The organism is Yimella sp. RIT 621 (assembly GCF_004146205.1).
Classification (GTDB): domain Bacteria; phylum Actinomycetota; class Actinomycetes; order Actinomycetales; family Dermatophilaceae; genus Yimella; species Yimella lutea.
This window is the reverse complement of record NZ_SEIP01000007.1, coordinates 1-193,642: the sequence shown is the minus strand read 5'-3', so window position 1 is coordinate 193,642 and position 193,642 is coordinate 1. Positions and strand designations below refer to the sequence as shown.

At 67.2% G+C, this 193,642-nt stretch carries 201 protein-coding genes, 1 pseudogene and 2 riboswitches; of the genes and pseudogenes, 92 read left to right on the top strand and 110 right to left on the bottom strand.

Annotated elements, in window-relative coordinates:
• The first annotated feature begins 144 nt into the window (after nt 1-144).
• Nucleotides 145-423 (top strand): hypothetical protein, encoded by a 279-nt coding sequence (locus EU513_RS08810; RefSeq protein ID WP_129625515.1) that lies wholly within the window; start codon nt 145-147, stop codon nt 421-423.
• 44 nt (nt 424-467) lie between these two features.
• Nucleotides 468-713, top strand: coding sequence for a hypothetical protein (locus tag EU513_RS08805; protein WP_129625514.1), 246 nt, complete (start codon nt 468-470; stop codon nt 711-713).
• Between the two features lie 150 nt (nt 714-863).
• On the opposite strand, the gene EU513_RS08800 is transcribed toward EU513_RS08805, so the two are convergent.
• Nucleotides 864-1,205: a hypothetical protein gene (locus tag EU513_RS08800; RefSeq protein WP_129625513.1), complete on the bottom strand. Its 342-nt coding sequence runs from the start codon at nt 1,203-1,205 to the stop codon at nt 864-866.
• Between the two features lie 49 nt (nt 1,206-1,254).
• Nucleotides 1,255-2,283, bottom strand: coding sequence for a GNAT family N-acetyltransferase (locus EU513_RS08795; RefSeq protein ID WP_129625512.1), 1,029 nt, complete (start codon nt 2,281-2,283; stop codon nt 1,255-1,257).
• Nucleotides 2,284-2,361: 78 nt separating this feature from the next.
• On the opposite strand from EU513_RS08795, the gene EU513_RS08790 reads away from it, so the two are divergent.
• Nucleotides 2,362-3,090, top strand: coding sequence for a transporter substrate-binding domain-containing protein (locus EU513_RS08790; RefSeq protein ID WP_129625511.1), 729 nt, complete (start codon nt 2,362-2,364; stop codon nt 3,088-3,090).
• Between the two features lie 44 nt (nt 3,091-3,134).
• Nucleotides 3,135-3,659 (top strand): SDR family NAD(P)-dependent oxidoreductase, encoded by a 525-nt coding sequence (locus tag EU513_RS08785; RefSeq protein WP_255407443.1) that lies wholly within the window; start codon nt 3,135-3,137, stop codon nt 3,657-3,659.
• A gap of 10 nt (nt 3,660-3,669) precedes the next feature.
• Here the strand turns inward: EU513_RS08785 and EU513_RS08780 are convergent, their stop codons facing one another.
• The 7 genes from EU513_RS08780 to EU513_RS08750 all read right to left on the bottom strand — a co-directional run bounded on the left by EU513_RS08780 (nt 3,670) and on the right by EU513_RS08750 (nt 12,222).
• The gene (locus EU513_RS08780) at nt 3,670-4,500 is read right to left on the bottom strand and encodes an aldo/keto reductase (protein WP_129625509.1); all 831 of its coding nucleotides are present in this window, start codon (nt 4,498-4,500) and stop codon (nt 3,670-3,672) included.
• Nucleotides 4,497-5,249: a carboxypeptidase-like regulatory domain-containing protein gene (locus EU513_RS08775; protein ID WP_129625508.1), complete on the bottom strand. Its 753-nt coding sequence runs from the start codon at nt 5,247-5,249 to the stop codon at nt 4,497-4,499. The genes EU513_RS08780 and EU513_RS08775 overlap by 4 nt, the downstream gene beginning before the upstream one ends.
• A 65-nt stretch (nt 5,250-5,314) precedes the next feature.
• The gene (gene guaD / locus EU513_RS08770; protein ID WP_129625507.1) at nt 5,315-6,592 is read right to left on the bottom strand and encodes a guanine deaminase; all 1,278 of its coding nucleotides are present in this window, start codon (nt 6,590-6,592) and stop codon (nt 5,315-5,317) included.
• Nucleotides 6,589-7,407 carry a xanthine dehydrogenase accessory protein XdhC gene (xdhC, locus tag EU513_RS08765; protein WP_129625506.1) on the bottom strand — a complete coding sequence of 273 codons (819 nt, stop codon included), beginning with the start codon at nt 7,405-7,407 and terminating at the stop codon, nt 6,589-6,591. The genes guaD and xdhC overlap by 4 nt, the downstream gene beginning before the upstream one ends.
• 12 nt (nt 7,408-7,419) lie before the next feature.
• Entirely contained in the window at nt 7,420-9,705 is a 2,286-nt protein-coding gene (gene xdhB, locus EU513_RS08760; protein ID WP_129625505.1) for a xanthine dehydrogenase molybdopterin binding subunit, read from the bottom strand.
• Entirely contained in the window at nt 9,702-11,141 is a 1,440-nt protein-coding gene (locus EU513_RS08755) for a xanthine dehydrogenase small subunit (RefSeq protein ID WP_129625504.1), read from the bottom strand. Before EU513_RS08755 ends, xdhB begins: the two co-directional genes overlap by 4 nt.
• Nucleotides 11,142-11,391: 250 nt before the next feature.
• Entirely contained in the window at nt 11,392-12,222 is an 831-nt protein-coding gene (locus EU513_RS08750; protein ID WP_129625503.1) for a bifunctional allantoicase/(S)-ureidoglycine aminohydrolase, read from the bottom strand.
• 88 nt (nt 12,223-12,310) lie between these two features.
• On the opposite strand from EU513_RS08750, the gene EU513_RS08745 reads away from it, so the two are divergent.
• Nucleotides 12,311-13,336 carry an endonuclease/exonuclease/phosphatase family protein gene (locus EU513_RS08745; RefSeq protein WP_129625502.1) on the top strand — a complete coding sequence of 342 codons (1,026 nt, stop codon included), beginning with the start codon at nt 12,311-12,313 and terminating at the stop codon, nt 13,334-13,336.
• Here the strand turns inward: EU513_RS08745 and EU513_RS08740 are convergent.
• The 3 genes from EU513_RS08740 to uraD are packed head-to-tail and all read right to left on the bottom strand — an operon-like array spanning nt 13,309 to nt 15,228.
• A complete protein-coding gene (locus EU513_RS08740) occupies nt 13,309-14,427 on the bottom strand; it encodes a glycerate kinase (RefSeq protein ID WP_129625501.1) in 1,119 nt (372 codons plus the stop codon). The genes EU513_RS08745 and EU513_RS08740 overlap by 28 nt on opposite strands.
• 4 nt (nt 14,428-14,431) lie before the next feature.
• Nucleotides 14,432-14,758, bottom strand: a complete 327-nt coding sequence (uraH, locus tag EU513_RS08735) for a hydroxyisourate hydrolase (RefSeq protein ID WP_129625500.1) — start codon at nt 14,756-14,758, stop codon at nt 14,432-14,434.
• On the bottom strand, nt 14,758-15,228 hold the full coding sequence (uraD, locus tag EU513_RS08730; protein WP_240795982.1) for a 2-oxo-4-hydroxy-4-carboxy-5-ureidoimidazoline decarboxylase: 471 nt from the start codon (nt 15,226-15,228) through the stop codon (nt 14,758-14,760). Before uraD ends, uraH begins: the two co-directional genes overlap by 1 nt.
• Nucleotides 15,229-15,429: 201 nt before the next feature.
• Between uraD and EU513_RS08725 the strand changes: the two genes are divergently transcribed.
• Complete coding sequence (locus EU513_RS08725) at nt 15,430-16,128, top strand: aspartate/glutamate racemase family protein (protein ID WP_129625498.1); 699 nt, start codon at nt 15,430-15,432, stop codon at nt 16,126-16,128.
• Here EU513_RS08725 and EU513_RS08720 read toward each other — a convergent pair.
• Nucleotides 16,125-17,570: a protein kinase gene (locus EU513_RS08720; RefSeq protein WP_129625497.1), complete on the bottom strand. Its 1,446-nt coding sequence runs from the start codon at nt 17,568-17,570 to the stop codon at nt 16,125-16,127. The two genes, EU513_RS08725 and EU513_RS08720, sit on opposite strands and share 4 nt — an antisense overlap.
• A 56-nt stretch (nt 17,571-17,626) precedes the next feature.
• Between EU513_RS08720 and EU513_RS08715 the strand changes: the two genes are divergently transcribed.
• Nucleotides 17,627-18,421, top strand: coding sequence for a nucleotidyltransferase domain-containing protein (locus tag EU513_RS08715; RefSeq protein ID WP_129625496.1), 795 nt, complete (start codon nt 17,627-17,629; stop codon nt 18,419-18,421).
• Between the two features lie 127 nt (nt 18,422-18,548).
• On the top strand, nt 18,549-18,716 hold the full coding sequence (locus EU513_RS15890; RefSeq protein ID WP_168990219.1) for an anti-sigma factor: 168 nt from the start codon (nt 18,549-18,551) through the stop codon (nt 18,714-18,716).
• A gap of 9 nt (nt 18,717-18,725) precedes the next feature.
• On the opposite strand, the gene EU513_RS08710 is transcribed toward EU513_RS15890, so the two are convergent.
• The gene (locus EU513_RS08710; RefSeq protein ID WP_129625495.1) at nt 18,726-20,972 is read right to left on the bottom strand and encodes a cation-translocating P-type ATPase; all 2,247 of its coding nucleotides are present in this window, start codon (nt 20,970-20,972) and stop codon (nt 18,726-18,728) included.
• Between the two features lie 93 nt (nt 20,973-21,065).
• On the opposite strand from EU513_RS08710, the gene EU513_RS08705 reads away from it, so the two are divergent.
• Entirely contained in the window at nt 21,066-21,872 is an 807-nt protein-coding gene (locus EU513_RS08705; protein ID WP_239700853.1) for a thioesterase family protein, read from the top strand.
• A gap of 8 nt (nt 21,873-21,880) precedes the next feature.
• Here EU513_RS08705 and EU513_RS08700 read toward each other — a convergent pair whose 3' ends face one another.
• Genes EU513_RS08700 through EU513_RS08685 form a run of 4 tightly spaced genes read right to left on the bottom strand, consistent with a single transcriptional unit; the run spans nt 21,881 to nt 26,506 of the window.
• Nucleotides 21,881-22,798, bottom strand: coding sequence for an N-acetylglucosamine-6-phosphate deacetylase (locus EU513_RS08700; RefSeq protein WP_129625494.1), 918 nt, complete (start codon nt 22,796-22,798; stop codon nt 21,881-21,883).
• The gene (locus EU513_RS08695) at nt 22,795-23,796 is read right to left on the bottom strand and encodes an ABC transporter ATP-binding protein (protein WP_129625493.1); all 1,002 of its coding nucleotides are present in this window, start codon (nt 23,794-23,796) and stop codon (nt 22,795-22,797) included. The genes EU513_RS08700 and EU513_RS08695 overlap by 4 nt, the downstream gene beginning before the upstream one ends.
• A 2-nt stretch (nt 23,797-23,798) precedes the next feature.
• Complete coding sequence (locus EU513_RS08690; protein WP_129625492.1) at nt 23,799-25,442, bottom strand: iron ABC transporter permease; 1,644 nt, start codon at nt 25,440-25,442, stop codon at nt 23,799-23,801.
• The gene (locus tag EU513_RS08685; protein ID WP_129625491.1) at nt 25,442-26,506 is read right to left on the bottom strand and encodes a thiamine ABC transporter substrate binding subunit; all 1,065 of its coding nucleotides are present in this window, start codon (nt 26,504-26,506) and stop codon (nt 25,442-25,444) included. Before EU513_RS08685 ends, EU513_RS08690 begins: the two co-directional genes overlap by 1 nt.
• Nucleotides 26,507-26,522: 16 nt before the next feature.
• Nucleotides 26,523-26,630, bottom strand: a riboswitch (TPP riboswitch).
• 145 nt (nt 26,631-26,775) lie between these two features.
• Between EU513_RS08685 and EU513_RS08680 the strand changes: the two genes are divergently transcribed.
• Entirely contained in the window at nt 26,776-27,126 is a 351-nt protein-coding gene (locus EU513_RS08680) for a DUF4235 domain-containing protein (protein WP_168990218.1), read from the top strand.
• Between the two features lie 137 nt (nt 27,127-27,263).
• On the opposite strand, the gene EU513_RS08675 is transcribed toward EU513_RS08680, so the two are convergent.
• Nucleotides 27,264-28,238: a LysR family transcriptional regulator gene (locus EU513_RS08675; protein WP_168990217.1), complete on the bottom strand. Its 975-nt coding sequence runs from the start codon at nt 28,236-28,238 to the stop codon at nt 27,264-27,266.
• Between the two features lie 110 nt (nt 28,239-28,348).
• Between EU513_RS08675 and EU513_RS08670 the strand changes: the two genes are divergently transcribed.
• Nucleotides 28,349-29,713 (top strand): M28 family peptidase, encoded by a 1,365-nt coding sequence (locus EU513_RS08670; RefSeq protein WP_240795981.1) that lies wholly within the window; start codon nt 28,349-28,351, stop codon nt 29,711-29,713.
• Nucleotides 29,714-29,781: 68 nt separating this feature from the next.
• Here EU513_RS08670 and EU513_RS08665 read toward each other — a convergent pair whose 3' ends face one another.
• Entirely contained in the window at nt 29,782-30,306 is a 525-nt protein-coding gene (locus EU513_RS08665) for an Lrp/AsnC family transcriptional regulator (protein WP_129625487.1), read from the bottom strand.
• A 65-nt stretch (nt 30,307-30,371) separates the two neighbouring features.
• On the opposite strand from EU513_RS08665, the gene EU513_RS08660 reads away from it, so the two are divergent.
• The 4 genes from EU513_RS08660 (at nt 30,372) to EU513_RS08645 (ending at nt 34,181) form a co-directional block, all read left to right on the top strand.
• Nucleotides 30,372-31,496: a thiamine pyrophosphate-dependent dehydrogenase E1 component subunit alpha gene (locus EU513_RS08660; protein ID WP_129625486.1), complete on the top strand. Its 1,125-nt coding sequence runs from the start codon at nt 30,372-30,374 to the stop codon at nt 31,494-31,496.
• A complete protein-coding gene (locus EU513_RS08655; RefSeq protein WP_129625485.1) occupies nt 31,493-32,524 on the top strand; it encodes an alpha-ketoacid dehydrogenase subunit beta in 1,032 nt (343 codons plus the stop codon). The genes EU513_RS08660 and EU513_RS08655 overlap by 4 nt, the downstream gene beginning before the upstream one ends.
• A complete protein-coding gene (locus EU513_RS08650) occupies nt 32,517-33,800 on the top strand; it encodes a dihydrolipoamide acetyltransferase family protein (RefSeq protein ID WP_240795980.1) in 1,284 nt (427 codons plus the stop codon). Before EU513_RS08655 ends, EU513_RS08650 begins: the two co-directional genes overlap by 8 nt.
• Before the next feature lie 72 nt (nt 33,801-33,872).
• The gene (locus tag EU513_RS08645; RefSeq protein ID WP_129625483.1) at nt 33,873-34,181 is read left to right on the top strand and encodes a DUF4333 domain-containing protein; all 309 of its coding nucleotides are present in this window, start codon (nt 33,873-33,875) and stop codon (nt 34,179-34,181) included.
• 54 nt (nt 34,182-34,235) lie between these two features.
• Here EU513_RS08645 and hutI read toward each other — a convergent pair whose 3' ends face one another.
• Genes hutI through EU513_RS08625 form a run of 4 tightly spaced genes read right to left on the bottom strand, consistent with a single transcriptional unit; the run spans nt 34,236 to nt 38,228 of the window.
• Nucleotides 34,236-35,432, bottom strand: coding sequence for an imidazolonepropionase (gene hutI, locus EU513_RS08640; RefSeq protein WP_129625482.1), 1,197 nt, complete (start codon nt 35,430-35,432; stop codon nt 34,236-34,238).
• Complete coding sequence (locus EU513_RS08635) at nt 35,429-36,796, bottom strand: formimidoylglutamate deiminase (RefSeq protein WP_129625481.1); 1,368 nt, start codon at nt 36,794-36,796, stop codon at nt 35,429-35,431. Before EU513_RS08635 ends, hutI begins: the two co-directional genes overlap by 4 nt.
• On the bottom strand, nt 36,793-37,014 hold the full coding sequence (locus EU513_RS08630) for a pyrimidine dimer DNA glycosylase/endonuclease V (RefSeq protein ID WP_129625480.1): 222 nt from the start codon (nt 37,012-37,014) through the stop codon (nt 36,793-36,795). Before EU513_RS08630 ends, EU513_RS08635 begins: the two co-directional genes overlap by 4 nt.
• A complete protein-coding gene (locus EU513_RS08625) occupies nt 37,014-38,228 on the bottom strand; it encodes an allantoate amidohydrolase (protein WP_255407441.1) in 1,215 nt (404 codons plus the stop codon). Before EU513_RS08625 ends, EU513_RS08630 begins: the two co-directional genes overlap by 1 nt.
• 23 nt (nt 38,229-38,251) lie before the next feature.
• Between EU513_RS08625 and EU513_RS08620 the strand changes: the two genes are divergently transcribed.
• Nucleotides 38,252-38,722, top strand: a complete 471-nt coding sequence (locus EU513_RS08620) for an aminoacyl-tRNA deacylase (RefSeq protein ID WP_129625479.1) — start codon at nt 38,252-38,254, stop codon at nt 38,720-38,722.
• Nucleotides 38,723-38,836: 114 nt separating this feature from the next.
• Here EU513_RS08620 and EU513_RS08615 read toward each other — a convergent pair whose 3' ends face one another.
• Together EU513_RS08615 and hutH are read right to left on the bottom strand one after the other, a co-directional pair.
• On the bottom strand, nt 38,837-40,588 hold the full coding sequence (locus tag EU513_RS08615) for a urocanate hydratase (protein WP_129625478.1): 1,752 nt from the start codon (nt 40,586-40,588) through the stop codon (nt 38,837-38,839).
• A 23-nt stretch (nt 40,589-40,611) separates the two neighbouring features.
• Nucleotides 40,612-42,171 carry a histidine ammonia-lyase gene (gene hutH / locus EU513_RS08610; RefSeq protein ID WP_205744717.1) on the bottom strand — a complete coding sequence of 520 codons (1,560 nt, stop codon included), beginning with the start codon at nt 42,169-42,171 and terminating at the stop codon, nt 40,612-40,614.
• Between the two features lie 71 nt (nt 42,172-42,242).
• On the opposite strand from hutH, the gene EU513_RS08605 reads away from it, so the two are divergent.
• Nucleotides 42,243-42,992 (top strand): IclR family transcriptional regulator, encoded by a 750-nt coding sequence (locus EU513_RS08605; protein WP_129625476.1) that lies wholly within the window; start codon nt 42,243-42,245, stop codon nt 42,990-42,992.
• A 94-nt stretch (nt 42,993-43,086) separates the two neighbouring features.
• Here the strand turns inward: EU513_RS08605 and EU513_RS08595 are convergent, their stop codons facing one another.
• Complete coding sequence (locus tag EU513_RS08595) at nt 43,087-44,064, bottom strand: NAD(P)H-quinone oxidoreductase (RefSeq protein ID WP_129625474.1); 978 nt, start codon at nt 44,062-44,064, stop codon at nt 43,087-43,089.
• A 158-nt stretch (nt 44,065-44,222) separates the two neighbouring features.
• On the opposite strand from EU513_RS08595, the gene EU513_RS08590 reads away from it, so the two are divergent.
• Nucleotides 44,223-44,801, top strand: a complete 579-nt coding sequence (locus tag EU513_RS08590; RefSeq protein ID WP_240795979.1) for a bacterial proteasome activator family protein — start codon at nt 44,223-44,225, stop codon at nt 44,799-44,801.
• A gap of 13 nt (nt 44,802-44,814) precedes the next feature.
• On the opposite strand, the gene EU513_RS08585 is transcribed toward EU513_RS08590, so the two are convergent.
• The 3 genes from EU513_RS08585 to EU513_RS08575 are packed head-to-tail and all read right to left on the bottom strand — an operon-like array spanning nt 44,815 to nt 47,568.
• The gene (locus tag EU513_RS08585) at nt 44,815-45,792 is read right to left on the bottom strand and encodes a hypothetical protein (RefSeq protein WP_129625473.1); all 978 of its coding nucleotides are present in this window, start codon (nt 45,790-45,792) and stop codon (nt 44,815-44,817) included.
• Between the two features lie 31 nt (nt 45,793-45,823).
• The gene (locus EU513_RS08580; RefSeq protein WP_129625472.1) at nt 45,824-46,510 is read right to left on the bottom strand and encodes an ABC transporter ATP-binding protein; all 687 of its coding nucleotides are present in this window, start codon (nt 46,508-46,510) and stop codon (nt 45,824-45,826) included.
• The gene (locus EU513_RS08575; protein ID WP_129625471.1) at nt 46,507-47,568 is read right to left on the bottom strand and encodes an FtsX-like permease family protein; all 1,062 of its coding nucleotides are present in this window, start codon (nt 47,566-47,568) and stop codon (nt 46,507-46,509) included. The genes EU513_RS08580 and EU513_RS08575 overlap by 4 nt, the downstream gene beginning before the upstream one ends.
• Nucleotides 47,569-47,751: 183 nt before the next feature.
• Between EU513_RS08575 and EU513_RS08570 the strand changes: the two genes are divergently transcribed.
• Together EU513_RS08570 and EU513_RS08565 are read left to right on the top strand one after the other, a co-directional pair.
• Entirely contained in the window at nt 47,752-48,957 is a 1,206-nt protein-coding gene (locus EU513_RS08570) for a sensor histidine kinase (protein ID WP_205744716.1), read from the top strand.
• Entirely contained in the window at nt 48,954-49,571 is a 618-nt protein-coding gene (locus EU513_RS08565) for a response regulator transcription factor (protein ID WP_129625470.1), read from the top strand. The genes EU513_RS08570 and EU513_RS08565 overlap by 4 nt, the downstream gene beginning before the upstream one ends.
• On the opposite strand, the gene EU513_RS08560 is transcribed toward EU513_RS08565, so the two are convergent.
• The 3 genes from EU513_RS08560 to EU513_RS08550 all read right to left on the bottom strand — a co-directional run bounded on the left by EU513_RS08560 (nt 49,560) and on the right by EU513_RS08550 (nt 52,985).
• Nucleotides 49,560-50,060, bottom strand: a complete 501-nt coding sequence (locus tag EU513_RS08560) for an NUDIX hydrolase (protein WP_129625469.1) — start codon at nt 50,058-50,060, stop codon at nt 49,560-49,562. The genes EU513_RS08565 and EU513_RS08560 overlap by 12 nt on opposite strands.
• Nucleotides 50,057-51,214 (bottom strand): AI-2E family transporter, encoded by a 1,158-nt coding sequence (locus EU513_RS08555; RefSeq protein ID WP_129625468.1) that lies wholly within the window; start codon nt 51,212-51,214, stop codon nt 50,057-50,059. Before EU513_RS08555 ends, EU513_RS08560 begins: the two co-directional genes overlap by 4 nt.
• 91 nt (nt 51,215-51,305) lie before the next feature.
• Nucleotides 51,306-52,985, bottom strand: coding sequence for an FAD-binding dehydrogenase (locus EU513_RS08550; RefSeq protein WP_129625467.1), 1,680 nt, complete (start codon nt 52,983-52,985; stop codon nt 51,306-51,308).
• Nucleotides 52,986-53,091: 106 nt separating this feature from the next.
• Here EU513_RS08550 and EU513_RS08545 point away from each other — a divergent pair, with 106 nt between their 5' ends.
• Nucleotides 53,092-54,072 carry a hypothetical protein gene (locus tag EU513_RS08545; RefSeq protein ID WP_129625466.1) on the top strand — a complete coding sequence of 327 codons (981 nt, stop codon included), beginning with the start codon at nt 53,092-53,094 and terminating at the stop codon, nt 54,070-54,072.
• A gap of 17 nt (nt 54,073-54,089) precedes the next feature.
• Here the strand turns inward: EU513_RS08545 and EU513_RS08540 are convergent, their stop codons facing one another.
• From EU513_RS08540 to EU513_RS16120, 3 genes are read right to left on the bottom strand one after another with little or no spacing between them, the layout of a single operon-like run.
• Complete coding sequence (locus EU513_RS08540) at nt 54,090-54,710, bottom strand: hypothetical protein (protein WP_129625465.1); 621 nt, start codon at nt 54,708-54,710, stop codon at nt 54,090-54,092.
• Nucleotides 54,711-54,759: 49 nt separating this feature from the next.
• Nucleotides 54,760-55,428, bottom strand: a complete 669-nt coding sequence (locus EU513_RS08535; protein ID WP_129625464.1) for a histidine phosphatase family protein — start codon at nt 55,426-55,428, stop codon at nt 54,760-54,762.
• Nucleotides 55,419-55,832 carry a hypothetical protein gene (locus tag EU513_RS16120; RefSeq protein WP_205744715.1) on the bottom strand — a complete coding sequence of 138 codons (414 nt, stop codon included), beginning with the start codon at nt 55,830-55,832 and terminating at the stop codon, nt 55,419-55,421. Before EU513_RS16120 ends, EU513_RS08535 begins: the two co-directional genes overlap by 10 nt.
• Nucleotides 55,833-55,939: 107 nt before the next feature.
• Here EU513_RS16120 and EU513_RS15885 point away from each other — a divergent pair, with 107 nt between their 5' ends.
• Nucleotides 55,940-56,083, top strand: coding sequence for a hypothetical protein (locus tag EU513_RS15885; protein WP_205744714.1), 144 nt, complete (start codon nt 55,940-55,942; stop codon nt 56,081-56,083).
• 66 nt (nt 56,084-56,149) lie between these two features.
• On the opposite strand, the gene EU513_RS08525 is transcribed toward EU513_RS15885, so the two are convergent.
• Entirely contained in the window at nt 56,150-57,334 is a 1,185-nt protein-coding gene (locus tag EU513_RS08525) for a CdaR family transcriptional regulator (RefSeq protein ID WP_129625463.1), read from the bottom strand.
• 126 nt (nt 57,335-57,460) lie between these two features.
• On the opposite strand from EU513_RS08525, the gene EU513_RS08520 reads away from it, so the two are divergent.
• The 3 genes from EU513_RS08520 to EU513_RS08510 are packed head-to-tail and all read left to right on the top strand — an operon-like array spanning nt 57,461 to nt 60,621.
• On the top strand, nt 57,461-58,516 hold the full coding sequence (locus EU513_RS08520; protein WP_129625462.1) for a ferredoxin reductase: 1,056 nt from the start codon (nt 57,461-57,463) through the stop codon (nt 58,514-58,516).
• A 42-nt stretch (nt 58,517-58,558) separates the two neighbouring features.
• Nucleotides 58,559-59,818, top strand: coding sequence for an acyl-CoA desaturase (locus EU513_RS08515; RefSeq protein WP_129625461.1), 1,260 nt, complete (start codon nt 58,559-58,561; stop codon nt 59,816-59,818).
• A 17-nt stretch (nt 59,819-59,835) separates the two neighbouring features.
• The gene (locus tag EU513_RS08510) at nt 59,836-60,621 is read left to right on the top strand and encodes a low temperature requirement protein A (protein ID WP_345770813.1); all 786 of its coding nucleotides are present in this window, start codon (nt 59,836-59,838) and stop codon (nt 60,619-60,621) included.
• 52 nt (nt 60,622-60,673) lie between these two features.
• Here the strand turns inward: EU513_RS08510 and EU513_RS08505 are convergent, their stop codons facing one another.
• Complete coding sequence (locus tag EU513_RS08505; protein ID WP_129625459.1) at nt 60,674-62,323, bottom strand: CdaR family transcriptional regulator; 1,650 nt, start codon at nt 62,321-62,323, stop codon at nt 60,674-60,676.
• A gap of 328 nt (nt 62,324-62,651) precedes the next feature.
• Here EU513_RS08505 and EU513_RS08500 point away from each other — a divergent pair, with 328 nt between their 5' ends.
• The 6 genes from EU513_RS08500 (at nt 62,652) to EU513_RS08475 (ending at nt 67,180) form a co-directional block, all read left to right on the top strand.
• A complete protein-coding gene (locus EU513_RS08500) occupies nt 62,652-63,818 on the top strand; it encodes a glutathione-independent formaldehyde dehydrogenase (protein WP_129625458.1) in 1,167 nt (388 codons plus the stop codon).
• 1 nt (nt 63,819) lies between these two features.
• Nucleotides 63,820-64,389, top strand: coding sequence for a type 1 glutamine amidotransferase domain-containing protein (locus EU513_RS08495; RefSeq protein ID WP_129625457.1), 570 nt, complete (start codon nt 63,820-63,822; stop codon nt 64,387-64,389).
• Nucleotides 64,386-64,688 (top strand): putative quinol monooxygenase, encoded by a 303-nt coding sequence (locus tag EU513_RS08490; RefSeq protein ID WP_075818624.1) that lies wholly within the window; start codon nt 64,386-64,388, stop codon nt 64,686-64,688. Before EU513_RS08495 ends, EU513_RS08490 begins: the two co-directional genes overlap by 4 nt.
• A 141-nt stretch (nt 64,689-64,829) precedes the next feature.
• Nucleotides 64,830-65,960: an FAD-binding oxidoreductase gene (locus tag EU513_RS08485; protein ID WP_205744713.1), complete on the top strand. Its 1,131-nt coding sequence runs from the start codon at nt 64,830-64,832 to the stop codon at nt 65,958-65,960.
• Nucleotides 65,961-66,135: 175 nt separating this feature from the next.
• Nucleotides 66,136-66,609 carry a hypothetical protein gene (locus EU513_RS08480; protein ID WP_115921368.1) on the top strand — a complete coding sequence of 158 codons (474 nt, stop codon included), beginning with the start codon at nt 66,136-66,138 and terminating at the stop codon, nt 66,607-66,609.
• A gap of 310 nt (nt 66,610-66,919) precedes the next feature.
• The gene (locus EU513_RS08475) at nt 66,920-67,180 is read left to right on the top strand and encodes a hypothetical protein (protein WP_129625456.1); all 261 of its coding nucleotides are present in this window, start codon (nt 66,920-66,922) and stop codon (nt 67,178-67,180) included.
• A gap of 96 nt (nt 67,181-67,276) precedes the next feature.
• Here EU513_RS08475 and EU513_RS08470 read toward each other — a convergent pair whose 3' ends face one another.
• Nucleotides 67,277-67,948: a response regulator transcription factor gene (locus EU513_RS08470; RefSeq protein ID WP_129625455.1), complete on the bottom strand. Its 672-nt coding sequence runs from the start codon at nt 67,946-67,948 to the stop codon at nt 67,277-67,279.
• 151 nt (nt 67,949-68,099) lie between these two features.
• Here EU513_RS08470 and EU513_RS16115 point away from each other — a divergent pair, with 151 nt between their 5' ends.
• Both EU513_RS16115 and EU513_RS15880 read left to right on the top strand, forming a co-directional pair.
• The gene (locus EU513_RS16115; RefSeq protein ID WP_205744712.1) at nt 68,100-68,531 is read left to right on the top strand and encodes a transglycosylase family protein; all 432 of its coding nucleotides are present in this window, start codon (nt 68,100-68,102) and stop codon (nt 68,529-68,531) included.
• Entirely contained in the window at nt 68,528-68,677 is a 150-nt protein-coding gene (locus tag EU513_RS15880; RefSeq protein WP_168990213.1) for a hypothetical protein, read from the top strand. The genes EU513_RS16115 and EU513_RS15880 overlap by 4 nt, the downstream gene beginning before the upstream one ends.
• A gap of 77 nt (nt 68,678-68,754) precedes the next feature.
• Here EU513_RS15880 and EU513_RS08460 read toward each other — a convergent pair whose 3' ends face one another.
• Nucleotides 68,755-70,521 (bottom strand): long-chain-acyl-CoA synthetase, encoded by a 1,767-nt coding sequence (locus tag EU513_RS08460; RefSeq protein WP_129625453.1) that lies wholly within the window; start codon nt 70,519-70,521, stop codon nt 68,755-68,757.
• A gap of 195 nt (nt 70,522-70,716) precedes the next feature.
• Between EU513_RS08460 and EU513_RS08455 the strand changes: the two genes are divergently transcribed.
• Entirely contained in the window at nt 70,717-72,345 is a 1,629-nt protein-coding gene (locus EU513_RS08455) for an ABC-F family ATP-binding cassette domain-containing protein (RefSeq protein ID WP_129625452.1), read from the top strand.
• Between the two features lie 18 nt (nt 72,346-72,363).
• Here EU513_RS08455 and EU513_RS08450 read toward each other — a convergent pair whose 3' ends face one another.
• Both EU513_RS08450 and EU513_RS16660 read right to left on the bottom strand, forming a co-directional pair.
• Entirely contained in the window at nt 72,364-72,699 is a 336-nt protein-coding gene (locus EU513_RS08450; protein ID WP_129625451.1) for a hypothetical protein, read from the bottom strand.
• Nucleotides 72,629-72,949, bottom strand: a complete 321-nt coding sequence (locus tag EU513_RS16660; RefSeq protein ID WP_168990212.1) for a maleylpyruvate isomerase N-terminal domain-containing protein — start codon at nt 72,947-72,949, stop codon at nt 72,629-72,631. Before EU513_RS16660 ends, EU513_RS08450 begins: the two co-directional genes overlap by 71 nt.
• 91 nt (nt 72,950-73,040) lie before the next feature.
• Between EU513_RS16660 and EU513_RS08440 the strand changes: the two genes are divergently transcribed.
• The 4 genes from EU513_RS08440 (at nt 73,041) to EU513_RS08425 (ending at nt 75,090) form a co-directional block, all read left to right on the top strand.
• Entirely contained in the window at nt 73,041-73,913 is an 873-nt protein-coding gene (locus tag EU513_RS08440; protein WP_129625449.1) for a DUF692 domain-containing protein, read from the top strand.
• Nucleotides 73,900-74,319 carry a hypothetical protein gene (locus EU513_RS08435; protein WP_129625448.1) on the top strand — a complete coding sequence of 140 codons (420 nt, stop codon included), beginning with the start codon at nt 73,900-73,902 and terminating at the stop codon, nt 74,317-74,319. Before EU513_RS08440 ends, EU513_RS08435 begins: the two co-directional genes overlap by 14 nt.
• 208 nt (nt 74,320-74,527) lie before the next feature.
• Nucleotides 74,528-74,731 (top strand): CopG family transcriptional regulator, encoded by a 204-nt coding sequence (locus EU513_RS08430; protein ID WP_129625447.1) that lies wholly within the window; start codon nt 74,528-74,530, stop codon nt 74,729-74,731.
• A complete protein-coding gene (locus EU513_RS08425; RefSeq protein ID WP_129625446.1) occupies nt 74,728-75,090 on the top strand; it encodes a type II toxin-antitoxin system death-on-curing family toxin in 363 nt (120 codons plus the stop codon). The genes EU513_RS08430 and EU513_RS08425 overlap by 4 nt, the downstream gene beginning before the upstream one ends.
• 43 nt (nt 75,091-75,133) lie before the next feature.
• On the opposite strand, the gene EU513_RS08420 is transcribed toward EU513_RS08425, so the two are convergent.
• Nucleotides 75,134-75,424, bottom strand: a complete 291-nt coding sequence (locus tag EU513_RS08420; RefSeq protein WP_129625445.1) for a hypothetical protein — start codon at nt 75,422-75,424, stop codon at nt 75,134-75,136.
• Between the two features lie 30 nt (nt 75,425-75,454).
• Between EU513_RS08420 and ligD the strand changes: the two genes are divergently transcribed.
• Nucleotides 75,455-76,435 (top strand): non-homologous end-joining DNA ligase, encoded by a 981-nt coding sequence (ligD, locus tag EU513_RS08415; protein ID WP_129625444.1) that lies wholly within the window; start codon nt 75,455-75,457, stop codon nt 76,433-76,435.
• A gap of 83 nt (nt 76,436-76,518) precedes the next feature.
• Here ligD and EU513_RS16110 read toward each other — a convergent pair whose 3' ends face one another.
• Nucleotides 76,519-77,286, bottom strand: a complete 768-nt coding sequence (locus EU513_RS16110) for a DUF4352 domain-containing protein (RefSeq protein WP_205744711.1) — start codon at nt 77,284-77,286, stop codon at nt 76,519-76,521.
• A 170-nt stretch (nt 77,287-77,456) separates the two neighbouring features.
• Between EU513_RS16110 and EU513_RS08405 the strand changes: the two genes are divergently transcribed.
• Both EU513_RS08405 and EU513_RS08400 read left to right on the top strand, forming a co-directional pair.
• A complete protein-coding gene (locus EU513_RS08405) occupies nt 77,457-78,719 on the top strand; it encodes a sensor histidine kinase (RefSeq protein WP_129625443.1) in 1,263 nt (420 codons plus the stop codon).
• Nucleotides 78,716-79,375, top strand: a complete 660-nt coding sequence (locus EU513_RS08400) for a response regulator transcription factor (RefSeq protein WP_168990211.1) — start codon at nt 78,716-78,718, stop codon at nt 79,373-79,375. Before EU513_RS08405 ends, EU513_RS08400 begins: the two co-directional genes overlap by 4 nt.
• 2 nt (nt 79,376-79,377) lie before the next feature.
• Here the strand turns inward: EU513_RS08400 and EU513_RS08395 are convergent, their stop codons facing one another.
• The 4 genes from EU513_RS08395 to EU513_RS08380 form a co-directional block, all read right to left on the bottom strand.
• Nucleotides 79,378-80,229 (bottom strand): FAD-binding oxidoreductase, encoded by an 852-nt coding sequence (locus EU513_RS08395; protein WP_129625441.1) that lies wholly within the window; start codon nt 80,227-80,229, stop codon nt 79,378-79,380.
• Nucleotides 80,230-80,336: 107 nt separating this feature from the next.
• A complete protein-coding gene (locus EU513_RS08390) occupies nt 80,337-81,212 on the bottom strand; it encodes an SDR family NAD(P)-dependent oxidoreductase (RefSeq protein WP_129625440.1) in 876 nt (291 codons plus the stop codon).
• 41 nt (nt 81,213-81,253) lie between these two features.
• Entirely contained in the window at nt 81,254-84,532 is a 3,279-nt protein-coding gene (locus tag EU513_RS08385; protein ID WP_129625439.1) for a DEAD/DEAH box helicase, read from the bottom strand.
• Between the two features lie 54 nt (nt 84,533-84,586).
• Nucleotides 84,587-86,641, bottom strand: a complete 2,055-nt coding sequence (locus EU513_RS08380; RefSeq protein ID WP_129625438.1) for an NAD(+) synthase — start codon at nt 86,639-86,641, stop codon at nt 84,587-84,589.
• Nucleotides 86,642-86,756: 115 nt separating this feature from the next.
• Between EU513_RS08380 and EU513_RS08375 the strand changes: the two genes are divergently transcribed.
• Complete coding sequence (locus EU513_RS08375) at nt 86,757-88,391, top strand: AMP-binding protein (RefSeq protein ID WP_129625437.1); 1,635 nt, start codon at nt 86,757-86,759, stop codon at nt 88,389-88,391.
• Between the two features lie 122 nt (nt 88,392-88,513).
• Entirely contained in the window at nt 88,514-90,013 is a 1,500-nt protein-coding gene (locus tag EU513_RS08370) for a hypothetical protein (protein WP_129625436.1), read from the top strand.
• 136 nt (nt 90,014-90,149) lie between these two features.
• Here the strand turns inward: EU513_RS08370 and EU513_RS08365 are convergent, their stop codons facing one another.
• A complete protein-coding gene (locus tag EU513_RS08365) occupies nt 90,150-90,950 on the bottom strand; it encodes a crotonase/enoyl-CoA hydratase family protein (protein ID WP_129625435.1) in 801 nt (266 codons plus the stop codon).
• 95 nt (nt 90,951-91,045) lie between these two features.
• Here EU513_RS08365 and trxA point away from each other — a divergent pair, with 95 nt between their 5' ends.
• Nucleotides 91,046-91,435, top strand: a complete 390-nt coding sequence (gene trxA / locus EU513_RS08360; protein ID WP_129625434.1) for a thioredoxin — start codon at nt 91,046-91,048, stop codon at nt 91,433-91,435.
• A 74-nt stretch (nt 91,436-91,509) separates the two neighbouring features.
• Here trxA and EU513_RS08355 read toward each other — a convergent pair whose 3' ends face one another.
• From EU513_RS08355 to EU513_RS08310, 10 genes are all read right to left on the bottom strand, one after another.
• A complete protein-coding gene (locus EU513_RS08355) occupies nt 91,510-91,962 on the bottom strand; it encodes a DUF2599 domain-containing protein (RefSeq protein ID WP_168990210.1) in 453 nt (150 codons plus the stop codon).
• Nucleotides 91,963-91,966: 4 nt separating this feature from the next.
• Nucleotides 91,967-92,587 carry a class I SAM-dependent methyltransferase gene (locus EU513_RS08350; protein WP_240795977.1) on the bottom strand — a complete coding sequence of 207 codons (621 nt, stop codon included), beginning with the start codon at nt 92,585-92,587 and terminating at the stop codon, nt 91,967-91,969.
• Complete coding sequence (locus EU513_RS08345; RefSeq protein WP_129625432.1) at nt 92,584-93,651, bottom strand: prenyltransferase; 1,068 nt, start codon at nt 93,649-93,651, stop codon at nt 92,584-92,586. The genes EU513_RS08350 and EU513_RS08345 overlap by 4 nt, the downstream gene beginning before the upstream one ends.
• Nucleotides 93,648-94,364: a class I SAM-dependent methyltransferase gene (locus tag EU513_RS08340; RefSeq protein WP_129625431.1), complete on the bottom strand. Its 717-nt coding sequence runs from the start codon at nt 94,362-94,364 to the stop codon at nt 93,648-93,650. The genes EU513_RS08345 and EU513_RS08340 overlap by 4 nt, the downstream gene beginning before the upstream one ends.
• Nucleotides 94,351-95,637 (bottom strand): glycosyltransferase family 4 protein, encoded by a 1,287-nt coding sequence (locus EU513_RS08335; protein ID WP_129625430.1) that lies wholly within the window; start codon nt 95,635-95,637, stop codon nt 94,351-94,353. The genes EU513_RS08340 and EU513_RS08335 overlap by 14 nt, the downstream gene beginning before the upstream one ends.
• 4 nt (nt 95,638-95,641) lie before the next feature.
• The gene (locus EU513_RS08330) at nt 95,642-97,174 is read right to left on the bottom strand and encodes an NAD(P)/FAD-dependent oxidoreductase (protein ID WP_240795976.1); all 1,533 of its coding nucleotides are present in this window, start codon (nt 97,172-97,174) and stop codon (nt 95,642-95,644) included.
• Nucleotides 97,175-97,255: 81 nt separating this feature from the next.
• Complete coding sequence (locus EU513_RS08325; RefSeq protein WP_129625429.1) at nt 97,256-98,737, bottom strand: glucose-6-phosphate dehydrogenase; 1,482 nt, start codon at nt 98,735-98,737, stop codon at nt 97,256-97,258.
• 48 nt (nt 98,738-98,785) lie between these two features.
• Nucleotides 98,786-99,274, bottom strand: a complete 489-nt coding sequence (locus tag EU513_RS08320; protein WP_129625428.1) for an OsmC family protein — start codon at nt 99,272-99,274, stop codon at nt 98,786-98,788.
• Complete coding sequence (locus EU513_RS08315) at nt 99,271-100,092, bottom strand: alpha/beta fold hydrolase (protein ID WP_205744710.1); 822 nt, start codon at nt 100,090-100,092, stop codon at nt 99,271-99,273. Before EU513_RS08315 ends, EU513_RS08320 begins: the two co-directional genes overlap by 4 nt.
• 93 nt (nt 100,093-100,185) lie before the next feature.
• Nucleotides 100,186-100,704: an 8-oxo-dGTP diphosphatase gene (locus tag EU513_RS08310; RefSeq protein WP_168990209.1), complete on the bottom strand. Its 519-nt coding sequence runs from the start codon at nt 100,702-100,704 to the stop codon at nt 100,186-100,188.
• Between the two features lie 101 nt (nt 100,705-100,805).
• Between EU513_RS08310 and EU513_RS08305 the strand changes: the two genes are divergently transcribed.
• Genes EU513_RS08305 through EU513_RS08295 form a run of 3 tightly spaced genes read left to right on the top strand, consistent with a single transcriptional unit; the run spans nt 100,806 to nt 102,961 of the window.
• The gene (locus EU513_RS08305; RefSeq protein ID WP_129625526.1) at nt 100,806-101,828 is read left to right on the top strand and encodes an ATP-dependent 6-phosphofructokinase; all 1,023 of its coding nucleotides are present in this window, start codon (nt 100,806-100,808) and stop codon (nt 101,826-101,828) included.
• Nucleotides 101,829-101,837: 9 nt separating this feature from the next.
• Nucleotides 101,838-102,401 (top strand): dienelactone hydrolase family protein, encoded by a 564-nt coding sequence (locus EU513_RS08300; RefSeq protein WP_129625426.1) that lies wholly within the window; start codon nt 101,838-101,840, stop codon nt 102,399-102,401.
• On the top strand, nt 102,398-102,961 hold the full coding sequence (locus tag EU513_RS08295; protein ID WP_129625425.1) for a GNAT family N-acetyltransferase: 564 nt from the start codon (nt 102,398-102,400) through the stop codon (nt 102,959-102,961). Before EU513_RS08300 ends, EU513_RS08295 begins: the two co-directional genes overlap by 4 nt.
• A gap of 10 nt (nt 102,962-102,971) precedes the next feature.
• Here EU513_RS08295 and EU513_RS08290 read toward each other — a convergent pair whose 3' ends face one another.
• The 3 genes from EU513_RS08290 to EU513_RS08280 all read right to left on the bottom strand — a co-directional run bounded on the left by EU513_RS08290 (nt 102,972) and on the right by EU513_RS08280 (nt 105,932).
• Nucleotides 102,972-103,703, bottom strand: coding sequence for a dienelactone hydrolase family protein (locus EU513_RS08290; protein WP_168990208.1), 732 nt, complete (start codon nt 103,701-103,703; stop codon nt 102,972-102,974).
• 517 nt (nt 103,704-104,220) lie between these two features.
• Nucleotides 104,221-104,514: an antitoxin gene (locus EU513_RS08285; RefSeq protein ID WP_129625423.1), complete on the bottom strand. Its 294-nt coding sequence runs from the start codon at nt 104,512-104,514 to the stop codon at nt 104,221-104,223.
• Nucleotides 104,515-104,558: 44 nt separating this feature from the next.
• Nucleotides 104,559-105,932: a TIGR01777 family oxidoreductase gene (locus tag EU513_RS08280; protein WP_129625422.1), complete on the bottom strand. Its 1,374-nt coding sequence runs from the start codon at nt 105,930-105,932 to the stop codon at nt 104,559-104,561.
• A gap of 131 nt (nt 105,933-106,063) precedes the next feature.
• Here EU513_RS08280 and iolD point away from each other — a divergent pair, with 131 nt between their 5' ends.
• A complete protein-coding gene (gene iolD, locus EU513_RS08275; protein WP_129625421.1) occupies nt 106,064-107,980 on the top strand; it encodes a 3D-(3,5/4)-trihydroxycyclohexane-1,2-dione acylhydrolase (decyclizing) in 1,917 nt (638 codons plus the stop codon).
• 6 nt (nt 107,981-107,986) lie between these two features.
• Here iolD and EU513_RS08270 read toward each other — a convergent pair whose 3' ends face one another.
• Nucleotides 107,987-108,727, bottom strand: a complete 741-nt coding sequence (locus tag EU513_RS08270; RefSeq protein WP_129625420.1) for a GntR family transcriptional regulator — start codon at nt 108,725-108,727, stop codon at nt 107,987-107,989.
• A gap of 92 nt (nt 108,728-108,819) precedes the next feature.
• Here EU513_RS08270 and iolC point away from each other — a divergent pair, with 92 nt between their 5' ends.
• The 4 genes from iolC to EU513_RS08250 are packed head-to-tail and all read left to right on the top strand — an operon-like array spanning nt 108,820 to nt 113,154.
• Nucleotides 108,820-109,785 (top strand): 5-dehydro-2-deoxygluconokinase, encoded by a 966-nt coding sequence (iolC, locus tag EU513_RS08265; protein ID WP_129625419.1) that lies wholly within the window; start codon nt 108,820-108,822, stop codon nt 109,783-109,785.
• Complete coding sequence (locus tag EU513_RS08260; RefSeq protein WP_239700748.1) at nt 109,785-110,765, top strand: deoxyribose-phosphate aldolase; 981 nt, start codon at nt 109,785-109,787, stop codon at nt 110,763-110,765. The genes iolC and EU513_RS08260 overlap by 1 nt, the downstream gene beginning before the upstream one ends.
• Nucleotides 110,759-111,658 carry a 5-deoxy-glucuronate isomerase gene (gene iolB, locus EU513_RS08255; RefSeq protein ID WP_129625418.1) on the top strand — a complete coding sequence of 300 codons (900 nt, stop codon included), beginning with the start codon at nt 110,759-110,761 and terminating at the stop codon, nt 111,656-111,658. Before EU513_RS08260 ends, iolB begins: the two co-directional genes overlap by 7 nt.
• The gene (locus EU513_RS08250; RefSeq protein ID WP_129625417.1) at nt 111,655-113,154 is read left to right on the top strand and encodes a CoA-acylating methylmalonate-semialdehyde dehydrogenase; all 1,500 of its coding nucleotides are present in this window, start codon (nt 111,655-111,657) and stop codon (nt 113,152-113,154) included. Before iolB ends, EU513_RS08250 begins: the two co-directional genes overlap by 4 nt.
• 66 nt (nt 113,155-113,220) lie before the next feature.
• On the opposite strand, the gene EU513_RS08245 is transcribed toward EU513_RS08250, so the two are convergent.
• Complete coding sequence (locus tag EU513_RS08245) at nt 113,221-114,222, bottom strand: P1 family peptidase (RefSeq protein WP_129625416.1); 1,002 nt, start codon at nt 114,220-114,222, stop codon at nt 113,221-113,223.
• A 59-nt stretch (nt 114,223-114,281) separates the two neighbouring features.
• Here EU513_RS08245 and EU513_RS08240 point away from each other — a divergent pair, with 59 nt between their 5' ends.
• Nucleotides 114,282-115,187: a GNAT family N-acetyltransferase gene (locus tag EU513_RS08240; RefSeq protein ID WP_240795975.1), complete on the top strand. Its 906-nt coding sequence runs from the start codon at nt 114,282-114,284 to the stop codon at nt 115,185-115,187.
• A gap of 86 nt (nt 115,188-115,273) precedes the next feature.
• Here EU513_RS08240 and EU513_RS08235 read toward each other — a convergent pair whose 3' ends face one another.
• The gene (locus EU513_RS08235) at nt 115,274-115,879 is read right to left on the bottom strand and encodes a YitT family protein (RefSeq protein ID WP_129625415.1); all 606 of its coding nucleotides are present in this window, start codon (nt 115,877-115,879) and stop codon (nt 115,274-115,276) included.
• A 69-nt stretch (nt 115,880-115,948) separates the two neighbouring features.
• On the opposite strand from EU513_RS08235, the gene EU513_RS08230 reads away from it, so the two are divergent.
• Nucleotides 115,949-116,425 carry an RNA polymerase sigma factor gene (locus tag EU513_RS08230; protein WP_129625414.1) on the top strand — a complete coding sequence of 159 codons (477 nt, stop codon included), beginning with the start codon at nt 115,949-115,951 and terminating at the stop codon, nt 116,423-116,425.
• The gene (locus EU513_RS08225; protein WP_129625413.1) at nt 116,422-117,009 is read left to right on the top strand and encodes a methylated-DNA--[protein]-cysteine S-methyltransferase; all 588 of its coding nucleotides are present in this window, start codon (nt 116,422-116,424) and stop codon (nt 117,007-117,009) included. The genes EU513_RS08230 and EU513_RS08225 overlap by 4 nt, the downstream gene beginning before the upstream one ends.
• A gap of 20 nt (nt 117,010-117,029) precedes the next feature.
• Here the strand turns inward: EU513_RS08225 and ppc are convergent, their stop codons facing one another.
• From ppc to EU513_RS08205, 5 genes are all read right to left on the bottom strand, one after another.
• The gene (gene ppc, locus EU513_RS08220; RefSeq protein ID WP_129625412.1) at nt 117,030-119,807 is read right to left on the bottom strand and encodes a phosphoenolpyruvate carboxylase; all 2,778 of its coding nucleotides are present in this window, start codon (nt 119,805-119,807) and stop codon (nt 117,030-117,032) included.
• Nucleotides 119,808-119,875: 68 nt separating this feature from the next.
• Nucleotides 119,876-120,922: an alpha/beta hydrolase gene (locus tag EU513_RS08215; RefSeq protein ID WP_129625411.1), complete on the bottom strand. Its 1,047-nt coding sequence runs from the start codon at nt 120,920-120,922 to the stop codon at nt 119,876-119,878.
• Nucleotides 120,923-120,925: 3 nt separating this feature from the next.
• Entirely contained in the window at nt 120,926-121,159 is a 234-nt protein-coding gene (locus tag EU513_RS08210) for a pyridoxamine 5'-phosphate oxidase family protein (protein ID WP_129625410.1), read from the bottom strand.
• A 133-nt stretch (nt 121,160-121,292) separates the two neighbouring features.
• Entirely contained in the window at nt 121,293-121,436 is a 144-nt protein-coding gene (locus EU513_RS15875) for a hypothetical protein (protein ID WP_168990207.1), read from the bottom strand.
• Between the two features lie 59 nt (nt 121,437-121,495).
• The gene (locus EU513_RS08205) at nt 121,496-122,254 is read right to left on the bottom strand and encodes a fructosamine kinase family protein (protein ID WP_129625409.1); all 759 of its coding nucleotides are present in this window, start codon (nt 122,252-122,254) and stop codon (nt 121,496-121,498) included.
• Between the two features lie 92 nt (nt 122,255-122,346).
• Here EU513_RS08205 and EU513_RS08200 point away from each other — a divergent pair, with 92 nt between their 5' ends.
• Entirely contained in the window at nt 122,347-123,294 is a 948-nt protein-coding gene (locus EU513_RS08200; protein ID WP_129625408.1) for a phosphatase domain-containing protein, read from the top strand.
• Between the two features lie 2 nt (nt 123,295-123,296).
• Here EU513_RS08200 and EU513_RS08195 read toward each other — a convergent pair whose 3' ends face one another.
• A complete protein-coding gene (locus EU513_RS08195) occupies nt 123,297-124,088 on the bottom strand; it encodes a helical backbone metal receptor (RefSeq protein WP_239700745.1) in 792 nt (263 codons plus the stop codon).
• A 79-nt stretch (nt 124,089-124,167) separates the two neighbouring features.
• A complete protein-coding gene (icmF, locus tag EU513_RS08190; RefSeq protein WP_129625407.1) occupies nt 124,168-127,401 on the bottom strand; it encodes a fused isobutyryl-CoA mutase/GTPase IcmF in 3,234 nt (1,077 codons plus the stop codon).
• Between the two features lie 96 nt (nt 127,402-127,497).
• Between icmF and EU513_RS08185 the strand changes: the two genes are divergently transcribed.
• On the top strand, nt 127,498-128,007 hold the full coding sequence (locus EU513_RS08185; RefSeq protein WP_129625406.1) for a MarR family winged helix-turn-helix transcriptional regulator: 510 nt from the start codon (nt 127,498-127,500) through the stop codon (nt 128,005-128,007).
• A 7-nt stretch (nt 128,008-128,014) separates the two neighbouring features.
• Here EU513_RS08185 and EU513_RS08180 read toward each other — a convergent pair whose 3' ends face one another.
• From EU513_RS08180 to EU513_RS08170, 4 genes are all read right to left on the bottom strand, one after another.
• Nucleotides 128,015-128,365 (bottom strand): CrcB family protein, encoded by a 351-nt coding sequence (locus tag EU513_RS08180; protein WP_129625405.1) that lies wholly within the window; start codon nt 128,363-128,365, stop codon nt 128,015-128,017.
• Complete coding sequence (locus EU513_RS08175; protein WP_129625404.1) at nt 128,365-128,787, bottom strand: CrcB family protein; 423 nt, start codon at nt 128,785-128,787, stop codon at nt 128,365-128,367. The genes EU513_RS08180 and EU513_RS08175 overlap by 1 nt, the downstream gene beginning before the upstream one ends.
• A 25-nt stretch (nt 128,788-128,812) precedes the next feature.
• A complete protein-coding gene (locus EU513_RS15870; protein WP_168990206.1) occupies nt 128,813-128,980 on the bottom strand; it encodes a hypothetical protein in 168 nt (55 codons plus the stop codon).
• Between the two features lie 509 nt (nt 128,981-129,489).
• On the bottom strand, nt 129,490-130,689 hold the full coding sequence (locus EU513_RS08170) for a RimK family alpha-L-glutamate ligase (RefSeq protein WP_129625403.1): 1,200 nt from the start codon (nt 130,687-130,689) through the stop codon (nt 129,490-129,492).
• Between the two features lie 25 nt (nt 130,690-130,714).
• On the opposite strand from EU513_RS08170, the gene EU513_RS08165 reads away from it, so the two are divergent.
• Nucleotides 130,715-131,194 carry a RimK/LysX family protein gene (locus EU513_RS08165; RefSeq protein WP_129625402.1) on the top strand — a complete coding sequence of 160 codons (480 nt, stop codon included), beginning with the start codon at nt 130,715-130,717 and terminating at the stop codon, nt 131,192-131,194.
• Entirely contained in the window at nt 131,191-132,144 is a 954-nt protein-coding gene (locus EU513_RS08160; RefSeq protein ID WP_129625401.1) for a succinylglutamate desuccinylase/aspartoacylase family protein, read from the top strand. The genes EU513_RS08165 and EU513_RS08160 overlap by 4 nt, the downstream gene beginning before the upstream one ends.
• Before the next feature lie 5 nt (nt 132,145-132,149).
• Here the strand turns inward: EU513_RS08160 and EU513_RS15865 are convergent, their stop codons facing one another.
• A complete protein-coding gene (locus EU513_RS15865) occupies nt 132,150-133,229 on the bottom strand; it encodes an aromatic acid exporter family protein (RefSeq protein ID WP_168990205.1) in 1,080 nt (359 codons plus the stop codon).
• 222 nt (nt 133,230-133,451) lie between these two features.
• On the opposite strand from EU513_RS15865, the gene EU513_RS15860 reads away from it, so the two are divergent.
• The 3 genes from EU513_RS15860 (at nt 133,452) to EU513_RS08145 (ending at nt 135,476) form a co-directional block, all read left to right on the top strand.
• Nucleotides 133,452-133,817, top strand: coding sequence for an SdpI family protein (locus tag EU513_RS15860; protein ID WP_168990204.1), 366 nt, complete (start codon nt 133,452-133,454; stop codon nt 133,815-133,817).
• A 74-nt stretch (nt 133,818-133,891) separates the two neighbouring features.
• Nucleotides 133,892-134,032 (top strand): hypothetical protein, encoded by a 141-nt coding sequence (locus EU513_RS15855; RefSeq protein ID WP_168990203.1) that lies wholly within the window; start codon nt 133,892-133,894, stop codon nt 134,030-134,032.
• A complete protein-coding gene (locus EU513_RS08145) occupies nt 134,025-135,476 on the top strand; it encodes an NAD(P)/FAD-dependent oxidoreductase (protein ID WP_129625398.1) in 1,452 nt (483 codons plus the stop codon). The genes EU513_RS15855 and EU513_RS08145 overlap by 8 nt, the downstream gene beginning before the upstream one ends.
• On the opposite strand, the gene EU513_RS08140 is transcribed toward EU513_RS08145, so the two are convergent.
• Nucleotides 135,466-135,780: a multidrug efflux SMR transporter gene (locus tag EU513_RS08140; protein WP_129625397.1), complete on the bottom strand. Its 315-nt coding sequence runs from the start codon at nt 135,778-135,780 to the stop codon at nt 135,466-135,468. The genes EU513_RS08145 and EU513_RS08140 overlap by 11 nt on opposite strands.
• A gap of 10 nt (nt 135,781-135,790) precedes the next feature.
• A riboswitch (guanidine-III (ykkC-III) riboswitch) is annotated at nt 135,791-135,858 on the bottom strand.
• A gap of 229 nt (nt 135,859-136,087) precedes the next feature.
• On the opposite strand from EU513_RS08140, the gene EU513_RS08135 reads away from it, so the two are divergent.
• Nucleotides 136,088-137,518 carry a hemolysin family protein gene (locus EU513_RS08135; protein WP_129625396.1) on the top strand — a complete coding sequence of 477 codons (1,431 nt, stop codon included), beginning with the start codon at nt 136,088-136,090 and terminating at the stop codon, nt 137,516-137,518.
• Nucleotides 137,515-138,531, top strand: a complete 1,017-nt coding sequence (locus EU513_RS08130; protein WP_129625395.1) for a CNNM domain-containing protein — start codon at nt 137,515-137,517, stop codon at nt 138,529-138,531. Before EU513_RS08135 ends, EU513_RS08130 begins: the two co-directional genes overlap by 4 nt.
• A gap of 135 nt (nt 138,532-138,666) precedes the next feature.
• Here the strand turns inward: EU513_RS08130 and EU513_RS08125 are convergent, their stop codons facing one another.
• Entirely contained in the window at nt 138,667-140,487 is a 1,821-nt protein-coding gene (locus EU513_RS08125) for a long-chain fatty acid--CoA ligase (protein WP_129625394.1), read from the bottom strand.
• A 40-nt stretch (nt 140,488-140,527) separates the two neighbouring features.
• Nucleotides 140,528-141,757: a thiolase family protein gene (locus tag EU513_RS08120; RefSeq protein WP_129625393.1), complete on the bottom strand. Its 1,230-nt coding sequence runs from the start codon at nt 141,755-141,757 to the stop codon at nt 140,528-140,530.
• A gap of 82 nt (nt 141,758-141,839) precedes the next feature.
• On the opposite strand from EU513_RS08120, the gene EU513_RS08115 reads away from it, so the two are divergent.
• The 6 genes from EU513_RS08115 (at nt 141,840) to EU513_RS08090 (ending at nt 146,480) form a co-directional block, all read left to right on the top strand.
• Nucleotides 141,840-143,225 (top strand): amidase family protein, encoded by a 1,386-nt coding sequence (locus EU513_RS08115; protein ID WP_205744708.1) that lies wholly within the window; start codon nt 141,840-141,842, stop codon nt 143,223-143,225.
• 64 nt (nt 143,226-143,289) lie between these two features.
• Nucleotides 143,290-143,541: a hypothetical protein gene (locus tag EU513_RS08110; protein WP_129625391.1), complete on the top strand. Its 252-nt coding sequence runs from the start codon at nt 143,290-143,292 to the stop codon at nt 143,539-143,541.
• Between the two features lie 141 nt (nt 143,542-143,682).
• Nucleotides 143,683-144,201, top strand: a complete 519-nt coding sequence (locus EU513_RS08105) for a type 1 glutamine amidotransferase domain-containing protein (RefSeq protein ID WP_129625390.1) — start codon at nt 143,683-143,685, stop codon at nt 144,199-144,201.
• Nucleotides 144,202-144,267: 66 nt separating this feature from the next.
• Complete coding sequence (locus EU513_RS08100; protein WP_239700731.1) at nt 144,268-144,960, top strand: response regulator transcription factor; 693 nt, start codon at nt 144,268-144,270, stop codon at nt 144,958-144,960.
• 120 nt (nt 144,961-145,080) lie between these two features.
• On the top strand, nt 145,081-145,755 hold the full coding sequence (locus tag EU513_RS08095) for a DUF3105 domain-containing protein (RefSeq protein WP_129625389.1): 675 nt from the start codon (nt 145,081-145,083) through the stop codon (nt 145,753-145,755).
• A complete protein-coding gene (locus EU513_RS08090; RefSeq protein WP_205744707.1) occupies nt 145,752-146,480 on the top strand; it encodes a DUF305 domain-containing protein in 729 nt (242 codons plus the stop codon). The genes EU513_RS08095 and EU513_RS08090 overlap by 4 nt, the downstream gene beginning before the upstream one ends.
• Before the next feature lie 4 nt (nt 146,481-146,484).
• Here the strand turns inward: EU513_RS08090 and EU513_RS08085 are convergent, their stop codons facing one another.
• The 6 genes from EU513_RS08085 to EU513_RS08060 all read right to left on the bottom strand — a co-directional run bounded on the left by EU513_RS08085 (nt 146,485) and on the right by EU513_RS08060 (nt 152,617).
• Nucleotides 146,485-147,300: a glycosyltransferase family 2 protein gene (locus tag EU513_RS08085; protein ID WP_129625388.1), complete on the bottom strand. Its 816-nt coding sequence runs from the start codon at nt 147,298-147,300 to the stop codon at nt 146,485-146,487.
• A 7-nt stretch (nt 147,301-147,307) separates the two neighbouring features.
• A complete protein-coding gene (locus EU513_RS08080; RefSeq protein WP_239700724.1) occupies nt 147,308-148,150 on the bottom strand; it encodes a hypothetical protein in 843 nt (280 codons plus the stop codon).
• Nucleotides 148,151-148,384: 234 nt separating this feature from the next.
• Nucleotides 148,385-149,455: a glycosyltransferase gene (locus tag EU513_RS08075; RefSeq protein ID WP_240795974.1), complete on the bottom strand. Its 1,071-nt coding sequence runs from the start codon at nt 149,453-149,455 to the stop codon at nt 148,385-148,387.
• An 83-nt stretch (nt 149,456-149,538) separates the two neighbouring features.
• Nucleotides 149,539-150,546 carry an SDR family oxidoreductase gene (locus EU513_RS08070; protein WP_239700717.1) on the bottom strand — a complete coding sequence of 336 codons (1,008 nt, stop codon included), beginning with the start codon at nt 150,544-150,546 and terminating at the stop codon, nt 149,539-149,541.
• Nucleotides 150,519-151,703 carry a zinc-dependent alcohol dehydrogenase gene (locus EU513_RS08065; protein WP_129625386.1) on the bottom strand — a complete coding sequence of 395 codons (1,185 nt, stop codon included), beginning with the start codon at nt 151,701-151,703 and terminating at the stop codon, nt 150,519-150,521. Before EU513_RS08065 ends, EU513_RS08070 begins: the two co-directional genes overlap by 28 nt.
• A 53-nt stretch (nt 151,704-151,756) precedes the next feature.
• Nucleotides 151,757-152,617, bottom strand: a complete 861-nt coding sequence (locus tag EU513_RS08060) for an SDR family oxidoreductase (RefSeq protein WP_129625385.1) — start codon at nt 152,615-152,617, stop codon at nt 151,757-151,759.
• 172 nt (nt 152,618-152,789) lie between these two features.
• Between EU513_RS08060 and EU513_RS08055 the strand changes: the two genes are divergently transcribed.
• The 6 genes from EU513_RS08055 to EU513_RS08030 all read left to right on the top strand — a co-directional run bounded on the left by EU513_RS08055 (nt 152,790) and on the right by EU513_RS08030 (nt 161,069).
• Complete coding sequence (locus tag EU513_RS08055; RefSeq protein WP_129625384.1) at nt 152,790-155,231, top strand: alpha/beta fold hydrolase; 2,442 nt, start codon at nt 152,790-152,792, stop codon at nt 155,229-155,231.
• Entirely contained in the window at nt 155,228-156,091 is an 864-nt protein-coding gene (locus tag EU513_RS08050; protein WP_129625383.1) for an ABC transporter permease, read from the top strand. Before EU513_RS08055 ends, EU513_RS08050 begins: the two co-directional genes overlap by 4 nt.
• Nucleotides 156,092-156,172: 81 nt before the next feature.
• The gene (locus EU513_RS08045) at nt 156,173-157,198 is read left to right on the top strand and encodes an FAD-dependent monooxygenase (RefSeq protein ID WP_129625382.1); all 1,026 of its coding nucleotides are present in this window, start codon (nt 156,173-156,175) and stop codon (nt 157,196-157,198) included.
• Between the two features lie 152 nt (nt 157,199-157,350).
• The gene (locus tag EU513_RS08040; RefSeq protein ID WP_129625381.1) at nt 157,351-158,142 is read left to right on the top strand and encodes a GTPase domain-containing protein; all 792 of its coding nucleotides are present in this window, start codon (nt 157,351-157,353) and stop codon (nt 158,140-158,142) included.
• A gap of 43 nt (nt 158,143-158,185) precedes the next feature.
• Nucleotides 158,186-158,821, top strand: a complete 636-nt coding sequence (locus tag EU513_RS08035) for a response regulator transcription factor (protein ID WP_129625380.1) — start codon at nt 158,186-158,188, stop codon at nt 158,819-158,821.
• 160 nt (nt 158,822-158,981) lie between these two features.
• Nucleotides 158,982-161,069, top strand: coding sequence for a catalase (locus tag EU513_RS08030; RefSeq protein WP_129625379.1), 2,088 nt, complete (start codon nt 158,982-158,984; stop codon nt 161,067-161,069).
• 160 nt (nt 161,070-161,229) lie between these two features.
• On the opposite strand, the gene EU513_RS08025 is transcribed toward EU513_RS08030, so the two are convergent.
• A complete protein-coding gene (locus tag EU513_RS08025; RefSeq protein ID WP_129625378.1) occupies nt 161,230-163,704 on the bottom strand; it encodes a phosphoketolase in 2,475 nt (824 codons plus the stop codon).
• Between the two features lie 154 nt (nt 163,705-163,858).
• Nucleotides 163,859-164,017: a hypothetical protein gene (locus tag EU513_RS15850; protein WP_168990202.1), complete on the bottom strand. Its 159-nt coding sequence runs from the start codon at nt 164,015-164,017 to the stop codon at nt 163,859-163,861.
• 63 nt (nt 164,018-164,080) lie between these two features.
• On the opposite strand from EU513_RS15850, the gene EU513_RS08020 reads away from it, so the two are divergent.
• The 5 genes from EU513_RS08020 (at nt 164,081) to EU513_RS08000 (ending at nt 169,748) form a co-directional block, all read left to right on the top strand.
• Nucleotides 164,081-165,175 carry an iron ABC transporter permease gene (locus EU513_RS08020; RefSeq protein WP_129625377.1) on the top strand — a complete coding sequence of 365 codons (1,095 nt, stop codon included), beginning with the start codon at nt 164,081-164,083 and terminating at the stop codon, nt 165,173-165,175.
• A 36-nt stretch (nt 165,176-165,211) separates the two neighbouring features.
• Nucleotides 165,212-166,210 carry an ABC transporter substrate-binding protein gene (locus EU513_RS08015; RefSeq protein WP_205744706.1) on the top strand — a complete coding sequence of 333 codons (999 nt, stop codon included), beginning with the start codon at nt 165,212-165,214 and terminating at the stop codon, nt 166,208-166,210.
• 29 nt (nt 166,211-166,239) lie between these two features.
• Nucleotides 166,240-167,034 carry an ABC transporter ATP-binding protein gene (locus EU513_RS08010; RefSeq protein ID WP_129625376.1) on the top strand — a complete coding sequence of 265 codons (795 nt, stop codon included), beginning with the start codon at nt 166,240-166,242 and terminating at the stop codon, nt 167,032-167,034.
• A 114-nt stretch (nt 167,035-167,148) separates the two neighbouring features.
• Entirely contained in the window at nt 167,149-168,777 is a 1,629-nt protein-coding gene (locus EU513_RS08005; RefSeq protein WP_129625375.1) for a DHA2 family efflux MFS transporter permease subunit, read from the top strand.
• 83 nt (nt 168,778-168,860) lie between these two features.
• Nucleotides 168,861-169,748: an amidohydrolase family protein gene (locus EU513_RS08000; RefSeq protein ID WP_129625374.1), complete on the top strand. Its 888-nt coding sequence runs from the start codon at nt 168,861-168,863 to the stop codon at nt 169,746-169,748.
• Between the two features lie 288 nt (nt 169,749-170,036).
• Here the strand turns inward: EU513_RS08000 and EU513_RS07995 are convergent, their stop codons facing one another.
• On the bottom strand, nt 170,037-170,531 hold the full coding sequence (locus EU513_RS07995) for a hypothetical protein (RefSeq protein ID WP_129625373.1): 495 nt from the start codon (nt 170,529-170,531) through the stop codon (nt 170,037-170,039).
• 280 nt (nt 170,532-170,811) lie between these two features.
• Between EU513_RS07995 and EU513_RS07990 the strand changes: the two genes are divergently transcribed.
• Complete coding sequence (locus EU513_RS07990; RefSeq protein WP_370447353.1) at nt 170,812-171,399, top strand: flavin reductase family protein; 588 nt, start codon at nt 170,812-170,814, stop codon at nt 171,397-171,399.
• 434 nt (nt 171,400-171,833) lie between these two features.
• Nucleotides 171,834-172,535 (top strand): type 1 glutamine amidotransferase domain-containing protein, encoded by a 702-nt coding sequence (locus EU513_RS07985; protein WP_129625517.1) that lies wholly within the window; start codon nt 171,834-171,836, stop codon nt 172,533-172,535.
• A gap of 92 nt (nt 172,536-172,627) precedes the next feature.
• Here the strand turns inward: EU513_RS07985 and EU513_RS16550 are convergent, their stop codons facing one another.
• The 3 genes from EU513_RS16550 to EU513_RS07975 form a co-directional block, all read right to left on the bottom strand.
• Nucleotides 172,628-172,753 carry a hypothetical protein gene (locus EU513_RS16550; protein ID WP_255407436.1) on the bottom strand — a complete coding sequence of 42 codons (126 nt, stop codon included), beginning with the start codon at nt 172,751-172,753 and terminating at the stop codon, nt 172,628-172,630.
• A 108-nt stretch (nt 172,754-172,861) separates the two neighbouring features.
• Nucleotides 172,862-173,884, bottom strand: coding sequence for an NAD(P)H-binding protein (locus EU513_RS07980; protein ID WP_240795973.1), 1,023 nt, complete (start codon nt 173,882-173,884; stop codon nt 172,862-172,864).
• Between the two features lie 199 nt (nt 173,885-174,083).
• Nucleotides 174,084-174,542, bottom strand: a complete 459-nt coding sequence (locus EU513_RS07975) for an SRPBCC family protein (protein ID WP_168990201.1) — start codon at nt 174,540-174,542, stop codon at nt 174,084-174,086.
• A gap of 70 nt (nt 174,543-174,612) precedes the next feature.
• Between EU513_RS07975 and EU513_RS07970 the strand changes: the two genes are divergently transcribed.
• The 3 genes from EU513_RS07970 (at nt 174,613) to EU513_RS07960 (ending at nt 177,655) form a co-directional block, all read left to right on the top strand.
• Entirely contained in the window at nt 174,613-175,380 is a 768-nt protein-coding gene (locus EU513_RS07970; RefSeq protein WP_129625371.1) for a CPBP family intramembrane glutamic endopeptidase, read from the top strand.
• On the top strand, nt 175,341-176,405 hold the full coding sequence (locus EU513_RS07965; protein ID WP_129625370.1) for an NAD(P)H-binding protein: 1,065 nt from the start codon (nt 175,341-175,343) through the stop codon (nt 176,403-176,405). Before EU513_RS07970 ends, EU513_RS07965 begins: the two co-directional genes overlap by 40 nt.
• A 353-nt stretch (nt 176,406-176,758) precedes the next feature.
• Entirely contained in the window at nt 176,759-177,655 is an 897-nt protein-coding gene (locus EU513_RS07960) for a GNAT family N-acetyltransferase (RefSeq protein WP_129625369.1), read from the top strand.
• A gap of 256 nt (nt 177,656-177,911) precedes the next feature.
• Here EU513_RS07960 and EU513_RS15845 read toward each other — a convergent pair whose 3' ends face one another.
• Together EU513_RS15845 and EU513_RS07945 are read right to left on the bottom strand one after the other, a co-directional pair.
• Entirely contained in the window at nt 177,912-178,067 is a 156-nt protein-coding gene (locus EU513_RS15845; RefSeq protein ID WP_168990200.1) for a hypothetical protein, read from the bottom strand.
• Nucleotides 178,068-178,169: 102 nt separating this feature from the next.
• The gene (locus EU513_RS07945) at nt 178,170-179,231 is read right to left on the bottom strand and encodes a glycosyltransferase (RefSeq protein ID WP_129625368.1); all 1,062 of its coding nucleotides are present in this window, start codon (nt 179,229-179,231) and stop codon (nt 178,170-178,172) included.
• A gap of 352 nt (nt 179,232-179,583) precedes the next feature.
• Between EU513_RS07945 and EU513_RS07940 the strand changes: the two genes are divergently transcribed.
• Nucleotides 179,584-180,915, top strand: a complete 1,332-nt coding sequence (locus EU513_RS07940) for a DUF2786 domain-containing protein (protein WP_129625367.1) — start codon at nt 179,584-179,586, stop codon at nt 180,913-180,915.
• Here EU513_RS07940 and EU513_RS16355 read toward each other — a convergent pair.
• The 4 genes and pseudogenes from EU513_RS16355 to EU513_RS16540 form a co-directional block, all read right to left on the bottom strand.
• Nucleotides 180,876-181,160: a HepT-like ribonuclease domain-containing protein gene (locus tag EU513_RS16355; RefSeq protein ID WP_129625366.1), complete on the bottom strand. Its 285-nt coding sequence runs from the start codon at nt 181,158-181,160 to the stop codon at nt 180,876-180,878. The genes EU513_RS07940 and EU513_RS16355 overlap by 40 nt on opposite strands.
• 58 nt (nt 181,161-181,218) lie before the next feature.
• Nucleotides 181,219-181,341: a hypothetical protein gene (locus EU513_RS16545; RefSeq protein ID WP_255407435.1), complete on the bottom strand. Its 123-nt coding sequence runs from the start codon at nt 181,339-181,341 to the stop codon at nt 181,219-181,221.
• Between the two features lie 29 nt (nt 181,342-181,370).
• Nucleotides 181,371-181,547, bottom strand: a pseudogene (locus EU513_RS16655) (VOC family protein); the annotation flags it as partial.
• Nucleotides 181,548-181,570: 23 nt separating this feature from the next.
• Nucleotides 181,571-181,699 (bottom strand): hypothetical protein, encoded by a 129-nt coding sequence (locus EU513_RS16540; protein ID WP_255407434.1) that lies wholly within the window; start codon nt 181,697-181,699, stop codon nt 181,571-181,573.
• Nucleotides 181,700-181,900: 201 nt separating this feature from the next.
• Between EU513_RS16540 and EU513_RS07930 the strand changes: the two genes are divergently transcribed.
• Nucleotides 181,901-182,311, top strand: a complete 411-nt coding sequence (locus EU513_RS07930) for a DoxX family membrane protein (RefSeq protein WP_129625365.1) — start codon at nt 181,901-181,903, stop codon at nt 182,309-182,311.
• Nucleotides 182,312-182,506: 195 nt separating this feature from the next.
• Here EU513_RS07930 and EU513_RS07920 read toward each other — a convergent pair whose 3' ends face one another.
• The 6 genes from EU513_RS07920 to EU513_RS07895 all read right to left on the bottom strand — a co-directional run bounded on the left by EU513_RS07920 (nt 182,507) and on the right by EU513_RS07895 (nt 187,060).
• Nucleotides 182,507-183,076 carry a GrpB family protein gene (locus EU513_RS07920; protein WP_129625364.1) on the bottom strand — a complete coding sequence of 190 codons (570 nt, stop codon included), beginning with the start codon at nt 183,074-183,076 and terminating at the stop codon, nt 182,507-182,509.
• Entirely contained in the window at nt 183,073-183,240 is a 168-nt protein-coding gene (locus tag EU513_RS16350) for a hypothetical protein (RefSeq protein ID WP_240795972.1), read from the bottom strand. Before EU513_RS16350 ends, EU513_RS07920 begins: the two co-directional genes overlap by 4 nt.
• Before the next feature lie 18 nt (nt 183,241-183,258).
• Nucleotides 183,259-183,426: a hypothetical protein gene (locus EU513_RS07910; RefSeq protein WP_205744705.1), complete on the bottom strand. Its 168-nt coding sequence runs from the start codon at nt 183,424-183,426 to the stop codon at nt 183,259-183,261.
• Between the two features lie 94 nt (nt 183,427-183,520).
• Complete coding sequence (locus EU513_RS07905; protein ID WP_168990199.1) at nt 183,521-183,880, bottom strand: DUF86 domain-containing protein; 360 nt, start codon at nt 183,878-183,880, stop codon at nt 183,521-183,523.
• A 2-nt stretch (nt 183,881-183,882) separates the two neighbouring features.
• The gene (locus EU513_RS07900; protein ID WP_129625362.1) at nt 183,883-184,323 is read right to left on the bottom strand and encodes an XRE family transcriptional regulator; all 441 of its coding nucleotides are present in this window, start codon (nt 184,321-184,323) and stop codon (nt 183,883-183,885) included.
• Nucleotides 184,324-184,405: 82 nt separating this feature from the next.
• Nucleotides 184,406-187,060: an excinuclease ABC subunit UvrA gene (locus EU513_RS07895; protein WP_129625361.1), complete on the bottom strand. Its 2,655-nt coding sequence runs from the start codon at nt 187,058-187,060 to the stop codon at nt 184,406-184,408.
• 102 nt (nt 187,061-187,162) lie between these two features.
• On the opposite strand from EU513_RS07895, the gene EU513_RS07890 reads away from it, so the two are divergent.
• On the top strand, nt 187,163-187,573 hold the full coding sequence (locus tag EU513_RS07890; protein WP_205744704.1) for a gamma carbonic anhydrase family protein: 411 nt from the start codon (nt 187,163-187,165) through the stop codon (nt 187,571-187,573).
• Nucleotides 187,574-187,718: 145 nt separating this feature from the next.
• The gene (locus tag EU513_RS07885) at nt 187,719-188,234 is read left to right on the top strand and encodes a protein kinase (RefSeq protein ID WP_129625360.1); all 516 of its coding nucleotides are present in this window, start codon (nt 187,719-187,721) and stop codon (nt 188,232-188,234) included.
• Nucleotides 188,235-188,713: 479 nt separating this feature from the next.
• On the opposite strand, the gene EU513_RS07880 is transcribed toward EU513_RS07885, so the two are convergent.
• The 4 genes from EU513_RS07880 to EU513_RS07865 form a co-directional block, all read right to left on the bottom strand.
• Nucleotides 188,714-189,286 carry a GAD-like domain-containing protein gene (locus EU513_RS07880; protein WP_168990198.1) on the bottom strand — a complete coding sequence of 191 codons (573 nt, stop codon included), beginning with the start codon at nt 189,284-189,286 and terminating at the stop codon, nt 188,714-188,716.
• Nucleotides 189,270-189,509, bottom strand: a complete 240-nt coding sequence (locus EU513_RS07875) for a polymorphic toxin type 15 domain-containing protein (protein ID WP_205744703.1) — start codon at nt 189,507-189,509, stop codon at nt 189,270-189,272. The genes EU513_RS07880 and EU513_RS07875 overlap by 17 nt, the downstream gene beginning before the upstream one ends.
• Nucleotides 189,510-189,703: 194 nt before the next feature.
• On the bottom strand, nt 189,704-190,084 hold the full coding sequence (locus EU513_RS07870) for a hypothetical protein (RefSeq protein ID WP_129625357.1): 381 nt from the start codon (nt 190,082-190,084) through the stop codon (nt 189,704-189,706).
• 60 nt (nt 190,085-190,144) lie between these two features.
• Nucleotides 190,145-190,594, bottom strand: coding sequence for a hypothetical protein (locus EU513_RS07865; protein WP_129625356.1), 450 nt, complete (start codon nt 190,592-190,594; stop codon nt 190,145-190,147).
• Nucleotides 190,595-190,896: 302 nt separating this feature from the next.
• On the opposite strand from EU513_RS07865, the gene EU513_RS07860 reads away from it, so the two are divergent.
• Together EU513_RS07860 and EU513_RS07855 are read left to right on the top strand one after the other, a co-directional pair.
• Complete coding sequence (locus EU513_RS07860) at nt 190,897-191,298, top strand: hypothetical protein (RefSeq protein WP_129625355.1); 402 nt, start codon at nt 190,897-190,899, stop codon at nt 191,296-191,298.
• A gap of 4 nt (nt 191,299-191,302) precedes the next feature.
• Complete coding sequence (locus tag EU513_RS07855) at nt 191,303-192,025, top strand: hypothetical protein (protein WP_129625354.1); 723 nt, start codon at nt 191,303-191,305, stop codon at nt 192,023-192,025.
• A gap of 405 nt (nt 192,026-192,430) precedes the next feature.
• On the opposite strand, the gene EU513_RS07850 is transcribed toward EU513_RS07855, so the two are convergent.
• Both EU513_RS07850 and EU513_RS16105 read right to left on the bottom strand, forming a co-directional pair.
• Nucleotides 192,431-193,366, bottom strand: coding sequence for a hypothetical protein (locus EU513_RS07850; protein WP_129625353.1), 936 nt, complete (start codon nt 193,364-193,366; stop codon nt 192,431-192,433).
• Nucleotides 193,367-193,458: 92 nt separating this feature from the next.
• On the bottom strand, nt 193,459-193,642 hold a 184-nt coding region (locus tag EU513_RS16105), incomplete at its 5' end, for a hypothetical protein (RefSeq protein ID WP_205744702.1).

Sequence of the window (193,642 nt, the reverse complement as noted above, 5' to 3'; positions counted from 1 at the left end):
GGTGGTTTCGGCACCGAGGGACTCGTTCCTCATCCGTCGCACTCCTGCTCGGAGTGGGCGGTTTTGTCGTTGCGGCCGACGGCCAGTCGCTCACACCGACGATGAGCGTACTGCTGGCTGCTCGCGCGATGCGCGGCCTCTGCCGTGATCGCCCTGCGCGGTCTCGTCGCAGGAGCGTTCGGACTCCTCGGTGCGTTCCTACCGTTGATCCTGAAGACACCCGCGGGTCTGTCGCCCGCCGCGTCTGGCATCACGCTGAGTATCGCCGGATTGTTCTGGGCGGCTGGGTCCAACATCGCCAGCCGCCGGTACGTCCAGGCCCACAGCACCGAACTCCGGCGCAGCCGAATCGGGCTCGCGCTCATCGGAGTCAGCGGCACCGGCGTCCTGGCATACCTGCGCGACACGGCACGTACGCCATAGCACTGACGACCTGGGCGCTGTCGGGCATCGGTATGGGACTCTCCGTGAACTTACTGACGACGGCGCTGCTCGACCTGGCCCCTGAGTCCTCGCTGCGCTTCCACCAATCTGCTGCGAGCACGGTCGGCGTCGTGGCTCAAGGCCTCGCCGCGGCCGGCGGCGGTGCCGGGATCGCGCTCGCGGCGTCCACCGACGCAGTGTTCGTGGGCATCGTCGCTGCCGGAGTCACGATCGCATTCATCGCCTACTTGGTCGCGCCGCGCATCGCAGTCGACTGTGCGACGAACTGAAGGTCGCGAGGCCTGACGCCGACCGCACCTTGGTTTCGGCACGCGGGACGTTGTACCTCAGCCCCGCGGCTCAACCAGCGGTGAATCTCGGCTCGACCGTCGGTGACTTCAGCTCGAGTAGCACCGAATGGATTTCACCAGCGAGCAGGATCAGGCGTTGTCGTCGCGGCGGGTGAGTTCGCGCAGCTTCTCCTGCGACTGAGCCGCCTTCTCCCAGGTCTGCAGGTTGCGGCGCTGTTCCCGTTCGACGCGGTCGAGCTGTTCCAGCAGCCGGCGCGACTGCTCGATGTTTGCCTGGTGCTTGGACAGTTCGTTCTCGGCCTTCAGGCGGCGCACCTCGTCGAGTGGCCAGAGCGGAGCGCGCTTCAGCTGGTTGAGCGCTTCCTGCCGCTTCAACGCCGACTCGTCACCGAGGTGCATGCTCGCGGCGGTGACCGCGAAGATCACACCGAAGAGGTAGATCGAGGCCAGCACGATGAGGAAGATGATCATGCGGTCCTCCTCTCCGGTCGTGTCTGAAGTCTAAGTGGCGTCCCTGTGATCAGAGGTCGAGGTGCTGATGCCAGGACTGTGTCTTGTAGACGGTCTTCCAACCCAGGGACGTGTAGAGCCCGTCGGCACCGGTCGGCGAATCGGCGTCGACCTCGAGCCCGACGCGGTTCCGTCCGCGCTCCGCGGCATCGGCGATCACTGTGTGCAGCAACGCTTTTGCGACACCGTGTCCGCGCGCTCGACGGTGTACGCCGATGTAGTCGATATAACTGCCCTCGACGCCGTCAACGTCCGGCGGACTCACGGACGACACCACAGCACCGGCCGGCAACTGCTCACCGTCCTGCTCGATCGTGGCCAACCACCAGTGGTCCCAGCGGTGTCCGGGGTCCTCGCGCAATCGCATCACGAACTCCGGGAAGCTCTCGCGATAGGAACTGAAGTGGTCCTGGAAGGACTCTTCAAGCAACTGGTGCACGGTCTGCAGGTCTTTCGCGACGGGCAGACCGTCGTCGTGCTTCTCGACGCGACGGACAGTGACCCCTGGGCGCGGCGACGGCAGTGAACCGACCTCCGACGCGACCACCGGACGCGACATGTGCCACCACGTGCGGACGTGGTCGTAGCCCGCTGCAGCGAGCCACTGCTGCTGGCGTTCGTCCACGGAGTAGGCATGAGCGTCCAGCAGCGTCGATTTCAAGCCACGAACCTTCGAGATGGCCGCCGCGAACCGCTCCCCCGCCTCGAACAGGCATTGCGCAACCTGATCGGCCCGCGCCCCGGTCAAGTCCTGTCGCAGTTCAGGCTCGATATCCGTCCGACCGGCAGCCCTGTCGTGCACCGAAAGCCACGCAGCAAGGTGGCCCTCCTCGTCGAACACCAGCACCTGCCGCCTGGTCCACGAACCGATACCGGTCAGCTGCCGCTTGAGCATCGGGGCGTCGACGGAGCCGTCACGGCCGACGGCGCGGCGCCGGTCGGCGACGAGCTGGACGACATCGTCCGCATCGTTCGGCTCAGGAGAGCGCACCGTCCATCCGTCCGGCAGACCTTCGATCGTGAGTTCGGTAGCGGTCATGCGGCCCAGTTTCCCAGGGCGCGTATCCGCTCGGGCGTTCACCGGGTGTGCAACGGCTCCCACTTCTACGCTGGCGAAATGAATCTCGATCAGATCCGTGACGAACTCGCCCCGCTCGGCATGCTGCGCGCATCGATCAATCTCGGCAATCCGGTTCTTGCGCAGGGAGATTCGGCCAGCCCATCCGGGGTCACCGTCGATCTCGCGGCCGAAATCGCCCAGCGACTCGGAGTCGCGGTCGAGTACGTCTGCTTCGATGCGGCACGTAAATCGTTCGAAGCGCTCACGACCGGGGACGCGGTGATCGGGTTCATGGCGATCGAGCCCGCTCGCGCTGATCAAGTGAACTTCACCGCGCCGTACGCGTTGATCGAAGGCGTCTTCGTGGTCCCCGCCGACAGCTCGCTGAGCACGGTCGCTGATGTGGACCGGGAAGGCGTGCGGATCGGGGTGAAGGAGGGATCGGCGTACGACCTGTTCCTCACCCGCACTCTCGAGCACGCCGGACTGGTCCGCGGGTCTGAAGGCGTGGACGTCTACGCGGATCAAGAGCTGGAGGCAGGAGCCGGAATCCGCCAGCCCGCAACGGTGTTCGTCGAATCCGACGCCCGCCACCGCCTGATCGAGGACGCGTTCATGCAGATTCGACAGGCCGTTGCCGTGCCGAAGGCGATGTCGGACGAAACCGTCGCCTGGTTGCACTCGCTCGTCGAGCAACTCAAGGAGAACGGCTGGGTCGCAGCCGCGTTGAAGCGCAGCGGACAGGGCGGCGTCCGGGTCGCACCCGCCGAGTCACGTCAGGAGTAGGCGACCCTCCGCTTTCCGGACGCCCGGGGTGACCGGCCGGCAACCTGGGAGCAAATCGTCTTCGGAAGGCCCCCCCTGGCCCAGCAGAAGACCGTTCTTGCGGCCAGACGCGAACCCTCGAGATCAACCTGCTCGGCACCATGAACGGCTGCCACACCACTTACCCCTACCTCAAGCGTGCCGGTGAGGCACAGGTCATCAACCTGCGTTCGGCGTCCGCGATCTACGGGCAGATGGACCTCGCTGCGTACTCCGCCTCCAAGTTCGCCGTCCGCGGACTCACCGAAGCGCTCGAACTGGAGTGGCAGCGCGAGGGAATCAAGGTGAACACCCTCTGGCCACTGTTCGTGAACACGAACATGGTCGAAGGAATGGGCATCGGCACCACCCGTGCGCTCGGGGTACGCCTGACTCCGGACGACGTCGCCCGCGCCGCGTTCAAGGTGGCGCAGGGCGGACGCGGCGGCGTGCACCGCGGAGTCGGCGTGCAGGCTCGGACGATGATGGCGAGCGCAAACCCGTCCGGCGCCGGCAGCCGTCTGGTGAACAAGATCCTCGGCAACCGCTGACCGGGCCGCCCTACTGCTCCTCGTGGGTGTCCGGGTCGCCGCCGAACAGACGTCCGTCAGGTTTACCGAGCGCGGTGATCGCCGCGACTTCGGCATCGGTGAGGGCGAGCCCGAGCACGTCGAGGTTCTCCTTCTGCCGTGACGGCGTGGCCGACTTCGGCAACGGCATGACATTGCGCTGCACGTGCCAGCGCAGGATGACCTGCGCCGGTGTCGCGTCGTGCGCCTTGGCTGCCTCGACGACCGGGCCTTCGGAGTAGGGCGCGCTCGCCTTGCCGAGCGGGCTCCATGCCTGCGTCCGGATCCCCAGTTCCTCGTGCACCTGTACCATCTCGACCTGCGGGAAGTAGGGGTGCAGTTCGATTTGGTTCACCAACGGCGTCACCCCGGTCTCGTCGATGATGCGGCGCAGGTGCTGCGCGGTGAAATTGGAGACGCCGATCTCCTTCACGAGTCCGGCCTGCTGAGCTTCGATCAGCGCCTGCCACGCCTCGACGTACAGGTCGACGCTCGGGTTGGGCCAATGGATCAGGCCGACGTCGATGTGGTCGAGCTTCATCCGGGACGCCGAATCGCGAAGTGACTGCGCGGCAAGGTCTTTGGCATGGAAGCGGCCCGGGATCTTGGTCGCCACCATCACCTCGTCGCGCGGGATGTGGCTCTTGCGGATCGCGTCGCCGACTTCTTCCTCGTTCTCGTAATTCACCGCCGAGTCCAGGTACCGGTAGCCGGTCTTCAGCGCCGAGACGATCGCTTCGACGCCCTCCTCACCTTTGAGCGGGTAGGTGCCGAAGCCGACGGCGGGAAGCGTGAACAGGTCGCGTTCGGTGGTGGAGGTCATGCGTCCACGGTAAGCGCGGAAACGGGTTCGAGGTCGACCACGAGCGGCGCGACCGAACCCAGAACGACGACGTGGCAGGAACGGGAGGCACCCGTCGACGGATCGATGACGCTCACGACATGCCGTCCGGTCACCCCAAGACGGACGGCGAATCGTCCGTCCGGGCCGGCCGTGGTTGTCAGCTCGACGTCACCTGACGCAGTGGTGACGGTGATCGACGCGTCCGAAACGGGGCGCCCTTCGAGGCGGACCAGTCCGGTGAGTTCCAGACGTGGTCCGAGTTCCACGTCGTACGCGCCCGGCTTGTCGATGCGGACGAGTTCGGCGCGCGGCTGGTAACCATCGGCGTTCGTGATCCGTTGGTAGACAACGGGACCGGGCAGCACGAGCGAATACGAACCATCCGGTTCGACCCGCGACCAGTCGACCTCCTCGCCGGTGTCGGTGAGCAAGGTGGTGACTGCGCTGCGGGCAGGGCGACCGGGCGCGTCCCGCACATGCCCGTGGATGATCACGTCGTTGCCGGTGTGGGTCCGGTTCGCCTCCTGCCGGCGACTGGAAGGGATGAAGACGGCGGCGAAGGCCGAGAACAGACCTGCGGCGGCGGCGATCCAGTAGATGTCGTGGAAGGCCTCGAGGGTCGGCAATTCGATGTCACCGACGCGCAGCACATAGCTCAGACCCAGCACCACTGCGCCGATGATGAGCGAGCACTTACCTCCCCAGCAACGGGTGATGGTGGCCGTCACCGGCGACAACACGACCATCATCAGGCCGGCCGGCCGGCCGAGCCTATTTAACTGTTCGAGCGCGATCAGAGCCGCTCGCCGCCGACCCAGACCGACGCGATGTCGTCCGTCGTGCCGAGCGCGAAGATCTTCGCCAGAGCGTCCTCGGAGTCCTTGGCGTACTCGATGCCCATGTCGAGCGGGTCACCGTTCTTCGGACGAATCCACACCGCATCGAACTCACGCCCCACGGACAGATCGCCGACGCGGTCGCCGAGGTCCAGTGCCACCGCACCGGCGCGCGTGGCCAGGTGGAGCAGGTGCGCGGCGGTGAGCGGAAGTCCCTCGTCGGCCAGCAGTTGCTGCACGAAGTAGGCCTGCAGCCCCTCTTTCAGCAGGCAGTACCCAGTGCCTGCACCGACGTCACTACCGAGCGCGACCCAAACGCCCTGCTCGACGTGCCGCTTCAGCGGGAACAGTCCGCTGCCGAGGGCCGAGTTGCTTGTCGGACAGTGCGCGACAGACGTACCGCGCGCGGCCATCATCGACAGTTCCTCGTCCTTCGGGTGGACGTCGTGCGCCAGCACCGAGCGCCGTCCGAGCAGACCGTGGACGTCGTAGGTGGAGGTGTAGTCCGGCCCACCGAACAGTTCCTCGACCTCCTCCACCTCGCGCTTGTTCTCGTTGACGTGGGAGGTGAAGTACAAGCCGTCGATCTCCTTCATCACCCGGCCGCAGGCCGCGAGCATCTCCTCCCCCGCCGACAGCGAGAACCGCGGGGTGACCGCGTAATGCAGTCGGCCCACCCCGTGCCATCGCCGGGCCAGGTCGATCGACTGCTGGTACGCACGCTCGGGAGTGGTCAACAGTCCCTCCGGCAGGATCCGGTCGGAGACGACGAGACCGCTGATGATGCGGATCCGGCTCGCGCGGGCCTGGCTGAAGAAGACGTCCATCGCCGAGGTGAAGTGCGAACCGAAGACGAGCGCGGTCGTCGTGCCGGCCTCCCGCAGGCCGCGCAGGAAGCCCTTGGCCACGCGCGCAGCCTGCTCGTCGTCGGCCATGCGCAGTTCTTCGGGAAGAGCCGCACGGTCGAGCCAGTCCAGTAACGGCATGCCGAGCGCACCGATGACCCGCAACTGCGGAAAGTGGACGTGGGTGTCGACGAACCCGGGCAGCAGGATGCCGTCGCTCAGGTCGACCACCTGCTCGTCGGGATACTCCCGGGCGACGGCCTCGAACGAGTCGCGCCGCGTGATCATGCCCTCGACCACCCGCAGTCCGATGTCGGTGCCGGTACGCAGTGCCGCACCGTCGAAGGGACTGTCCGGTGTGTCGAGAACGGTCGCGCGGTAGATGGTCATCGAGTGGCCCTTTCGCTGTCACGATCGTTCGCGAAAGCCTCAAGCAGTTGTGCGGCGATGCCGACGGCGATGGCGGCCGGTTCCTTGGAGGTGACCTGGGGGATTCCGACGGGGCACTGGATGCGCGCGATCGCCTGTGGCGTGTGCCCTTCCTCGACGAGGGTCTTCTCGAAGCGTCGCCACTTCGCGTTCGACCCGATGAGGCCGATCGTGCCCAGGTCGTCCCTGCGCAGCGCCGAGTCGCAGAGCGCAGCATCCTCGGCGTGGTCGTGACTCATGATCACCACATGCGTGCCGGACGGCACCTCGGTCAGCAGCACCTCAGGCACCGGAGTATGACGGACCTCGACCTCCGCCACCGTGTCGACCAGCTCGGAACGCACCGAATCGACCTGCGCCACACGGGAATCGGCGAGGTAGAGGAGGACGTCGTGCCGCGCAAGGATGTGCGCCAACTCCCGACCCACATGACCGAGTCCGAACACGGCGACCGCCGGCGTCGGCGGCGAGGGTTCCAACATCATCGTGACCTCACCTCCGCAGCACTGCACACCGAAACTGTTGTCGGCGTGCGCGCTGAGTGACATGTGCATCTGCTCGGGTTCCTCGCTCGCCTCGACCAGCATCTCCCGCGCGCGGGTGATGGCTGTCTCCTCGAGATTGCCACCGCCGACCGTGCCGTACGCCTGTACCGCGGTGACGACCATCTTGGCGCCGGCCGCCCGCGGAGCGTGTCCGCGCACAGCAACGACCGTCACCAGAACCGCCGGCACCCGTTCGTGGCGAAGGCGCTGAATCACCTTGGCCCAGTGCATGATTCGTGATCCTCAGTCGGGATCTGACGAGTTGCCCGCGCGGGCATCCTCCAACGCCCAGAACACCGCTTCCGGCGTGGCCGGGCAACCGATCTCGATGACCGCTCCCCCGTCACCGAACGCCGCGGCAGCCTGTCGCAGCGCCTCGCGCACCGAGAAAGCCAGCATGAGCGGTGGCTCACCGACGGCCTTCGAGCCGTAGACGACGCCGTCCTCATGGGCGTTCTCCAGCAGCTTCACGTTGAACTCGTGCGGCATCTCCGAGAAGCTCGGCAGCTTGTAGGTGGACGCGGCCTGCGTGGCCAGGCGTCCGCGCGTCGGCTTGTCGCTGGTGTCCCACCGAAGATCCTCGAGCGTCAACCAGCCCGCGCCCTGCACGAAACCGCCCTCGATCTGTCCGATGTCGACCAGCGGCGACAGGGAGTCGCCGACGTCGTGGACGATGTCGACCCGACGGGTCGTGTACGCGCCGGTGAAGCCGTCGACCTCGACCTCCGCCGCGGCGACGCCGTACGCGAAGTACTTGAACGGGTTTCCCTGCACGATCGAGGCGTCCCAGGACAGACCCTCGGTGCGGTAGTAGCCCGCCGCCCAGAGCTGGACCCGGTCGAAGTAGGCCTTCTTCACCAGATCGTCCCATCCGATCTCCTCCTGCATGTCGGCCTTGACCTTCTCCAGCCGCGCAAGGATCTGCTCACACGCGTCCTTGACCGCCCCACCGTTGAGGTCGGCACCCGAACTTGCAGCTGTGGCAGAGGTGTTCGGCACCTTGTCGGTACGCGTCGGCGCGAGGCGCACCCGGTCGAGCGGGATACCGAGCGTGGTCGCCGCGACCTGCAGCATCTTCGTGTGCAAGCCCTGGCCCATCTCGGTGCCGCCGTGGTTGATCAGCACCGAGCCGTCCTTGTAGACGTGCACCAACGCGCCCGCCTGGTTGAACGAGACGAAGTTGAACGAGATGCCGAACTTCACCGGCGTGATCGCCAAACCGCGCTTCACGTCGTCGTGCGCGGCGTTGAACTGCTCGACCTCGGCCATCCGGCGGTCGAGTTCGCCGTTGCTCCAGACCTGGTCCCAGCAGGCAACCATCCGGTGCGGATGACGCACCTCCTGGCCGTACGGGGTCTCCTGACCCTCCACGTAGAAGTTCTTGCGCCGCAGTTCATGGGCCGGGATACCGAGCGCCGGCGCGCAGCGTCCGAGAAGGTCCTCGGTGACCAGCATGCCCTGCGGTCCACCGAACCCACGGAACGCAGTCTGTGACGTCTTGTGCGTCTTGGCGATGCGCCCACGCACTCGGACATTCGGCAACCAGTACGCGTTGTCGGTGTGACACAGCGCCCGGGCGAGTACCGGCTCGGACAGGTCGAGGCTCCACCCACCATCAGCAGTGAGCAGGGTGTCGAGCGCGACGATCTTGCCCTCGCCGTCGAACCCGACCTTCCACGAGGAGTGGAAGCCGTGCCGCTTGCCGGACATCGTCATGTCCTGATTCCGGTTGAGCCGCAGGCGGACCGGGCGTCCGGTGAGCTTGGCACCGAGTGCGGCGATGGCGGCGAAGCCGTGCGGCTGCATCTCCTTGCCACCGAAGCCGCCACCCATACGCAGGCACTGAACGGTGACTTCGTGCGCCTCGACGCCGAGCACGTGCGACACGATGTCCTGCGTCTCGGTGGGGTGCTGGGTGCTGCACTGGATGAAGACCTGGCCGTTCTCGTCGATCAGTGCGAGCGAGGTGTGGGTCTCCAGGTAGAAGTGCTCCTGCCCGGCGAACTCGAACTCGCCCTCGAACACATGAGCTGCCTGCGCGAACGCGGTCTCGATGTCGCCGCGCATCATGGTCGGTGTCGCACCCTGGAAACTCTCGGCCTCGATCGCCTCGGTGACCGTGATGAGCGCCGGGAGCGGCTCGACCTCGAGCTTGACCGCGGCGGCACCACGACGGGCTGCTTCGAGGTTGTCGGCGAGCACCCAGCACACGGCGTGCCCGTAGAACATGACCTCGTCCGGGAACAACGGCTCGTCGTGCTTGATGCCGGCGTCGTTGATCCCGGGCACGTCGTCGGCGGTCAGCACCCGCACCACGCCGGGGACGTCGTACGCCGGCTGGACGTCGAGCAGGGTCACCTTGCCGTGCGCGACCTCGGACCGCACCGGGTACGCGTGCAGCGTGCCGGCCGTGCGGCCCACCAGATCGTCGGTGTACAGCGCCGCACCGGTGACGTGCAGATCAGCCGCCTCATGCGGCATCTCTTGTCCGACAACGGCATTCATCGGACGCTGGGAAAGGGTGCTCATGACGCGACCTCCTCGGTCGTCTGCGCGAACAACTTCGGCAAGGACGTACGCAGCGTCGCGGCGCGGTAGCGGGCGCTGGCTCGGTGGTCGTCCATCGGCGTGCCTTCGCCGCCGAGGACCTCACCCGCCGCTGCAGCCGTCTGCCCCGTCCACGGCTTGCCCTCGAGCGCCTGCTCGGTGGCGGTTGCCCGGATCGGAGTGGCCGCGACGCCGCCGAGTCCGATGCGTGCCTTCTTGACCACGCCGTCGTCGATGTCGAGCGCGATGCCGACGGCCACGCTGCTGATGTCGTCGAAGCGACGCTTGGCGATCTTGTGGAAGGCCGTCACCCCACTGAGCGGCAACGGAATCCGGATCGCCTTGATGAGCTCGTCCGGGTCGCGGACGGTCTGGCGGTAACCGGTGAAGTAGTCGGCCAGCGGCACCTCGCGCTCCCCGCCGGGGCCAGCGAGGACGAGGTCCGCCTCAAGCGCGAGCAGCGCGGGAGGGGTGTCGCCGATGGGCGATCCGGTGCCGAGATTGCCGCCGATCGTGCCGCCGTTGCGAATCAGGCGGGAGGCGAACTGCGGGAACAGCTGGGCCAGCAGCGGGACACGTCCGTCGAGCAGGCGCTCGGCCTCACTGAGGGTCAGTGCGGCGCCGAGTTCGACGAAGTCTTCGTTCATCTCGAAGCCGCGCAGTTCGGCGAGCCGGTCGATCGCGACGACCAGCGGTGCACGCACGCCCTTGATGTTCACGTCGACGCCCCAGTCGGTGGAACCGGCGACGACGACCGCGTCCTCGTCGCCGGAGATGATCGAGAGTGCCTCGTCCAGGGACGTGGGGCGCACGAACCGTCCGTAGTGGTGCTCGACGCTGGTGGCAGCGCCTTCGGGCGCCGGCGAGGAGAGGCGGGTGACCCGCTCGTCGCTCTCGTCCGCGTCGCCGAGTGCGTACGCGGCGTCCCGGATCGGGCGGTAGCCGGTGCAGCGGCACAGGTTGCCCGACAGCGAGTGCAGGTCGAACCCGTTGGCCCCGTGCTCCTCGCTGTCGTCGCCCCCGGCCTCGCGATCGGGGCGGTAGAACTCGGCGGCCATCGAGCAGATGAAGCCGGGGGTGCAGTAACCGCACTGCGATCCACCACGCACGGCCATCTCGCGCTGCACCGGGTGCAGATCGTCGGGCGTACCGATGCCTTCGGCGGTGACCACCTCCTGGCCGTCCAGCGTGAGCGCCGGGATGAGGCAGGCGTTGATCGCGGTCCAGCGCGAACGGCCGTCGGTGTCGGGGCGAAGCACCATGATCGAGCAAGCCCCGCACTCACCCTCGGCGCAGCCTTCCTTGGCTCCGGTGAAGCCGCGGTCGCGGACGTAGTCGAGGGCGTTGGTGGACGGATCGATCCCGGCCATCGAACTTGCGCGTCCGTTGAGGATCATCTCGGGTTGTCCAGAAGTCATGCTTTCACTCCCCAGTGCAGTCGGCGCTCGGCCGCTGGACGGTCTACCCGGGAAACCGGGAGCATGGTTGCTGATGCCTTACCGGCGCCCGGTTATCCATGCGAACGGGCACCCGTCCGAGCCACAGTACGGACTCGCCCGACAGAACGGAAGGTTTCGCTGGGGGAAATATGTATTTCGTCTGGTGGAATCTCGCGGACGCGAACGGCCGGTTCGCTGCCTGCGTCACCGGCCGTCCGTCGAAGCCGACTCAGACCAACTGACGGCTGAGCACCGCGTGCCGATTGACGTCCTTGTAGAGCAGGTAGCGGAAGCGTCCGGGTCCGCCGGAGTAGCAGGCCTGCGGGCAGAACGCGCGCAGCCACATGAAGTCGCCCTCCTGCACCTCCACCCAGTCCTTGTTGAGCAGGTAAACGGCCTTGCCCTCCAGCACGTACAACCCGTGCTCCATCACGTGGGTCTCCGGGAACGGGATCACACCGCCGGGCTCGAAGTTGACGATGTTGACGTGCATGTCGTGGCGGATGTCGGTCGGGTCAGCGAATCGCTGTGTGGTCCAACGACCTTCGGTACCGGGCATCTCTGCGCCGGGGACGTCGTCCTCGTGGGTCACGAAGGCCTCGGGCACCTCGATGCCCTCGACCCGCTGGTACGCCTTGCGGATCCAGTGGAAGGTGGCGTTCTCGCTGCCCTCGTTGTGCAGCGTCCACTGCGCCTGTGGCGGCAGGAAGACGTAGCTTCCCGGACGCAGGTCGTGGCTCTGGCCGGCGAGGGTCAGCTTGAGATTGCCCCCGACGACGAACAAGACACCTTCGGCACCCGGATCGAGTTCGGGTTTGTCCGAACCTCCACCCGGAGCAACCTCGAGGATGTACTGCGAGAACGTCTCGGAGAACCCGGAGAGGGGCCGGGCGATGATCCACAGTCGGGTGTCGTCCCAGAACGGCAACAGGCTGGTGACGATGTCGCGCATCGTGCCGCGCGGCAGCACGGCGTACGCCTCGGTGAACATGGCGCGGTCCGTGGTGAGGTCGGTCTGTTGCGGCAGCCCACCCTTCGGAACGTAATAGGTGTTGGTCATGAGCGTCCTTCCGTAACTGTTCGTACTGCATTCAAGCGGTCGGGGCCCGGCCGTGCCGGTACCGGTGCCGGTGGGTATACCTGGTCGTGTGCAAGAACTGGACGAACGAGCAACTCCCCACCCGACGGCACGACGGCCGTCGAGCTGGTGGGCTCTGACCGCGATCAGCTTCGCTGTCCTCGGCTTCGCGCTGCTGCCGATCGTGCCCTCCACCGCACGACTCGGCCGGCTCTCCGTGCCGGTACTCCAGACCCTCTGGCCGGTCATGCTGGCGCTCGGACTTCTGGTGATGGTGATCGGAGTCCGGCGCCGTCACACCGTGGCCTGCGTGCTCGCTGCCTGCGCGGCGTTCGCAGCGCTGGTGCCGATCAACCACTGGCGGCCGGCCGGCTGCGCGGACGGCGAGACGCCCACCGGAAATCTCTCGGTGCTCACCGCGAACGCCTATGTCGCAAACGCCGACCTGCAGGCGCTGAGCACGGTCGTCCTCGACCGGGACGTCGACCTCCTGGTGGTGCCGGAAGCGACGAACGATTTCGTGGCGCAGTTCTCCGAGACCACAGGTGGACGACGGCTCACCCACCGCACCCGTGTCACCCGGGACGACGGGTTCTCCGGTACCGCGGTGCTTTCCCGATTGCCCATCGAACAGATCGGCGGAGCCACCGGCGGTTCGGCCAGGCACACATTCGATCAGCCGGCAGTGCGACTGATTGTCGCCGGCTTGCCCGTCACCGTTCAAGCCGTGCATCCCTACCCCCCGGTGGAAGAGGTGCGCAGTTGGGACGCTTCGCTGCGCGAGCTGGGCCGTTGGCAGCGGGCGAGCACGGACGAACACCTCGTGCTCGCAGGCGATTTCAACGCATCGTGGGCCCATCCCGCTTTCCGAGACGCGGTGGGTGGCCTGCACGATGCCGGCCCGTCTTGGGGTCCTTTCGACCGTCCGACCTGGCCCGTCGGTGGACGTCTGCCGAGCTTCGTGACGATCGACCACATCATGGTGCGCGGCTTCGAATCGACCGATGCGGCGGCCATCGACGTGCCGGGCAGCGACCACCGTGCGGTCTGGAGCAATCTGCGCCTGTGTCACAGCAACGCGAAGCCGGCAACCTGAGCGCCGATCTGCTCCAGCAGGCGGTCCCCCTGTGTCATCGCCTCGTCCTGATCGCGTGCGACGTCCATCAGTGCGTACGCCCTGCGCACGCCGAGCCGGGACAGTCCGTCGGCGCCGAGCTTGTTCACTCCGCATACAGCGACGACCGGAACGCCTTGTGCTGCAGCCAGTTTGGCGACGGCTGCGGGTGCCTTGCCATGCAACGTCTGCTCGTCGAGGGCTCCCTCGCCGGTGATCACCAGGTCGGCGCCGACGACAGCCTGCGGCAGGCCGACCATCTCGAAGAGCAGTTCGGCACCCGGACGCAGTTCGGCACCCAGCAGCGCGACGGCGGCGAAACCCACTCCGCCAGCAGCTCCCGCCCCGGCGACATCGTGGCGGTCGGCGCCGGTTGCCTTCGCAACCACGTCCGCCCAGCGTCCGAGGCCGGCGTCGAGTTCGCGCACCTGCTCGGTCGAGGCACCCTTCTGCGGGCCGTACACGGCAGCTGCTCCGCGCTCCCCGGTCAGCGGGTTGTCGACATCGCAGGCGAACAACAGTTCTGCATCGGCCAGACCGCGATGAAGACCCGTCAGGTCGAGCTCGGCCACATCATCCAGTCCGGCTCCGCCCGGTGCGATGTCAGCGCCGTTCGAGTCCAGCACGCGAGCACCGAGCGCCTGCGCCATGCCGGCGCCACCGTCGGTGGACGCGCTCCCGCCGATGCCGATCACCAGGGTGCGCGCTCCGGCGTCCAGAGCCGCGGCGATGACCTCACCGAGCCCTCGACTGGAGGCGTTCATCGGGTCGAGATCGTCGCCCAGCATCGCCAGGCCGCTCACCTCGGCCATCTCCACGACCGCGCGCTCGCCGTCACGCACGTAGGCAGTGTCGATCGTCCGTCCGACCGGATCGGTCGCCGTCAGAGTCTCCCGCCGGAAGCCGGCATGCTCGGCAGCGGCGAGCGTGCCGTCGCCACCGTCGGCGACCGGCACGGTGACCACGTCCAGGTCGGTCACCACACTGCGCAAACCCCGCTCGAGGGCCTCGGCGACCTGTGCAGCCGTCAGCGTGCCCTTGAACTTGTCCGGCGCGATGACCACCCGAGTCATGTCGTCAGCTGCCCCGGTAGGTGCTGAAACCGTAGGGGTTCAACAGGATCGGCACGTGGTAGTGCTGGTCGGCGTCCGCGATCGTGAACGCCACCGTGATCTCGGGGTAGAACGACTGCTCGCCGAGGCCGTCGAAGTAGTCCTTCGCGGCGAAGTGCAGGCGGTAGTCACCCACCTCCATGCGCTCGGGACCGATCTCCCCGACGCGACCGTCGGCGTTCGTGACGCCTTCACCCAATTGCTCACCGGCCAGCGTCTCCAGCGTGATGCGGACGCCTTCGGCCGGCTTGCCGCGACTGGTGTCCAGAATGTGTGTGCTCAACGTGCCCATCAGCGTGCAACCTCTTCAAGTCGCAGCAACGCGATCTCGCGCAACTGCGCGACGGTCTCTTCTCGTTCGGTCTCGTCGTCGTTGGCCAAGCGGCGTTCCAACTCGCTCAGGATCTCCGGAGCGGTGCGCCCCTTGGCCCGGATCAGGAAGACACGGTCGAACCGCTCCTCGTACGCCTCGTTGCCGGTACGCAGTCGCTCAATCACGTCCTGATCGCTCTGGTCGAGGCCGGCCTGCTCCTTCGCGGAATGCTCGGCCTGGTGGTCGGGACTGGAGGCGCGCTCACCGATGCGCGGGTGACCGGCCAGGGCAGCGTCGAGCTCGTCGTCGTCGAGCGCCCCGGCCGATGCCTCGGCCTGCGCGAGGAGCGCTTCGCGCGAGTCGTACGGACGAGCGGCCGCGACCTCCCCCGCCCAGCGCTCGACCGGCAAGCACGCAAGCAGCGCCTCGTGAACCTGTTCCTCATTCATGGCGTTGAATAGGGAAGGGGCGCTCATCTGGGCTCCTCGGAATCTCAAACTTCCGCGATTCGGAAGTTTAGTTACGCATGGCGGAACGCTAGTCGGGTGCGCCCACCCGGTCAAGGATCGTGCCGTCCGGCGAGACGGTCAATCCGTCCCAGTTGTACAAACCCGGTCGCATGACGGCCGCAGGGGTGATTGGCTGGACTCATGTCCTCCTCGACGCAGACCATCGGCCTCATCGGCGGACTCTCCTGGGAGTCGACCGCCGAGTACTACCGCCTCGCCAACGAGACCGTGCACAGCAGGCTCGGCGGCCTGCACTCGGCACGCGTCCTGCTCAGCAGCCTCGACTTCGCGCAGATCCAGCAACTCCAGGATGCCCGCGACTGGGATGCCCTGGGCTCCGTGCTCGGCGGCGAGGCCAAGCGCCTCGAAGCCGCCGGGGCCACGATGATCCTGCTGTGTTCCAACCCGTTGCACGTGGTCGCCGACCGCATCGACGACGCAGTCGACGTGCCGCTGATCCATATCGCCGACACCGCCGGCGCGGCCGCGAAGAACGCCGGAATGAAGGAGGTCGGCCTGCTCGGCACCGCGTTCACGATGAACGAGACGTTCTACACCGAACGCCTGGAACGTCAGGGCCTGACCGTCCACACGCCCGCGCAGGGAGCGGTGGGTGAGATCAACCGGATCATCTACGACGAGTTGTGCGTCGGCATCGTCAACGAGAAATCGCGCCGCTACTTCCGGTCGGTCATGCAGGACCTCGCCGACCGCGGCGCCGAGGGAATCATCCTGGGCGCCACCGAGATCGAGTTGCTCGTGACCGCCATGGACGCCGACGTGCCGATCTTCCCGACGACCCGCCTGCACATCAAGGCCGCGCTGGACGAAGCTCGTTAGTCCTCGATCTCGATCCCGAAGGCGCGGACCAGCGGTTCGATGCCGTCGACCCAACCGGCCATCACGTTGCGCATCTTCCACAGGCCGCCCCGGCGGTAGACCCGCAGCAACACGACCGCCTTCTCCTCGGTCAGCACCGTCGTGTCGAGTTCCAGCGCAGCATCACCGATCTGCACCTTGACCGCGAGCTGCTGTCCGCCGAGCGGGTGGTCGTCCGACAGAGCGACGTTGACCGCGCGGCAATCGTCCGGGAGTTCGGTCAGATCGATCCGAATTCCGTTGTCCCGCAAGGTCACCGCCCCGGACGCCGAGACAGGATTGTTGAAGAAGACGAACGAGGATTCAGCAAGAGCCTGACCGTTGCCGTCGACCTCGAAGGCCATCGGGTCGACCGGTTCGCCGACACCGGCGCCGACCGTCGCGTGCACCTCGACGACGGTGCCCGGCAGCGCGGAGTTCTGCCCGGGCGCGAGGACGGTCGCGCCGGCCAACGCGTCCGGATGAACAGTGTTGTTGGAAGCCCCGGGCACGGGCTCGGACGGGTTGGGTTCAGGTTCAGGTTCAGTGCAGCGAATCACCATCGTCGAGACCTCGGTGATGTCCTCGTCCAGGGCCGCCGGCGGGGTCGCCGCAAGCGCCTGCTGCAGCGCGGCGGCGAAGTCCTTCGCGGATGCGTACCGCTGCTCGGGCTGTTTGGCCAGACCACGATGGACGACCTCGCTCACCGGCTGCGGGACACCCGCCGGCAGGGGCGGCACCGGCTGCTGGATGTGTGCCATGGCCAAGCCGACCGCGGTGTCGGCCCTGAACGGCCACGCACCGGTGAGCATCTCGAAGGCGACGACCGCGAGCGAATAGACGTCGGAGGAGGGCCCGACCTCGTGACCGAGGGCAGCTTCTGGCGGCAGGTACTGCGGGGTGCCGAGCACCTCGCCCGCCCTGGTCATTCCGGCCGAGCCGAGTGCGCGGGCGATGCCGAAATCGGTGAGCTTGGCGGTGCCGTCGGGCGTCACGACGATGTTCGCGGGCTTCACATCGCGGTGGACGATGCCTTTGACGTGGGCCGCGTCGAGCGCGGTCGCAGCTTGAACGAGGAGTGCGACGGTGTCGGCCGGCGACAGCGGAGCTCGCGCCCGGATGATCGACGACAACGGATCGCCCTCGACGAGTTCCATGACCAGGTAAGCGGATCCGTCGTCCTCGCCGTAGTCGTGGACCTGGGCGATGTTTCCGTGGGACAGCTTCGCGGCGTTGCGTGCCTCGGTACGGAAGCGTTCGAGGAAGTCAGGATCGTCGCTCAAACCGGCGTGCAGCATCTTCACCGCGACCGGACGGTCGAGGACCTCGTCGTGTGCCCGCCAGACCTCGCCCATGCCGCCTCCGGCGATACGGGTACGCAGACCGTAACGGTTGCCGACCCTGGTCGCTGCCGCTGCGTCCATCACTCTCCCCTCCGCGCGCCAACCCTAGTGCGCGTGCGCGCGGCTAGCCTCGACTCATGTCTACCCCGCAGCTGCCGTCGGACGTCCGAGCGACCGCCCAACGGGCGGTGCGACTCATCGACGAGCGCCTGCCGGGCTACCTGGACGGGATGTACCTGCACGGGTCGCTGTGCTGGGGCGAGTACTTCGACGACAGCGACATCGACTTCGTCGCCACCACGACCCGGCGCCCGAACGAGACCGACATCGCCAAACTGCAGCAGATCCACCGCGACCTGCCCGACCACTTCGACGGCTTCTACGTGCCGACCACCCAGCTCGCCGAGGACCCGTCCGTCCTGCCGGTGCACCCGGGCGTGCTGCACGGCAAGTTCACCGTGGCCCATCACTGCGACGCCAACCAGGTGACCTGGCAGGAACTGGCCGAGCGCGGCATCACCGTGCACGGCCCGGACGCCGGCGAACTCGACATCTTCACCAGCGACACAGTGCTCGAGCTCAACACCCGGACCAATCTCGAGGGCTACTGGTTGCCACGGCTGCAGGGGCTGGTCGACACCCCGGACGCCGGGATTTCCCCTCGCGAAGCGGCGTGGAGCGTGCTGGGAGTACTGCGGCTGCACCACGCGCTGACCCAGCACGCGATCACGTCCAAGTCGGGTGCCGGACGCTGGGGACTGGAGGCGATGGACGAGCGCCACCGCCCGGTCATCGAGCACGCCTTGGCGTGGCGGGAGGAGGGCCGGGACGACGGCGCCTTCGCCGACGATGCCGCCCGGCAGAGCGTCACCGTCGACCTGATGTCAGACGTCCTGGGTCAGCACGACCTGCACCCGACCGACACTCCCTGACGCCGACGCGAGATCTCCCGATAAAATCTTCGCGACAGGTGCATCCACCGGCCACCGAACGCTCGCGCTTGCCCCGGCCGCTGCCCACGGGTCCGCCGCGGCGCCCGTCGGCGCGAACATCACCGTGGTGGTGATCAGCATCGGCTTCGTGCACGGCACCGAGCCGCAGCAGTTCGTCATCGACCCGCGACTGCTGGACGAGGGCTACGTGATCGTCGATGTATCGCGCGAGCCGCTGGACGGCAACCGGAAACACTCCGGCGACAGCATCGTTCGCGGCACACTGCCGATCTGAGTTCTCCGTTCAGTCGCCGCCGTGGGTCGGACGGAAACCCTTGAGACGCAACGAGTTACCGACGACGAACAGGGACGAGAACGCCATCGCGAGACCGGCGACCATCGGGCTCATCCGACCCGACATCGCCAGCGGGATCGCCGCGACGTTGTAGCCGAACGCCCAGGTCAGGTTGCCGTAGATCGTCCGCAGCGTGCTGCGCGACAACTCGACGGCGGTCGCGACCTTGCGCGGGTCACCGCTCATGATCGTGATGTCGGCGGCCTGCATGGCGGCGTCCGTGCCGGTGCCCATCGCGATACCGAGATCGGCCTGGGCCAGCGCCGCCGCATCGTTCACCCCGTCGCCCACCATCGCGACCTTGCGTCCCTGTTCCTGCAGGTGTCGGATCTGCTCGGCCTTGTCGGCAGGAGTGACCTGCGCGATGACCTCGTCGATGCCGAGTTCCGCGGCAACGGACTGCGCCACGGACTCGTGATCCCCGGTCAACAGCACCGGACGCAACTCCAGCGCCTTGAACGCCGAAACGGCCTGCGCCGCAGTCTCCTTGGGCTGGTCGGCCACTTTCACGAAGCCGCGAGCCGCGCCGTCCCAGCCGACGATGACCACGGTGCCACCGCCGTCCCGCGCCCGGTCGACTTCGGCGGTGAGTTCGTCCGAGAGCGACATCCCTGAGTCGGTGAGCAGCTTCTCCTGTCCGACGACCACCGGCACCCCGCGGACGGTGCCGCGCACTCCGAAACCGTCGACCGTCTGGAAGTCGTCGACCTCGGGCAGCGGCGGCTCCTCCGCACGCACGATGGCCTGGGCGATCGGGTGCTGCGAACCCGCTTCGACCGCGGCAGCGGCACGACGTACCGCCTTGCCGCCGTGGACGTCGACGACCGACATCTCGCCCGTGGTGAGCGTGCCCGTCTTGTCCAGCACGACGGTGTCGATGCCGCGGGAGGTCTCCAGTGCCTGCGGACCGCGGATCAGGATGCCCAGCGAGGCCCCTCGACCGGTGCCGACCAACAACGCTGTCGGAGTGGCGAGACCGAGCGCGCACGGGCAGGCGATGACGAGTACGGCCACCAGGGCGGTGAAAGCGGTTGCGAGCGACCCGCCGATAGTCCACCAGCCGATGAAGGTGACCAGTGCGACAGCGAGCACGATCGGCACGAAGATGCTCGACACCTTGTCGGCCAGCCGCTGCGCGTTGGCCTTGCCGGTCTGCGCCTGCTCCACCATGCGAGCGATCCCGGCCAGCGCGGTGTCGGAGCCCACGCGGGTGGCGCGAACAACGAGACGGCCGCTCACATTGACCGTTGCGCCGGTGACGTCATCGCCGATGCTGACGTCGACCGGCACCGACTCACCGGTCATGGCGGACGTGTCGATGCTCGACCTGCCCATCTCGACGACGCCGTCGGTGGCGACCTTCTCACCCGGTCGGACGACGAAGTGATCGCCGACCCTGAGCTGCGACAACGGGATTCGTTGCTCGGTCTTGTCGCGCAGGACAGCGACATCCTTCGCGCCGAGTTCGGCGAGGGCCCGCAGTGCCTCGGCGGACGAGTGCTTGGCCCGGGCCTCGAGGTAACGACCGGTCAGCAGGAATGCCGAGACACCCGCCGCAGCTTCGAGGTAGATCGCACTCGATGCGTGCTCGGGGTGCATGAGGAGCTCGAAGTGGTGCTTGAGGCCGAGTTCGCCGGCGTCGCCGAAGACCATGGCCCAGACCGACCAGAGGTACGCGGCCAGCGTGCCGAGGCTGACGAGGGTGTCCATGGTGGAGGCGCCGTGCTTGGCGTTGGTCCAGGCGGCGCGGTGGAACGGCAGCGCGCCCCAGAGCACGACCGGCGTAGTGAGTGCCAGAGCGACCCACTGCCAGCCGGTGAACTGGAACGCCGGCACCATCGACAACAGGATCACGGGCAGGACGAGTGGCCAGACGATCATCAAGCGACGCTTGAGCACCTCGGCAGGTGCCACCTCGTGATTCATGTGGTCGTGCGTATCGTGCGTGCGCTCGGACGCGCCGTAGCCGGTCTTCTCCACGACCCCGATCAGATCATCGACCGTGATCGGGCGCGGCGCCCGCACCAGCGCCTTCTCGGTCGCATAGTTCACCGAGGCGCTCACACCGTCGACCCGGTTGAGCTTCTTCTCGATACGCGCCGCGCACGACGAACACGTCATTCCGGTGATGTCGAGCTCGACATCCCGCAGATCGCCGTTCGCGTCGGCCTTCCGGACATCCTGATCTGTGGTCATGTGGACTCACCTCCGCCTTTCACTATACCCCTAGGGGGTATAAACGCCCAGCCCGGTCGTCCATTCCCTGTTTCCGAAACTACGCTCGATCGAGTGAGCCTCGATCCGCACTCCGACGCCTACTACCGGCGCATCGACGAGAACACCTTCATGCCCACTCTGCACGCCCAGGGTGCCTGGCAGGACGCCGAGCAGCACATGGCCCCGATCAGCGCGTTGATGACCTACATGCTCGAGGCGCACGAGCCTCGTGACGACATGCAGATCGGCCGCATCACCTGGGAGATCCTCGGCATGATCCCGGCCGCGGAGTCGCACATCGAGGTGGTCACGCTGCGCCCGGGACGCACCATCGAACTGCTCGAAGCCACCCTCACGATCGGCGGCCGCGTGATCATCCGCGCCCGCGCCTGGCGGCTTTCGGTGCAGGACACAACCGCTCGTGCCGGAAACGAACTGCCCGCAATGGACGGGCCGGAGCACGCGGCTCCCATGGACCCGACGAAGGAGTGGCCCGGTGGCTACATCGCCTCGCTCGAGATGCGACAACTGCCCGGTGGACGCGACGGACGCCGGTCGGTCTGGATCCGCACGCGTCCGACGCTGGTCGAGGGCGAGCGGGCCACTCCGGTGGCCGCTCTCGTCACCCGCGTCGACACGGCCAACGGAGTCGCGACGAGGTTCCGCCCGACCGAACTGATGTTCCCGAACGTCGAGTTGTCACTGCACCTGATCCGGACGCCACGACCAGGCTGGGTCGGTCTGGACACGGCGGTCACCTTCGGACCGACCGGCCTCGGCCTCACCTCGACGACGGTCCACGACGAGGACGGCCCGGTCGGCAAGATCGAGCAGTGCCTGACCGTGCGCGAGTTCCCGGACCGGAGCTCGGCCGAGTAGCTGCCTGCTCAGAGCCGGAGCGCTCGGCGTGGGGTCACGGACGCCGCGGTGAGCACGTCGGCTTCGGGCAGACCCGCCACGTCGACCGCCCAACGGACACAGTCAGCCAGCGTAGAGGTGCTGCCGGCGATCGAACCCCCCTGCACGAGGCGGGCAGTGCCACCTTCCACCCGCACGTCGAGCGTGCCGATCCGGTAGGGACCGTCGCTGAGCCCGGTCGCGGCCATCGAATCCGAGACCAGCACGATCGTCTCGGGACCGAGGGTCTCGAAGACCATCCGAACCACCTCGGGTGCGACGTGGACGCCGTCGGCGATCAGTTCGACGAACACGTCTCCGCGGCCCGCTGCTGCGAGCGCGACCGCCACCGGACCACCGGCGCGGTGGTGCATCGGCGGCATGCCGTTGAACAGATGCGTGATCACTGCCGGATGTCCCGACCTTTCGACCACGTGATCGATCGCAGCCGTCACGGTGGCGGCATCGGCATTCGTATGGCCGATCGCGGGGGTGATGCCGTGGTCGACCAGCACGCCGATCAAACCTCGGGTGTCACCACGTTCGGGAGCGAACGTCATCTGGCGCAACGCATTCGGCGCTCCGGCGTGCTCCGCGACGGCCGCGAGTTGCTCGATCAACCCGCGGTCGGCATCGCGCAGGGCGGTCGGGTCGTGAGCGCCGCGCCGCGCGTCCGACAGGAAGGGGCCTTCGAGGTGGATGCCGAGCAACGTGCCGTCGGCGACGAGCGGGGCGAGCACGCGCACCGAGTGCTCCATCGTTTCTGCCGTGCCGGAGACGAGGCTGGCGACAAGCTGCGAGACCGTTTGCGACCGGTGATAGCCGGCGGCGGCGCGACTTCCCTTCACGTCTGCGCCGAACTCATGACCGAGTGCGCCGTGACAGTGGATGTCGATGAGTTCGGTCATGCTTCGGCCTTCGACGTGGTGATCGCGTGCGGGTTGAGTTCCAGCCTGACCGATTCGTCTGGACGCGCGGACGACGGGTCGTCCCCCACCGCCGGGACGAGGCCGACGCCGGGCAGCTCGACGGTCAGTGCCGAACCCCCGCTCACCGCACGCGCCTCCCGTACGACTCCTTCGAACGTGCCGGCATCGGAGACGCGGAAAGCGTTGTCGCGCATCAGGACCGATCCGTCGGCGTTCGCTCCAGGAAGGCCGGCGGACGACCAGCGCCGGGCATCCACCTCGGTTCGGTAGCCGAGCATGCGCGCCACCTCCCGGCCGCGTGGGTCACGCCAGACCTGCTGCGCCGGACCGTGCTGCACGATGCGGCCGGCGAGCATGACCGCCAGCTGATCGGCGACAGTCAGTGCTTCGTCATGGTCGTGCGTGACCAGCAATGCGGTCGTGCCCGTCTCGGTGAGGATGCGGCGCAGATCGGTGGCCAGCCGCTCTCGCAGGTCGCGGTCGAGAGCCGACAGCGGCTCGTCCAACAGCAGCAGTCGCGGTCGTGGGGCGAGCGCTCTGGCCAGCGCCACGCGCTGCTGTTGTCCGCCGGAGAGCGTGTTGATCGAGCGCTTCTCGTAGCCGGCGAGTCCGACGAGCTCCAGCAGTTCGGTGATCCGGGCGGTGCGTTCGCGGGACGGAACCCCCTGCCGCCGCAGCGGGTAGGCGATATTGCCGCCTACGTCGAGATGTCCGAACAGTTGCCCGTCCTGGAACATCAACCCGAACCCACGGCGGTGGGTCGGTACGCGCGTGACGTCCTGACCGTCGAAACCGACGGTGCCGGCTTCGAGGTCCTGCAGTCCGGCGATGACCCGGAGCAGGGTGGACTTTCCGCAACCGGACGGTCCGAGGATCGACATCACCTGGCCCATCGCAAGCTCGAGGCAGACGTCGTTCACGGCCACCGTCGTGCCGAAACGGACGCGGATGTCGTTCACCACCAGTCCCTCTTGCATGCTCACCAACTTCCCGTCCGACCGCGCAGTCGCTCGACCGCGACCATGATCGTCGCAGTCACACCGGCGAGGATCACGGACGCCGCGAGGGCCATGCCGAAGTGGTCGGCACCGGGGCGGCCGATCAGTTGGTAGATCACGACCGGCAGAGTCGGATTCTCCGGCCGCGCAAGGAAACTCGTCGCGCCGAACTCACCCAACGACACGGCGAAGGCGAACCCGGTCGCAGCCAGCAGCGGCTTCGTCAAAACCCGCCGGTCCACGTCCCAGAACACCCTCATCGGACTGGCACCGAGTGCAGCGGTCGCTTCCCGTTCCCGCGGGTCGACCGAGCGCAGAGCGGGCGCCATCACCCGCACCACCAGTGGCAGAGCGACGAGCGCCTGCGCGATCGGGACGAGGAGCGGCGACGAGCGCAGGTCGAGTGGCGGCTCGTCCAACGCGATCAGGAAGCCGAACCCGACGGTGACCGCGGAGATACCCAGCGGCAACATGAAGGTGGCGTCCAGCGCCGACAGCAGACGGCGTCCGCCCGCCGAGGTCGGACGCCGGGTGATCACGAAGCTGACCAGCAGTCCGAGGAGCATCGCGAGCAAGGTGGCGTCGACCGCCACCCGCAACGAGGTCAGCAGCGCATCGAAGACGCTGACCTGCAGGGCCGGCACCGATCCGACCTGTGTGAGCTTGCGGTAATGGCCCAAGCCCCAGCCATCACCGACCTGCAGCGACCGGGCGACGAGGGTGACGAGCGGCGCCAGCACGAAGATCAACGCGGCGCCGGTGAGCAGTACGTGAGGCAGATCGCTGCGCCGAACCCGTTGCTGCACAGAGGTGCCCGATCGAAGACGGGTCTCGCCACGGTCGGTGATGCGTTCGGTCAGCAACAGCAGTGAGATCACGACCAGTGCCTGCAGCAGGCTCAGCACCGCGGCGGCGCGCAGGTCGAGGAAGTTCGTGGTCAGCAGGTAGATCTCGGTCTCGACCGTCGAGTAGCGCACCCCGCCGAGTGTCAGCACCACGCCGAAGGACCCGGCACAGAAGAGGAACACCACCATCGCGGCGGAGACGACGGCCGGACGCAACGCCGGCAGAGTGACGGTTCGCAGCACCGTCCACGGACTCGCGCCGAGCGAGGCCGCAGCCTCGGCCTGCCGTGGATCGAGCGACTGCCAGCGTCCGCCGACGGTGCGCACGACCACCGCGATGTTGAAGAACACCAGGGCGGCGAGAATCGCCTGCCACGAGCCGTCCCAACCCAGGAAATCCAAGGGACCGGACGTCGACAGCAGGCTGCGGAACGCGATGCCGACCACGACGGTCGGCAGCACGAAGGGCATCACCAGCAGCCCGCGCACCAGCCCCGTCAGCGGCAGTTTCAGCCGGTAGGTGACGTACGCGATCGGCACGCCGAGCAGCACGGTGATGAGCGTCGCGAGCGAGCTGATCCACACCGTGAACCAGACGACGCGGCGGGTGCGTGGCCGCGTCAGGACGTCACGTACCGCGTCCAAGGACCATTGCCCGTCGAGGTGCAGGCCTCGGGCGACCATCGCCGACACGGGCAGCAGGAAGAACACCGCCAGGAAGGCCAGCGGGATCAGTGCTGCGAGCGCCGGAACGAGCGATCGCCCGAGGCGAGTACGCATCACCCGGAGACGGCGTCCTGCCAGCGGCGCAGCCAGTCGTCCCGGTTCTTCGTGATCTTCGTGGGGTCGACCTGCAACGGCTTGTCCGGCACCTTGACCGCGGTCTGCCAGGCGTCGGGCAGCTTCACCTGGTCATCGACCGGGAAGACGTACATGTTCTTCGGCATCGACGCCTGGAACTTCTTGCCGAGCATGAAGTCGATGAACGCCTTCGCGCCGGGCTCGTTCTTCGCGCCCTTCAGCACGCCGGCGTACTCGACCTGCCGGAAGCAGGAGTCCGTCATGGCGGACGTCGTCGGCTTGCCGTCCTTGATCGTGTCGGCGGGAGAAGTGTTGTACGACAACACGATCGGACGCGTCCCCTTGCCGCCGCCGGCGGTGTAGTCGACGCCCCACGCGTCGCTCCAACCGCTGGTGACCTTCACGCCGTTCGCCTTGAGCTTCTTCCAGTAGTCCTGCCAACCGTCGTCGCCGTACTTCGCGACAGTGGCGAGCAGGAAGGCCATACCGGGCGAGGACGTCGCGGCACCGGGCGTGACGAAGAGGTCCTTGTGCTCGGGCTTGGTGAGGTCGTCCAGGCTTTGCGGCTTCGCCTTTTTCTTCGCGGCGAACCAGGCGTCGTCGACGTTGACGCACACGTCACCGAAGTCGATCGGAGCGAGCGACTGCGCGGCTTCGCCGGGCAACGCGTACTTCGATGCGCTCTTCGGGAGTGCCTTCGGTTCGTTGGCGGCGAGGGCGCCGGAGTCGACGACCCGGGAAGCGAAGGTGTTGTCGATGCCGAACACGACGTCGCCCGTCGGGTTGCCCTTGGCGAGTACGACCGAGTTGGCGAGCTTGCCCGCGTCCCCGGAGGCGAGCACCTGCAGTTGGTATCCCGTGGTCTTGGTGAACTCGGCCTGCACGTCCTTGGGGATCACGAACGACTCGTGGGTGACGAGCTTGACGGTCGTGACCTTGCCGGACGATGTTGCTGCGGGCTTGTCGTCGCCGGTGCTCGAGCAGCCGGCGATGGCCAGGGCGAGGGTGCCGCAGCACGCGGTGGTGAAGGTTCTCCGGAACAACTGATCCTCCTCGGATGCAAGGAGGGGCTCGACTTCCTACACCGGTACTAACCGGATCAGGTTCGAGGGTCTGCGGCCCGGTCGCCGCACTCTCAGCGCACCGTGCGCTCCCCTGTCGTTTCCGTATCGGACGCTACACCGTCTCGCCGGCGTCTCGTCCGCGGCCGTTCGATGCGGCCGGGATCACAGCCTGAATCATCGGGCGCGCAAACGTGCGGGCCACACGAAACATGGCAGGCTCTGACCAGACAAATCGACCCGATCGGCCGGTGACGGCCGCTGACTTGGAGGAACTCATGGGCTCTGTGGTGTGGAAGATCGTCGCGGCTGCGGCCGGTGTGGCGGCAACTCAGATCGCCAACAAGGTCACCAACCAGGGTTGGCACGCAGTCACCGGACAGCCGGCGCCGGTCGGCAAGCACGACCCGAACTACTCCGCCAAGGAGACCGCGCTGTTCGTCCTGGTCGCCGCCGCCGTCGCGCAGGGTGTGCGCGCGCTGGGTGAGCGCAAGGCCGCCGACTTTTGGACCAAGACCGCCGGTCACCCGCCGCAGGTCGTCGTCAAGGAGCACCAGAAGGCGCTGGAGAAGGCAACGAAGAAGGCCGCCAAGAAGGCCTGACCAACAGCCTCACGTCCGGCCGACCGGGTCGCTTCTGGCCGCCCGGGCCGCGACGCTGCCGTCGGCGCGGCCCGTCGTGATCTGGAATCTGGCGGCCCGTCGTGATCTGGAATCTGTATGTCCGGACGTGGTCCGCGTCAGCTCCACAGATCCCGCGCCGCACGCGGGTGGTGGTCGGACAGTTGGTTCCACCACGAGTACCGCGATGCCGCGGCAGCCACGTGCGCTTCGTACACCGCCGCCGCCGACCGCGCGCAGGCGAGCGCTTCGCTGCGGTCGACCCGGTCGGGGTGCCAACGCACGACCCGGCGTCCGACGATCGGGTTGCCGGCCAGCGGGAGCACTCGGACGCCGATCGGCGGCTCGTAGGTCGGCAGCGCCAGAGCGACCGCGTTCCCGGCTGCGACATAGGGCCAGTAGTCCGACAAGCCTTGTCGTCCATAGGGCGCACGCAGCTTGACACCTTGTGCCGCGAAGAGATTGGTGAGGGCTTCGTCCGTGCCGTCCGGTCTACCGGGTGGGAGCAGCCAGGCGTTGTTCGCCAGGTCCGGCACCGTGAGCGGGCGGCTGGGCGGGGCGGCGTCCTCCGCGATCGCGACCAGGAACGGTTCGTACTCGATGAACTCGATCTCCTGCAGCGGCGCGGGAAGCGGTTGTTCGAACTCGGAGTGCACACCGACGATCACCAGGTCGAGCTCGCCGGAGATCAGGTGCTCGGTGATGACCGAGCTGGACGCGTCCACGATCGGGGTGATCCGCCGGTCGGGCAGCAGGTATTCGAGTTCGACCAATAGTGAGGCGAAGAACGGCGACCGGTTGGCGCCCACGCGCAGCGGTCTCATCCCGTGTTCGAATTCGGCTGCGTCAGTGACGAGTTGGTCGACCGAGTCGAGGATCGACCGGCTGCGCTCGACCACCATCTCCCCGGCGGATGTGAGCGCGACACCCTGCCGACTACGCACGAAGACCGCGCACCCGAGGGCCTGCTCGATACGCGCGATCTGCGCCGACAGCGCCGGCTGGGAGACCCCGAGGCGGGAGGCCGCAGCAGTGATGCTGCCGGTCTCGGCCACGGTGACCACAAGCCGCAGGTGATGGATGTCGACGCGCACAACCCTGAGGTTATGGCCAGGTGGGATTACCGCGATCCGCCACGCGGACTTCAACGTTACTGGTACCCCCGCGATGCCATCTGTTCCATCTGATGAAAAGGAGCTGGCCCTTGACCAGCAAGAAGACCACCCGGCGCGTGCTCACGGCGGCTTTCGCCAGCATTGCGCTGACCGGCGCCGCGGCCCCCTTCCTCCCCACCGCGGACGGAGCCACCACCGCAGCAGCGGTCGCCGCCCCCGATGTCGACCTCACTGCGGTGACCGGCCACCTGCAGCAGTTGCAGACCATCGCGAACAACAACGGCGGCCACCGCCGCGCGGGCAGCGCGGGCTACACCGCGTCCGTCAACTACGTGGTGGGCAAGCTGCAGGCCGCCGGATTCACGGTGACCAAGCAGCGTTGCACCAACTGTGCCTACCCGAGCGACAACATCATCGCCGACTGGCCCGGTGGCGACACGACCAAGACCGTGATGTTCGGGGCCCACCTGGACGGCGTCGCGTCCGGCCCGGCCGCCAACGACAACGGCAGCGGCTCGGCCGCGATCCTGCAGACCGCACTCACCCTCGCGGCCAAGAGCCCGACGATGCTCAACCACGTCCGCTTCGCCTGGTGGACCGACGAGGAGCAGGGCCTCAACGGCTCGCAGTTCTACGTCGACAACCTCAGTTCGACCGCTCGTTCGAACATCAAGGCGTACTACAACTTCGACATGGTCGCTTCGAAGAACGCGGGCTACTTCATCAACAACATCGGCTCGACGCAGTCCGCCCCGATGAAGGAGTACTGGGACAGCCTGGGCCTGCAGCCGGAGGAGAACACCGAAGGTCGCGGCCGCTCGGACGACTACCCCTTCTCCAGCGCCGGCATCCCCGCGTCCGGTTACGCGATGGGCGCGAGCGCACGCAAAACCTCGACCCAGGCCAGCAAGTGGGGCGGCACCTCCGGTGCGGCGTTCGACTCCTGCTACCACTCGGCATGCGACAGCTACCCCGCCAACATCAACACGACGGCCCTCAACCGCGCCGCCGACGGCATCGCGTACACGTTGTGGAAGCGGGCCGTGAATGACGGCTCCAGCACCCCGACGGATCCGACCGACCCGACGACGCCGGCCCCGTTGCCCACGACGACCTTCACCAACAACTACCGCTACACGATCTACGACAACTACACGGTGAACAGCCGGATCACCTCGACGAAGTCGGCGAACGTGACGACGGCCAAGGTGAAGTACTACATCTCGCACAGCTGCATCCAGGACCTGTCGATCAGCCTGGTCGCCCCCGACGGACGCAGCTACCCGTTGGAGTCCAGTTCGTACGGCTCCTGCACGCAGCGTCCGGCGAGCACGGCGGTCGAGAAGACCGTCACCCTCCCGTCGTCCGCGACGAGCGGCACCTGGACGCTGCGGGTGCGCGACAACTACTCCGGTGACACCGGGTACCTCAACGGATGGTCACTGACCGTCTGATCCACCCCAATGACATGTGCCTCCCGCCGCGGAATGCCCCGCCCGCAGCGGGAGGCACAGCCATGTCCTCACGCCTGCCACGGAGTGCCGACCCCACGGGACTCGTCGAACACCAGCCAGGTGCGGGTGCCCAGGACGCCCGGGATGGCCTGGATGCGTTCGAGGACGAGCGTGCGCAGCGAGGCATTGTCGGGCGCGTGCACCTGGACGAGGACGTCGAAGTCCGAACCCATGAGCGAGATGGTGTCCAGATAGGGCAACGTCGCGAGTTCCTCGCTGACCCGGCGCCAGGTGTTCTGCTCGATGTTGATCGCCACGTACGCCGTGGTGGTCAGGCCGGCCGCCGCCGGATCGATGGCGATCGTGAAGCCGGTGATCACTCCTCGTTCACGCAATCGCTCGATGCGCGCGTAGGCCCCGGCCCGACTCAGATGCAGCTTCTCGGCAAGCGCTCGCACGGACAGCCGGGAATCCTCGCGCAACGCCGCCAGGATGCGTGAATCAACCACGTCCAGGGCCGCTGCCGATCGTCCAGCCGTCGGTGCGGAGCGTGCATCACTACTGGACGAATTGACCTTGTCTTCGGCATTCATGAGCCGATCATCCACTCCTTTGTGCCGAACTTGAGCCAGTCGGCCCGGATAGCGACGATAGTGTGATGCAGACCACAGTCCATGATCCGGCGATCGAGGACCTCCTGCCCTCGGCCCGACCGGTGCAGCTGATCGACCCGACCGGCGCCGAGGTCACCCAGACCGGCACCCGTCGTCCTTATGTCATGCCGGACGCCGACCGGCTCCAGGACGTCTGGCGGCACATGGTGATCGGACGCCGCTTCGATCTGCAGGCGACCGCTCTGACCAAACAGGGTCGGCTGGCGGTCTATCCGTCCTCGCGTGGCCAGGAGGCCTGCCAGGTCGCTGCGATCCGTGCGCTCACCGAGCGCGACTGGATGTTCCCGACCTATCGCGAGTCGATGGCTCTGGTGACCCGCGGCATCGACCCGGTCGAGGTGCTGACCCTGCTGCGCGGCAGCGCGCACTGCGGGTACGAGCCGATGAAGCACCGCACGGCCGCCCAGTGCACTCCGCTGGCGACGCAACTGGTGCACGCGGCCGGCACGGCCTACGGTCTCAAACGTCGTGGTGAGGACTCCGTCGCGCTCGGCTTCATCGGCGACGGTGCGACCAGCGAGGGCGATTTCCACGAGGCGCTGAACTTCGCGGCGGTCTTCGATGCGCCCGCGATCTTCTTCGTGCAGAACAACAAGTACGCGATCAGCGTCCCGCTCGCCAAGCAGACGAAGGCACCGTCGTTGGCGTACAAGGGAATCGGCTACGGCGTGACCAGCGAGCAGGTCGACGGCAACGACCCGGCCGCGGTGCTCGCCGTCATGGACGCGGCGCTCGAGCACTGCCGCACCGGCAAGGGTCCGTTCCTCATCGAGGCGCACACCTACCGCATGGACGCACACACCAACGCCGACGACGCGACCCGCTACCGCTCCGGCGACGAGGTCTGCGCCTGGCTCGACCGTGACCCGATCGCGCGTCTCGAGGCGTACTTGCGTTCACGCGGACTGCTCAACGACGACCAGGCCAACGCGGTCCGCCAGGAGGCCGAAGCGTTGGCGTCCGACCTGCGAGACCGCATGAACGCCGACCCCGTTGTCGACCCGATGTCCTTGTTCGACAACGTTTTCCAGTCCACGACGCCTCAGGTTGAGGACGCCCGCGCCATGGTCGTCCGCGAACTGCAGGCCGCCGACGAGGTGACCCGATGACCACCATCGACGCTCCTGCCCGCACCAGCTCGCTGACCTTCGCGAAGGCGATCAACCAGGCGCTGCGCGATGCGATGACCGAGAACGACGACGTCCTGGTCTTCGGTGAGGACGTCGGCACCCTCGGCGGCGTCTTCCGCATCACCGACGGGTTGACCCGCGACTTCGGCGAGGACCGCTGCTTCGACACGCCGTTGGCTGAGTCCGGCATCGTCGGGTTCGCGATCGGCCTGTGTTACACCGGTTTCCGGCCCGTGGTCGAGATGCAGTTCGACGCGTTCGCCTACCCGGCGTTCGAACAGATCGCTTCTCACGTCGCGAAGATGCACAACCGCACCGCCGGCAATGTCACGCTGCCGATGGTCATCCGGGTGCCCTACGCCGGCGGCATCGGTGGGGTCGAGCACCACTGCGACTCCTCCGAGGGCTACTACGCGCACACGCCCGGCCTGAAGGTCTACACCCCGGCCACGCCGCAGGACGCATACTGGATGCTGCGCCAGGCGATCGCCGATCCCGACCCGGTGATCTTCATGGAGCCGAAGGTCCTCTACTGGAGCAAGGCGGACGTAGACACCGAGACTCCCTCGGCACCTGTCGGTCAGGCCGCCGTGCGCCGGCCGGGCAAGGAGGTCACCCTGGTGGCCTACGGTCCCTCGCTGCCGGTGTCGCTGAAAGCGGCCGAAGCAGCCGCCGAAGAGGGTTACAACGTCGAGGTCGTCGATCTGCGCAGCATCGTCCCGTTGGACGACAAGACGGTCATGGAGTCGGTGCGGCGTACCGGGCGCTGCGTGGTGGTGAGCGAAGCGCAGGGATTTGCTGGCGTCGCAGGCGAATTGGCCTCGCGGATCGCCGAACGCTGCTTCCACTCCCTGGCCGCCCCGGTGCTGCGGGTCAGTGGGTTGCCGCTTCCGTATCCGGCGCCGATGCTGGAGCACACCTACCTGCCCGGTGTCGACCGCATCCTCGATGCGATCGACCGATTGCAGTGGGACGACGAGCCGTTCGTCGGTGACAACCGTGGCTGAGCGCGTCTTCAATCTGCCCGACCTCGGCGAAGGGCTCACCGAGGCCGAGATCGTGGAGTGGCTGGTCGAGGACCAAGCAGAGGTGTCGATCGACCAGAACGTCGTGGTGGTCGAGACCGCCAAAGCCACGGTCGAGGTACCCATCCCTTACGCCGGGCGGGTCGCCACTCGCCACGGGAGTACCGGTGATGTCGTCAGGGTCGGCGCCCCGCTGATCACGGTCTCCGACAACGCCCCTGCCACGGAGGCCGTGCAGGGCGAGGACGGCGACGATGGTTCCGGCGCCGTCCTGATCGGGTACGGCACGGGCCACGCCGACCAGACCCGCCGTCGGCGCGCCCCTCGCGGCGCGCTGAACGGCGCCACAGACCGCTCCTGCGTGGACGCCACAGCCTCCCTGCCGTCGGCGTTCACGCAACAGCGTGCCCCGCAGGTCATCTCGCCGCTGGTGCGCAAGCTCGCCGCCGACGGTGGCCTCGACCTGCGCACCCTGCGACCGGCTTCGGGAACTGTGTTGCGACGCAGCGATATCGAGTCGGCGCTCTCGGCCAGGACGAACAAGCAGTCCGCCGAGCCCGAGAAGTCCGTGGTTGCCGCGGACGGCGACGAACGCATCCCGCTGGCCGGCGTCCGCAAGGCCATCGCCGAGAAGCTGTTGGCCTCCCGTCGGGAGATCCCGGACGCCACCACCTGGGTCGACGTCGATGCCACCGAACTGCTGGCCGTGCGCGCACAGTTGAAGTCGTCCGGCATCAGCCTGCTCGCGCTGCTGGCACGGTTCTGCGTCGCCGGACTCCAGCAGTTCCCCGAACTCAATGCGTCCGTCGACGGCGACACGATCGTGCGGCACAAGCAGATCAATCTCGGGTTCGCGGCTCAGTCGCCCCGGGGTCTGGTCGTTCCCGTCGTGCGCGGTGCTCAGGAGATGACCACCCGCCGGTTGGCCGAGGCGCTGGGCGACCTGACTGCTCGCGCCCGCACCGGCGACCTGTCGCCCGGCGAACTCACCGGCGGCACCTTCACGCTGAACAATTACGGCGTGTTGGGAGTCGACGGGTCCACACCGATCCTCAACCACCCCGAGGCAGCGATGCTGGGTGTCGGACGCATCATCGATCGGCCATGGGCGGTCGACGGACAACTCGCCGTCCGCAAGGTCACCCAACTCGGTTTCACCTTCGATCACCGCGTTAGCGACGGCGGTTCAGCCGGCGGATTCCTGCGGTTCATCGCCGATGCGGTCGAGCAGCCGGTGCGACTACTGGCCGACTGCTGAGCCGCCTCGGTGCGCGCATTCCTGCGTAGGATCCACGAGGACAAACCTCAATCTCTCGGAGGAAGAATCATCATGACCAACCGCCTCGGCCGCGCAGCAGCGGCGTCCCTCACCGGTGTCCTGCTCCTCGGCGGGCTCACCGCGTGCAGCAGCGAACCGGCTGTGAAGGAGAAGGACGTCGAGAAGCAGATCGAGCAGCGCATCAAGTCGACCAACCCCGACAAGGAAGTCAAGGACGTCGACTGCGACGACGACCTCAAGGCGAAGGTCGGTGAAGAGGTCAAGTGTGAGGCCGAGGTCGCCGGCTCCAAGCAGAAGTTCAAGGCCGTCGTGAAGTCGGTCAACGGCAAGACCGTCAACTACTCGGTCGAGAAGGACTGATCCTTCGCTCGATGAGGAAGGGCCGCACCGATTCGGTGCGGCCCTTCCTCATTCCTACTCCAGGTGCAGCTCATCCAGCTCTTCTCCCGCGGGAAGGCCGACCGCCGCAGCGATCGGCACCCCCGGCCGGTACGCCAGGTGCAGGTGACTCGGCGCATCGAGAACTGCGAGGTCGGCTCGCGCTCCCGGAGTGAGCACGCCGATATCGTTGCGGCGCAACGACGTCGCCGCCCCGGCAGTCGCCGCCCATACCGCCTCGGCAGGAGTCATCCGTAGCTCGCGCACCGCCAGCGCGATGACGAACGGGATCGAACTGGAGTAACACGTACCCGGATTGCAGTCGCTCGCGAGTGCGACCGTGGCGCCGGCATCGATGAGGTCACGCGCCCGCGGGTACGGCATCCGGGTGGAGAACTCCACGCCCGGCAACAGCGTGGCCACGGTGTCGCTCGCCGCGAGCGCATCGACGTCACCGTCGGTCAGGAAGGTGCAGTGGTCTACGCTCGCCGCACCCAGTTCCACCGCGAGTTGCACGCCGGGACCGTGACCCAACTGGTTGCCGTGTACCCGCACACCGAGTGCCCTCGCCTTTCCGGCGTCCAACACCGTGCGTGATTCCGCCTCGGTGAAGGCGTACTGGCTGTGTGGTTCACAGAAGACGTCGATCCACTTCGCGTGCGGAGCGCACGCCTCGAGCATCGGTCCGGTCACGAGTTCGACGTACGCCGCGCGGTCTTTCCTCGCCTCCGGCGGCACGACGTGAGCACCCAGGAACGTTGTCTCCGAGGTGAATTCGCGGGCGATACGCAGCGACCGGGCCTCAGTGTCCACATCGAGTCCGTAACCCGACTTGATCTCCCAGCTGGTCGTCCCCTGGCCGCGCATCTCCTGGACGCGGCGACGGACGAGCGAGCGCAGTTCGTCGTCCGACGCGCCCCGGGTGGCGGCCATCGACACCGCGATGCCACCTCCGTCGTACGGCTCACCGGTCATCCGTGCCGAGAACTCAGCGCTGCGGTCCCCGGCGAAGACGAGGTGAGTGTGGCTGTCGACAAAACCCGGCAGCACTGCTCGTCCGCCGACGTCGCGGTGCAGGTCCGCCGCGGGCGCCTCGGACTGCAGACCGATCCATTCGATCGCCTTGTCCGACACCACGATCGCCGCGTCCTCGACGATACCGAGCAACCCGTTGTCCTGCTCTGCGTCATTGGTGACGAGTTCGCTGATGCCGGTGATGAGCGTGCTGGTCATGCGTCCTCCCAGAAGGGTGCGATGGAGTCGGCGAGCATTCGTCCCACGTCGCCGAGGCGGTGGTGCCCGTCGGTCACGATCGGCTCACCGTCACGGACGACGGTGTGCACGTCGGCCGACGTCGCGGCGAACAGAATCTGCGCCGGGTCGATGCCGGCCGTGCGTGGTGAGTCGAACGAGACGGTGACGAAGTCGGCGTGCATTCCGGGAGCGAGCTGTCCGGCGTCCTCCCAGCCCAGGCTGTCGTGCCGGGTGGCCATACCGAGGAGGTCCTGCGCTGCGAAGTGACCTCGTGCATTGGTGCGCAGACGCTCATGCATCTCGACCGCTCGAATCTCCTCGAACATGTCGATCACCGCGTGCTGGTCGCTGCCCAGCGAGATGCCGACTCCGCTGTCGCGCAACGCTTTCGTCGGACCGATGCCGTCGGCGAGGTCACGCTCGGTCGTCGGACAGAAGCTCGCGAAGGCGTGCTCGTCTGCGAGCAGGCGGATGTCCTCGTCGTTGAGGTGGGTGGCATGGACTGCGGTCAGATTGCGATCGATCAGGCCGGCTTCCGAGAGGAGCTGGGTCGGGGTCCGTCCGTAGTGAGCGAGGCAGGCTTCGTTCTCCGCCGGCTGCTCGCTCAAGTGGATGTGCAACGGATCGACGGACCATGTGCCCTCGCAGACGTGTGAAGCGAGGTTCGCGGCGGCTGTCAGTTGGTCGAAAGGCACCGCACGCACTGAATGCATCGCGGTGCCGACGGCGAAGCCGCGCGAATGCCAGGCGTCGAGACGGCTCACCCGTTCACCCCAGGCCATCACGTCCGCATCGCCGAACCGACGTTGCTGGGCTGACAACGGGGTGTGCCCGTCGACGGTCAACCCGCCACGCAGATAGCAGGTGTCGAGCAGGGTCAACCGGATACCGGCGTCCCGTGCCGCTTGCTGCAGGGCCATGCCCATGACATTCGGGTCGTCGTACGGGGTGCCGTCCGGGTTGTGATGCACGTAGTGGAACTCACCGACCGTCGTGATGCCCGCGAGCGCCATCTCTGCGTACGTCGCCCTGGCCAGCGATAGATAGTTGTCGGGGTCCAGTTGCCCCGCAACGTGATACATGCGGTCACGCCAGGTCCAGAACGTGCCCCCGCCGTCGTGGGTGCGACCCCGCAAGGCGCGGTGGAAGGCGTGGCTGTGGGTGTTCGCGAAACCCGGCATGGTGACCCCGGCCAGCACCTCGGCATCCCCGGCCGGCGCGTCCTGCTGGACGGCGACGAAGCGTCGGGCATCGTCGCCGTCTTCTGCGTCCTCGATCGTCAACAGCACCGACCGCGCGAGTCCGTCGGGCAGCAGTGCGTACTCGCACCAGAACTGCTTCATTTCACGATCTCCCACGGTTCGATCCCGCCGTCGACCAACTCGAGCATCGGGTGCGCAGCGAGGGGTTCGGGCGTGGCTCGCCACCGTTGGAGTTGCGGGTGCCGGGTGTAGCCCTTGGTGTGCCCGGCAAGCACGGATTGAGCCGGCAGGGTCTCTCGCCGACACGACGCCAGAGCCGCGCGGTCGAGTTGAGCGGGGTGGACCGGCCAAATGCGCATCAGACGCTCGCCAGGTCTTCCAGCACCTTCACCAGTGCGTCGACGCCTCGGTGACAGTCGTCCGCCTCGGCGAACTCCTCGGGTGTGTGCGAACTGCCGGTCGGGTTGCGCACGAACAACATCGCGGTCGGCACACCGGCATTGGCCAGGATGCCTGCGTCGTGGCCGGCGCCCGTGCCGAGCATCGGCGTGTGTGCACCGAGCGTGCGCTGCAGTCGGGCACACAGCGAGGCGTCGAACGGTGTGGTCGGGGTCCAGGACTCCTGGCTGAGCGCACCCGGGAAACGTCGCTCGAGTGCGGCGATCGTGTCGAGCACGAGGCGCTCGTCGCTGCTACGGGCGTCCAACCAAGCGGTGACATGCGAAGGAATCGCGTTCACACCACCGGGTTGTACATCGAGTTTGCCCACCGTTGCGACACAACGGGATTCACCGTCGCGGCGGGCAGCTTCCTCGCGGGCGGCCTGGACGAAGGCAGCCGCTTCGAGCATCGCGTCGGCTCGGTCGCCCAGCGCGGTGGTGCCGGCGTGGTCGGCCCGTCCGGCGAAATCGGCGCGCCACCGCCCGTGCGGCCAAATGTCCGTACCGACGGCGACCGCGGACGTGGCCGGGTCGAGGTCGGCCAGGGCGCGGCCCTGCTCCACGTGCAGTTCGACGAACGCAGCGATCCGGCGCAAGGTCTCCTCGTCCCGTCCGATGCCCGTGGATCGACCGGCGCGCTGCATGGCTTCGGCCATCGTCACACCGTCGGCATCCTTCAGCGCGAGCGCACGGTCAGCGGTCATTGCACCGGTGATCACCCGTGAACCGGCGCAGGCAACACCGAAGCGTGCACCTTCCTCGTCGCCGAAGTTCACGATCCCGATCGGACGATCGGGCCGGAACCCGTTGTCCTGCATACGTTTCACAGCGGCGAGGGAAGACACGACGCCGAGCGGCCCGTCGTACGCACCACCGTCCGGCACCGAGTCGAGGTGCGAGCCGGTGACGACCCCGGCGGTTGCGTCCGGGTCTCCCCACCAGGCCCACTGGTTGCCCATCCGGTCCTCGACAAGGTCGAGACCGAGTGCGCCGCACTCACCGGCGAACCATTCGCGCAGCGTGAGGTCCTCGTCGGTCAGCGCGAACCGTCGGTAACCGGCCGTCCGACCGTCGCGTCCGATCGGTTGCAGTTCGGCCCACATCGCGTCGAAATGGGAGTGCACAGAAGTCACCTGTCCAACCTAGGCTCGGTCACATGGCTGACGAAACGACTCCGGCGATCGAGGCCGCCCGTGCGGCAGGTATCGAACACACCGTGACCCGGCACGGGAAGGTGTCGAGTCTGGAGGAGGCCGCGGCAGCGCGTGGGATCGAACCGCGCGACCTGATCAAAACCCTCGTCGTGCGGGTCACCGACGACGAGTACGTGTTCGTGCTCGTGCCGGGTGACCGTCAGTTCTCCTGGCCGAAGGTGCGTGAGCTGCTCGGCACCAAACGACTGTCGATGCCCGACGCGGCGACGGCCAAGCAGGTGACCGGGTACGAACGCGGCACCATCACCCCGTTCGGTTCGGCGCGCGACCTGCCGGTCTACGCCGACGAACACCTGCGCGGCCGCACGATCAGTCTCGGTGGTGGCGGTCACGGCGTCGGTCTCTCTGTCAGCGGTGACGACGTGATCGCCCACTTCGGTGCCACCGTCGCCGACCTGTCCGAGCAGGACTGATCCGAAAGTCCGCATAACTCGTGGGTCGACCCGTCTGATCTGCGGACACTCCCCACGAAAGTCCGCAGAACGCGTGGGTCAACGCGCTCGATCTGCGGACTTTCTGGGGTCATCTCAGCGTCCTGCCTTGGGTGCCTTGGACTCCGCGGCCTTGCGGGTGGCGGCCAGTTGGGCCGCATCGGCGTCGTCGGCGTCCCGCACGACCGGCTCCATCGGCACTCGCACCCCACGCTCGTCGGCGATGTCGACCGCACGCTGGTAACCCGCGTCGACGTGCCGGAACACACCGAGCGCCGGGTCGTTGGTGAGCAACGCGTTCAGCTTTGCGGCTGCGAGGTCCGTGCCGTCCGCGACACCCACCTGCCCGGCGTGGATCGAGCGTCCGATGCCGACCCCGCCGCCGTGGTGCAGCGAGACCCAGGTGGCACCGGAGCTCGCTGCGGTCAGGGCGTTCAGCAGCGGCCAGTCCGCGATCGCGTCCGAGCCGTCGAGCATGCCCTCGGTCTCCCGGTACGGGGACGCGACCGAGCCCGAGTCGAGATGGTCGCGACCGATGACGATCGGCGCGGAGACCTTGCCCTCCTTGACCAGTTGGTTGAACAGCAGGCCCGCCTTGTGGCGGTCGCCGTAGCCGAGCCAGCAGATGCGGGCCGGCAGTCCCTCGAACTCGACGAATTCGCCTGCGGCGTCGAGCCATCGGTGCAGGTGCTCGTTGCTGGGGAAAAGTTCCTTCAGAGCTGCATCGGTGACCTCGATGTCCTTGGGGTCACCCGACAGTGCGACCCATCGGAACGGACCGAGCCCTTCACAGAACAGCGGACGGATGTAGGCGGGGACGAAACCGGGGAACGCGAACGCCCGGTCGTATCCGGCAGCACGTGCCTCGTCCCGGATCGAGTTGCCGTAGTCGAAGACCTCGGCACCGGCGTCCTGGAACCCCACCATCGCCTGCACCTGGCGGGCCATCGACTCACGAGCCTTCTTGGTGAAGCCGTCCGGGTCGCCCTCGGCCTCGCGCTGCCATTCGTCGACCGAGTACTCCAACGGGAGGTAGGACAGCGGGTCGTGCGCGGAGGTCTGGTCGGTGACGACGTCGATGTGGATGTCGCCGTTCTGGTGACGCTCGAGCAATTCGGGGAAGACGTCTGCGGCGTTGCCGACGATGCCGATCGAGACCGCGCGCTTGTCCTGCTTCGCCTTGTTGGCCCGCGCGATGGCGTCGTCGAGGTCGTCCGCGATCTCGGTGAGATAGCGCTTGGCGACGCGACGCTCCATGCGGGTGCGGTCGACATCCGCGATCAGGCAGACACCGCCGTTGAGCGTCACGGCGAGCGGCTGCGCGCCACCCATGCCGCCACATCCACCGGTGAGTGTGATGGTGCCGGCCAGTGTCCCGTCGAACCGCTTGCGTGCGACGGCGGCGAAGGTCTCGTAGGTGCCCTGCAGGATGCCCTGCGTCGCGATGTAGATCCACGAGCCCGCAGTCATCTGGCCGTACATCATCAGGCCCTCGGCTTCCAGCCGGCGCAACTCCGGCCAGGTGGCCCAGTCGGGCACGAGGTGGGAGTTGGCGATCAGGACGCGCGGTGCCCACTCGTTGGTGGTGACGACACCGACCGGCTTACCCGACTGCACCAGCAGAGTTTCATTGGGCTGCAACGACTTCAGTGTCTCGACGATGGCGTCGAACGCCTCCCAGCTCCGGGCCGCGCGGCCCGTGCCGCCGTAGACGACGAGGTCGTCCGGACGCTCGGCCACCTCGGGGTCGAGGTTGTTCATCAGCATCCGCAGGGGCGCTTCGGTCTGCCAACAGGTGGCGGTGATCTCGGTACCGCGGGGAGCGCGGACAGGGCGTGCACCTTGCATCGTAAATCTCCTTCGGCGGTGGGTCAGTTGAGCGGGCCGGTGACGGACTCGGCGGCCTGTACGGCCATACCGCCCGTCACGAGTGCGCTGACCCGTTCGATCTCGGGCGAGAGGTACCGGTCCGGGCCGGGCTTGGGCAGGTCGAGCTGTTCGATGAGCGCAGCGGTGATCGGGCTGGGCTCGAGCGGAGCGCGCAACTGCACGCCACGGGCAGCGGTGATCAGCTCGATGCCGAGCACCCGAGCCAGCCCGTCGACGGCCCGGCGCAGCTTGCGTCCGCCGGCCCATCCCATCGACACATGGTCCTCCTGCATCGCGCTGCTCGGGATGGAGTCGACGCTGGCCGGGGAAGCGAGTCGCTTGAGTTCGGAGACGATGCCGGCCGCCGTGTACTGCGCGATCATCAGTCCGGAGTCGACGCCTGGGTCGTCGGCCAGGAAGGGCGGCAGACCGTGGTTGCGGGCGACGTCGAGGAAGCGGTCGGTGCGCCGTTCGCTCATGCTCGCTACGTCGGCGATGACGATCGCGAGGAAGTCCAGCACGTAGGCGACGGGAGCGCCGTGGAAGTTACCGTTCGACTCCACGCGTCCGTCGAGGGTGACGACGGGGTTGTCGACGGCCGAGGCAAGTTCCCGGTCGGCGACAGTGATCGCGTGAGCCAGGGTGTCGCGCGCGGCGCCGTGCACCTGCGGCGAGCAGCGCAAAGAGTAGGCGTCCTGGACCCTGGTGCACGCTTCGGGGTCGCGGTGTGACTCACGAATACCACTGCCGGCCAGTGCTTTCCGCAGGTTCTCGGCGGATGCTGATTGACCCGGATGCGGACGCAGCACGTGCAGTTCCGGCGCGAACACGTCGTCGGTGCCCAGCAGTCCCTCGACACTCATCGCCGCCGACAGGTCGGCAGTGGTGAGCAGCATCCGTAGGTCGTCGATCGCCAGGCACAGCATGCCGAGCATCCCGTCGGTGCCGTTGATGAGCGCCAGGCCCTCCTTCTCCTGCAGCACGACCGGTTCGATACCCACCGCGCGGAGCGCTTCACCGGCCTCCATCAGGGTGCCATGGGCGTCCAGCACCTCACCCTCACCCATCAAGGCGAGCGCACAATGCGCCAGCGGCGCCAGATCGCCGGAGCAGCCGAGCGAGCCGTACTCGCGCACGCACGGCACGATGCCGGCGTTGAACATCGCGACGTAGGTATCGAGCGTCTGTGGACGGATACCGGTGCGACCGGTCGCGAGGGTGGAGATACGCAGCAGCATCAGTGCGCGCACCACCTCGCGCTCCACGAGCGGACCGGAACCGGCGGCGTGTGAGGCGACGAGCGAGTGCTGGAGCTGCTGTCGCTTGCTCACCGGAATGTGTTGCGTTGCAAGAGCGCCGAATCCGGTGGAGATGCCGTAGTGCGGCACCGTGTCATTAGCGAGACCGTCGATGATCGCCCGCGACTTCTCGACCTCGGCCCGCGACTGCTGCGACAGCGCGATCGGGCATCCGTGCCGGGCAACCGCGACGACGTCGTCGATGCTCAGCGGACCGATCCCGACTTCGACAGCTTCTGCGTGCTCGTTGCTCATGTCTGTCATTCCACTCCCGTCGCGGCCGGAGCGACACCGCCGAGGTATCATCACTGTCTCAGATATGAGACAGTCGAACAGTGCCCGATGCCGGCGAAGCGCTCGCCCTCCTTCAACTGCTCGCCCGACGAGGCACGCCCCAGCCCGGCGCCGCCCTGGCACGCGAACTCGGCATCCCGCGTTCGTCGACCTACCGACTGCTCGGCGTGCTGCGCGATGCAGGTTTCGTGACCCACTCCCCCGACGATCGACGCTGGGGACTCGGCGTCGCTGCTTACGAACTCGGCTCGGCCTACACCCGCCAGGAACCGCTGCAACGGGTCGCCCTCCCGACCATCCGGCGGCTGGTCGACGAGGTGCAGCAGAACGCCCACCTCGCCGTGCTTCACGGACGCGATGTGCTCTACGTGATCGAGGAGCGAGCGCCCGGGCGTCCCATGCTGGTGACGGACGTCGGCGTCCGGCTGCCCGCCCCGCTCACCGCGTCCGGGCTCGCCTTGCTCGCGGCGCAGCCCACCGCTCAGGTCCGCGCGCTGTTTCCGTCACGAGCCGAGTTCGTTCAACGCCAAGGCGTGGGACCGACCTCACTCACGGCCCTCCGATCGGAACTCGCGCAGGTGCGCCGTCGCGGCTACGCGATCGAGGACGGCTCTGTCACACCAGGAATCGCGTCGATCGCGGCGTGCGTGTTCGACCACACCGGGCAGCCGGCAGCCGGTCTGGCGTGCACCTTCGGTGCCGACCTACCTGAGTCGGACCGCGACGACCTCGTGGCGCAGGTGCAGGCGAGCGCCGCGTCGCTCAGCCACCGCCTCGGCCACCGAGCCTGACCCACCCCGAATCCGCGTGAGTTTCTGCCCTTCGCCGCGCCTGGCTAAGGGCAGAAACTCACGCCGATTTTGATAGCGCCTGCGTGATTGGCTCTCAGACGGTGAGCAAGACCTTGCCGATATGCGTCGAGTCGTTGAGCAGACGATGCGCATCGGCCACCTGGTCGAGCGGCATCGTCCGGTCGATGACCGGCTTGATCTGTCCGGATTCGATCAGCGGCCACAGATGCTTGCGGACCTCGGCGACGATCCGCTCCTTGTCGGCCTTGTCGCGTCCACGCAACGACGTGGCGATGACGGAGCCCCGCTTGGCCAGCAGCGCCCCGATGTTCAGCTCCGCCTTCGCACCACCCTGCATGCCGATGATCACCAGGCGCCCATCGGGCGCGAGCGCAGAAACGTTGCGTGCCAAATACTTTGCACCGATCACGTCGAGGATCACATCGGCTCCGCGCCCGTCGGCCGCATCCTTGATCTGCTCGACGAAGTCCTGCTGCTTGTAATCGATCAGGATCTCGGCGCCGAGTTCGCGGCACCGTTCGAGCTTCTCGGCAGACCCTGCGGTGACAGCGACCCTCGCCCCGAGCGCGCGGGCCACCTGGATCGACATGGTGCCGATGCCGCTGCTGCCGCCGTGCTGGAGGAACACCTCACCCTCCTGTAGGTGCGCGGTCATGACGATGTTCGACCACACCGTGCACGCGACCTCGGGCAGACCGGCAGCGTCGATCAGTGAGACACCGCTGGGAACGGGAAGCAACTGCCCCGCCGGGACAGCGACCTTCTCGGCGTACCCACCGCCGGCGAGCACCGCACAGACCTCGGCGCCCGCGCTCCAGCCGTCCACGTCGTCGCCGACCGCGCTGATCGTGCCGCTGACCTCGAGGCCGGGAATGTCCGACTCACCCTTCGGCGGCGGATAGTGGCCCTGACGTTGCAGCAGGTCGGCCCGGTTCACCCCGGCCGCCGCGACATCGATCACGACCTCGCCGGACCCCGGCTGCGGGTCGGGCACCTCGGCAAGGGTCAGCACGGACTCGTCGCCGAACTCGGGAAGGGTCACAGCACGCATGTGTCGACCCTACGACCGGGGACGGACGTGTCCATGGGATCGAAACCACCTTCTTGACGTCCGCGGCACTTCTGGACATGCAGATCACGACCGGCGTTGCCGACGGCACCCGTTGCGGTCTGGACCGCCAGACACGAACCGGATGTCAGGATGGGGCCATGACGCCCGAGGACGAGAACACCCAGCAGGACGCGGCGACCGCAGCCGACGAACACGGCCGGTTCGTGGTGATCACCCAGGACGGCATGGGTGTCGCCGATCCGAACGAGAACTCCGAGGACTCGGACGAGGAGTCGAGCGACCGTAAGGTCGAGAACGCCACCGAGCTGGTCGAGCAGCCGGCCAAGGTGATGCGGATCGGCTCGATGATCAAGCAGTTGCTCGAAGAGGTGCGCACGGCGGGCCTGGACGATCAGGGGCGCAAGCGGCTGGCCGACATCCACCAGCGTTCGATCGCCGAACTGAAGGACGGTCTCGCGCCGGAGTTGGCCGAGGAACTCGACCGCATCGTGCTGCCGTTCGGTGAGGAAGCGCCCAGCGACGCGGAGTTGCGGATCGCGCAGGCGCAGTTGGTCGGCTGGCTGGAAGGTCTCTTCCACGGCATCCAGACCGCGATCGTCGCTCAGCAGATGGCGTCACAAGCCCAGTTGCAGGCGATGCGACGCGGGTTGCCGCAGCGGGCCGAGCAGCCGTCCGAACATGGCGGGGACGACCACCCGACGGGTCAGTACCTCTGACGCGCTCGCACGTTCACTCGTACATCACGTAATCGGGCCTCGGGGAGAGCGCCAGCACCTCGTCCGGTTTCATCAGCGGCCCACCACCCGCGGTGTCCTCCTGATAGAAGATCTTGAAGCCGCCCTTGATGTTCGAGGGCGTGCCCTTCATGACCGCGTCGTACGCCTTCACCTTGTCCGCCGGTACGCCGATGCCGTCGACGGACTTGATGACCAGCACGCCGGGGTGTTGCTTGAGTCCCGACTCCTCGGTGAAGATCGAACGGCGCAGCACGTGGACGATCAGCGCTTTCTCCGGCAGGTCGTTCTCCTTCACCAGTCCGGACAGGTAGGCCGCGACCTCGTCCACCTTCGCGCCCGTCGTCGTGCCGAACACTTTGCCCGGGATCTGCCCGGGCTTGATCGCCCACTCCGGGTCGAGGGCGAGACCGATGTGCGGTTTGAGCAGCCACTCCTCGTACGCCTTCGCCTCGTCCAGGAAGGACGCGAGACCGGGCTGGATGTCGAGCAGCAGGATGGCCCCGTTGTCCTCTGCCGCCTTGCTCCACTCCCCGATCACCTTCGGGTCGAGGCGCTCGCGGAACATGCCGTCCCGGCCGGCGTACGGGTGGACGACGGTGGTGATCAGTTCCATGACCGGCAGCGGCTTCACCGTGCCGTCGTCGTACTGCTTGACGACCTTCATCATCTTGTCGATCTGCGCCTGCAGATCATTGGTCGCGCCGAGCTCTCCGAGCGCCGGGGCACCGGGCATTCCGCAGTAGCCGACGAGCCGGTGCTGCGGCAGGATCGTGCGCGCCCCACCCGGCAGCGTCTTGCCGGCAGGCGGCGTGGACGAGGGCGCAGGCGTGGTCGACGACCCACCGGAGGGTGTCCCGGAGGTCCCCGGCGTCTTGACCGGGTCGTTTGTGGACTCACTGCTACATGCGCTCAGTCCGACCGCCAGGGCTCCGGCCAGGACTGCACGACGACTTGTCTGGTTCTGGGTCACGCCCGCCACCCTAGGCGACCGCCCTGCGCACTCAGGCGAACACCGGTTCCTGCATCCGCCCGTCGGCCAACCGCACCACCTCGTCCTGCTCACCCAGCGTCGCGAGGTCGTGCGTGACCACGATCGTCCCGGTGCTCTGGTCCTTGGTGATCCCCCGCAGCAGGTCGATGACCTCGACGCCCCTCTCGTGGTCGAGCGCAGAGGTCGGCTCGTCCACCAGCAACAGTTGCGGGTCGTTCATCAGCGCCCGCGCGATCCCCACCCGCTGGCGCTGGCCGCCCGACATCGCCGCCGGACGACGGTTCGCCACGGCCTCCAACCCCACCGACTCGAGCAGGTGCATGGCGCGCTCCCGCATCTGCGCCGAGCGGTCACCGGACAGACGGGCCACCATCTCCAACTGCTCCATCGCGGTGAGTGATCCGATCAAGTGGGGCTGCTGGAAGACGAAGCCGATCCGATTTCGACGCAGATCGGTACTTCGCGACCGGGAGGATCCGGTGACGTCCTGGCCGGCCAGCATCACCCGCCCTGACGTCGGCCGCAAGAGCAGTCCGGCCACCGCGAGCAGGGTCGATTTTCCTGATCCGCTCGGGCCGGTCACCGCGACGAACGCACCGCGATCGATCGTCATCGACACGTCGTCGAGCGCCTTGACGACACCGTCGCCGTCCGGAAATTCGACCGAGACCCGTTCGAGTTCGAGTGCGTGAGTCATCGGGCGCCTCCGAGTGCGGCCATCGGGTCGACGGTCACGACACGGCGCAGGGCTGCCACCGCACCGATCAAACCGACCACTACGAGAAGGACGAGTGGTTGGACGACTGTGCGTGCCTCGATGACGATCGGCACGCGTCCGCCGACGGCGAGGCCGGCCGCGACGGACGCGGCAGCACCGAGCACGCCGCCGATGAGCAGGGTGAGCAACGCCTGCCAGAGCGCGTCCCGGACGAGGTAGGAGGTGCGGGCGCCGATGGCCTTGAGGACGGCGAGATCGGGTTCGCGTTGCACCGTCCAGACGGTGAAGAACGCACCGATCACGAGTGCGCTGATCGCGATGAGCAGACCCCGGATCATCGTCAGCGACCCGTTCTCCGCGGAGTACGAACCGATCGCGCCGAGCGCGTCGTCCTTCGTCTTCGCCAGCAAGCCGGTCGAGGACTCGAAACCGGTTGCCTCGAAGGAGGATCCGACGTTCATGAGAATCACCGAACCGACCCCGTCGCTGGGATCCTGTCGTCCCACCGACGGGGTCACCCAGAGCACGGGCAGGTGGCTGAACGACGCATCGTCGACCGTGGCCGCGACGCGCAACTTGCTGCCGGCAACGGTGATCTCGTCCCCGGCACCGATCCCCCGATCGTCGGCCAGTTCACGGCTGATCATCGTCGATCCGTCGGCAAGTCCCTTCGGCGCGGCTGGGGCCGACGGGTCGATCCCGAACAACGCGACCTGGACGACGACACCGTCCACCGTGGCGCGCGAGTTGCCGATACGCAGCGGATCGGCCGACCTCACTCCTGGTTGGCGCCGGGCCGCGGCCACCTGTGCGTCAGTCACCCGGCCGGCGTTCATCGACAGTTCCTGTCCGGCGGCGGGCTTCTCGAACACGATGCGATCGGTCGACAAGGACGTCACTGCCGAGATCGACTGCCGCGCAAGCCCTTCGGTCAACCCACTGAGCACCACCACAAGTGCGGTGATGAGGCCGACCGCGGCGACCATCAGGGCGAATCTGCCCCGAGCCCACCACAGGTCACGGACTGCCAAGAACACGTTGCACAACTCCTTCTGGACACACTGATGTCGATGTCGTCCAGTTCACCCCGCACCAGGCAGGTCGCACATCGCGCAACCGATGGAATCGGCGGATCGACCGTCGATGGACGACGGGATCAACCGTTCGATGGATGCCGCGAGGAAGCGCCGACGGGCGCTGTCGAAGTACGGTCGATGGTGATGCCTGCCGCCACCGCTCCGATCGCACCGAGCCCTGTGCTGCGTACTCTCCAACTCGCCGTGCACGGGCTCTTCGCACTGCTGTTGGCCGTCGGGACGGTCCGCGGCGCGCAGGAGAGCAGCCACCCGATCCCCCTCGTGCTCGGGTGTCTCGCGCTGGGTGCCTGGTACGCGATCGGACTCGTCGCCGAGAAACGCAGGCCCTCGTCCGGTGTCGTCTGGTTCGCAGCGCTGTTCGTCGGGTGGATTGCCCTGGTCGCGGTGAGTGTCGAGTTGTCCTGGGTCGCGTTCGCGCTGTTCTTCATCGCGCTGCACCTGCTCCGGGTGCCAGTGGCCCTGGCCGTCATCGGGCTCGCAACGCTCGTCGTGGTCACGGCTCAGTTGGCCCGGGGCGACGGCCCCGTGGTGCCGCGCATCCTCGGCCCCTGCATCGGCGCGCTGGTGGCGATAGGCATCGCATCCATCTACCGGCAGCTGCGGACCGAGAGCGAGCAACGAAGGCAACTGAACGCCGAATTGCTCGCGGCACAAGGTGATCTGATCGCTACCCACGACGCGCTCGCCGGTGCTCAGCGTGAGGCCGGAGTGCTGCAGGAACGAGCCCGCCTGGCCCGCGAGGTGCACGACACCCGCGCGCAGAGCTTCTCCAGCATCGTGCTGCTGTCGCGTGCCGGGCTCACCGGCACTGCCGACGAATCCCAGCTGCGTGACGTGCTGACCCGCATCGAGCAGGCGGCCGCCGACGGCCTCACCGACGCGCGATCGGTGGTGCACGCCCTCACCCCGACCGAGCTCGAACGCGCCCCGCTCTCTGCTGCGCTACAACGGCTGATCGACCGCCAGTCCGGCCCGACCAGACTCGAACTCGTCGTCGACGATCAGGTGGGCTCGCTCCCCACCACCGTCGAGGTCGCACTGTTACGCATCGCGCAGGGCGCCCTCGCGAACGTCCGTCAGCACGCCGATGCCTGCCGCGCGGTCGTCACCCTGGGCGGGGACGCCCACGTCGTCCGACTCGATGTCCGCGACGACGGACGCGGTTTCGACCCGTCCGCACCCATCGTCCCGAGTCAGAGCGGCGGCTACGGGTTGAACGCCATGCGAGCCCGTACCGAAGAGACCGGTGGACGCTTCGCGGTCGAGTCCGCACCCGGTGAGGGCACCACCGTCCAGGTCGAGATCCCGTTGAACGGAGCGCGCTCATGACGCGAGTGCTCATCACCGACGACCACCCGGTGGTACGCGCCGGTCTCCGGATGCTGTTGGAGGCAGCCGGAATCGAGGTTGTCACCGAAGCCGCGAGTGGCACGGAGGCGATCGAACTCACCCGGATGCACCAACCGGAACTGGTACTGATGGATCTCCAACTCGGGCCAGGCATGGACGGCGTCGCGGCCACCGCCGCATTACGGGAACTGCCCGATCCCCCGCACGTGTTGATCGTGACGACCTATGACACGGACGCCGACATCCTGCGTGCCGTCGAGGCGGGGGCCGTCGGCTACCTGCTGAAGGACGCGCCGCCCGACGAACTGATCCGCGCAGTCCGCAAGGCCGCGCACGGCGAGACCGCCCTCGCACCCGTGGTGGCAGACCGGTTGCTGGCGAGTCTGCGGAACCCGGTGCAGCGGCTCAGCGCTCGCGAACTCGAGGTGCTCACACTCGTGGCCGACGGCGCATCCAACCGGGAGGTCGCGAGGAAGATATTCGTCAGCGAGGCGACGGTGAAATCACACCTGGTGCACATCTTCGACAAGCTCGGCGTGGATTCCCGCACCGCCGCCGTCGGGCGCGCCCGCGACCTCGGGCTACTGCGCTGACAACCGGCCGGGCTGCGGCACGGTGGACGCAGCGCGAACGGCCTTGAGGATCCGCGCGGTCGCGTAGTCGGCCTCGGGCCAGCCGACCAGATCGAGCCAGGCGTGGTCGTACGCCTCGCTGGCCACCGTGACCTCGGGTTCGCGGTCACAGACGACGCGGAAGATGACGTCGGCGTGCCGCACCCGCGGGTCGAACACGACGGTGACCAGGTCGCCCGGGTCGATGTCGATCCCGGTTTCCTCCGCCACTTCCCGCCGCACCGCGTCCCGGGGTTGTTCGCCGCGGTCGATCAGACCACCCGGCAGGGAGTAGCCCGCGCGATGCGCCTGCCGCAACGCCAGGAGCTTGCCGTCGAACTCGATCAGCGCGATCGCGCCCAGGGAATAGGTGGGCTTGAAGGTACGAACGAGCCGCTGGCCGACCGCCGGGGAGAGCTTGCGGTAGAGCCGGAAACCGGTGCGCTGCAACGCACCTGGTTCGTCGCTCATGTTTTCGCCACCTCGGCCGAGTCGGCGGTGCTGCCGTTCGGCCGGGAAGTGTGGTGGTGACGTACCGCCTTGATCGCGTTGTTGAGCACCGCGATCAACGGGACGGCCACGAACGCTCCGAAGATGCCGGCGAGCAGCGTTCCACCGGTGACGCCGACGAGGATCGCAAGCGGGTGGATGTCGACCGCCTTGCCCAGGATGATCGGGTTCAGCAGGTTGCCGAACAACTGGACGATCAGCACCAGCGCGACGGCGACGACGATCGCAGTGGTGAGGCCCTGGCTGACGAACGCGATCAGGCACACCACCACACCTGCGACCAGCACCCCGATGAGCGGCACCAGCGATCCGAGGAAGAGCAGCACGGCCAGCGGAACGACCAACGGCATGTCGGCGATCATCATCACCGGCACCATCGCGAGCGCATTGATCGCGGCCAGCAGTACCAGGCTGCGCATGTACGCGGTCAGCGTGCGCCAGGCAGCCTGTCCGGCCTCCTGCGCGTGGTCGTGGATGTGATCGGGAAACATCGAGACGAACCATGCCCACATGCGTCCCCGATCGAACAACATGAACAAGGTCGCGAACAGGCAGAACACCCCACCGGACAGCACGCCGATCGCGCCGGTCGCACGATCGAGCGCCTCGGACGATCCGCCGAACTGCTGCTGCAGAGTGTCACCCAGTTGAACCGAGAAGCGGTCGGCCTGCTTCGGAGTCATCTCCAACGGACCGTGCACCAACCAGTCCCGCACCGAGGCCAGACCACCGTTGAGTTGGTCCAGCAGGCTGTCCTTGGAGTAGGCGATCTGGCTGATCACGAACCACAGCAGCCAACTGATGATCGCAATACCGCCTAGGAAGACGATCAACACCGCGAGGGTGCGTGGCACCTCCCATCGGGTCAGCAGCGCGACCATCGGCTGGAGCAGCGCAGTGATCATGATCGCCACGGCGATGGTGATCGTGACCAGACTGATCTCGTTGAGCAGCCAGAACAGCGTGATGACACCGCTGACGATCAGGATCAGACACAGCGACCACCATGCGGCGACCTGCACCCCGAAACTGACGTCGTCCAGCGGACGCTTGGGACGCTCGTCCTGAGCATCCGCCGGTACTTCGGCCGACACCATGGCGGGGGTGGTCTTCACCGGCTGAACCGCATCGGGCTCCGCGGCGGAAGCCCGTCCGGAACGAAGGAAGTCACGCACAGTGACAGCCTGCCACTGCTCGACCGCCGGTTCAGCCCACCCGACGAGCGAGTGACAGGCCGGCCGCTCGTCCGGAGAAGATGCAACCACCGAGGAACGTGCCCTCGAGCGCGTTCTTCCCGTGGACGCCGCCTCCTCCGAACCCGGCCGCTTCGCCGGCGGCGTACAACCCTTCGATCGGGTTGCCGTCGCTGCCGAGCACCCGCGACTCGAGGTCGGTCTGGATGCCGCCGAGCGTCTTGCGGGTCAGGACGCTCAACTTCACGCCGATCAACGGACCGTGCTCGGGGTCGAGCATTCGGTGCGGAGCGGTGACGCGGCCGATCTTGTCGCCGCGGTAGCTGCGGGCGTTGTGGATGGCGTTGACGGAGAAGTCCTTGGAGTACTTGTTGCCGATCTCGCGGTCACGTGCTTCGACCTGGGCCGTGACGACATCGACGTCGAGCAACGGTTCGTCGGTCAGCGCGTTCATCTTCGCGACGAGCTCGGGGAGGGTGTCGGCGGTGACGAAGTCCTCGCCGTTGTCGACGAACGCCTGCACCTCGCGCTGCGTGCCCTTGGCCACGCGCGACTTCAACACCGCCTTCACGTCCCTGTCGGTGAGGTCGCGGTTCTGCTCCGAGCCCGACAGAGCGAACTCCTTGGCGATCATCGTCGTGGTGAGGATGAACCATGAGTGGTCGTGCTGGTCGATGCCGGGCGTCGTGCGCAGGTAGCGCAGCGTGCCGAGCGTGTCGTAGGAGGGGAAGAACGGTGCGGGCAACTGGCGCCCGAGCGCGTCGAACCACATCGGCGAGGGTGCGGACAGGATGCGGATCGCGTGGTTCGGCCACACCGGGTCCCAGTTGTGGATGCCCTCGACGTAGTGCCACATGCGGTCACGGTTGACCAGGCGACCGCCCGCCTCGGCGGTGATCTCGATCATGCGTCCGTCGACGTGTGCAGGGACGCCGGTGATCATGCGCTTGGGCGGCGTGCCGAGACGCTCCGGCCAGAACTTGCGGACGAGTTCGTGGTTTCCGCCGATGCCGCCGGACGCCACCACGACCGCCTGCGCGGTGAACTCGAAGTCGCCGATCTCGTCCCGGTTGCTCGACACACCACGTTCACAGGAGTCGGGCGCGAGGACGCGTCCGCGGACGCCGATGACGGCGCCGCCCGAGGTGACCAGGCCGTCCACACGGTGCCGGTGGGCGAAGGTCACCAGGCCTTTCTGCGCTCCCTCACGGGCCAGGTCGATGAACGGCTTCGCGATGCCCGTGCCGGTGCCCCACGGCACGTGGAACCGGGGCACCGAGTTGCCGTGCCCGGTCGCGCGGCCGTCGCCCCGCTCGGCCCAACCGACCATCGGTGTGAACTTCACGCCTTTGCCGGTGAGGTACTCGCGCTTGATCGACGACGCGAACTCGACGTACGCGCGTCCCCATTGCTTGCCCCAGTGGTCTTCGTCGTGCTCACCGTCGAGGCGATCCCATTGCGCGCTGCCCTGCCAGTCCTGCCAGGCAAGATCGAAGGAGTCCTTGACGCCCATCCGCTTCTGTTCGGGTGAACCCACCAGGAAGATGCCGCCGAACGACCACCAGGCCTGACCACCGAGGTTGGCTTCGTTCTCCTGGTCGACCACGAGCACCTTGCGGCCCGCGGCGACCAGTTCTGCGGTGGCCACCAGACCGGCGAGCCCGGCTCCCACGACGATGACGTCAGCGTCCATCACGACAACTCCTACTGTTGGGTAGTGACGAAGTTAGTCGCCCAGGACTGATCGCGGGAGTCGTTCGTCCTAACCGATCGTCCTGATGCCCAACTAGATTGGGCGCATGGACGACGCGCCCACCCTGCACGCTGCGATCGATGAGCTCTACTCCGGCGACCCGGCCGAGTTCATCGCGACCCGCAAGCGGTTGGTGGCGCAGATCCGGAAGGCGGGCGACAAGGAAGTGGCGCAGACCGTCGGTGGGTTACGTCGTCCCTCGGTGGCAGCGGACGCGGTCAATCACCTTGCCCGGCAGCAGGATCCACCGGACATCCCGGCGCTGCGCGAACTCGGTGAGCGGATGCGCGAGGCGCAGGGGCGGATGGACGCCGCCACCCTGAAGAAGCTGGGTGCCGAGCGGTCCGAACTCATTGCACAACTGCTCGCCGACGCGGAACCGCATGGGGCCGGTACCGCTTCGGCCAAGGATCAATTGACGCAGACCTTCACCGCTGCGCTCGCCTCGCAGGAGGCGGAGGACGCCGTGTGCAGCGGCAACCTGGTGAACCCGTTGTCCTACAGCGGTTTCGGCGATGTCGAGGTGGACGAGGCGGTCGCCGTGCCCTTGCGCGAACTGCAGCAGGCACGGTTGGCCGAGATCGCCGAGCGGGACGCCGCACGTGCAGAACGCCCGCTGCGCTCGGTGGGGTCCGACGAACCGGCCGAACCCGAAGATCAGCCGGACGAGGCACCGGCCGCGGACGAACCCACACACGAGGAGCCCACGGAGGACGCGCCCACCGAGGAAGCGCCCGACGACGCCGAGCCGTCCGACGGGCCCGAGGACGCTGCCGAGGAGACCCCCGAGGAGGAGACTCCCGACGAGGAGGCAGAGAAGCCGACAGAATCGGCGAAACCAGCTGAGAAGGAACCGGTTTCGTCCGAAGACGCACAACGCGTCGTCGAACAACTGAAAGACCTGGAGCACCAGGCGCAGGAGGCGGTCGACGCCGCGCGCGAGGCACTGGCGGCTGCCAAATCACACGCGGCGGCGGTCACCAAGGCTCGCCAGGACGCCGAGGACCTGCTCGACTCACTCGGCTGAGTGACGACGAGCCGCAGTCAGACCTTGATCTTGCTCAGGCAGTAGGTACGCATCTTCTGGGCGTCGGAGTTGAAGTTCTTGGTCGACACGGTCTGTCGGCGGACGCGCGCGGTGGCCATGTCGTCGAAGTCCTTCGCGACCGCCCAGACCAACGGAGTGAACTGCTTGTCGCCCGGCGTCTTGGTGAGCGTGCGCAGGTAGGTCGCAGTCTGGCGGAAGCCCTTCGCAGCGTTGTCGAGCTGCGTGCTGTCCTTGGAGCGAACAGCGGCGTTCCACTCGTTGACCGCACTGTTCGACCGCGAGTTCGCGTTGATGCACGACTTGACCAACGTCGGCGAGGCGGCCGGCTTGGACGAGGTGGCCGACGGCTTGGACGACTGACTCGAGGCGGGACTCGAGGAAGCGGCGGAGGTCGGAGCGCTCGATGACGAACTCGCCGGGGCGGACGACGTCGCAGCACTCGAGCGAGTCGAGGTGGCCGAGGTGGTGGTGGACGAACTCGACGTCGAACTCGTCGTAGACCTTGAGGATGAACTCGAGGAGTTGTCGTCACCACTGTTGCACCCGCCGAGGGCGAGAGCACCCACCACGAGAACGGCCGTCGGGGCGGCCGCCCGGCCGCGTCGTGCGTACGTCATCCGAACACCATGCAACGCGCCGCCCACGCCCGCCAAATCAGCGAATCCGTCAGTCCTCGTCGAACGGGTGCCCGGTCGGACCGTCGTAGGGGTCTGGGTCGTGCGGGCCGGTACCGGCGAGCGCGGTGCCGAGCCAGGACACGACGCTCCACCCATCGTCCGAATCACCTTCCAACACAACGATTCCGGTGTTGGGTAGTGGTTCTACGGCGAGGTCGGTGTCCTTGATGTTGTCGGCGCGCTGGTAGGTCCAGAAACGGATCACCGCACCGTGGCTGACCATCACCGCAGTGCGCGCACCGGATGCCTCGATGCGCGCGACGCTGTCGTCATAGCGGTCCAACACTTCGTGACCGGTCTCGCCGCCGGGGACCCGCTGGTCGAGGTCACCTTCGGCCCAGTCACCCAGCAGCTTGAGGTAGGCGTGGATGCTGTCGGGGTCGGTGCGCTTCTCCAGCTCGCCGGCCTGGATCTCGTGCGTGCCGGGGAGCGCCTGCGGCTCGATGCCCAGGTGCTCGGCCAGCGGTGCGATGGTCTGCTTGGTGCGCAGGGCACGACTGGTCCACAACCCGTCGATCTGTTCCCCATGCAACGCCGCCGGGATGGCTTCCGCCTGCTCGACGCCACGGTCGGTCAGACCGGGGCCGGGAAGAGTGGTGTCGAGCGAACCTTGCACGTTGGCCGGCGTCTCGCCGTGCCGAATCAGGATCAGCCGCATGGGTCCATTCTCACCATGGACCTGACCGGGACGTGAACCCTCCGTGAGCTGAGACGAAGAACAGGCGGCGTCAGCGTCCCGGCTTCGCCGTGGCGTAGGCGTCCAGCTTGCCCGATCCGGCGGCCGGCGTTCGTCATCCTGCAGGAGTCACCCGAGCGCAGTTCGCGGTCGAGCCGGCACAGTTCGTCGATGCTGATCCCGACCTTGCGTGCGCCCGCCACCGACTCGGCCGACAACAGGTCGATCTGCGGCGCGGCGAGCTTCCCGCTGTGCTGAGTTGTGGCGGCGGCTGTCACACGCATCGCAGAACCGACCAGAGTCGGCGACAGGGCCGCCGCGTAACCCTGATTGCCCGCGACGTTCGGGTGGTAGGACTCCTCGATCGGATTCGATAACCCGTTCACCCACTCGACGCTGTCGCACCCGGTGGGTGTCGAACGCTGCACGGACGTCGACCGTCTTGAACCCGCGGTTCGCCGCCTTCGTGAGTAGCAGCGTGTCGAGCTGGTCGGTGGCGGCATTGAGTGACTCCTGGGGTGAGAACCAGGTGAGCGCGTTGCAGTCCTCACCGTTGAACAGCCGCGGATATCCGGTGAACGCCACCGGCGGCAAGTGCTGCGACGCAGGTGAGGGCGGCAGAGGCGAGGACGCGTGAGGTGGCCACGTGCCAAGCGTGGCGATGTCCGGGTCAAGCCGTCACCGCCTGATCGTCAATTCTCGGTTACGAATGCCGAGCGCGCAGCACCAGTTCGAGTTCGAACCGGGACTGCGGATCCTCCAGGGCGTCGCCGAACAGTTCGCGCAGTTGCCCGAGCCGGTAACCGACCGTCTGCGGGTGCACGTGCAGTTCCTCGGCGATCTTCTTGCGCTCGCCGCGCCAGCGCAGCCAGGCTTCCAACGTCTCCAACAGACGCTCGCGCTGCGTCTCGCCGGCCTCGTCGAGAGGTGCGAGTCGACGCTCGGCCAGGTCCGCCACCAGTTCACGCTGCGAGGCGAGCACCACGTCGACCACGTGGTCGACGACCCACCGCGGTTCATCGACCGACGGAACTCCGAGTGTCTGCATCGTTGCGCGCAACGACTCGTTCACCGCTGTCCAGGGGCGCCCCGGGCCGAGCCAGGCACTGCGTCCCGCGAGCGCCAACTCGAGTTCGCGGTGAGCGGTGGGCGTGCTCGGCTCAGGCACGATAGCGACGGCTTGCCCCCCGCGAGCGGACGCGAGCGCCCGATCACCCAGGCGCAATCGCAGGCCCTCCGCGTTCTCCAGCGGCACAACCAGCGCGATCAAGCGGTCCGGGATCACCCAACCGGCACGCGCCGCCAACCGACGCACCTCGATCTCGTCCACGCGAGTGGACAGCAACGAGTTCAGCAGGGCTGCACGGGCGCGGTCCCGCTCCCCCATCTGCCGGGACTGTTCCTCGGCGAAGCCCTCGACGCTCGCCGCCGAGATCTCGTCGAAGTACACGAAGATCGCTTCGCCGACATTGAGCAGGACGCGCGCGTCGAGTCCGGCCTCGAGCGCTGCTTCGCTCACGCTGCGCAGCGTGAGGCGGGCGCCGAGCCGGTAGGCGGACAGCAGGGCTTCCAGCGAACGACCGGTGCGCGCCTCGCCGATGCCGAGCGTCCGATAGATCGCACGGCCCTCGGGAGTGAAGGGCGGCTCATCCGTGCCGGGCAGTTCGATCAGCAGACGCTGCAGCGCGGTCTCGACACCACGCCGCACGGCCGCACCGAACTCGCCGTCGAGCGGGCGCGCGTACTCGGTGATCTCACGGGGAATGTTCCTGATGATCGTCGCCACCAATTCAGGGACGACGGGACCGATCGTGGCACTGATCTCAGGCGGCAATTGAGCCCACGGCTGGGGGCGACTCACCCGATCGGGTGTGACTGGTGTGGTCATGAGCGAGCCTCCGAACGAAGAAACGTGCCGTTCCGTCCCATTATTATCACCGGAGCACAGTTTATCGGTCGACATTCTACCTACAGACTCACCGTTTACGCGGACCGCGCCAATCAGAATTGACGTATGGGAGTTCTGAAGGCGATTCATCGTGCCGCGTCCGTCTGGACGTCGCCGGCATCCCCTGAGGACTACCTGCAGATCATCAATCCTCTCGCTTCCGCGCGTCAGCTGCGCGGTGTCGTCACCGAAGTCCGCCGACACGGCACCCGCTCGGCGACCATCTCCTTCCGGCCCGGACGTGGCTGGGAGCCGCACTTGGCTGGGCAATGGGCCCGCATCGGGGTCGAGATCAACGGGGTCCGCCAGTGGCGCTCGTATTCCCTGTCCGCGGCCCAGGGGCACGACCCGGAGATCACCGTCACCGCGATCGGACGCGTGTCGCGCCACCTGGTCGAACACACCAAGACTGCCGACGTTCTGTTCCTCGCTCCCCCGCAGGGTGAGTTCATCCTGCCGACCGGCCCACGCCCGTTGCTGATGATCACCGCGGGCAGCGGCATCACTCCGGTCATGTCGATGCTGCGCACCCTGATCCCGAGGCGCCCCGACGCCGACGTCGTCCTGATCCACTCCGCCCGCAGTGAGGACGATGCACTGTTCATCGACGAACTGCGTACGATGGATCGGCAGTACGCTGGCCTGACCGTCGTCATCCACTTCACCGGCAACAACGGACGTATCGACTTCAGCAACGCGTCCGCGGTCGAGACCGTCTGCCCCGACTGGCGCTCGCGCAAGGCCTACGTGTGCGGCCCCACCGAGTTGCTCGACGACACCGAGAAGCTCTGGGCGAACGCCGGACTCCCGCAGGGCCTGCAGGTGGAGCGATTCGCACCGGCGCTGCTCGCACCGTCCGACACCGACGGTGGCCCGATCACGTTCGCCAAGTCCGACAAGGAAGCCGTCTGCGACGGCTCCACCCCGATCCTCGAGGTCGGCGAAGAAGCCGGCGTCATCATGCCGAGCGGTTGTCGAATGGGCATCTGCCGCACCTGCCTGACTCCCCTCGTCTCGGGTCAGGTGCGCGACTTGCGCACGGGCGAGATCCACGCCGACGAGGGCGAACTCATCCAGACCTGCATCACGGCCGCTGTCGGCCCCGTCCATCTTGAAGTCTGAACCGTTGCACTTCACGAACCCCCTTGATAGTCAGGAGATTTCATGACGATCACCAATGCCTCCGTCATCGAACGTCGCACCGCGATCTACGACGACACCCAGAAGAAGCGCACCGGCGTGCTGCCCACCGAGGGCGGTGCACACACGCGTCCGAAGGCGGCCGCGCACCTCACCGACGAGCAGGTCAACGAACTCGGACGTGAGCTCGACGCGATCCGCGCTTCCGTACTTGCCGAGCGCGGCGCGGACGATGCGGCCTACATCCGCAAGGTCATCAAGGTCGCGCGCACCTGCGACCTCGCCGGACGCACGGCGCTGATCTTCGGCAAGCACAAGCCGATGTTCCTGCTCGGCATTGCCGGCGTCTCCATGGGCAAGATCCTGGAGAACATGGAGATCGGCCACAACGTCCTGCACGGGCAGTGGGACTGGATGCGCGACCCCGACATCCACTCCACCACCTGGGAGTGGGACTTCGTTGCCCCGGCCCGCGGATGGCAGCACACCCACAACGACCTGCACCACACGTACACGAACGTGATGGGCAAGGACCGCGACGTGGGCTACAACATCCTGCGGATCAGCGACGAGCAGCCGTGGCAGAAGCGCGACATCTTCAACCCGATCGTCAACGCCTTCCTCGCGCCGACCTTCGAGTGGGGCATCGCCTCGTATGACCTCGAATGGGACCAGGTGCAGACCGGTGCCAAGTCACGCGAGCAGTTCGACAAGGATCTGGAGGCGCTGAAGGCCAAGGCCGTTCGACAGGTGCTGAAGGACTACATCGCCACCCCGCTGGTCGCCACCCTCACCGGCTCCGGCAAGTGGTCGCTCGCCGGAATGATCGGCGGGAACATGGTGCGCAACGTGTGGGCACACTCGGTGATCTTCTGCGGTCACTTCCCCGACGAGGTCGACGTGTTCACCGAGGACGTGCTCGACGGCGAGACCCGCGGCGACTGGTACATCCGCCAGATGCTCGGATCGGCGAACCTGTCGGGCAGCCCGCTGTTCCACATCCTCACCGGCAACCTGAGCCATCAGATCGAACACCACCTGTTCCCCGACCTTCCCTCGAACCGCTACATCGAGGTGGCGCCGAAGGTGCGCGAGATCTGCGACCGGTACAACCTGCACTACACGACGGGCCCGCTCGGCACCCAGCTCGCACAGACCTGGAAGAAGATCGCCAAGCTGTCGCTGCCGGACGAGTTCTGGGAGCGTCACGAGTCGGGCAAGCCCGGCAAGTGGCAGGTGCTGCGCGACGCGTGGAAGGGCCGCACCACCCCCAAGACCGCCTGAGCGACTGAATCGCCCGGGTGTCATGGGCACAGACTGCGAGCCGCCACGCCGAGCGTCCCCACCCTGCTCGCCGGCCCGGCAGTGCTGGTGGCCGCGGCGTTCTTCGACACGCCGCAACGGGAGTTGCTGTGGATCGTGGCCGCGGTGATGGATCTGTCGGGGCCGGTCCTAGTCGGGACCAACGCCGGCGACGGACTGACGGTTGGAGCGTGACACCTGCCTACTTCGTGGAGCGGCACGGGCTGATCATCATCATCGCGCTGGGTGAGGCGATCGTCGGGGTAGGCGCTGGCGCCGAAGCCGCTCTTGCGCGCCCGAGTGTTGTGACGGCCGTCCTCCTCGCCGTGCTGGTCGCGGCCGGTCTGTGGTGGTCCTACTTCGGTTATCTGCGCGGCGGTGCCGAACGACGGCTGCGCGGCACCACTGGTCGGGAGCGGTCAAGGCTCGCGCGCGACTCCTACAGCTACCTTCATCTGCCGCTCGTGGCCGGGGTGGTGTTCTTCGCTCTCGGGGTGCACGAAGCAGTCGCGGCACCGGGGGAACCACTCCCCCTGTTGCCGGCCCTCGCCCTGGCCGGTGGCGTCGCGGTGTTCTACGTCGGCGACGTCGCCTACCGATGGCGCGACCACCACCAGCTCGCCACAGGTCGCCTGATGGCCGCAGTGGGGGCTGCTTCGCTGATCCCGGTCGCGGTGGTGGCGCCTGCTTTGGCGGCGCTCGCCGGACTAACCCTCGTCTGCTTTCTGCACACCAGCTGGGAACTCTGGCACCACCCGGCGATCGGCCCGGGCGGCGACTCCTGATCGTCCAGTGCCATCGCCGCGCAGACTCTCGCAACTACGGCTTGGGACTACCTCACCGGACGGCGTTTCGAGGGGGCTCGCCGACGGAGGCACGGCGCAGTCGCCACGCGCGTGTCGCCAGGTGGAGGTTGAGTTGTGTCTCGACGTCGTTGAGGTCGTGGCCCGAGATCTCGGTGATGCGGCTGATTCGGTAGCGCAGTGTGTTGCGGTGGATGGTGAGCGTCGTCGACGTGTCGGCGTACTTGCCCCCGTGGTCAAGGTAGGCCGCTAGCGTGGAGACGAGCTCGGTGCCGTGGCGACGGTCGTAGCTCAATAGGTCGCCGAGCCAGTCCCTGATGAGGCGCTCGACTTCCTCAGCGTTGCCGTCGAGGGCGAGCAGCCGGTCTACTCCCAAGTCGGCGTAGGCGATGAAGCCATACGGATTGTGGGACTGCTGACGAGCCCTGAGTGCTCGTCGGGCTTGCTCATAGGCACGTGGGATCTGTTCCGGCGAGTTAGCCGGCTCCCCCTTGGCGATCACACCGTTGGTGTCGCCGTAGGCGCGCGACAAGTCGTTGAACAGGCGGCCCATGTCGACACCTCGATGGGCGAGGACGACGACCAGTCCCCGGTTCCGGACGACCAAACAGGGCAGTCGCTGACGAGCCATGGCCATCCGGAGGTGATCGACGTCGCGGCCGTGCCCGCGGTGACCCCGATCGGAGGACCATGCGCACACGATCAGGTCGTGCGGAACGCCAAGGTCGTGGCCCTGAGCGGATGCCCGGTCCACGGCAACGTCGGCCGGGAGCCCTCCAAGAAGGTCGTCGAGGAGGTCTCGACTCAGTCGGTTCTCCAGTTCATTCATCTCTGCGGCCTGAGCCCTCAGCAGCCCCAGTGCGACGCCCGCGTACCGCAGAGCGAATGATGCGTCGTCTCGGTCTTTGTCCGGTGGCACCTCCAGTTCGATCGTGCCGAGTTCGGGGCGTCCGCCGATGACCTCCTCGAGCGAGGTTCGCTCGAGGACCGGTTGGTACCGGCCGGCAACCGTGATCCGGGTCGTCTCGTGCCCGAATCTGTCCCGCAGCACGACAGCGGAGCCGGTGAGCCGACTGAGTGAGGTGGCCACGTCGAGCTCAGTCCCGGTCGTGGATAGTCGGGCGAACTCCTCAAGCACCCCCTCACGGTGCTGCAGCGCCGCGACGGTGCGCGCCATCTCGTTATTGGCTGCATCGAGTTCGTGGGCGCGTCGGCGGTGGCGCTCGTGCACCTGCGCGTCCGCGAGCGCCGTCCCGAGGAGATCGCCCAACCGTTCGATGACGAACAGTTGTTCGGGGTCGGGCCGGGCGAAGCTGCGAAGGACCAGTTGGCCCGGGGCGCCGTTCAAGACCGCCACAGCCGTCGTCGACGTCCAGGAGTCGCCGTTGTCCTGCACGAACACTCGTTCACCGGTTGAGGGGCTCGGTTCCGCCGGCTTCGTCGGCTCCCCGGGGGGCAGGGTGATCCACTCCCGGTCCCGCTGGAAGGTGACGTTAACCAACTGGCAGCCGGTCACCGACTCGACCCCACGCTTCAGGACGTTGATGACCTCGTCCACGTCGTGACGTTGCATCATCGCCATGGACATCACCAGCAGCCCCTCGAGGCCGGTGAGGGCACGCCGCAGATCCAGCTCGCCGGTTGGCACAACGGTTCCGGTTGTGGCGGGCTCGCAGACGGTCATCTCTTGATCCCTGGCCGGCCCGCCCGGGATCCCCCTGTGCCGTAGGGACCCCACAGGTCGTCGCGCTGAGCCACGACGCCTCGGTACATGCAGCACGGACGTATCCCGGGATCCAGTCCGAATCCGTGCGAGCTCATCGGTCCTCGTCAACTCTCGGGGGCAGCGTCGCGCTCACCGTACCCCTTGCCCAGCGCACCCACGGTGGGGAGTTGTGCACTCGAACCAAATCATGCCCCGGGACTTTGGCCTGGTGCGCCCATGAATTCTCGGTGGTCGGCGACGAGTGTGGACTGGTCGGAGTCACCGACACAACGATTGGAGATTCGCCATGAAGGCTGTCGTCTATCAGGGACCCAAAGATGTCGCGGTCACGGACGTTCCGGACGCCGAGATCGAACGGCCCACCGATGTGCTGGTCAAGGTCACAACCACCAACATCTGCGGCTCGGACCTGCACATGTACGAGGGGCGGACCTCCTTCGAGAAGGGCCGGACGTTCGGCCACGAAAACATGGGAGAGGTGGTGGAGATCGGCAAGGGAGTAGAGAAGATCAAGGTGGGCGACCGGGTCGTGCTGCCCTTCAACATCTCGTGCGGGTTCTGCAAGAACTGCGAGCGCGGGCTCACGAACTACTGCCTGACAACGCAACCTGACCCGTCGGCCGCCGGTGCGGCCTACGGCTTCGCCGAAATGGGCCCGTACGGCGGCGGGCAGGCAGAACTGCTCCGGGTGCCCTTCGGCGACCACAACGCGCTGCGCCTGGGTGAAGACGCGCAGGACAAGGAGAACGACTACGTCATGCTCTCCGACATCTTCCCCACCGGCTACCACGCCACCGAGATGGCCGGCGTGATCCCGGGCGACAGCGTCGTGATCGCCGGGGCCGGCCCCGTGGGACTGATGGCCGCCCTGTCCGCGACGATCAAGGGCGCCGCAAAGGTGATGGTGGTCGATCGCCACCCCGACCGGCTCGCGCTGGCCGAGCAGATCGGAGCGATCGCCATCGACGACTCCAAGGTCGACCCCGTGCAGGCTGTGCTGGACGAGACCATGGGGCTCGGAGCCGACCGTGGCTGCGAGTGTGTCGGCTATCAGGCCCACGACCCTGAGGGCAACGAAGACCCGGCTGCCACCTTGAACATGCTCATCAACTCGGTCCGGTTCACCGGCGGGATCGGCACCGTCGGCGTGTTCGTCCCCGAGGACCCGGGGGCCAAGAGCGAATTGGCCAAGCAGGGCAAGGCGGCCATCGACTTCGGCACCCACTGGTTCAAGGGACAGACCATGGGCAACGGTCAGTGCCCGGTCAAGAGGTACAACCGCCGGCTGCGAGACCTCATCGCGGCTGACAAGGCGAAGCCGTCCTGGATCGTCTCCCACGAGATCTCGCTGGACCAGGCTGCCGACGCCTACAGGAACTTCGACTCCAGGTCCGAGGGTTGGACCAAGGTCGTCATCAAGCCCGGCATGTCAAACGGAAAGAAGGCAAACTGATATGGCAGCAGATCTCCAGGGCAAGAGGGTCGCGATCCTCGCCGCCGACGGCGTCGAGCGCGTTGAGCTCGAGCAACCCCGCGAAGTACTGGACCGCGCGGGCGCTCAGACCGAGGTCCTCTCGATCCACGACGGCGAGATCAAGGCCCGTAAGAACGACCTGGATGAAGCGGGCACGTTCACCGTCGACGGGCTGGTCGCCGACGCCTCGGTGGGCGACTACGACGCCCTGCTGCTTCCCGGCGGCACGGTTAACCCCGACCAGCTCCGGGTCGACGAGGACGCCGTTTCCTTCGTCCGCGACTTCGTCGAGAGCGGCAAGCCAGTGGCGGCGATCTGTCACGGGCCGTGGACGTTGATCGAGGCCGGCGTGGCCGCGGGTCGCACCCTGACGTCGTACCCGAGCATTCGCACCGACCTGCGCAACGCCGGCGCTGACGTCGTCGACCAGGACGTGGTGATCGACAAGAATCTCATCACCAGCCGCTCACCGGAGGACCTGCCGGCGTTCTCCGAGGCGCTAGTGTCCCAACTCGCAGGCACCACGACAAAGGAAGAGGAGAAGTCATGAGTGTGACCAAGGGATTGCTGGTCAGGTTTGACGCGTTGCCCGGCAAGGAGGACGACGTGAAGGAGTTCCTTGACAGCGGCCGTGCGCTTGTCGAGGACGAGCAGGCGACCACTGCGTGGTTCGCGATCCGCCTCGGGCCGACCTCGTTCGGGATCTTCGACGTGTTCCCCGATGACGCCGGACGTGACGCCCACCTGTCCGGCCCTGTTGCGGTAGCTCTCGGCGAGCAGACCGGCACGTTGTTCTCCGAACCGACGATCGAGAAGCTCGACGTACTGGGCTCCAAACTCCCCGCCTGACACCACAAACTGGGCGTACTGGCCCAGACAGGAGGGGTCGCTGCGCGCGCTGACTTCGGGCTCACACAGCCCGCTGACGTCGTGGCAGCGGCCCCTTCTCTTGCGGCCAATCGCTCATCACGAACAGATCGAGGAACCGCGATGACAGGAACTGAAGACGGCGATGCCACGACGCGTTCACCCGAGGTAGCAGTGATCGGGGGCGGGATCGTCGGTCTGTCGACGGCGTACGCGCTGCGAGAGCAGGGCGTGCCGGTGCGCTTGTACGAGGCTGGTCTGCCCGGGACGGGTCAGTCCGCAGGCGAGTCGCGGATCTTCCGGCACGCCCACGACGACCCGCGACTCGTCGCTTTCGCGCGCGAAAGCCGCGGCGTATGGGATGAGTGGGCCGAACACTTCGACGTCGAGCTGGTCTCATCAGACGGTGTCGTGGCGATCGGAGACAGCGCCCTCGCGCGGCTGCGGGTGCTGGACCAGGTCGGCGGCGTGGAAGCACGCGAGATCGACGCGGCCGAGGTCGCCCAACGGATGCCGCTGCTCGCTGGGTACTCGGGGCCGGCGGTGCTTGACGAGTCGGGCGGCGCGATCCGCACCCGCGCCGCGATCACGGCACTCACGGGTGCCCTCGCAGATGCGATCACCACTGGTGAGGTCATCTCCATCGATCCCCGCGCCGACGGGACGGTCGAGGTGCGCAGCGTCACCGACCGGGCTGTCTACTCCAAGGTGGTCGTGTGCGCCGGCCGCGAAACCGCCCGCCTGGCACGCAGCGTCGGCCTGTCGCTGCCGGTTCGCCTTGCCGCACACGTCCGGCTGACCTTCGAGGTGAAAGCCGCCGCCCCGGCACGAGTCGCGTGCCTGCAGGACAGCAGCGGCGTCTTCGGCGAAGTCGGCGTCTACGCGACGCCGCTACCGGGCAACAGCAGCTATTCGGTCGGACTCAGCGACACCGTCGGCGTCCGCGACGACGGAACTTTCATCGACCCGGCGGCGATTCGATCGCTGGACGAACGCGCACGCGACTACGTGACACGAGCGCTGCCCGGTCTCCACCCAGAGCCGCGCGACTTCCTTCACTGCTGGGTGACCGACCTCCCGTGGAGTGAGGACGGCGTGGCCGTGTGGGAGGCAGGCTCTGTCTTTTTTGTGGCCGGTCACAATCTGTTCAAGCAGGCACCGGCGCTGGGTCGCGCTCTTGCCCGGGCTGCGACCGGCGGCGGTCTCCGCGCCGAGCTCACGCCCGAAGCGCGCCTCGGCGAAGCCCAGGATTAGCGGGTCTGCGGCGCGGCACGCGGCGAGCACCTCCCGGCGTCCGGGCACTTCGCGGTGGGCACCTGTCAGGCCATGGTCGACGTGCGCCTCGGATCACGCTGCCCGAAGCGCCATCGACAAGCGTCTGGGATCTAGTGTGTTTTGTTGTCCAGTCATCCACCATGAGGAGTAGTCCATGAACCTGACACAGATGCCGCTGCGCGTCACCACCGGCGCCTTCATCCTCAACTCCGGGGTCGGCAAGCTGAAGGTCGACGAGGGCACGGCCGCGTTTCTGCACAACGGCGCGAAGACCGCCTACCCCGGCGTCTTCGACTCGATGGACCCGAAGACGTTCTCAAAGGTGTTGTCCTACAGCGAAATTGGGGTTGGTGCGCTGCTTCTTGCTCCGATGGTTTCCCCTGTTGTCGCCGGCGCGGCGCTGACCGGCTTCGGCGCGAGTCTGGTTCGGATGTACCTCAAGACCCCTGGCATGACCCAGTCCGACGGCATCCGTCCGACCCAGGAAGGTACCGGCGTGGCGAAGGACGTCTGGCTCGTCGGTGCCGGCCTGACCTTGCTCACCCAAGGCCTGACCTCGGCGACCAAGGCGGGCGCCAAATCGGTCGGCCGCGGTGTTCGACAGGTCACCCCGTTCGTCGAGAGCTGACTCCCCGAGCTTGACGTCCCGCAAGGCTCGACCTGACAGCGTCAACAACGACGTGCGTGCGGCCCCGGGGCGACGAGCGCGAACATCGTCCAGGCTGCGCCGAGCGCAACGGCTCGGCGCAGCGCGGACTGATCGTCCGGTGCGGCGCTGCTCCGGCACGCGCACACCGATGGCGAAGATCGTGGGCAGTCCGGGCGCCGAAGATCAACCCGGCAAACTTGGACGCCGCGCAAGGACGCTGAAAACGCGCATCGCGCAGTCGTAGTCTTCGCACAGGAAGTGCATAGACACCGTGGGCAGTCTCTTCTTCATGAACACCGCAGCCACCAACTCACTGTCCACCTCAAAGCGCGTCTGGCGCGGTGTTCTTGCCGCGACCTGCGTCGCACTCGTCGGGGCGTCGGTCATGCCGGCAGCCCAGGCCAAGGAAGCCGGGGTGAAGACGACCAACTACGCAGTCGTCTCCCCGGCGCCCGTCGTCTCGGCCGTCTCCCCCACCGACCTGCTAAGCCGTGACGGGAGGTCGATCACCTACCGGGTCGGTACCGACGGCACTTTGCGCGCCGTCTGACCCATAGACCCCGGCCGATGCCGTCTTCTCCTTCAGCTCCGTCCGGTCATCGAAATCAGGACCCTCCGCCCCAGCAGGCGGAGGGGCCTTCGATGTTCAGCTCGCCCGCAGGCGATACCCGGCACCGCGGACGGTCTGCAGATCGTCGCGCCCGAACGGACGGTCGATCTTGCGGCGCACATGGCTGACGCCCTGGTCGACCACGTTCGAGCGACCCAGATAGGCGATGTCCCAGACGCCGTCGAGCAGGAACTCGCGGCTGAGCAACCGGCCGGGGTGTCGCATGAACACCTCGAGCAGGTCGAATTCCCTTGGTGAGAGCTTGAGTTCGTGGTCGTCGCGCCAGGCCCGGCGCTCCTGCGGTTCGACGCGGAGGGTGCCCACCTCGAGCGACGGACCGGCCGGCGGAGTTGCCCGGCGCACGATCGCCCGCAGCCGCGCATCGAACTCACGGGCGCTCACCGGCGAACACAACAGGTCGTCGGCGCCGGCGTCGAGCACCCGCACAACGTCGGTGTCGTCGGCGACCGCAACGAGCACCACGACGGGGATGCGGTCGGGGTTGCCGCCGAGCTCGGCGACGGTGGCGAGGTCGTCGAGTCCGGGTCGATCGCAGCAGATGACGACCGCATCGATACTCCCGATTCCGCTGTGCCACAGCGCAATAGACGACTCGGAAGTGCTGTCGACCTCGTGGCCGCGATTCTCCAGCGAGGCGTGCAGGCGCGGGCCGACGGCGCCGGATCGGTCCAGGACGAGCAGTTTCATGGCCGCGACGGTAGGAAGACGGACTGTCCGATCACTGTGGACGCCGTTGGTGCCACGTGTACACCCGCACAGGGAGTCATCAGAGAACGGACATCTGCGCGAGTGCACCCTCGTCACCGTCCCCAGAACCTACGAGAGCAAGGACACCACCATGAAGGACACCACGAAGCGGACGCTCTCCTGGCGCCGCGCCGCGATCGGCGGCACCGTCGGCCTCGCCCTGCTCGGCGTCGCCGCAGCGGTAGCGCCCGCCCAGGCGGCCACCGTGCCCGACGTGCTCGCGAAGATCCGCTACTGCGAGAGCGGCAACAACTACCAGGCCCAGAACTCCAGCAGCTCCGCGTCGGGCGCCTACCAGTTCCTCACCAGCACCTGGCAGTCGCTGTCGGCAAGCGCCGGCTACGCCACGGCGAAGTCGGCGCCCGCGTCGGTGCAGGACGCCGCGGCGATCGAGCTCTACAACGCGCAGGGCACCGCACCGTGGGCTCATCCACCGCGTCTACCACTCGCGACGCCGACCGGGCGCACGGCGCACCGGCACGCAGCAGTTCACGCCCGGCTCCGCTCACCGCCAAGAAGGTGAACACCACTGCGGCGCAGGGAAAACGGGCCGATCACGACGGTGACGGCAAGCGCGACTGCGGCTCAAAGCCGGCCGGCAAGTCGGCCTCCACGGCGAGCGCGCGCAGCACTGCACACTCCTCCGCACACACCGTCGCGGCGCGCTGACCCCTTCCGCTGCGACCGAAAACGGCAGCCGGCCCCGGGCGATCAGCCGGGGCCGGCTTGTCGTGTCTCGAGTTCGGTCAGCCGGCAGTGCCAGCCACGATCGCGTCGGTGTAGCCGTCGTAGATCGGCACGTAACCCTCGTCCTTGGTGAGCACGTACACTGCCTCGTCACCGTCGGCGAAGCCGAGGTTGCGCAACTCGACCTTGCGCGACTTGAAGGTCGAGGTGTGTTCGAGCTCGTTGACCAGTCGCACGAACAGAGGCCGCGCATAGGCCGGGAGCTGCGAGCGCACGTGCTCCGCGAGCGCTGCACCGTCGAAGGCCTCACCGTCGGGCAGCACGACCGCAGCCATACCGGCCTTGCCGTCGCACCCCGGCACCTCCACGCCGTAGACCGTCGACTCGACCACCTGAGCAGACCCGGCAAGCGCCGCCTCCACCTCGGTGGTGGCGACGTTCTCGCCCTTCCAGCGAAAGGTGTCGCCGAGCCGGTCGACGAACGCAACGTGCGTGAGCCCCTGATTGCGCACCAGATCACCGGTGTCGAACCAGCAGTCTCCGTCCTTGAATCCCCCGCGCAGCAGCTTCTTCTCGGTGGCGGCGTCGTCGGTGTAGCCGTCGAACGGCGCGCGGTCGGTGACCTTGCTGAGCAGCAGCCCGACCTCGCCCGTCTTCACCGACGTGAGGCGCCCGGCGTCGTCGCGGGTGGCTGCACCAGTCTCGGGGTCGTAGGCCACGACCTTGTAGGGCAGCGGGCAGGTGCCGGCGGTCTGCCCGATGTTGAACGCGTTGATGAAGGCGATGTTGCACTCGGACGCGCCGTAGAACTCCGCGATGCGCTCGATGCCGAAGCGCTGCTGGAAGGCGTCCCAGATGTCCGGACGCAGACCGTTGCCGACAACGACCCGGATCCCGTGGTCGCGGTCGTCCGACTTCTCCGGCTGGGCAAGCAGGTAACGGCACAGTTCGCCGATGTAGACGAAGGCGGTTGCGTCGTAGGCGCGACACTCGTCCCAGAACTTGGTGGCCGAGAACTTCGGCGACACCGCGAACGCTGCGCCGCCCGCGAGCACTGCGCCGAGCGCAACCGTCACCGCGTTGTTGTGGTACAGCGGAAGGGCGCAGTAGAGCGTGTCGGTCGGGCGCAGGCGCACCCCGAGCGCTCCCAGACCGGAGTACGACTTCAGCCAACGGTAGTGCGTCATCACCGACGCCTTCGGCATGCCAGTGGTGCCGGAGGTGAAGATCAGCAGCGCCCGCTCCTTGGCCCTGACCTGCTCGGCCGACGCGGGGTTCTCGCTCGGGCGGCCCTCGGCCAGACCGGCCAGCTGCGAATAGAGGATCACGTTCTGCTCGTGAGCGATCTCGCCGGCACTCGCGAAGTCCTCGAGCAGGTTGTCAGCCATCACGATGAGTGCTGCGTCGAGCGTCCGCAGGCTGTGCGCGAGCACCTCGCTGCGCTGGTTGTAATTGATGAGGCCCGCAACGGCACCGAGCTTCACCACGGCGAGGATGACCAGGACGTTCTCGACGTCGTTGGCCGAGTTCACACCCACGACGTCGCCGTGGCCGACGCCGCGCTCGGCGAACAGGTGGGCGTACTGGTTGATCAGCGCATTCGCCTCGCGATAGGTGAGCGTGCGGCCCTCCCCCTTGAGGAACGGACGGTCGGGGTGGCGTTCGACGGTGCGCTGAAACTGCTGGCCGATGGACGCAGTGTGCGTCGGCTTACGCAGCAGCAGACCGGGCGCCTCACGGGCCAGCATCGGCAGGTCGGGGGCGAAACCGAGCAGGCCCTTGCTGATGTCGGTCAAACCGACGCGACGGCGAGTGGCAGGACTCATGTGACTCTCCTCACGAACGACCGGGACAAGGTTAGCCAGGTTTGCTACCCACTGGTAACGAGCCGTCCCACGAAAACCGGTTGGCCCGCTCCGATCTCGTCCTTCAGACTGGATGCACCATGGAGAACTGATCGGATCATCGCCCCGCTCGCGGCCCTGCCCGGCGGCGCACCATGCCGACCCCTCCGAGGCCTCATGCCAGCCAACTCCTCCCCCTCTCTCCTCCTCGAGGATCTCGCCGTCACCTACGACGGACGGTGGATCCTCGACGGCATCTCCCTGGCCGCGTCCGCCGGCAACCGCGTCGGGCTGGTCGGCGAGAACGGCTCGGGCAAGTCGACGCTGCTGCGCCTCGCCGCTGGTGTCGAGCCGCCGACCCGCGGCGCGGTGCACGCACCGGCAGATCTGGGCTACGTCGCGCAGGACGGCGGACTCGATCCGGAGCACACGATCGCCCGGGTGTTACACGACGCGCTCGCGCCGCTGCACGCCGCGGTACGCGAACTCGAAGAGCTGGCAACCGGATTGGAGCAACCCGGCGCCGCCGATCGATACGACGAGGTGCTCGCGTGGGCCACCCGTCATGACGCCTGGACGGCGACCGCGCGGGCCGAGCGCGCCGCCGCACTCCTCGGTCTCGAGCAGTTATCCCACGACCGGCCCGTCGGGACGCTCTCGGGTGGGCAGCGTGGACGGCTCGCCCTTGCCGCGCTGCTCGCACGCCGGCCCGACTGCGTGCTGCTCGACGAACCGACCAATCACCTCGACGACACGGCCCTCACCTTCCTCGAGGAGGAACTACGCACGATGAGCGGCGTCGTCGTCGCGGCGAGCCACGACCGCACCTTCCTGGACGGTGTGTGCACCTCGATCGTCGACCTCGACCGCACCCACTTCGGCACCGACGGCGAAGGCGGCCGCAGCTACACCGGCAACTACAGCGACTACCTCGCCGAGAAGGCCCGGTCGCGGGCGCGCTGGCAGGAGGCGTTCGAGGCGCAACAGGAGGAGCTGAACGAACTTCGCGCCACCGCCCGCACCACCAATCTCGATGTGGCCCACGACCGTCCGCCCAGGGACGGCGACAAGTTCATCTACGCGTTCAAGGGGTCACGGGTGCAGGCCACGGTGTCGCGGCGCAGACGTAACGCAGAGCAGCGCATCGCGGCGATCGAGCGGGCGCGCATCAGCAAGCCACCGAAGACCCTGCGGTTCGGCGGCACATTCTCGGCCGACGGCGCGGGGTGGGTGTCGGCGCGTGACGCCGCCGTGGCCGGCCGCTTCCGGATCGGGCGGCTCGACGTGTGCGCCGGTGAACACTGGCTGATCACCGGGGCCAACGGCTCGGGCAAGTCGAGCCTGCTCGCGGCGATCGCGGGCGAGCTCGCCCTGGGTCACGGCACGCTCGAGCTGTCGGCCCGGCGAATCGGATTCCTTCGTCAGGAGATCAGCTTCGCCGAACCACACCTCACCCCGCTGCAGGCGTACGGCGACGACGAGTCGCAGCTCGGCCTGGACGCCCTCGGGCTACTGCCGCCGCGCGACGCCCGCAGGCCGATCGGACAGCTCAGCCTCGGCCAGCAGCAGCGCCTCGCGCTGGCGATGCTCATCGCGGGGCGCCCCGACCTGGTGCTGCTCGACGAGCCGACCAACCACCTCTCGCTCGGGCTGGTCGAGGAACTGGAGGCGGCACTGCTCGACGCCCCGGCGACGGTGCTCGTGGCCAGCCACGATCGGTGGTTGCGGTCGCGGTGGAGCGGGCCGATGGTGCGACTGGGTCGTGAGTTGGTGCAGGAGCGGGAGCTCGAGCCCCCGCTCACCTGACCACCTCCCGCACCGACGTCAGATCAGCGCGCGCCCCGGGCCACTCAACGCACCTTCACGCGGTGCCCGCCGCGTGGCCACCATCAGCAACTCGAGCGCGGGGCCGCGCAACTCCGGTCCCTGCCCGATCGCCAGATCTGCGTTGTCGGCCACGAAGCGCACCCTCTTGGCGAGCGACTTCGTGCCGTCGAACGCATCGGGGGTGCGCAGTTGGTAGCCGATGGCCGGCACGATCGCGGCGACCGGATACTCGCGGACGATGCCAAGCGGGCGCCGGATGTCCTCACCGTGGGCGATCTCCTCGACCAACCGGCTCGCCAGCGGTGCGGGCGGGGTGTCGGTGCGCTCGGCCACCGCACGCAGTCGCTCGAGAGTCGCCTGCGGCGTGGCCCCCTTGGCGGCGCGCAGGCCGGTGTCGTTCTGCCGGTGGAAGTTGCCCCGGGCCTTCACCATCGCCTTGACCACTCGCCAGGTGTGCGGCGACGTCGTGCACCGTCCACCCGTCGGCCAGCGAAGGCGCCTGCCATTGCGCGTCGGTGAGGCTCGAGAGGTCGTCGACCAGGGCGTGCCGTTCGGCGTGGACGAGGTTCCAGATGTCGCTCATGACTCCAGCCTCACATGTCGCCCTGACGGTGGCTGCCGGCACGGTCTCGCCGTCCGCCTCACGGAGTTGGTTGCGACCTACCATCGGACCCATGAAGCCGATGCCGAGCGGAACCGCGATCGCCTGGCGGGCGCCCATCGCCCCCGACCTCGCCGACCTCGCCGCGCAGGGACGGCTGCAGTTCACCGAGGTGGTGGCCGAGAACGTCGATCCCGACCGTCCGCCGGCCGCCTTGATGACCCTTGCCGAGCACGTCACGGTGATCCCGCACGGGGTCAGCCTGGGCCTTGCCGACGCCTCCACCCCTGATCCCGCTCGGCTGCAACGACTTTCGTCGCTCGCGATGCTCTTCGACGCGCCACTGGTGAGCGAGCACCTCGCGTTCGTGCGGGCCGCCGGGACGCCTGATTCGTTGCACGGCGATGTGCTCGAGGCAGGCCACCTGATGCCGCCACCGCGCACCCGCCGGATGCTCGACGTCGTGGTCGAGAACATCGAGATCGCGCAGGCGCAGCTGCTGGTGCCACTCGCCATCGAGAACATCGCCGCCCTGCTCAGCTGGCCCGAGGACGAGTTCGACGAGCCGGATTTCCTCGGCGAGATCGTGCGCCGCACCGGCGTCCGGGTGGTGCTCGACGTGGCCAATCTGCACGCGAGCGCGATCTCGCGCGGCACGGATGCCCACGCGGACCTACTTCGCTTCCCGCTCGACGCCGTCGCCTACGTGCACGTCGCCGGCGGCACCGAACGCGACGGTCTCTACATCGACACCCATGCCCACCCCGTGCCCGACGCGGTGTCGGAGCTGTTGAGTGCCTTTGTTGCACATCGGATTTCGTGCGGCGCCCCGGTGCCGGGCATCATGCTCGAACGGGACGCCGACGTGCGGGCCGAAGCGGTGCTGCACGACCTCGACCGGATCGACCGCGCCGTCGCCCGGGGAGTCGCCCGTGTCGGCTCGTGACGAACTGGCCGCGCGCCAGAGCGGGGTCGTTGGCGAACTGCTGCGCGGTCGCACGCCCGAGGGTTTCGACGAACTACGCTCCCGCCACACCGGTCGCATCCTCGCGATGAAGCGGGTCGACGGCATGACCCACGTGCGACCCGAGATCGCATTGCTCCCCCGCTGGCGAGACCGCGCGATCGCCTTCGTGCTGGCGACACCGGCGGGCTCGTGCGCCCACTGGGACGCCGAGATGTTCGTGGAATGGGTACGCGACCGCCCGACCGCGGACGACGGTGACTGGGTGGTGCTCGACGACCTCCGCGCCGGGCGGCGACGTATAGCAACGGTCGAGATGGCTACGCGTCGGCACCTGGTGTGGAGTCGGCGCGGACGCCTCCACGCCCTGCCTGCCCTGCCGAACTGAGCCTCGGGGGCCTGCGCTGCGGCGGCAAGGCCGTTTCGCATATCTGAGAGTCGAGCGGGAGGCCGGGACCGATCAATACCGCTGCCCCCGTCGTGACGCAATCGTGAGCCACCGCATCGACGGACGGTCACGTCGCGTCCACGGGTCGCCGCGGCGCCCTCCCGCTTTCGGTGCACAATGGTGATACCACATTGATACCATCATCCGCATGGCGATGACACTGCGACTGTCCGAAGCAGACGAGCGCGTCCTGGCGATGCTGGCAGAGGCCGACGGCATCAGCCGCCAGGAAGCGACGATCCGTGCGATCCACGAGGTCGCCGCTCGACGGGGCCATGAGCGGCGTGTCACCGACGCTTCCGCTCGCGCCCGGGCCCGTTACGCCGACGTCCTCGACCGCCTCGGGAAGTGACCGAGTTCCTGACGCTCGAGGATCTGCTCGGTCTCGTCGACGATCTCGGCGTCGGGCCGTTGCGGGACGTAGGTCTGCTCGAAGCGGCGGCGCACCGACCGACGACGGTGCTGTGGGGGCGCGAGGCGTATCCGACGCTGGAGGAGAAGGCGGCTGCGCTGCTGGAGTCCCTGGTCGGCAACCACCCACTGGTCGACGGCAACAAGCGACTCGGCTGGCTCGCCACCGTCGTCTTCCTCGATCTCAACGGCGCCTGGATCGAGGCTCCCGACGACGATGCGTACGACCTCGTCATCGCCACCGCGGCCGGGCGGATCGAGCTGCCCGACATCGCCGCAGCGCTCACCCGCTGGCACTGACCGCGTCGCCGTCGCCCACCGAGCGCCGCCGGTCAGCGACGGATCACACAGATGTGGAGCTGCTCCCGCTGCGCGCGCCGTCCGCGGGATCGTCGAAGGCCGCCTCCACCCGCGCCGAGCGACGACGCAACAACCAGAACCCGAGGAGGCAGAGGAGGAAGCCGGCGAAAAAGCCACCGGTGAGTGCCGGCATGCCGTCGGCCTCCGACCCGCCCTTGGCCCAGACGATCGCGGCCAGCACGGTCACCACGAGGCACAGGCCGGCCACGACTGCCACCATCGCCGCCGCGACCCGCAGCGCGAAGATCCGGAACATGCTTGGCTTCTCACTCACGGCGCCCAAGGGTACGCGTAGGTTCGGACCATGGCAGCCTTACCGGGACGGCACAGCAGCTCCCCCAAGGTCGAGATCGAGGTCGGCGAGCGCATCGTGTCGGTCTCGAACCCCGACCGGGTCTACTTCCCTGCTCGGGGCGAGACGAAGCTCGATCTCGTCAACTACTACTTGTCGGTCGGTGACGGCATCGTGCGGGCGCTGCGCGACCGTCCGTGCATGCTGCACCGCTTCCCCACCGGCGTCTCCGGGGAGAAGGTGCACCAGAAACGGCTGCCGCACGGCGCGCCCGAGTGGATGGACACCGTGCGCGTCTTCTTCCCGCGCTACAAACGCACCGCCGACGAACTCTGCGTCACCGAACTCGCCCAGGTCATCTGGGCCGTACAGATGTCGACCGTCGAGTTCCACCCCTGGAACTCCCGTCGTCCCCAGATCGAGAAGCCGGACGAGTGGCGCATCGATCTCGACCCGATGCCGGACTGCCCATTCGACCGAGTACGCAATATCGCGGACGTGTGCTGGGAACTGTTGGACGAGTTGGGTATTCGCGGTTTCCCGAAGACCAGTGGTGGCGCCGGTCTGCACATCTACGTCCGCATCGAGCAGGAGTGGGGCTTCTCGGACGTGCGACGGGCTGCCCTGGCGTTCGCCCGTGAAGTCGAGCGTCGCGCCCCGAAGGACGTCAGCACGACCTGGTGGCGCAAGGATCGCGACCCGGCCGCGCTGTTCGTCGACTACAACCAGAACGCCCGCGATCACACGATCGCATCCGCGTACTCGGTGCGCGGCAACACCGATGCGACCGTCTCGACGCCGTTCGACTGGGACGAGCTGGCCGACATCGACCCGCGCGACTTCACGATCGCGACGGTCCCGGCCCGATATGCGGACAAGGGCGATCTGACCGCCGAGATCGACGACGTCGCGTTCCGACTCGACCAGTTGCTCGACTGGGCCGCTCGCGATGAGAAGGCCGGCGAACAAGCGCCACCGGAACCATCGGGGTGAGCAGGCCAGATGCGAACCTATTGATGCGCGGCCGAACCTAATGGCTGCAACCAGTAGGTTCGGCGCGCCGAGCAGTAGGTTCGCTATTTGGTGAGGGAGACGGTCGTCCCGCCGGAGAACATCGAGTCGTGCAGCTCGAGCTTGGTCGCCTTCGCACCGGCCGGCATGTCGTAGACGAGGGTGCCGGTCAACGTGTTGCCCGGGTTGATCTCCTTCATCCAGATGTCGTTGTTCTTCAGGTATATCGCAGCTGCGGAGTCGGGGCTGAACGAACGACCTTGGTCGTCGGTCAGCTTCTGGTTGCCGTCGAACATGGTCTGCGGCTTGTCGCCGATGTTCTTCACCGTGACCGTGATCAGCACGAACTGCCCCTGCGCCTGCTGGTTCAGGTACTCGTCGCCGATCTGCTTCACGCCAGGCTGCACCTTGGTGACGGTGAACTCGAACTTGCCGTCCCGCACCGGGGTGTTCAGGCCAGGATCCTTCTTCTCCTGCTTCTCGGCCTTCGTCTGCGACGGCTCGGCGGCCGCCTGGGACGAGCGGGCGGAGGACTCCTGGCTCGTACTCGACGAGGTCGACGTCTCGGACGTGGCGGCGTCGGTGCCCTTGCCGCCACCGCCTCCGAGAGCCGACGCCATGGCCCCGAGGAGCACCAGTGCGCCGAGCCCGGTGAGTACCTTGTGACGCAGGAACCAGTTCCTCTTGAGCGGGTTGGCGTACGGCGGCGCCGGCGGCAGGTTGCCACCCTGACCGTACGGCGAGGGCTGCTGCCCGTGCCACTGCTGGCCGTTCGTGTTGTGGTTCGGGTTGTACTGCGGCGCACCGTTGTTCATCGGCTGCTGGTCGTTCATGGTGGGTCCTTTCCAAGGTCCTTCGTCGATGTCCCAAGTGGACGACGGCAGGCCCCTTCTCCACTTCCACCGCACGGCTGCAGCCGCCTCCCCCGATCGGTGGAGGTTCGGCGCCGGCGTCGATCCGATAGGTGGAACCGACTGTGGGTGCTCTCCCATAGGTTGTGCGCATGATGTCGTCCACTGCACCCCATGAGCGCTCGTGGCGACGGGTGCGGACGACGTCGCTGGTGATCGTGGCGTTCTTCTCCACCACATTGGCGATCGCCTACAACGACCTTCGCCGCGTCGGCGCGACCGATTCGGAACAAGTCGCGACGACCTCCGGTTGGACCTTGCTCGCCTGGCTCGTCGGCGTGGTCCTCGGCATCCTGCTCATCTGGCGGCGCCGGTGGCCATGGCAGCTCTTCGGCGCCTACTGCGTAGCCACCATCGCCCTGCCGATCGACGGATTCCTGCCTCTCGCAGGCCTTTTCACGGTGCTGCTCATCGCACGCCGGCGCGAACACGTCTTTGCGGCCATCGCAGCGGCATCGCTCGCGGTCGCCGTTTCGGTGTACCGCGACGTCACCGACGGCGTCCCTGAGGTCTCTTCCTTCTGGCGACTGTTCTTCCGGTACGAGGCCGGCGTCGCGTTTCCGTGGTGGTTGATCGCGCTCATCACGACCGTCCTGGTCGCCGTCGTCGGACTGTTGGTCGTGTTCACCCGCAACCGGCGAGCGCTCGACTCCAGCACGCTCAAGGAACAGATCGCGCACACCCAGATCGACCGGTTGAGCGAGGAGGTGGCCCGCCGGGCGGAGCGTGAACGCATCGCCCGTGAGGTCCATGACGCGCTCGGCCACCGCCTGTCGCTGCTCAACCTGCACGCCGGCGCTCTGGAGATGGCGGCGGGCAACAACCCGAAACTCGCTCAGAGTGCGCGGGTGGTGCGCGAGAGCGCTCAGCAGTCGATGGCCGACCTGCGTTCGTTACTCGGACTGCTACGCGAACCCGGCGACCCCGACGTGAGCAAGGCGCTGCTCACCCTCAGCGACCTTCCCGGGCTCATCGACGAATCTCTTGCGGCCGGAAGCCCGGTTGCGTCCTCGATCTTCATCGACGAGTCGGCGCCGCTGGACGAACAGGTCAGCCACACCGTCTTCCGGATCACCCAGGAACTGCTCACCAACTCGCGCAAGCACTCGCCCGGTGCGCCCATCCGGCTGCACCTCGACGCACGGCCGGCCCGCGGCATTGAGATCTCAACGACCAACCGCCTGCGTCCCGGTGCCGCATCCGCGTTCCGCCCCGGCAACGGGCTCACCGGCATCCATGAACGCGTCACCCGATGCGGGGGCGAGTCGTGGGCATGGGTGGACGACGACGCCTTCCGGGTGTTGGTGCGGCTGCCGTGGCAGTTCCGCCCGGCCGAACAGAAGGTGGGCCGATGAACGACCTCCGCCCGATCAGGGTTCTGATCGTTGACGACGACGCGATGGTCGTGTCGGCCCTGCAAGCCATCGTCGGCATGCCCGACGACCTCGACGTGGTCGCGACCGCGTCCGACGGTGACGAGGTGGTCGACGCGATCCACCGCCACCATCCGGACGTCGTCCTGCTCGACGTCCGGATGAAGCGGCAGGACGGTCTGGTCACCACCGCGCAGATCCAGCGGCTGACCAACCCGCCGCGAGTGATCGTGCTGACCACCTGGGACACCGACGACATCGTCCAGCGAGCCATCGCCGCAGGCGCCGCCGGCTTCCTGCTCAAGACCGCCGACCCGGCCGACATCATCGCCGCGGTGCGCAATGTGCACCGCGGTCAGGGCGCGCTCGCCCCCGGCAAGGTCGGCTACGTCTTCGGGCTGGTCAACGAAGGCCGTACCGACCGCGACGCCGCACGAACCTCGATGTCCGCACTCAGCGAGCGCGAGCACGCGGTGGTCGTCGAGGTGGCCCGCGGGCTGTCCAACGCCGAGATCGGACGCACGCTCTATCTCGGCGAAGCCACCGTCAAGACCCACCTGGCGAACGCGCAGCGCAAACTCGGTGTCGGCGGACGCGTCGAGGTGGCGGTGATCGTCACCAAGGCCGGTCTGGTCTGAAATCAGACCGCGATCGGGGCCGCGATCACGCCCCTCGGGTCGTAGGTCGATCGCACCGTCCGCCACCGCGAGTAGTTGCCGGCGAGGTAGCGCTGCATCGACGTCCCGGAGCTCGGGAAGGTCAACCGGAACGTGCCCTTGCTGGTGGCCCGGTGCGCCGCGAACGTCATGCTGGTGACGATCGCCGCGCTGCTCCCGCCACCGCCGCGCAATGCCCAGAACAGCTCAGGGTGGGAAGAGGGCGAGATACGCAGTGCTGCAACAGAACCCGTCACCACGGTCATGGACGTGACCCGGCCGCAGGTCATTCCCCAGCGGCGCGACTCCACACCGATGCCGCCGCCCGTCGACAGACCGGCCGCGCCGACCGTCGGACACGTACCGGTGGGGATCGCCAGACCGTGAGCGGCGAGCGCCGACTTCACCGGGTAGAGGGTCGAGCCTGCGAAGATCTGGGCGGAGCTGCCGGTGACGACCGGTTTCCAGGCCATGCCGCGCAGGTCGAGGACGATCGTCCCGGACGCTGCCGACGCACCGACGTACGAGTGGCCGCCCGCTCGCGCAGAGACCTTGAGTCCATAGCGGCGCGCGAACGCGAGCGTCTGCTGGATGTCGGCCTGCCCGCTCGGCCGCACCACCGCCAGCGGAGTCGCGCCGTCGTAGCGGGTGTTGAAGATCAGCTTGCCGGACGCGTACCCGGTCGAGCCCGGACGGTGGACCGGCCCGGTGACCGCACGGTCGAACGCAGCCCAGTCAGGCACGGCAGAGCTCAGCGCAGTGGCCGGCGACGCGACGACCGGGGTGATGACGGCGCCGGCAGCGGCACTGAGGACGGAGCGGCGAGTGATGTTCATGACTGATGGACCTCCGAACTGCGAACCAGGTTGGTTTCACGTCGGTAACCACCGTCCTCGCCTCAGCGCGAATCCGCCATGGGTAGCTCTGCCCGGAAAGGAGTCCGTCAGGACTTGGACTTCCGCATGCGACTCCAGACCTTGTCGATGTCCGCCATCGGGTCCTTGCCCTCGCGCACCTGCTTGGCCGACCGGATCATCGCCGCGTCGTAGGCCTTCCGGGCGTAGCGCTTGGCGTTGTACGCGGCGACACCGTCGGAGTCGGTGAGCACGATGAAGCGACGGTTGCGGACGCCCTCCAACGCCTTGGACGCGACCTCGTCGGCGGACCGCGGGGCCTGCGTGATGAGCCTGACGGCGGTCTCCTCCATGTCGACGTCCTTGCCCTGCAACGATTCTGCGAGGTTGGTGCGGAAGAACGACGGGCAGATCACCGATACGTCGATGCGGTCGGGCGCAAGTTCGTGGCGCAACGTCTCCGAGACCGCGACGACCGCAGCTTTCACCGCGTTGTAGGACGCCATGCTCGGTGCGTGCACCAGTCCGGCCAGAGACGCGGTGTTCACGATGTGCCCGCCGCCCGCCTGCTTCATCATCGGCACGAAGGTGCGGCAGCCGCGGACCACACCGAGCAGATTGATGTCGATGATCCACTGCCAGTTCTCGATCGACTCCACGTCGATGCGTCCGCCGGCTGCGACACCGGCGTTGTTGAACAGCAGGTCGAGCCCACCCCAGGTCGCCTCCACCCAGTTGCGGGTCGCGTCCCAGCCCTCGTCGGAGCGCACGTCCAGCTGCCGATACTCGACGCCGGCCGGCAGCACGCCTTCGGGCGCGAGTTCGTGAACGTCGACGACCAACACCTTGGCGCCCTCGACGGCAAGGATCTTCGTCATCGCCAGGCCGAGTCCGGAGGCACCACCGGTGACCAGGGCACGCTTGCCGGCGAAGGACTGTGGTTCACGGCGCAGAGGATTCTTCATGAACCCGACGCTACCGGTGAGTACCCGCGTGCGTCCGTCGGTCAGCTCTCCAACATCGCACGGATGTCGGCAGCGGTGATCGCGCCGGACGCACCCTCGCCGCCGTCGACGACCCGGGCGAACAGGTCGCGTTTGCGCTCCTGCAGGTCGACGACCTTCTGCTCGATGGTGCCCTGGGAGACCAGGCGGTAGACCATCACCGGCCGGTCCTGGCCGATGCGGTGCGCGCGGTCGATCGCCTGCGCCTCGGCAGCCGGGTTCCACCACGGGTCGAGGACGAAGACGTAGTCGGCCTCGGTGAGGGTGAGCCCGACACCACCGGCCTTCAGCGAGATCAGGAAGGCTGCGGAGTCGCCGTCCTTGAAGTCGTCGATGACCTTCTGCCGGTTCGTGGTCGAGCCGTCCAGGTAGTTCGTGGTGATCCCGGCCTCGGTCAGCGCGGACTCCACCAGACGCAGGTAGGAGGTGAACTGGCTGAAGACCAGTGCTCGGTGGCCCTCCGCCGACAGTTCCTGCAGTTGGTCGATGAGGAAGGCGATCTTCGCGCTCGGCTCGCGCGAGGAGTACTCGGCGTCGACCAGGCGCGGGTCGAGCGACAGCTGGCGCAGGCGGGTCAGCGACGACAGGATCGCGATGCGGTTCGCGTCCGGGTCGTCGAGCAGGCCGAGGATGCGCTGGCGTTCGCGCTGAAGGTGTCTCTTGTAGTACGCCTCGTGCTTAGTGGTGAGCGAGATCTCCTGCAGCTGAACCTGTTTCGGCGGCAGGTCGGCCGCAACGACCTCCTTGGTTCGGCGCATCATCAGCGGCTTGATCCGGCGCCGCAACTGCTCGAGCTTCTCCGGCTCGACACCCGACTCGATCGGCTTGCGATAGGTGTTGCCGAAGAGTTCGGGCTTGGGGAACAGTCCCGGCGCGGCCAGGGCGAGCATCGACCACAGGTCCATCAGCGAGTTCTCCAGCGGAGTACCGGTGATCGCGAGAGTGAAGGGTGCACGCAGTCGCTTGGCCGCGTGGAAGGTCTTGCTCTGATGGTTCTTGATGAACTGTGCCTCGTCGAGGATGAGCCCGCGCCAGGAGAGCGACTGGAACTCCTCGGCGTCCAGACGAAGCACGGTGTACGACGTCACCACGACCGCCGCACCGGCAACCGTGTCCCGTAACGGTTCTCCACGCTTGGACGCGGTGCGCTGCACGGCGACGACGGGCATCCCGGGAACGAAGGTCGCAGCCTCCCGCACCCATGTCCCGACCATCGACGACGGCGCGACGACAAGCACGGGAGCCGTGAGTTCGCCGGCTTCGCGGGCTCGGGCGATCATTGCGAGTGCCTGAACGGTCTTGCCCAGGCCCATGTCGTCGGCAAGAATGCCGCCGAGCTGGGCGTCCCAGATGCTGGCGAGCCAGTGGTAGCCGTCCACCTGGTACGGACGCAGGGTGGCGGTGAAGCCCTGCGGCGCGGCCGGCGGCTCGCCCTTGCCGACCGATTCCAGGCGGGCGACCCGTTCGGACCAGGCAGCTGACGCGCTGGTGACGACGCCGAGTTCGACCAGTTCGTCCCAGTAGCCGAGCTGGAACTTGTTGAGCTGCAAACCGCTCGAACGGCGATCGGACAGCTCGCGCGCCTCAGTGATGAGGGACGAAAGTCGTTGCAGTTCAGGGTGATCGAGCGAGAACCAGGTGCCGGAGTCGAGGAGCAACAACTCCTCGCCGCGGGCCAAGGCGCGGAACAGCGGTTCGAAGGGCACCTTCTCGCCGCCGACGCTGACCTCGACGCGCAGGTCGAACCAGTCGATGTCGTCGGAGTCGTCCGCACCGATCTCGATCAGTGGGTCGTCCAGGGCCTCTTCGAAGACCGGCAGATCATCGGCGCGCTCGACGATCACCAGGTCGTGGCGGTCGAGTTCATCGAGGAGGTTGGTGAAACGCACCGCAGCGAAGTCGGTGAAGATCTCGCGGTCCTTCGGCCACCACCCGATGCCGCCGATCGCCTCGAGCAGCGATGCCTTGCGCAGCAGGGGCTCCAACTGCTCGACGAGCACCCGTTCGTTGTGCCGGTCGCGCCCGCTCCAGGGAGTGGCGTCCAACGCCATCGTGTGCAGTTCGCCGCCGGGGTACCGGACACCGGTCGAGACGAGGACGGCCGTGTCGGACTCCCGTTCCACCTTCAGGTGCAGCCGCAGCGGCTCGACCAGCGCCAGGCGGGGCTTTTCTACCGACCCGCCGTCCACCACCCCGTATCGACGGGCGAGCTTGGGCAACTGAGCGTCACGGAAGGACTCGGCGAGGGACTCGGGCACGGTCACCGGTCCGTTGGCCGACAGCCACTGCGCCATGGACGACATCGGCCGGTCAAGGCCGGCGAGCACCACATCGTGATCGCTGATGATGACCAGACCATGCGCCGGGTCACCGATCAGCACCAGCCGGCCGGGCCGGTGCAGGTCGATCTCGGTGCGACCGATCAGCTCACCGTTCGGGCCGTCGGAGAATCGGACGTCGGTACGCACCGGCGTCGCGAGCAGTTCGATCGACGCGTCCGGGTGGGCGAACGCGGGCAGCAGTTCGACACCGGCCGCGACAGCCAGTTGAAGGTCGTCCCAGATTCCGCCCCCGAGTTCGTCAAGCATCAACCGCGGGGCGCGGGTCATCACACCGCCGGCACCGCGCCAGCGTTCGAGCAGCCGGGTGAGGGCCTGCGCCTGCTCGGGCACGAAGAAGCGGCGTCCGGAGGAGCGGGCGTCGGTGCGGACGTCGGTCCACTCGATCGACATGTTCCAACGACCGGTCTTGCCGCGGCGGCACGGAATCAGTTCGAAACGGGTACGCGGGGAGGAGTCGGTGCCGGACCGCGGCGCCATGATCGGTGCGATGCGCAAACCCAACGCGTCCGCGTCCGTGAAGGTCTGGGACGACTCGTCGTCGCCCAGGAATCGGTCGGAGAACTCGCGCCAGTTGGCGTCTCCGGTCGGTGTCGGCTGCAGCGCACCACCGAGCGCTTCGCGACCCGACATCACCATCGAGGCGACGTGCTTGCACGCCTCCTTGACCGGGCAGGAGCACCTCGAACGCCAGTCGCGGGGTGGCGCGCCCACCTTCGGGACGGTCAACATTGCCGTGTACGGCCGCACGTCGCCGCCGTTCACGGTGCCGATCAGCAGCCGCCCGTTGTCACCGACGTTGATCGACTCGACGCGTTCGGCGTCGACGTACCCGAGCGCTCGCTCGTAGGCGAAGCGGCCCACGTGCTCGATCACGTCGTCGTCGCTCACCTGGGCCAGCCAGGCCGCGCCGCGTACCTGGAGCCGAGGGGAAGTGACCATCGTCCGAAAATAACCCGTGCCGCCCGCTTCCGGAAATCCCTGGGTGCCCGGCGATCAGTCGGTGGGCACCTTCTCCAGGTCCTTGAGCCAGACGGCGGCGTTGCCGTCGGACGGCGCGCGCCAGTCACCGCGCGGTGAGACGGACCCGCCGGCCATCACCTTCGGCCCGTTCGGCAGCGCCGATCGCTTGAACTGGCTGAACGCGAAGAAGCGCTTGATGAACACCTCGAGCCAGGACCGGATCTCCGGCAGGTCGTACGCGATCCGCTTGTCCTGCGGGTATCCCGCGGGCCACTCACCGGTCGTGTCGTCGTGCCACCCGTGCCAGGCCAGGAAGGCGATCTTGCTGGGTCGGTAGCCGTAACGGAGCGTGTAGAAGATGTTGAAGTCCTGCAGCGCATACGGTCCGATGGCGTCCTCGGTCGACTGCGGCTTGTCGCCCTCCTTGCTCGGCACGAGTTCGGGGCTGATCTCCTGATCGACGATCGCGGTGAGCACCTCGCCCACCTCGTCGGTGAACAGTTCGTGCGCGACGACCCAGCGAATGACGTGCTGGATCATCGTCTTCGGGATACCCGAGTTGACCGTGTAGTGCGACATCTGGTCGCCGACGCCGTAGGTGCACCAGCCGAGCGCCAGCTCGGACAGGTCGCCGGTGCCGAGGACGATTCCGTTCTCCTTGTTGGCGATCCGGAACAGATAGTCGGTCCGCAGGCCGGCCTGCACGTTCTCGAAGGTGACGTCGTAGACCGGCTTGCCCTCGCCGAACGGATGACCGAGGTCCTTCAGCATCTGGGTGGCGGTCGGCCGGATGTCGAGTTCGGTGAAGGTGACGCCGAGTGCCTCGCCGAGCTTCCAGGCGTTGGTCTTGGTGGAGTCGGACGTCGCGAACCCGGGCATCGTGTAACCGAGGATGTCGGTACGCGGGCGCCCCATCCGGTCCATCGCCCGCGCGGCCACGATCAAGGCGTGGGTGGAGTCGAGACCGCCACTCACGCCGATGACGATCTTCGGGTTGCCGATCGCGCGCAGGCGCTGGACGAGGCCGGCCACCTGGATGTTGTAGGCCTCGTAGCAGTCGAGGTCGAGGCGGGCGGGGTCGTCCGGCACGAACGGGAAGCGGTCGACCTTGCGCAGCAGGCCGATGTCGCCGGCGGGCGCCTTGAGTTGGAAGTCGACGGTGCGGAACTCCAGCACCCGGTCGGTGTAGGTGCGCGCGTTGTCTCCGATCGACCCGTCGCGCTGCCTGTCCTGCCGGATGCGGTCGAGGTCGATGTCGACCACGGTCCGACGCGGACCGTCCGGGAAGCGCTCGGTCTCCCCCAGCAGGTCGCCGCACTCGTAGACCATCGTCATGCCGTCCCAGGACAGGTCGGTGGTCGACTCCCCGACCCCGGACGCTGCGTACAGGTAGGCGGTCAGGCAGCGAGCCGACTGGGCGCGCACCAGCAGATGACGGTCCTCGGCTCGGGCCACGGTGATCGGGCTGCCGGAGATGTTCGCCAGGACGCTCGCGCCGGCCAGCGAGGCGATGGACGACGGCGGGACCGGCACCCACATGTCCTCACAGACCTCGGCGTGCACGACGAGCCCGGGCACGTCGGTCGCATTGAAGAGCAGATCGGGACCGAAGGGAATCTCGTTGTCCCCTAAACGGATCGACTCACCGATCTGATCATCGCCGGGCGCGAAGTGGCGCTTCTCGTAGAACTCGCGGTAGTTCGGCAGATAGGACTTCGGGGCGACGCCGAGGATCTCACCGCCGTGGATGACGACGGCGCAGTTGTACAGGCGCAGACCCTTGCGCAAAGGCGCGCCGACGATGACCAACGGTCGCAGTCGCCTGGTCGCGTTCGCGATGGTCGCGAGCGCGTCTTGGACCGCCTCCAGCACCGGGTCCTGCAACAGCAGATCCTCGATCGCATAACCGCTCACGCAGAGTTCGGGGAAGATCGCGACGGCGACTCCCTCCGCATGGACAGCTTTGAGTTCCTTGACGATCGACGCCGCGTTGGTCGCCGGGTCTGCGATCGCGGTCGGGACCGTGCACGCCGCGACGCGTGCGTAACCGTGGGCGTACGCCGACCAGAAGTCCGTGCTCGAAGCCATGCGGAGAGTCTGCCAGTCCGACGCCCCACACCCGCGTGGAGCCGCTCATCGACGCACCGGCACCGCTCAGCGAGAGAAGCGCCCCCGTGTGACCTGGCTCACTTACGCTCGCGACATGACCGAGCCGTCCGCGCAGCTGTCCCACACCCACGGCGAGACCGACACTCCGCTGATCGAGCAGACGATCGGCGACAACTTCGACGCGACCGTCGCGAGCTTCGGCGATCGGGGAGCCCTGGTCGACGTCGCACAGGGCAAACGCTGGACGTACGCCGAACTGCAGTCGGACGTCGATCGGTTGGCCCGCGCGCTGCTCGCCGTCGGCGTCGCCAAGGGTGACCGCGTGGGCATCTGGGCACCGAACCGCAGCGAGTGGGTCCTGGTTCAGTACGCGACCGCGAAGATCGGCGCGATCCTGGTCAACATCAATCCCGCCTACCGTGCACACGAGTTGAAGTACGTGCTGAAGCAGGCCGGCATCTGCTATCTGTTCGCGGTCAGCGAGTTCAGGACCAGCAACTACGCACGGATGGTGCAGGGCGTGCGGCACGACTGCCACGATCTGGTGGACGCGATCTACTTCGAGACCCCGGAGTGGGACGCCCTGCTGGCCCAGGCGGACGACGTCACCCCGCAAGCGCTCGCCGACGTCCAGTCGGGCCTCGACAACAACGACCCGATCAACATCCAGTACACCAGCGGCACAACAGGATTCCCGAAGGGCGCAACGCTGAGTCACCGCAACATCCTGAACAACGGCTTCTTCGTCGGAGAAACCTGCCGCTACACCGAGCAGGACCGGGTGTGCATCCCGGTGCCCTTCTACCACTGCTTCGGCATGGTGATGGGCAACCTTGCGTGCACCAGTCACGGCGCCTGCATGGTCATCCCGGCGCCTGCGTTCGACCCGGCCACCACTCTTCAGGCGACCCAGGACGAGAAGATCACCAGCCTGTACGGCGTCCCGACCATGTTCATCGCCGAGTGGGGTCTGCCGTACTTCGCCGACTACGACCTGTCGAGCGTCCGTACCTGCATCATGGCCGGCTCACCGTGCCCGGCGGAGCTGATGAAGAAGCTCATCGCCGCCGGCATCGAGCAGATGACGATCTGTTACGGCATGACCGAGACCTCGCCGGTCAGCACGCAGAACCGCACCGACGACACCTTCGAACAGAAGGTCGGCACCGTCGGCCGCGTGATGCCGCACCTGGAGATCAAGATCGTCGACCCCGTCACCGGTGAGACCCAGCCGCGCGGCAGCAGCGGCGAGTTCATGACCAAGGGCTATTCGGTGATGCTCGGCTACTGGGAACAGCCGGACAAGACCGCCGAGGCCATCGAGGACGGCTGGATGCACACCGGCGACATCGGCGTGATGGACGACGCCGGCTATGTGCAGATCAGCGGCCGGATCAAGGACATGGTGATCCGCGGCGGCGAGAACATATATCCGAGGGAGATCGAGGAGTTCCTCTACACCCACCCCGACATCGTCGACGCACAGGTGATCGGGGTGCCGGACGAGAAGTACGGCGAGGAGTTGTGCGCCTGGATCCGCCTGACGCAGGGCGCCGAGCCGATCACCTCCGAGTCGTTGAAGCAGTTCTGCTCCGGCCAACTGGCTCACTACAAGATCCCGCGTTATGTCGAACTCGTCGACGAGTTCCCGATGACCGTAACGGGCAAGGTGCGCAAGGTCGAGATGCGCGAGACGACCACCGCGAAGCTCGGCGTCGGCGGAGAGTGACCACTTTTTTTCCAGATATTTCTTGTTCCCCAAAATATCAACGCGAAAGATCTCGGTACGCCACGATGACGTTGCGTAACACGGTGAGGGATCGTGGCCGCTCGCAAGGGGGACGACGGGGTATGAGCTGGGGAAAGATTCGGGGTGCACCCCGGCGCCTGCCCGCCGACGAACACGACCTGTTCGACTCCTCGATCGACGTCGCGGCACGCACTGCCTGGTTGCTAAGGGTCAGCAGAATGGCCTCACCGTGGGGAGCCCGCACCGCGGACTCGTTCGTCCATCGTCTCGCCGAGGTCGGCTACCGGATCAAGCATGGGTCACAGGTATCGCATTGGGAGAGCGGACGGTTCACCGCTCCACTAGCTCTGGTCGCTGCCTACGAACGCGCGCTGAGCCTGGCACCCGCCGAGTTGCTCGGAGCCGTCGCGAGCATGCAGCAGACCTACCGGGTGACGGTGGCCGAGCCGATCCCCGACAACCGTGACCAACTCTTCACGCAGATCTCGATGCTCAACGAGGCGATCGCGGAAGGCACGGCCAACGGTCACGACTGGTTGACCCTGGTCATCCTCACCACCGACCCCCGGATCACCCCTCCGCCGCGCGGCACAGCGCGCCTGATGGCACACGGCCTGACGACCGAGATGCTGCGGTCGGGACATTTCGACTACTCCTCGCGTTGGGCGGCGTTGTCGATCCTGCTCGGCGACAGCCTCTACCAGGAGCTGGCGGAGCAGGAGATCGTCGCGGTCGCGCAGCAGCCCGGGGCCCCGTTGGCCCGCAATGCCTGGGACGCGTTGTCCCAGTCGACCCGCAAGGGTGTCGCCGCAACCCTCATCGAGCAGTTCGTTTCCGGCGACGACGAACGGGTGCTCGGCATCTCGTTCGGTCTGGCAACCATGATCGGCCGGCGTCAGCTCGGCGCCCAGGATGTCGAGGCCTTGCAGGACCGGCTCCGGGTGATGGCCCGGGAAGGATCCCCACAGGATCGCGACATCGCTTACAGCCTGGCGGGTCGGCTCGGCGGACGCACGATGGCCGCGGTCGGCCACCCACCACCGGCACAGTGGAGTCAACGCGGCTTCGTCGAGCGCCCGCCGCACTACGACGATTACCTCGCCGCCGTCCGCGAGGCCTCCGGCTTGAACGACGACCCGATCATCGACCGCCTCCTGCAGGAGGCGCTGTCGAACCTGTGGCTGGAGAAGCGACAGTTGGCGCAGGAACTCATCGGTGCCAGCCCCTACCGGGACGCCGTGGCACGCACCGCGATCCATGTGGCGACGACGTCCGCCGTCAGCCAGGCGCGTCGCAGTGCCTCGAACCTGTTGCGGCAAATGACCCCGGACGACCCATCGTTGTTGCGCCGGTTGCTGTTCGCGACCGACCCGAAGGTGGTCTCGGACGGACTGATCGCGATCGGACGTGGTGGCGCACTCGATCCGGCAGCCTTGGCTCCCTTCCTCGATGACCCGACGACGCGGCAGGACGCTCTGATGGCCGCCGGCATGCTCGGCCACACGGGCGTCGCGGCGACGGACGAGGAGCAGGTCGCAGCCGACTGGTGGGCTCGCGGAGGCGGACGACGCACGACTCCGGGCACCCCGGTAGGCGGCTGACGCAGGTCAGATCCGCCCACGACACCGTAGATGCCGGTCGTTCCGTCAGGCTTGCGAACGTCGTCCTCGCGGACGCGCAGTCAGGCGTTCTCATAGATCGGGCGGCTGTCGAGCTGCTCCCAGCTCATCGAAACGATCAGCGCGTCCCGCGCTCGACGAACTGCGGTGCTTCCCGCTTCAGGCCCGCTGCCCGGGCGATCTTCGCGTTGCGGCCGAACAGCAGTTTCACCTGCTCGCGTCGCTCAGCCGCGAAGGTGCGCCGGGCCGACGATCTGTGGTGCTTGTCGAACAATCGCTTGGCGGCGGCGAGGGCGTCCGGCGATTTCGTCGTCAGCGTGCGCGCCAACTCGAACGCGGCCCCGCGCGGGTCGGCCGCGACGGTGCCGGCGAGACCGAGGTCATGGGCGTCCTGACCGCTGAGCACCTCGGCGGTCATCGTCAGTCGCTTCGCGGTCTCCACCCCGACCAACTCCGAGAGCGAGCGCACCCCGCTCATGTCCGGGATGAGGCCCCACTTCCCTTCCAGCACAGACCATTTGGCGTCCGGCGTCGTGATCCGGAAGTCGGCGGCGAGCGCGATCTGGATGCCGCCGCCGTAACAGTGGCCGTGCACGGCGGCGATCACCGGGGCGGGGACACGTCGCCAGGCCCAGCACGCCTCCTGGAACACATTGGTGCCCCGCCACGGCACCGGCACCAGACCCACGGGGATCTGCCAAGGCTTCTTGGACACCGAGCCGAAGTCGAGTCCGGCGCAGAACGCGTCACCGTTTCCGCTGATCACGACGGCGCGCAGCGTCCGGTCCTTGCGCAGCCGGTGCGCGGTGGATGCCAGATCGCGCAGCATCTCGAAGGTGAGGCCGTTGTACTTGTCCGGGCGATCGAGGCGGACGTCGGCGATGCCGTCTCGGACGGTGCAGCTGATCAAGGAGGTCACACGCTCACGCTACTTCGCCGCGGCCCGACACCTGCGGGAATGCTGCAGCCCGTGAGACGTTGGACGAAGAGAACCCGATTTCAAGGAGGGCCGGCATGGCCACCACCACCCTGACCACCGAGAACTTCGTCGAGACCATCCAGAACAACGACATCGTTCTCATCGACTTCTGGGCCGACTGGTGCGGCCCGTGCAAGATGTTCGCTCCGGTGTACGACGCCGAATCGAACAAGCACGAGGACATCGTGTTCGGCAAGGTCGACACAGAGGACCAGCGCGAACTCGGCGGCGCAATGAACATCAGCAGCATCCCGACCGTCATGGCCTTCCGTGAGGGCGTGATGGTGTTCAGCCAGTCCGGTGCGATGCCGCCGGCGATGCTGACCGATCTGATCAAGCAGATCCGCGAACTGCCGATGGAGAAGATCCACGCCGAGATCGCCGAGCAGCAGGCCGCCGAGGGCGACGCCGCCCAGCAGAACTGACTCACTACTGACTTACTACTGACTCGATCAGTTGAACGCCGCCGCCTTCGGGTTGCGGCGTTTGCTGCGTCCGGCTACTCAGGTCCGCCCGGATTGCAATAGGCGCTCACGACCTGGTCCATCGGGACGGCCATCCGCCAGGTTTCCAGGTTCCAGGTCGCTTTGGATCGGGCGTAACGCCAGTGACAGGCGAACTGGCGTTGCATCGACACGGTGTCGGCCCGCGGCTCGCGCCTGGCGACCTCCGCCCAAGCAGCCGCCTCCTTCTCCTCCCCCAGCACGGCGCGTCCGGCGCCGGTGGGCGTGACGATCAGGTCGTCACCGTGCCGTCCGGGCCGCCAGGTGAGCGTGCCGATGTAGGGCGGACCCGGCTGCGGTGTGCTCGTCGATGTCGTAGCCGGCGACGGCCGGATCGAACTCGACGTCGAGCTCATGGTGGACGTGTTCGGGGAGGACGTGGTGGTCGGCTCGGTGCTCGAGCAGCCGGTACACAGCAGCGCGACTGCGAGGACGACGACCCGGCGCACGGTCTCAACTACGCGATGTCGGGCGGCGCAGGACTCGCAACGAACCATGCACCTCGACCTGCTCGAAGCCGTCCGTGAGCGCCGACTGCACCACGTGCCAGGGCGCCTGGCCACCGTCGGCAGGGTCGGGGAAGACGTCGTGCACGAGCAGCAGAGCGCCGGGGACGAGGTGCTGCGCGAACGCGCGGTAGTCGTGCTGCGCGGTCTCTTCGGTGTGGTTGCCGTCGAGGAAGAGCACTTCGAGCGGTGTCGCCCACCAGGCGCCGACCACCCGGGTGTCGGCGACGACGGCACTCAGCACGTCGGCGTACTCGTCGAGCACCGGGCGGAAGGTGGCGAAAGTGTCAAGGCGTCCGGATCGTTCGTCGACCATCGACTCGTCGTGCCACTCCCAGCCGGGCTCGTTCTCCTCGGACCCGTGGTGGTGATCGACAGTGACCAGCCGGGCACCGGCCCGCCGTGCCGCGTCCGACAACAGACGGGTCGACTTGCCGCAGTACGTACCGATCTCGAGCCAGACGCCGGGCTTGGCGGCAAGCGCGCTGGCATGCAGCGCCTCGCCCTCGTCGTCCGGCATGAATCCCTTGGTCGCGTCGACCGCCGCCCGCAGTTGCTCCGAGATCAACTCGCCGCTCCTTCGATCGCGCCGCCCCAGCCACTCCAACCACCGGCATCACGAAACAGCGAGGCTCCCCCGGTGGCTTGTCCTAGCGCGTCGGCCGCGAGCAGGACGGCCGCGGCCGACCAGGTGGTCTGTTCCACCGGCCAGACCTGCTCGTTCGGAATGTTCATGCCGGTCCAGTAACCACCGGTCTCCTCGTCGAAGAGGAACTGCACGTCATTGAAAAGCTCTGTGGCACAGTCGGATTCACCGATTGCATCCAGAGCTGCGACGAGCTCGACGGTCTCGGCCGCGGTCACCCACGGCTCGTCGGCCACACAACGGATACCGCGTCCGGGCCATCCGAAGGTCTCCCAGCCGGAGTCGATCAGCCGCGCGGCAGCTTCGTCGCGCACGGCCCCGGTGAGCACCGGGTAGTACCAGTCCATCGAGTATCGACTGCGATCCTCGAACACCTCGGGCGAGTTACGGATCGCGTCCCGCAGCCCACGACCGGCGGCCCGCCAGCGCGGGCGGTCGTGGCCCAGCGTCTCGGCGATGAGACAGGCGCATTCGATGGCCTGCAGGGTGCTGCACGAGCCGGTGAGCAGCGCCTGGTCGTCCCATTCCCGCTCGACGTTCATCGCCCAGGAGATCGCGCCGGACGCAAGCTGTCCACGCACCACGAAGTTGATCGCCGCTTCGACCGTCGGCCAGAACCGGGCCAGCGTCGCGCTATGTCCGGTGACCAGGTAGTAGTGCCAGACACCGACCGCGATATAGGCGCACTGGTTGGTGTCGGCTGCAGCTTCCTCGACGACGCCGGCGGTCTGCTTCATCGGCCAGGATCCGTCGGGCCGCTGGGTACGCGCCGACCACAGGTAGGCCCGGATCGCCTCGTCGTGACGACCGGCCACGGTCAGACCCATCGCGGCCTCGACGTGATCCCAGGGGTCGAGGTGGCCGCCGCGGAACCACGGCAGCGCACCGTTCGGATCCTGTTGCGAAGCAATGAAATCGCCGATCCGGACGACGCGCTCGTGGGTGAGCGCGTCGTGCAACGAGAGGTCGCGTGCGGGTGCCGTCATGAATGCTCCGGCTTGCGGAGGTAGACCACGAAACTCTTGCCGAGCACCGGGTCGAGCGACTTCTCGGCGAGCCGGGTGACCAGCGGCGCGCTCATCATGTCCCAGACCAACAGGCGGTGGTACGCCTTCGTCGCGAAGTTGTCGTTGTCGCTGCCGACCGCGCACTTCAGCCACCAGTACGGGGCGTGCAACGCGTGCGCGTGGTGCTGCGCGTACGGCTGGAATCCGGCGCGGGTGAGCTTGTCGACGAGTTCGGACGCCTTGTAGATACGGATGTGTCCGCCCTCGACCTCGTGGTACTCATCGGAGAGCTTCCAACAGACCTGCTCGGGCCAGTTGCGCGGCACGGTCACGGCGACCAGACCACCGGGTTTGGTGATCCGGAACAGTTCGGCCATCACGGCCTCGTCCTCATGGATGTGCTCGAGGATCTCCGAGGCGATCACCCGGTCGAAGCTGCCGTCGTCGAACGGCATCGCGCGGGCGTCGCCGGCCTGCACCTGGGCGATGGCTGGGAAGCCCGCTTCACCCTCGGCCTCCATCGCACCGAACATCGTCTTCACGTCGGCCAGGTCGGATTCGTTCATGTCGAATGCAGTCACGTTGCAGCCACGGCGATACGCCTCGAAGGAGTGCCGTCCCTGGCCGCAACCGACGTCGATCAGGTTCATCCCGGGTGAGACCGGGAAGCGGTCGAAGTCAACGGTCAACATGTTCGTTCTCCTTCATCGTGCCGGGCGTCCGTCGAGCACGGATCACGTCCCGGTAGAGGTCTGCTGTTTGTTCGGCGACGGCACGCCAGCTGTACGTCGCCACCGCGCGCCGTCGACCGGCCGCGCCCATGGCGGTACGAAGATCCGGCGAACTCAGCACTTCGGTCAGTGAATTTGCCAGTGCGACAGGGTCGTTCGGCGGCACGAGTGCACCTGCGCCACCGGACACGAGCGTCGGCAGGGCGCCGACCGCGGACGCGACGACCGGCGTCCCACACCCCATCGCCTCGATCGCCGGGAGCGAGAATCCTTCGTATCGCGAGGGCACGACGAGGGCTTCGGCCGACCCGATGAGGCCGGCGAGTTCGAGATCGGTGAGGCCGGAGCGGAAGCTCACCCGGTCGAGCAGGCCGGCGTCTGCCAGCGACTTCTGGGTGCGTTCGCTCGCGGCTGCGACGATGATCAGTTCCGACCACGCGTCGGTGCGCATGTTCTTCAGCGCTTCGATCAACACCGGCACGCCCTTGAGCGGCACGTCGGCCGACGCGATCGTCACCAGCCGCCCACGGACGCGCGGCAGCGACGGCGGCGCGAACGTCTCGACCGCCACCCCGACCGGGACGATGCTGATGCGTTCGCGGGGCACGCGGAAGTCGGTGACGATGTCCTGCGCCGAACCCTCGGACACCGTCAACACGTGCGAAGTCTTTCGAGCGACGCGAGCCTGCATCTGGACGAAGCCGTAGAACCGACGCTTGGTGACGCGATCCCACCCACGGGCGTGCTCGATCTCCAGGCGACGGTCCCGGCTGATCGGGTGATGGATCGTGGTGAGCACCGGTAGCCCGCGTCGCTCCAGTTCGAGGATGCCCGGAGCGAGCGTCTGGTTGTCGTGCAGCACGTCGAACTGCGACAGCCGCGAGCGCAGCAGGCGGTCCAGGCGAAGACCGAACACCCGGGGCTCCGGGAACCCCGCAGTGCACATCGTCGCGAACTCCAATACGTCCAGATCGGAACGAAATTCGCGGATGTGCGGGGTACGGAAGGGGTCGGGCTCGCGGTACAGGTCAAGCCCCGGGACCGTTGTCAGCCGCACCCCTGCGTCCAACTCGGGATAGGGCGGACCGCTGAACACCTCGACGTCGTGGCCGAGTGCGACCAGTTCCCGCGAGAGATTGCGGACGTACACGCCCTGGCCGCCCGAGTGCGGCTTGCTGCGATACGACGACAGCGCGACCCGAAGGCCGCGCTCGGCACGTACGTTCTGCGGCACGGACTCACACCACCGCGGGAGCGGCGATCTCCTGGATGTCGTGCTGCTCTCCGCGACGGACGAACGTCATGTCCTTGCTGACGTCGGCTCGCCGGGTGTCGCGCCGGTCGCGCAGGTAGTTCTGGTGCAGGAACCACGGTGCGCGGTCACCCTGCTTGGGGAACTCGGCCATCGACCGCAGCACGTACCCGGCGTCCAGGTCGAGGGCCGGTCGGGCGTCCATGGCGGAGTCGACGTGCGGGTAGCCGTACGCGTACCCCTGGGCGTCCAGGTGGTTGATGAACGTCGCGAAGTACTGCGACGTGAGATCGGCACGCAGCGTCCACGAGGCGTTGGTGTAACCGACGCACATCGCGATGTTCGGCACGCCGTTGATCATCATGCCGCGGTAGATGTAGCGGCTGCCCATGTCGACCTTCGCCCCGTCGACGGTGAGCGTGATGCCGCCACCGGCGAGCATCTTCAGCCCGGTCGCCGTGACGACCGCGTCCGCCTCGATGACCTGACCGGATCCGGTGCGGATGCCTTCGGGCACGAACGAGTCGACGGTGTCGGTGACGACATTCGCCTTGCCACTCCTGATGGCCTTGAACAGGTCGCCGTCCGGCACGATGCACAGCCGTTGGTCCCACGGCCCGTACGGCGGGGTGAAGTCGCGCTCGGTGACGTCGGTGCCGCGCACCTGGGCCATGACGCCCTTGCGCAACATGTTGCCGATCGTCTTAGGCGCCCGGCGGCTGGCCAGGTAGAGGGAGAGCGCCTGAGTGGCGTTCTTCATCCGGATCATGCTGTAGGCGCGTTGCGGCGACAGTGTCCGTTGCAGCACGTTCGCGATCGGGTCGGTGTTCGGCAGCGCCAGGACGTAGGAAGGCGTGCGCTGCAACATCGTCACCTCTGCGCCCCGGTCGGCGAGCGCCGGGACAAGGGTGACGGCGGTCGCGCCCGAACCGATGACGGCGATCTTCTTGCCTGCCGGGTCGAACTCCTGCGGCCAGAACTGCGGATGGATGACCTCACCCCGGAAGTCGTCACGGCCGGTGAACGCGGGGTCGTAGGGCTCGTCGTAGTCGTAATAGCCCGAGCAGAGGTAGATGAAGCGGCTGCGTACGGTGCTTTCGCCGCCCGGTGTGGTGAGCGTCAGCGTCCACTCGGCGGTGGCGCTGTCCCAGGAGGCGTCCGTGACCTTGGTGCGGTGGACGATGCGCTCGTCGATGCCGTGCTTGGCCGCAGTGTCCTTGAGGTAGTCCAGGATGTCGGCGCCGTCAGCGATGGACTTCTTACCGGTCCACGGCTCGAACGGCAGCCCGAGGGTGAACATGTCCGAGTCGGAGCGGATGCCCGGGTACTTGAACAGGTCCCAGGTGCCGCCCATGCTCTCGCGGCCTTCGAGGATGACGTAGTCCTTGTCCGGACACATCGTCTGCAACCGGTAGCCGGCATCGATCCCCGACAGACCGGCACCCACCACGACGACGTCGTAGCGGTCCTTGAGGGCAGGGTGCTGCCGCGTCTGCTCGTGCATCTGCTGTTCGGACACCGTCGGCTCCTTGCTGTTGCGGGCTGACCAAGCCTAAGTTACCGGCGAGTTCCGGGGAACCGTCACGGGTGGACGAACGCGTCAGCCCTTGGCGGGACGAGCCGTCGTCGTCCGCGCGGTACGACCCTTGTTGGACGTCGAAGTGAGTTCGGCGCTCTCCTGACCGATGGCGACCGAGTCGTCGGCCAACCAGCCCTCGGGTCCGTCCGAGCCGGCCTTGTACTGCTGGATCGGCACCAGATTCTGTTCGAATGCCTTGATCGCCGGAGCGACGATCTTCCAGCACAGTTCGGCCGAGTCCGCTCGCACGCTGAGCAACTGGTTGTCGTCCATCAGGTAGCGCAGCACTTCGCCGTAGGCCGTCATCTGCGCTCCCGCGAGATCGGCCGACAGCGTCTTCTGCTCCAGGTCGAGCGGGTCACCCTCGGCGTTCATCGACAGCTTGAACGACACCCGTCCGGGCTTGAGATCGATGATCATCGCGTCGCCGGTGTGGTCGCCGATGAACCCCTTGGGCAGGTGCGGCACGTCGCGGAAGTAGACGATGACCTGCTTTCGGGGAGCGCCCATCGCCTTCCCGCTGCGCAGCACGAACGGGACGCCGGCCCACCGGTTGTTGTCGATCTGGACGGTGAGCTGGGCGAGCGTCTCGGTGTTGCGCGAGGATTCGACGCCCTTCTCCTTGACGTACGAGGGCACGCTGCGGCCGTTGATCGAACCGGCGGTGTAGCGCGCGCGCTGCGCGTGGTCCTTCGGGTTGTTCTCCCAGATGTGGGTGGCACGCAGCACCTGAGCCTTGAGATCGGCCAGTTCCTGCGGATCGAGACTGGCGATCGGCTCCATCGCGAAGATGGCCAGGATCTGCAGCAGGTGGCTCTGCAGCATGTCGCGCAGCGCACCTGCCTGGTCGTAGTAGCCGGCGCGGCCCTCGAGCGCGAGGTCCTCGTCATAGAGGATCTCCACCCGCTCGATGTGCTCGGCGTTCCAGATCGGTTGGAGCATGCGGTTGGCGAACCGCAGGCCGATGAGATTGAGGACGGTCGAGACGCCGAGGAAGTGGTCGACGCGGAAGATGCGGTCCTCGTCCACCACTCGCTGCAGTTGCTTGTTGAACTGCCGGGCCGACTTCTCGTCGGCGCCGAACGGCTTCTCCAGACCCAGACGGGTGGACGCGGGCAGGTCGAGCTTCTCCAGTTGGGCGCAGACCTTCATCGAGATGGCCGGCGGGAGCGCGAAGTAGACGACGAGTTCGCCCTCGGCCACCTGGACGAGGTCGGCGAGCGCGGACAGGTCGAGCAGGTCGGCCTTGATGTAGTGCGCCTTGCCGGCGATGCGCCCGGCGGTCTTCGCGTCGGCGCCGCCCTTCCTCAGCCGATCGCGCACCAGGGCGCGGAACGAGGCCGTGGTCAGGTCGGCACGGTCGGCACCGATCACCTGCACCTCGCGGTCGGACTCGACCGCCAGCAGGCTGCCGAGTCCGGGGAGCAGCAGGCGCTGGGTGAGGTCACCGCCGGCGCCGAGGATGAGGAAGGTGACGGACTTGGTCGTCTGCTTCGTCGTCATGGGGACCGATCGTGCCACTCCCGGCGTCGTGGCGGGCGACTGCCGACGTCAGGCGTCGATCACCTCGACGACCGTGTGCTCGCCGTCGTCGGTGACGAAGGTGGCGCGCACGGTCATCCGTGATCGCAGTGAACGGGCGATGAAGCACTCCTGGTGAGCGATCCGCACCCAGCGCTCCCACTTGTCCGGTTGCTTGCCGCCGCTGATCTCGATGACCGGGTTGAGTCGGATCTTGTTGACCCACAACGGTCTTTCGTCGTTCGCCATGACCGCTTCGGCGTGGTCGACGTACGAACGCACGTCAGCCCGTGCGCGTGCTGCGACGGCGAGGAAGGACAGCAGTTGGCAACTGCTGGCTGCGGCGAGCAACAGTTCTTCGGGGTTGGTCAGGCTGGGGTCGCCACGGAAGGCGGGGTCGGAACTGAGGGTCAGATGATGTTTGCCCACGACGTCGATCTGGTGTTGCCGCGAGTAGTCGTCGTACCCGGTCGCCGTCGTCCCTTCCCACCGCAGAGAGGTCGAGTAGGAGTGGTTCACGCGGTCGCCGACATCGTCGAGGCGGCCGGTGCACGTTCGGCCAGTTCCACGGTCTCTTCGATGACTCGCGTGATCAACTCGGGTTCATCGAGCATCGGGACGTGCCCGCAGTTCGGGAGGGCGACGTGCCGCTGGTCGGGCAGCCGCTTGCGCGCTCGGCCGGCCTGGCTCGGCAGCAGCAGACGGTCCTTGTCACCCCAGGCGATCGTGGTCGGCACCTGAGGAATCGCCTTGTAGTTCAAGCGCATTCCACCGACGAAGCACGGCCAGAAGCCCTTCGACCGACGCAGGTTGAGCGTGTCGGCGTAGGCATGCTCGGCGGTGAGCCGTTCGGGGTGCGCGTACAGCGAGCTCATCGAGATCCTGCGCAGCATCGGCTTCTGGCTGAACAGCCGAATGATCGGCAACGGTGCGTGGCTCGCCGCCTTCATCGACAGCAGCGCGGCACCCGCGACAGCGAGTCCGGTCGGCAGATAGAACCCGGCCGGCGAGATGGCCGTACAACTCGCGACCGAGCCCCGAGCGGCCAGTTCCAGGGCGAGGTTTCCCCCGAGCGAGTTACCGACGACGTGCGGGCGCTCGATACCGAGGTGCTCGAAGAAGGTTTCGAGTTGAGTCACCCAGCTGGCCATCCGATAGGTGTCGGGTTTCTGCGGCGGCGGCGACTGTCCGAACCCGGGCAGGTCGATCGCGATCACGTCGTGGTGCTGCGCCAGTCGGTCGTACACCTCGAACCAGGCGGTGCGTTGGTGGCCGATGCCGTGGATCAACACCACCGGCTCACCGGCGCCCTGGCGGCTGTAGGAAATCGTGCTCACGGGGTGCTCGCTCCTCGCTCGGGTTCAAGTATTTCGACCCTAGCGGCTCGAACGAAGGCGCGATCGTCGCGACTTACGCCCCGGTACGCGGCACTACCGGGGCGTAACGCGCGACTGTCGCGCTTTGCGCCCGGCGGCATCCAGATCGACGCAGGTGACGAACTCGCCGACGAAGTCGTAGCCGATCGTCGCCGTGACCACGTCGCCGCGCAGCACGTTAGGCAGCCAGATGCGGTCGTCGTCCCACATGTCCGCGTACGGGATCTCGTCCAGCGGGCACCAGAACGGCGACAACTCAGCTGACGCCTCGGCCTCGCCCGTCCAGCGCTCGATCATCACCAGCGAGACCCGGAACGGCGTCCGCTGCGGGTCGGCCCAGGTGAACAACAACTCCCCCACCGACCGCGCGTCCCGGACATCCGCACTCAGGGACGTCTCCTCCGCCAGTTCCCGTACCGCCGCTTCGAGCGCGGACTCTCCCGCTTCGAGCTTCCCACCGGGTGCGATCACCTTGCCCTCGCCGAACCCCCGCAGCTTGCGACCCAACAAAACCCGTCTCCGCTCCAGGTCGACGACCAGCGCAAGGCACATGTCGATCGGTTGCTCGGTCACCTGCGAATCCTTGCACCCCGCGCCGAATTCGCCGACTCGCATTTTGAGCAGGCTCGCGGGGCGGTTTCGCCGACCGGCGGGTAGCGGCCATGCTTGACCACGTGAACATCGGCATTCTGACCAGCGGCGGCGACTGCCCCGGCCTGAACGCAGTTATCCGTGGTGCGGTGATGAAGGGCGACCGCATCTACGGCGTCAACTTCCAGGGCATCCGCGACGGATTCCGTGGGCTCGTCGAGGACGACATCCGCCCCCTGCCCCGCCACGACGTTCGAGGGCTCTCCCGCACCGGCGGCACGATCCTCGGCACCTCCCGCATCGGGCCGTTCGGCGAAGGTGGCGGCGGCTCGGCTCGGGTGAAGCAGGTGATGGAACGCAACGAGATGGACGCGATCATCGCCATCGGTGGTGAAGGCACCCTCACCGTCGCGCGAATGCTTCACGATGACGGCATCAAGGTCGTCGGCGTGCCGAAGACCATCGACAACGATCTCTCGGCGACCGACTACACCTTCGGTTTCGACACTGCGGTGTCGATCGCGACCGAGTCGATCGACCGGCTGCGCACCACCGCGGAGTCGCACCACCGCTGCATGGTGGTCGAGGTCATGGGACGCCACGTCGGTTGGATCGCCCTGCACGCCGGTCTCGCCAGTGGTGCACACGCGATCCTCATCCCCGAGCAACCGGTGAGCATGGAGCAGATCTGCGGATGGGTGGAATCGGCGCTCGACCGCGGCCGCGCACCGCTGGTCGTCGTGGCCGAAGGCTTCATGCCGGACGGTGCGGAGATCGTCCGCGATGCCCTCGACGGCTTCGGACGACCCCGCCTCGGCGGTGTCGGCGAATGGCTCGGCCCGATCATCGAACAGCGCACCGACATCGAGACCCGGGTCATGACGCTCGGTCACCTGCAGCGTGGGGGCGTGCCGACATCCTACGACCGGGTGCTCGCCACCCGGTTCGGGCTGGCCGCGATCGACGCCGTGATGGACTCCAAGTGGGGCCACATGGTGTCGCTGCGCGGCATCGACATCGAAACCGTTCCACTGGGCGAAGCCACCGCCGACCTGAAGTCCGTGCCCCAGAGCCGCTGGGACGAAGCCGCCGTCCTGTTCGGCTGAGGAGAAGACATGACCCATATCCTGCTGCTGCACTCCGCCCTCGGCCTGCGACCGGCGGTGCGAGAGTTCGCCGATGCGCTCACCGAACGCGGCCACACCCTCGTGGTGCCCGACTACTACGACGGCCAGGTGTTCGACGACGAGGAGTCGGGCGTCGGATACCGCGACCGCACCGGCGCCAAGGAACTGTTCAAGCGGATCCTGCCGGTGGTCGAGGAACTTCCCGCGGACGCCGCACTGGCTGGGTTCTCGCTGGGCTCGGCCTTCGCGCAGACCCTCGCCGCGACCCGGCCCGAGGCCGCCGGCGTGATCCTGATGCACAGCGTCGCGGCGCCGTTCGGACGGTGGCCGGGTGCGCCGGTACAGGTGCACCGCTACGAGTCCGACCCCTGGATCGAGCAGGACGACCTCGACGCGTTGCGTGCGTCGGTCGAGGCCGAGGGCACGTCCTTCGAGGACTTCGTCGTCCCCGGCCGCGGCCACCTGTTCACCGACGTCCATGGGCCGGACGGCGACGGCGAGGCGACCGCCGCCACGATCGACCGGATCGACGCGCTGCTGACCCGTCCGTGAAGGTCACCACCTGGACGCTGGAGATGCGTTCACCGGACGACCTCCGTGGCCCGGACCAGCTTCCCGAGGGCTTGACCGTCACCGAATCAACTTCGGTGACACCGGAATTCGCTCGCTTCCTGTACGGACTGGTCGGCGGTCCGTGGCGCTGGACCGACCGCCTCGATTGGTCTCGTCAACAGTGGTCCGAGGACCTCGCCGCGCCCGGCACTCGTTTCCTGATCGCCTACGCCGACGGCGTTCCACAGGGCTACCTGCAACTCGGTGCGTCGTCGATCGGGCAGACCAGGGACATGGAGATCAAGTACTTCGGACTGGTGGAATCGGCGATCGGCCGTGGACTGGGGTCGGCGCTACTCACCCGAGGCATCGAGCGCGCCTGGCAGACAACGGGGTTGCCGAAGGTCTCGCGTGTCTGGGTGCACACCTGCTCGCTCGACGGACCTGTCGCGCTACGCACCTACCGAGCACGCGGGCTGAACGTCGTCGACGAGGTAGTCACCGACGAGGACTACCCCGATCAGCCGCTGGGCAGCTGGATGTCGACCGGCGGCCGGTGATGCCGACGGATCAGGCGAGGTGCAGCCGCAACATCGCCAGCGAACGCTGCCACAGGTCGCGAGCCAGTGCCGACTGCGGCCCGACTGCCGCCAGATCACGCAGCGTGTTGAGGTTGCCCGGGTACTTTTTGGCGCAGAACGGCACTCCCGCACGGCGCATCGCTGCCCGTAACTCGGGCAGACCTTCTGCGGCCGCCGCGTTGTCGGCCGCGTAGAAGCTGACCGCTGCACCCTTGATGTTCTCGACCAGGTCGATATCGGTGGCCACACAGTCGTAGGACAGTGCGAGGCGAACCCGAGAATCGACCGCCGCGAGCGCGAACGCGAGTCCCCCGCCGGTGCCGTAGCCGATCACCGCGATCCGGGTGTCGACGCCCGGTTCCTTCGCCAGCTCCCCGACGGTGGCACGCAGGGCCTTCATCACCCAACGCTCGTAGTCGGGGCTCTGCATGACGGCCATGACGTCGCCGACCGTCGGGTCGTCGGCAAGGTCGGCGTCCTGCCAGGCCTGCTCCGCGCGCGCGGCCGCCTGCGGGTCGAGGCCGAGGCCCGCGACGAGTTCGGGGACGAGGACGACGTAGCGCTCGTGAGCGAAACGGCGCGCGAGTTCCATGATGGTCGCGTCCGACTCGCGCAGCCCGGGCAGCATCACGATGCCGCCGCGTACGCTTCCACCCGGCGCCACGCGGTGGGCGCTCAGGGGCATGGTCGTCGCAGCGGGTCTCAACGTCTTGCCTTTCATCGATCTACGGCCAACTGTCCCAGGGTAGGACCGTCGACGCATCGCCGGGCGGGAGTCGCACAACGACTTGGAACCTTTGTGCAATGACTTTGGTCTCGAGCCCGGGTCCGGTACGTACACGTCCGACAAGGGAAAGCTCGTGCTGAAGGACGCACCGCGACCTGGACCAGCGGTCTGCGGGCACGCGCCACCGTCAATCGGGACGGCGCCGGATCCGTGCTGGACCGCACCGGACTCATCGCAGTCACCGCGGACGGGTCAGTTGCGTGCGCGACCGGCAAGCGCCTGGCGTTCGTGGGCTCGGACGGACGCCGCGGCGAGGCGAACACCGGCGGCGCCATCTTCATCGACCGGTCCGCAAAGAGCACGACCGTCGGCAAGCCCGGGCGACCAGGGCAAGATCATCGGCCGTTACAACGTCCGCAATGTCGGCGGACGCACCTCGGTGGAGGCGTTCATCCCGGCCGCGCCCCATCAGGGGACGCGGTCTCGTCGAGCGCGCTGTGGTGCGCCGTGATCAGCCGGCTGCGGGCGGCTGCGTTCCGGGCTGGGTGCCCGCCTGGGTGCCCGGCTGGTTCGGCTGCGGAGCCGCAGTGGTCGGCGGCTGCTCGCCACCCTGAGGCTGCGCGGGAGCGTCCGGCACCCCGAGCTGGTCCTCGAGGGCGTCTGCGCCCTGCCTCACCTTGCCGGCGTACTTGTTGCCGGTCTTGGCGTTGACCGCGGCCTCGGCCTTGTCGATGCCGTCGCGCACCTTGTCGGGGTTCTTCGCGGCGTAATTCTTCGCCTTGGCGATGATGCTTGTGAAGTTCATGCTCCGGATCCTAAATCCACCCGATCGGGTGGTCGATCGGTGACTCAGTCGGTTCGGCCGAGTTCGTGCTGCAGCGCCTCCCGCAGGCCAGGGTGTCGGAACCTGTGTCCGGCGTCGATGAGCGCGGCGGGCACGACGCGCTGGCTGGCGAGCGCCAACTCCCGCGCTCCGCGTTGGCCGAGCAGCACCTGTGGGCCCACCTTCGGCACCGCGAGCGAACTCGGTCGGGAGATCACCGACGCGAGCACCTTGCTGAACTCCTCGTTGCGAAGTGGCTGCGGGGCAACGGCATTCACCGGACCGGCGAGCACATCGTCGAAGATCGCGCGGTGATAGACGTCGATCAGGTCGTCGATGGCGATCCACGACATCCACTGCTGCCCGTCACCAAGACGACCGCCCAGGAAGGCCTCGTACAACGGACGAAGGACGGCCAGCAGGCCTCCGCGGGCCGACTGCACCAAACCTGTGCGGACCAGCACGGTCCGTACACCTGCGTCGGAGGCCGGCGAAGTCGCCTGTTCCCACCCACGCACCACACTGGCCAGGAAGTCGTCGCCCGACGGGCTCGACTCGTCCAGCAGTTCGTCGGTGTGCTCGGAGCCGTAGAAACCGATCGCGGATGCGGAGGCGAACACCCGCGGACCGCCGTGCTGCACGAGCGCCTCGGCCAGCCGACGGGTCGGACCGACCCGACTGTCGTGCACCTTGCTCATGTGCTCGGCGGTGAACCTGCCGGCGATCGTCTCGCCGGCCAGGTGGACCACCGCGTCGACCCCGTCGAGGATCGCCGGGTCGGGGGTTTCGAGATCCCAGTGCCGCTGCTGGTGGATCGCGTCGGGATCGGGTTCGCCACGCACGAGGTGGATGACCCTGTGGCCACCGGTCGAAAGGAACGCGGTCAGCGCCGTCCCCACCAACCCGCGCGCGCCGGTGATCGCGATGGTGCTGGGTTTCGCCTCCCACTGCCGCGCGGCAGCCGCGTGAGCGTTCAGATCGTCGGTCACCTGGCGTCCGCGGTAGCGGAACATCGGGGTGAGCACTGACTTCGGGACGCGGGTCGTCACTTGGTCGATCAACCGGCAGGACGCGTCGTCGCCCTCGAAGCGATGCAGGTGCTTCCACCCGGTGATCGCCGAGAACGGCTGGGACACACAGTGATCGCCGAACTGACTCCCGTCGATGTACTCGTCCGGCTGGTGCTGGGCCACCCACCGGCCACGGGGCACGGACGCCGTCGCGACCTTCGCTTGGAGCACCGCTCGGCCGTCGGCCAGACTGCGCGCTTCCTCCAGTGGTTGCAGAGGTGTCCACGGAGCCGCCAACCGGTGGAAGGCACCCGGACGGGCGAACCAGTCCCAGACCTCCTGCCTGGAATGAGCAACAGGAACGGTGAACGCGTGCGTTCTGGTCAGCATGCGACCAGTGTCCCACGCGGGCCGCCCTCCGTCCGTTCACGCGTCCTGAGGCCCCCGGCCCGCCGGGCCCAGTTGTTCAAATGTCAGAACAAGGCCGATAACCTGGCTTGACCGTCCCGAGGGGAGCACCGATGAGCTCGAGTTATCCGTACGCCCACGCGCCCACCGTTCGCCTGACGGTCGGCCAGGCACTCGTCCGCTTTCTGACGCAGCAGTACTCGGAGAGGGACGGCGATGAGCGGCGTCTGATCGCAGGTACATTCGGGATCTTCGGACACGGGAACGTCGCCGGCGTGGGCCAGGCCCTGCTGCAGAACTCGGTCGATGCGAAAGAAGACGACGCGATGCCGTACTGGCTGATGCGCAACGAGCAGGGCGGGGTTCATGCGGCCGCAGGGTTTGCGAAGGAGACGCGGCGCCGCCAGACACTGGCCGTCACCACGTCCATCGGCCCCGGCGCGACGAACATGGTCACCGGGGCCGCCCTCGCGACGACCAATCGACTACCGGTACTGCTGCTGCCGTCCGACCAGTTCGCCACCCGCTACCCCGACCCCGTGCTGCAGCAATTGGAAGACCCGCGTTCGCTCGACATCTCGGTCAACGACGCATTCAAACCGGTCTCACGTTTCTGGGACCGGATCAACCGTCCGGAACAGTTGATGCCCTCGCTGCTCGCTGCCATGCGGGTGCTGACCGATCCGGCCGAGACCGGTGCGGTGACGATCTGCCTGCCACAGGACGTGCAGGCCGAGGCGTACGACTGGCCGCAGGAGTTCTTCTCCCGCCGGGTCTGGCACATTCCCCGACCGGCCCCCGACCCGGCGGCTCTCCAACGAGCAGTCGCCGCGATCAAGGCTGCCAAGCGACCCCTGATCGTCGCCGGTGGTGGCGTCGTCTACTCGGAGGCGAGTGAGGTCCTGCGCGAGTTCGCCTCTGTCACAGGGATTCCGGTGACCGACACTCAGTCCGGCAAGGGTGCGATCAACTTCGACCATCCGCTGGCCGTCGGTGGAGTCGGCTCGACCGGCAACTCCGCGGCGAATGCGCTCGCTGCGCAGGCGGATCTGATCATCGGCATCGGCACCCGGTACTCCGACTTCACCACCGCGTCACACACCGCGTTCGCGCGTCCGGACGTGAAGTTCGTGAACATCAACGTGCAGGCCTTCGACGCCGCGAAGAACTCGGCGACGATGGTCGTGGCCGATGCCCGCGCCGCGCTCGTCGCGTTGCAGGAGCAGATGGCGGGGTGGCACACCGACGACGCGTATCAGCAGGAAGCAGCGGGGCTCTGGGACGAGTGGAACGACGTCATCGAGCAGTGCTATCACCGCGGTCACGAGCCGCTCCCGGCACAGACCGAGGTGTTCGGTGCACTCAACGACGAACTGGCCGAGCGCGACGTGATCATCAATGCGGCGGGTTCGATGCCGGGCGACCTGCAGTGCCTGTGGCGCGCGACCTCGCCCGACCAGTACCACCTCGAATACGCCTACTCGACCATGGGATACGAGATTCCGGCAGCGCTCGGCGTCCGCCTCGCGATCGGCGACGAAGACCGGAATGTCGTCGCCGTCGTCGGTGACGGTTCCTACCAGATGATGCCGATGGAACTCGCGACCATCGCGTCCGAAGGCATCAAGGTCATCGTCGTGCTGCTCGACAACGCGGGCTTCGCCTCGATCGGTGCACTGTCGGAGTCCGTCGGGTCGCAGCGCTTCGGCACGAAGTACCGGATGCGGGACGCGTCCAGCGGGCGTTTGGACGGGGCTCCGGTGCCGTTCGACCTCGCGGCGAATGCGGCGTCCTGGGGTGTGAAGGTGGTGCGCAGCGACGGAATCGAGGAGTTCCGCAGCAGTCTGCGTACTGCGCTGGACGGCGAGGAGTCCGTGGTGCTCTACATCGAGACCGACCTCACCGGCCCCAATCCCCCGGGTTCGTCCTGGTGGGATGTACCGGTCAGCGAGACTTCCACCTTGCAGTCGACCACAGCTGCGCGTGCGGCGTACGAGCAGGGTAAGCGCGATCAGCGCCATCACCTGTGACGGTGCTCAGCTCTTGTGGACGGTGATCTCGATGGCGTACTGGTCGGCGCGGTAGACGTGGTCGCCGTATTCGACCGGTGCGCCCGACTCATCGAACGCTCGACGGGTCATCGTCAGCAGCGGTTCGCTCTTGTCGGTGCGCAGCATCGAACGTTCCTTGCCGGTCGGACGCCGGGCACCGATGCGCTGTTTGCCGACCACCGGACGCACTCCGGCCTCGCGCAGCAGCGCGTACAGGCCACGGTCGACCAGTTGCCGCTCGTCGAACTTCGCCGCTTGCGGCAGCAACCAGTTCGACAGGATCGACAGGGGGACGTCACCGGTGTATCGCAGACGCCGCACGAACACCAGGTCGGCATTCTTCGGGACGCCGAAGAACTCGGCAGCCACCGGCGAGTGAGCAGTGCGGTCGAAGTCGAGCAACTCGGTGCGTGGCTCCTTCCCGGAGCGGACGAGGTCCTCGTAGAGACTGGTGAGCTCGTCGCGGCGGTGGATCACCTCGTTGGCGACCGTCGTCCCGATGCCTCGGCGCCGGGTGACCAGGCCACGCTGCACCAGCTCCGCTATCGCCCGGCGCACCGTCGGGCGGGACAGGTCGAGCCGTTCGGCCATCGCCAGTTCGTTCTCGAACGGATCGCCCGGTTTGAGCGACCCGCTCTCGATGGCAGCGGTGAGCTGCTGGGCGAGTTGGTAGTACAACGGGACTGGGCTCGCCCGATCGATGACCACCGACACTGTCTCAGCCATGGGCCGATCATAGACAGCAAAGGTCATTCGGACGTAAAAATGTCATTACATTGCAGGTTCACCCGTCCGGTCCCCCGAGAAGGGCATTCGTCGTGACCTCGTCCGCACCCGACCTGCTGGCCATCGGCCGGCTCGGCGTCGACCTGTACCCGCTCACCAGCGGCGTCGGCCTGGAGGAGGTCGACACGTTCGGCAAGTTCCTGGGTGGCAGCGCGGCCAACGTCGCGGTCGCCGCCGCGCGGTACGGACGCACCTGCGCGCTCATCTCCCGGACCGGAGACGACCCGTTCGGTCGTTACCTGATCAGGCATTTGGAGGAGTTCGGGGTCGACCCCTCCGCCGTGACGCCGACCCCGGAACTGAAGACACCGATCACCTTCTGTGAGATCTTTCCGCCCGACGACTTCCCGCTCTACTTCTATCGCGAGCCGATCGCACCCGACCTCACGATCGATCCCGCGCAGATACCGGTCGAGCAGGTGCGGGACGCCCGCGTGTACTGGTCGACGGTCACCGGCCTGTCCCGCGAACCCTCGCGCGGAGCGCACTTCCACGCCTGGGGTGTTCGAGAGCGGCGCCCGCTCACCGTGCTCGATCTCGACTGGCGACCGATGTTCTGGCCGTCGCCGTACGACGCCCGCGCGATAGTCGGTGAGGCACTCGCGCATGTCACGGTCGCCGTCGGCAACCAGGACGAGTGCGAGATCGCGGTGGGTGAGACCGATCCGACCAGAGCTGCCCGGGCTCTGCTGGATCGTGGGATCGAGCTGGCGATCGTGAAACAGGGTCCGCGTGGGGTACTGGCGATGACCGCCGGCGAATGCGTGGAGGTGCCGCCGTTGCCGGTCGACGTCGTCAACGGCCTCGGTGCGGGTGACGCGTTCGGTGGGGCGATCGTCCATGGGCTTTTGTCCGGCTGGGATCTGGAACGGATGCTGCGTTTCGCGAACGCCGCCGGCGCGATCGTCGCTGGTCGACTCGAGTGCTCGTCCGCCATGCCGAACACTGCCCAGGTCGAGGCTGCGCTGGCAGCGGGCGCCGTGCGTCAGGAGGGATGATGAAACTGTCCGACAACGAAATTCACCAACTGACCCGCCGACGGATCAGCGACCCGGACGCGATCGCATCTGCCTGGGCGGCGCGTGGGCGCCGCAAAGGCCCGGACAGTCGGCTCCTCATCGTCGCCGCCGATCACCCGGCCCGTGGCGCGCTCGGGGTGCGCGACAACAACGACGCGATGGCGTCCCGACCTGAACTGCTGGGCCGGCTGGTGACGGCGCTGGCGAACCCGCGTGTCGACGGCGTGCTCGCCACGGCCGACGTGTTGGAGGACCTCCTGTTGCTCGGAGCGCTGGACGACAAGTTGGTCATCGGGTCGATGAACCGCGGCGGCTTGCAGGGGGCCGGCTTCGAGTTCGATGATCGGTTCACCGGGTACACGGCGGCGCAGATCGACGATTTCGGACTGGACGGCGGAAAGACACTTGCTCGAATCTGCTTGCAGGACAGCGGAACCGTCGCCACTCTCCAGGCGACAGCACATGCTGTCGACGAGCTGGCAACCCGCCGCAAGATCGCGATGATCGAACCGTTCTGGTCGGAGTTCGGCACTGACGGCCGTGCCCGCAACATCCTCACCGCCGACGCGACCATCCGGTCGATGCACGTGGCGTCCGGTCTCGGAGCCACCAGTGCGTACACCTGGCTCAAGGTGCCGATCGTGCCCGAGATGCACCGTGTCCTGGAGGCCACCACCCTTCCGACCCTGCTACTCGGCGGCGACCCGACGACCGGTTCGGATGAGAGGTACGCCAGCTGGGAGGACGCGCTCAGCGCTCCGTCCGCGGCCGGGCTGGTGATCGGTCGCGCGTTGCTCTTCCCGCCGGACGACGACGTCGCCGCGGCCGTCGACGTCGCGGCTCGCCTCGTCCACGGCACCGGACCTTCATCGAGTGGCCGGGCTACGGACGAGTGGCCGGGTTATACCCCGGCCACTGGTTCACAGCCCGGCCACTCGGCGAAAGGGACTGAATCATGAATTGGCACAGGCCCGCCGGGTCGATCAGCGACGAGCAGTACGACGTCGTGGTGCGACCGGGTAGCGACGCCTGGCGGCACACCGGGCTGCTGGTGGCGACGCTCGATGCCGGCGAGTCACGCACGCTCGAGACCGGTGACGACGAGTACATCGTGGTTCCGCTGTCCGGCCTCGGTGTCGATGTGTCCTGCGACCCGGATCAGGTCCGGCTGATGGGGCGAGCCGACGTGTTCCAAGGTCCGAGCGATGTGGCGTACGTGCCCCGTGGCCGAACTCTCACCGTCACCGCGTCCGAGCCGAGTCGGGTGGCGCTGTGTTTCGCGCCCGCGTCGTCCGATCAACCGTTCGCTGTCATCGACAAGGACGCCGTGCCGGTCGAGCTTCGCGGCGCCGGCAACTGTTCTCGGCAAGTGCACAACTTCGGCACTCCCGCTGCGCTGCAAGCGGATTCGATCATCTGTTGCGAGGTGCTGACGCCGTCGGGCAACTGGAGTTCGTACCCGCCGCACAAACACGACGAGGAACGCCCCGGCGTCGAGACCGAACTCGAGGAGATCTACTACTTCGAGTCCCGCATCGCCACGGGTGGCCCGGCCGAGGCCGAACCGCACGGCTACCAGGCCGTGCACGGCACGGCCGATCGTCCGATCGAGGTCAACGCCCGTGTCGTCTCCGGCGACGTCGTGCTGGTGCCGCACGGCTGGCACGGGCCGTCGATGGCCCCGCCCGGGTACGACCTGTACTACCTGAACGTGATGGCCGGACCCGGCGACGAACGGGCGTGGCGCATCTGCGACGACCCGGCGCACACCTGGGTCCGCGACACCTGGACCGACCACCCGATGGACCCCCGACTTCCCTTCACCGGACCGACACACGAGGAAACGCCATGAGCACGCCCACCCGGATCACCCACCTCATCGGCCACCAGGAGTTCGACGGTTCCGCCGAGCGCACCAGCGAGGTATACAACCCCGCCACCGGGCAGGTCACCGGAACGCTCGACCTCGCGTCCGCCGAAGTGGTCGACCGCGTGGTCCAGCACGCCGCCGCAGCTGCGAAGCAGTGGGGATCGACCTCGCTCGCGAAGCGAACGCCGGTGTTGTTCAAGTTCCGCCAGCTGCTGGACGAGAACAAGGAGCGAATCGCCGAAATCATCACCTCGGAGCACGGCAAGGTCACCTCGGACGCCCTCGGTGAAGTGACCCGCGGCTTGGAGGTCGCCGAGTTCGCCTGCGGCATCCCGCAATTGCTCAAGGGCGGGTACTCCGAGAATGTGTCGACCGGGGTGGACGCCTACTCGATCCTGCAGCCCCTCGGCGTGGTCGCCGTCATTTCGCCGTTCAACTTCCCGGCGATGGTGCCGCTGTGGTTCGTGCCGATCGCGGTCGCGTGCGGCAATGCCGTGGTGATCAAGCCGTCCGAGAAGGACCCGTCCGCCGTCGTCGAGGTCGCGAAGCTCTGGAAGGAAGCCGGCCTGCCGGACGGCGTCATGAACGTCGTCCACGGTGACAAGGAGGCTGTCGACGCGCTGCTCGATCACCCCACCGTGAAGGCCGTCTCGTTCGTCGGTTCGACCCCGATCGCGAAGTACGTCTACGAGCGCGGCGTGGCGACCGGCAAGCGGGTTCAGGCTCTCGGCGGTGCGAAGAACCACATGCTGGTGCTGCCCGACGCCGACCTCGACCTCGCTGCCGACGCGGCCGTGAACGCGGGGTTCGGTTCCGCCGGTGAACGGTGCATGGCGATCTCCGTGGTCGTCGCGGTCGACTCGATCGCCGACGAGTTGATCGAGCGGATCAAGAGCCGGATGGCCGGACTGAAGACCGGTGACGGTTCGACCGGCTGCGACATGGGTCCGGTCGTCACCGCGCAGGCTCGCGACCGGATCACCGACTACATCCAGGCCGGCCTGGACGCCGGTGCCCGCCTGGTCGTCGACGGTCGCGACGGGGAGTTCCACGGCCCGGACGAGGGCTTCTTCGTCGGACCGACGTTGTTCGACGAAGTCGGCACGGACATGTCGATCTACACCGACGAGATCTTCGGACCGGTGCTGTCGGTCGTCCGGGTGCAGAGCTACGACGAGGGTCTCGACCTCATCAACTCATCCGAATACGGAAACGGCACAGCCATTTTCACCAACGACGGCGGTGCTGCTCGCCGCTTCCAGAACGAGGTCGAGGTCGGTATGGTCGGCATCAATGTGCCTATTCCGGTGCCGGTGTCGTACTACTCGTTCGGTGGTTGGAAGTCGTCGCTGTTCGGCGACAGTCACGCGTACGGCGTCGAGGGCGTTCACTTCTTCACCCGCACCAAGGCCGTCACCTCTCGCTGGCTCGACCCCTCGCACGGTGGTCTCAACCTCGGGTTCCCGCAGAACGACTGACCGGAGTCAGGGCTTCTGAAGCGTTGCGGGAAACCCCCGTGAGCGAATATCGGGTGCGTTCAACACCTACTCGACCTGGCTTGCGACGTGGTGGTCGCGGTAACTCGGCATGCCGGCTTCACTCTCGGCGTGCCACATCGCGTGGCCGACAGCGCGGGTGACGCAATCCCCGGCCGCTGTGAGCAGGGCGTGAAAACCCATGCCGTCCGGCGCTTCTCGGGTCGTCGTCGACACCGCGAACACGGTGTCGCCGTCGAACATCGTGTGCACGGGATTGATCGCCCGCGCCATGCCATCGTGGCCGATGCCGGCGAGTTTCTGACACTGCGCCTTTGTCAAAGTGGCGTCGGTCGCCACCACGGCGAGCGTGGTCGCGGTGCCGACGGCCGGTGTCTGCGGCGGTGGGTCGTTCGGATGCACCGGTACCTGCGCGAACTCGTCCGGCAGGCCCTGCCGCGCCGCGTACAACTCGCCGGTGCCCGGGACGACCGTGCTGCCGACGGCGTTGACGACAACCAGGCAGCCGACGGTAGTCCCGTCGTCCAGCACCACGCTCGCCGAACCGATGCCACCCTTCAAACCGCCTGCACGCGCGCCGGTTCCGGCGCCGACTGCGCCCTGGCCGACGGCCGAATCGGTCGCTGCGGCAAGCGCATCCGCGCCGAAGGACGCGTCCGGCCGGGCGTTCGAGTCACCGCCGCGGCCCAGGTCGAAGATGACCGCAGCGGGCACGATCGGCACCGGCACCTGTCGTCCGGCCGCTTCCACCGGCAGGCCGATGCCTTCGGCGGCGAGCGACTGCATGACACCATCCGCAGCGGCGAGGCCGAACGCGCTGCCACCGGTGAGGACAATGGCGTGCACCCGCTCGACCATGTTGCGCGGGTCGAGCAGATCGGTCTCGCGGGTACCCGGTCCCCCACCGCGGACGTCCACGCCGCCGACGGCTCCGTCGTCGGGCATACGGACCACCGTCGTCCCGGTCAACCATCCGTCAGCGCGCCGGGTGGCATGGCCCACCCGAATGCCGTGGACGTCGGTGAGCGAGTTCGTGGTTCCGGGGCGCATGGATCCAACCGTGGCATATCCGGATGCGCCGCGACCGCCGCGGGAGGATGCTTGGCGACATGAGCATCGACCTCCCACCTGGCCTCACCAGCCGCCCCCTCGTCCCCGACGATCTGGACGCTGCCTTCGTGGTCTATTCGGAGGCCGAGTTCGCCGACACGGGGAAGCCCGGCATCGAGGTCGAGGACATCGAGGGCGACTGGGCCAGGACGAACTTCGATCTGTCGTCGCAGAGTGTCGGCGTCTTCGAGGGCGAGCGCCTGGTCGGGACAGCAGAGGTGGCCGACGGCCGTAGAGCCGATGCCGCTGTCCTTCCCTCCCATCAGGGGCGTGGCATCGGGTCGTGGTTGGCGCGATGGAGCGAGGAACAGGCGAAACGCGACGGGGGCACGCTGGTCGGGCAATCCCGGTTCGGCGGCAGCCCGGGCGAGACGCTGCTACGCGGACGCGGTTACGAAACGCTCTGGACGTCGTGGGTGCTCGAGCTGTCGCCCGAGAAGGAGGTTGCCGAACAGCCTCTCCCCCAGGGATATTCGATCCGTGGACTGGTGCCCGGACAGGACGACCACATCGCATATCAGGTGGTCGAGGACGCGTTCAACGAGTGGCCGAACCGTAACCCGCAGACCTTCGACGACTGGTCCGTGCGGTTGCTGCGTCGCCGCGGGTTCGAGCCGTGGCAGATGCGGTTGGCCATCGACCACTCGAACGAGGTCGTCGGGGTGGCAGCCCTGCTGATCGATTCGGCCGGCGAGGCCTACATCGACCAGCTCGCGGTGCGAGGCGACCAGCGCGGACTCGGGCTGGCACGAGCCCTGATGGCGGACGCGTTCCGGCTCGGTCGGGAGAAGGGCGCCGTCCGTTTCGGGCTGTCGACCGACTCGCGCACCGGCGCGCTGGGGCTGTACGAGAAGGTCGGGATGCACGTCACCCAGACCTGGTACCACCTGGCGAAGCAGATCTGACCCTCGTCAGAGTGTCGCGCTCATCGCCTCGGTCTCCTTGTGCAGGAGGCCGACGATCACGCTCCTCGTCACGCAGCAACCCCAGGTCAGTCGACGGCGCCGGTTCCGGCAACCTCCCGAGCCGAATGGCCGAGGACCGGCATCAGCCGGTCGATCGACCAGCCAATACCTGCGGCCAGGATCAACGTGCCGATCCCGACCGTCGCGCCGCAGAGCCAACCGACCAGCACGCACAACCCCTGGAAGATCGTGTAGCTCCACTTGAACGGTACCGGCGGGTCGAACGCCAGAGCCGCAGCTTCGGTCGGACCGGCGCCGAGATCGGTCGCCAGGTACGCCGCGACGCCGATGCACAGCACCACGTAACCGACGGCGAACATCCCGATCCGGGCCGACAGATCGTCCGGAGTCGGCATCACCTTGAGAAAAGCACTGACCGACAGGCCGACGACGACGAGTTGGCAGACAGTGCCGATACCGGGCTTCTGCCCGCGTAACCAGGCCAGGGCGACCAGCACAGCGGCGCTGATCCAGCTGACCACCGCGAAGTCGACACCGGTCGCGTCCGTGAGACCGCTCATCAGCGTGGAGTAGCCGTCCGAGCCCAGCTTGGCGGCCAGCAGGAAGGTGACCCCCAGACCGAGGACGATGCAGCCGATCGGAAGTTGCAGAGCGCGGCGGATCGGGGACACGCCCTGCAGACTATGTGTCGACCGACCTCACGTTCGCGGTGGCCGGGCCGTCTTTCGAAAGTGATGACCATGAAGCAGCCGTTCGACCACGCCGTGCGCGAGCACGGCGACGTGGTGCTGCGGGTGTGCCGGGCGGTGCTCGGCCATCACACCGCGGCGGACGATGCCTGGTCGGAGACCTTCCTGTCGGCCATGCGTGCCTGGCCGGATCTGCCGGACGACGCGACCGTGCGCGCCTGGTTGGTGACGATCGCCCATCGCAAGGCGATCGACGTCGTCCGGCGCGAATCACGTCACGTTCTGGTGTCCGATGTACCGGACGCACTGGACGACAACGGTTTTCCGTCCGAGGACGATCGGGAACTGTGGGCGCGAGTCGCGGCGCTGCCGGATCGGCAGCGGCAGGCCATCGCGTACCACCACCTGGCCGGGCTGTCCTATACCGACGCCGCTTACCTGATCGGCGGATCAGCTGAAGCTGCGCGGCGCGCAGCCGCCGACGGCATGAAGAAACTACGCATCATGTATCGCGAGGAGGAGTCATGAACCAGCTGGACGACCTGCGCACCGACCCGGCGCACCTGGAGATGTTGCGCGCTCACCTCGCGGATACGGCAGGGGACGAGGTCGAGGTCGCCTACCGCACGGTCGACTCCCCCGTCGGTGAATTGCTTCTCGCCACAACGACTTCGGGACTGGTTCGGGTCGCTTTCGAACTCGAGGACTTCGACACCGCGCTCGTGATGCTGGCAGCGCAGATCAGCCCACGGGTGTTGCACGCTCCTGGTCGACTGGACGAGGCTGCCCGGCCGCTGGAGGAGTACTTCACCGGACGTCTGCGCGCCTTCGAGCTCCCGCTGGACCGCTCGCTGTCCCGCGGTTTCCGCGCCCGCGTGCACGAGTACCTGCCGTCCATCCGTTTTGGGAGCACCGAGTCGTACAGGCAGGTCGCCGAGCACGTCGGCAAACCCCGCGCCGTCCGGGCGGTCGGCACCGCGTGTGCGATGAACCCACTCCCGATCGTGGTGCCCTGTCACCGGGTGCTGCGCTCGGACGGGAACTTCGGCGCCTACCTCGGCGGCACCGAGGCGAAGCAGACCCTCCTCGATCTGGAGTCCGGTACCCGCTGAGCGGCTCTCCGCGAAACCGGTCAGCCGGAGTTGCGCAGGGCTGTGGCCAGACCGTTCATGGTGAGCAGGATGCCGCGGCGCACCTGTTCGTCCTCGTCCCCGGCGCGGTAGCGAGCAAGCAACTCGACCTGCAGGTGGTTCAGCGGCTCGAGGTAGGGGAAGCGATTGAAGACCGACCGCTTGAGGGCGGTGTTGTCCCAGAGCAGGTCGTCGTGACCGGTGATCGCGGCGTACATGCGCAGCGTGCGCGCGTGCTCCTCGGTGATCTTGCCGAAGACCCGCTCGCGCAGTGCTTCGTCGTCGACGAGGCGCGAATATCGTTCGGCGATACCGAGATCGGACTTCGCCATGACCTGCGCCATGTTCGAGACCACGGTGCGGAAGAAGGGCCAGTGCTCGTAGTAGTGCTTGAGCTTGGCGAGCTTGGTCTCGTCGCCGTCGATCCAACGTTCCAGCGCGGAACCGGTGCCGTACCAACCCGGCAGCATGACGCGGGCCAGCGACCAGCTCATCACCCACGGGATCGCCCGCAGGTCGGAGATCTGCTCGGTGGGTTTACGGGACGCCGGACGCGAGCCGATGTTCAGCGCACCGATCTCGGCGACCGGGGTGGAGGTCTTGAAGTACTCGACGAATCCGTCTGTGTGGTGGACCAGTTCGCTGTACGCGTCCCGGGCCAGGGCCGCCAGTTCGTCCAGATCACGGTAGGCCTGATCGGTGTCGTCCAGCCCTTCGATGTCGAGCAGCGACGATTCGAGGGTGGCGGCGACGAGAGCTTCGAGATTGCGGTACGCGAGCGCGGGCTCGGCGTACTTGGCGGCGATGATTTCGCCCTGCTCGGTCAGTCGCAATGAGCCACGGACGGCACCCGGAGGCTGGGCGAGGATCGCGTCGTAACTCGGGCCGCCGCCGCGTCCGACGGTGCCGCCGCGTCCGTGAAACAGGCGCAGACGGATGTCGAATTCCGTTGCCACGTCGACGAGGTCGAGTTCCGCGCGGTAGAGCGCCCAGTTCGCGGCGAGGTATCCGCCGTCCTTGTTGGAGTCGCTGTAGCCGAGCATGACCTCCTGCAGACCGCCCTTCGAATCGACCAAGGCGCGGTACGCGGGCAGGGCGAGGGCCGCCCGCAGGGTGGTGGCCGAGACCTGGAGATCCTCGATGGTCTCGAACAACGGCACGATGTTCACCGAGCAGGTCGCGCCGTCCGTGTCCGGCACGTAGAGACCGGCCTCCTTGAGCATGACGGCGCATTCGAGGATGTCGGAGACACTCGTACACATCGAGATCACATAGTTGGGAATCGCTTCCGTACCAAAGGTTTTCACCGCGTCCGCGGCGGAGGCCACGATCGCGAGTTCGCCGGAGGTCTGCTCGGAGAACTCCGCGCCACGACCGACCAGCGGTCGCCGGGAGCTGAGTTCCTGCACGAGCAACTCGACCTTCGCGTCCTCGTCCAGGGCGGTGTAGTCGTCGTGCACGCCCGCCCACGCGAACAACTCGGCGATGGTCTCTTCGTGCACGTCGGAGTTCTGCCGCAGGTCGAGCCCGTACAGGTGGAACCCGAAGGTGCGGACCGCCTCACGAAGACCGGCGAGTTCGGCGTCCGCGAGCAGGTCGTCGTGGTTGGCACGCAACGAGTCGTCGACGACGTTCAGGTCGTCCAGGAACTCCTGCGCCTGCGCATACGGCGCAGCTCCTTCGACCTCGATCGCACCGTCGGCGGGGCGACCGAAGAAGTTCTCGTAGGTGCGCTCCAGCCGTCCGCGGATCCATCGGATCGCGCGACGGTAGGGCTCATCGTCCCGCTCGTCCTCGGTGTTGAGGTCGGCCAGCGTCGTGAGCGAATCACTGGTCGGAGCGAGTCGTTTCGACAACGACAGGCTGACCTCGAGGCCGTCGAGTTCACGCAGGTAGTGGGCGAGTGCGGTCTGGGATGCACGTCGTGAGGCCGTGGCGACGACGTCGGCGTTGACGTTCGGGTTGCCGTCCCGGTCGCCACCGATCCACGAGCCGGCACGCAGCATCGGCTCCTCGAGCAGATCGGCGCCCGGGTAGAGCTCGTTCAGCTCGCGACGCACCTGCGCGTTGATGCGCGGCATGACATCGAACAGCGATGCCTCGAAGAAGCGCAGCCCGACCTCGATCTCGTCCTCGATCTGCACACGCTTCAACCGGATGAGCGCGGTCTGCCAGAGAGTGATGATCTGGATCTTGATGTCCCGCAACGCATCCCGCTCTTCCTCTGCGTTGAGGGTCATGCGCTCGCGGGTTCGCATGATGCGCTTGATCTTGCTCTGCGCCTCGAACACGGTGCGGCGCCGGGTCTCGGTCGGGTGCGCGGTGACCACCGGGACGACCGTCGCGTCCCGCAGCGCGCTCTCGACCTGGCGGTTGTCGAGGTGCGCAGCCTGCAGTTTGGGGAAGGTCGCCGCGAGCGAACCGTCGATCGGTGCCTCACCCGCGTTGACGTGCACGGCGCGACGACGCTCCCGGTGCAGGTCTTCGGCAAGGTTCGCGAGCAGCGCGAACAGGCTGAACGCCCGGATCACATGCAGCGCGTCCTTGGTCGACAGGTCGTGGAAAAGCTCTGCGAAACCCTCGCGATCGACCTCCTGGCGCCGGACGGCGAAGGCCTTCTTACGTGCCTGCTCCACAAGTTCGAAGACTCGCTCGCCCTCCTGCTCGCGCACCACGTCGCCGAGCATCCCGCCGAGGAGGCGGATGTCGTTGCGAAGTGGTTCGGTCGCGGCGCGGCCCTCGTCGGTCGCCTCGAACACCATCTGCGGCTGGTCGATCATGCCGCCCAGTATGGTCGCGACCGCCCGGTAACCGAGACGCCCTGTTCAGCCCGCGGACGCGACCTTCGTCACGTCGAGACGACACCCAGTGCCTGCCGCAACGCCCCGAGCGCTTCGGCGAGGTGCTCCCTGCTGGTGCGGGCGAGGGGTGAGTTGACCCAGGGATGCACTCCCCCGGCGACCACCCGCAGCTGCACCTGGTTACCGGCTGCCTGCATGGCCTCGGCGTAGGCGATGCCCTCGTCGCGCAGCACGTCGAAACCGGCGACGCCGACGTACGCGGGCGGCAGGTCGGTGAGGTCCTGCGCCAGCAGTGGTGAGACGCGCGGGTCGGTCGCGTCACCGTCCGGACCGATGTAATGGTCCTGATACCAGTCCATTTCGGACGACGTGAGGAAGTATCCCTCCCTGAACTTCGCATAGGAATCGGTGCGTCGCGACAGGTCGGTGACGGGCACGAACAACAGCTGGAAGGCCGGTTGCACCGCGTCGCCGCGGGTCTGCTGGGCGATCACCGCCGACAGGTTGCCGCCGGCGCTGTCGCCACCGACGGCGATACGGCGGGGATCGACACCGATCTCGGACGCGTGCTCGACGGCCCACCGGAACGCGCCGATCGCGTCGTCCACGGCTGCCGGGAAACGGTGTTCGGGCGCGAGCCGGTAGCCGACATTGAGGACGGCCACCTGAGCCTGGTCGCAGATGCGGCGACAGAGTCCGTCGTGCGACTCGATGCTGCCGAGCACCCAACCGCCGCCGTGGAAGTAGACCAGCAGCGGGAGCTTCGGGTCTTCGGACGGCTTGTAGAGACGAGCCGGAATCGACGCGTCCGGCAGATCGAGGGTGAGGTTTTCGACCTGCCTGACCTCGACCTGTGGACCGGCAGACACGAGCGACTCGTGTTCGAGCAGGTCGCGGGCTTCCTGCAGGGTCATGCCCGCGTACTCGGTCGCCCCACCGAGTTCGAGCATTCTCAAGCCCACGGCGAAGTCGACATCGAGGGTCCGACCGTCCGCCGTCGGCGGCTTACCGGCGATCGCCCGCTTCACCACTCGGGGCAACTTGGCACCGCCGTTGAAGACGGCCTTCTCGATGCGCAAACGCTGATCGCTCACGGGTCAGTCCTTGTCGGCGAGGCGCGTCGGGAAGCCACCGGTGGCGATCGGGCCGGTGCGGTCGATCGTGATCCGGATGCGCGACTTGCCCTGGTCGTCGACGCCACCGGTCACCGGCGAACTCTGCAACGAGCCGTCGCGGCGGAACGTGGTGAGCACCATGGTGGGCCGGGAGCGGACGAAATCGAGCACCTCCTGCAGTGGACGTCGGTCGGCAGTCGCGATCTCGCGGGACATCTCAGGCTTCCTTCCGTCGGTGCGGTCAGTATCGCCGAAAGTTCGCGAGCGCACGCCGCAAGGTCGAAGTCTGCACGACCGGGGAAGCAGGGACGGCAGGCCCCGACCACGTGCGGACCGCCAGAGTGAGGACTCAGTCGAGGCTCACAGGATCTGCGTCCGGACGCCACCGTTGCGCGTAGGTTCGCAGCACCCGCAGCTTGTGCACATCACTCTTGTGCGCCTCGGCGAGCGCCACCCGCAGGCGGCACAGAGCAGCATCGACCGCCTCGTCCACGTCCTGTTGCGGCGAGCGTCCCAGCTCAAGGCGGTTCCGGCGTGGCCCGCGGCGGACTATCAGGCGATCCGACGTGCTGCTGCGATCGTCCGTGCCGCGTACCCGCCGCCGAACAGCAATGCGTGCACAGCGAGCGGATACAGCTGATGCAGCGCCACCCGATCGCGCCAACCGTCCGCCAACGGATGTTCCTCCTCGTACGCGGCGATGATCCGCTCGAGGTGCGGGGTGCCGAAGAGGGCCAGCATCCCGAGGTCGGATTCCCGGTGACCTCCGTGCGCCGCCGGGTCGATCAGCACCGCGCCCTGCGCCGTCCACAGGAGGTTGCCCGACCAAAGATCGCCGTGGATGCGCGATGGTCCGTCGTCTGTGTCGAAGTCACCGGACGACACACGATCGGCGACGCGCTCCAGCAGCTGCGCCTCGGCTTCGGAGAGAGCGCCGGACGCCACGCATCGTCGGGTGATCGGCAGGATGCGCTGCTGCGCGTAGAACTCGCCCCAGCCCAGTGTCGGCTTGAGCTCCAAAGGGATCGGTTCCGACAGTGGTCCGAAGTAGCCGTCCCCCTCCCAACCGTCCGGGGGTGAACCGAACGCATCCGCTCCCGCATCGTGTGTGCGGGCGAGGGCGCGTCCGAACTCCTCAGCCGCCTGCGCCGTCGGAGCCACCTCGGTGAGCTCGACGAGGTCGAGGTGATGCTCGCGCACGTCCAGCACATCGACGACCATCACGCCGGCGGCGTCCGCGAGCCAGCGCAGACCGGCGGCTTCCCAACGAAAGAATCCGGTCGGCGCGGAGGCGCTCTGCTTACGGAACATCGACCCAGCCTGACATCGACGGGCTGCAGCCACACCTGCGCCACCGAGCACGACATCATCGAACGGGCACGTCCACTCTCGGGAGGAACGCAGTGAGCGAAGAGCACGTCGACCGGATCCACCGGCTGCAGGAGGGGTGGACGCGACGGCACGAGGAGCGGGAGATCGTCGACATCTTCTGTTCCGTGCACGGCGAGGAACTGACGCAGCTGAAGAACGCGCTCAACCGGCGCGACGATCATCACGACCTCGAGGAACTGATCTTCGGCGACATCGACGACGAGTCGGTGCGCGAACGGGTCCTCGATCACTTCGCGGCGCAGGCCGAGCCGCTCGGACGACTCGGGGTGAAGGTGCTGTCGGACATCGACGACACCGTCTTCCCGATGATCCACGAGACGCGTTACCCCCACGGCCACTTTCTGGTTCCGGGATCGCTGGCCTTCCTGCAGGCCCTGGACGACGGTCCCACCGAGTCGCCGTGGTCACGCGGCGACCTCACGTTCCTGACCGCGCGGCCCGAGATCGCGTTCGGTCTCATCGAATCGAACTCCAAGGACGTGCTGCGCAAAGCGGGGGTCGCGAGTTCATCCCTGCTGGCCGGCAGCCTGATGAACCTTCACTCGAAGGACGCCATGGCGGACGGCAAGGTGGCGAACTTCGCGCACTACCGCAAGCTCTTCCCCGAGTACGGCGTCGTGTTCGTCGGTGACTCCGGCCAGGGCGACGTCCTGGTCGGACAACGCGTCCGGACCGATTATCCGGACGCCGTGTCGGCGGTGTTCATCCACGATGTCGTCGGCACCCCGGCCGCTCGACGCGAGGAGTTGGCGGCATCCGGAGTCCACGTTTTCGAGACATACATCGGTGCAGCCATGAAGGCGTACAGCCTCGGCCTGGTCTCGCTCGACAACGTGAAACGGGTTGTCACAGAATCACTTGCCGCGCTCGACGACATCGATTGGGAGACCGCCGAGCAGGAGGCCTCGACCAGGAAGTTGTTGCAGCGCGACGCCGACGAGGCGCTCGCGCTGGGGTGACGTCAGCGCCGCAGCACGGCGGGAAGAGTGCGAGCTGCTTCGACCATCGCCGGTCCGTACCAGGTGATCAACCGGCCGCTGATCAGTTTCGTGGGAACCTCGACGAAGGCCTCCGGGCCGTCGTCGGCCGTGAAGACGTACGGCTCGTCGGGCAGCAGCACGAGATCCGCGCGGCTCGGGTCGTCGAGATCGGCCAGGTCGGCATGCGGGTATCGGCCCTCGGCGCCGTCCGGAACGACCACGTCACAGCCGAGGCACTGGAGGAGGTCGGCGGTGTACGTCGGCCGCCCGACCACCATCCACGGATCGCGCCAGATCGGCACAACCACTCGCCGAGTGTCCGCAGAACCGCCGACCTCACCCGAGCGTCCTGCGGACATTCGCCACAGAGCGTCGGCCTCGTCCAGCCAGCCGGGTGCCCCCCAGCCGAAAGCTTCGGTGAACAATCGGCGCATCGAGTCCAGCGCCTGCGGCACGGTCTCGATGTCGGTCACCCAAACGGCAATCCCGTGATCCCGCAGGCGCTTCACGTCGAGCGCGCGGTTCTCTTCCTTGTTGGCGACCACCAGGTCGGGTGCCAACTCGGCGATGGCCGCAACGTCGGGGTTCTTCGTGCCTCTGACGCGCGGCACATCGAGGTCCGCGGGATGGGTGCACCAGTCGGTGGCACCGACCAGAGCCTGTGGACGGGTCGCCGCGATCGCTTCGGTGAGGGAGGGGACGAGGCTGACGACTCGTTCGACCTCGTCGGGGAGGTCGACGTGGAATCCGAGATCGTCGATCTGTGTTCGCACCCGCCCGACCCTACTCAGCGCGCGATCGGAAGTGGCCGCGATCACGACCACTTGCGTTGACTACGGGTGTAGAGGCTGGTCAGACGTTGCGCCGGTACTGGCCACCCACCTCGAAGAACGCCTCGGTGATCTGCTGCAGCGAGCACACCCGCGCGGCGCGCATCAGCACGTCGAACACGTTGTCGCCGTTGACCGCTGCGGCCCGCAACTCGTCCAGCGCCTGCTTGGACTCACCCTGGTGCCGCTGCTGGAACTCGCGGACGCGGGTGAGCTGACCCTGCTTCTCGGTCTCGGTGCCGCGGGCGAGTTCGATGTGCTTCGGCGTGCCGTCGTCGGCCTTGGGGTTGCGGAAGGTGTTGACGCCGACGATCGGCAGCGAGCCGTCGTGCTTGCGGTGTTCGTAGAGCATCGATTCGTCCTGAATGCGACCGCGCTGGTAGCCGGTCTCCATCGCGCCGAGCACGCCGCCACGCTCGGTGATGCGGTCGAACTCCTTCAGCACCGCCGCCTCGACGAGGTCGGTGAGCTCGTCGATGATGAACGATCCCTGGAGCGGGTTCTCGTTCATCGCCAGACCCCACTCACGGTTGATGATCAACTGGATCGCGAGCGCACGACGCACCGACTCCTCGGTCGGCGTGGTGACAGCCTCGTCATAAGCGTTGGTGTGCAAGGAGTTTGCGTTGTCGTAGATCGCGATGAGCGCCTGCAGCGTGGTGCGGATGTCATTGAAGTCCATCTCCTGCGCGTGCAGGGACCGGCCGGACGTCTGCACGTGGTACTTCAACTTCTGGCTGCGGTCGTTCGCGCCGTACTTCTCCTTCATCGCCACCGCCCAGATACGGCGGGCGACACGGCCGAGCACCGAGTACTCGGGGTCCATACCGTTGCTGAAGAAGAAGCTCAGGTTGGGCGCGAAGTCGTCGATGTCCATGCCCCGCGCGAGGTAGCTCTCGACATAGGTGAAGCCGTTGGCGAGCGTGAACGCCAGCTGGCTGATGGGGTTCGCCCCGGCCTCGGCGATGTGATAGCCGGAGATGCTGACCGAGTAGAAGTTGCGCACCTGGTGGTCGATGAACCACTGCTGGATGTCGCCCATCATCTTCAGGCTGAACTCGGTGGAGAAGATGCAGGTGTTCTGGCCCTGGTCCTCCTTCAGGATGTCGGCCTGGACGGTGCCGCGGACGTTCGCGACGGCGTACGCCGCGAGTTCTTTGCGCTCGTCATCGTTCGGCTCCCGGCCTTCACGCTCGGTGAATGCGTCGACCTGCTGGTCGATGGCCGTGTTGAGGAAGAACGCGAGAATCGTCGGTGCCGGGCCGTTGATCGTCATCGACACGCTCGTCGTGGGCGAGACGAGGTCGAACCCGCCGTACAGCACCTTCATGTCGTCCAACGTCGCGATCGAGACGCCGGACGTGCCGACCTTGCCGTAGACGTCCGGACGCTCGTCGGGGTCGCGCCCGTAGAGGGTCACCGAGTCGAACGCGGTCGACAGGCGGGTGGCCGGCTGGCCTTCCGACAGCAGCTTGAAACGGCGGTTCGTGCGGAACGGGTCGCCCTCGCCGGCGAACATGCGGGCAGGATCCTCGCCCTCCCGCTTGAACGGGAAGACGCCGGCGGTGTACGGGAAGTAGCCCGGCAGATTTTCCCGGCGAAGGAACTTCACCAGCTCGCCGTGGTCGTCGAAGCGCGGGAGCGCGACGCGCGGAATCTTGTTGCCGGACAGCGATTCCCGAGTGAGTTTGTTGACGATCTCGCGGTCGCGGATCTTCACGACCTGCTCGTCGCCCGAGTAGGAATCGACGATGCTCGGCCACTTCACGAGAGCCTTGGAGATCTCGTCGGGCACGTCCTGCTGCGCCTTCTCCATCAGCTCGGCGACACTGCGCGGCACCTCGGCGAGTTCGCCGGCGACCAGTTCGTAACGCTGCGCACGGGCTGCCGCCTTGGCGAACTTCGCGGTGTCGGAGTGATAGTCACGTACCGTTTCTGAAATCTCGGAGAGGTAGCGGACGCGGGACGCCGGCACGATCGTGGCGATATGGGTCGACTGCTTGGTGTCGACCTGCGGAAGCACGCCGTCCTCGACGTGCATTCCTTTCTCCGACAGCAGGTTTCGCAGCTCCTGGTACAGCGCGGTCACGCCGTCGTCATTGAAGGTGGCCGCCGAGGTGCCGTAGACCGGCATGTCCTCGGGCTTCTTGCCGAAAGCCTCACGGTTGCGCACCATCTGGCGTCCGACATCGCGCAACGCGTCCTCGGCTCCACGTCGCTCGAACTTGTTGATCGCGACCACGTCGGCCAGGTCGAGCATGTCGATCTTCTCCAGCTGGCTGGAGGCACCGAACTCCGGAGTCATGACGTACATCGACACGTCGGAGTAGTCGATGATGGCCGAATCTCCTTGTCCCACACCGGGAGTCTCGAGAATGATCAGGTCGAATCCGGACGCCTTGGTCAGCGCCAGAATCTGGTCGAGGTGTTCGGGCACCTGGCTGTTGCCGCGGGTGGCGAGCGACCGGAAGAAGACACGGTCACCGTCCAACGAGCTGATCCGGATGCGGTCGCCGAGCAGCGCACCGCCACCCCGAGAGCGAGTCGGGTCGATCGCGAGCACCGCCACGCGCAGCTTGTCCTGCTGGTCGAGGCGCATGCGGCGCACGAGTTCGTCTGTCAGAGAAGACTTTCCAGAACCACCGGTGCCGGTGATGCCGAGCACGGGCACCGGACGCTTGGCCGCCGCCTGGTTGATCGCGTCGACGAACTCGGCAGGAAGCGCACCCTGCTCCGCGCCGGTGATCGCTCGCGCGATGGCTGCACGATCACCCGACAGCACTGCGTCCAGATCGGCCTGGCCCAGCTGCCAGAGGTCGTAATCACAGTCAGCGACAACAGAATTGATCATTCCGACCAGGCCCATGCGCTGACCGTCCTCCGGGGAGAAGATCGTGACGCCCGCCTTGCGCAGCCGGTCGATCTCGTCGTGCACGATGACGCCGCCGCCACCACCGACGACCTTCACGTGTTCGGCGCCCGCCTGCTTCAGCAGATCGACGAGGTACTCGAAGTATTCGACGTGGCCGCCCTGGTAGGAGCTGACCGCGATGCCCTGCGCGTCTTCCTCGAGCGCAGCGTCGATGACTTCCTGCACCGAACGGTTGTGGCCCAGGTGGATCACCTCCGCACCCTGCGTCTGCATGATCCGCCGCATGATGTTGATCGAGGCGTCGTGGCCGTCGAACAGGCTTGCGGCAGTAACGATCCGGACGTGGTGCTCCGGCTTGTGCAGTTCAGGCTTGATGTCGGCCATGGGGTCCTCCGGGTGCGTGGACGTGACTCAGCTCTCGCAAAATAGTAGGACTTCCTATTAATGGACGTCAACGCGAGTTTGATTTACTCTCGACCCATGACCGAAGCACCCGCCCGCCTCGCTGCCGACCCCATCGGGGTCGCGCGGGATCAGTGGGTGGATCGCGGGTGGGCCGATGCTGCGCCGGGCATGGCGGCAGTCACCTCGCTCATGCGGGCACAACAGATCGTCTCGGCCCGAGTCGATGCGGTGCTGAAGCCGTTCGGCGTGACGTTCGCCCGCTACGAGGTGCTGATGCTGCTGACCTTCAGTCGTCGCGGCAGCCTGCCGATGAAGCTGATCGCGTCGCGCCTGCAGGTGCATCCGACGTCCGTCACCAATGCCGTCGACCGGCTGGAGCAGGCCGGTCTCGTCACGCGCACCACGCACCCGGACGACCGGCGTGCGTTCGTCGTGGCACTGACACCAGAAGGACGCTCACTCGCGCAAGAAGCGACGGCTGCGCTCAACGAGCAGGTCTTCGGCCGACCGGAACTCGACCGCGACGACCTCGAGTCACTCGTGTCGATCATCGCCCGGATGCGTTCTGCCGCAGGCGATTTCTGAGCACAACTCAACCGCCGACGCACAGGCCGAGCGCGGCGACCAAAACTGACCCGATGACCATCCCGAGCGCATGCACGACGCCCGCCCAGTGCACCTTCGGCGCGAGCAGCAGCCGGGCCGACTCCACGGACGCCGCGCTGAACGTGGTGAACCCGCCCATGGCACCCGTACCGAGCACCTTCGTGGCCTCCGAAGCGTGTCCGAAGTGACCGACGAGCAGGCCTAGCACGAACGATCCGAGCAAGTTGATGACCAGAGTGCCGACCGGGACCCTCACTCGCACCCGCGCGGCGATCCAGGTGTCGAGCACACAACGCAGGAGTGCGCCGGTGCCTCCCCCGAGGGCGATCCAAAGCATCATCGGTTCATGCCCGGCAGTCGGAGCCCGATCCCTGCGGCGAGCACTCCGGCCACGACGCTCGCGGTCGCATAGGCAAGACCGGCGCCCAGGTCACGCTCCACCACCTCGACCGCGAAGGCGCTGTAGGTCGTGAATCCGCCCAACAGACCCGTCCCGAGTCCTAACCGAACTCGTCGGCGTGCACCGCTGTCGTCGCCGAGATGCGCGAGCACCCCGAGCAGAAGGCCGAGCAGCAGCCCGCCGAGCACGTTGATGACGAAGGTGGTCCACGGCCAGCCGTCCGCCGGCATCGGGAACCGCTCACTCAGCAGTGCACGCGCGGTCGTGCCGGCGGCACCACCGACGAAAACCAGCGCCGGGAGCACCAGCCGGTCGGAACGAACTGCGGCGGCGTCCGTATCGGGTGGCTGGCGGTTCACCCGGGAAGGCTATCCAGCCGTGTGCTCACTTCACAGGCGAAGGCGTCGCCGCGGACGCGCGGACGGCTCGCTCCATACGCAGCACCGCCGGATCATCGACGCCGCCGACCGGCTCGTCGCCGAAAATCGGGACGATCATGATCAAGCCCCTCGGTGTGCGGCGACCGGCTTCGGCGTCGAATTCGAGGTGCACGTGAACACGGTAGTTCGGACTGTTGTGGCTGGTCCGGATGAACGTCACCTTGGTTTCGGCGCCAACCAGCGGTGTGGGCAGGGCTCGACCAGCGGTACTCCGGAGCTCAACCAGCGGTCCTTGGGAGCTCAACCATCGTGACAGACATCTGCCAGTACGTCATAGGGGTGGACACCCACGCCGCCACGCACCACTACGCCGTGATCCATCCCGGGACCGGAGCAGTCCTGGACGGAGTTGGACCGGCGCCGCACCGTCACGATCAACATGCTCACCGCGCTGTTACACGCGACCGCGCTCGGTACGGATGCAGGCACGCGCTCACGGTCGCCCAACTGGGGCAGGTCGCGACCTGGCGACCACGCTACGAACCCCTGGACATGACCATCCTGCGTGAACTGGCTACCGAGTACGCCCAAGACATCCTGGTCCTGGATCAACAACGGGCCGCGAACGAGAAACAGATCCGACAGATCGTGCGTCGGTGCTCGGGGGCTCACCCAGCGTGGTCAGGGGTTCTCGGCAGCGGTGATGGCCTTCTGGGCGAGCTTCTTGACGCGGCGGCGGCGCTTGGGGCGCTCGGGGATCATCGAGCGCATCTCCTCCAGCTTGCCGAAGCAGAGCAGACGGTCCTCGGCCTCGAGCACCTTGCTCGGACGTGGGGACGGGGTGACAGAGGTGCCGCGGTGCAGGGTGAGAACAGTGATGTCGCGGTCGGACAAACCGCTGTCCCGCAACGCTTTTCCGACCATCTCCGAGCCGGAGTGCACCGCCAGCTCGGCGACGCCGTACCCGGTCGAGACGGCCAGCCGCTGGCGGACGTCGATCTCGGGGAAGTCGACCTGGTCACCGATGAAGTCGATGATCGCGCCGGCGACGTCGAGCCTGGTCGCGGTCTCGATGCCCTGCAGGCCCGGCGAGGAGTTGACCTCCATCACCAGCGGACCGTCATTGCCTTCGAGCATGTCGACACCGGCGACGCGCAGACCCATGATCTGCGCCGCACGCACCGCCGTCGCCTCGTACTCCGGATCGAGTTCGACGGCCTCGACCGAGCCACCACGGTGCACGTTCGAGCGAAACTCATCGCCCTGAGCCGTCCGACGCATGGCGGCGACGACTCGGTCGCCGACCACGAGCGCACGAATGTCCCGACCGCGCGACTCCTTGACGAAGGCCTGGATCAGCACGTTCTGCGAGGTCGACTGCAGCGTCTCGATGATCGCCTCGGCCACCTTGACCTCCGGCGCCAGGATCACGCCGATCCCCTGTGTTCCCTCCAGCAGCTTGATCACGACCGGCGCACCACCGACCTGCTCGATCGCCTGCTTCACATCGGCGCGGTTGCGCACGAAGAAGGTGGCCGGCATGCCGATGTTGTGGCGCGACAGGATCTGCGTCGCACGCAGCTTGTCGCGGCTGTTGCTGATGCCGTTCGCGGTGTTGGGCGTGTAGACGTCCATCTGCTCGAACTGGCGCACGACAGCCGTACCGAAGTAGGTGATCGAAGCACCGATGCGCGGCAATACCGCGTCGTACGAAGACAATTGGCGACCACGGAACTGCAGGTCGGGTTCGTCGTTCGACAGGTCGATTCCGAAGCGGAGCGTGTTGAGCACCTTCACGTCGTGCCCGCGTTCGAGGGCAGCGGTTCGCAGGCGTTGGGTCGAATAAGCACGCGGCGCACGGGACAGAATCGCGAGTTTCACGGTGGCACCCTGCCACACTGTCCGGGTGCCAGCGCCCAGCGAGTCCAACCTCACCGTCGGCTGGCGCGAGTGGGTCTGCCTGCCCGACCTCGGAGTCGACTGGGTGAAGGCCAAACTCGACACCGGCGCGCGCACCTCCTCGATCCACGCGTACGAGGTGCAGGAGTTCGAACGGGACGGCGTCGACTGGGTGCGCTTCGACGTTCGGCCCTGGCAGAAGTCCACCGACGACATCGTCGCGGCCGAACTCCCCGTGCACGACCGCCGTGACATCCGCAGTTCCAACGGGCAGATCCAGCGCCGCATCGTCGTCTCCACCACCCTGTCGATCGCCGACCGCAGGATCCCCGCCGAGTTCACACTCACCGACCGTGACGAGATGGGTTTCCGGATGCTTGTCGGCCGCGAAGCGCTGCGCCAGGGCTTCCTGGTCGACTCCGGCCACTCCTACTACGGCGGACGCCCGTCGTTGCAGACCCGGCGACGCAACCGGGGCCACGCATGAAGCGCGAGTCGTTCGCGATCGGCAACGTCCGCGTCCGCCCGGGCAGCACCAAGAACACCGAACTGCCGATCACCCGGCTGGTCACCGGCGCCGAAGTCTCGCTGCCGATCCGTGTGGTGCACGGCAAGCAGGACGGCCCGGTCGTCTGGGTCAACGCGGCGATCCACGGCGACGAGGTGGTCGGGGTCGAGGTCATCCGTGAGGTGCTGGCCTCGTTGTCCCCCAAGGAATTTCGCGGCACGCTGATCGCCGTCCCGGTCGTCAACGTGCACGGCTTCCTGGCCGGCGACCGCTACCTGCCCGACCGGCGCGACCTCAACCGCAGCTTCCCCGGGTCCGCCCGCGGCTCGCTCGCCGGACGCATCGCGCACCTGTTCCTGCAGGAGGTCGTCGCCAAGTGCGAGGTCGGCATCGACCTGCACACCGCGTCCGACCGGCGCACCAACCTGCCGCAGGTGCGCGCGGACCTCGACGACGCCCGCACCCGCGAACTCGCCACGGCCTTCGCGGCACCGGCGATGATGCACTCCGAGATCCGCGACGGGTCGTTGCGGCACGTCGCCGGCGAGCGCGGCGCGCGCGTCCTGCTCGTCGAATCAGGTGCGCCCCTGCGCCTGGACGGCTGGGCGATCGAACCCTGCGTGGTCGGCGTCCGACGGGTGTTGGCGGGGATGGGGATGATCGATCCCTTCGAGGACGAACCGCCCACGCCGTCCATCGAGTGCCGCGGCAGCGGCTGGGTGCGCGCTCGCCGCACCGGGATCCTGCGCCTGGACGCACACCTGGGACAACACGTCGCCCTCGGCGAGCGGCTCGGTGCGCTCTACGACTCGTTCGGCAAGACGTTGCGCGCCGTGTACGCCGACCGCGACGGCATCATCGTCGGCCACACCGAGGCACCGTTGGTGAACTCCGGCGATGCGCTTGTGCACATCGCCACCATCGTCTGAACCGATCAGGTCTCGTCGACCCATGCGGCGGCCAACCGCACGCAGCGGCGCAGCGACTGGGTGATCCGCTCGGCGATGTACGGAGCCTCGTCCCGCATGCTCGCGTCGAGCAACTCGTTCGCCTCCCGTGCCCGTTCACCTGGCACGACCGCGAACTGGGCGTTGTCGATCGCGGCCTTCACCGCAGCCGCGGCGTCGCCCAACGCACGGCGCTGATCGTCCGCGACGGTCTTGAGTCCGTCCTCGAGCACCTCGCGAGCAAGGTCTTCGAGCAACAGCGCGCACGCCTGCGTCGCCTCGTTGAGCCCGAGGACATCGGCCCGAACTCGGTCCCACCGCGCCCTGCGGAAGTTGCCGCGTCCCGCACGCCCGGCCTCCTCACCCAATTCGCGAAGAACCGCGGCGGACGCCGGCAGTCCCTGCAGACAGGACATGCGCAACTGATCCTCCGTCTGCGGCGTGGGGTGACGGAAGTGGTCGGCGAAGGCCTGCAGTGAATCCCCGATGTCGGTACGCACGACCATCGCGTGGCGTTCGACGTCATGCAATCCGAGGGAGGGGAAGACAGTGGCATTGACGACGAGACCCACCACCATGCCGAGCGTGATCTGCAGCAGGTAGCCGAGCGTGTAGTCGTTCAGGTCGTTGCGCCCGGCGGTGAAGACGAACAGCGCCGCCAACGGAACCCACGTGCTCTGCGCGCCCAACCGGGCGACTTTGCCGACCAGGATGCCCACCCCGAGCGCGATGCCGACACTGAAGGCGTTGGGCAGCGCCGTCTTGTAGAGCGTCAGCGCACCCAGGACTCCGATGGTGAAGGCGATCCCGGCCTTGAAGGCTTCCTTGACGGAGTCGCCGAGCACGGAGTACATGACGGTGAGCGCGCCGAGCGGGGCGTAGTAGGAGTACTGCGCGAGGTCGGGTGGCATCAGGTTTCCCAGCTTCCACGCAACCGCGGACGCGACGCCGGTCTTGATCGTCAGCCCGACCAAGGGATGCTGGTTGATGCCGCTGACCTTCGCGATGTTCTTACCGCGGTGATGGCGTACGTCGTCCGCCCTTCGGCGGCGGATCCGTTCGATCACCCGCGCCCTTCTGCGGCGGTGCTGCGAGTCGTTCAAGTGCGGCCCTGTCTGATGGTGCGGCTCCCGAGGTGCATCGGATCGACGATGCCAGTCGATACCGGACGTATGTGGGCCGCGCAGCCCTCGACTTCGGCACGTCCCTTGAGGCCACCCGTGGGTATGAGTGAGTCAGTCACGCGTCCAAGTGCGGGCTCCGGGAACTCGTCTGAAATCGTGGAGCTCATGGACGAGTTGACCATCGCGGTGTTGATCCTGGTCGCGTGCGATCTGCTGGTGGCCGCCGCCATCGGCTGGACAACGTGGGCCGCCGCGACCGGACGGCTGAGGCTCAATCAGTGGGCGGGTATCCGCACCGCGCGGACGATGCGCAACCAGGCCGCGTGGCGTGCCGGGCACACGGCCGCCTGGCCGATGGCCCGATCCCTGACCGTTGCGTCCGGCATCTGCGCCGTCGCCGGCTTGCTGCTCCTGATCCCTGGGTGGAAGATCGCGGCTGCCGTCGTCGCGTTCGCGCCCGAGGTCTTCGTACTGGCGGCCGCATGGCCCCTGACCCGGACCGCCGGCGAGGCTGCCGATGCAACCGACTGAGGCCGGCGGCTGTCCGGGAGGCCTGCTGATGCCCGGACGATGCAGTACGGATCGAACCTCAATACCCTTACCGTGTGGTTGATTCCTTACTGCCGCAACGGGCGAAGGCCGTCGAGAAGTGGTTCGTGGAACGGTTCGGGTGGATCGAGTCGGCGATCTTCGTGCTCGAACAACCCACCTCCACCGGTGCAACGGCCGGTGCTGCAGATGCCTGACAGCCGGCGGGTGGTGGTCGTCGGCAGCGGGCCCAACGGTCTGGCTGCGGCCGTCACTCTGGCCCGGGCCGGCCTGGAGGTCGAGGTTCTCGAGCGGAACGGCTGGGTCGGCGGCGGCACCGCCACCCGCGAGATCACCCTTCCCGGGTTCCGGCACGATCTGGCCGGCGCCGTCCACCCGATGGCACTGGCGAGCCCGTTCTTCCAGGCATTCGGGCTGACCGACCGGATCGAACTCGTCGTGCCCGAGGTCTCGTTCGGGCACCCGCTGCCCGACGGACGCACGGGCCGCGGATACCGCGACCTCGACCGCACCGCCGAAGCGATCGGTGGACGCGACGGCAAGGCGTACCGCGACCTGCTGCGGCCGATCGTTGACCGGATCGACGCGGTCTCGCAGTTCGCGACCAGCCCGCTGATCGGTGTGCCGAAGCACCTGGCCGGACCCGCGATCTACGGCGAACGCTCGCTGGAGCTTGGAACTTACTTGTGGGGGTTGCGTTTTCGCGACGAAGTCGCCCCGGCGATGCTCATCGGGTGCAGCGCGCACACCATCGGTCAGCACCCACGCCTGGCGATGGCGGGGGCCGGCCTGATGCTGAGCGCAACTGCACATGCCGCCGGCTGGCCACTGCCCGTCGGCGGGTCGCAGGCGATCGCCGACGCCCTCGTCGCCGACCTGGAGCATCACGGCGGACGCGTCCGCACCGGTGTCGAAGTAACCGACCTGCGCGAGTTGGACGGGTACGACGGGGCGGTGCTGGACGTCGCGGTGCCCGGCTTGCTGCGCCTCGCCGGCGACCGGCTCCCCGCCGGGTATCGGCGTGCACTTCAGCGCTTCAAGCACGGCAACGGCGTCTCGAAGGTCGACATGGCGCTCGACGGTCCCATCCCCTGGACCGACCCGGTGCTGCGCGAGACGCCGACCATTCACCTCGGCGGCACCCGCGCACAGATCGCGGACGCCGAGCGTCAGGTCGCGCGCGGTCGCATCCCGGACCGGCCGTACATCCTGTTGGTGCAACCGACCGTGGTCGACCCGACGCGAGCACCGGCAGGCAAGCACGTGCTGTGGGCGTACGGGCACGTGCCGTACGCCAGCGACCATGACATCACCGAGAGGGCCACCGCGATGATCGAGGAGCATGCACCCGGTTTCCGCGACCTGATCCTGGCTTCGACGGCGACCAGGGCAACGGACTTCGAACGTGCGGTGAGTCCGAACTTCGCCGGGGGCGACTTCTCCTCCGGTGCGGTGACGATGACTCAGATGATCAAGCGCCCGGTGGCATCGCCGACCCCGTGGCGAACCCCGTTGGACGGCGTTTACATCGCTTCCGGTGCGACCTCGCCCGGTCCCAGCGTGCACGGCATGTCCGGCTGGTGGGCCGCGCGAACCCTGTTGGACGACACCAACATTCCGCTGCCCTCGCTCAGTGCGTGAGTTTGAGCCCAATGACGCAACCGACGATGCCGGCCAGGAAGAGCACCTTCAGGGCCGATACCGGTTCCTCACCGGTCGCCATCGCGTAGGCGACGGTCAGCACCGCCCCGATTCCGACCCAGACCGCATACGCGGTGCCCACCGGGAGCTCCTTCATCGCCAGGGCCAGACCGACCATGCTGGCGACGCACGCCACGAAGAACACCACCGTCGGTACGACGCGGCTGAATCCTTCGGATTTGCCCAGTGCGGTGGCCCACACGGCCTCCAGCACACCGGACACGACCAGGATGATCCACGACAAGACTTGCCTCCACGGGCCGTCTTGTCGCTGTCCGGGTACGGCGCCCCTCGTCCGGGAATCTCATCGCTGAGGTTCTGCTTCGAAGGTCTCACATCTGTCGCCGGCAGGCGACTCGCCCCGGCTCGGGTTCCTTCGTGGAATCGGACGGCGGCGCGTGGATCCCACGAAGGAACCCGAGCCGGGCTGCCCGCGTTGGAGCGGGCAGCCCGTACTCTGTGTAACGACCTGTCACCCCACCAGAAACGACGATGGACGACCAACCTCCGCATACCGGCCCCTTCCCCTCCTACCCGGTTGAGGCCCGCCGATGAGCATCGCGCTCTCGCTGCTGGCCGGAATCGTGGTCGTGCTGCTCATCACCGCAGTCACCGCATACTTCGTCGCGCAGGAATTCGCCTACATGGCGGTCGACCGTTCCAAGCTGGCTGCTCGGGCAGCCTCCGGGGACGAGGGCGCGCAGCGCACCCTGGAGATCACCAAGCGCACCTCGTTCATGCTTTCTGGCGCGCAGCTGGGCATCACCGTGACCGGACTGCTCGTGGGTTACGTCGCCGAGCCGCTGATCGGATCGGCCCTCGGCGAGGTGATGGAACGCGGCGGCCTCACGATGGGAATCTCGGTCGCGATCGGCAGCATCCTGGCGCTGCTGTTCTCCACCTTCGTCCAGATGCTCTTCGGTGAGCTCTACCCCAAGAACTACGCGATCGCGCGTGCCGACCAGATGTCCGGGCTGCTGTCGCGCTCGACGAAGATCTACCTGGCCGTGTTCGGCCCGATCATCTGGGTCTTCGACAAGGCGGCCGAACTCTTCCTGCGCATGCTGAACATCGAGCCGGTGCACGACGTCGAGCACTCAGCCACCGCGGTCGACCTGGAACACGTCGTCGAGGAGTCGCGCGAACGCGGCGAACTGTCGGCCGAACTGTCGAACGTGCTTGACCGCATCATCGACTTCCCGCGGCAGAACGTCGAGCACGCGATGATGCCGCGCTCGCGCGTCGACGTCGTCCGTGACACCGCCACCGTCGGCGAGGTGCGCGAACTGATGTCGACCGGGCACACCCGTTACCCCGTGCTCGACGACGAGGAGCACATCCTCGGTGTCGTGCACCTGGTCGACGTGTTGAACGTCGTCGACCTGGCGACCCCGGTGACCGACATCGCCAAGCCGCCGTTGGTGCTGTCGTCCCTGATGGACCTGCCCGACGCCCTCGAGCAGATGGACGCCGAGCGCCAGGTGCTCGCCTGCGTCGTGGACGAGTACGGCGGCTTCACCGGCATTCTCACCGTCGAGGATCTCGCCGAGGAGATCGTCGGCGAACTAACCGACGAGCACGACCCCGAGGACGAGTCCTACGAACCCAAACCGGACGACGGAATCTGGGTGATGGGCGGTGATGTCCATGTCGACGAGGTGGAGCGTTCCCTGCACATCGACCTGCCCGAGGGCGACTACGAGACCGTCGCCGGCCTGATCATCGATGCCTACGGTGCACTGCCGGAGGAAGGCGTGATCGTCGACGTCGAACTACCGATCGACGCAGCCGATCTCGTGGCCGACGAGCCGACCGACCCGCACGTCCTGCGGGCCGAGGTGCTGGAGGTGGAGCACTACGTGCCCACCCGCGTGCGACTCACCCTTCCGGAGCCCGCGCTGGTCCGCGAGGAGCGCGAGGAACGCGAGCATGAGGCGGACCGCGTCGAGCGGGCAGCCGCGGACGAGGAGGGGCGGGCATGAGCACGACCACCGTCGTCCTTGCGACCATCGCGATCATCGTGTTGTCGGCGTTCTTCGTCGCGACAGAGTTCTCGCTCATGGCCGCGCGCAGGCACCGCCTCGAAGAACTCGCGTCCAACTCACGTGCGGCGCGCGCCGCGCTGCGCAACTCCAGCGAACTGACGCTGCTGTTGGCCGGGTCCCAGCTCGGCATCACCATGTGCACCCTGGCCCTCGGTGCGATCACCAAGCCTGCGGTGCACCACTGGTTGATGCCTCCGCTGGAGGCTGTCGGGCTCGGACCGACGTTCGCCGACGTGCTCGCGTTCGTCTTCGCGCTGATCATCGTCACCTTCCTGCACCTGGTGATCGGTGAGATGGCGCCGAAGTCCTGGGCCATCGCGCACCCGGAGATGTCGGCCACCGTGCTGGCCATCCCGATGCGCGCTTTCATGTGGCTGACCCGCCCGGTGCTGCGCCTGCTGAACGAGTCGGCCAACCGGTTGGTGCGCCGTAGTGGTGTCGAGCCGGTCGACGAGCTGACGATCGCCGGTGACCCGCAGGCTCTTCGCGCGCTGGTCGAACACTCCGCGAACGTCGGCGCGCTCGAACTCGGCTACCAGTCGTCCATCACCCAGGCCCTCGGCCTGGAGGATCTCACGGTCGGCAACCTGTTGCGCAAGGGCGCTCAGGTCACCTCGGTCGCCGGCTCCGCCACCGTGCGCGATGTTCAGGAGGCGACCCGTCGCAGCGGTCACCTGCGGGTGCTGCTCAAGGACGGCGACCACGTCCGTGGGTTCGTGCACGTGCGCGACACCCTCAGCGGGGTCGAGTTGGACGACTTCGCCGGGCCTCTCGCGCGTCCGGTGGTGGAGTTCCAGCGCACCACTCCGTTGCACCAGGCCATCGCGACCATGCGGGAGACCAGCACTCAACTGGCGGTCATCCGCAACGGCGAGAGGTTCGCCGGTGTGCTCACGTTGACCGACATCCTGCCGAGCTTGTTCCCGCGCGGGGTCGAGGCCCACGACTGACCCTTGAATGCATGAACGGCCACCCGGCGACCTGTGCCTGGGTGGCCGTTCTGTCTCACCTTGGTTTCGGCGCATGCGAATTCGTTCCTCATTCGCATGGCTCAACCAGCGGTCAGGATTCGCCGGGTCAGGTTTCTACTCGCGGTAGATCGACTCGATCTGTTCGGCGTACTTCTGCTCGACGACGTGGCGCTTGATCTTCATCGTGGCGGTCAGTTCGCCGGTCTCCTCGGTGAAGTCGTCGGGTAGCACGACGAACTTGCGGATGCCTTCGGCCTTGGACACGGCGGCGCTCGCCTCATCGACGGCAACCTGGATCTCGGCGCGTAACTGGTCGTCGGAGGCGAGGTCGGGGCCGACCTGCTTGCCGTTCGCCGAGGCCCAGTCGGCGACGCCCTCGGGATCGAGCGCGATCAATGCCGACACGAACGGGCGTCCCTCGCCGACGAGCATCGCGTGACCGATCACCTGGTGCGAGCGCAGTTGCTCCTCCAACGGTCCGGGGGCGACGTTCTTGCCGCCGGCGGTGACGATGATCTCCTTGGCGCGTCCGGTGATCCGCAGATAACCGTCGGCGTCGAGTTCACCGAGATCGCCGGTCTTGAACCAGCCGTCGTGGAAAGCATCGCGGGTGGCGTCGGAGTTCTGCCAGTACTGCTCGAACACGACCGGACCGCGCAGTTCGATCTCACCGTTCTCGGCGATCCGGACCGCGTTGCCGGCGACCGGTCGACCGACGGTGCCGATGCGCTGCACGCCCGGACCGTTCACCGTGATCGCCGCGCAGGTCTCGGTCAGGCCGTAGCCCTCGTACGCGGGTACCCCGATGCCGCGGTAGAAGTGGGTGAGCGTCTCCCCCAGCGCGCCACCGCCGGTGATCGCGACCGAGCAGCGTCCGCCCATCGCTTCGCGCACCTTGGAGTAGACGAGCTTGTCGAACAACCGGTGCTCCGCGCGCAGCCGGACCGACGGTTTCGTGGCGTCGTCCAGACCCGAGTTGCCCTGGCACTTGCTCCACTCGATCGCGACCCGTTCGGCGCGACGGAAGATCTCGGCCTTGACCGGTCCGCCGGCGAGAGCCTTCGCGCGGACGCCGCCGTGCACCTTCTCCAGCACCCGCGGCACGCACAGGATCATGTCGGGCCTGAAGGAACCGAACTTGTCCACGATCGTCTTGAAATCGCCCCAGAACCCGATCGTGGCGCGACCCTCGTAGGCCGCGTAGGTCACGGCCCGCGCCAGCACGTGCGCGAGCGGTAGGAACATCAGGGTGCGCTTGCCGGAGCCGGCGACCGACTCACCGATCGGGTGGGCGAGTACACCTCGCGCCTCGGCAAGCAGGTTGCGGTGGGTGATCACGCAACCCTTCGGGCGTCCGGTGGTGCCGGAGGTGTAGATGATCGAGGCGGGTGAGTCGAGGGTCAAACCGTCCAGGCGCGCCTCGATCGCGTCGTCGGGCACGTCCACCCCGCGCCGACGCAGGACGCCGGTGGCGCCGTCGTCGATGACCATGATGTCGGCATCAGCGAGGTCGGCCCCGGAGAGGTTGTCGCGCGCAATCGCGTCCTCCACCAACAGGATTAGTGCACCGGAGTCCTGGACGATCCACTCGACCTGCGACGGCGAGGACGACGGATAGATCGGCACGGTCGCGCCACCGACGGCCCACACGGACGCGTCGAGCAGGATCCACTCATATCGAGTGTTGGCCATCAGTGCGACGCGGTCGCCGGCACCGACGCCGGACGCGAGGAGTCCCTTGGCCGTCGCCTTCACCTCGGCCAGGAAGCGTTCGGCGGTGACCGGCAACCACTGCCCGTTCTCGAACCGCTCGAAGCTGGTGTGCTGCGGACGCTCGGCAGCACGACGCCACGGGAGGCGGGCGAGAATCCCGTCCTCGTCGAGGGTGAAGTCCTGCTCCACCGCGAACTCACGGACGGACGTACTGCTGCTCACTCGGGATCCCCCTGATCGGTTTGGAAACGGCCGAATCAGGTTAGCCGCCACACGGATGGGACCTACGTCGCGGCCGAGCCGGGCGGTCAGAGACGTTCTCCAGCACGAGCGCCAGTCCCTGACCCACTCCGATGCAGATCGCAGCTACACCCCACCGCTGGCCCGACGCTTGCAGCGCCCGGGCCAGGGTGCCGACCACGCGACCGCCGGACGCGCCGAGCGGGTGACCGATCGCGATCGCGCCTCCGTGGGCGTTCACGATCTCGGGGTCGATGTCCCAGGCATCGACGCAGGCGAGCGACTGGGCGGCGAACGCCTCGTTCAACTCCACCAGGGACACGTCCGACCAGTTGATGCCGGCCTTCGCGAGCGCGCGGTTTGCAGCTTCCACCGGCGCGAACCCGAAGAACCGCGGCTCGTTCGCTGCCGCGCCACGGCCGGCGATCCGCGCGAGCGGCTGCAGACCGGTCAGGTCGGCAGCGGCCTCGGACCCCACCAGCACCGCGCTCGCACCGTCGTTCAGCGGCGAGGCGTTACCCGCGGTGACCGTGCCGTTCTCCTTGCGGAACGAGGTCTTCAGGCCGGCCAGCTTCTCGACGGTGGTGTCGGGACGGATGGATTCGTCACGGGTCAGCTCGACCTCGGGAACGGCAACGACCTGGTTGTCGAAGAAGCCGTCACCCCAGGCTTGGTTCGCCAAACGGTGTGAGCGAGCGGCGAATTCGTCCTGTCGGTCACGGGTGACGCCGTGCTTCTCACGCAATTGCTCGGTCGCCTCACCCAGGGACACCGTCCACTCCGGTCGCATCCTCTTGTTGACCAGACGCCACCCCAAGGTGGTCGAGACCAGGTCCATGTTTCCGGCTTGGAAGGGCTTCTCCGGCTTCGGCATCACCAGCGGTGCGCGGCTCATCGACTCGACGCCGCCGGCGATCACGACGTCCGCATCGCCGACCTCGATCGCACGGGAGGCGAGCATCACCGCGTCCAGGCTCGAGCCACACAGCCGGTTGACCGCGGCGGCGGGAATCCCCACCGGTAGGCCCGCGAGCAACCCGGCCATACGCGCCACGTTGCGGTTCTCCTCGCCCGCACCGTTGGCGTTGCCGAGAAGGATCTCGTCGATGCGTTCGGGGTCCAATGCCGTTGCGCGCCGCGCTTGTTCACCGACCACCAGTGCGGCGAGGTCGTCCGGGCGCGTGCCGGCGAGCGCACCGCCGTAACGACCGAAGGGGGTACGAACGGCGTCGTAGACGAATGATGCGCCCATGGAGTGCTCCTTGTCGCGGCAACGATCACATCGACGGATGGTGATGACTCTAGGAGCACCGAGACCTGCGACGATCGCCGGTATGAGTTCCACGAGCGCCGAACTGGTCGAACGAACGCTGGCCCGCATCGCCGAGGTGAACCCACAGATCGCAGCGGTGTGCACGGTGGCCGACGACGCTTCGACCCAGGCACGGGCACGTGACGCCGAAGCACCCCGCGGACCGTTGCACGGCGTCCCGGTCCTGGTGAAGGACAACATCGACACGGCCGACCTGCCGACCACTGCCGGCTCCCTCGCGCTCGCCGAACTGCCGAACCCTGCGCGGGACGCGGCTCTGGTCACCCGTCTGCGTGATGCCGGAATGGTGATCGTCGGTAAGAGCAACCTGAGTGAGTGGGCGAACATCCGCGACGAGAACTCGATCAGTGGGTGGAGCGGATATGGCGGGCTCACCCGCAACCCGTACGCGCTCAACCGCTCCGCCGGTGGGTCGAGTTCGGGCAGCGGCGCCGCGGTGGGTGCGGGCATCACGGACTTCGCGATCGGCACCGAGACGGACGGCTCGATCACCTGCCCGGCGGCGTTCAACGGGTGCGTCGGGCTCAAGCCGACAGTCGGTCTGGTGCCGACGACCGGGGTCATACCGGTGTCGGTCTCTCAGGACTCACCCGGTCCGATGACCACGACCGTCGCACAGTCGGCCGCTTTGCTCTCGGTACTGACCGCTGACGACTACGCCATCCCCGAGCCCGACGACAAACCGTTGCGCGGCAGGCGGATCGGCGTCCCGCGCAAGACCTACTGGGGTTACAGCGCCCACGCGGACGCGCCCGCGGAGCGCGCCCTCGAACTGCTCTCCCGGGCCGGCGCGACGATCATCGACCACGCCGATCTCGCGCCCGAGTACAGCTGGCCGGACGAGGAGATCGTGCTGCTCGCCGAACTCCGGGTGCACCTCACCGACTACCTGGCGACCCGCGGCGGCCAGGGCCCGCGTGACCTCGCCGATGTCGTGGAGTTCAACCGGGTCAACGCTGATCGCGAGCTGCGGTACTTCGGCCAGTCGCTGTTCGAGAAGGCTCTCGAGGGTCCCGACATCGAGTCACCGCAGTATGAGCAAGCGCTCGCCCGGTGTCGACGTGCGGGACGCGAGGACGGGATCGACGCGGTGCTGCGCGAGCACGATCTGGACGCGTTGGTCTCCCCCGCCTACCCGCCGGCGTTCCTGATCGACCATGTCAACCACGAGCACGTCTCGGGTTCGTGCACCGCACCGTCCGCTCAGGCCGGCTACCCGCTGCTCACCGTTGCGTCCGAACTGGCGGTCGGCCTGCCGGTGGCGGTCACGTTCTGGGGCACGGCACACAGCGAGCAGACCCTGCTGGAGATCGGGCACGCCTACGAAGCGGCGCGCGACGCGTCCACCGGCCGGCTGCCCGGGCCGACCTTCGTCCCGTACGTCTGAGCACCATGACACGACGTAGGATTCTCGGGTCAGCCCCGCACCACACTCAGAGGATGTAGCCGCAGTGAAGGACAAGACCGGACTCAGTATCGGCTACAGGTTGCTGTGGCGGCTGGAGTACGCCGGCCTCACCGTCTTCGGCCCTGCGCAGGTGTCCACCCAGGGTGATCCGAAGTCGCGGCTGCGGCTGGAGCGGGCCCAGAAGGTCAAGGCGGCTCACGAGAAGCGCGGAACCGAGGCACCTGCGGAAGTGCTCGCGATGATCGCCCGCGACGGTGGACTGCCGCCGTTCCGCGAGCGGCACGCCAAGTGCTGAGGCAGCGCCACCCCACGGGGTGATTTAGTGCCGCATCAGTGCAGCATCGGACATTTGTCCGCGAAAACTCCATACCGTAAGCCTGCCCAACGACCGGGCGAAGACCCGAGTCCTCATCGATCTCCCAGGAGGTGCTCAGCCGTGAAGGTTGCATTCCTGACAGCCACCGAAGGCGTCGAAGCCGTCGAATTGACCGACCCGTGGGAAGCCCTGCGCAATGCAGGTCACGACACCGAACTGATCAGCACCGAGTCCGGCACCGTTCAGTTGTTCAATCACCTCGACAAGACCGAGACACAGAAGGTCGACAAGGTGGTAAGGGACGTGAGTGTCGACGACTACGACGCGCTCGTCCTGCCCGGTGGAGTGGCCAACCCGGACGAACTACGCACGAACGATGGCGCGGTGCAGTTCGTCAAGGATTTCGTGGCGAGCGGCAAGCCGGTCGCAGCGATCTGTCACGCACCTTGGACATTGGTTGAGGCAAACGTGGTCAAGGGGAGGACACTGACCTCGTGGCCGAGTCTGAAGACGGACATCGAGAACGCCGGTGGCACCTGGGTCGACCAGGACGTCATGGTCGACGGCAATCTCATCACCAGCCGCAACCCCAACGACCTGCCGGCGTTCCAGCACGCCGTACTCTCCGCCCTGAACTGATCGCTCACGTCGTTGCCGGATCGACCGCTGGGTCGGTCCGGCAACTGATGTCCCGAAGGAAACCCAGTGATCGCCCCCGCTGACGTGCCCCGTTCCTCCCCCCACGAGCCCGCCGTTCCACCCGACGGTCACCCGTTGCGCCTTGCATTGGTCAACGACTACGAACTCGTCGTCGCCGGTCTGGCGGCGGTGCTCGCGCCGTACGGCGATCGCGTGCAGGTCGTGGAGTTCGATGTGGACGACGACGAGTCGCAACCGGTCGACATCGCGGTGTACGACACGTTCGCCGCACCCCGGGGCGGTTCCGCAGAGGTCGGGCATCTGCTGGACAGTGCCAAGGTGGGAAAGGTCGTCGCCTACTCCTTCACCGAGGACGAGTCCGCAGTGCGCGACACACTCGCGATCGGCGTCCACGGGTACATCTCCAAGGCCGTCCCGACCGCTCGGCTGGTGGACGCGCTGGAGAAGATCGCGGCCGGGGAGCACGCGGTCGTGCTTTCGGACGCGGTCGACCCGCTGCCGGAAACCGAATGGCCCGGCAAGGACATCGACCTGACCGAACGCGAGGCCGAGGTGATCGGGCTCATCGCACAGGGCTACTCCAACGAAGAGATCGCCCGGCTGTGCTACTTGTCGATCAACACCGTGAAGACCTACATCCGCTCGGCCTACCGCAAGGCGGGCGTCAACACGCGCGCTCAGGCCGTCGCCTGGGCGCTGCGTCACGGATTCCGTCCGGAACGCATGCCGTCACTCTGACGTTGCTCCACATGGTGGCCGTGAACATACGACCATTCACGCGCTTATCTACGATGGTTCCTCGAAGCGATTCGGCATAGGTACGGCGCCGCACGCGAACACACCCCCAGGAGCAGAGCCTTGTCGAAGACCGACACCACGAAGACCGGCCGCGAGCGCCTCGCCGAGGAGCGGGCACGTCAGGCACGCGGTGAACGCAACCGCAAGATCGGCATCATCCTGGCGGTGGTCGTGGCTTTGGCCCTCGTCGCTGGTGGGGGTTTCGCACTGGTTCAGTCGCAGAGCGGTGACGACACCAAACCCACCGACTCGCTCGCCGGGTCCAAGGTCATCAACTCACCCGTCAAGGGCGTGCGCCAGTGGACCGACCTGAGTCGTGACCACACCAACGCCGAGCAGAAGTACCCGATGAACCCCCCGGTCGGTGGCGCCCACCACCCGGCGTGGTCCACCTGCGGCATCTACGACAAGGAGATCCCGAACAACCACACCGTGCACTCGCTCGAGCACGGGGCGGTCTGGATCACCACGAACGACAAAGTGTCCGCGGGCGACATCGCGACGCTGAAGAAGGTCGCGAGCCAGGACTACATGATCATGTCCAAGGTGCCCTCGCAGAGCTCCCCGATCGTGTTGTCGGCCTGGGGTCTGCAGCTGCGCGTGGACAAGGCGTCCGACCCGCGTATCCAGCAGTTCGTGAAGGCCTACCTGCAGGGTCCGCAGACCCCTGAGCCCGGTGCTGCCTGCTCGGGTGCGTACGACCCGGCCACCGGCAAGACCGGCGGACAGATGTGACCGAGCGCGACGCGCTCAACCACCACGTCGAAGCCGACGAGGAAGTCGAGCAACAGCGCCGCGCACTGAGTTGGAACGAGGCGAAGAAGCCATTCCTGCTCTCGGTGGCAGCGGCGACCGCGATCGTGCTGGCGGTGCTGGCCGGGTACTGGCTGGGTCAGCCGAAGTACCCGTCCGACGACAGCGTCGATGCCGGATTCGCCCGCGACATGAGTTCGCACCACGCTCAGGCGGTGAACATGTCGATGGTGGTGCGCGCCAAGGACGTCGCGAACGACGTCAAGACACTCGCCTACGACATCGCCACCACCCAGGAGAACCAGCGCGGACAGATGATGAGCTGGCTGCAGCAGTGGGATCTACCGCTCGCCGTCAGTGGCGAGCGCATGGCCTGGATGAAGAAGACAGGTCACAACCACGCCGGTCTGCCGCAGGGTCAGATGCTGCTGCCTGACGGACGGATGCCGGGCATGGCCTCCACCGCCCAGCTGCGTCAGTTGGAGAACTCGGACGGCAAGGCCGCGGAGATCCTCTTCCTGCAGTTGATGATCGTGCATCACCGTGCCGGCGTCGACATGGCCAAGGCGGCGCAATCGTCCGGCGACCAACCGCGCGTGGTGCGTCTGGCACGGTCGATGGTCGAAGGACAGTCGGGCGAGATCAACCTGATGACGGACATGCTCAAGAAGCGCGGGGCGACCCCCTGGCCGGCTGCGTCGTCCTGACCTGTCAGAGCCCGCTGAGCGTCTCGCCGTCGAAGCGCACGAGCCCGAGGCGGTCGAACTCACGCAGCCATCCCTCCATCGGCCACCGACCCCAGGTGGAGTGGAAGATGCGTGCATTGCGGACGATGTCGTCCAGGTGATGCACCGGCGGCATCCGGTTTTCGTGGAACTGGTGATACGCCCGTGCGCCGCCGACCCAGACCAGGGACGCGCCCGCCGCCTGCAACCGCAGTGCGAAGTCGGTGTCCTCACCGCCGTAACCGACGTATCGCTCGTCGAAGCCGCCGATCGCCGTCCACGAGTCGGCGCTGAGCGCGAAAGACAGCGACCAGAACAACCGGACGTCGTCCGCCTCCCGCGACTGCGCCGGTTCGAGCACCGGACGGGCCGGGTGCGGTTTTGCCAGGCGGTCGAGTTCGGCTGCGGGATAGGGGCGTTCGTGCTCCGGCAGGTAGGCGACGTCACCGGCGAGGACGGACGGCTCTGTCGCCTCTTCCATCGCCGAGGCATAGGTACCGATCAGGCCGGGCGACGGAACGCAGTCGACGTCCAGGAAGACCAGCGCGGTCGCACCACGGGAGATGGCGGTCTGCGCGGCACGATTGCGGGCCGCTGCCAGCGGGAGCGCTCCATCGACCGTGGGTAGGTGTTCGACGATCGCACCGGGCCAGGCGTCCTGAGCCAAGTCTTCGATGTCCGGATCACTCATCGCAACGACGATCACCATGTCGGGCGCCCGGTCCGAGCGCCGGCAACCCGCCAGCAGGCCACGCAGGTGATCGTGGCGGCCATGCGCGATCGTCAGCACGGCAACTGTCATGGAAGGTTCACGATCGGTCCGCCAAAGCCTCGACGGCGGCCGCGAAGTCCTGTGCACCGTGGCCGGTGCTCCAGCGTGACCAAGCGTCCCCGCCTTGCGTGCGAGCCTGTCGGAGCAGGGCCGGCCATTCCCCGGACGAGGGCCAGTCGTCGACTGCAGGCACGATCCCCAGGCGACGCAACGCACCGACGGTCGCGAGTTGTTCGTCGTGCGGACGCTCGGTGGCGACCACGACGGCGGGTTTGCGTGCTGCCGCCACCTCGGCCACGGCGTTCTGCCCGGCGAACGTGACCACGACGTCCGCCTCGGCGAGTTCTCGCCACAGATCCTCGCTCGCCGGCCAGTCCCCTCCGCGAGCGACCCAGTCCCAACCTGTTGCCGCAGCAGCTTGCTGGATGTCGTTGTCGGTCAGCGAGATTCCCCCGCCACCGCAGACGACGAGCACTCGCCCGGACTGCACTTCGACATCCGGCGACCGCTCCCCGTCGAAGCGGGAAACCCCGCCGACGTTGACGATGCGGTCGGCGATCGAGGGACTCACCTCATGAGCACCCGCCGGCCAGAGCCCGATGAGCAGGTCGGCCAGGTCATAGGCCATCACGTGGGGGCGGTCCGACCGGACGCCGGGCATCACGATCGTCGCGGTCGGCACACCGAGCAGCCGCGACAGTGCAGTCACCTCGGCCGACACGTCCACGACCATTGCGCCGGGACGTTCGGCATCGATCCAGGCCGCGATCTGTCCCATCCGCTCCTGGTAGCCCTCGACGGTGAGCGGCGCCCAGTGCAGCGCGCCGCGAACAGTCGGATCAGGGTCCGGATCGGGACCAACGTCGTGCGCCAGCTCCACCCAATCCCCCTGCCACCCGGGCGGGGCCGGCAGACAGGAGAAAGCAGTCACAGGTTGCGTCAGGTGCGCAGCGACTGTAAGCAGGCGCTGCAGATGTCCGCTCCCGTGATGGTGCACGTACCAACCGATCACGCTCGTTCGACCATCCGTTCGTAGACGCCGATGTACTCCAGACCACCGGGGAACGGCTGCGCGATCGGCTGGCGCGCGGCGGCGATCACGGCGACACGCATCTCAGTTCCCCAGGGCCGCGCTGTAGATCTTCACGTGCGCGTCCGCCAATCGGTCGCGCTGCAGGCGTCGCTCGGCCGAGGTCATCATCGGGTGGTTGCCGCGGCTGTCGTAGGCCGAGCGCAGCGCGGACTGCACGCTGTGCACGTCGAGCCCGAACTCGTCCCAGCGGTAGACGAAGCAGTCGAGTTGATCGGCGTAGTACCCGCAGTCGGGAGCGAGCACGCCGGTACCCAGATCGTGGCAACCTTCCGCCCACCCCGAATGCGTGCCATGCCGGTAGGGCAGCACCGACAGGTCGAGGCAGCGCAGGTAGTCGCGCAGTTCGTCGTGGGTGAAGTAGTCGTGCACCTGCAGGTCGAGCAGCCCGTCGGCGTGGGCCCGCCGCAGGTAGGTCGCCAGATCGTCGTCGTACCGGTCGTACCCCGGCGTCATGATGTCGGTGTGCGCATCGACCCGCAGCTGCGCTCCGGGCAGTTCGGGCAGCGTCTGCACGATCGCGCGGATCACCGGTTCGGGCTCCATGCACGCCCGCAGGCTCTTGCAATGGACGCCGACGAGGAACTCGTCCTTGCCGGGTCGGACGCGTCCGACCTCGTCGAGCTCGAAGACGTGCGGATGGTGCAGCACGTGGGCCTTACGACCCCAGCGATGCTCGATCTCCCTGGCAGCGCCCGGCGTGAGCGTGATGAGCTCGCTCGCCGCAGGGACGAGCACGTCGAGCTGGGCGTCGTGCAGCTCGGTGGTTTCGTGATGGGGATTGCGCAGGTCGTGCACGGTGAACACCAGCGGCCGCCCGGCCGTTTCCAAGGCGTCGGCCAGCTTCTGGAGATCCTCGGGGCTGCGCGCATCGAAGCCGAAGTGAATGTGCATCAGGTCGAAGTCACCGCTGTGCGCGGCGACCCACTCGGGATCAAGCATCACCGGTGGCCACCAGCGACCCGGTTCCTCGGACGGCGGATCCGGCAGACGGACGACTCCGTCATCGTGCCCGGACGGGGCGAGGTGACGGATGTAGACGTGATCGGCCGGCACGGAGGCAACCCGCATCGGCCCGCGCGCGGCAGGCTCCACCCTCGTGACATTAGCCGCGCGTCAAGACCGCCAGGCACACCCTGTTGGGTGCCCGGTCTCGTGCGGCCCTGCTGCCTGCGTCGTCAGCGCTCCGTCTGATCACGCCCGGGCTCGAGGTTCCTGGAAGCGGCCTTCGAGCCGAGTGTGGTCAGCCGTGTCAGCACACGCCGCGCCCTCGGGGAGAGCATCGGCTCGACCCGGTGTCCGGGAAGCACCTCGGTGTGCCCGCTCGGTGCGTCCGGCAGAGCGCGTCCGACGACGCCGAGCAGACGCTGCGTCAGCCCCGGAGCGAGCCCGTGGACGCGCGTACCGACCTGCGCGAGCGGGGTGAACGTGACGAACGGGCGTCCGCGCAGCAGGCTGTCGACGATCTTGCGTGCCGCGCGGTCGGCGTCGATCGCGAGCAGCGGTGCCGATGCCCCGGCCGCGAACCAGGCGTACTCCTTGGCGTGGTCACCCTTGAACTCCGCAGCCAGGTGCGAACCGACCCGCATCAGCCCGGGGGCGACGCTGGTGACCGTGACTCCCGTGCCGGAGAGTTCGGCACCGAGTCCCTGGGAGAAACCGAAGGCACCGAATTTCGCTGTGCTGTACGGCAACAGATGCGGCGCGCTGACCTGGCCGCCGACCGAGGACACTACACCGAGTCGTCCGTGGCCGCGTCCGGCCATGCGATGGGCGAGCGGCATGCAGAGATTGACCGGCCCCCAGAGCATCGTGTCGATCGCGTCCTCGAACTGCTCGCGCTCCCACTCCTGCCAGGGACCGACTTGGATGATGCCCGCGACATGCAGCGCGACCTCGATCGGCCCGACGGTCCGTTCGACCTCGTCGATCAGATCGTCCACCGCATCACCGTCACGCGCATCACAGGCTCGGGCGTGCAAATGCTCGCGCGAAAGGCCTTGTGCGGCAAGGTGATCGGAGGCCTGCTCGCAACTCTCCAGCGAGCGCGACGCGAGCACGACGTCGTACCCGCGCCTGGCAAGTTCGCCCGCGCACAGCAAGCCAAGACCGCGGGAGGCGCCGAGGACGAGCGCGACCGGCCCCGGCGCCTGCCCGATCACGGCGTCAGCACCACCTTCAGGCACTCATCCTCCTTGTCACGGAAGACGCGGTACATCTCCGGAGCCTCGTCGAGCGAAACGCGGTGCGTGGCAAGCGTTTCCAGACCGAGGACGTCGTCGTCCTGTTCGACCAGGTCGTACAGCTGGTCGGTCCACTGCTTGACGTGGCACTGCCCCATCCGCAGAGCGATGCCCTTGTCGAACATGTCCATCATCGGCATCGGGTCGACCGCGCCGCCGTAGACGCCGCTGATCGAAACCGTGCCGCCGCGTCGGACGGCGTCGATCGCACCGTGCAGCGCGGCGAGCCGGTCGATGCCCAAGTTCTCGATCATCGGTTTCCCGACCGGCTTCGGCAGACGCGCTGTTGCCTTGATGACGGCCTCCGAGACGGGGTTGCCGTGTGCCTCCATGCCGACTGCGTCCAGCGTGCCGTCCGCGCCGCGTCCGTCGGTGAGGTCACGCACCGCGTCCCCGACGTTCTTCACCTCGTCCAGGTCGATGACCTGGGCACCGGCCGCCGCGGCGACGGCCAGACGGTCTGCCACCCGGTCCACGGCGATGATGTTCTCGATGCCCATCCGGCGGGCCGAGCGCACCGCGAGCTGACCGACCGGACCAAGACCGAAGACGCACAGCGAACCGCCCTCGGGGACCTCGGCCCACTGCACTCCCTGCCAGGCCGTCGGCAGGATGTCGGAGAGGTACAGGTAACGCTCGTCCGGGTGGTCACCGGTGATCTTGATCGGCCCGAAGTCGGCATGCGGTACGCGCACCCGCTCGGCCTGGCCGCCGGGCACCTGGCCGTAGAGGCTTGTGAAGCCGAACAAGCTTGCGCCCTTGCCCTGATGGGTGTTCTGCGTGGTTTCGCACTGAGCGAAGAACCCACGCTCGCACATCCAGCACTTGCCGCAGGAGATGTTGAACGGCACCACGACCCGGTCGCCGACCTGCAGGTTGGTGACCGCGGACCCGACCTCCTCGACGATGCCCATGAATTCGTGGCCGAGTACGTCGCCGGGGGTGAGGAACGCCGCCAGGACGCCGTACAGGTGCAGGTCGGAGCCGCAGATCGCCGTCGAAGTGACGCGCACGATCGCGTCCGTGGGGTCCTGCAACACCGGGTCGGGGACCTCCTTGATCTGCACGTCGTTGATGCCTTGCCAGGTCAATGCCTTCATCGAGTTTCCTTCGGTGGAATTCGGATTTGGGGGGGGGGTGTGTGTGGATCGGGTCAGAAGACCGGCTTGCCGCCGGTCACGCCGAGCACCGTGCCGGAGACGTACGACGCCTCGTCCGAGGCCAGGAAGACGTACGCCGCTGCGACCTCGATCGGCTGGCCCGGGCGTCCGAGCGGGGTATCGCTGCCGAAGCCCTCGACCTTGTCCTTCGCCATCGTCGCCGGGATCAACGGCGTCCAGATCGGGCCCGGCGCAACGGCATTCACCCGCGTGCCCTTCGGACCGAGCTCCTGAGCGAGGTTGACGACGAGGTTGTTCAGCGCCGCCTTGGTCGCGGCGTAGTCGAGCAGGTGGTCGGTCGGCGCATAGGCCTGGACGGACGTGGTCACGATGATCGTGCCGCCGTCCTCCAGCTGCGGGGCGAGAGCCTTGATCAACCAGAACGGTCCGAAGACGTTGGTCTCGAAGGTGCGCTCGATCTGGTCGTCCGGGAAGTCCAGCAGTTCGTCGTGGGTCATCTGATAGGCAGCGTTGCAGATGAGGATGTCGACACCGCCCATGTGCTCGACCGCCACGTCGGCCAGTTCTTGGTTGGCTTCTGCGGTACGCAGGTCCGTCGAGTGCAGGGTGGCCGAACGCCCCTGCGCTGCAACGAGTTCAGCGGTCTTCATCGCGTCGTCCTCCTCCTGCGGCAGGTGGGCGATGACCAGGTCGGCGCCCTCCTTCGCGAAGGCCACGGCGATGGCACGGCCGATGCCCGAGTCGCCGCCGGTCACCACCGTGCGCTTGCCCTCCAGGCGTCCGCGGCCGGTCCACGAGTCGGCTCCGTGATCGGCCTGCGGGTTCAGGTCCGCGTCGCTGCCCGGCCACTCCTGCTGCTGACCGGGCACCTTCTTCGGACGGTCGTTCGTCATCGCGGTCTCCTTGGCGTCCGATGGCGGTTTGTACCGACGTTATACGCCGGCACCGCACGACGGCACACCCGCAGGGACCGCGTCGACTCACGGATGTGCCGCTCGGGTGTCATCACGTTCGGGGTGTCGAAGTCTCGAATGTCATGACACTCGCGTCAGCGATAATCGCCGGATGAAGCGACTGCCAGGGATCCGTCCCACCCGACGGATCATCGCGATCGCAGCCGCCATCGCTCTGCTGGCGGTTGCCGCGATCGTCGGCGTGTACCTGCGTGACGACGACCCTGCCGACGCAGTGCGGCGCACCGACACCGTGCTCGACACCGGTGGGGCGCGCATCGACACCTCGTGGTTCACCCCGAAGGACGCCGGTGGCGGTCGCCCCACGGTGCTGCTCGGGCACGGGTTCGGCGGCAACAAGACCGATCTGCTGCCGCAGGCGCAGCGACTGGTCGGCGAGGGTTACAACGTGCTCACCTGGTCGGCCCGAGGGTTCGGACGATCGACCGGACGCATCTCCCTCAACGCCCCCGGCGCCGAGGTCGCGGACGTCTCCACGTTGCTGGACTGGGTGGCGAAGCAGCCGAACGTGCTGTTGGACAAGGCAGGCGACCCCCGCGCGGGTATGGCAGGCGGGTCCTACGGCGGCGGCATCGCACTCATGACCGCGGCCCTGGACCACCGAGTCGACGCGATCGCGGCGTCCATCACCTACTGGGACCTGGCCGACGCACTCGTACCGAACGGGGTCTTCAAGAAGACCTGGGCGGGCGTCTTCTTCAACAACGGCGGCGGGTGCGCGAAGTTCGACCCCGCACTGTGCGCCGCCTACACCCGCATCGCCGAAACCGGGCGGGCGACCGCGCCCGACCTGAAACTGCTGCGCGACCGCAGCCCCGTTGCGGTCGGCGACCGGATCAAGGCACCGACGCTGCTGTTGCAGGGACAGAGCGACTCGCTGTTCCCGCTCGATCAGGCCGACCGCGCGGCACGACGAATCGCCGGGAACCGAACACCTGTCGCCGTCGACTGGATCGCCGGCGGACACGACGGCGGCGATGCTGAGACCGACCGGGTCGAGCAACGGACGCTCGCGTGGTTCGACCAGCACCTCAAGCGCGAATCCGGGAACGACACGGCCGCGTTCCGGGTCAGTCGTCGCGCCGGCACCAACACGCAGAACGGCAGTGCGCTGCTGCGTGGTGCGAGCCGGGCTCAGTACCCGGGCCTGCTCGGCACGAGTTCGAACACGATCGCGCTGACCGGGCGTCCACAGAGCTTCGCGAACCCGCCGGGCGGCCAGCCGGCCGATGTCAGCAGCCTGCCGGGCACCGGCGCATTGGGGGACGCCGGCGAGGTCTTCGACCTATCGCTGAACTTCCCCGGCCAGTCCGCAGCCTTCAGCAGCGCGCCCCTCACCGAGGCCGTCACGGTCACCGGGACTCCCCGCGTGCGGCTGAAGGTGGGTTCGTCGACACCCGAAGCCGTGCTGTTCGTGAAGCTCTACGACGTCGGTCCCGGACGTTCGCAACCGGTGTTGCCGGCCCGCCTGGCCACCCCGATCCGGGTCGAGACGGGCGGGTCGGAGCGGGAGGTCGAGGTGACGCTTCCCGCGATCGACCGCCGCTTCGAGACCGGGCATCGCATACGGCTGGTGGTCTCATCCACCGACATGGGATACGCGACACCGGCGAAGGCCGCGACGTATCGGGTGTCGATTGCGGGCGCCCTCACCGTCCCGGTCGTCGGTTCGTTCGAGACCACCGCCGAACCGCTGCCCACCTGGGTCTGGCTGCTCCCGTTGCTGGCGCTGCTCGCAGCCGGTGCGATCCTGTTCGGCCGGCGCCGCAGAACCACCGCCGAACAGGTCGAGGAGGAACTCGCCGACGTCCCGCTGCAGATCACCGGTCTGACCAAGGCGTACGGCGGCAACAACCAACTGTCGGTCGACGACCTGTCGTTCACCGTGGAGCGCGGGCAGGTGCTCGGGCTGCTCGGCCCGAACGGCGCCGGCAAGACCTCGACACTGCGCATGCTGATGGGTCTGACCATGCCGGACGCCGGCGAAATCCGGGTGTTCGGTCGTCCGATCCAGCCCGGCGCGCCGGTGCTCACCCGGCTCGGCGCGTTCGTCGAAGGCCCCGGCTTCCTGCCGCACCTGTCCGGACGTGCCAACCTCGACCTCTACTGGCAGGCCACCGGGCGGCCGGCGCAGGAGGCTCACCTGGACGAGGCGCTAGAGGTCGCCGCACTCAGCGACGAGGCCCTCGCGCGTCCCGTCCGCACCTATTCCCAGGGCATGCGACAACGGCTCGCGATCGCGCAGGCGATGCTCGGGCTGCCGGACGTGCTCGTGCTCGACGAACCGACCAACGGGCTCGACCCCGGGCAGATCCGGCAGATGCGCCAGGTGATGTCGGCGTACGCCGTCGGTGGCCGCACGGTGATCGTGTCGAGCCACCTGCTCGCCGAGGTCGAGCAGTTCTGTACCCATCTGGTCGTGATGGACCGTGGCCGGCTCGTGCGCGCCGGCACCGTGGCCGAGATCGTCGGCGACGGCCGACTCGAGGAGACCTTCCTGCGCATCGTCGCCGAAGGAGGCGCCCGGCAATGACCACCACGACACCACCCGCCCTCACCCCACTGGAGGGCCGGCACCCGTTCCCGATCACTGTCGAGTTCGCGCGGCAACTGCGGCGGCGCCGGACGCTGGTCGTCGCCGGCCTGCTCGCGGCACTGCCGGTGATCGTGATGATCGCTTTCCAGGTCGGCGGGGGTGGTGACGAGGAAGGCGGCGGTGGCCAAATGCGCATCCTGGACGTCGCCACCTTGTCCGGCCCGAACTTCACCGTGGCAATGTTGTTCCTGGCGTCCGGTTTCTTCCTGGTGATCCCGGTCGCGCTGTTCTTCGGCGACTCGATCGCCAGCGAGGCGAACTGGTCGACCTTGCGTTACCTGCTCGCCGCACCGGTACCCCGCACACGGCTACTGGTCGTGAAAGCCGTTGTCGCACTTGCATTCTCACTCGGCGCGATCGCACTCCTCGCCGTCGTGAGCTTCGTCATCGGCACCCTCGCGTACGGCACCGGACCGCTCGACCTGCCCACCGGCGCGCCGATCTCGTTCGGCGACGCAGCCGGCCGCAGCGCGCTGACCGTGCTCTACGTGATGCTCAGTCAGCTGACCACGGCCGGCCTCGCCCTGTGGCTGTCCACGCGGACCGACGCCCCCCTCGGTGCCGTCGGTGGCGCGATGGGACTGCAGATCGTGTGCAGCATCCTCGATCAGGTCAGCGCGCTCGGCGGGCTGCGCGAATTCCTGCCGGCGCACTGGGATTACGCGTGGTTCGACCTGATGCAACCCACGATCGACTGGAGCGACCTCGCCAAGGGTGTCGCGCTGTCGTTCAGCTACGGGATCGTGCTGTTCGCGCTCGCCGTCCGTGGCTTCGCCCGCAAGGACGTCGTGTCCTGATCGCTGAGTCGGTGGCCATCGCCGGACTTGGTGATGTACTGGCGCGAGGCCCTCGAGGGGAGCGGCCGAAAATAGGGAGAGATGTTCGACAAACTGTTCAACCGCGCGAAGTCGGAGCCGACGCACACGGCGTCGCGCACAAACGCGATCCGGCCCCGCCGCATCGTCGTCGTCGGGGCCGGTATCGCCGGGCTGGCGCTTGCGGCAGCTCTGGACCCGGCGAGCTTCGAAGTGAGCGTCCTGGAGGCCGAGCCCCAGCGGGAGACCTTGGGCGCTGCCCTCGGACTGTGGCCGGCCGCCCGTCGCGCACTGGCCGGTATCGGCGCTGCGATGGGTAGCGCCGACCGACCCCACAACGGGGCGCTGTTCACCGTGGGTGGGCGCCGGCTGGTCAGGTTGCCCGAGCCTGACATCCACCTCGTCCCGCGCCCGGCCCTCCTCGCCGCCCTGCGCCGAGCCGTACCGGCCGGCGTCCGGATCGAGCAGCAACTGGTCGAGGATCCCGCGCAGTTCGACGCCGACCTCGTGATCGGTGCGGACGGCATCCGCAGTCGGGTGCGTGGCCTGGTGCACCCCGCCGCCTCGGAGCGAGTGGAGTCGCCGTTCGTCACCATGCGCGGGCTGACGGACGACTTCAACCCCGATCGTTTCGGCGAATACTGGGGCCGCAGAAGGCTGTTCGGTGTCGCGTCGGTCACCGACGAGCAGGCGTACTGGTTCACGGCGCACCGCAGCACGATCGGTCCGGAGCCGTTGTCGAGCCACGAGGTTCTCGCTGAGGCCCGGGAGATCTTCGCGGGCGACGCGCCGGTTATCCGGCACACCCTCGACCGCTGCGGGAGCGACACGATCGCAACCCGGCTCTGGACCACCCCGCCGATGCCGCGCTACGTCCGGGATCGGTACGTCGTGATCGGCGACGCCGCACATGCGTCCCTGCCCAACTTGGGCCGAGGAGCCTGCGACGCGATCCTGGACGCCGTGACATTGGCGCACACGCTCAACCGCGGCGGGTCGCTTCGCGCCTGGCAGACGAGACGGCTGCCAGTGACACAAGCGGCGCGCCTGACGGCCGCGTCCCTGATGCGGGTGGCGACCGCCCTGTGACGAGTCCGGCGACGCCGAGCCCGGCAACGTACGCGCCGGCCGATTAACCTCTCGGGAGGAGTTCGCGGATGCGGACGAACGGGAACATCGCGGCTGCCGGCTGCGGTTGAACCCGAACGAGATTGCTCACAGCAGGACGAGGTAACCAAGTCATGAACGCAACCCGGCTCGGCAAGGCTGCCATCAGCGGCCCGGGCAAGGCGGCCCTCGGCACCGGTATCGCCGGAAGCGCGCTCACTGCGTTGTCCAGTGCGCCCGGGCAGATGGCGCACCTGTTCCGCCGTCGCTTCCCGACGGTGGCTGTCACCGGCATGACCGGCGTGGGCAAGACGCGCCTGGCCGACCGCCTCGCCAAGCACGCGAGCAGCGACGCCGTCGACGCAGGGTCCGCAGTGATGGAGCGTCGCACCAAGCATTCCTCACGGCTGCACGGCTTCCGATTCCGCGTCGTCCCCGGCGACAACGCGGCGACCCGGCTGGGCGCACTGGACGAGGTGTTCCATGACGATCCGGTGGACGGCGTCCTGCATGTGGTGGCCTACGGCCACGCGACGCCCCGACGCACCGGCGGCACCAGTGGCGCGGCCGAACAGCGCACGCGCGAGGAGCAGCTGGCTGCGGAACTGGAGGACTGGTCGATCACCGCCCACCGCATCGCCGCCATGTGCGTGCGTCGCGACCGCCCGGTCTGGTTGGTCATCGTCGTCACCAAGGCCGACCTGTTCGCGAACGACATCGACGCGGCCGTGCGTTACTACTCCCCCGGCAGTGGCTCGCCGTTCGCCGCCAAACTCGACGAGCTGCGTGCGCTCGCCGGTGGCGCCCGACTGTCGATCGATGTGCTGCCGGTCAGTGCCGAGAACGACTCCAAGAGTACGAAGGAACTGAGCAAGCTGCTGACCACCCTGGAGAACCGGATGGCGCAGCTGAGCGGTCACGTCTAAGGTTCCGGCGGCATTACGCCACCCGGGTTGCTAGTTTGTGCGGGTGCCAGCTGCTCCGATCACCCTAGCCCTCGTCAACGACTACGAGGTCGTCGTGGCGGGCCTTGCGCAATTGCTGCGCCCGTTCGAAGACCGCGTCCTGGTCGTCGACACGGAGGTGAGCGGCATCCCGGCCAATCCGGTGGACATCGTCATCTACGACACGTTCGCCGCACCCAACGGCAGCAACTCCCGCATCCACGGACTTCTCGCCTCGGCGAACGTGGGCAAGGTCGTGGGCTATTCCTTCAACGACAATCCGCAGGCGGCACGCGACAGCATCGCCAGTGGTGCAAAGGGCTACATCTCCAAGGCGGTCCCGGTCGAGCAACTGGTCGACGCCCTCGAACGCATCCATCGCGGCGAGACCGTCATCGCGCTGGGTGCCCCGGATGCACCGTCCATCATGGAGGAATGGCCCGGCCAGGGCGGCGGGCTGACCGCGCGTGAGGCCGAGATCATCGGGCTGATCACCCAGGGGTACTCCAACCAGGAGATCTCCCAGAAGTGCTACCTGTCGATCAACACCGTGAAGACGTACGTCCGCTCCGCCTATCGCAAGGCGGGCGTCGCCACCCGGGCGCAAGCGGTCGCATGGGCGATGCGCAACGGTTTCAACTCCGAACGCACGGCATCCTGAGGCCTCCCCCTCTCGGGTGATTCCTTCGTCCGGCACGAACCGCTCGTTCGGCTGGTCACATCGCACAACCTGCGCCCCATAGCGTCGAAGGCAGCACCCGGACCACCGTCGCCACGGCCCTCAACCCTCGGCGCGGTGTCGACGACATCAGGAGCAGGACATGTCCGACAAGAAGACCAACAAGTCCGACCAGCAGCTCGACGAGCGCGGCCAGGGCGGCGAGATCCACCAGCCGGTCGAGAACGGCCAAGTGTTGACCACCGCGCAGGGCGCCCCGATCTCCGACGACCAGAACTCACTGCGCGCGGGCGACCGTGGCCCGACGTTGATGGAGGACTTCGTCCTTCGCGACAAGATCTTCCACTTCGACCACGAGCGCATCCCCGAGCGCGTGGTCCACGCCCGCGGTTACGGCGCTCGCGGCACCTTCGAGTGCACCGACGCGCTGACCGACGTGACCAAGGCGGACCTGTTCGGCGAGCAGGGACGCAAGACCGAGGCTTTCGTCCGCTTCTCGACCGTCGCCGGCAACAAGGGGTCCTTCGACCTCGCGCGCGACGTCCGTGGCTTCGCGGTGAAGCTGTACACGCGAGAAGGCAACTGGGACATCGTCGGCAACAACATCCCGGTGTTCTTCATCCAGGACGCAATCAAGTTCCCCGACCTGGTGCACTCGGTGAAAGAAGCGCCCGACCGCGCGTTCCCCCAGGCCCAGTCGGCCCACGACAACTTCTGGGACTTCGTCTCGTTCACGCCTGAGTCGATCCACATGACCCTGTGGCAGATGAGCGACCGCGCCATCCCGCGCTCGTTGCGCTTCATGGAGGGCTTCGGCGTCCACACCTTCCGGTTCATCAACGCCGAGGGCAAGTCCAGCTTCGTGAAGTTCCACTGGAAGCCGGCGCAAGGTCTGCAGTCGGTCGTCTGGAACGAGGCCGTGAAGATCAACGGTGCCGACCCCGACTTCCACCGCCGCGACCTCTGGGACGCGATCACCACCGGCGACGCACCCGCCTGGGACCTCGCGGTGCAGATCTTCGACGAGGACTTCGCGGAGAAGTTCGAGTTCGACGTGCTCGACCCCACGAAGATCATTCCCGAGGAGCAGGTGCCGCTTCGGGTCGTCGGACGCCTGACCCTCGACTCCGTCGTCGACAACGACTTCGCGCAGACCGAGCAGGTGGCTTTCCACACCCAGAACCTCGTGCCGGGAATCGACGTCAGTGACGACCCGCTGCTGCAGGGCCGCAACTTCTCCTACCTCGACACCCAGCTCAGCCGCCTGGGAAGCACCAACTTCACCCACCTGCCGGTGAACGCACCGCGGTGCCCGGTGATGAACTTCCAGCGCGACGGTCACATGCAGACCACCGTGGCGAACGGCCGGGCCAACTACGAGCCGAACAGCTGGACCGGTGACGAGCGCGGCCCGCGCGCGGACACCGAGGGCGGCTTCCGTTCCTACCAGGAGCAGGTCAGCGGGCCCAAGGTGCGCCACCGCTCGGAGACCTTCGCCGACCACTACAGCCAGGCGCGGGTGTTCTGGATCAGCCAGACGCCCACCGAGCAGGACCACATCGTCGCGGCGTACACCTTCGAGCTCGGCAAGTGCGAGCGCGAAGCGGTGCGTTCGCGGGTGGTTGCGCATCTGCGCAACGTGGACGAGGAGCTCGCCTCGCGGGTCGCCGAAGGCCTCGGGCTCGACCTGCCGGACGCCGCGGAGGCTGCGATCAAGCCACGTACCGATCTGCCCGGCTCGGACTCACTGAGCATCCTCAAGAACGGCCCGAAGTCGTTCGCCGGGCGCAAGCTCGGCATCCTCACCAGCGAGGGCGCGGACGCGTCCGTGATCAACGCGGTGAAGGACGCGGTCACCGCGGTCGGCGGCAAGGTCGAGTTCATCACCCCGACCATCGGTGGAGTGACCTTCAGCGACGGCACCAAGCAGTCGGGCGACCAACACGTGCAGGGCGGCCCGTCGGTGCTCTACGACGCCGTCGCGGTCATCCCGGGCAAGGAGTCGGTGGCCGATCTGGCGAAAAAGGCGAGCGCCAAGGACTTCGTGACGGACGCGTTCGCGCACCAGAAGTTCATCGGCTACACCGCCGACGCAAAGCCGTTGTTCGAGGCGGCCGGCCTCGCCGACCAGCTCGACAAGGGCTGCATCGAGTTGGACGCCTCGTCCGGCAAGAAGTTCGTCGACGCGTTGAAGCCGATGCGTGTCTGGGATCGCGACGTCGAAGCCTGATCCGCACCGAACGCAGAACGCCCGGCCACTTCCGTGTGGCCGGGCGTTCGTGTCTGTATTCGGCTGCTTCAAACCACCACAACGGTGGTCGAGTAGGTACGAGGCGCTAGCCGAGGACCGCGATCGAGACCCGGTGAGATTCGCTGGGACTCGGCGATACTCAGTCGTTGTCGCCGCCGGTGGTTTGCGGGCCGCCCTTCGACTTCCCGGTGTCGCCGGAGTCGGACCAGACCCAGTCCTGCACCTCGTCGATGTCCTCGCCGTACTCGTAGGCGTGCATACGCGCCTCGAGGCGGGCGTCCTGCATCTCCTGACGAAGACCGGCGTACCGCGAACTCAGGCCGGGCACGCGGTCGAGGACGTCGATCACCAGGTGGTAGCGGTCCAGGTCGTTGCGCATCACCATGTCGAAGGGCGTCGTGGTGGTGCCCTCCTCCTTGAACCCGCGCACGTGCAGGTTGTCGTGACCGTTGCGGCGGTAGGTCAGCCGGTGGATCAACCACGGGTAGCCGTGGTAGGCGAACACGATCGGGGTATCCGCGGTGAAGATCGTGTCGAACTCGCGGTCGGACAGTCCGTGCGGGTGCTCGCGCGCGTCCTGCAAGCGCATCAGGTCGACGACGTTGACCACGCGCACCCGCAGATCCGGGATCCGCTCGCGCAGGATCTTCGCTGCGGCCAGCACCTCGATCGTCGGGATGTCACCGGCACAACCCAGGACAACGTCCGGGTTCTCACCCGGCTGTTCGGTACCGGCCCACTCCCAGATGCCGAGGCCGCGCGTGCAGTGCTTGATCGCCTCGTCCATCGACAGCCACACCGGACCGGGTTGCTTGCCGGCGACGACGACGTTGACGTACTGCGTCGTGCGCAACACGTGGTCGAACGTCGACAGCAGGGTATTGGCGTCCGGCGGCAGGTAGACCCGGACGATCTCGGCCTTCTTGTTGACGACGTGATCGATGAAGCCAGGATCCTGGTGACTGAAGCCGTTGTGGTCCTGGCGCCACACATGCGAACTGAGCAGGTAGTTCAGCGACGAGATCGGGCTGCGCCAGGGAATCTCGTTGGTGACCTTCAACCACTTCGCGTGCTGGTTGAACATCGAGTCGACGATGTGGATGAACGCCTCGTAGGAGGACATCAGCCCGTGGCGTCCGGTGAGCAGGTACCCCTCGAGCCAGCCCTGGCACTGGTGCTCCGACAGCATCTCCACGACCTTGCCGACCCGCGCCATCGGGTCGCCCTCGTCGTTCGGTTCGTAGTCGCCGAGCCACTGCTTGTCGGTCGACTCGTACACGCCCTGCAACCGGTTGGACGCGGTCTCGTCCGGACCGAAGATCCGGAAGTTGTCGGGGTTGTCCCGCATGACGTCGCCCAGCCAGGTGCCGAGCACCTTGGTGGCCTCCGCGATCTCGCCCCCCGGCTCGGAAACCTTCACCGCATGATCACGGAAATCGCTGAGCTTCAGGTCGATTCGCCGCAGACCACCGTTGGCGTAGGTGGACGCGCCCATCCGGAGTTCGCCCTCGGGCGCCAGAGACGCGATGTCGTCCAGCAGCCGTCCCTCGTTGTCGAAGAGCTCGTCCGGACGGTAGCTCGACAGCCAGTCGGACAGATCCTGCAGGTGCTCGTCGGTGTCACGCGCACTCGACAACGGCACCTGGTGACTGCGCCAGTGACCCTCGGTAACCTTGCCGTCGATCTTCTCCGGACCGGTCCAGCCCTTCGGCGTGCGGAAGACGATCATCGGCCACATCGGACGCTCGGCGTTCTGCGCGCCCTGCTTCTCGGCCTTCGCCTTGATGCCGGCGATCACGTCCATCACCTCGTCGAGCAGCTCGGCGAACCGGCGGTGCACGGATTCCGGAGCCTCGTCGTCGAACCCGGCCGTGAACACGTACGGCGTATGTCCGTAGCCGCGCATCAATGCGTCCAGTTCGTCCTGCCCGATGCGGGCGAGCACGGTCGGGTTCGCGATCTTGTAGCCGTTGAGGTGCAGCACCGGAAGTACCACGCCATCGGTCGCCGGGTTGGCGAACTTGTTGCCGTGCCAGGACGTGGCCAGCGGTCCGGTCTCCGCCTCGCCGTCACCGATCACGGTGAAGACGAGCAGGTCCTTGTTGTCGAACGCGGCACCGTAGGCGTGACTCAAGGCGTAACCGAGCTCGCCTCCTTCGTGGATCGAACCCGGTGTCTCAGGAGCCACGTGTGAAGGGATTCCACCAGGAAAGCTGAACTGCTTGAACAGTTTTCGCAAACCGTCGGCGTCCTGGGAGATCTGCGGGTAGCGCTCGGAGTAGCTGCCCTCGAGGTAGGTATTGGCGACCAGACCCGGGCCACCGTGACCCGGACCGGTGATGAACAGCGCCGGTTGCGAACGCTCGTCGATCACTCGGTTGAGGTGTGCGTACAGGAAGTTGAGACCGGGAGTCGTCCCCCAGTGGCCGAGCAGCCGCGGCTTGACGTGGTCCTTCGACAGCGGCGTGCGCATCAGCGGGTTGTCGAGCAGGTAGATCTGCCCGACCGAGAGGTAATTGGCCGCCCGCCACCACGCGTCGATGCGCTGCAGGTCGGCCTTGTCGAGCTTCTTGACCCCGGTGTCGTTGCGAGTGTTCCAGACGTGGTCGGTCATGGCTGCCTTTCACGGGCTGTTTTTCGTACAGAGTCTGTTCTCAACGCTAACCACGAACGCCCATCCGAACAGGCCCGCGACCGAGCGATTTCTCGGGGCGACGACGAATGCCGCACCCGATCGACGGCTGCGGCGTTCGTGAGTCTCGGTGACGTCAGGCGCGCAGCCTGCCGGTCAGCTCGACGACCTGGTCCAGGACACTCTTCAGCTCTTCGGCGCGACGCTCCTGCGGACGGAACCCGTCCTCACCGAACTCGGTGAACAGCGACAGTGACACCTGCGCGCGGACGACATGCGCGTGCAGGTTGGCCATGATCACACGCCACGCTCGACCCCGCCCGGCGAGGCGAAGTCTCCATGTGCGACTGTGTCGCATATGGAGATCGATCGGGTGCGCGCATCGAACGCGCCCGCACGCACCGCGCTCGGGGTCGACCGCTCACACCGCCGGTACCGCGCCTGGCTGATCGGACTCTGTTGCGGTCTGCTTGCCACCAGCCTTGCCGCGATCGCCCTCGGTGCCGTCACCACACCGGTCAGTAGCATCGTCCGGATCATCGGTCACCACACAACCGGCACCCCGGCAACGGCCACGTGGAGCCCGGCGCTCGACGCAATTGTGTGGGAGGTCCGGTTGCCACGCATCGTGCTCGGCGCCGTTGTCGGAGCCGGCCTGGCGATCACCGGCGCGGTGCTCCAGGCGATGGTCCGCAACGTACTGGCCGATCCCTACCTGATCGGCATCAACTCCGGTGCGTCGACCGGCGCCGCCGCTTCGATCCTGTTCGGTATCGGCGCCGGCATGGGCGAGTACGCGTTGCAGGGCAGCGCCTTCGCCGGCGCGCTCGCCGCAGCGTTCCTGGTCTTCTTCATCGCCCGCGGCACATCGCGGGTCACCTCGGTGCGGCTGATCCTGGCCGGGGTCGCGGTGGGTTACGCACTGTCCGCGCTGACCAGCTTCCTGGTGTTCGCGTCCGGGTCGGCCGAAGGCGCTCGGTCGGTGCTGTTCTGGCTGCTCGGTTCACTCGGCCTGGCCCGATGGGACGTTGCGCTTGCGGTCGTCACCGCGGTGGTCATCGGTACCACCGCATTGCTGATCGTGTGGTCGCGCCGCCTCGACGCACTGGCCATCGGCGACGAGACCGCGCTCACCCTCGGCATATCCCCCAGCACGTTGCGCTCCAGGCTCCTGGTCGTCGTGTCGCTGAACGTCGGCGCCGTCGTGGCGGTGTCCGGGAGCATCGGTTTCGTCGGGTTGGTCGTGCCTCACCTGGCCCGTCGCGCGGTGGGATCGAACCACCGCCACATGCTTCCTGTGGCAGCCCTGATGGGGGCGATCCTCCTGGTGCTCGCCGACCTCGTCGCCCGAACTCTGTTGCGCCCGCAAGAGATTCCGATCGGCATCATCACCGCTCTCGTCGGGGCACCGTTCCTGCTCGTGCTGCTGCGCCGGATGACCGCAGCCCACTGATTCCCGACCACTAGACCCCGACAGAAGCGAGAGGAAATGCATCTCCCACCCAGCCGCCGTTCGCTGATGCCCGCCGTCGTCTGCACTGCCGCGCTCACCATGACCGCCGCGTGCGGCTCACCGGAGCCCACCAAGCAGGAGAGCCGCGCCGGCTATCCCGTCACGGTGTCGAACTGCGGCACCGATCAGAGGTTCGACGCGCCGCCCGAGCGTGGCCTGCTGCTGAAGTCGGCGTCCGTGCCCTACCTGGACGCCATCGGTGCCCTCGACCGCATCACCGCCAAGGCCGGTGTCTACCCGAAGGCCTATTACAACGCCGACACGAACGCTGCACTCGAGCGCATCCCTTCGCTGACGGACAAGATCGACTCCTCCGGCCACCTGCAGATCTCCAAGGAGACCGTGCTCGCGCGGTCACCCGACCTCGTCCTGGGCCACACCGACACCGTGAACCCGAAGACACTCGCCTCGACGAAGGTGCCGGTGTTGGAGGTCCCGGCCCTGTGCGAAGGTGCGAGCAAGCCACCGACCTTCGACGATGTGTACGCCGAACTCCAGACGTACGGCAAGGTCTTCGGCAAGCAGCAGCAGGCCACTCGCGCGGTCACCTCGATGCGCGGCGAACTCAGCAAGATCACGTCGAACGTGCCCGACCGCAAGGGGGCAACCGCAGCCGTGCTGTACCCGACACCCGGCGGCGGCACCACGTACGCCTACGGCAACCGCTCGATGGCCGATCCGCAGCTTGCCGCCGCCGGTTTCAAGAACGTGTTCGCGGGTGTCGCCGAACGCGTCTTCGAGATCTCCCCGGAACAGTTGCTCGCCAAGAACCCCGACGTGATCGTGCTGCCGCACAACGAGGGCAACCCGCAGGAGATCGAACGGGCAGTGACCTCGCTGCCCGGTGCCGGACGGTTGGCAGCGGTGCGGAACAAGCGCATCCACGTCCAGCTGTTCAACTTCACCGAGCCGCCGTCGCCGCTTGCGATCACCGGACTGAAGAAGATCGTGAACGCCTTCCCCACCGTGCGATGAGTACGCGATGAGTACGCGATGAGTACGCGATGAGTACTGCGGTGGGCGCACTGCACGCGCGCGGGGTGCGCTTGGGTTACGGACGAACCGACGTCCTGCACGGGGTGGACATGGTCGCCCGCGAGGGGCGGGTGACCGGTCTCGTCGGCCCGAACGGCAGCGGCAAGACCACGCTGTTGCGGTTGCTCTTCGGCGCGCTGCGGCCGGCGGAGGGTGAGGTGCTGATCGGCGATCGGCCGCTCGCGCAGTTCGACCGAACCGAACTCGCGAGGTCGATGGCCGTTGTCGTGCAGGAGGATTCGGGCGACACGGCACTGAGCGTCGCCGAGGTGGTGCTGCTGGGACGGCTGCCGCATCATTCCGCGCTGGGCCGGTACAGCGACAGCGACCACGCAATCGCGCTGGACGCCCTGCGCCGCGTCGGCGCAGCACACCTGGTCGACCGCGACCTCAGCGAGTTGTCGGGCGGCGAACGGCAACGGGTGATGGTCGCGCGGGCGCTCACCCAACAGCCGCGCTACCTCCTGATGGACGAACCGACCAACCATCTCGACATCCACTTCCAACACGAGATCCTGCAGCTGACCGAGCTCAGCCAGACGGCCGTCGTCGTGCTGCACGACCTCAACCTGGCCGCTCGGTACTGCGACGATCTGGTGGTGTTGCAGTCCGGGCACGTGGTCGCGTCCGGAACACCCGAGGAGGTCCTGACCACCGAGTTGATCAAGGACGTCTACGGAGTGCGCGCCACGATCGTGGTCGACGACGGCATCCCGCAGTTCCTGTTCGCTCCTCGGTTCAGCCCTGCGGCGAACCACGGATGAAATAGGTCACCCCGAGCAAATATAGGTTTCCGCAACGTGCTGGGCAGCAGTACTGTTGCGCGGGCTCTGCGCGCCTCGCAGCCGCCCCTGCCACCCTCGAACGATGAGGAACTCATGTCTTCGGTTGCTCCGGAATATCCGGACAAGATCGACGGTGCCGTCCTGAAGATCGCAGGTGTCGTCGTCCTCGGCGCCATCATGTCGATCCTCGACATCACCGTCGTGAACGTCGCTCTCCCTGATCTGCAGACCACCTTCACCGGCGCCGACAACCCGCTGCCGTACGCCACGGTCGCGTGGACGGTCACCGCCTACACGCTCGCCCTGGCCACCGTCATCCCGTTGACCGGTTGGGCCGCCGACCGCTTCGGCACCAAGCGTCTCTACCTGCTCGCGGTGGCGCTGTTCACCGCCGGCTCCGTGCTGTGCGCGATGGCGAACAGCATCAACATGCTGATCCTGTTCCGCGTGCTTCAGGGCCTGGGCGGCGGTCTGCTCATGCCGCTCGGCATGACGATCATGACCAAGGCCGCCGGCCCGAAGCGCATGGGCCGCCTGATGGCGATCCTCGGTGTGCCGATGCTGCTCGGTCCGATCCTCGGTCCGATCCTGGGCGGTTGGCTGATCGAGCACCACAGCTGGCACTGGATCTTCCTGATCAACCTGCCGCTCGGCATCGCCGCACTGGTGTACGCGTGGTGGGCGCTGCCGTCCGACTCCCCCGAGCCCACCGAGTCCTTCGACTTCGTCGGCATGCTGATGATGAGCCCGGGTCTCGCGCTCTTCCTGTACGGCATCTCCTCGATCCCGGAGGAAGGCACGTTCTTCTCGGCCAAGGTCATCGGCTTCGGCACCGTGGGTCTGCTGCTGCTCATCGCGTTCGTGATCTACAGCTTCAAGCCCGAGCACCCGCTGCTTGACCTGCGCCTGTTCGCCAACCGTCAGTTGACCGTCGCGACCATGACGATGTTCATCTTCGCGGCCGCGTTCTTCGGTGGCCTGCTGCTGGTGCCGACCTACTTCCAGCAGGTGCGCGGTGAGTCGCCGTTCGACGCCGGTCTGCTGGTCGCCCCGCAGGGCATCGGCGCCATGCTGACCATGCCGATCGCCGGTGCGCTCGCCGACAAGATCCCGGTCGGACGCATCGTGCCGTTCGGTCTGCTGGCGATCATCGGCGGCATGTTCGCCATGACCCAGGTCGACGGCGACACCTCGTACTGGGGCTACATCATCCCGGTGCTGTTCGTCATGGGTCTGGGCATGGGCGCGACGATGATGCCGATCATGACCTCGGCGATCAAGACGCTGACCCACCACCAGGTGGCCCGTGGTTCGACGCTGCTGAACATCACTCAGCAGATCGCCTCGTCCGTCGGTGTCGCGATCATGTCGGTCGTCCTCACCAACGGTCTGAAGAACGACAAGCTCGTCTCGCAGGCCCAGGGCTTCCAAGAAGCGACCAAGGGCACCAAAGACCCAGCCCTCATCCAGGCGACCCTGCCTAAGTTCCCGGCCGTCGCCGAGATCGTCGCGTCCGCCGGTTCCAACCCGGCCGCCGCTCAAGCCAAGCTCATGTCCGCAGTGTCGGACGCGATGGGCAAGGTCTTCGGCAGCACCTTCCTGGTGGCTGCGATCCTGGTGTCGCTCACGCTGATCCCGGCGCTGATGATGCCGCGCAAGCACGAGGAGTCGCACTTCGCGGACGACGCCGACGGCACCGCGCCGCCGGTCTTGATCCACTGATCGCTGAGATCATTCAACGAAGCGGGTCCGGGTCTTCCCCGGGCCCGCTTCGCTTTTCCGGCCCCGCTGAGCAGAATGGGGCCATGACCACACCCGGACCGCGCACCGACGCCGAGGTGCCCGGGTACCTGTCTCGCCTGGGTATCCCCGGCCTCGCCGACATCCACGTCCACTTCATGCCGGACGCGGTGCTGGACAAGGTGTGGGACTACTTCGATCACGCCGACACGAACTACGGGACGCCCTGGCCGATCACCTACCGGCTGCCCGAGGACGAGCGCATCGAGCAGCTGAGGACGCTCGGCGTCCGGTACATCCCCAGCCTGAACTACGCGCACAAGCCCGGGATGGCCACATGGCTGAACGAGTGGAACCGCGAGTTCGCCGGACGGGTGGACGGCGCGGTGCACAGCGCGACCTTCTACCCCGAGCCAGGCGCGGCCGCGTGCGTCCGGCAGGCGATGGACGCCGGCGCAAGGCTGTGGAAGGTGCACGTTTCGGTGAGTGCTTTCACGCCCGAGGACCCGCTGCTCGACGATGTGTGGCCGCTGATCGACGAGGCGGGAACGCCGGTCGTGATCCATGCGGGGTCGGGTCCGTTGGCGGGTGAGTTCACCGGTCCGGAGCCGGTGCGCCGGTTGCTCGAACGCCACCCGCGGTTGCCGTTGGTGATCGCCCATCTGGGGATGCCCGAGTACGACGCGTTCGCCGACCTGGCGCAGCAGTACGAACGGGTCCATCTGGACACGACGATGGTGGCGACCGATTTCACCGAACGCCTCGCTCCGCTGCCGGACGGCTACGTCGACCGGCTTGGTTCGCTGAGCGACAAGGTGGTGCTCGGCACCGACTTCCCGAACATCCCCTACGCCTACGCCCACCAGATCGAGGCCCTGGCCCGCCTGGACCTTGGTGATGAGTGGATGCGGAAAGTGCTGTGGCACAACGGTCATCGTCTGATGGGTGCCTGAACAAAGACTCAGGCCAATCGCCGTCATGGCCTCGCCCCGGGTCGCATCGTTGGCGATGCCCGACTGGAGCGCGGACGGCTTGGATGTCACCGAGTACCTGATCCCATCGTCCGAGGTGCGGCTGCCGTTGCACCACTGAGGGGACGGCGAGGTCGTCCCGTTCGCGCACCTGGTGCTCAACTCCGTCCGGTTGCCCGCCGCGAGCGTTCCCGAGTACACCTCTGGTGGGCACCAATTCGTCGGTCTCGCAGGCGAACTCAGCCCCCCTTTGTCTCGCTGATCCTTTCGTCAACCGGTTGACGTGCTGCTCGGCGCACTCGTCGCGGGCTGCGCCCCTGCGCCGAGATCTTCGATCGTGACGTTCGTTCCGGCGTCCATGGTCGGGGTGGCCAGTTCGATACGTCCGCCGCGAGGCAACCGGAAGTTCTCCTTGGCGTCGCCCATTCCGTCGCCGTCCTGGTAGAACGATCCGGTGCTCTTCAGATGGACGGAGCGCTCGCGCACCTCCACCGTGAAGGTCACCACCTCTCCCATCGCCATCACCCTGAAGATGTCACCCGAACGGTACGCGGCGGTCGTGACCTTCACCGGCGCTTTGTAGCCCGGCGGCGGCGAGGTCCACCCGCTCCAGTCGCTCACTGAGACCTTCAGCGTGACCTCATCGTCCGACGGGGCTTCGCCACCCAGCCGGTCCAGTCCGTCGTCCTGGCACCCGGCGAGTGCGATCGGCAGCAGAAGTACGGCGCTCGAGGCGCGCAGCAGAGCCCTGCGAGAAGTGGTCATACCGGGTGGACGCCGACGTCCGGGGTCCTGTTCCCGCGCCGCGACAGTCGGCAGGATTTAGCCCTTGGAACTGACCGGCTAGGACGTCGTCCCTTCCGTCGCGGTCTTCTCGCCGTTCTACAGCGAGTTCGGCAAGAGCCTCACCTTCGGCGAGGACGTCTTCATCAACATCGGCTGCCGATTGTCCGAAACGCTATGGACCCTGCATGAGAGCTGGATGAAACGTGGATGAAGAGCTCCACCTACTCCAAACGGTCACGGACAGCCATAGGGTCGATCCGTGAATCAACGTGCATTCCGGATGGATGACCTTCCGGCTCCCGCGCCGTATCGCCTGCTCACGGGGTTGGTGATCCCCCGGCCGATCGCGTGGGTCAGCAGTGTGGACGCCGAGGGCCGACCCAACCTTGCGCCGCACTCGTTCTTCACCGTCGCGTCCGGCAATCCTCCGATCGTTCAGTTCACCTCGGTGGGTCGAAAGGACTCACTCAACAACATCGAGGCGACTGGTGAGTTCGTGGTCAACTTCGTGCCCCGGCGGTTACTGGAGCCCATGAACGCCACCGCCGAGTCCGCCCCGCCGCACGTCGACGAGTTCGAACTGGCCGGTCTCACCAAGACCCCCTCGCAGCAGGTGCGTCCACCTCGGGTCGCCGCATCGCCATCTGCACTGGAATGCCTGCTGCACAAGGTGATTCCCGTCGGAGACTCATTCCTCGTGCTCGGACGCGTGGTGTGCGCCTGGGTCGACGAGGACGTCCTGGACAACGACCGTCCGCGCGAGTGGAACCTCGATCCGGTGGCTCGCCTGAGCGGGTCCCGCTACGTCACCTACGGCGAGACGGTCACGCTGCGCCGTCCCGAGTAGTCAGCGCGACTGATCCTCCTATCGAGATCCGCGCGGATCAGGAGGCACGTAGATCTCGACACCCGCGCGTCTGGTCAGACATTCGGCGTCGTCCTTGAGTGACCTGAATCTGGTGAGCCTCTGGCTATCACTGACGCCGACCTAGCGTGGGGATCTTCCATCGATCGGATCAAGAGGCGGCACTGGTGGACGTTCATTCCTGGCTCATGGAGTCCGAGCCGTCTGGCAGGTCAAGCGCTGCTGCGGCCGGTCGCCCGAGCGGGGACCAAGGCCTCCGATATGGCGAAGGTGGAGATCTGTGACGGCGCGGTTCGCATGTCGTCCAGCGCACCGGGCCGGGCCTTCGCCGGAACATGAGCTGCGCCCGCAGCCCGTCCTGCCGGACGAACGAGGAGATACTTAGTGGGTTGCTCAATTACCTGAAGGGAATCTCGATGACCTCCGTACTGATGATTCTGTCCGCCGCCGACCACTGGACGCTCGAGGACGGCAGCAAGCACCCGACCGGCTTCTGGGCCGAGGAGTTCCTGGCGCCGTACAGCAAGTTCAAGGAGGCCGGCTGGGACGTCGTCGTCGCGACGCCCGGCGGGAAGAAGCCCACGGTCGACCAGACAAGCCTGAGCGTCAAGGGCGGTCTCCTGCCCAACAAGATCGACACGCTGAAGGAGGAACTCGCCCGTCTCGCACCGGTTCTCGACGCGCCGGAGAACCTCTCGAACGTCGACCCGGACGCGTTCGACGTGGTCTTCTACCCCGGTGGCCACGCCCCGATGGAGGACCTCGCGTACGACGAGGTGTCCGGCGCGATCATCCGGAAGCGTCTGGAGTCAGGCCGTCCGCTGGCCCTGTTGTGCCACGCGCCGGCCGCGATCCTCGCCGCTCAGAACGCCGACGGCACCTCGCCGTTCGCCGGTTACAAGATGACCGGCCTGTCGAACGCCGAGGAGACGCTCAACGGTCTCGCCAAGAAGGCGAAGTGGCTGTTGCAGGACAAGCTGGAGGAAGCCGGCGTGGAGTACGAGAAGGCCAAGCTGCCGATGCGTCCGCACGTCGTCGTCGACCGGAACGTCTACACCGGCCAGAACCCGCAGTCGTCCGAGGACCTCGCCGACCGCATCATCGCCGACGTGAGCTGATCGCGTTCGAGTACCGGGGCGGCCGCGTGGAACATCCAAGTGGCCGCTCTGCCGTACGGGCCGAGTGTTGAACCATGGCGCAGTGACGTCCTTCAGGCGGGAATCGTGACCACATGGGGGCGATCCTTCGGGGCGAGCCAGGTGTGAATGGCGCTGTCGAACGTCGCCAGCACCGTTCCACGGCTCGCCGCGAGGTTCACCAAGTGCAGATCGGTCACCTGACGATGTCCCATGAGAACCACCGGACTCACCACCGCTTCGACGAGGGTGGAGTCGTCGGGCTCCGGGTCGCGGTCAACGCATTCGGCCGTGACGAGGCTGCAACCTCAGTGGCCGCCGGGAAGAACGTCCTTCACCCGATCGAGCAACGACTTGTCCTCGCCGCCCTGCGCCCACGGCGGGTCGTGCGGAAGCGGACCCATCGGGTCGGCGTCCTTCGGCTCCGCCGTGCGCTCGGCCAGCGAACGCTGGATCGCCTCACGCATCGGTACCAAGCGGTGCCCTTCCGGCAGCAGTTCGCGGACCCCCGGCCCGCCGTCGCCACAAACCATGTCGTGGTGCAGGCTCTCGACCAGCGCTTCGACGGTCGGTTTCGGCACGTCGATCAACGTGGCGACGAGTGACCCCACCAGTCCGGTCGGCAGGAGCGGCACGGTGACCTGCGGTCGCTTGAGATCGGCGACGTCGGCGTAGAGGTCGAGCAGATCTGCGTACGGCATCGACTCGGGCCCGCCGACGTCGAAGTGACGCGAGGGGCCGTCGATCGTGAGTGCACCCACTAACGCCTGGATCGCGTCGACGACCGCAATCGGCTGCACGTCGGAGTTCATCCATTCCGGAACCGTCTGCAGCGGCATCCGTTCGCTGACCTGACGGATGATCTCGAACGACGTCGACGCGCTGCCCAGCAGCACGGCAGCCCGCAACGTGATCACGGTCGCCGGACTGGCGGTCAGGATTCGTTCCACTTCGAGGCGCGAGGTGATGTGCTCGGACAGTTCACTCTCGGGAACGTCGGGGACGATCCCGGACAGGTAGACGACCCGCTGCACACCGTGCAATTCGATTGCGCCGCGGACGAGTTCGGCAGCCTTGCGGTCGTTGTCGGCGAAGTCGTCGCCACCCATCCCGTGGATCAGGTAGTAGATGGCGTCGACGCCGACGATCGCGTTTTCCACGTCGCTCTGATCGAGCACATCCATCTCGACGGTCTCGACCTGATCGCTCCACCACGGGTGGACGTCCTCGTCCGCCGTCTTGGTGGTGCGGACATCGTGGCCCGCCTTCAGCAGTTCGGGCACCAGTCGTCCACCCACGTATCCGGTCGCGCCGGTCACAAGAATCTTCATCGTTCGTCTTCCTCTCGGTTCGGGTCGTGCCACGGGGTCCAGGCACGACACATCGCGACGCGGCGCCGCGTCCGAGCGGGGAGGACGCTGCTCGGCCTGTCACCGGCCGATCGAGCGGCACCGCTGTCACCGGATGCCGTCCGAGAGTGCCGCGCGGCACCCATCCGTCACCGTAGGGGACGCTGGCACCCGGCAAGGGTCAGCGCAGGTGCTTGTCCAGGTTGCGTGCGAAACCATTGCCCATCTGGGTCATCACGACGGTCATCGCGGTGCGGACCGCCGGACCCATGATCTTGGGGAAGGGCATTCGCGCGGTGATGTCGATGTCGATGCTCAGGTGCGTGCCTCCGTCGACGGGCGTGAGGGTGTAGATGCCGTCGACCGCAACGAGCTCGTCGCTTCGCGCGGGGTCGTGGGAGTAGGAGATCCCTTTCTTGGGATCGAAGTCCATGAGCGCGGTGAAGACCGGCTTGAACTTCTGGTTCAACACCGGGACAGAGGTCATCTCCCACAGCCAGCGGTCGCCGTCCGGGGTGATCCGGTGCACCAGCGGGGTCAGCTTCTGCAGGGTCTTCGCGTCGGTCAGCACCTCCCACAGAGCGTCGACGTCGTACGGCACGGTCTCCTCGGAGACATTGCGTGCGGAGAATGAGTTCACGGCGGAAGCCCTTCGGGACGGTGGGTGTTCCACACTAGGAGCTACCGACCACCCGAGGAGTTTGCAGCAGATGCGTCATTCGTCACGCCTGACCGAGATCGCGGGGCGCTTGAAACAGCTGCCGTGGCTACGCCCGGTGGACCGTGATCACTGGCAGACACCCGCCGAATTCCGCCGCCGCCAGCTCGTCTCGCTCGGCACGCTCGTCGTCGGCGCGCCGGTGTTGCGGACGGCGCTGCGCCAGCCACCCGGCAGCCGTTCCTTCCAGTTGTGGACCGTGGCGCTGGCCGGCGTCTGGACCGCCGGCGCGTTGGCGTCCGGACCGCTGCATGTCGGGCACTCCAACTCCTCGCGCGGGCCGGTGCGGCCGATCGTGCGTCCATTGGCGATCGGGTCGGCAGCGGTGGCGGTCTTCACTCTCGGTGGCATGGCCGTCGTGCAGATCCCCTTGCTGCGCAAGGAGATCGAGAGCGTCGTGCAGCACGCGCGGGTCGGCGACCTACGCATCGTGGTGCCGCTGACCATCGCAACGGGCGCCGCCGAAGAACTCTTCTTCCGAGGCGCGTTGTACGCAGCCACCCCGCAACCGCATCAGGTCGCGGTGACGACCGTCGTGTACGGCACGACCACCCTGGCGACGGGCAATCCGATGCTGGTGTTCGCGTCCGTGCTGCTGGGTGGACTCACCGGTGTTTCACGGCGCGTGACCGGTGGCGTGCTGTCCCCGATCATCGTCCACGGCACCTGGTCGACCGGGATGCTGGTGATCCTGCCGAAGCTGACCGAGCGGGCGGCCGCATGGGGCGAACTGCTGATGAGCCGCCGGTCGGGCCGATGATCCTGGTCACCGGAGCAGGCGGCTACATCGGTAGTCGTCTGGTACCACGGCTGCTGGCCGACGGACATCGGGTCCGCGCCACCTTCACCAACGTCTCGCGCGCGAATTCGCTGTGGTGGCACGAGGATCCGCGGGTCGAGACCGTGCAGATGGACGTTTTCGACTCGGCTTCCGTCGACGCAGCAGTGGAGGGTGTGGCGACGGCGTACTACTTGATCCACGGACTGGCTGATCGTGATTTCGAACGGCTCGATCGCCTGGCTGCGGAAACATTCGCGGAAGCAGCAACCCGCGCGGGTGTGGAGCGAGTGATCTATCTGTCGGGTCTGGTGCCCATGCTCCCGGCGTCCGAACTGTCGCCCCACCTTCGGTCGCGACTCGAGGTCGAGCAGGTGCTCACCACTCGTGCACCCTCGACGGTGACGCTGCGCGCAGCAATGGTGATCGGCGGTGGATCCACCTCACTGGAGATCATGCGCCAGTTGAGCAATCGCCTTCCAGCACAACCACTTCCGACGTGGATGAACTCTCGCCTCCAGCCGATCTCTGTTGTCGACGCGCTCGAAGCCCTGGTCGGCGCACTGGATCCGCGCGTGCCCTCCCGCTGGTACGACATCGGCGGACCCACCGCGATCGGATACGGCATGTTGCTGTGGGAGTTCGGCCGAGCCGCCGGCCTGCGTCGACGTCCGCGCGTGTTCGTGCCGTTCCTGCCCGAGCCGCTCGTCGCCGACCTCGCAGGCGCGCTCGTCGGCGCGCCGGGCTCGACGGTCGAAGCGCTCATCGACAGCCTCTCCCACGACATGGTCTGCGCCGATGACGACTTCGTGACCGACCTACTGCCCCCCGGATGGCAACTCATGCCCCTACGGGAGTCACTGCAGAGGGCGATCGTCGACTCCGATTCCGTTTGTGACCAGCGAGATCCGATGCAGCGTATGCCCCACGACGCAGCATGGACGGCGTCTTCGGACGGGATGGTCCGAGGGTTGACTCGAGGTTTGATTCGCCTGACGACGCGCTGACCGCTTCTCCCGTCCCGGCTTGCTGAAGGTGGGTCTGGGAAAGATCGCGCCGAATTCGTCCCGTCGTCCCTTGCCGGTCACAGCGCCGACGTCGCGCACATCGGGGTGGGTCAGTTGGGCATCCAGAGCGAGCAGTACATCCGCGATTACTGGGCCGATACCGTCCAAGCCGTCGGTGCCAGGGAAGCTGTGGACGCCCGCCACGCTTGATCGTCGACAGCACTCCCCGATTGCCGGGGATCTCCAACAGCTTCCGCAGCGCTTCGTCGCTCATTGCCTCACCATGGCCCCGGCCCGCAGAAGCGACCCGGAAATCGGATGCGCCCGAAACAGGGATGCGGTTGCATGGAGACATGACCAGCGAATCTCCGGCGCTCCACGAGCCGACCGTCAGCGAACTGCCGGACCTGCTCCACGCGCTGGCGTCCTGGCAACACGACGGGCTTCCTGTCCAGTTGCACCCGGCAGACCTGGGTTGGCAGTGGCGTTTCGGTGCGGAGCAGGTCGCACGGTCGATGCGGGTCTGGAGCATCGACAGCACTCCCGCCGCCATCGCCTTCGTGGATGCGGACGTGCCCGAAGGCGAAGCAGCCGTTGCCCGCATGGCGATGGCTCCCGACTTCGCAGTCGACGAACGACTGGCTCGGGCGCTGGTGCACGACCTGCCCGCTCCGCAGCGGATCGGACTGCCCGGCGGAATCAGCATCATCGAAGCTCGCTTCGGTGACGCGTTCCGAGCAGAACTGACGGCACAGGGTTGGATAGCGGACGAGCCGTGGACGCCCCTTCGCCGGGCCCTGTCGCGGGAGGTCGAGCCGTGCGGATTGCGCATCGAAACTGTCGAACCGGGCAAGCCGGACGCCCGGGTCGAGGTTGAGACCGCGGCGTTCGAAAACTCCACCTTCACCGTCGAACGGTGGCACACCATGGCGCAGGGCCCGGCGTACGCGAACGCGCGATGCCTGGTCGGGTACGACGAGAACGATGCTGCCGTCGCGGCCATCACGGTGTGGTCGGCGGGCCCCGGACGGCCGGGTGTCATCGAGCCGATGGGCGTGCATCGCGACCATCGCGGACGCGGTCACGGACGAGCGATCACTGTGGCCGGTGCGGCAGCACTGCGCGAGATGGGTGCCTCGAGTGCACTGGTCGCCACGCCGGCGTCGAACGAAGCCGGAGTCGCGACGTACGTGTCGGCCGGTTTCGAAGCCGGCACGCCCGTTCCCGACTTCGTACGCCCCACGAACTAACCGAACCGTCGCCAATTCGGTTCTGAGACACCTTCGGTCACAGCGTCCTTCCACGAGGCGAAGGCCTGACCGATGCGCGGCGACATCACCATGCTGCCCGCGCTCACCCCGATCCACATCTTGTCCTCGAACGAGGGCAGCATTCTCGGCGAGGCCGGACTCACGAGAGCAGATCGACCAACGCCTCGCGGATGCTGTCGTTGGTGACACCACCTGAGGTCGGCAGCAGTTTCATGCGGTTGCCCGAACGAGGGCGTCAGTCCTTGTCGGACGACGAATCGTCCGCGTCCTCGTCGGTGGCAGGGCCTGCTGGCATGGCGCCGCCTTCGCCGCTCCAGTCGCTTCCCACCTCGTCGTCATTGGCGGGGTCGGAGACGGTATCGGGCTGAACCTTCGGGTCTTGTTCGCTCATGGGCACAACTCTGCTGCGCTCGACGCGCCCGCGCAACACCCTGGAGCAGTAGTTGTGACCTGGATGGCCAGATGCGAGCCGCACCACCAGATGTGGACCGCGTCAGCGACGGGCGACCAGTGACTCGAACAACGCGCAGTACTCCTCGACCATGCGCTGCTCATCGAATCGGGCGACCGCGTCCGCTCGGACGTCGGCACGGTCGAGATCGCGGACGCGGGACACGGCGTCCGCGAGTCCCGCGACGAGATCGGCCGTGGCGGTTCCTGCCTCACCCACCAGCACCCCCGACCGCTCTGAGACGACTTCGCGCAGACCGCCTCGTCCGATGGCGATCACCGGGGTGCCAGACATCATCGCCTCGGCGGCGACCAAGCCGAACGGCTCGTCCCAGCGTGGAGTCACGAGAATCGCAAGGCTCGAGCCGACGATCCGGGCGGTCGCTCGCTGATCCAGGTGACCGGCATGACGAACGCCGTCGCCGAGCAACGGCTCGACGTGGTCTCGGTAAAAGGCCGCGTCCGCGATCGGGCCCACGATCGTGAGCGGCAGCCCGGCAGTACGGGCCGCTCGGATCGCGAGGTCGGTGCCCTTCTCTGGGGTGATTCGCCCGACCCAGACGAGTTCCTCTCCACCTGAACCGAATTCGAACAGACACGACCGCACACCGTTGTGAATCACCAGCGGTTCGATCGGGAGCAGACGCCACATGCTCGCAACCGCCTCACTGACACCGACGTACACGGCGTCGTCCGCGGCGAGCGAGACACCGATCTCTGCCAGCGGGTACGGCGGGCAGTGCAACGTCGTGACCATCGTGCTGGGCATGGCCCGGCTCATCGCCAGCGGGAAGTGATGCAGGCTCTGGTTGTGCACCAGATCGACCGGTCGTCGCACGAGGTCGGCCATCGCCCAGGACATCGCGGCATCGTCCCGCCAGAGCCCGGCCAACGGTTCGTCCTCGGGTGTGCGGATGGTAGGAACCTGTGCGTACGTGGCCAACTCGTCCGCAAGACGAGGATCGGTGCCGGGCTGTGCGTACAGCCGAACCGTGTGTCCGCGAGCGCGCAGGCCCGCGGTGAGCGACGCCGTCTGTGCTTCCTGGCCACCGGCGAACGGTTCACGCAGTGGGTTGCGAGTCGTGGCAAGAACCGCGATGTGCATGGCATCCGATCGTCCGTCCCGCCCTGCGTCGCTGCACCGGTCGGGCGGATGAAGATCGGTGAGCCGAGGGACAACGCTACGGCCAGCGAGCACTTCATCGACGCCCCGGTTGGTCGGCGGCCTGACCGTCGGTGAGGTCGCAGGCGCCTTCCTCGTTCCGGAAACGGCTCTGGCACAACGAATCACCCACGCGAAGGGGGAAATCAGAACGCGCGACCGGAACAGCCAGGTTCAGCAGGATCTCCAAGACTTAGGCTGACCTCGCCGGACGACCGGATCTCAGGTCGTGTGGAAAACCTCCATCCGTTGTCGGTGACCGGGGTAAGAATCGTGCCGACGAGAGGACAACCACGTGAGCACGAAGCGCCACAAGCAGAAGCCCCGAAGGCGGCAGCCCCACACGGGAGCCGCTTTCGGACGCGGCGACGATCTACCGCGCTCGGACGACAACCCGCAGGACGATGTCCGCCTGCTGCTGCACGACGCGGCCGTGGCGGTGCAGGCCGATGACATGACCCGGTTCGACGACAACGTGGTGATGCTGGCTGCCCGATGCGACCAACCGGCGATGCGCGCGATGGTGCACCGCGAGGTTCGACAGACGCTGGAGGATCGCCTGCGGATGGCGTGGGACAGTGGCTGGCAGCCCGCCGACATCCATCGGATGGTGCTTCGGCGCTCGACCAAACCGGTTGCCGACTTCACGCTTCGGGTGATCGAGCATCAGTTGCGCAGCTACGCGCGAGACACGATCCATCCGGGCTGGCGAGCTCAGATCGCCGAACTGCGTGAGGGCGCCGAGTCGCCGCAGGATCCGATCATGTCCTGTCGCCAGGACGGCATGAGTTGGCTGGCGATCATGGACGCTGCGGCTCGTTGCCTGCACGTGCTCCTGATCCTGCCGCCGGTGCAGATCGTCGGCCCGCGGCCCGGCGAATGGGTGAAGTCGATCGATCCACAAGAGACCGAGGTGGACGATCGGATCCTCACCCGCGTCCGGATGCTGTTGGCGAAGGCGGAGTCGACGCCGTACGAGGCCGAGGCCGAGACCTTCACCGCCGGTGCCGCCTCACTCATCGCACGGCACCGCATCAGTGAAGCGATGCTCGCGGCGTCGCGTACCGACCAGCCGAAGGACGGTGCCAGCGCGACCCGCATCGGCGTCGAGAACCCGTACGAGCAGCCCAAGGTGCAACTGCTCAACGCGGTCGCCGAGGCGAACTCGTGCAAGGTCGTGTGGAGCAAGGAACTAGGTTTCGCCACGGTGGTCGGCTTCCCGTCCGACCTGTCGGGTGTCGAGTTGCTCTACACCTCGCTGCTGCTGCAGGCGACCAACACGATGACGGCGGCCGGGCAGCGATCGGTCCAGGGCGCCCACCGCCGGTCGCGGTCGTTCCGTGCCTCATTCCTCAGCGCGTTCGCCTTTCGCATCGGGGAACGATTGCAGGAAGCCACCGATGTCGAGGAGCGTTCTGCAACATCGGAGTTCGGCGGAGCAGCCCGCGGAGAGCGCCTGCCGGCTCTGGTCGAACGCGACCAGCACGTCACCGACACCTACGAACGGCTCTTCCCTCAGGTCGTACAGGCCAGGTCGCGGGCGAGGTTCGACCGGGAGGGCTGGCACCACGGCCGGCAGGCCGCGGATCAGGCCGACATGCGCTCCCGCGCCGAATTACGCGGGTGAGGGTGTGCGCATGATTCGCCAATGGGCTTGCGGTGGTCACTCAGGACGATGACTTCGACGCGTTGCATGATCTCGGCGCCCTCGAGGTCATCAAGGGCTGGGAATCGGGCGAGGACGTCGTCGGGGATGCGGTTGATGGTCTCGCCGATCCTGATCAGTCCCATCTCCACTGCCCATTGGGTCCGGACGTCCCCCACGAACTCGGTCTCGTCCATGGCAACCAGTTCGGCGAGCACGTCACACATGGCGATGGGTCTAGCCGCGAGGGTTATCGCGAGCGATATAGCCGCGTGGTAAGGACGATCAGGGTGCGGACCAACCCTCACGCCCGAGGTTCGTGCAGATGCACGCCTTGTTGCCGTCCACATCCTGCAGGACGACGTACGCCGGCGATCCGTCACGGACGACGGTGCCACCGGCATCCACGACCTGTGGATGCGCTGTGCAGCGATGTCATGCGGCACCCGGACGTCGAGGTGGAAGCGCTGCTCGTCGGCAGACTCCCGATGCTGGAACCACAGCGTGGGTCCGATGCCGGCCTGGCCGTGGACCTCGTCCCCGTCGACCTCGTAACCGAGGGCGGCTGCCCAGAAGGGGGCGATCTTCTCGTGGTCCGGTGTGTCGAGGGCGATCTCGAAGATCGACCGGTCTCCCGTCAGCGAGCGAGCAGGTTGAGGATCACCGTGAGGATGATCGAGGCGACGATTGAGAACAGGATCATGCCCACGCAGCCGGCGGTGCCGCCGAGCGGGCGGACGCGGAATCGGGGTCCAGGTTCGGTCATCCGGCAACCCTCGCACAGGCAGCACCGCGGAAGTGCTCAGCGAGCGGGTGGCTCACCCGAACCAGGCGTGCCGACAGCGCAAACAGCCCGACGCCGCACCGATTCCCCAACCATGGACAAACCTGCTTCCCGCAACCGTCGAATCGCCCAGGCCGCGTTAGGTTCGAAGGGCCCGCCACCGCCTCAGCAAATGGAGACACCATGTCCACAGGCCGTACTCTCGCCCGCGTCGCACTCGGCTCGTTCCTGACCTTCGCCGGCACCGGTCACCTCACTTTCGCCCGCCAGGAGTTCCAGGCTCAGGTGCCCGACTGGTTCCCCGCCGACAAGGACGCCGTCGTCCTCGCTTCCGGCGTAGTGGAGATCGTGCAGGGGCTGGCGCTGATCTCCGGTTGGAACCAGAAGACGGTCGGCAGGATCATCGCCGCGTTCTTCGTCGCCGTGTTCCCCGGCAACATCAGCCAGTTCCTGGAGCAGAAGGACGGTTTCGGTCTGGACACCGACACCAAGCGCGCCGTCCGGCTCGCGTTCCAGCCGCTGCTGGTGGCGTGGGCCCTCTGGGCGACGAACCAGGGCGACGAGGAGACTGAGTCCTCACAGAAGTCGAGCTGATTCAGGCAGAAATCACGATGCAGACCGTCCTCGGTGCGAACGGGAAGATCGCCGAAGAACTCACCCGCGAGCTGTACCGCAACCACACCGGCGACATCCGCCTGGTCCAGCCGCAACCTGAAGAAGGTTCACGACACCGACGAGCTGCACGCGGCCGATCGATCCGAACCGGTTTACCCAGGTTGTGGGGGCGAATTAACCCCGGTTGTCACGGGCGCGCTGCTTGATCTCGGCGATCACCTGACCCTTGGCGTCCGAGTACGCGTTCATGTCCGGCCAGTCCTGAGCGACGAGGTCCCGCTTGGTGCGTTCGTACAGTTCTCGATCGCCCTGGTCGGTGCGCAATCGGTCGCGCAACAACAGGTAATCGTCAGCGGCCACGTCGCCGGTCTCGAGGATGTGCACGTGCACGTCGAGTTCGGGGGTGCGTACGAGCCGGTGCCCGGGCTCACGAACCCGCAACATGTAACCGGTGTCCAGGAGTTGCGGCAGGTAGTCCTCCTCGGCGGTGACGTCGTCGACGACCACGAGGATGTCGATGATCGGCTTGGCCGCGAGTCCGGGCACCGAGGTGGAGCCGATGTGTTCGACCTGCTTCGCGGTCTCCCCCAGAGCCGCCCTGATGCGATGCTCGTGCTCGGTGAAAGCGCTGGTCCAGGACGGGTCGTATTCTTCGATGACGAGGTCGCGCTTCTCCACTCCGCCGACGAGTTCGACGCAGGTGACGTCGGGACCGCGGCGGCCGGGATTGGGAGACTCAGTCATGCGGCGAGGTTAACGTCCGGTGCGCTCAGCCTCATGACCAGCACGAACGCCCGTTCGTACTCGAGGAGCTGCTTGAACTCGCCGTTGCGCACCATCTTGTCCAGCCCGTTGATGCTCGCCGCGCGGACGTCGACCAAGCGGCTGAAAGCATCGATCCAGGACACTCATCCGACTCGGCGACCTCACTCGTGGTCCTTCGACTCCTTACTCCGGCCTTCCTTGCTGCGCTGCTTGTTCACAGTGGCCGCGGCGATCTCCTCGGCGCGGTCCTCGCTGCGACCCTGGTCTTCTTCGGACTCCTTCACGTGCTCGTACTGCCGCTCGTCCTTGTCGCTCCACTCCGTGGGCATGGCTCCTCCTGGTGGTCGGGATGATTCCGACCGTACCGACGAAGCACCGACCGACGGGAGTCGTCCGTGCGTGAATTTCGGGGTGCGCCATGCCCTACGTGCCGAGCAGTTCGTCGACCTCGGCCCGTAGTTGTTCGGCGTGACGGGACACGACGGCCCAGACGAGTTCGTAGTCGACTGCGTCGTACTCGTGAGCGAGGCGGTTGCGCATGCCGATGGCCCGCCGCCACGACGTGTCTCGGCGATGCTTATCGAGGAACGCCTCGGGGAGCCGCCGCACCGCTTCGCCCAGCTTGAGCACGAGAGAATCTGCAGCAAGCTTGGGCACCTCGAGGTCGGGATCACTGTCGTACCACTCTCGTCCACGTGCCGCGAGCTGCTCAGCTCTCCGGCACAGTCGTGAGATGTCGGACAGCTTGTCGGATGTGCCGGGGCCGTACCTCTCGTCCAGCAAACTCAGAGCGGCACCGAGGTGCGATCGATCTCGTGCCCCGACCAAAGTGCCCGAGCCGTCACCAGATCCACTGCGCAACCGAGCAACTGCTCCAACTCGTCGGCGGCATCGATCAGGTCGAGCACGTCGCCGTCACGGCCGATCTCGACGACGAGGTCGATATCGCTGCCCGGAGTGTCATCGCCGCGAGCCACCGACCCGAACACCCGCGCAGACGTGAGGCCGTGACCGGACAGGATCGCCAACACCTCGGCACGGTGATGCTTCAACAGTTCACTCGGGCGCGGCCGGAGGGCATCCCGCAAGCGATCCAGCATCTGGGGGGACGGACGTCGGCGACCGGTTTCGTAGGCGGCGATGTTCGGTTGCGCAACACCGCTGCGGCGGGCCAACTCAGCCTGACTGATTCCCGCAGCGGCACGTAATTCAGCAACCGTCGACATCAGGTAATGATATCTCGTGATATGGATCGTGGACGTTGGAATTGACCTCGTTGCTGACCCGGCGCTTGCGGCGCTCCTCTTCTCAGGATCTGCCCGCCAGGACGTCCCTCAGGTACGCGGCCGTGAGGCTGTCGGCGTCGGCGGCGACTTCGCCGGGGGTGCCGGTGGCGACGATGCGTCCGCCGTCGTCACCGGCGCCGGGACCCAGATCGATCACGTGGTCGGCCTGGGCGACCATGCGCATGTCCAACTCGACCATGACTACGGTGTTGCCGGCGTCGACCAGGCCCTGCAGATGCGCCATCAGGCGGTCGCTGTCGGCACTGTGCAGACCCGCAGTGGGTTCGTCGAGGACGTAGAGGGCGTCGCCCCGGTGGGCACGCTGCAGTTCGGAGGCCAGCTTCACCCGCTGCGCTTCGCCTCCGGAGAGTTCGGGCGCGGGCTGGCCGAGGCGCAGATATCCCAACCCGACGTCGCGCAGTACGTGCAGCGAGCGCTCGATCTCGGTCTCATCGGCGAAGAATTCGTGGGCTTCGTCCACGCTCATCGCCAGGACGTCGGCGATGTTCCGGTCGTGCCAGGTGATCTCGAGCGTGCTCTCCTTGAACCGTGTGCCGTGACACGTGGGGCACGGGCTGTAGATGCTCGGCAGGAACAGCAACTCGACCATGACCGAGCCCTCTCCCTCACACGTCGGGCATCGTCCGGCGGCGACGTTGAACGAGAACCGGCCGGCCTTGTAGTGGCGCCGACGGGCCTCCGGGGTCGCCGCGTACAACTTGCGGACGTGGTCGAACAGTCCGGTGTAGGTGGCGACATTCGACCGAGGGGTGCGACCGATCGGTTTCTGGTCGATCGCAACCACTCGACGCAGACCTCCGAGTCCTTCGCGGCCACCTTCGACGTACCCGTGCACCGAACCCTGATCGCCGGTGAGCAACAGGTCGACGTCGTCGTCCCCGTCCTCGAGCTCCACTGTCGTGGACCGACCGAGAGCGGCCTCGACCAGCGTGGGCACGGCCTGACTGACCAGGCTCGACTTGCCCGACCCGGAGATGCCGGTGACCGCGGTCAGACATCCCAGCGGGAACTGCACCTTGACCTCGTGCAGGTTGTTGCGGCTGACGTCCGCGAATCGCAGCCAGCCTTGCGGCTCGCGGGGCCGCCTGGACGCCGGTGTGGGAGGCGCGAACAGGTAGCGGCGGGTGACCGATTCCTCGACGTCCTCGAGACCCGAGGGTTCGCCGCTGAACAGGACGCGTCCGCCCTGCTCGCCGGCGCCGGGTCCGATGTCCACCAGCCAGTCGGCCTCCTTGACCACCGGTATCGAGTGCTCCACCACGAACACGCTGTTGCCGCGCTGCTTGAGTCCGCGCAGGATGCCGAGCAGCGCTTCGAGGTCACGCGGGTGGAGGCCGGCGGACGGTTCGTCCAGCACGTACACGACACCGAAAAGCTTGGACGACAACTGAGTTGCCAGCCGTAGCCGCTGCAGTTCACCGCCGGAGAGGGTTGGTGTCGTCCGCCCCATAGAGAGGTACCCGAGGCCGAGATCGATCATCGGTTGCAGTCGTTCGAGCAGTTCGGCGCACAGGCGACCGGCCGCGGCCTGCTTCTCCGCCGAGATGTTCGAGGTGCGACGGACGTCGGGTGCCGCGTCATGGGACGCACCACCGGCATCCACCCGCGCCTTTCTGGCACGCGCCCGGGAGGCGTCGTCCAACGCTTCGCCTGCCGTGCCCTCGACCGGCACCCGATCGTCGGCGATCACACGCCGCGCGATGTCGGCCACCTGATCCAGCGGCAGCGCGGCGAACTCGGCGATGTCGAAGCCCTCGAACGTGACCGACAGCGATTCGACCTTGAGTTGCTTGCCGTGACAGGTGGGGCACACAGCACTGGTGACGAATTGCGAGACGCGGCGCTTCACGATCGCGCTCTTGGTGGAGGCGAAGGTGTCCAGCACGTACCGGCGAGCGCCGACGAAGGTGCCTTGGTAGCTCGGTTCGAGGTCCTTCTTGATCGCTCGCTTCGTCTGGGCCGGAGTGAGGCCGGCGTACACCGGGACGGTCGGGCGCTCCTCGGTGAACAGGATCCAGTCGCGCTGCTTCTTCGGCAGGCGGCGCCACGGGATGTCGACGTCGTAGCCCATCGAGACGAGGATGTCGCGCTGGTTCTGCCCCTGCCACGCCGGCGGCCAGGACGCGATGGCGCGCTCGCGGATCGTCAGCGACGGGTCGGGCACCATCTGTTCTTCGGTGACCTCGTAGACCCGGCCGATCCCGTGGCAGGTCGGGCACGCACCCTGGACGGTGTTGGACGAGAAGTCCTCGGCGTAGAGCATCGGTTGGCCCGGCGGATACCAACCGGCGCGCGAGTACAGCATGCGGACGAGGTTCGACAGCGTCGTCACGCTCGCGACGGTGGATCGGGCGTTGCCGCCGCCGCGTTGCTGTTGCAGTGCGACTGCCGGCGGCAGTCCCTCGATCGAGTCGACATCGGGGACGCCTGCCTGGTCGATCAAGCGGCGCGCGTACGGTGCGACCGATTCCAGGTACCGGCGCTGGGACTCGGCGTAAAGCGTCCCGAAAGCGAGAGAGGATTTCCCCGACCCGGACACTCCGGTGAACGCGACGATCGAATCGCGCGGCACGTCGAGGTCGACGTCCTTGAGGTTGTTCTGCCGGGCTCCCCTGACTTCGACTGCGGTGTGCCTGGCGTCGTCGGTCGTCGTCATGTGCCGACTGTATGCGCCAGGTTCGGACGCCGCGGACGCCACCTGGCACGCGCAACCGAGCCGTACCGTCCTCGGATCCACATCGGCTCGAACGTGCTGGTGATGGAGAACGCGGTCCTTCGCGGACGCGCGAACACACCGCTGACGATAGGCGACGCCGTCCTCGTCGGGCCACACGCCCACCTCAACGCAGCTACGGTCGAGGACGAGGTGTTCATCGCCACCGGAGTGAGCGTCTTCGCCGGTGCACTCGTCGGCACCGGAAGCGAACTGGGCATCAACAGCGCCCTGCCCGCAAACACTGTCGTGCCGATCGGGTGGATCGCGGTCGGCGACCCGGCCCAGCTGTTCTCACCGGACCGGCACGAGGAGTTGTGGGCGATCCAACAGACGCTTGACTTCCCCGGGACGATGTACGGCGCGACCCGGGAAACGCCGATGCGCGACACATGCGCTGCCAGTGTGAGGCCTATCACCCGCGTTGATACCAAGCGCCGCGAGCACGCGCCTTAGGTCAGTGCGCGGTGCATGAGGGCCGCGATGACCGCGGATCTCCTGCTGCACACCCGCCGAAGAACCTCGGCCACAGCCTGGGTGCCGAGCTTGACAACATGGAACGCGGCGCCGAAACCCGCCCACCCGGCTTCCTGATGCGCAGGTGCCCCTGGTCTCCGGCGACGTGCTCGATCTCAGGCACGGGGTGTTCGTGACGGTGGAGAAACTGGTGATGGACTATTGCCCACCGCCCGGCCTCGACAAGCGGATCCGCCGGCGACCGATGGATGTCGCGAAGGCGTTGGAGATCATCATTCAAGTATCGGGTGCGGTCGAGACAGCGCACCGCCTCGGCATCCTGCACCGTGACGTCAAACCTGCCAACATCCTGTTCACCGAGTACGGCCGCCCGGCCCTGACCGACTTCGGAATCTCGGTCAGCACCGCACCCGGTGCCGCTGCAGCCGAGGGCGTCGGGGTTTCCGTGCCGTGGGCACCTCCCGAGCGACTCGTCGACGGTGCCGTGTTCGGCCGTGAAGGCGACGTGTATTCCCTGGCGGCGACGTTGTGGACCATGCTCGTCGGGCGCAGCCCGTTCGAGATCGACGGCGGCCCGAACGACGGCTGGGAAATGAGCGGACGCGTGCGCACATTGCCGGTGCCCCCGGGTGAATGGTAGGCGGGCACGATCTGGTTGATGATGATCGCGTCGATGCGGACGATGCTCGTGGACAGGTCCTCGCCGTACTGCCGCACCAGCTGCGCGCCACGGTTCAGCTCGTCCTCATCGACCTCGGGCCACTCGAAGTCGAGCATCTGCAGCACCCACGCAAGCTCATGCGGGAGGTTCATCGCCACGGTCGGATCCCATCGAAGGTCGGCACGTCAGTGAGGTGTGGAGGCGGCGGCCGGGCGACGCCATCGGGTCGCGGCACGCGGCAGCCTCACATGCGACCGTAGCGAACATCGGCCCACGACGAGCATCTCGTCGAAGGTCGGCAGGGAACCCGGTCCCCTCACCCTCGAGGTCAACGGCCATGACGCCGGCGCTTGCGTCGTCGGTCCTGAACCCGCCGCGCGGAGCTCGAACGGGGCGAGGCTCCCGCTCGAAGCGGCCGCCGAGCTCCCGCTGCCCGGCGCGGTGCGTCGTGACGACGCTCAGTGTTGCACGGGGCCTTGGAACTCGAGGAAGATGCGCATCGCCGTGCTGGTCTCGCGCTTGTGCATGTTCGCGACGTCCTTCGCACCGCCCAGCGACAGCAGGGGCACGTACATGAACGACTCCCCGTACGCGAGCGGCCCGTGCGCGGCGACGGCCTTCGGATACATCTCGTAGTCGATGCGGTCGGCAAGCAGTGCGATGCCATGCTGATTCAGGATCGTGAAGAGCGTCTTCAGGCTGCTGCCGAGACCGGTGCCTGTGTTGTTGCGGAAGACCGTGGCGCTGAGGCCGGACTCGTCGGGTTCCCAGCAGACGAGGTCGGCGAGTCCGGTGGTGAGGATGGGGATCGATTCGGCGCCTTCGACGCGGGGCACGTAGCCGATGCCTTCGGTGCCGAGCTGGTCGAGGTAGAGGTCGGGGTCGATGATCTGGAAGAACCCGTCGGCGAACGACCCGTACCCGTAGCGTTCCCAGATGTCGATCAGCTCATCGGACACCCGCCCCCGGTACCGGTCGATCGTGGCAGCAGGGACGGGCGCATGGGCGACGAAGTCAGCAATCTCGATCACGGTTCTGCAGTGTAGGCAGGAACATCGACATCGACATCGGCACCGTGCTGAGGTCGAGGTTGGGGTTGTTCTGCTGCAGCGTCTCGATCGCCGCCATGAGCTCCTGCTTCCGCGATCCCCACTGCGACCCGAGCGACGAGTTGATGCTCGAGTCACCGAGGCCCGAGATGTCGTTCCAGTCGCCGCCTGCTGTGCCGTCGAGGCGGTGCGTCGCGGCGAGCATCTCCGGATTCAAGCCATTTGCCATCGCATCGCGGCGGCTCGTCGCATTGGGACGTGAACGACTCGCCGTATGGCACCTCGCCGTGAATCTCGACGGCCTTCGCGTCGATGTCGCCGTCGAGCGTTCGCGTGACGGCGTCAGCCGTCGACGCGCTCGCGCAACACGCGCGCGGTCCAGACGACACCCTCGTCGTCCTACTCGAAGTGCACGACGCGGTCGTCGACCTCATAGAGATCCCATTCATCGCTGCGAGACTCCGTCGGCTCGCCGAACGCAGCACGAACACCGTCCCTGGTGTAGTCATCGAGGCCGCTGATGAGCGTGGCCCGGCCGGGATACGCGTCGAAGCCGCCATGCGCGACGACGTAGAACGACACCTGCATCAGCCCCTGCTCGTCGAACACGAAGCCCACGCCGCTCTTGTCGTAGCTCACATAGTGCCTGAACGGGCCCTTGAAGGTCTCGGTCGTCGCCTTGCCCTTCTGCTGCTCCATGATCGCCTGGACGGCTGCGTCATCCTCAGCGAGGCCGAGCACGGCAAGGTAGGGTCCGCAGTCACCGGTGATGGTCGTCATCAGTTCATCCTCAGGGTCGAGTCGCGCGTGGGCAGGCACGTCAGGAGAACGCTAGCAGCGTCAGTCTTCCACGCCCGAGATCGTCATCGAGACGACCTCGACGCGGCCGCGCTGATAGTCGAAGCGCAGATAGTGATCGCCGTAGCGATAGAGGTCCATGATCTGGCTTGCACGGTCAGGCTCGCCGAGGAGCGCCTCGACCTCGCCACGGGTGCTCTCGCCGTCGAGCCCCTCGATGAGCGCGGCGGGGTCGCGGTAGGTCGGCTCGCCTGCGTCGGAGCGCAGCGGGATGCGGATCACGATGGGATTTCCGCCGCGGAGTCTGATGCTGCCTCCGGTCGCGGCGTAGTGGAGCATGAGGTCGGTCCCGCCGTTGGGGCGCTCGTACTCCTCGGACTCCATGCCGGGACCCAGGAGTGCGATGGCCCCGCCGAACGCGCTCGCATCGCCGGCGAGCGCAGCGTCGAAGACACCGATCTCACCCGGCGGAAGGGTTCGGGGCGCTGTCATGGTTACCATCTCCCGTTGTTGGCGCGTCGGATCCCAGGATCTCATCGATCGTCGTGCCCGGCACTCCCTGCTCCCGCAGCGTGCTTCGGCGCGCCGCGAGGTCGGCCTCCATGGCTGCGCGGAGATCTGCTGCATCCTGCTGGATCCGAGCATCGGAGTTCTTGTATCCGTGCGTGCAGCCGGCACGGTGCTGCACGACTGTGATCGCGACTGCGGTCGCGTCACGCTAGACGGCGTTTCGCTCCCACGAATCGACGGATCGACGGTTCGACCGTACCTGTCTTCCAACGCCCGGACGAGCGATGCCTTCGAAGGGATGTGATCGTACTCGAGTCCGCCCCTGGCCGCCGTTCCGTCGGGCGACCCTGGAGGTCGCCGTACTGTCCGATGTCGTACTGGCCAGGCCTCGCGTCCCCGCGCTCGGCTCGATCGAGCCGCCGTCGATCCCGCGTGATCATGCGGTCGAGGTGCCGCAACCCGTCGACGTCCCGTCGTTCCCGTTGCTTGCTCTCTTCGCGCCGATGGTCATGGGCGCGGCGTTGTTCGCGTTCAAGCGCAGCGCGATGAGCATCCTGTTCGTTGCGCTGAGCCCGTTGATGATGGTTTCAACGCGGTGGTCGCAGCGGTATCACGCGCAAGAAGACGACGGCAGACGCGGCGGCGTTCCGCGCCTCGCTGTCGGCCACCAGTCAGAACATCACTGATGCATTGCAGCGAGAGCGGGAGCTTCGTCTGCGGATGTACCCGTCGGCGGCCGAGGCCGTCCGCGGGATCCTCGACCGCTCAGATCTGCTCTGGTCGCGACGGCCCGAGCATCCTGAATTTCTGCGAGTTCGGCTCGGGCTCGGCACGATCGTGCCGTCGACGACGGTGGCTCAGTTGCGCCCGAACGGAGTGCCGGAGTTCCTGTCGGAGGCCCGCGCGGTCGCCTCGGAGCATGGCGTGCGTGCTGCCGGAGGCTGCAGTGACCGCAGACCTGCGGTCGGAATCGGCGTCTGCGGCGGTTCGTCGCAGCTCGACGGGGTGGCGCGAGCAGTGCTCGCCCAGATCGTCGGGTTGCACTCCCCAGCCGACGTGGTGGTCGCGTGCCTGACTTCGGTGCGTCATCGCGGCCGGTGGGAGTGGTTGCAATGGCTGCCCCACTGCGACTCACCGCAATCGCCGCTGCAGGGGCAACACCTGTCCGCCGACCCTGGTACCGGCTCGATGCTGCTTGCCCAGTTGGAGGAATTGTTGGATGCCCGGGACGGGCAGACCGCTCGACCGCGCGGACCGGCGTTGGGTGACGAGGACGACCCGGTTCTCCCGTCGGTCGTGCTCGTCGTGGCTGACACGACGGTCAACGCGCCCGGTCGGTCGGGAGTCGGCGGCGTGCTCGACAATATCCGAGTCGTCCGGCTGAACCGTCCCAGCAGATGCCCAGACGACTAATCCCCGTCCCCGCCCCAGACATCGTCGACCACCGGTGCACCTACTCGCGAGCTCACAGGCTGTACGCCCGAGTAACTTTACATAACTACTGCCGCGCCGATCGCCATGTTCCTGACCTGCAGAAACATCGCGACCCCTTGTCAGCGAGAACAGTTCTCACCTCGAACAAACTTCCAAGTTGTGCGATTCTCGATGCCAAAACGACCTGAAAACTGCCCCTACTTTGATCAAACCCCGATTCGACCAATGTTCGCTGCGAAGATTGACGGCGACACGCCTTGAAGACTGATTAAATGGTCGCCCGAGTCATCGAGCGGTCAGTGTATGGCGCCGGCGGCGTGTCAACTTGACGCCGCAGTCATAGCCAAGAGCCGCATCGGTTTCGGCACGGATCCTCACGGCAGGTCAGCGCAGCTTCGGGATCAGGTTCGTAAGGTCAACCACCTCGACTTCTGCATTGCGCGTGTACTCCGCGACAGTCATCTGATCGGTGAGACCCTGCGGGCTCCGCAACTTGAGCGCCGCCTTCGACAATGTCCTAGCAGCATTGCGATTACTGGTTGTGAGGAACCGGACAGGTAACGCGCCAACGACGTACACCTCGCGACGCCGGCCGGTGGTGTCCATCGACAGGCCTACGACGTCGGCGAACAAGCCACGCTGACGCATGCTGTCGGCGCCCTTCCACGACGACAGTTTGAACTCCGCGACCCGCTGGTTTGTCTCCAAATCGAAGACTCTCCCTGGATCGTTGCCCGCGCCCAACGATGGACGTTTCGAGACGACCTCACCGGGTCCAAGGATGATCGGAAGCACCTGCATGATCACTGCCGCGTGGATCAGCGTGTCGAGCATCCCCACTCGTTCGCGCACGATCAACGCGCTATCGACGAGGTCGCCGTCAAACCCCGATGCCTCCAGTACCTGTTCCGCAGCCGCCGCATCGGCACCATCGATCGTCGCCTCATATCTCGCGATCTTCGCAGTCAGCGACTCAGTCGACAGGAACCGGTCCAGGATCTCGAATGCTGCTGCACCGATGCCGTCCTCGTCCCGAGTCGAATCTGGGCCGAGGTCATGCGGCTTGATGACCGGTCGATTGATGTTCGGTAGCGGGCTGGTCTGAAAGCCAAGCCGCCAGAACAACCGCACCGCGAAGTGACTGATGAAAGGTTCGTCCGTGATACCGGTAGCGACACGAAATGCTTGCTTTGGCGGCCAGCGACGGCCGTCGATCTCCACCCAGTGCATTCGGATTGGGTCCGGTGGAACACCTGGAACACGCGCACGCACGGTCTCGGCGTCAAGCGTGTGGGTACGACCGTTGAGGACGAACTGCATGAGTTTGACGGTACCGGCGCTTGGCCGGGTGAAGGGTGGCTGCTGACGCCTTCCATGGCTGCCGCGCCCACGTCGAGAGATGGAGGCCGTGCTTATCTCACGTCGGGCATCCGCGTACGAAAGACGTACGGCTTCGCAGCCGTCAGCGCGTCGCGGGCGGTGTACTCAACAACTTGAGGATCGCTGAGTGCTCGTGTCACGACGGCGAGGGTCTTGGTCCAGCCGGAAAACGACTCGTTCACGCGATCGCCACCGATGCCTTCTCCTCCCGTTCGG

Coding starts and splice junctions, on each gene's coding strand:
- EU513_RS08270 (WP_129625420.1), bottom strand. CDS start 108,727: ATGGCTGAGACAGTGTCGGTGGTCATCGATCGGGCGAGCCCAGTCCCG.
- EU513_RS08210 (WP_129625410.1), bottom strand. CDS start 121,159: ATGTCCCGCGAGATCGCGACTGCCGACCGACGTCCACTGCAGGAGGTG.
- iolD (WP_129625421.1), top strand. CDS start 106,064: ATGAGCTCGAGTTATCCGTACGCCCACGCGCCCACCGTTCGCCTGACG.
- EU513_RS08490 (WP_075818624.1), top strand. CDS start 64,386: ATGAGTGTGACCAAGGGATTGCTGGTCAGGTTTGACGCGTTGCCCGGC.
- EU513_RS08545 (WP_129625466.1), top strand. CDS start 53,092: ATGGACGACGCGCCCACCCTGCACGCTGCGATCGATGAGCTCTACTCC.
- EU513_RS08340 (WP_129625431.1), bottom strand. CDS start 94,364: ATGTTGACCGTTGACTTCGACCGCTTCCCGGTCTCACCCGGGATGAAC.
- EU513_RS08160 (WP_129625401.1), top strand. CDS start 131,191: ATGAAGCGCGAGTCGTTCGCGATCGGCAACGTCCGCGTCCGCCCGGGC.
- EU513_RS08375 (WP_129625437.1), top strand. CDS start 86,757: ATGACCGAGCCGTCCGCGCAGCTGTCCCACACCCACGGCGAGACCGAC.
- EU513_RS08740 (WP_129625501.1), bottom strand. CDS start 14,427: ATGACTCGGGTGGTCATCGCGCCGGACAAGTTCAAGGGCACGCTGACG.
- EU513_RS08695 (WP_129625493.1), bottom strand. CDS start 23,796: ATGCAAGAGGGACTGGTGGTGAACGACATCCGCGTCCGTTTCGGCACG.
- EU513_RS08050 (WP_129625383.1), top strand. CDS start 155,228: ATGACCACCACGACACCACCCGCCCTCACCCCACTGGAGGGCCGGCAC.
- EU513_RS08000 (WP_129625374.1), top strand. CDS start 168,861: ATGACCACACCCGGACCGCGCACCGACGCCGAGGTGCCCGGGTACCTG.
- EU513_RS07900 (WP_129625362.1), bottom strand. CDS start 184,323: ATGTCGACGGTTGCTGAATTACGTGCCGCTGCGGGAATCAGTCAGGCT.
- EU513_RS08795 (WP_129625512.1), bottom strand. CDS start 2,283: ATGACCGCTACCGAACTCACGATCGAAGGTCTGCCGGACGGATGGACG.
- EU513_RS08550 (WP_129625467.1), bottom strand. CDS start 52,985: ATGGACGCTGACGTCATCGTCGTGGGAGCCGGGCTCGCCGGTCTGGTG.
- EU513_RS08345 (WP_129625432.1), bottom strand. CDS start 93,651: ATGACGGCACCCGCACGCGACCTCTCGTTGCACGACGCGCTCACCCAC.
- ligD (WP_129625444.1), top strand. CDS start 75,455: ATGGCAGCCTTACCGGGACGGCACAGCAGCTCCCCCAAGGTCGAGATC.
- EU513_RS16660 (WP_168990212.1), bottom strand. CDS start 72,949: ATGAGCGACATCTGGAACCTCGTCCACGCCGAACGGCACGCCCTGGTC.
- EU513_RS08700 (WP_129625494.1), bottom strand. CDS start 22,798: ATGACCGAACTCATCGACATCCACTGTCACGGCGCACTCGGTCATGAG.
- EU513_RS08485 (WP_205744713.1), top strand. CDS start 64,830: ATGACAGGAACTGAAGACGGCGATGCCACGACGCGTTCACCCGAGGTA.
- EU513_RS08655 (WP_129625485.1), top strand. CDS start 31,493: ATGACCACCATCGACGCTCCTGCCCGCACCAGCTCGCTGACCTTCGCG.
- hutI (WP_129625482.1), bottom strand. CDS start 35,432: ATGACCAGCACGCTCATCACCGGCATCAGCGAACTCGTCACCAATGAC.
- EU513_RS07865 (WP_129625356.1), bottom strand. CDS start 190,594: ATGACAGCGCCCCGAACCCTTCCGCCGGGTGAGATCGGTGTCTTCGAC.
- EU513_RS15845 (WP_168990200.1), bottom strand. CDS start 178,067: ATGAGCGAACAAGACCCGAAGGTTCAGCCCGATACCGTCTCCGACCCC.
- EU513_RS08145 (WP_129625398.1), top strand. CDS start 134,025: ATGCCTGACAGCCGGCGGGTGGTGGTCGTCGGCAGCGGGCCCAACGGT.
- EU513_RS08245 (WP_129625416.1), bottom strand. CDS start 114,222: ATGCGCCCCGGAACCACGAACTCGCTCACCGACGTCCACGGCATTCGG.
- EU513_RS15850 (WP_168990202.1), bottom strand. CDS start 164,017: ATGGCCAACCTGCACGCGCATGTCGTCCGCGCGCAGGTGTCACTGTCG.
- EU513_RS08515 (WP_129625461.1), top strand. CDS start 58,559: ATGACGATCACCAATGCCTCCGTCATCGAACGTCGCACCGCGATCTAC.
- EU513_RS07875 (WP_205744703.1), bottom strand. CDS start 189,509: ATGCTCGCCGCGACGCACCGCCTCGACGGCACAGCAGGCGGCGACTGG.
- EU513_RS08580 (WP_129625472.1), bottom strand. CDS start 46,510: ATGACTCACGCACTCGAACTCGAACGGGTCTCGGTCGAATTTCCGGAC.
- EU513_RS07910 (WP_205744705.1), bottom strand. CDS start 183,426: ATGCCCACGGAGTGGAGCGACAAGGACGAGCGGCAGTACGAGCACGTG.
- EU513_RS08385 (WP_129625439.1), bottom strand. CDS start 84,532: ATGGTCACTTCCCCTCGGCTCCAGGTACGCGGCGCGGCCTGGCTGGCC.
- uraH (WP_129625500.1), bottom strand. CDS start 14,758: ATGGGCACGTTGAGCACACACATTCTGGACACCAGTCGCGGCAAGCCG.
- EU513_RS08225 (WP_129625413.1), top strand. CDS start 116,422: ATGAACCAGCTGGACGACCTGCGCACCGACCCGGCGCACCTGGAGATG.
- EU513_RS08590 (WP_240795979.1), top strand. CDS start 44,223: ATGACGCCCGAGGACGAGAACACCCAGCAGGACGCGGCGACCGCAGCC.
- guaD (WP_129625507.1), bottom strand. CDS start 6,592: ATGACCATCTACCGCGCGACCGTTCTCGACACACCGGACAGTCCCTTC.
- hutH (WP_205744717.1), bottom strand. CDS start 42,171: ATGACAGACATGAGCAACGAGCACGCAGAAGCTGTCGAAGTCGGGATC.
- EU513_RS07850 (WP_129625353.1), bottom strand. CDS start 193,366: ATGCAGTTCGTCCTCAACGGTCGTACCCACACGCTTGACGCCGAGACC.
- EU513_RS08205 (WP_129625409.1), bottom strand. CDS start 122,254: ATGTTCCGTAAGCAGAGCGCCTCCGCGCCGACCGGATTCTTTCGTTGG.
- EU513_RS08130 (WP_129625395.1), top strand. CDS start 137,515: ATGAGCACGACCACCGTCGTCCTTGCGACCATCGCGATCATCGTGTTG.
- EU513_RS08240 (WP_240795975.1), top strand. CDS start 114,282: ATGAGCATCGACCTCCCACCTGGCCTCACCAGCCGCCCCCTCGTCCCC.
- EU513_RS08560 (WP_129625469.1), bottom strand. CDS start 50,060: ATGAGCGACGAACCAGGTGCGTTGCAGCGCACCGGTTTCCGGCTCTAC.
- EU513_RS08005 (WP_129625375.1), top strand. CDS start 167,149: ATGTCTTCGGTTGCTCCGGAATATCCGGACAAGATCGACGGTGCCGTC.
- EU513_RS08460 (WP_129625453.1), bottom strand. CDS start 70,521: ATGAGTCCTGCCACTCGCCGTCGCGTCGGTTTGACCGACATCAGCAAG.
- EU513_RS08710 (WP_129625495.1), bottom strand. CDS start 20,972: ATGACCACAGATCAGGATGTCCGGAAGGCCGACGCGAACGGCGATCTG.
- EU513_RS08535 (WP_129625464.1), bottom strand. CDS start 55,428: ATGCGGCTGATCCTGATTCGGCACGGCGAGACGCCGGCCAACGTGCAA.
- EU513_RS07930 (WP_129625365.1), top strand. CDS start 181,901: ATGTCCACAGGCCGTACTCTCGCCCGCGTCGCACTCGGCTCGTTCCTG.
- EU513_RS07895 (WP_129625361.1), bottom strand. CDS start 187,060: ATGACGACGACCGACGACGCCAGGCACACCGCAGTCGAAGTCAGGGGA.
- EU513_RS08120 (WP_129625393.1), bottom strand. CDS start 141,757: ATGGGCGCATCATTCGTCTACGACGCCGTTCGTACCCCCTTCGGTCGT.
- EU513_RS08665 (WP_129625487.1), bottom strand. CDS start 30,306: ATGAATGCCGAAGACAAGGTCAATTCGTCCAGTAGTGATGCACGCTCC.
- EU513_RS08115 (WP_205744708.1), top strand. CDS start 141,840: ATGAGTTCCACGAGCGCCGAACTGGTCGAACGAACGCTGGCCCGCATC.
- EU513_RS08285 (WP_129625423.1), bottom strand. CDS start 104,514: ATGAACTTCACAAGCATCATCGCCAAGGCGAAGAATTACGCCGCGAAG.
- xdhB (WP_129625505.1), bottom strand. CDS start 9,705: ATGAGCACCCTTTCCCAGCGTCCGATGAATGCCGTTGTCGGACAAGAG.
- EU513_RS08045 (WP_129625382.1), top strand. CDS start 156,173: ATGTTCGACAAACTGTTCAACCGCGCGAAGTCGGAGCCGACGCACACG.
- EU513_RS07970 (WP_129625371.1), top strand. CDS start 174,613: ATGCGTCATTCGTCACGCCTGACCGAGATCGCGGGGCGCTTGAAACAG.
- EU513_RS08030 (WP_129625379.1), top strand. CDS start 158,982: ATGTCCGACAAGAAGACCAACAAGTCCGACCAGCAGCTCGACGAGCGC.
- EU513_RS07960 (WP_129625369.1), top strand. CDS start 176,759: ATGACCAGCGAATCTCCGGCGCTCCACGAGCCGACCGTCAGCGAACTG.
- EU513_RS16540 (WP_255407434.1), bottom strand. CDS start 181,699: ATGACCGAACCTGGACCCCGATTCCGCGTCCGCCCGCTCGGCGGCACC.
- EU513_RS08690 (WP_129625492.1), bottom strand. CDS start 25,442: ATGCGTACTCGCCTCGGGCGATCGCTCGTTCCGGCGCTCGCAGCACTG.
- EU513_RS08725 (WP_129625498.1), top strand. CDS start 15,430: ATGTCCTCCTCGACGCAGACCATCGGCCTCATCGGCGGACTCTCCTGG.
- EU513_RS08230 (WP_129625414.1), top strand. CDS start 115,949: ATGAAGCAGCCGTTCGACCACGCCGTGCGCGAGCACGGCGACGTGGTG.
- EU513_RS08300 (WP_129625426.1), top strand. CDS start 101,838: ATGACCCATATCCTGCTGCTGCACTCCGCCCTCGGCCTGCGACCGGCG.
- EU513_RS08645 (WP_129625483.1), top strand. CDS start 33,873: ATGACCAACCGCCTCGGCCGCGCAGCAGCGGCGTCCCTCACCGGTGTC.
- EU513_RS08475 (WP_129625456.1), top strand. CDS start 66,920: ATGAACACCGCAGCCACCAACTCACTGTCCACCTCAAAGCGCGTCTGG.
- EU513_RS08455 (WP_129625452.1), top strand. CDS start 70,717: ATGCCAGCCAACTCCTCCCCCTCTCTCCTCCTCGAGGATCTCGCCGTC.
- EU513_RS08010 (WP_129625376.1), top strand. CDS start 166,240: ATGAGTACTGCGGTGGGCGCACTGCACGCGCGCGGGGTGCGCTTGGGT.
- EU513_RS08525 (WP_129625463.1), bottom strand. CDS start 57,334: ATGACCACACCAGTCACACCCGATCGGGTGAGTCGCCCCCAGCCGTGG.
- EU513_RS08430 (WP_129625447.1), top strand. CDS start 74,528: ATGGCGATGACACTGCGACTGTCCGAAGCAGACGAGCGCGTCCTGGCG.
- EU513_RS08500 (WP_129625458.1), top strand. CDS start 62,652: ATGAAGGCTGTCGTCTATCAGGGACCCAAAGATGTCGCGGTCACGGAC.
- EU513_RS08250 (WP_129625417.1), top strand. CDS start 111,655: ATGAGCACGCCCACCCGGATCACCCACCTCATCGGCCACCAGGAGTTC.
- EU513_RS07980 (WP_240795973.1), bottom strand. CDS start 173,884: ATGAAGATTCTTGTGACCGGCGCGACCGGATACGTGGGTGGACGACTG.
- EU513_RS08290 (WP_168990208.1), bottom strand. CDS start 103,703: ATGAAAGGCAAGACGTTGAGACCCGCTGCGACGACCATGCCCCTGAGC.
- EU513_RS08540 (WP_129625465.1), bottom strand. CDS start 54,710: ATGACGTACGCACGACGCGGCCGGGCGGCCGCCCCGACGGCCGTTCTC.
- EU513_RS08060 (WP_129625385.1), bottom strand. CDS start 152,617: ATGACGAACGACCGTCCGAAGAAGGTGCCCGGTCAGCAGCAGGAGTGG.
- EU513_RS08280 (WP_129625422.1), bottom strand. CDS start 105,932: ATGCTGACCAGAACGCACGCGTTCACCGTTCCTGTTGCTCATTCCAGG.
- EU513_RS16355 (WP_129625366.1), bottom strand. CDS start 181,160: ATGTGTGACGTGCTCGCCGAACTGGTTGCCATGGACGAGACCGAGTTC.
- EU513_RS07995 (WP_129625373.1), bottom strand. CDS start 170,531: ATGACCACTTCTCGCAGGGCTCTGCTGCGCGCCTCGAGCGCCGTACTT.
- EU513_RS08260 (WP_239700748.1), top strand. CDS start 109,785: ATGAAACTGTCCGACAACGAAATTCACCAACTGACCCGCCGACGGATC.
- EU513_RS16110 (WP_205744711.1), bottom strand. CDS start 77,286: ATGAACGACCAGCAGCCGATGAACAACGGTGCGCCGCAGTACAACCCG.
- EU513_RS07870 (WP_129625357.1), bottom strand. CDS start 190,084: ATGACGACCATCACCGGTGACTGCGGACCCTACCTTGCCGTGCTCGGC.
- uraD (WP_240795982.1), bottom strand. CDS start 15,228: ATGAATGAGGAACAGGTTCACGAGGCGCTGCTTGCGTGCTTGCCGGTC.
- EU513_RS08085 (WP_129625388.1), bottom strand. CDS start 147,300: ATGACAGTTGCCGTGCTGACGATCGCGCATGGCCGCCACGATCACCTG.
- EU513_RS08790 (WP_129625511.1), top strand. CDS start 2,362: ATGAATCTCGATCAGATCCGTGACGAACTCGCCCCGCTCGGCATGCTG.
- EU513_RS08405 (WP_129625443.1), top strand. CDS start 77,457: ATGATGTCGTCCACTGCACCCCATGAGCGCTCGTGGCGACGGGTGCGG.
- icmF (WP_129625407.1), bottom strand. CDS start 127,401: ATGGCCGACATCAAGCCTGAACTGCACAAGCCGGAGCACCACGTCCGG.
- EU513_RS08180 (WP_129625405.1), bottom strand. CDS start 128,365: ATGCTTTGGATCGCCCTCGGGGGAGGCACCGGCGCACTCCTGCGTTGT.
- EU513_RS08135 (WP_129625396.1), top strand. CDS start 136,088: ATGAGCATCGCGCTCTCGCTGCTGGCCGGAATCGTGGTCGTGCTGCTC.
- ppc (WP_129625412.1), bottom strand. CDS start 119,807: ATGATCGACCAGCCGCAGATGGTGTTCGAGGCGACCGACGAGGGCCGC.
- EU513_RS08660 (WP_129625486.1), top strand. CDS start 30,372: ATGCAGACCACAGTCCATGATCCGGCGATCGAGGACCTCCTGCCCTCG.
- EU513_RS08395 (WP_129625441.1), bottom strand. CDS start 80,229: ATGAACATCACTCGCCGCTCCGTCCTCAGTGCCGCTGCCGGCGCCGTC.
- EU513_RS08325 (WP_129625429.1), bottom strand. CDS start 98,737: ATGACGACGAAGCAGACGACCAAGTCCGTCACCTTCCTCATCCTCGGC.
- EU513_RS08570 (WP_205744716.1), top strand. CDS start 47,752: ATGCCTGCCGCCACCGCTCCGATCGCACCGAGCCCTGTGCTGCGTACT.
- EU513_RS07985 (WP_129625517.1), top strand. CDS start 171,834: ATGACCTCCGTACTGATGATTCTGTCCGCCGCCGACCACTGGACGCTC.
- EU513_RS16115 (WP_205744712.1), top strand. CDS start 68,100: ATGAAGGACACCACGAAGCGGACGCTCTCCTGGCGCCGCGCCGCGATC.
- EU513_RS08620 (WP_129625479.1), top strand. CDS start 38,252: ATGGCTGACGAAACGACTCCGGCGATCGAGGCCGCCCGTGCGGCAGGT.
- EU513_RS08720 (WP_129625497.1), bottom strand. CDS start 17,570: ATGGACGCAGCGGCAGCGACCAGGGTCGGCAACCGTTACGGTCTGCGT.
- EU513_RS08065 (WP_129625386.1), bottom strand. CDS start 151,703: ATGAAGGCATTGACCTGGCAAGGCATCAACGACGTGCAGATCAAGGAG.
- EU513_RS08780 (WP_129625509.1), bottom strand. CDS start 4,500: ATGACCTCCACCACCGAACGCGACCTGTTCACGCTTCCCGCCGTCGGC.
- EU513_RS08615 (WP_129625478.1), bottom strand. CDS start 40,588: ATGCAAGGTGCACGCCCTGTCCGCGCTCCCCGCGGTACCGAGATCACC.
- EU513_RS08800 (WP_129625513.1), bottom strand. CDS start 1,205: ATGATCATCTTCCTCATCGTGCTGGCCTCGATCTACCTCTTCGGTGTG.
- EU513_RS08390 (WP_129625440.1), bottom strand. CDS start 81,212: ATGAAGAATCCTCTGCGCCGTGAACCACAGTCCTTCGCCGGCAAGCGT.
- EU513_RS08595 (WP_129625474.1), bottom strand. CDS start 44,064: ATGCGTGCTGTGACCCTTCCCGAGTTCGGCGACGAGTCCGTGCTGACC.
- EU513_RS08015 (WP_205744706.1), top strand. CDS start 165,212: ATGCATCTCCCACCCAGCCGCCGTTCGCTGATGCCCGCCGTCGTCTGC.
- EU513_RS08505 (WP_129625459.1), bottom strand. CDS start 62,323: ATGACCGTCTGCGAGCCCGCCACAACCGGAACCGTTGTGCCAACCGGC.
- EU513_RS07860 (WP_129625355.1), top strand. CDS start 190,897: ATGCCTTCGAAGGGATGTGATCGTACTCGAGTCCGCCCCTGGCCGCCG.
- EU513_RS07945 (WP_129625368.1), bottom strand. CDS start 179,231: ATGCACATCGCGGTTCTTGCCACGACTCGCAACCCACTGCGTGAACCG.
- EU513_RS08025 (WP_129625378.1), bottom strand. CDS start 163,704: ATGACCGACCACGTCTGGAACACTCGCAACGACACCGGGGTCAAGAAG.
- EU513_RS08755 (WP_129625504.1), bottom strand. CDS start 11,141: ATGACTTCTGGACAACCCGAGATGATCCTCAACGGACGCGCAAGTTCG.
- EU513_RS08040 (WP_129625381.1), top strand. CDS start 157,351: ATGAACGCAACCCGGCTCGGCAAGGCTGCCATCAGCGGCCCGGGCAAG.
- EU513_RS08750 (WP_129625503.1), bottom strand. CDS start 12,222: ATGACCAACACCTATTACGTTCCGAAGGGTGGGCTGCCGCAACAGACC.
- EU513_RS08520 (WP_129625462.1), top strand. CDS start 57,461: ATGGGAGTTCTGAAGGCGATTCATCGTGCCGCGTCCGTCTGGACGTCG.
- EU513_RS08715 (WP_129625496.1), top strand. CDS start 17,627: ATGTCTACCCCGCAGCTGCCGTCGGACGTCCGAGCGACCGCCCAACGG.
- EU513_RS08440 (WP_129625449.1), top strand. CDS start 73,041: ATGAAGCCGATGCCGAGCGGAACCGCGATCGCCTGGCGGGCGCCCATC.
- EU513_RS08055 (WP_129625384.1), top strand. CDS start 152,790: ATGAAGCGACTGCCAGGGATCCGTCCCACCCGACGGATCATCGCGATC.
- EU513_RS08020 (WP_129625377.1), top strand. CDS start 164,081: ATGGAGATCGATCGGGTGCGCGCATCGAACGCGCCCGCACGCACCGCG.
- EU513_RS07965 (WP_129625370.1), top strand. CDS start 175,341: ATGGGGCGAACTGCTGATGAGCCGCCGGTCGGGCCGATGATCCTGGTC.
- EU513_RS07890 (WP_205744704.1), top strand. CDS start 187,163: ATGGAGAACGCGGTCCTTCGCGGACGCGCGAACACACCGCTGACGATA.
- EU513_RS08185 (WP_129625406.1), top strand. CDS start 127,498: ATGACCGAAGCACCCGCCCGCCTCGCTGCCGACCCCATCGGGGTCGCG.
- EU513_RS07920 (WP_129625364.1), bottom strand. CDS start 183,076: ATGACTGAGTCTCCCAATCCCGGCCGCCGCGGTCCCGACGTCACCTGC.
- EU513_RS08565 (WP_129625470.1), top strand. CDS start 48,954: ATGACGCGAGTGCTCATCACCGACGACCACCCGGTGGTACGCGCCGGT.
- xdhC (WP_129625506.1), bottom strand. CDS start 7,407: ATGCACTGGGCCAAGGTGATTCAGCGCCTTCGCCACGAACGGGTGCCG.
- EU513_RS08635 (WP_129625481.1), bottom strand. CDS start 36,796: ATGAAGCAGTTCTGGTGCGAGTACGCACTGCTGCCCGACGGACTCGCG.
- EU513_RS08495 (WP_129625457.1), top strand. CDS start 63,820: ATGGCAGCAGATCTCCAGGGCAAGAGGGTCGCGATCCTCGCCGCCGAC.
- trxA (WP_129625434.1), top strand. CDS start 91,046: ATGGCCACCACCACCCTGACCACCGAGAACTTCGTCGAGACCATCCAG.
- EU513_RS08480 (WP_115921368.1), top strand. CDS start 66,136: ATGAACCTGACACAGATGCCGCTGCGCGTCACCACCGGCGCCTTCATC.
- EU513_RS08370 (WP_129625436.1), top strand. CDS start 88,514: ATGAGCTGGGGAAAGATTCGGGGTGCACCCCGGCGCCTGCCCGCCGAC.
- EU513_RS08380 (WP_129625438.1), bottom strand. CDS start 86,641: ATGGCTTCGAGCACGGACTTCTGGTCGGCGTACGCCCACGGTTACGCA.
- EU513_RS08630 (WP_129625480.1), bottom strand. CDS start 37,014: ATGCGCATTTGGCCGGTCCACCCCGCTCAACTCGACCGCGCGGCTCTG.
- EU513_RS08400 (WP_168990211.1), top strand. CDS start 78,716: ATGAACGACCTCCGCCCGATCAGGGTTCTGATCGTTGACGACGACGCG.
- EU513_RS08470 (WP_129625455.1), bottom strand. CDS start 67,948: ATGAAACTGCTCGTCCTGGACCGATCCGGCGCCGTCGGCCCGCGCCTG.
- EU513_RS15860 (WP_168990204.1), top strand. CDS start 133,452: ATGGACGAGTTGACCATCGCGGTGTTGATCCTGGTCGCGTGCGATCTG.